The organism is Luteimonas kalidii (assembly GCF_029887935.1).
Lineage (GTDB): Bacteria > Pseudomonadota > Gammaproteobacteria > Xanthomonadales > Xanthomonadaceae > Luteimonas > Luteimonas kalidii.
On record NZ_JARXRO010000014.1, the window covers coordinates 110,077 to 338,114 of the forward strand.

Sequence of the window (228,038 nt, forward strand, 5' to 3'; positions counted from 1 at the left end):
AGACCATTGCCGATGCCGATCCCGACCTGCTCGGGACCCAGGAACTGGTGCCGGACCAGGCCGGACTCATCACCGCGCGCCTGCCGCAGCTGGCCTGGTTCGGGATCGCGCGCAGTGCAGAGGCCGACGACGAGCACATGGGCGTGTTCTACCGCCGCGACCGCATGCGGCTGCTCGAGTCGGGCCACTTCTGGCTGTCCGACACGCCCGAGGTTCCGGCCAGCATCAGCTGGGGCAACCTGTATCCGCGCATGGTGACCTGGGGCCTGTTCGAACGCCGCGCCGACGGCCAGCGCGTGGCGCTGCTCAACACCCACCTGCCGTACCGCGAGCAGGACGACGCGGCCCGCGAACGCGGCGCGGCGCTCATCGTGGCGCGACTGGCGGCGCTGCCGCCCGATGTGCCCGTCGTCGTGCTGGGCGATTTCAATTCCGCGCCCGGCAGTGCCGCGCACCGCACGCTCACCGCGGCGCTGGACGATGCCTGGGACCACGCGACGCGCCGCTCGGGCCCGGCCGGCACCTATACCGGGTTCGGCGACACGCCGGGAGAACGCATCGACTGGGTGCTCTCGCGCGGGCTGCAGGTGCGCGAGGTCCGCACGATCGACACCCGCATCGACGGGCGCCTGCCGTCGGACCACTTCCCGGTGCTGGTGGAGTTCGTGCCGAAGACGGCGGCACATGCGGAGTAGGGCGCCTGGCGCGGCGCTGCGGGTGGTGTCCGGCGGCGCGGCGCCGGGCGCGCAGGCGAAGGACAGGTCACGCGGGCCTCAGGCTGCCGCCACCCGGTTGCGGCCCGCCGCCTTGGCCCGGTACAGCGCCGCATCGGCCGAGCGCACCCAGGCTTCGAGCGTTCCGTCGCCGGCGGTGGCCGCCGCCACCCCGATGCTCAGGGTGCAGGTGAGCCCGGGCTCGGCCTCGAACACTTCGCGCTCGGCCTCGCGCCGGATCCGCTCGGCCACCACCAGCGCCCTGGGCAGATCGGTGTCGACCAGCAGCAGGCCGAACTCGTCGCCGCCGTAGCGCGCCGGCAGGTCCACGTCGCGTACCGAGGCGCAGAGCAGGGCGGCGATGCGCTTGAGCACCACGTCGCCCATGCCGTGGCCGTAGCGGTCGTTGATGGCCTTGAAGTTGTCGACATCGATCAGCATCAGCGACGCCGGACGACCCGAGCGCTGGAAGCGCGAGAGTTCCAGCGTCGCCACCGCTTCGAAATGCGGACGGTTGGGTACCTGCATCGTCGGGTCGGTGCGGCTGCGTCGCTCCAGTTCGCGGTTCTGCACCCGGATGCGGTTGCCCAGCCGGTTGGTGACCAGGCTCAGGGCCACCGAGTACACGAACAGGAACGGCCCGCACAGCAGCAGGGTGCGGTGCGAGGTCTCCGGCTGCCAGGGAAAGCCCGACAGGCTCCACACGGCGAGAAACGCGAGCACCAGCGCCACGGTCGAGCGCCGCAGCAGCAGCCAGCCACCCGCGGCGATCTTGTCGGCGGTGGCCATGGTGACGAACAGTGCCGTGGGCGCGGCACTCACCGCCATCGCGGCGATCCAGGCGCCTGCGGCCGCGGAATCGAGGACCAGGCAGCGGAACTGCGCGGTGACCGGATCGCGCGAGCGACGGCAGGCGAGGTTCGCGATCTGCGGCCAGACCACGGCATTGGCCAGCAGCAGCGCGTACGCCGGCCATCCTGCGCCGCGTTCGTCGAGTACGGACGCGATCGGCAACGCGCACAGCGCGGCGCCGAGCATCCGCATATGGTGGATGCGCCGCACGAACTGCAGGTCGCGCGCGCGCAGTTCATCGGCTGTCGCGTAGTGCGGCATCGCTTCGTCGGGTCCGGCGGTGTCCGGGGCATCGTACGCCTGCGGGCGTTGGCGGATACTGAAGAAGGGCACGTGCCGCCGTCCGGCATGCACGGGGCGGGCGGGAACGCGGGCCGGCGGCGATGAACGGACGATTTGCGTCGATGCGGCGCGGACGTTATGGTGGGACTTGATCCACGCGCTGCACCGTGACTGCACCGGTGCCATGGCCTTCGGATCCGATCCCTTCCTCTACTGTCCCAAGGAGCATCTCCATGGAGATCACGGCTGCGAGCATCGCCAGCATCCAGTACACCCTCACCGACGACGATGGCCGCATCATCGACCAGTCCTCCGACGAGCGTCCGCTGCGCTACTTCCACGGCGCCGGCAACATCATCCCTGGCCTGGAGAAGGCCCTCGCCGGGCGCCAGCCGGGCGACGCGCTGAAGGTCGACGTCAAGCCGGAGGAAGGCTACGGCGTGCGCAACGAAGGGCTGGTGCAGGACCTGCCGCGCGATGCGTTCAAGGGCGTGGACAAGGTCGAGCCCGGCATGCAGTTCGAGGCCCGGACCGAACGCGGCCCGCTGCTGGTGACGGTGGTCGACGTCGCCGACGACAAGGTCCGCATCGACGGCAACCATCCGCTCGCCGGCCAGACCCTGCACTTCGACGTGCGCGTGCTCGACGTGCGCGAGGCGACCGAAGACGAGAAGCAGAGCGGTCGCGCCGAACAGGCCTGACCGCCCGGCGCCGCATCAGTCCGGCGCGAACGACAGGATCGGGCCCTGCGGCACGATCCCGGTCGGATTGATGTGGCGGTGGCTCTGGTAGTAGTGGCGCTTGATGTGGTCGAAATCGACCGTCGGCCCCACGGCCGGATGCGCGTACAGGCGACGCGTGTACGCCCACAGCGCCGGGTAGTCGACCAGCCGGCGCAGGTTGCACTTGAAATGGCCGTGGTAGACGGCATCGAAGCGCAGCAGGGTGGTGAACAGCCGCCAGTCCGCTTCCGTGAGGCGATCGCCGCACAGCCACTGTGCCCCGGCGAGCCGCGCTTCCAGCCAGTCGAGGGTCTCGAAGACCACGGCCACCGCTTCGTCGTAGGCGTCCTGCGACTTCGCGAATCCGGCCTTGTACACACCGTTGTTGAGCCCGTCGTAGACGCGGTCGTTGACCGCATCGATCTCGTCCCGCAGCGCGGCGGGCGAGTAGTCGCCCTCGCGCGCGCCGACGCCGTCGAAGGCGCCGTTGAACATGCGCAGGATGTCCGCCGACTCGTTGCTGACGATGCGTTCACGGGCCTTGTCCCACAGCACCGGCACCGTGACCCGGCCGGTGTACGAAGGATCCGAGCGCACGTAGAGCTGCCACAGCGTGTCCACGCCGAACAGCGGGTCGGGGACCACGCCAGGGCCGGGCTGGAAGGTCCATCCGTCGTCGGCCATCAGCCAGTGCGTGACCGACAGGCCGATCATGTCCTGCAGGCCCTTGAGCTCGCGGAAGATCGCCGCCCGGTGCGCCCAGGGGCAGGCGCGCGCGATGTACAGGTGGTAGCGCCCGGGCTCGGCCTGGAAGCCGCCCTCGCCGGTCGGTCCCGGGCTGCCGTCGGCCGTCACCCAGTGGCGGAAGGCCGAATCCGGCCGCTGCAGGCGCCCCCTGGCGTCGGTCAGCGCCTTGTCGTCGTTGGTCCAGCGGCCTTCGACCAGCATGCCCATGGCGGTGCCCTCGCGTGGAACGGTCGCCGAGTATGGGCAGGCCTGCGTCAACTGCGTGTGCCCGGTGCCGCTGCATGCGGGAACATCGTGGCCGCGTGTCCGCGCGGAACGATCGTTTCACCCGCGGCCGGCTATCGTTCGCCGATGCCGGCAAGGTCGCCGGCGGTTTCGAGGAGGGACGCCCGTGATCCGCACCACCGCCCTGCTGCTGTGCCTCGCATTGAGCGGCGCCATGGCCCCCGGCCACGCCCAGGACGCGCCGCCGAAGGCCTATGCCTACGCCTTCTCCAACGAGGGTGGTGACGACGAGGCCGGCATCGCCCGGCTCGACAGTTTCATCCAGCAGCGGATGCGCGATGCCGGCCTGTTCGCAGACGGCGCGGGCGAGGGCAGGGTGGAGGTCACGGTGACCCATTACTACGCTCGCTCGGATGGCGCGCGTGCGTGGGCCGGCATCATGGCCGGGCGCGACAAGGTCGCCAGCACCGTCCGCGTGCTGGATGCCGATGGCGCGGTGCGTGAGACCTTCGAGGTCGAGAGTTCGAACGCGACCGCCTTCGGATCGACGGCGGGCCTGCACGAGAAGCATGCGGACGAGATCGTGGCCCGGCTGCTCGAACTGCCCTGACGGCCGACCAGGCGCCGCGGCGACGGGCCCGTCGCCACGGGCGTCAGGCACCCGCGTCCCCTCCGGCCATGCGCGCAGGCCGTGCATGCGGCGTGGGAGCGCCATGCCTTCCGGCCCGGGCGACGCAGACCCCCAGCGCCTATCATCCCAACTGAAACTGTCGTCGGCTCCGTCGGATCCGATTAAATTCAATCAGTTGGAGAACACATTTGAAGAAGAATCATGTCATCGCGATGACCGCACTGGCCAGCGCGCTGGCGCTGCCGGTGTCCGCGCACGAACCGCGACGCTGCCTGGACGACCTCTGCCACCTGCAGTCCCTGGTGGCCGCGGACGACCACGCCGGCGGCGCGCAGGCCGCGCCGATCGAGGCCCGGCGCTACGGCGAATGGGGAATCGATACCGCGGGCATGGACACCAGCGTCCGCCCGGGCCAGGATTTCTTCGCCTACGCCAGCGGCAACTGGGCGAAGACCACGCAGATTCCCGCCGACCAGTCCAGCTACGGCAACTTCCGGGTGCTGCGCGACCTGTCCGAAGCGCGCGTGCGGTCGCTGGTGGAAAGCTACCCGAAGGACGACCCGGCCACCGGCGGCGACGCGGCGAAGATCGCCACCCTGTACGGCGATTTCCTGGACGAAGCCGCGGTCGAGGCGCGGGGCGCCACGCCGCTGCAGCCGTTCCTGGCGGAACTGGAGGCCGCGCCGGACAAGACCGCGCTCGCGCGCCTGATCGCCGACCGCGGCGGCTTCGGCGGCGGCATGTTCGGCCTGTTCGTCTCCGACGACCAGCGCGACCCCGACCGCTACACGCTCTACCTCAGCCAGTCCGGCCTGGGCCTGGGCGACCGCGAGATGTACCTGCGCGAGAACTTCGCGCCACAGCGCGAGCGCTACCTGGGCTATATCGCGCAACTGCTCGAGCTGGCGGGCTGGGACGATCCGCAGGCCAACGCCGAAGCGGTGATGGCGCTGGAGACCCGCATCGCCGAAGCCCACTGGACCCGCGCCGAGAGCCGCGACCGCGACAAGACCTACAACCCCACGCCGCTGGCCGAATTCGACCGCGTCGCCCCGGGCTTCCCGTGGCAGGCGTTCTTCGAAGCCTCCGGCGTGGACCAGGCACCGGTCGCCGTGGTCCGCCAGGACAGCGCGGTGCCGAAGATGGCGGCGATCTTCGCCGACACCGACCTGGCGACGCTCAAGGCCTGGCAGGCCTTCCACGCCACCGACGAGGCCGCGCCGCTGCTCTCCAAGGCGTTCGCCAATGCCCACTACGAGTTCCGCGAGAAGTTCCTCTCCGGCCAGCCGGAACCGCGCGAACGCTGGAAGCGCGGCGTGTCCTTCGTCGAGGACGCGATGGGCGAGGCCATCGGCCGCGACTACGTGGCGCTGTACTTCCCGCCCGACGCCAAGGCCAAGATGGACGACTTGGTCGCCAACGTGAAGCTGGCCATGGGCGCGCGCCTGGACGCGCTGGACTGGATGAGCGATGCCACCAAGGCCGAGGCCCGCGCCAAGCTCGCCGGCTTCGGCCTGAAGATCGGCCACCCGGACGAGTGGCGCGACTACAGCGGCCTCGAGGTGCGGGCGGGCGACCTGTTCGGCAACGCCATGCGCGCGCGCGAGTTCGAGTGGGACTACCGCCGCTCGCGGCTGGGCAAGCAGGTGGACAAGGCCGAGTGGGGCATGACCCCGCAGACCGTCAACGCCTACTACAACTCGGTCAAGAACGAGATCGTGTTCCCGGCCGCGATCCTGCAGCCGCCGTTCTTCGATCCCGACGCCGATCCGGCGGTCAATTACGGCGCCATCGGCGGCGTGATCGGCCACGAGATCATCCACGGCTTCGACGACCAGGGCCGCAAGTCCGACGGCGAAGGCGTGCTGCGCGACTGGTGGACGGCGGAAGACGCGGCCAAGTTCGAGGCCCAGGCGGCGAAGCTCGGCGCCCAGTACGAGGCCTACGAGTTCCCGCAGCTGCCCGGCATGCACATTAACGGCCGCACCGCGATGGGCGAGAACATCGGCGACCTCGGCGGCCTGACGATCGCGCTGGAAGCCTACCGTCGCTCGCTCGACGGCAAGCCGGCGCCGGTGATCGACGGCTTCAGCGGCGAGCAGCGCCTGTTCCTGGGCTGGGCGCAGGTGTGGCGCACGCTGTGGCGCGACGATGCGCTGCGCCAGCAGTTGGTCAACGGCACTCATTCGCCGGGCCACATCCGCGCGTTCGCGCCGCTGCGCAACATCGACGCCTGGTACGAGGCCTTCGACGTGGCCGAAGGCGATCCGCTGTGGATCGCGCCGGAGCAGCGCGTCCGCATCTGGTGAGGCCGAAAGGTCGGGCACGGGAGCGTTCGATCGCCACCGTGCCCGCGCCGTATCCGCATGTTCGCGCCGCGCCGGGCACCCGCCCCGCGGCGCTGCCGCCGACGACCTACTGCGCGTACGGCGCCGGCGTCGCCAGGCCGCGGGCATGGGCGTCGTCGAGGATCCGGCGGATCTCCGCGTCGGCCACCAGCGCCTCGCGTTCGATGCGCCTGCCGACCGCTTCCATCTCGCGGCCGATCGATTCCATCGGCCGCCCGGCCGCCTCCATCTCGCGGCCCACCGCTTCCATCGGGGCGGAGTGGGCCTCCATGCGCCGGCCCAACGCCTCCATCGCGTCGCTCTCGTGCTCCATCGCGCGCTCGACGCGCTCGCGCTCCGTGCGCAGCGACGCCAGGCGCGCGTCGCGATCGGACGGGCGACCGGCATCGTCGCGGCCGCCGGCGGCGTGCAACGAGAGCGCGACTTCCTCCTCGACCAGCGACTCCAGCTCGCGCCCGAGCGCCTGCATGCGCGTCGACGTGGCCTCCATCTGCGCCGTGCCGCCGTCGTCCATCTGCTGCTGCAGGGCCTCCATCCGCGCGCCCAGCGCCTCCATCCGCTCGCTGTGCGGACGCATCCGGCGCTCCAGTGCGTCCATCTCGGCCGTCGCCGCGTCGGTGCGGCGCGAGGCCGCCTCGACCCGCGCCAGGGTGTCGGCATCGCGCACCACCCAGGCGCGGCCGTCGCGCCGGAACCACACGAAATCGCCATCGATCGCCCGGCGGGTGGCGCGGATGGTGTCGACGTCGTCGAGATCGCCCGACATCCGGAAACCTTCGCGATCGGCGCGGATCAGCGCATAGCCGGTCCCACGCTCGCGGAGGGTCGTGCGCACGGCGGCGGCGGCATTCGCGTCACCGGGCCGTGCCTGGGGTGCCGGATCGGCGATGGTCGACGCCGCGGGCAGTGCGGCTGCCGCCACGCCAGGCGTGGCGAGCGCGGAAGACGCGCGCATCGGCGCGCCCGTGGCCGCGTGGACGACGGTGTTGTCGCTGTCGATCAGCTGCGCCTGCGCGTAGAAGGTCATGCCGGCAGCGACGAGACCGAGCAGCGGAAACAGCGTGGCGGCGCCGAGCGGGCGACGTTCGGGACGGACGAGTTGGCGGATGCGGGACATGAGATGGCCTCCGTGCGCGGCGAGCGCGTGTCTGGCGTGGGGGAAAGCCCGCCGCTGCGCGGCGAACCGGTCGAGTTCGGACAGGGCGATCGCCAGCTGGCGCGGCTGGCCGGTCACGCGTGCCGCCATGTCGTCGGCGACGAGTTCGCGTTCGATCCGGATACGGTGCGACAGCCACCACACCACGGGGTGGTAGAACAGCAGGGCCTCGAGCGCGCCCTGCACCAGGTTGACGAGGCCGTCGTGGCGGGCGACGTGCGCCAGTTCGTGCGCGAGCAGCGCTTCGAGCAGGTCGGCGGGCATGCGGGCGAGCACGGCGGCGGGCAGCAGCACCATCGGGCGCCAGACGCCGGCGACCATCGGCGTATCGCCGGCGGCCACCACGCGGACCGCGACCGTGCCGCGGATGCCGAGGCGTGGCGCGAGCCGATCGACGCAGTCCTGCCAGAGCCCCGCTTCGGGCACCGCCTGCAGGCGCAGGTCGCGCAGCCACCACGCGCCGAGCGCCAGGCGCAGCGACAGCAGCGCTGCGCCGATGGCCCACAGGAGCACGATCCAGGCGGTCGCGGCATCGGGCAGGGTGTGGATGGAAGGCAGGCCGATGCGGGCTGGCGTCAGGTCCGCCAGCGGTGCGAGTGCGACGTCCGCCGTCGCGCCCGGCGACGACATCAGCTCCGGCACATCGCCTGCGCTTGAGAGTTCGGCCACCAGGTTCCAGACCGGCAGCAGGGCGCACAGCGCGAGCGCCATGCAGGCCACCGCATAACGCGCCTGCGGACGCGCATTGCGCAGCAGCGCCAAAGCCAGCCACGCCAGCATCCCCAGCAGCGCCCCCTGCCACAGGAAGTGCAGCAATGCCGCGGACAGCGCCGGCACCCAGACCGCGACCAGGTCAGTCATGGCGCGTCTCCTCGAGGAAGCGCTGGATCTCCTCGCGCTCGGCATCGCTGACCGCGTCGCTGCGCAGCGCAGCCAGCACCAGGTCGCGGCCGGAGCCGGCGAACACCTTCTGGATCATCTCGCCCAGCAGCCTGTCCTGCAGCGACCCCTGGCGCTGGGCAGCGGCATAGACGTGCGAGCGTTCGCTTTCGTCGCGGGTGAGCAGCCCTTTGCCGTGCATCACCTGCAGCAGCCGCAGCACGGTGGCGTAGGTGACCTCGGGCCGCTCGCGCTGCTGCGCCTCGTGCACCTGCTTCACCGTGGCCGGGCCCAGCGCCCAGAGCACGCGCAACAGGTCGAGCTCGGCGGGTGTTGGCTTCGGAGCGGGGGGCGTGCGTGCCATGGCGCTCGGTCTGTCAGCGGAGATGTCGCATGCTGCGCCGTCTAGACCGATTTGTCTAGACCATCTTGTCTATGACTGATGGCAGGGGTCCGGGCCACGCTGGGTACAGTCGTGCAGGCTGGCCCTCGCGGTCGCGCTTACATCAACAGGCAGTCGATCCAGTCGAGCGCGATGTGGATCAGCAGCCCGGTACCGAGCCAGCGCGTGCGTCGGGGCAGGGCGAGGGCGCCATAGGCCAGGATCGCCGGCCAGGTGTGCAGCGGATGGAAGCCGATGCTGCAGCGCCCCGGCGCATAGACGGGGTCGGCGAGCAGGTGGTCGAGGTCGATCACCCAGCCCGCCAGCAGCCACAGGGCCGCGCGCTTCCACTGCGCGGGCCAGCACAGCCGCGCCACCGCGAGGGGGACTGCGACGTGCAACAGGAGGTGGATCACGGCGCGCAGGTCGAGTTCGGGCATGCGGACGGACGGCATCGAGAGGCCGCACAGGATGGCGCGACATTCTGTGGCTGTCATGCGCCGAAGCAATAAAGCGTGGCTACATCCAGGCACGTGCGCATGGCACGCCCGCGGTCTGCCCGAGTACCGCCTGCCCGTCCTCGCGTGCACGCCCGCGACCGATCCGCGGCCTCTCGAAAACCGGATCGGCCCCTGCGCGCACTACGGCGTCCGGCGGCTTCACGCCTCCCGCCGATTGCCCTATCGTGCCGGCTCCCTTTCCGCAGGAACGCCTCCATGATCCAGCGCATCGACGCCGGTCCGCGCATGTCCGAAGCCAGCATCCACAACGGCGTGGTTTACCTCGCCGGCCAGGTGCCGGAAACCGACGGCGCCGACATCGAGACCCAGACCCGCGAAGTGCTCGAGGCGATCGACGCGCTGCTCGCCCAGGCCGGCAGCGACAAGCGCCGCATCCTGCGCGCCCAGATCTACCTGGCCGACCTCGCCGACTTCGCCGGCATGAACCGCGCGTGGGACGCATGGGTGGTAGGCGGCGACGCACCGTCGCGCGCCACGGTGGAAGCGAAGCTGGCGCGGCCGGAGTGGAAGGTTGAGATCGTGGTGACCGCCGCGGTCTGATGCAGCGCGAACGGGTATGCCGGGCGTGGCCGCAGCGCGGCCACCCGGACTTCCGGCATGGGGCGGGCGCCGGTGGCGGGTGCTAGAACGCCTGCACACCACCGGGAACCCGTCCATGCCTACCACCCGCCGCGACCTGTTCAAGCTCGGCGCGCTCGCTGCCACCTCCGCCGCGCTGCCCGTGCTCGCCAATGCGCCGCCGACCGCCGCACCGGCGATCGAACGCGCGCAGCGTCCGCTCAAGATCCTGATCCTCGGTGGCACCGGCTTCACCGGTCCGTTCCAGGTGCGCTACGCGCTGGCCCGCGGCCACCAGGTGACCCTGTTCAACCGCGGCCAGCGGCCGTCGCCCGAATGGCCGGGCGAGGTGGAACAGCTGCACGGAGACCGCAACACCGGCGACCTGTCCGCGCTGGCCGGGCGCAAGTGGGACGTGTGCATCGACAACCCGACCTCGCTGCCGTTCTGGGTGCGCGATGCGGGCCAGGTACTGAAGGACAACGTCGGCCACTACCTGTTCATCTCGACCATCTCGGTCTATGCCGATGGCGCGAAGGCCGGCATCACCGAGGACGCGCCGCTGGCTGCCTACACCGGCGCCGATGCCATGGCCGAGACGCGCGAGACGCTGATGGCCGACATGGGCAACCTGTACGGCCCGCTCAAGGCGTTGAGCGAGGCAGAAGCCCGACGCCAGTTCGGCGCGCGCACCACCATCGTCCGGCCCGGATACATCGTCGGCCCGCGCGACGACACCGACCGCTTCACCTACTGGCCGCACCGCATCGCGCAGGGCGGGGAAGTGCTGGTGCCCGGCGACGGCCAGGACCCGGTGCAGATCATCTACGGCCGCGACCTGGGCGAGTGGATGATCCGCCTCGCCGAGGCCGGCACCACCGGTACGTTCAACGCCTGCGGCCCGGACTACACCCTCACCACCGATGCGATGGTGCACGGTTGCCATGCGGTGACCGGCGGACCGGTGCGCTTCACCCACGTGCCGGCGGCGTTCCTCGAACAGCGCGAGGTGGGCCTGCCGATCTGGGTCTCGCGCGAGCACGACACCTACGGCGGCTACGGCGCGGTCGACAACTCACGTGCCATCGCGGCGGGCCTCACGTTCCGCCCGCTGGCGACCACGGTGGAGGATCTGCTGGCCTGGTTCCGCAGCCTGTCGCCCGAACGCCAGGCCAAGCTCAACGCCGGCATCACCCGCGAACAGGAAGCGGAGCTGCTGAAGGCGTGGCGCGCGCAGGGATGACGCTGCGCTGGTCCTGAGGCGCCTGGTGGGACGGCGGGCCAGACGGCACATGACGTTGCATCCGCCCCGCAATCGCGTTGCCCTTCGACGCGCCCGAATGTGCGTTCGGCACGATCACCCGCGCGACCGGAGCGGGCAAAGCGCAACGCGATGGCGTCAGGGCCCAAGAAAGAAACCCGCCCTCGAACGAGGACGGGTCCTGGATCACGGTCGGTGATCAAGATCGATCACGACACTGTCGTTGATCACGATCGGTCAGACGCGAGAGGTCAGCGCCACACGCGCTCGCAGCGCTGCTCGACGATGCGGTCGCCACGCGACTCCTGGCGATCGCCCTGGACCTTGCGTCCGACCGCGCCACCGGCAATCGCGCCGCCGATGGTGGCAAGGTCACGGCCGCTGCCGCTGCCCACCTGGCTGCCGACCACGCCGCCGATCACGGCGCCCGCGGCGGTGCCGGCGATGCGGTTCGGATCGCCGCCCGAGCGCTGCACTTCGACGTCTTCGCAGACCACGCGGCTGCCGTCGTCGAAGCGGCGACCCTCGTCCTGTGGGCCGTAGGTCTGGGCGTGCACCGTGCCGGCGGCGGCCAGTCCGAGGGTCGCGATGGCGATGGCATGGATGACGGGACGTTTCATGGCGAACCTCCGCAGGACTGCAGTGAATGTGGGGGCGATGCTCGCGGCCGGACCGCGAACCCCGGGTGAAATCGTGCCGTCCGCATGCGCTGCGGTTCAGTCGGCGGACATGCCGGAACACGCGGGAGCGTGCCCGGACAAGCGCATGGCCGCCGCGGCGCCGCAGACATCCTCACGCCCGCGTGCCCGCGCATGCACGACCATGGCGCCATGTCTTCGCCGCCCCGCCGCCACTACGGCGGCCTGCTGTTCCTGCTGCTGATCGCGCTGCTGGCCTGGGCGCTGATCGATGGTGCGCTGCGCATCCCGGACCGCTGGAACCCGTTCGCGCCCCTGCGCATCGACGACACGCCGAACCTGCTCACGCGCTACAAGCTCGACCGCGCCTCGGCCGATCCCGCGGCGTGCAGGGAGGCGCTGGCGCAGGCCGACATGCGTTATCAGCCGATGGAAGATCGCGTCACCGGCGAAGGCTGCGGCTTCGACAACGCCGTGCGCATCAGTCGCACCAGCGGGGCGGTGGGCGAAGCGTTCTCGCTCAGCTGCCGCGCCGCGCTGTCGCTGGCGATGTGGGAGCGGCACAGCCTGCAGCAGGCAGCGCAGGCGCATCTGGACAGCCCGGTCGCGCGCATCGAACATTTCGGCTCGTATTCGTGCCGCAACCTCTACGGGCGCGAGGGCGGGCGTCGCAGCCGACACGCCACTGCCGATGCGTTCGACATCGCGGGCTTCGTGCTCGAGGACGGGCGCCGCGTGCGCGTGCTCGGGGACTGGGGCGAGGCGGGCGCCGCACCGCCCGCAACTGCTGTCGGCGACGCCACTGCCGCCTCCGAGCGCGAGGAAATCGCGGCCGCCGCGCCGGCATCGCGCGACTCCGCGTCCGCGCCGGAGCGCGACGAGACGAGCACGCCCGAAGCGCCGGTCTCCGACGAAGCCGCCTTCCTGCGCGCGGTGCGCGACGGCGCCTGCCAGTGGTTCGATGCCGTGCTCGGCCCGGACTACAACGCCGCCCACGCAGACCACTTCCACTTCGACCGCGGCGGCGGACGCATCTGCCGCTGACGCGTTCGAATCACCCGCGCGCACCGCCTCCCCGGATGCGGCCGTTGGCCTTATCCGGGCTACGGGAGTCAGCACAGCCGCGCGTAACCCGGGTCAACGAAGCGCACTCGTGGAGCGGCGAGCTTCGTGTTCGTTGCGCATCCCCCCGGATGCGGCCTTTGGCCTTATCCGGGCTACGGGAGTCGGCACAGCCGCGTAGCCCGGGTAAGCGAAGCGCACCCGGGGAGCTGCGATCTCTGCGTCCACCGCGCATCCCTGAATCGGTCAGGGCGCTGGGATCGCTGTCTCACCGTCCTGGCTCACACCATCGCCCGCGCCGCTCACCAGCTCGCGCCCCACCATCCAGCATTCCGCCATCTGCTCCCGAAGCCCGTGGCCCCGTGCCGGCCGCCGCTATTCGTCCTCGATCTTCCCCAGCGGGAAGAGGCCGCGGAACGGTCGCGCTTCCTCCAGCACCCGCGCGAACGAAGGCCGGTCCATCAGCCGTCGCCGGTAGGCGTGCAGGTGCGCGTGCCGCTCGGGGATCGCGTGCGTCCACTGCGCGTAGAACAGGAACGGCGCCGCGCCGCAGTCGGCCAGGCTGAAGGTCTCGCCCGCGGCCCAGGTGCGGTCGGCCAGCCGCGCGTCCAGCCAGGCGTAGATGGTGTCGAGCATCGTGCGTGCCTCGGCCACGCCGTGCGCGTCGCGCGCCTCGGCCGGGCGGATCGCGTCGAACGTGCACTTCTGCTGCGGGGTGGAGACGTAGTTGTCGAACACGCGGTCCATCATCCGCACCTCCAGCGCCAGGTCCGCATCCTCGGGAATCATCCGCACCGCAGCGGGATGATGCAGCTGCAGGTACTCGATGATGGTGCTGGCCTCCAGCACGGTGCGCCCGCCATCGACCAGGATCGGGAAGCGCCGCAGCGGCCAGCGCGAGGCCAGTGCTTCCATGTGCGCTTCGTCATCGATGCGGCGCAGTTCGAACGGCGTGCCGGTTTCGTACAGTGCGACCAGCACCTTCTGGCAGTAGGACGAGAACGGGTGGGCGTACAGGAGGGGCGTCATGCGGGCTCCGGAGTCGGGGGGTCCGGAGTATGACGTTCGCGCAGGTGCGGATTCGACATCCGATCCGCGGGCGTCAGCCAGCGCCGCGCGGATCCCCCACCAGCCGGAACCAGTCGCGCAGGTTGCGCGGCCGGTACTTCGGGTCGCCGTCCCAGCGCGCCAGCACGCTGGGATGCAGCGACTGCGTCGGATCGCGCCGCGACGAACTGCCGTCGGGCTGCTCGGTCGGTTCGGCGGCCAGGCCGATGACCCGCTCGTGCCCGGGCGTGAGCCGGTACCAGCCCTTTTTCGACTCGTGCAGCGCCGCCATCGCATCGGGACGGGGCGGATAGGCCGCATCGACGTCCGCATCGATCGCCAGCCCCGCGGCCGCAGCCTGGTCGCGCATCCACTGCAGGGCGATGTTCGACAGCCCCGACTCCTCGATCGGATAGCCGCCGCCCACGTCGCTGTGCACGCCGCAGAACCACACCTGTTCCACCGTCTGCCCGGGCTTGGGCCGATAGGCCCAGCGCGCCGCCTCGAACGGCGCGCGGCGCTCGTCGATCGCCAGCGCCTGGCAGGCGTGCTGCACGATGCCGCTCAGCTCCACGTCGTGGAAGCGGTACTTGTCGGCGGTGAGCGAGCGCAGCCCGCGCACCGGGATGCCGAGCGCGCCCACCGTGTCCCACACGCCGACGAAGCGGATCGGGATCGCCTCCCCCCGCGTCACCGAACACTCGGTGCGGAAGCCGAGCGCTTTGGGATCGTCGGGATGCACGTCGTCGCAGTACAGCGCGATCGCATCGCGGTAGCGCATCGCGTGCCGCAGCCGCAGGATCCCGCACTTGCGCACCATGCCGGCCAGGCTGCGCGCGGTGTAGGCGCCGCGGCTGAAGCCGAACAGGAAGATCTCGTCGCCCGGCTCGTAGTTCAGCACCAGGAAGCGGTAGGCGGCGTAGAGGTTGTCGTCCAGGCCCTTGCCGAAGGCGCCGCCGGTGAGCTTGTCGAGCGAGCCGCCCGTACCCACGCCCTGGCCGTAATAGGTCACCTGCGACGCGCTGCCGGCGCGCTGCGCCGTGCGCAGGGCCAGCTTGATGACGTTGGTGGGGCAGGGCGCCCCGTCGGAGGCCTGGTCGGCGCTGTTCCAGGTGCCGTCGCAGTAGATCGCGATCCGCTTCATGCGTGGCCTGCCGGTGTGGCGCGGGGGCGCCGTTGCAGCAGTCAACGCGGTGGCGCGATGCCGGCGGCCAGCCGGCGTTTCTCGCGTCAGCCCGGCGGCGTCAGTTTCAGCAACCGGCCGTTGCCGCCGTCCTCCAGCAGCCAGATGGCGCCGTCGGGGCCCTGCTCCACGTCTCGGATGCGGCGGCCCATGCCGTAGCGGCGGTACTCGGCCGCGCTGGTGCCGTTGAAGCGCACCCGCACCAGCGCCTGCGAGGCCAGGCCGCCGATGAAGGCGTCGCCCCTGAAGGTGCGGAACAGGTTGCCCGAGTAGATGATCATGCCGGCCGGCGCGATCACCGGGGTCCACCATTCCTTCGGTGCCTCGAGATCGGGGCGGGTGTCGTGGTCCGGAATGTCGCCGCCGCCGTAGTGGCTGCCGTTGGAGACCAGCGGCCAGCCGTAGTTGCGCCCGCGCAGGATCAGGTTGAGTTCGTCGCCGCCCTCGGGCCCCATCTCGTGCGACCACAGCCGCCCTTCGGCATCGAACGCGATGCCCAGCGGGTTGCGGTGGCCCAGCGTCCACACCTGCGCGGCGATGCCGCCCTGGGAATAGAACGGGTTGTCGCTGGGGGCGGTGCCGTCGTCGTTGAGGCGGATCAGCTTGCCGAGGTTCCCGCCCATGTCCTGCGCCGGCTCGAACTTCTGCCGGTCGCCGGAGGTGATCCAGAGCTTGTTTCCGGCGTCGAACGCCAGCCGGTGGCTGAAATGCCCCTGGCCGCTGACCTTGGGCGCCTGCTCCCAGATGCGGGTGATCCCGGTGAGGTTACCGCTGTTGCCCGAGCCCAGCTCCAGTTGCGCGCGCACCACCACCGCGCCGTAGATCGCGCCGCTCTGCTCGACATAGCTCAGGTAGATGCGCCGGTTGCTGGCGAACTGCGGATGCAGGACCACGTCGCCCAGCCCGCCCTGGCCGCCATAGGCCACGCCCGGCACGCCGGTAATCGTGCCGACCTGGCCGGTGGCCACGTTCACCAGCCGCAGCGTGCCGTTCTTCTGGGTGACCAGCAGCCGGCCGTCGGCCAGGAAGGCCATCGCCCAGGGTTCGTCGAGCGTGGCGACCGGCGTGCTGACGAAGGGCGGATCGGGTTCGACCACCCGGCGCCGCGGGCCGGGTCCGCCGGTGACGCGTTGCGGGTCCGCGGCGCTTGCGGGCGCGCGCGACGGCGTGCGGGACGCTGCGGCCGGCGCCGGAGCGGCATCGCCGGCCTGCGCAAGCGTCGCCCCGGGCGACACCGCCAGCCGCGGCGCAGCGGCAACCGGCGCGGCCTCGGGCGTGTATTCGACGGCGGGAGTCTCGACGATCACGTCGTCGCAGGCGCTGAGCAGCAGGGCGCTGCAGGCGATGGCGGTCAGGGACAGGCGCATCCGGGCGATCCTGCAGAAGGCGGGGGAGGGCACACGATACGCCCGCGGGCCCATGACTCCAGTAGCGCCGGTCACGTTATCGGGCGGTGATTGCAGCGCGTCGCGCGGCCTGAGGTACGCCTGCGGCTTGCCTGCGGCGTGCCACGCCCACTGCACCCGCGAGCCGGAATCCTCAGGCGCGCCGCCGCCCGATCCAGCGCGGCACGCGGCGGCAGTAGTCCGCGTAGCGCGCGCCGTGGCGGGCCTGCAGGCGCGCTTCCTCGAACGGCACGTAGCCCCAGTGCGCGGCGGCGAAGAACACCGCCGGGCCGGCGAAGGCCGACAGCGATCCCATCCAGCACGCGGCGCCGAGCAGCAGCACCAGCAGGCCGAGGTACATCGGATTGCGCGTCCACGAAAACCAGCCCGCCTCGCACAGCTCGGAGGGTTCGCCGAAGGTCGGAATATTGGCGCCGCGGCGCTTGAACAGCGCCACGTGCCACTGCGCGATCGCGTACCCCGCCAGCACGCCCGCGACGCCCAGCCAGGTGGACAGCGGTTTGACCAGCGCAGGGGCCGGCAGCATCCTGTCGAGCAGCCACATGACGCCCAGCAGCAGGAGCACCAGCACCGGTGGAAGCAGGAATCGCGGCATCGGCTTCGCTCCAGGCAGGGCCGCCAGCATCGCGGATCGATCCTGGCGCGTCATTATCCCGGGATAACGGCGAGGCGACCGCCCGCGAGACTTTCTTCACCGCCTTCGACCGTCTCGCTGGCGACACCTTGCCGCGCGATGCGTCGCTGCCCGCGCGCATCGCCGTGCGCACGCTCGCCCGCGGCGCGCAGCTGTTCGCCGCCGGCGCCATCGACCGCCGCGTGCACGTGCTCTCCAGCGGCTTCCTGACCCTGCGCTACCAGTCCCCGGAGGGCGCCTCATGGGTGAAGGGATTCGTTCCCGCGCAGGTGCCGTTCGCCTGCCTGGCCTGCCTCGATGGCGCGCCGGCGCCGTTCGATGCCCATGCGGGCACGGACTGCGTCGTCGCGTCGCTGCCGGCGGATGGACTCGAGCGCATCGCCGAAGACTCCCTGCCGTGGATGCGCGCCCTGCGCAATGCCTACCGCGTGTACGGCCAGCGCAAGGAGCAGCGCGAGATGGAACTGCTGATGCTCGCGCCCGAGGCCCGCTATGCCCGGTTCCTGCAGGAAATGCCCGGGATCGCCGCACAGCTCAGGCAGCACGAGATCGCGAGCTACATCCGGGTCACGCCCGTGTCGCTGAGCCGCATCCGGCGGCGGATGCGCGTGCAGGGGCGTTGACGCGTACGCACTGCCTGCCGAGCAGCGATGCGCCCGCGGGCGACCACCGGTGTCCGCGCGGCATTCAGCGCAGCACCGCTACACCCGCGCGGCCACCACGCTGGCGATATACGCCAGCAGCGCGACCGTCACCGCCGCCAGCGGTACGCTGAACCAGTAAAGCCTTGCCAGCACCGCGAAGCCGAGCAGGGTGGCGAACCCGATCGCCAGCAGCCCGTTCGAGCCGAACAGCACCCGGGTGTGCGCCACCGCCAGGACACCGAACACCAGCCCGAACAGCAGCAGCGCGATGCCGTGGCTGGCGTTGAAGCCGATCCACGCGCGCAGCACCGTCATCTCCCGCGTGATGGCGAGCGGTGCGGCCTCCATCGCCGCGCGCAGCGCCGGATCGCGCGGCAGCAGGTGCGAGGACGAGAAGGTGTAGACGAGATGGAGGACGCCCAGCAGCAGCGAGATTCCCGTGCTCACGAGCATCAGTACCTTCGAGATCACAGGGCGTCCTCACGGAGGTGGGTGTCGGTGGGTCTGGCTGGACAGGTGACGGCTGCGCGATCAGGCGTCGTTTGCCAGGCGGTTTCTGGCGACGACCTGCACCATGTCGGAGAGCACGGTCAGGTCCACGTCGGCGAGCCGCTTGATGTACAGACAGCTCTTCCCGGTCTTGAACTTGCCCAGCTTGCCGGCCAGCGTGCCGGGTTCGTCCGCGATGTCGAGTCCGTAGAGCACGATCTCGCCCTTGCGCGAGGCGAAGCCGACGGCGCAGATCTCGCCTTCCCGTCCGCTCTCGTAGCGGTAACGATGCACGCCGAAGCCGACGATGCCCGGGCCCCACATGCGGGCGGGCCGTCCGGTCACGCGCGACATCAGCTCGGCCAGCGCCTGGCAGTCGGCCCGGCGACCCGGGTCTTCGATCGCCGCCAGGTAGCGGGACACATCCGCGTCCGTTTCCTGGGTCTTGTTCGCGCGCATGTCGACTCCGGAGAGAGAGCGCCTGCCGGCAGGGGTGAGAGCGGGAGCGTACGCCGGGAATCGACGGGATGCTGCGTCCGCCAGGCGTCGGCCCCAGGTAAGCGTCGTCACCAGATCGACTGACGCGACTGCCGGCATGGCGAGGGGTGGTCGCTGAGACGCCTGGCCATTCGAGGAGCGCTCGGTCCTCTGCCGAACCCAGGAGGAAAGGAATCTCTACCGTTCGTCGAGTCTTCGCGCCACGCGCAGGTCGAAGGCCTCGCCGATGAGTGCGGATTGCACTTTGTCGGAGGGCTTGTAGAGGAAGATGACCTCGCCATCGGGGGACACCCGACTCGGGCCGTCCGATCTCCTGTCGAGGAAGACGATCTCCAGTGTCTCGGGGTCTCCATCGTCCTTGAAGTCGACCGATGAACCCTCGATCCCCATGAGTGCCACCACCCTGGTCGTCTCCATGAGCTGGACCCTCAGCGCGGCAGCATCCATCGGTTGCTCGGCAGCCTGTAGGACCGGGATGGCCAAGAAGAGTGCGACCAGACACATGGTTGGACGCATGACCTGGCGCTCCGTGAGGGATGGAACCGGAATAAAACCATGCCGCGAAGCGGCGTCGGGCTGAATGTGGTCGGGCCGCTGCTGCCTGCGCTCCCGAGCGCCTTGGGACGCTTCCGGCCAAGAGCCGCGGCAAGGACACACTACAACCGCCAGCCTCGACCGGTCCAGATGCTGCCGCCGGGTGGGCGCTGGCGCGCCAGCCTCGCCGTCCTCACGCCGACAAGCATGGCCCGCCGAGTCCCGCCCGCCTGGCGCCGGCCCCCGGACGAAAATGTGGCCGTCCCACTGATCCGGAACGCACCGCCCGAGAACAGCCTCAGTCGAGGAACGTCCAGGTGTCCGCCCCGTCGAAGCGCCTCACGGACACGGACGCCAGCAGCCCGGGATCGAAGTTCCGCAGGTTCACCCCGTGGCGCGCGCCTGGCACCGGATCCATCGGTTCCCAGTGCGTCACGATGCCGCAGTGCCTGCAGCGCACGTTCCGCAGCGTCCGGTCGCCCCAGACATAGCTGTCCGTGTGCTCCGGATGCCCTTCGATGGACACCGAGCCCAACGGGTAATACGCACAGATGACGCCCGACCGGCGGCAGAGCGAGCAGTTGCAACTCGTGGCCTCCGTCGGCGCAGACGGAAGCGTGAGACGCACGGCCCCGCAATGACAGGAGCCGTGGAGCGATGGGGTCGGCGCTTGTGTGCTCATGGGTCACGGGCCGGGTGGATGGAGCAGCATGCGCCCGAATGGCCAGCATTGAAGCCTTGGGTGCGAACAGCCACCTGCACACATCTTGCGGCATCACCGTCCATGCGGCGCATCCACGAACTCCGTCCCGGCGCCCTGCCGCTCGAACGTGAGGTTGACCGTGCGGCCGACGGCCCGCGTCCGGTGCACCGTGCCTGCCGGCACCACCAGGCACTGCCATTCGCGCAGTACCACCTCGGGCGCCGACTCGAACTCGATATGCAGCTCGCCTGCGACCACGAGGAACAGCTCATCTGTGGCGGGGTGGCGGTGCCAGCGGTACTCGCCCTCGAACACCGACTGCCGCATGCACTCGCCATTGACGTCCAGCACCACCTGGTTGCGGTAGCCGCCGGTGACTTCGCGCTGGAGCGCCTGCAGGTCCACGACGGCCAGCGACGGATAGCGGGCGGTTTCGGCTGCGTATTCGTCCGCTGATGGCAGGTCCTGGGTCATGGTCTCTCCTCTTGCGGGTTCGACGGTACCACCTCGACGCGATCCCTCGAGTAGAGGTCCGGAACGTACCGCTCCATCAGCGTGGCCGGAAATTCCGGAGACGTGAACCCGTACCTGGCGTACAGGCCGTGCGCGTCTCCGGTCGCCAACGTGAAGCGACGCAGGCCCTGCAGCTTCGGATGTGCGAACACGGCGTCCATCAGGGCCGTGGCGTATCCGCGCCCGCGGTACTCCGGCAACACGAAGACGTCGACGAGGTTGGCGAAGGTCGCGTAGTCGGTCACCACGCGCGCGAAGGCGACCTGGCCGGCCTCTACGAAGCCGCCGAAACACAGCGAGTTCGCGACCGCCCGCTCCACCAGCGCGAAGGGGATGCCCCTGGCCCAGTAGGTGTGTTCACTCAGGAAGCGATGGATGAGCGGCAGGTCGAGATCCGCCGGCTCAGTGCTGATCCGTAACCCTGCCATCGCGCACCCCGGTCTCCAGGTCCTGCCGCCTTGTAGCGGCGATGGGAGTCGCTGGCAAGCGCCGGAGGCGGGAGACGCGGGAGAGGCGGGAGACGCGGAGGGAATCATCCAGGTTGATCACTGCGCCCCGTTGATCGAAGCCTGGCGCTGCGTGGGTCGGCGTGAACGGACTGTCGGGTTGCAGGCTAGGCCGCACCCGCGCCGGACGGCAGGTACGGCCGGACCTTCTGCTGCAGCAGCCGGATGAGCTCCGGCGCCATGTACTCGAACTCGTCCGGGATGCCGAGGACGGCTATGCGCTTGCCGCGCAGCTGAGGCCGGAACCTGGCCGCGATCTTCGACCGGTGCGCCGCCTCCATCACCAGGATCGTATCCGCCCAGGCGATCAGCTCGGCCGAGACCGGGCAGTCCGCGTCATGCCCGGTCCCGGCAGACGCCGTCTCGACGCCCGGCCAGTCCGCGAACACCTGCTCCGCGGTCGGGCTGCGCAGGCGGTTCTTGCCGCAGACGAAGAGAAGGTTGTGGGTCAAGGCTTTCTCCGTCCCATCAATCCATGATCGATGTCGTCGGCATCACCGCTTCCGTCCATAGAAGGTTCTCGCCGGACGCGAGTAGAAGAAGAACCAGAGATGCGCCGCGAGAGCGGCAGCGGGAACCAGAAGCCAGCCGCCCATGGAAGCGAGATGAAAGAAGACGATCCGGACGCCGACATTCAACGGAAGGGCGCCACCGGACTGAAGACGATAGTCGAGAAAACTGTAATGCGGCCCTTGGACCAGGAGGATGAAGGCAAATGCCGACAGAGAGAGGGAAAGCCAGAAGCGTCCCCTGCTTCCCATCGTGGCCGCCATCACCGACGTTGCGAACAGTGAGATGGAAACAGCAGGGATCACGATGTTCCAAAAGGCGTCCCAGTGCCGAAAAGCGCCATGGTGCGGCCAGCCCGTCTCGATCTGACCATAGGCTTCAGTCGCCTTGACCAGCACGAAGATGGCGAGCGCTGCGTACACCAGACAGAGCATCAGCATGCCCCGTGGTGGCGTTGGTGCGTGGGGTGAGGCAAGCAAGTTCATATCTGTACTGCCTGCGTCAGCGTTGAAACGCACGGAAGCGACGAAAAGAGAGAGATCGGATTGAGTCGAACATCAAGGCCCGAACCCGGACAGCTCCGCCCGATTGGTCGATCCTGAAACGAATCTGCGAAGGCCGGCAACGAACTCGTCGATCGATGCAGGATCACAACGCATGAAAAGGCTGGATGCCTCATGTCGGGAGGAGCGGGCAACCGGATAGGTTGACTCGAAGGTCGCCCATACGCCGACGTGACCGAGCGCATCCAGGCAGAAGAATTCGAGCTCGCAGCTGCCGGTGCCGGGAGTGCCAAGAGTGTAGGAGAGCGTCGAGGCGGACGACGCCGGAAAGCCCTCTAGCGCAGAAGCGAGTTGGAGATGACCGTCGACGTTGCCCCAGGTAGAAGTTCTGGCAGCAAAATTCTCGTTCGTCATTCCCACGTGGAACCTGACGAGTTCATCCCCGTCATGCTCCAGGGAACCTTCGATGGACAAGACTGCGTGCATGGTCATGAGACTCGACTCGAGCCGCGATGTGAAGGCGCTTCACCCTCAGTGACCACCATCTGCCACCTTCGCTGACAGCGCGACATGCCGGTGACGGAGCGCGCCAATTCAAGATTAATCTCCTCCGTCCCCTTCTGTCCTGACCTATGTGGGACTAGAGCTGCCATAGGCCATGATCATTGCCCCCTCGGAGGTAAATGGCGAAGCTTCCGTGGCCGGGGATCTCCGTGGGCGGAACGGCAATCTGTCCACCTGCCTCAACTACAGCGGCAACGGCTGCTTCAATGTCTTCTACTAGCCAATATGGCCGGACTACCGGCTCCTCTGTCTCACGCAATGGCGCGCGTACACCCACAAGTCCGCCACTCGCCAACGCGGCGGTACGTGCGTTGCCGAGACCGGCGTCAGGACCGCAAAACTCAACGCCGCTCGCGGCGGCATACGCGGCACACACAGCGTCTACGTCATTGGTCACTATCTCGAGATACTGGATCCGCATAGTTTGGATTCCGGTTGGCGACTGGCATGGTGCTGCGGCCCAACAACTGAATTAAGCCGAAACGCGAAGCGGGTGCGTCTTGATGAATTGTTAGGCCTCTCCACGCAAAAGGCCAGCGGCGACAAGCTTGAGCCGAACCATAGCGTCCTCTGGTCCAAAACGACCGGCCCTACCATAGTTACCCTTTGCGGCGTCGGTGTCTGAGCAGACATGAGCCAAGACGGACTCGGCCAGCTCTTGGTGTGGAGCGATGCGCGCCGCGAGCTCGTGCAGGACCGCTTGACCAGCCGAGTCTGACTCATGGCCGTCCAAAGCGTACGCCCAATAGAAGTTGTCGTACGCCGCGCAGAAGTCCCAGAAGGACAGGCATCCGGCAGCGCACTGCGCCACCAAGTCATCATGGTGATCTAGGGCAACGATTAGCTCGGATTCCAAATGGTACGTAGCCATGTGCTCTGAGAGGCCTAACGCTTGAGTCAAGCCATGCCACGAAGTGGCGTCGGCCTGACTAATGGTTAGCCGCCACGCGAATGCTGGCTGAGGTACTTCATGTCTGACATGCTCGAAATGGGGTGCTCGACAATCATAGTCTGGAAGGGCTCAACGCCGTCCAGGTACAAGAGCTTGACCTCTCTAGCGTAGAGCGCCCCACTACCACACGGGCCGCCAGCATTGTAAGAACTTTGCGTCCGCAGGATGTCTCCAACCCGAAATGTGCCTTTCCAGCTGACAAGAACCTGCCATTGAATGGCCTGCTCGAAGGGCCCCGTGAAACCTGGTGTGACCGCATGTGCGGGCTTGTTGAGTATTCCGATCGGGTAGGCAAGTACAACAACCTGGTGCGCGTCGAACTTCTCCGGCGGGGTGAAGTATTCGCGGCTGCAGCCCCACGCCGGACCGGCAAGCAAGATAAGGGCTATGGAGATCACGGCGCGATAGAGGTTCATGGTGGCTAACACTTGAGTTAAGCCGCGCCGCGAAGCGGCGTCGGCTTGAACGAACTGTTATGCCTAGCGATCACCTGGCTTTAAGCTCGTGCTGCTCTTGCACGCTCTTACCAACTGCTGTTGCGGCCCATATCTCACCATTTGAACCGGCCGCTCTCTTAGCCAGCCCGCGAGACATGAGAGAGGACAGCGTTGATTCGATTTCGCGCAGGGGGCTCGAGACTTCCCCAGCCACTGTCTTCGCATAGCGCCAGGTGTAGCCTGGCTTCTGCAAAGACTTCAGAACTCGACTTTCAATGTCGGTGATCGCATCGGCCCTTCGAGCTTGTTCCCTCTGCTCGGAGCTTGGTTCCGTTTGGTTCTCGATGATCGCCTCGACCATCTTCATCTCGGCCTCAAAGCCTGCGCCCTTGAACCTTGAAAGTTTGTCAATGTTGGAGAAGGCTAGACCGAGGGCCCCCGCAATGATCGCCAGCCCCATCTCAGTGGGCTTCCCAAGGAAACCAAGCGCGCTACTAACGAGAAGTAGTACTGCGAAGGAAACCGCTAGGCCTGTGATCTTGATGGGGAACCCTCCTTGGGCACAACTACTAATAGACCCCATAGTGGGGCGTAGCGCCGACTTTGCTTGCGGTGGAGCGCTTCGTCAATCACGCGCGCCTTTGCAATCAGCAGCTCGCCTTGAATCGGTGCCACGCGGGGCCGCGAAATGGGGCCTCGTGCCGTCCGGATATCCGTATACGCCGGCACCCGCGCCGGCGTATTGCCCGGCAACCAACGGACTAGCTGACGGTCGCAAGTGCTCGACGGCGCTGCCGTCGCCGGTAGCGAAGTGGACGGTTCGCCGGCATATCCGCGGCCGTGCGGTTCAGTCGGCATCGGCATAAGAAAAAGCCCCGCCGGAACGACGAGGCCTTCAGGATCACTGGTGCCGGAGGTGGGACTCGAACCCACACGCTTTTAAGGGCGGCGGATTTTGAGTCCGCTGCGTCTACCGATTCCGCCACTCCGGCGCGGGCGCGCAGTATAGCGGACGGCCCGGCCCGGCCCGGGTGTCTACAGGCCCAGTCCTCCGTGGCGGGCCATGCCGGCGGCGAGCACGAAGATCAGCGCGATCAGGGCGAACTCGACCTTGATCACCGTGCGCACGCGCGACACCTCGGCGGCGTTCGGGCGCCAATCCGGTTGGGTGCCGGCAGCCTTGCGCCAGCGCAGGAGGGCCAGCGTCGGGTAGATCGACAGCAGCGCAGCCAGCACGAAGGCACCGAACTTGCCGTGGAACCAGGGGTTGTGCAGGTAGAAGTCGCTGCCCTTGACGCCCATGCCGATGCGCATCAGCCCGACGAGCAGCAGCAGGCCGGCGGTGGCGCCGTAGCCACGGTCGATGCCGACCAGGCGGCGGATGGCGCCGGTGTCGAGGGGGCGCGAGAGCAGGGCGGACTGCACGGCCAGCATCGCGATCAGGCCGAACAGCAGCAGGTGGTGGGCGGAGGCGAGGATGAAATCGCGCAGCATGGGGCGGTCCGTCCGGAAGGGGCGTGGCTATCGTCGCATGCGCCGTTGCGATGGCCCCGTGCCATCGGCCACGGGCACACGCCGCACGCGCGCGCTCCGCATCGGCGCGCTCAGGCGCTGGCGTCCACCGGCAGGCGGGCGTCGATGCGTTGGTACCAGTCGTCGCCCAGGGGTTCGAACTTGCAGCAGTGTTCGATCGGCGCCTGGTAGATGTGCACCGACACCGCCACCGCGGTGTCGCTGGCGTTGACGATGCTGTGGTACTCGTGCGGCGGGATCAGGCTGCCGGCGCTACCGGGGCCGGCCTGCATGCCGCCGGCGGCGCGGAAGCGGGCGCGGTCGCCGTCGGATTGCAGCAGTTCGAACTGGGTGATCTCCAGTGCGCCGTGCCACACGCCTTCCACGCACCACAGGCCGCAATGGTCGTGCACCGGCGTGCCCTGGCCCGGGCCCCAGGTCATGGCGACCACGCTGTAGCCGTGCGCGGGGCTGCGGTAGAGCTCGCGGCGGGCGTAGTGGTCGGCGATGGGCGCGTGCACGCAGTCGGGCAGGCGGATGGCGGGGTCGCGGATCAGGGCGCACAGGGTGCTGCGCAGCTGCGCGGTCACCGCGTGCTCGTCGCCGGCGGCCACGGCCGCGTCGATGGCGTCCAGGAAACGCTGCTGGCCCTCGAAGGGCAGGCCGGGCGGGGCGGCTGGGGTCATGCGGGGATTCTAGACCGTCACGGATGAAACTGTTGGACGGGGGGGGGGTGGGGCGGGCTTCGGCCGACTGACGTGGGTGGGGATGGTGCGGGCGGCAGGGCTGTCGAAGCGTTAAAGCGGCCCGCGGGGAAGCCGGATGAGCGCCTGCGGGCCGTCGCCGATGCCCCGGATGCGCTTCGCTTATCCGGGCTACGGGGCACGGGATGCGTGCCGAGGGAGCATGGGCATGGGCCCCGCGTGTGCGGGCCGCGGGAGTCGCGCCAGGGGCAGCCGACGACCTCTGCGGGCGGGATAGCGGCCGGTCGCCGGGTGGGCCTGCCGTTCCGCGATTCGCGCGTCAGAGCCCGTCGAGGAAGCTGCGCACCGCCGGCCCGAACCGGTCCATGTCCACCAGGAAGGCGTCGTGGCCTTGCGGCGAGTCCAGGCCCACGAAGCGGGCCTCGGCGCCGCCGCGGGACAAGCCTTCGGCGATTTCCTCCTGCTGCTCCACCGGGAACAGGATGTCGGTGCGGGCGCCGATCGCGAGCGCGCGCTCCACCCGCACCCGGGCCAGCGCGGCCAGGACGTCGCCGCCGGCGTATTCGGCCAGGTCGAACCAGTCCATCGAGCGGCTGAGGTAGAGGTAGCTGTTGGGGTCGTAGCGGCGCACGAAGCGGCGGGCGTGGCCCTCGAGATAGCTCTCCACCTGGAACTCGAGGCCGAAGGGTTCCTCGTCGGGGCGGTCGGATTCCAGCCGCACGCGGCCGAATCGGCCGTCCCATTCCAGCGCCGAGCGGTAGGTGATCACGCCCAGCTTGCGCGCGATGCGCATGCCCGATTCGGGATAGGTGGCCTCGTCGTAGCGGCCCTCGTTCCAGTTCGGGTCCAGCCGGATCGCCTCGCGCTGCAGCGAGCGCACCGCGATCGAGAACGGCAGGGCGCGGGCGCTGCCGCTGATGTTGATGTGGGTGCGGCTGATGCCCGGGTGGCGGTGCAGCAGCGCGAGCGCGGTCATGCCGCCCATCGAGTTGCCGACCACGCAGGCCAGGCGTTCGATGCCGAGGCTGCGCACCACGTGCGCGGCGCCGTCGGCGATGTCCTCGATCGAGACGTCGGGGAAGGCCAGGCGGTACAGATCGCCGGTGGCCGGATCGACCGATGCCGGCCCGGTCGAGCCCTTGCAGCTGCCGATCGGGTTCACGCACACCACGAACCAGCGCTCGGTATCGATCGGCTTGCCGGGGCCGACCATCGCTTCCCACCAGCCGGGTGTGGGGTCGTCGTCGCGGCTGGCCACGTGCGCGTCGGGCGACAGGCCGGTGAGGATCAGCAGGGCGTTGCCGGCGGCGGCGTCGAGCGTGCCCCAGGTCTCAAAGGCCACGCGCGCGTTGTGCAGCGTGCCGCCGCGCTTCATCGGGAACGGGGAGGGCAGGTCGACCCAGCGCGCGCCGGGCGGGATGAACTCGGTCATGCGGGGATTGTAAGGGGGTGCGGATGCGGGCGACGGGGCGGTCGGTTGGAGCGGTCACCCATCACCGTAGCCCGGATAAGCGAAGCGCATCCGGGGAAAACCACCGGAATCTCCACGCCCCCGCACGCGTTGACGAACCCGCCGTCGCCGACAGGTGGCGGGGTGAGGTGGCGGACGTGGACATCGCGAGCGCGGGATGCGGGGTGCGTCTCCCCGCGGCGCTTCGGTGCAGGTGTGCGGCGGCGCGCCCCGGATGCGCTTCGCTTATCCGGGCTACGGGGCTACGGGGCGATGTCGAGGGCGACGGGGGTGATGGCGGGGAGGCGCACGCGGACGGGGGCTGATTCGAGGTCGCCGACGCTGCGGTTGGCGCTGCCGGTGGCGGAGATGCGGGCGAGCACTTCCACTTCCTCCAGCGAGGAGAGCTTTGCGGTGGGCATCGGGCTGTCGCTATCGTCGAGCACGATGTCCAGCGGCAGGTCGCGCACGGCGTGGCGTTCGACGGCGACCGGCATCGGCGGGCCACCGGCGGCGCGGGCGATGACGAACACGACCGCATCGGGCGACAGGCGGGCGCGTTCGGCCAGGCCGTCCGCGAGGGTCACGCGGACGCGCAGGCTGCCGGGCGCCACGCGTGCATCCGCAACCGGCGCCTCGGCGGTGGCCGCTTCCACCGGCGAGGCGTTCGCATCCGCCGGCAAAGGCGGCATGCCCGCTGCCTCGCGCGCCTGGTCGATCTGGGTGCGCAGCGCAGTCGCGGTGCTGGCGTCGACCTTCGGCAGCAGCGCCTCCCAGGTGGCGACGGCCGCCGCGTCCTCGCCGCGCTGGCGCTGGACCACGCCGACGAACCACGCGGCGCGCTGGTTGTCGGGTTCGATCGCGAGCGCCTGGCGCAGCATCGCCAGCGCCTCGTCGTCGAAGCGGTTGCCGGGCGCGGCCTGGGCGCGGGCCTGCGCGGCTTCGAGCAGCAGTTCGGGGTCGTCGGGAATGTGTTCGAGCGCGCTCATGTAGGCATCGCGCGCCGCCTCGCGGTTGCCGAGCGAGGCCTGGGCGCGGGCCAGCAGGCGCCAGCCCTCGGGCTGCGCCGGATCGCGCGCGAGTGCAGCCTGCAGTTCGGCGATCGCCTCTTCCATCGACGGCGCCTCGCCCGACGCCGCTGTGGCGGGCGCGGCCGAGCCGTCCAGCGCGGCCGGCGTGCCGACGATGCGGTAGAGCGCGAACGCCAGCACCGGCACCACCACCACGATCGCGGCGAACACGCGCGGCGAGGCCTTGCGCAGCGGCAGCGCGATCGCGGCGGCCACCGCCAGTGCGGCCAGTACCAGCACCGCGTACACCACCAGCGCGCCGGTCACCATTCCTGGTCCTCCTCCACCGGCAGCGGCTGGCGGCTGCGTGCGCGCACGATGCGCGCCACCACCACGCCGCCGACCAGTAGCAGCAGGCCCGGCGCCAGCCACAGCGCCCAGGTGTGGCCGCCGAAGCGCGGGCGGTAGAGCACGAACTCGCCGTAGCGTTCGACCAGGAAGGCGCGGATCTCCGCATCGCTGCGGCCCGAGCGCATCAGGTCGAACACCTCGCGCCGCAGGTCGTGCGCGATCTGCGCATTGGAATCGGCCAGCGACTGGTTCTGGCACATCACGCAGCGCAGTTCGGCCACCAGATCGTGGAAGCGGCGCGCCTCGGCGTCGTCGCGGAATTCGAGCGGGGTGGCGTCGCGCACGACCTGGGCGTGCGCGGGATTGGCGGGCGCGAGCAGCAACAGGGCCACCAGTACGGCCAGCAGCCAGCCAGTCCACGCGGCGCGCGTCGCACTCACTGCGTCCAGCAACGATCCCGCCCCCGGAGCGCGACGTGCACTCACCGCGGCACCCCGATCGCGTCCAGCGCGGGCAGCAGGCTCGAGGCCAGCGTCGCATCATCGATCGGGCCCACGTGCTTCCAGCGCACGATGCCCTGCGCGTCGACCAGGAAGGTTTCCGGCGCGCCGTAGATGCCCCAGTCGATCGCCTTGCGGCCGTCGTAGTCCACCAGCACCAGCCAGTACGGGTTGCCGAACTGTTCCAGCCAGCGCATGGCGTCGGCGTGTTCGTCCTTCCAGTTGTAGCCGATCACGCGCAGGCGCCGGGTTTCGGCGAAGCGGGTGATCACGGGGTGCTCGACCCGGCAGCCCGGGCACCAGCTGCCCCAGACGTTGAGCAGGTAGGGCTGGCCCAGCAGTTCCTGCGAGCTCACCAGGCGGCCGGGTTCGTGCAGTACCGGCAGCGAGAACTCCGGCGCCGGCTTGCCGATCAGCGGCGAGGGCAGGGCCTCGCGGTCGGCGCGGTCGGAGACCAGCACGCCGTACAGCAGCAGTCCGATCAGGCCGAGGAACACCACCGCGATGGTTGCGGCGGTGAGGTGGCGTGCGTTCGCCATCAGGCCGTGCCTCCGTCGGTGGCGGGCGCATCGCTGCGCGCGATGCCATCGGCCGCATCGCCCTCACGCGTGCGTCCGGCGCCCGACACGCGCCGGAACCGCCGGTCCGCCGCGGTCACGAACCCGCCCAGCGCCATCAGGAACGCGCCGGCCCAGACCCAGCGCACGAACGGCTTGACCTGCAGCCGCACCGCCCACGCGCCGTTGCCCAGCGGTTCGCCCAGCGCGACGAACACGTCCGCGAACACGCCGGCGTGGATGCCGGCATCGGTCATCACCTGGCCGCCGCTGGCATAGGCGCGCTTTTCCGGATGCAGCAGCGCAAGCGGCGCGTCGTTGCGGAACACCTGCACCAGGCCGCGGTCGGCGACGTAGTTCGGGCCCTGCGCGCGTTCGACGCCGTCGAAACGGAACGCGTAGCGGCCGATCTCGCTGGTCTGGCCAGGCATCATCGCCACTTCGCGCTGCACCAGCTGCGCCTCCACCAGCAGCGCGCCGACCAGGAACACGGCGATGCCGCCGTGCGCCAGCGTCATGCCCGCCATCTCCGGGGTGAAGGCGCGGCCGCTGGCGCGCAGCCGGCTCCACACGAAGCGCAGCGTCCCCAGCGCCACCCACGCCGCCGCCGCGACGCCGGCCGCCGTCTTCAGCGGTCCCTGCGGCGCGAGGAAGTACGCGATCGCGCCCAGCACCGCCGCCAGGCCCAGCCACGGCAGCAGCAGTGCGATCGGCTTCGACGGCTGCTCCTGCTGCCAGCGCGTGAGCGGACCGAACGGCACCAGCAGCACCAGCGGCGCCATCAGCAGCACGAACAGGGTGCCGAAGTAGGGCGGGCCGACGGAGACCTTGCCCAGGTCCAGCGCGTCGGCCAGCAGCGGATACAGCGTGCCCAGCAGCACCATCGCGCAGGCAGCGGCCAGCAGCAGGTTGTTGAGCAGCAGCAGGGTCTCGCGCGAGGCCGGCGCGAACGGACGCCCCTGCGGCAGCCGGGGCGCGCGCAGCACGTACAGCGCCAGCGCGCCGCCGATCACCGCCGCCAGGAAGGCGAGGATGAACAGCCCGCGCGAAGGATCGGCCGCGAACGAATGGACGCTGGTCAGCACGCCCGAACGCACCAGGAACGCGCCCAGCAGCGACAGCGAGAACGTCGCGATCGCCAGCAGCAGGGTCCAGCCGCCGAAGCTCCCGCGCTTCTCGGTCACTGCCTGCGAGTGGATCAGCGCAGCGCCCGCCAGCCACGGCATGAAGCTGGCGTTCTCCACCGGATCCCAGAACCACCAGCCGCCCCAGCCCAGTTCGTAGTACGCCCACCACGAGCCCAGCGCGATGCCGATGGTCAGGAAGCCCCAGGCCACGTTGGTCCACGGCCGCGTCCAGCGCAGCCAGCGCGCATCCACCTGGCCTTCGAGCAGTGCCGCGATCGCGAACGCGAACGGCACCACGAAGCCGATGTAGCCGATGTAGAGCATCGGGGGATGGATGATCATCCCCGGGTCCTGCAGCAGCGGGTTGAGGTCGTGCCCTTCGACCGCCACCGGCAGCAGCCGGGCGAACGGGTTGGAGGTGAAAATCATGAACGACAGGAAGCCGATGGCGACCAGCCCGATCACGCCGAGCACGCGGGCCATCACCACGTCGGGCAGGTGCCGCGACCACAGCGCGACGGCCGCGTTCCAGATGCCCAGCATCAGCACCCACAGCAGCAGCGAGCCCTCGTGCGCGCCCCACACCGCGGTGAAGCGGTAGACCATCGGCAGCAGCGAGTTGGAGTTGTCGGCCACGTACTTGACCGAGAAATCCTGCTGTACGAACGCAGCCGTGAGCGCGGCGTAGGCGAACGCCAGCAGCGCCAGCTGCGCATAGGCTGCGGGCCGCGCCACCGCCATCCACGCCGGCTTGTTGCCGGCCGCGCCCGCCAGCGGCAGCGCCGCCTGCAGCAGGGCCGCGAGCAGGGCGAGCAGCAGCGCGAGCTGGCCGAGTTCAGGCAGCATGCGCGGCTCCGTGCGCGTGGCGGGGCGCCTCGTTGCCGACGATGACATGCGGACGCGTGTGGCCTGCGCGGAGATCCGTGTTCCACGCCGTTGCCAGCGCGTCCGGACGGCCGCGCAAGATGTGAGGGGGACGATACGCGCGGGGTCGCACAGACCACTGGGTCCCCGCCTGCGCGGGGACGACGGGACTCCTCACTCCTGCGCCCCTGCGCCGGGCGCCACGTCGACGTCGTGCTTGCTGTGCGCCAAGCCCATCTTGTCGGCGACTTCCTTGGGCACGTAGGTCTCGTCGTGCTTGGCCAGCACGTCCTCGGCGACGAAGCGGTCGCCCTGCATGCGGCCGGTGGCGACCACCGCCTGGCCCTCGCGGAACAGGTCCGGCAGGATCTTGTCGTAGGTGACGTCCAGCTGCGCGTCGCCGTCGGTGACGCGGAAATGCGAGACCAGCGAGCCCTCCTCGCGGCGGAACGAGCCGGTCTCGACCATGCCGCCGAGGCGGAAGCGCGCCTCTCCGGAGGACACGCCCGTGCCCGCGCTGCCGGACAGGATCTCGTTGGGCGTGTACAGGTAGGCGATGTTCCGCTGCAGCGCGAACGCCACCAGGGTCGCGGCCAGGCCGGCCGCGGCGAGCAGGGCGAGCACGAACCACAGGCGGCGGCGGCGCGTCGGGTTCATCGCTTCAGCTCCGGGGCGGCGGTGGCGGCGGTCCCGCGCGCGGCCTCGCGCCTGGCCAGCATCCGCACCGCGCGCATGATCTGCGCGATGCGGATGCGCGGGGCCACGAAGTCCCACAGCAGCACGGTGGCGAACACGGCGTAGGCGGCGATCACGTAGCTGGCGTAGCTCATGCCGACGCTCCGGCCAGGCGGCGCACCCAGTCCTTGCCGGCCTCGCGCTGCAGGTTGTCGGCGCGCGCGCGCGCCAGCAGCGAGCCGATCGCCCACAGCTTGGTCCCCACCACCATCCACAGCAGCGGCGGCAGCATGCTGGCGTCCATCGAGGATTCGCCGAACACGCGGATGGTCTGGCCCTGGTGCAGCGAGTTCCACCACACCACCGAGTACCGGATGATCGGCAGCATCACCACGCCCACGATCGCCAGCAGCGAGGCGGCGCGCGCGGCGGCGCGCCTGTCCTCGATCGCCGCGTACAGGCCGATCACGCCGAAGTACAGGAACAGCAGCACCAGCTGCGAGGTCAGGCGCGGGTCCCAGTCCCACCACGTGCCCCACATCGGCTTGCCCCAGATGCTTCCCGTCGCCAGGGTGATGACGGTGAACGCGGCGCCGATCGGCGCGCAGGCCATCGCCAGGATCTCGCACAGCTTGATCCGCCACACCAGCGCGATCGCGCCGTACAGCGCCATCAGCGCGAACATCGCCATGCTCATCCAGGCGCTGGGCACGTGGATGTAGAGGATCCGGAAGCTGTCGCCCTGCTGGTAGTCCGCCGGCACCACGAACAGCGCGCCGTACAGCCCCACGCCCATCGCCAGCAGCCCGGCCGCGAACGCCCACGGCGCCCAGCGGGCCGCGAAGCGGTCGAAATACGGGGGCGACCCGAGCTGGTGGAACCAGCGCACCACCGGGTTCATGTTGGACATCGGGCTGGCTGCTCGCAGGGGCGGGACCGCGGGAGGCGGCCGGAGGCCGGGTCAGGCCGCCGGCATCCATGCATGGCTAAGTGTCTATTTTTTCAGACTCGACCGGTGCGGCCAAGCCTCGCGGGGTGGACAGGATGCCCCAGGGCGCGCCACGGGGCACAGTGCGAGGCACGAAAGATGGCGTGACGCGGACCTTGGCGAGTCGCGGAGCAGGGGCGACCCGCGACCTGACATCGTCGCGCCGAATGTCCAGGACGAGTGCGCAGGCGGACCCGTGGGGTCGGGGTGGGGTCGGAGCGTGCGCTTGAGCGGGTGCGAGGGCGGGCAGACGCGAAGACAAGGGCGGGTGCGGGGACGGGTGCGGTTGCGGGACGGAGGCGGGTGCGGTGGCGAAGGTGAGGGTGAGGGATGAGGGGGGGGCAGGACGCTCGAAGGGCGACCGAGGGGCGAGGGGGACGAGTGCGAGGTTGGGAGCGCGGATGCGAGCGCGCGTGCGGAGACGTTCGCGGGCCCCCGGATGCGCTTCGCTTATCCGAGCTACGCCTCGCCCCATCCCGGGCCGGTCCGTTGCCGGCCCGTAGCCCGGATAAGCGCAGCACATCCGGGTTCGCCGTCGCCGCGCCTCCTACTGCGCCGCGATCCGGATCGCCGTCGCGGCCGCCACCGGCGCCAGCACCAGCGCCATCAGCAGGCCCGCGCCGAGCAGCAGCAGGCCGCCCGCGGGGTCGTGGCCCTGCGCCGCGGCCGCCACGCTGCCGGCGCCGAACACCAGCACCGGCACGTACAGCGGCAGCGCCAGCAGCGCCAGCAGCACGCCCGCGCGTCGCATGCCGACGGTCAGCGCCGACACCACCGCGCCGATCAGGCTCAGCAGCGGCGTGCCCAGCGCCAGCGCACCGAGCAGCACCAGCCACAGCGACCGCGGCAGGTACAGCAGCTCGGCCAGCAACGGCACGGCCAGCAGCAAGGGCACCGCCGTGGTCAGCCAGTGCATCAGCGTGCGCACCAGCACCAGCCAGGCCAGCGGCACCGGCGCCAGCCGCCACTGTTCCAGCGACCCGTCCTCGGCGTCGCCGCGGAAGAGCGTGTCCAGCGCCAGCAGCCCCGACAGCAGGACCGCCACCCACAACACGCCCGGCGCCGCGCGCGCCAGCAGGTCGCGTTCGGCGCCCATCGCCAGCGCGAACAGCACCACCACCAGGATCGCGAACAGCGCCGGCTGGAGGGCATCGCCGCGGCGGCGCCAGAGCAGGCGCAGGTCGCGCACCACCAGCGCGCGCGCGGCCGATAGCAGGGTGGGCGTGCCGGCGCTCACGCGAACTGTGCCTCGAGCCGGAGCGAACACAGGTGCGCCCCCACCGGTGGCGCAACGGCGCTGCGAATGGCCCCCGCTGCCGCGCCCGCGCTCATGCGACCGCCTCCTGGTGGCCGAGCGAAAGCAAACGGGTGCGCACCGGCGGCGCGGCATAGGCGCCATGGGTGGTCACCAGGGCGCCGCCGCCGGCGTCCAGGTGCGCCCGCACCATGCGGTTGACCAGCTCGATCCCCGGCAGGTCGAGGTTCGCGTATGGCTCGTCCAGCAGCCACAGCGGCGCGGGCGACAGCCACAGCCGTGCCAGCGCCAGCCGCCGGCGCTGGCCGGCGGACAGGTGACGCACCGGCGCCTCATCAAAGCCGGCCAGGCCGACGATCGCCAGCGCCGGGTCGAGGTCGAGCGTCGGCCGCCGCCCGAGCAGGCCACATAGATAGTCCAGGTTCTCGCGAGCCGTGAGGTCCGCCTTCAGGCCCGGCAGATGGCCGAGATAGGCGAGGTGGCCGGCGCGCGCCGCCGCCGCCACCGGCACCCCCGCCAGTCGCACCTCGCCATTGCCGCCGTCGAGCAGGCCGGCGAGCACGCGCAGCAGGGTGGTCTTGCCGGCGCCGTTGCCACCCTGCACCAGCAGCGCTTCGCCGGGCTGAACGCTGAAGTCCAGCGGGCCGAACAGCGGCATCTCGTCGCGGGCGAAGCACAGGCCGCGCACGTCGAGCAGCGGCGCGGCGGCGGGAGGGGCGTCTGGCATCACGGGCGCTTCGGCCGGCGGTCGGCCATCGCGGTCATTGTAGCCAGTCGACGTCGGCGTCACCGGTCTCGTCGGCGGGCCGGGGCGCGTCCATGCGCAGCCGTACCGCGTCGCCCGGCCGCCACCACAGCGTGCCGAGCTGGCCGAAACGGCGCGCGAGCGCGTCGAACTGGTCGACCTCCATGCCCATCACGAGCCAGCTCGGTTCGCGCCAGCTGCGGTTGCGGGCGGAGGCGAAGGCCGGACGTATGCCGTATCCGCCGGCGACCAGCTGCGCGTGCAGGGCGTCGTCGTCGCGCCGGTTCTGCTCTTCGCTGCGTTCGATCGAGCGCGGATTCCAGGCCGACAGCATCCCGAACGTGGTGGCGGCGGGATACGCGAGCTCCAGCCCCGGCGTGGGCAGCCCGATGATCACGTCGTGCCAGGAGCCGTCGTACTGCCAGCGGTACTCGGCCGCGAGATAGGCGTGCAGGAGCTCGGACACGCGCGCCGGTTCGGGGGGCGAGGGGGCAGGGGGCATGGCGGCTCAGTGCGTCCTGCGCCGGGCAACCACGTCGAAGGGCGGGGCATCGACACCGCCACCCGCAGCCTGGACGTGGGCCATCTCGTCCGCAGGCCGGGAGGGAACCATGCCGGGCGTCTCCTGCGTGAACATCCGCTAGATGTAACCGATCCCACACGGATCGTAAACTGCAGCCTTTCGCCAAGGCCCCCGACGTCCCCCGATGATCCAGACCAAACTGCCGAAGGTCGGCACCACCATCTTCACCGTGATGTCGCAGCTGGCGCAGGAACACGGCGCGGTGAACCTCGGCCAGGGCTTTCCGGACTTCCCGGTGCCGCCCCGGCTGGTGGAGGAACTCGAGCGGGCGATGCGCGCGGGCCACAACCAGTACGCGCCGATGACCGGGGTGCCGGCATTGCGGCAGGCGATCGCGGCCAAGACCGCGCGCGTGTACGGTCACGCGCCCGATGCCGACACCGAGGTCACCGTGACCAGCGGCGCGACCGAGGCGATCTTCAACGCCATCCACGCCGTGGTGCGCGCCGGCGACGAGGTGGTGGTGCTCGATCCCTGCTACGACTGCTACGAGCCGGCGATCGATCTGGCCGGCGCGCGCGCGGTGCACGTGCCGCTCGATCCGGTCACCTTCGCCCCGGACTGGCAGCGCGTGCGCGAGGCGATCGGCCCGCGCACCCGCATGCTGATGATCAATAGCCCGCACAACCCCTCCGGCGCCATGCTGTCCGCGGACGACATGCGCGAGCTGGCGGCGATCCTCGACGGCACCGGCATCTTCCTGGTGTCGGACGAGGTGTACGAACACATCGTGTTCGATGGCGCCAGGCACGAGTCGGTGCTGCGCCACCCGGCGCTGCGCGAGCGCGCGTTCGTGGTCTCGAGCTTCGGCAAGACCTACCACTGCACCGGCTGGAAGATCGGCTACTGCATCGCGCCGCCGGCGCTGGGCACGGAGTTCCGCAAGGTGCACCAGTACAACGTGTTCTCCACCTTCACCCCGGGGCAGCATGCCTTCGCCGCCATGCTGGAGGCCGAGCCGGAGCACTACGAGCAGCTCGGCGCGTTCTACCAGGCCAAGCGCGACCGGTTCCGCGATCAGCTCGCCACCACCCGGCTGGCGCCGCTGCCGGTGCCGGGTGGCTATTTCCAGCTGGTCGACTATTCGGCGGTCAGCGATCTGGACGATGCCGCGTTCTGCCGCTGGCTGACGGTCGAAAAGGGGGTGGCGGCGATCCCGCTGTCGCCGTTCTACGAGACGCCGCCGGCTGGCCAGCGCCTGGCGCGGCTGTGTTTCGCCAAGAACGAGGCGACACTGGACGCGGCGATCGAACGCCTGCAGAGGTTGTGAGGACATGACCATGAACAATCTCCGCGTGTCCCTGGTGCAGGGCGCGACCCGCTGGCACGATCCGGCGGGCAACCGCGCGTACTACGCCGACCTGATCGCGCCGCTGCACGGCATCACCGACCTGGTGCTGCTGCCGGAGACCTTCACCAGCGGCTTCTCCAACGACGCCATCGGCGATGCCGAGACGATGGACGGCCCGACCGTCGCCTGGATGCGCGAGCAGGCCGGCCGACTGCAGGCGGCGGTCTGCGGCAGCGTGCAGCTGCGCGTGGACGGGTCGGTGTTCAACCGGCTGCTCTGGGTCACGCCCGACGGCGAGCTGCAGCACTATGACAAGCGCCACCTGTTCCGCTACGCGCGCGAACACGAGCGCTATGCCGCCGGTCGCGAGCGCGTGACCGTGGAGTGGAAGGGCTGGCGGATCTGCCCGCTGGTCTGCTACGACCTGCGCTTCCCGGTGTACTCGCGCAACCGTTTCGATGTCGAACGGCCCGGCGCGCTGGACTACGACCTGGTGCTCTATGTCGCCAACTGGCCGGCGGCACGCGCCTACGCGTGGAAGACCCTGCTGCGGGCGCGCGCGATCGAGAACCTGTGCTACGTGGCCGGGCTCAACCGGGTCGGTGCCGACGGCAACGGCATCGACTACGACGGCGACAGCGCGGTGATCGATTTCCTCGGCCATCCGGTGAGCGAATGCAGCGACGCCGAAGTGGTCGTCACCACGACGCTGCTCGGCGCCGAACTTGAGAAGCATCGCGAGCGGTTCCCGGCGATGCTGGACGGGGACGCGTTCGAGCTGCGCTGAAGGCGGCGGTCAGCCGTTGTAGAAGTAGTACACGCGCCGGGTGCGCGGCGATACCACGATCATCCCGATGCGGCCGTAGGCGCAGTAGCTGCCGGGCGTATTCACGGCTTCGGCCGCAGCGCGCAGCTGGTCGCGGTCGACATCGATGCAGAAGCCGTACGCGCAGACGTACTGCAGGATCTCGTGGCGGCCGGTGGTCGAATCGGGCGGCCAGCGTCTGTCCGGCGCCAACGGCGTGGCGCGCCAGTCGCTGTAACGGCCGCGCCAGCGGCGCGATGCCTCCGGCGGCGGCATCCGCTCCAGGTACTCCACGCCACCGGCCGCGAGCGCTCGCGCGGCGTCCCCAGGCAGACGGTAGGAGATGAAGCCGGCCTCGTTGCCGCCCGGCCCGAACCCCCAGGCCTCCTCTTCCGCGTAAAGCACCTGCCACACGCCCAGCGCCGGGGGCACATGGGACAGGCGGTGCGTACGCACCAGAGCCGCGCAGCCACCCACGGCCAGCACCACCGCGCAAGCCGAGAGCGCCGACATCTCGCGCGGCGCGACGACGAATGCCGTCACGATCGCCGCGCACAACGCAATCGCGAGCGCGAACAGCGACAGGAGTGCGATCACGCGACGCCCCGTGGTCGCGACCCATGGCCACGGGCATGGAAGTAGATCCGCTCCGCCGCCCAGCGCAGCGGCGGGGTGCCCAGCAGCAGGTCGAACGGCCAGTCGCGCTGCAGGTGGTCGAAGGCCCATCGCAACGCGCGCTTGCTTCGGAACCTGGGCGCGGCGCGTTCGGCGACACGCGCCGGATCCGGGCCGCCGTGCAGCAGATGCGCGGCGATCGCATCGCCCACCGCCTCCCCGTGCCGCCAGGCCGAATGGATGCCGCCGGCGGTGACCGGTGACACGATGCCCGCGGCATCGCCGGTCAGGATCACGCCCGGTGCGGCCAGCGGGCGCACCGGGCCGCCGCAGGGAATCAGGCCGGCGCGGGTGGCGCCTGGCGCGAGCGCGGGATCGATACCCAGGCGTGCGCCGACGCGACGGCGCAGCGCATCGATGTCCGGGACACCGGCGCGGTCGGCGCGGTGCCGGAACGCGAGTCCGAACTGCACCCCGTCCGGGCCCTGCGCCGCCCAGCCGATGTAGCCGGGCGCCAGTGCGCGGTCGATGAAGCAGTGCAGGCGCCCGGGTTCGCGCAGGGTAGCGCCTTCGAACTCGTACTCGACGCCGTACAGGAACTCGCGCACCCGGCCCAGGCCCGCCCGCATCGCCACGCGTGATTTCGCGCCGTCGGCGCCCACCAGCCAGCGGCAGCCGCCGAGACCGTCGACCTGCCAGCCGCCGTCGACGCGGCGCGCATCGGTGAACGACTGCATCAGCCGCATCTCCACCCCCGCACGCTCCAGCTCCGCGGCCAGCCAGCGCATGACGTTGGGGGTGTCGGTCGCGAGGAAGTAGTAGTCGTCGCGCTGCAGGGCCAGGCTGCGCAGGTTCGGCGCGTACAGCCGCACGCCGTCGATGCGCCGCACCAGCGACGGCGGCAGCGCCGAGAGCGCGGCACCCTCGGCCGCTTCGCGCACGATGATGCCGGTGGTGTGCAGGCGGATGCCGGGGTCGCGCTTGCGCTCGAGCACGCAGACGCGCAGGCCCTGGCGCCGCGCCGCGAGTGCGCACGCGGCGCCCGCGAAACTCGCGCCGACGATCACCACGTCCCACTGCATGCGCGCTGGATCCGCCACGTTCGTCCGTCCGGTTCGATGTGGCGGCAGGATGGGCGCCGCCCGTGGCCGGGCGATGGGGTGTCGGTGAAGTAGGAGTGAAGTGGAACGCACACCGGCGGGCGAGGCGATCGACGGTCTGCAGGTCCGCCGGCGGCACGCATCGCGCGGGCCGCGGCGGCAGCGCCCGGTTCGGACTATCCCTACCTGGCGCCACCACATCGACCGATGCCGCGGGCGCATTGGGGGCGTCACGATGCGCCGGTGTTCCCGATTCCGGCGAGGACCATGGACGGTCCGCAGACATCCGGCCGCGTCGCGCGGCCGCCCTTCGGACCGGCGGTGGCCATCGCATGCGTCTCGGGCGTGCTGGCCGCATCGCGCCTGCCGGCGCTGCCGCCGGTGGCCGTCCTGGTCGCGCTGCTGCTGGTCGGAGCCGGCGCCTGGGGACGGACGCAGGACTGGCGGCGGCCCGCCGGGGCACTGCTGGTCGGGCTCGCGCTGTTCGGCCTGCATGCGGCGTGGACGCTGTCGCGCCAGTTGCCGCCCGAACTGGAGCGGGGCGATTTCGAACTGTCCGGACGCGTGGTGCAGTTGCCGGAGCACGAGGCGCGGCGGACGCGTTTCCTGTTGCGCGTGGACCGAGACGACGCGGTGGCGCCGGCGCTGCACGGGCGGCTGCTGCGGCTGTCGTGGTACGACGATCGCGCCGCGCCGCGCGACGACCGGTTCGGAATCGAGGCCGGCAGCCGCTGGCGCTTCACGGTGCGCCTGCGCGCGCCGCGCGGGCTGCGCAACCCGGGGCATTCGGACAGCGAGCGACAGATGCTGGCCGCGCGGATCGCGGCCACGGGCTACGTGCGCGACGGCGAGCGGTTCGAGCGGCTGCATGCGGGCGCGGGCATCGACGGCTGGCGCGAGCGCACTGCGGCGCGGATCGATCGGGAGGTGGCGCGGCCGTCGGCGCGTTTCGTGCGGGCGCTTGCGCTCGGCGACACGCGCACGATCGGCGATGCCGACTGGGACACCCTGCGCGCCACCGGCCTGACCCATCTGGTCGCCATTTCCGGCTTCCACGTCGGACTGGTGGCAGGCTTCGCCGCGCTGGTGTTCGCCGGGCTGTGGTGGCTGGCGCCTGCGCTCGGGCGCCGCATGCCGCGACCACAGGCGGCCGCTGTGGGCGCGCTGCTCGGTGCGGCGGGTTACGCGGCGGTGGCGGGCTTCGCGCTGCCCACCGTGCGCACGGTGCTGATGGTGGCGGTGGTGGTGCTGGCGCGGCTGTGGCGGCGTCCGGTGGGGGTGGCCGATGCGCTGGCGCTGGCCGCGATCGCGCTGCTGCTGGTCGACCCGCTGGCGGCGCTGACCGCGGGCTTCTGGCTGAGTTTCGCCGGCGTGGCCTGGCTGGTGTGGTGCCTGCCGCGGGTCGGCGACCAGCCGCTGGTGGGCGGGTTCCTCGCCGCGCAATGGGTGGCCACGCTCGGCCTGCTGCCGCTGACCGCGGCCCTGTTCGGACAGGCCTCCCTGGCCGGACCGCTCGCCAACCTGGTGGCGATCCCGTGGTGGAGCCTGGTGGTGGTGCCGCTCGCGCTGCTGGGGACCGGCCTGGACGCGCTGCAGGCCGGGTGGGGCGGATGGGCCTGGCGGCTGGCCGCGTCCGCCTTCGACCTGTCGTGGCCGTTGTTCGAGTGGCTGGCAGGCGGGCGCGCCGCGCTGTGGTGGCTGCCCGAGGCACGCTGGTACGCGGCGCCGCTGGCACTGCTGGGCGCGTTGTGGCTGCTGCTGCCGCGCGGCGTGCCCGGCAAGGCGCTGGCCCTGCTGTTGTGGCTGCCGCTGCTGTGGCCTGACCGGCACCTGCCGCGGCCCGGCGAGTTCGACCTGGTGATGCTGGATGTCGGGCAGGGGACGGCGCTGCTGGTCCGGACCGCCCGCCACGCAGTGCTCTACGACGCCGGACCGGCCGTGCCCGAAGGCTTCGACGCCGGCGAGCGCGTGGTGGTGCCATCGCTGCACGCGCTTGGCGTGCGCCGGCTCGCGGCGACCGTCATCAGCCATGGCGATGCCGACCACGCGGGCGGTTTCGACTCCCTGCGTCGCCGGTTCCCGGAGGGACCCGTCTTCGCCGCCCCCGACGCGGCGATCGACGGCGCCGCCCCGTGCCTGGCCGGCACGGCCTGGGAAGCCGACGGCGTCGCGTTCCGCGTCCTGCATCCCGACCCGCACTTCCCGTCGATGGGCAACGAATCGAGCTGCGTGCTCAGGATCGAATCCGCGCACGGTGCGGCGCTGCTGGCGGGCGACGTCGGCGAGGTGGTCGAGCGCATGCTGGTGCACGACCATCCCGGCGCACTGCGCAGCGACGCGGTCCTGATCGCCCACCACGGCAGCGGAAGCTCGTCGGATCCCGCGCTCATCGAGGCCACGCGGCCGCAGGTGGCGCTGGTGTCGGCCGGCCACGGCAACCGCTTCGGCCATCCGCAAAAGGCCGTAATGGATCGCTGGGAACAGGCCGGCGCGCAGCCCGCGGTCACCGCCCGCGACGGCGCCGTGACCGTGCGCCTGCGCCGCGACGGGGTGCGGATCGAGGCGCGCCGTCGCGACCACCCGCGCCTGTGGGACGCGCAGCGCCGCATCGACCACGTGCGCTGAGTCACCCGGCGGCACCCGGGCGCTGGGCTATCCTATCGCGCAGTCAGGTCAGGCCCGAGGGCCGGAGGGGAGGACGTGCTCGAACTGGTGAAGTCCGGCGGCTGGCCGATGATTCCGCTGCTGCTGTTGTCCGCGGTAGGCCTGGCGATCATCGTCGAGCGCTTCTGGGCGCTGCGTCGCAAGGCCGTGCTGCCGCCGGGCCTGGGGCCGGAAGTCCGCGCCTGGGCCGCGCGCGGCAAGCTCGATCCGACGCACATCGACTCGCTGCGCCGCAACTCGCCGCTCGGCGCGCTGCTCGCCGCCGCGCTGGACGTGCGCCACCGTCCGCGCGAGGAGATACGCGAACGGGTGGAGGACGTGGGCCGCCACATCGCGCACCGCATGGAGCGATTCCTCAATGCGCTCGGCACCATCGCCGGCGCCGGTCCGCTGCTGGGCCTGTTCGGCACCGTGGTGGGCATGATCCAGATGTTCCTCGGGGTGATGGACCACGGCGTCGGCGACGTCAACCAGCTCGCCGGCGGCATCGGCAAGGCGCTGGTGTGCGCGGCGGCGGGCATGATCGTCGCCGTCCCGGCGCTGGTGTTCCATCGCTATTTCCGCGCCCGGGTGGACGGCTACATCGTCGACATGGAGCACGAGGCGATCCAGCTGATGGACGTGATCGATCCGCGCGCACGCCGCGCCGCCGCCGCGGTGGCGGCCGTCCCGCCCGACGCCCAGCCGGTCCAGGCCTGAGCCGATGCGCATCCGCGACCGCCGCGCCGAGGACGTGCCGGAGATCAACCTGGTGCCGCTGATCGACGTGATCCTGGTGCTGATCATCTTCTTCGTGATCACCACCACCTTCGACGCGCGCTCGGTGCTCAAGCTCGAACTGCCGCGCGCCGGCGGCGAGCCGAACACGCAGTCCGAATCGCTGAGCCTGCTGATCAACGCCGACGGGCGCTACTTCGTGGGCGACCGCGAAGCGCTGCGCACCGACGTGGAATCGCTCAAGCGCACGATCGTGGAAGTGGCCGGCGAGGACCGAGAGCGCACGGTCCTGCTGCGCGCCGACGCGCGCACGCCGTGGCAGGCGGTGGTGACCGCCTACGACGCGCTGGGCCAGCTCGGCTTCACCCGCATCGCCAACGCCACCGCGCCCGAAGCGCCCGCCCCGGCGGCGCCGTGACCGGTGCCGCCGCCCCCGTGACCGCCGACGCCGCGGGCGCATGGCCCGTCTACCGGCGGTTGCTGGGCCACGCCTGGGTCTACTGGCCGTTCCTGCTGGTGGCGATGGTGGCGATGGTGATCGAGGCGCTGGCCGGCGCCGCGTTCGTGTGGCTGATGGAGCCGCTGACCAACGACGGCTTCGTCGACCCCAAGCCCGAGATGGCGATCGTGCTGCCGCTGTCGATCATCGGCCTATTCCTGCTGCGCGGGGTGGCGACCTTCGCCACCGACTACGGCATGGCGCGGGTTGGCCGCAGCGTGGTGCGCGACCTGCGCGAACTGGTGCTGGGCAAGTACCTGCGCCTGCCGAGCAGCCGCTTCGACACCGAATCGGTGCCGGCGATGGTGAGCCGGCTCAACTTCGACACCGAACAGGTCACCCAGGCCAGCTCCGACGCGCTCAAGGCGATCCTGACCGACGGCCTGACCGTCCTGTTCCTGTTCGGGCTGATGCTCTACACCAGCGTCAAGGTGACGCTGGCGATGATCCTGATCGCGCCCTTCATCGGTGTGCTGGTCTGGTACGTCGGCGGCCGCTACCGGCGCATCAGCCGCGGCATCCAGGACGGCATGGGCGCGCTGGCCGCGAGCGCCGAGCAGTCGCTGGCCGCGCAGCAGGACGTCAAGGTGTACGGCGCCCAGGCGTTCGAACGGGCGCGCTATTCGGGCTTCGCCAATCGCATCCTGCGCCTGAACATGAAGGTCGAGACCACGCGCGCGGCCTCGTCGGCCATGGTCCAGATCCTCGCTGCGCTGGCGCTGGCGGCGATCGTGTGGGTGTCGGTGCGCGAGGCGCTGGTCGGGCAGCTGAACCCGGGCGAGTTCGTGCAGCTGATGACGGCGATGATGGGGATCATTCCGTCGCTGCGCCGGATCACCAATGTGCAGAGCGTGATCGGGCGCGGCGTGGCGGCGGCCGAGCGCCTGTTCTCGGTGCTCGACTCGGACGAGGAAGCCGACACCGGCGCCCGTCCGGTGGCGCGCGCGCGCGGCGAGCTGGTGTTCGACCATGTCTCGCTGCGCTACGCGCGCGACGACGACGATCGCCACGCCCTGCACGACGTCAGTTTCCGTGCCGCGCCGGGCACGGTGACCGCGATCGTGGGCCGCTCCGGCAGCGGCAAGACCAGCCTGGTGCGGCTGGTGCCGCGATTCTACGAACCCAGTTCGGGGACGATCACGCTCGACGGCGCGCCACTCGACGCCTACCGCCTGTCCGATCTGCGTCGCCAGATCGCCCTGGTCGGGCAGCGGGTCATGCTGTTCGACGACAGCGTGGCCGCCAACATCGCCTACGCCGCCGACGCCAGCCCGGAGGCATTGCGCGCCGCGGCCGAAGCCGCCAACGCCTGGGAGTTCATCGAGCGCCTGCCGCAGGGCATGGACACGCCGATCGGCGAGAACGGCGCGATGCTGTCCGGCGGCCAGCGCCAGCGCCTGGCGATCGCACGCGCGATCCTGCGCGACGCGCCGATCCTGATCCTCGACGAGGCCACCGCCGCACTCGACACCGAATCCGAGCGCCTGGTGCAGGAGGCGTTGACCCGCCTGATGCCCGATCGCACCACGCTGGTCATCGCCCATCGCCTGTCGACCATCGAGCACGCCGACCAGGTGCTGGTACTCGACCAGGGCCGGCTGGTGGAGCAGGGCACGCATGCCCAGTTGCTGGCGCAGGGAGGCCTGTACGCGCATCTGCACCGGATGCAGTTCCGCGACGGCGGCGAGGCGTGAGCCGCGGGTCCGGCCAGCCGCCGCGCTACTGGTACGCGGATGCCGCCGTCCCCCTGCACGCCCGTGCGCTGGCCAGCGTGTACGGCGCGCTGGCGGGATTGCGCCATGACCTCTACCGCCGCGGCGTGCTGCGGCGCCAGCGCGTCGCGTGCCCCGTCGTCGTGGTCGGCAACCTGGTCGCAGGCGGCAGCGGCAAGACGCCGCTCACCATCGCCCTGGTCGAGCGCCTGCGCGCCGCCGGATGGACACCGGGCGTCGCCAGCCGCGGGTACGGTCGCACCGATCCCGCCGCCGCGCGCTGGGTCGACGCTGACACCGATCCCGCGCTCGGCGGCGACGAACCCGTACTGATCGCGACCCGGACCGGCGCGCGCGTGCGCGTGGACCGCGACCGCGTCGCGGCGGCGCGGTCGCTGGTCGCCGACGGCTGCGACATCGTGGTCTGCGACGACGGCCTGCAGCACTACCGGCTCGCGCGCGACCTGGAGATCGAGGTGATCGACGGCCGTCGTCGCTACGGCAATGGTCGCCTGCTGCCTGCGGGCCCCTTGCGCGAACCGCCCGTACGCGGCGAAGGCTGCGACTTCCGGGTACTCAACGTCGGCGACGCCACCGACCTGGCCGCGGGCTTCGGCGAGTGGCCGATGTGGTTCGAGCCCGGACCGGCCCGGCCGCTGCGCGGCGGACGGCCGAAGCCGCTGTCCGCCTACTCGGGCCAGCGCGTGCACGCGGTGGCCGGCATCGGCGACCCCGAGCGCTTCTTCGCGATGCTGCGCGGCCACGGCATCGCGGTGGTGCCCCACGCCTTCGGCGACCACCACGCCTACACCGCCGAGGACCTGCGCTTCGGCAGTGACCTGCCGGTGCTGCTGACCGAGAAGGACGCCGTGAAATGCGCCGCCTTCGCCACCGACCGCTACGCCAGCGTCGGCATCGACGCACGCCTGCCCGAAGCCTTCTGGGTGGCGCTGCTCGACCGGCTGCCCCGTGCCGCCCCCTGATCGATCAGTCTCTGCTCAACGCTTCCATCGGTGACCGCGGCCACCGGTATCGCGACGGAAGCAACCTTCGACCCTGTTGATCCACAGGGCCACGCCGTCCACCGACAGTACGTCCGGGCATCCATTGCTGTCGATGTCACCGACCGTGGTCGAGTTTGACTGGTCGTAGGGAACGGACGGCGCGGACGAAATGTCTTCGCCCTTCACCAGGCGGCCGGACTCCTGGCGAAAAACGGTCGCGTGCGACACCGCGCCGGCAGGGAAACGGACGAAGATGTCGTCGTCTCCGTCTCTCTCGAAATCAGCTACCGCGAAATGCGAAGCGATCTGGGGGAGGTCGACCTGCCGGATCCGGAAAAGGGGCGGCTCTCGACCTGGCGACTGGTACAGCACGTGGAACAGGGCTGGCATGCGCTTCGTCGTGGAAACGACGAGATCTGCCAAGCCATCGTCGTTGAAGTCCCCGATTTCCATGCCAGCGTCGCTGATGTCGGATCCCGACGGCGGCGCGTCCTCGTTGGGAGGCATCGGCATGCTGTCCGGCGCGCGGAAACCTCCCGCGCCATCATGTGGATACACCATCAGTTCGGCGCCAATCCCGTCACGCAGAAGCAAAAGGTCGGTAAAGCCGTCTTCGTTCGCATCAGCGGCTTTCAGGTCGACCCAGCCGTCCGACGGTAGCCGCCAGGAACCGGAGTCGACGAAGCGTCCCGAGCCATCGCCCATCAACGTCGAGAGAAACATCTCGTAGAGGCACGCGGCGTCGACATTTCCGTCGAGATCGATGTCGGTCAGCGCAATGTGCGCGCATGATGACAACGTCGCTTCGGTAATCCGGTAGCCGGTGGACGCGCTGTAGCTCAGGACGAGAATTCCGCGGTCGGACGCCAGTACGGCGTCTTCGATACCGTCGTTGTCGACGTCCGCGGAAGCCAGCTTCATAGTCAGGACTGAGCGGAAGTTGCCCGGGTAGGGAATTTCCTGGATCGGCAACAGGGTTCCTGCCGAAGACTGGCGCATCACCAGGAATCGCGTCGGTTTACCGACGCTCGACACACCAGTGAATCGGGATGCCATGACGATGTCGTCACGACGGTTGCCGTCGATATCCAGTGAGGCGATCGCAATCAGTTCGCCCGTGCTCGCACCCGTCGGATACCAATCGGGTGGAAGAAAGCGCGCCTCCCCCTTCGACGTGTCTGGGCTGGCCGACATGTCCGACGCGTTGCCGGCTGAACCAGCCGCCCGCCGTGGCGCAGGTGAGGCCGCCGCCTGTATGGGTGCGGCTGGCGACACGCCCGCCGGCTCCGGGGCGCCATCCCCGCCAGAAACGCCACAGCCCAGGACCAGGAAGCAAGTCAACAGCGACAGGCAGCCGCCGAAACGCCGGCGCACGTACAAGCATTCCATCGCGATCCCCCGGTCCGGCCCAGCGCGCGTTCGCGGCAAGTTGCCCACGCGCAATCTAAATCTGCTGGAACGGCGAACACAAGGGGCACGGACATGTTCGGCAAGGTCGCATGCGACAATCCCTTCATGGGTCGCCAAGCCTTCGTCGTCGCCATCCCCGCCCGCCACGATGCCACCCGGCTGCCGGGCAAGCCGCTGCGCCTGCTGGGCGGCGAGCCGCTGGTGTTGCACGTCGCGCGCCGGGCACTGGCGGCGGGCGCAAGCGAGGTGTGGGTGGCGGCGGACGACGCGCGCATCGCAGCCGCGCTCGAGGGCAGCGGCGTGCGCGTGGCGATGACCCGGACCAGCCACCAGTCGGGCACCGATCGCCTAGCCGAGTGCGCCGACATCGCCGGCTGGAGCGACGACACCATCGTGGTCAACCTGCAGGGCGACGAGCCGTTCGCGCCCGCTGCCGGCATCGGTCGCGTCGCGGCGCTGCTCGACGGCGGTACTGCCGGCATGGCGACCCTGGCCGAGCACATCACCGAACCGGCGGTGCTGTTCGATCCCAACACGGTGAAGGTGGTGGTGGCCGACAGCGGCCACGCGCTCTATTTCAGCCGCGCGCCGATTCCCTGGCACCGCGACGCCTTCTCGCGCGAGGGCGCGATCACCGCGCCGGGCGAATGGCTGCGCCACATCGGTATCTACGCCTACCGCGCCGGTTTCCTGCGCCGGTTTTCCGCCATGCCGCCGGGCCGCCTGGAACGGATCGAGTCGCTCGAACAGCTGCGCGTGCTCGAGGCCGGCCTGCCGATCGCGGTGGCGCTGTCGCCCGCGCCCTTCCCGCAGGGCGTCGACACCCCCGAAGACCTCGCCCGGGCCGAGGCGCTGCTGGGAGCCGCCAGTGGGTGAGTCGATGCGGATCCTGGTGGTGTGCCTGGGCAACATCTGCCGCTCGCCGCTGGCGGAGGGGCTGCTGCGCCACCACCTCGCGGCGGCGCGGCTGGGGCACCGGGTCGAGGTGGACTCCGCGGGCACCGGCGGCTGGCACGCCGGCGAACCGCCGGACCGCCGCACGATCGCCAACGCCGCCGGCCACGGGCTCGACATCACGGCGCTGCGTGCGCGCCAGTTGCGCGACGCCGACTACCACGAGTTCCAGTGGCTGCTGTGCGCCGACCGCGCCAACCTGGCCGAAGTCCGCGGGCGCGCGCCGGTGGACGCGCCTGCGCGCAGCGCCCTGCTGCTCGAGTGGGCGGGGCTGGGGCAGGGCGCCGAGATCCCGGACCCGTACACCGGCGGCCCCGAGGCCTTCGAGCACGTGTGGAGCCTGGTCGACCGCGCCGCGCAGGCCATCGTGCAGCGGCTGGCGGACCGCACCCGGGCGATTGACGCATAATCTCCACCGATGGATGCGACCACCGCCCCCGAGTTTCCGCCGACCGTCGAGTGGCTGAACCTGCTGACGCCGCTGCGGATGACGCAGCTGCGCGGCAAGGTGTGCGCGCTGGCGTTCGTGAACGCGGGATCGGCCTGGTGCCAGCACCGGCTGGCCGACCTCGCGCGCCTGCGTGCGCGTTACGGCGAGCGCGTCAACGTGGTTGCCGTGCACGTGCCTCGGTTCGACAGCGAGCGCGACGCGCGCCGCATCGGCAAGCGGCTGAACCGGCAGCGCTACGACTTCCCCATCGGCCATGATCCGGACTGGACGCTGTGGCAGCACTACGGCATCGAGGCCTGGCCGACGGTGGTGCTGATCGACGGCGAGGGCCGGATTCGCGACCGCATCGTCGGCGACGGCCCGATCCGCGAGCTCGACGCCCGCGTGAGCGCGCTGGCCGGCGAACTGGTGCCCACGCTGCCGAACGCGGATCCGATCGAGATGCGCCGCGGCGGCGAGCCTCCGCTGGCGCTGCGGTTCCCGACCGGCCTGGTGGTCTCGGGCAACTACCTCTACGTGGCCGACAGCGAGCACCACCGGGTGCTCGAATGCGACCAGGCCGGGCGGGTACTGCGCCAGTTCGGCAGCGGCGGCCCCGGGTTCATCGACGGCCCGATGGAACTGGCCGCATTCAACCGGCCGCACGGCATGTGCGTGTGGCGCGACGCGCTGTACGTGGCCGACAGCGGCAACCATGCAGTGCGTCGGGTGGAGCTGCGCAGCGGCGACATCGACACCCTCTGCGGCGCCGGCCGTGCCGGCACGCCGCCCGAGGGTCCGATCCGGGACCCGCGTACGGTCGCACTCGACCAGCCGCGCGCGGTGGCGCTGAGCGGCGCGGCGCTGTTCATCGCCACCGCCGGCGACAACCGGTTGTGGAAGTACGACCTGGGCACGCAGGCGCTGTCGCTGGTGGCAGGCTCCGGCCGCCTCGCGGTGACCGACGGCAAGGGGGCGGGGGCGGCGTTCGCCGAACCCTCGGCGCTGGCCGCGGTGCAGCAGGTGCTGTACGTATGCGATGCCGCCGGCTCCGCGATCCGCAGCGTCAACGTGCGCTCCGGGGCCGTGTCCACCCTGGTCGGCCAGGACCAGTGGCAGTACGGCAACGCCGACGGCGCCCGCACCGACGCGCGCCTGCAGCAGCCGCTGGCGATCGCGCTCGATCCCGATTCGCCGCTGCTGTGGATCGCCGACGGCGGCAACGACGCCCTGCGCTGCCTGCGTCTGGGCGGCGGCGAGCTGTCCACGGTCGAACTGCCGCAGCGCCTGCACGGTTCGGCCGGCCTGGCGGTGGCCAACGGCACGGTCTGGATCGCAGACACCGATGCCCACGCCGTGCTCCGCTTCGATTCGCGCACCGGGGCCCTGCGCCACGTCCCGATCGGCGAATGACCGACGCAGCATCCGGCTCCGGCGCCCGCGCGACCGACGCCCCTCCCTTCGACGGCAAGGCCTTCGCCCGCGGGCTGAGCCTGGCGCCCGGCGTGTACCGCATGATCGCCGCCGACGGCAGCGTGCTGTACGTGGGCAAGGCCGGCGCGCTGAAGAAGCGCGTGGCCAGCTACTTCAGCAATGCGCCGCGGCCCTCGCGCACCACGGCGATGCTGGCCCAGGTCGCTCGCATGGAGGTGACGGTCACCCGCACCGAAGGCGAGGCGCTGCTGCTGGAGAACCAGCTGATCAAGTCGCTCAAGCCGCGCTACAACGTGCTGCTGCGCGACGACAAGAGCTATCCGTACGTGCTGGTGACCCAGGAGCCCTGGCCGCGGCTGGCACTGCACCGCGGACCACGCCACGTGCCGGGGCGGTACTTCGGACCGTATCCGGGCGTGACCGCGGTGCGCGAGACGCTGAACATGATGCACAAGCTGTTCCGGCTGCGCAGCTGCGAGGACAGCGTGTTCCGCAACCGGTCGCGGCCGTGCCTGCAGCACCAGATCGGACGCTGCACCGCGCCCTGCGTGGGCCTGGTGCCGGCGCGCGAGTACGCCGACGCGGTGCGCCGGGCCACGCTGTTCCTGGAAGGGCGCAGCGACGATCTGGCGCGCGAACTGGGCGAGGCGATGGAGGCCGCGAGTGCACGCCTGGACTTCGAGGACGCCGCACGCCTGCGCGACCTGCTGACCGGCGTGCGCTCGATGCAGGCGCGCCAGTACGTCGACGGCCGCGCCGCCGAGCTGGACGTGCTGGCGGTGGCGATGCAGGGCACCCAGGCATGCGTCCTGCTGCTGGCGTTCCGCGACGGCCGCAACCTCGGCACCCGCGCGTTCTTTCCCCGCACCAACGGCAGCGACAACCCGGCCGAGGTGCTGGCCGCGTTCGTGTCCCAGTACTACGCCGAGCAGCCGCCGCCGCGCGAGATCGTGCTCGACCGCGCGATCGAGGACGTGCCGCTGCTGGAGGAGGCGTTCGGCGCGGCGGCCGGGCGCAAGGTGCAGCTGCGCTGCAACGTGCGCGGCGAGCGCGCCGGCTATGTCGACCTGGCGCGCCGCAACGCCGAGCTCTCGCTGGCGACCGAACTCGGCAGCCAGGCCGCGCAGCGGGCGCGGATGGCGTCGCTGCAGGCCCTGCTCGGACTGGACGCGCCGCCGGGGCGCATCGAATGCTTCGACATCAGCCACACCATGGGCGAGGCCACGGTCGCCTCGTGCGTGGTGTTCGATCAGGAGGGACCGGTGCGCGGCCAGTACCGGCGCTACAACATCGCCGGCATCGAGCCGGGCGACGACTACGCGGCCATGCAGCAGGCGCTGCAGCGCCGGTTCCGGCGCGCCGTCGAAGCGCCCGGCACGGCGGGAGCAGATGCGACTGGCGAGGCCGCTTCGCCGCCCCCGCACGAGACGGCACGCGGGCGCCGCCCCGACGCGGTCCTGCCGGACCTGCTGCTGATCGACGGTGGAGCGGGGCAGGTGGCGCAGGCGCGCGCGGTGCTGGACGCCAGCGGCATCGCCGACCAGGTGATGGTGGTGGGCGTGGCCAAGGGCGAGGAGCGGCGCGCCGGGCACGAACGCCTGCTGCTTCCCGACGGGCGCGAGCTGCGCCCGGGCGCGGATTCGCCCGGCCTGCAGCTGATCCAGCAGGTGCGCGACGAGGCCCACCGCTTCGCGATCACCGGCCACCGCGGCCGCAGGCAGAAGGCGCGCAACGTCAGCCGGCTGGAGGACATCCCCGGTATCGGCCCGCGGCGGCGCGCCAGCCTGCTCAAGCATTTCGGCGGCCTGGCGGGACTCAAGGCAGCGGGCGCCGAGGAGATCGCCAAGGTGGAGGGCATCAACGAGGCGCTGGCCGGCCGGATCTATGCGACCCTGCACGGACTGCAGGAAGCCGTTCCCCCCGGCGCGCCCCCACGCACGACATGACGTTGACCATTCCCACCTGGCTGACCCTGCTGCGGATCCTGCTGATCCCGGTCCTGGTCGCCGTGTTCTACATGCCCTCGCAGTGGACCAACTTCGCCTCGGCCTTCGTGTTCATCCTGGCCGCGGTCACCGACTGGCTGGACGGCTGGATCGCGCGCCGCTTCCACCAGTACTCGGCCTTCGGCGCCTTCCTCGACCCGGTCGCGGACAAGCTGATGGTCGCGGTGGCGCTGTTCCTGATCGTGCAGGGGCACCCGACGCCCTGGATGGCGTTCTGGGCCGCGGTGATCGTGGGCCGCGAGATCGCGGTCTCGGCGCTGCGCGAATGGATGGCCGAGCTCGGCCAGCGGGCGACGGTCAAGGTCGCGGCGATCGGCAAGGTCAAGACCATCGCCCAGATGGTGGCTCTGTCGTGCCTGCTGTACGCGATCAACCCGCGCCACCCGCTGCAGCCGGGCACCGACATCTGGATGGGCCAGACCGTCTTCCACATCGGCGACTGGCTGCTGGGGGCGGCCGCGCTGCTCACCCTGTGGTCCGGGCTGGCCTACCTGCGCGCGGCCTGGCCGGTCCTGCGCGCGGCCGAACGTTCGGCTGTTGACAGTACCCGGACAGGCGGTAAAATGCGCGGCTCAACGCGGGAATAGCTCAGTTGGTAGAGCGCAACCTTGCCAAGGTTGAGGTCGCGAGTTCGAGTCTCGTTTCCCGCTCCAGTTCCAGCAGGCCCCGGCACCGCCGGGGTTTTGTTTATGCGGCCCCGGGACGTGTATCGTTCCGTCCTGGCGGCAGTCACCGGCCTGGTGGCAGAGTGGTTATGCAGCGGACTGCAAATCCGCGTACGCCGGTTCAATTCCGACCCAGGCCTCCATCCTTCCGCCATCGTTGGCGCCAGCCCTGCGCTGGTGCGACAGGCCCATGCCCGGGTGGCGAAACTGGTAGACGCAAGGGACTTAAAATCCCTCGGCCGCAAGGTCATGTCGGTTCGATCCCGACTCCGGGCACACGCATTCCAGGAGCCCGATGAGCCGTTATTCCGCGTACGTCGCCTGCCTCGTGCTGACCGTCGCTTCGCTGTTGCTGGCGCTGCGCATGCCGGGATGGTGGTGGGCGGTGGCGGTGTTCGGCGCGCTGGCCGTGCTCGGTACGGTGGACCTGGTGCAGCGGCGCTCGACGCTGCGGCGCAACTACCCGCTGCTGGCGCACCTGCGCTACGGACTGGAGTCGATCCGGCCCGAGATCCGCCAGTACTTCATCGAGGACAACCTGGCCGAGGTGCCGTTCTCGCGCGAGAAGCGGGCGCTGGTGTACCAGCGCGCCAAGAACGAACGCGACACGGTACCGTTCGGCAGCGAGCACGATCCGTACAGCGTGCACTACGAATGGATCAACCATTCGCTGGTGCCGGTGCACGTGGATTCGCACGATTTCCGGGTGCTGGTGGGCGGCAACGGCTCTGCGCCCTACGAGGCGAGCGTGTTCAACATCTCGGCGATGAGCTTCGGCTCGCTGTCGGCCAACGCGATCCGCGCCCTGAACGCGGGCGCGCGGCGCGGGGGCTTCTACCACGATACCGGCGAAGGCTCGATCTCGACCTACCATCGCGAGCACGGCGGCGACCTGGTCTGGGAAATCGGTTCTGGCTACTTCGGTTGCCGCGACGAGGCCGGCCGCTTCAGCGAGGAGCGCTTCGTCGCCAACGCCCGCGACCCGCAGGTGCGGATGATCGAGCTCAAGCTGTCGCAGGGCGCCAAGCCCGGCCACGGCGGGGTGCTGCCGGCGGCCAAGGTCACGGCGGAGATCGCCGCCGCGCGTGGCGTGCCGCAGGGCGTGGACTGCGTGTCGCCGGCGGCGCACTCGGCCTTCTCCACGCCGGCGGGGTTGCTCGAGTTCGTCGCCCGGCTGCGTGCACTCTCCGGCGGCAAGCCGACCGGGTTCAAGCTCGCCATCGGCCATCCCTGGGAATGGTTCAGCGTGGCCAAGGCGATGCAGGAGACCGGGGTGCTGCCGGACTTCATCGTCGTCGACGGTGCCGAAGGCGGCACCGGCGCCTCGCCGGCGGAGTTCATCAACCACGTCGGCCTGCCGATGCACGAGGCGCTGATGCTGGTGCACAACACCTTGGTCGGCCTGGGCCTGCGCGACCGGGTGCGCCTGGTCGGCGCGGGACGGATCGCGAGCGCGTTCGACATCGCGCGGACCATCGCCATGGGCGCCGACTGGTGCAACGCCGGGCGCGGCTTCATGTTCGCGCTGGGCTGCATCCAGTCGCGCACCTGCCACAGCGACCATTGCCCGACCGGCGTGGCGACGCAGGACCCGAGGCGCTGGCGCACGCTCGACGTGGAGGACAAGGCCGCACGCGTGGCCAACTTCCACGGCAACACGCTGCGCGCACTGCGCGACCTGCTGGGCGCCGCCGGCCTGGAGCATCCATCGCAGCTTGGGCCGGAGCACATCCTGCGAAGGGTGTCGCCGACCGAGGTGCGCTCGCTGTCGGCGCTCTACCGCTTCCTGGAACCCGGGGAACTTCTGGACCGCGTGCCCGAGCATGCGGTGTTCCGGACCTTCTGGCAGATGTCGCGCGCCGACACGTTCGCTCCGCCGGACCGGGTACTGGAGATGCGCCGCAGCAAGCTGCTGTGAGCGGCGAGGCGCTCAGGCGTCCGGCTCGACCCCGGGCGCCTCGCCGGTCTGGCCGGTACGACGCGCGACGACCGCGGTCGCAGTGACATCGGCCGAGGTGTTCGCGACGGTGGCGAACACGTCCGGGATGGTGTCCACCGCCAGCAGCACGCCCAGCGGTTCGACCGGCAAGCCGAGCGACTGGGTGACCGGCATGTTGTTGGTCATGAAGCTCACCTGGCCGGGCAGCCCGACCGAGCCCATGCTGACCACGACGCTCAACGCCACCGCGGTCCCGAGCTGGACGGCGGTCAGGTCCACGCCGTACATCCAGGCGACGAAGCACGCCACCACGATGTACTGCGGCGGGCTGGCGATGCGGAACAGCGAGACCGCCATCGGCAGCACCAGCGAGGTGACCGCGAGCGGATAGCCCAGGCGGTGGCGGGCGCTCTCGATCATCACCGGCAGCGAGGCGAGCGAGGACTGGGTGCTGGCCGCGATCGCCTGGACCGGCAGCAGCGCCCTGGCGAAGCGGCCCAGGCGCTCGCCGGCGACGAGGGTGGCGACCAGGTACAGCAGCAGCGTGATCGCGATGTACAGCGCGCACTGGGTGAGGATGTAGTAGCCCAGCGCGCTGAGCATGTCGATGCCCACGCGCGCGCACACCGCCAGCACCAGGGCGAACACGCCGACCGGTGCTGCCCACAGCACCCAGCGCACGATCACGATCATCGTGTCGCCGAGGGTCCGCACCAGTTCCAGCATGCGGGCGCGGCGATCCGGATCGATCCGGGTGAGGGCGAAGCCGAAGAACATCGCGAACACCACCAGCGGCAGCATCGTGCTGTTGGCCGCGGCCGCGATCGCGTTGCTGGGGATGACGTTCACGATCCAGGCGCCGATGCCGGGCGCTTCGGCGAGGGTTTCCGGCGCCTGGATCGCGGCCCGGAACGAGGCGATCACCGCCTCGTCGCGCGGCACCATCGACAGGAACGCCGGCGCGGCGACCGCCGCGAACGCGCCGGCCAGCGCCAGCAGCACCAGGAACACGCCGATCGCCGTGCGCGCGGTGCGCCCGGAGGCGGCGGCATCGGCGGCAGAGTTCACGCCCACCACCACCAGCGCCGCCACCAGCGGCACCACGGTCATCTGCAGCGCGTTGAGCCAGAGGCGGCCGATCGGCTGGACCGCATCGGCCACCTCGATCGCACGCACCGGATCGAAGGCCGCCAGCAGCAGTCCGGCGGCGGCGCCGAGCGCGAGTGCGATCAGCACCCGCGCGGGCATGGACAGGCCGGGACGCTTGGCGGCGGCAACAGGAGTCATGGAGTGGCGTTCATCCGGCAAGGTGAGGGGACTGGATAGCACGGCGCGACACGGGCCGCCGGCGGAATCGGGCCAGTGGGCATCGTTTCCCGGTGCCCATGCCTGGCCACGCTCGCGGCTCCCGGCCGACGGGGGTCGAGCTTGCACGACAGCGTCCTGGACACGGCCGGGTCAGCCATCGAGCATCGAGCGCACGTGCTCATGGTAGTCGGCCAGCTGGCGCCGGCGCGACTCGTCGCCGCACAGCAGCAGGAACACCACGTCCAGCAACTGCTGCAGCGCAGCCTGGTAGAGCAGCGGTTCGACGTGGCTGGCCTCGTCGTGGGCCGAGACCAGCAGCGACAGGTCGGCATGGGCCCGCAGCGGATTGGCGGTGTGGCGGGTCACCGACACCACCTTGCCGCCGCGGGCGCGGAACAGCCGCGCGAGCTGGCACAGGGTGGCCGGCTGGCCGCGCTCGGAGAACAGCATCAGCACGTCGCCGGGTTTCGCGGTCGACACTTCTGCCGGCACCAGCACCGGGTCGAAGTGGTGGATCGCGAGGAATCCCAGCAGCGACAGGCGGATCGCGAAGGCGCGCGCCATCACGCTGTCCTCGCCGGTGCCGACCACGAACACCTTGCCGGCGTCGCGCAGCATCGCGGCGGCCGCGTCCATCTGCTCGGGCGGGTTGAGCAGCCGCGTCTCCTCCTCGGCGCGCGACTTGGCCTGCCACAGTCCACGCGCCAGGGCGGCCTGGCGATGGTCTTCGGCATCACTGGCGGCGGGCACGTCGACATCGCCATTGCGCGCGACGGCCTCGCCGATCGAGTACTTCAGATCGGGATAGCCCTTGAAGCCGAGCTTCTGGCTGAACTTGACCACGCTCGACTGGCTGATCCCCAGCGCATTGGCCAGCTGCTGGGACGAGTAGTCGCGCAGAAGGTGGGCGTTGTCGAGGATGAAGTCGGCGATGCGGCGCTCGATCGCCGACATCTGTCCGCGCTCGGAGCGGATGATCAGCAGCGGCTGCATCGCCGTCGCCTCAGGGCCCCAGCGGCCGGTAGCCGCGGATCGCGCGGATGCCCAGACCCGGCGCGTCGGACACCGAGATTTCGGACTCGTTGAACGTCACCCCGCCGTCGACCGGGTCGAAGGCGCACAGCGAAGGCCCGTCGAGATCGACCTTGGTGATCACGTCCGACTTGGCGATTGCCACGTGCACCGCGGCGGCGACGCTGATGCTGGTCTCGATCATGCAGCCGATCATGCATTCCACGCCGTACATCGCGGCGATGTCGGCGATGCGGATGGCATTGGAGATGCCGCCGGTCTTCATCAGCTTGATGTTGATGATGTCGGCGGCGCGCTGTTCGATCAGCTCGATCACCTCCAGCGGGCCGAACACGCTTTCGTCGGCCATCACCGGCGTGTTGACGCGGTCGCTCACGTACTTGAGCCCGGCGATGTCCTGCGCCCGCACCGGCTGCTCGAGCAGTTCCAGGTGCACGCCCGCGTCCTCCAGCGCGTGCATCGCGTGCACGGCCTGCTTCGCGGTCCAGCCCTGGTTGGCGTCCAGGCGGAGCAGGGCGCGGCCTTCGACCGCGGCGTGGATCGCCTTGACCCGCTCCACGTCCAGGCCGATGTCCTTGCCGACCTTGATCTTGAGCGATTCGAAACCGCGCTCCACCGCCGACAGCGAATCCGACACCATCTTGTCGATGTGGTCGACGCTGATGGTGATGTCGGTGGTGATCACCGGCTCGCCGCCGCCGAGCATCCGGTACAGCGGCGCCTCATACAGCTGCGCCCACAGGTCGTACACGGCGATCTCGACCGCGGCCTTGGCGCTGGTGTTGCGTTCCAGCGCGGTCTGCACCAGGCGCACGAGGCGGTTGAGGTTGGCGACGTCCTCGCCGATCAGGCGCGGCGCGATGACCTTGCCGATCGCCTCGATCATCGAGCCATGGGTGTCGCCGGTGATGACCGCGGTCGCCGCGGCCTCGCCGTAACCGACGTGGCCGCTGTCGGTATGGATCGAGACGATCAGGTCCTCGACCGTGTCCACCGTGCGCAGCGCGGTCTTGAACGGCGTCTTCAGCGGCACCCGGACCATGCCCAGGCGGACGTCGGTGATCTTCATGCTGGTTTCCCCGCGGCGCCCGGCGCCGCCCTCCCTGGTGCGGTCACGGACGGACGCGCTGGATGCTGGTGATGCGGTCGACGGTGGCGGTGGTGGCATCGGACATCATCGGCAGCAGCGGCGTCACCACCACGCCGTTGAGCCGGTAGCGCCGCAGCTGGCCGTCCTCGCCGAGCAGCGACATGCCGCTGGTGTCGTGGATCACGTAGATGTCGTCGTCCTCGTGCCCCAGCACCATCATCACGTGGCCGGGGATGTAGACCAGGTCGCCGACCCTCGACTCGCGCAGCAGCTGCAGACGCCGGTCGTGGCCGATGCCGTCCATCGCGATCCGGTCCAGGCCCGGACTGCGCGACTGGTCGCTGGTGTTGCGCGGGATCAGCAGGCCGAAGCTGCGGTACACCTCGGACACGAAGCCGCTGCAGTCGCGCGCGTTGTAGCGATGGCCCCAGCCATAGCGCTCGCCGAGGAACTTGAAGGCCTGGCGGATGAGGTTGGCGCGGGTGAATGGCAGGTAGTCGTGGGCCACGTCGGCCGAACGCGGTACCAGCGCGGGCGCGAACGCGAGCGTGCCGTCCTCCTGGCGCACCGGCAGCTCCACCGCATGGCCGAAGCCCGGGTGCTGGCCGTTGAGCGGCTCGTCGTCCGGCCACGGCGCCAGCGGCACGCGCACGCCCATGTCGAGCTGCACATTGGAGACTTCAGGTCGCTCGGGGGTGTACACGGTCTCGGCACGCGCACCGGTCACCACCAGGAACGGGATGCGACGGGTGTAGGCGAAGATCTCCGCCTTGTCGCCGAACGCGACCGCATCGGCGTCGATCCAGGCGGCGTAGGTCTGGCTCACCACGAACAGCCAGCGGCGGTCGCGGCTGCGGTGCACCACCGCGACCGGCGTGCCGGGGAACAGCGCACTTTCCTGGAAGCGGTCGATGTCGCGGTCGTCGGGCGAACTGAACACGCGCAGGTGGGTGGGGAATGTGCGCAGGTCGGCGCGGCGCACCACCATCGCGTAGCGGGTGACCTGGGTCTGGGGAATGCCGTCGAGATCGAGCGCGGCGACCAGCTTGTCGATCGCCCGCGCACTGCCCTCGTTGCCGCTTTCGTCGTAGAGCGTGCGGGTGGGGCGGACGGAGATCCGCTCGATCCAGCTGCGCACCTGCCCGGCTTCGAGCGTGACCGGCAAGCCCTCGATATCGTGCAGGGACGGTTCCAGCCGCTGCATGGCCGCGTTGTGGACGGCGATGCCGTCGCTGTCGAGGATCACCGCATCGGCAGCGTCCAGGCGGTCGATCCAGTACTGCGGCGACAGCTGGGCCTCCACCACGCCAGGGACCACCTCGCGATCGGGGGCGGGCACCTGTGCGAACGCATGCGGTCCCAGGACCAGACAGGCGGCCAGTACCCCCGCGAGCCAGCGCCGACAGATCCCGGTCCGGTCGTGCTCCTTCAAGACTGTCCTCCGGGTGGAAACGGGCGGTATCGCGGGGAAGGAATACATCATTCAAATTGCTTCAGTGTCAAGAATAATTTATTGACGCTGTCTTTCGGCCATGTTACACAGCCGGCAACACCTGCAAGAGGTGGCCGCGCGCCGTGGGGAACCGCAACCGTCCAGCACCTTCGAGCCGCCCGCTCCGGATCGCCGATCCGCAGCGCGTGGCGCGACCGCCGCGTGGACGCGATCGGCCGGGCGGTGCGCTGGTGCTGGGTGCGCTGCTGCTGGCGATGGCGGGGCAGGGCGGGGCGGCTGCGGATACTGTGCCCGAGCGCGTGGCCGAGGCGATCGAACGGGTGGACGCCGGCCGTTTCGCTGAGGCGCAGGGCCTGATCGATCGCGCCCTCGCAGCGCGTCCAGACCCGGCCGAGGCCGACGCGCTGGCGTTCCAGCGCGAGCGCATGCGGCGCATCCGGCTCGATTTCACCCTGGACGAAGCCGCGCTCGAGGCCGCCGTGCGCCGCCAGATTCCGGACCTTGAGCGCACCGAATTCGATCGCTGGCGCCGCGCCGGCCTGTTCGAGGCGATGGTGATCGATGGCCGGACGCGCTACTTCAACCGCGCACCGCACAACCTGTTCCGGCTGAGCGAAGAGGCGCGGGCGCGGCGCGCCGATCCACGCCCGTTCCGCGACAGCCCGTTCGAACTGCGCCAGCATGCGCATCACGCGGAGGTGCGCGGACAAGCCCTGGCAGAAGGTCGGCCGGATGTCGCGCCGCGCCGCGTCCGCGTGACCCAGTCGCTGACAGTGAAGGCCGACGCGGTGCCGCCGGGTGAAGCCATCCGCGCGTGGCTGCCGTATCCACGCGCGATCGACGAGCAGCAGGAAGCGCTGCAACTGCTCGGCACGCAGCCGACGGCGCATGTGCTCGCGCCGGAATCCGCGCCGCAGCGCACGGTATGGCTCGAGCAGCCGGCACGGGCAGGCCAGCCGACCCGCTTCTCCGTCAGCTACGAACTGACGATCTTCGGACAGTACGTGGACGTGGATCCGGCGAAGGTGGTCCCGGCCGTGCCAACGGTCGGGCTCGCGCCACATCTGGCCGAACGCGCGCCGCATGTGGTGTACACCGACGCGATGCGCCTGTTCTCCGCCCAGGTGGTCGGCGACGAAACCAATCCGTACCTGATCGCCAGGCGCCTGTTCGATGCGGTCGATCGCATCCCCTGGGCCGGCGCGCGCGAGTACTCCACCATCGGCAACATCAGCGACTATGCACTGAAGGCCGGTCACGCGGACTGCGGCCAGCAGACGCTGCTGCTGATCACCCTGCTGCGCCTCAACGGCATCCCGGCGCGCTGGCAGTCGGGCTGGATCTTCTCCGACGCCGGCTACGACAACATGCACGACTGGGGCTGGCTGTACCTGGCGCCCTACGGCTGGCTGCCGATGGACGTCACCTTCGGCCGCCTGGCCGGCGACGACCCGGCGCTCGAGCACTTCTACCTGGGCGGCTTCGATGCCTACCGCATCGCCTTCAACGACGACTACGGCCGCGACTTCGTGCCGGCCAAGACGCACGTCCGCTCGGAGACCGTCGACCTCCAGCGCGGCGAAGCCGAGTGGGACGGCGGAAACCTGTACTTCGACCAGTGGGACTACGACTTCGAATGGGAACTGCTGCCGCAGCCGGCCGCATCCCGCACCTGAGCCACGCCAACCACCGCACACGTTTTCTTCGGGGAGAACCGCAATGAAGGCCAGCCACACGAGATTCCGACGCGCCGCGCTGTGCATCGCCCTGGGCGCATGCATCGCGGCCACCACGCCGACGGTGTTCGCGCAGAGCGTGACCGGCGCGGTCGCCGGCCGCGCGAGCGCCGGAGACCAGATCACGGTAAGGAACGAGGCTACGGGCGCGAGCAGGACCGTCACAGTAGGCGGCGACGGCAACTATCGTCTCGGTCAGCTACCCATCGGGGACTACGAGCTGCAACTCGTTCGCAACGGGCAGGTGGTGGGCGACGTCATTCCCGTGAGCATCCAGCTTGGCGGCACAACGACGGTCAATCTCGGCGGGGACGGTGGCTTGACCAACCTTGACTCCGTGCAGGTCATTGGTGCGCGCGTTGTCAACCGAGTAGATGTGTACTCGACGGAGTCTGCCACCAACATCAGGCGCGAGGAGATCGCGCGACTACCGGTGGACCAGAACTTGGCTTCGGTCGCGTTGTTGGCGCCCGGCGTCGTTTCAACAGGTGCCACCTTCGGCGGCCTCACGTTCGGCGGCTCGACCGTGGCCGAGAACGCCGTCTATATCAACGGGCTAAACGTCACCGACCCGTTCCGTCGCCAGGGATTTTCAACAGTGCCATTCGGGTTCTATGAAGAATTCCAGATCAAGACAGGTGGCTATTCCGCGGAGTTCGGACGCAGCACCGGCGGCGTCATCAATGCGGTTACCCGATCCGGCAGCAACGAGTTCGAGGCCGGGATGGAGGTAACACTCGAGCCCGCGGACTGGCGGGCTTCCGGCCGGGATCGCTATTACCCGGATGGCAAAGTAAACACCGTCTACAGCCGGGACACCAACTCGTGGTTCAAGACCAACGCATGGGCGTCCGGACCCATTGTCGAGGACAGGCTGTTCTTCTTCGCCATGTACGAGAAGCGTGAAAACAGGACTCGCGGTTACGGGGACACGACGGCAAGTTTTGTCGACAGTCCTAATGACTTCTGGGGAGTCAAGCTCGACTGGCAGATCAGCGACGGCCACCTGCTTGAGCTGTTGGCCTTCTCGGACGAGGTCGAAAGCGTGACCGACCGCTACAACTACGACTGGGACACCGACACTCGGGGTAACTGGTTCGGGAACGGATACGCGGAAACTGGTGGGCAGAACTACTCGCTGACCTACACCGGTCATCTCACCGACAATTTCGTCGCCAAGGCAATGCATGGCGTCAACGAGCGCAGCTCCGTCACTGGATCTCCGCTTGACGGCGTCTGTACCGTGTTCGTCAGGACTGCTGATTACGATAGCGAAAACGGGGAGCCGGATCTGCCGGTTGGCTGTCACCCGACCAACAGTTCAATCTCCAGCCGGGACGACACGCGCGAAGCATCCCGTCTGGACTTCGAATGGACGCTCGGCAACCACCAGCTGCGTTTTGGTGTGGACCAGGAGATCTTGGAGTCAGTGACATCAAATATCTACCCCGGCGATGGGCAGCGCTATTCGGCAGTGCCGGTCGTGCCCGGCGGACCGCTTTCGAATGGGTCGCTCGTTCCAGCCGGGGTCACCGGCATCCTCGATGCGCGTCGCTACATCCAAGGTGCCGAGGTGGAGTCTACCGCGCGCGCACTCTACATCGAGGACAACTGGAACATCACACCTAACCTGCTTCTCAACCTGGGACTGCGCTTTGACAGCTTCGAGTCCGAAGTGGGCGGCGATACCTTCACAAAGGCAGAGTTCGGCGACATGATGGCGCCGCGTTTCGGGTTCAGCTGGGATGTAAAGGGGGATGGCTCGACCAAGTTGTTCGGCAATGCAGGACGCTACTACATCCCGATGACCAACCGGATTCCGGAATATTTTGGTGGCGGTTCGATCGACGAACACACGTTCTACGTCATCGACGGTTGGCAGGAGTTGCCGCATCCCGTGACCGGCGACCCGTACCTCGCGCCGATCATCGGCGATCAGATCGGGCCGGTTGACGGGTCGTTCAACGCGGGTGGCGGCGATTTCCGGACCGTTGTCGATCGCGATCTCAAGCAGGTTTACCAGGATGAGTTCATCCTCGGATTCCAACAGGCCCTGAACCGCGAGTGGTCGTGGGGCGTCAATGCCACCTATCGCGAAACCGGACGCGCAATCGAAGACGCCCTTATCAACTCGGCACCGGACGCATGTCCTTGGTACTCCGGCGATTGGCCGATCATCAATCCCGGCGAAACGGCGACGCTGTGGTGTCCGACCACCGAGGAGTGGTTCGAACTCGACACCGGTTCGGAGGGCTACCGAATGCTCGGCAGCGGGATCGTTGTGGGCTATCCGAAGCCAAAGCGCGTCTATAAGGCGCTCGAGTTCCAACTCGACCGCGCCTGGGACGACAAGTGGGCGTTCAACGCCAGCTACTTGTGGTCTAGGACCGAAGGCAACATCGAAGGACCGGTCAACTCCGACTTGGGTTACGCCGATACCGGCATGGTCCAGTACTTCGACCACCCCGCCGGCGTCGAACGTTACGGCGTCCTGTTCAACGATTATCGGCACCAGTTCAAGTTCCGCGGGAGCTACAAGTTCAATGAGATGTGGTCGGTCGGCTCCACACTAACCGTACGTTCCGGCGGCCCCATCACCGCGTTCGGCGTGCTCTGGCCCAACGACAACCGCGCGGGTGGCAGTTTCACCAACGAATTCGGCGGTGGCGGAACGGGTTGGTTGTGCGTGCAATACTGCATCACCGATGCGGACGGCAATCCCTCTACATACGAAGACCGTGTCTTCGAGTACACAGAACGGGGCGCATTCGGCCGCATGCCCTGGGTCTACAATCTCGGCGCCAATGTCACCTGGACGCTGCCAGTCGAAGGCGTCGATCTGAAGGCCCGACTCTCCGTCTATAACCTTCTCAACAAGCAGACCACGATCAACGTACATAGTCGCTACGAGGCACAGCCCGGGGAGGCGCGCCCGTACTTCGGTGAAGGCCGGGTCTGGCAGTCGCCGCGCTACGCTCAGCTCGTGGTGACCTGGAACTTCTGAACCCGACGGCGACTCCCGTCTTGACGGCCACCGGAAGGTGGCCGTCCGTTTTTCCGCGCACCCCGAAGCGACGATGCCTGCGCCAGCACTGGGCCGTGGCGTCGAGTTGCGACACGAAATTGACACATCTCCCGATCGCGTGTAATCAGAATGCAGGGGGATCACCAGCCACGGGATGCGACGACCAGTCGCGGGGCGATGGACGCCGACGTGGTTGCATCCAATTCGAATCGGGGGAACCGCATGGTCGATGTCCGCATCCGCACTCTTCCAGCCACGGCATCCGGCCTGGCGCTGGCCATCGGCCTCGCCCTGTCGGGTGCGGCCGACGCACAGGACGTGCCCACCTCGGAACGGGAGGCCGGCGACGCCACGCGCACGCTGGACCGCATCAGCGTGACCGGCTCGCGCATCAAGCGGGCGGACATCGAGGCCGCGCTGCCTGTCACGGTGATCCAGAAGGAGGAGATCGAAGCGCAGGGCATCTCGTCGGCCGAGCAGCTGTTGATGTACATGAACATCGCCGGCAACGGATCGGACAACCTGGCCGCGAACGCCGGCATCGCGCCTGCGGATCTGCGCGGCAACAACGGCGTGTCGGGCGCCAACCTGCGCGGGCAGGGTGCCGACGCCACCCTGGTGCTGCTCAACGGCCGCCGCGTCGCGACCCACGGCCTGCGCGGCACGGCCGTCGACCTCAATTCGATCCCGTTCGCTGCCATCGACCGGGTCGAAGTGCTCCGCGACGGCGCCTCGGCGGTGTATGGCACGGATGCGATCGGCGGCGTCATCAATTTCATCACCCGCACCGACTACCAGGGTGCGCAGGCGGCAGCGTTCATCGATGTCACCGAGGATGGCGGCGGCAACATCTATCGCACCGATTTCCTCGTGGGCGGCGGCGACCTCGATACGGACCGCTGGAACGCCTTCATGAGTATCGGCGCCAGGAAGAACGACATCCTGCGCGGTCACGAACGCGACTTCTCCAACACGTTCCAGCCCGAGCGTGGTCTGTCGCCGGACACGCGGGGCGCGCCTTTCGCCACCATCTTCAACCAGGTCGGCGGCCTCACCGGCACGGAACTGATCGCGCAGGATGGCGCGAGCGTGAACGGCGTCAACACCCTTGATCTGCCCGGTGGATCCGGCTGCGAGGCCGGTGGCGACAGGATGGGCCCGTACGACCATCGCCTGTGGGCCTCCGACCCGGCCAACGTCGCCTCGCGCTACGGCTGCGCCTGGGACTACCCGGCCGCGGCCGTGATCCAGCAACCGCTGGAAACGATGCAGGCGATCGGCCGCGCCACCTTCAGGATCGACGACAGCCAACAGGCCTACGTCGAATTCATGGGCTCGCACGCCACCGCCAACCGCATCTTCGAGCCGAACCAGATTTCCTCGTCCGCCGTGGACACAGCTGTCTTCAATCCGTCCACGTGGTATCCGCTCAACGACCGGACCCAGGCCACCTACGACATGGTCTACGACGCGCTCGCCGGCTATTTCGGCGAGGCGCAGCTGGACTACGGCGCGCCGATCGCCTATCGCTGGCGCTGCATGGCCTGCGGTCCGCGCGAGATCGAGACCACCACCAAGGCCTACCGGTTCATGGCCGGTCTGGACGGCAGCCTCGGCGGCTGGGACTACACGCTGGGCCTGTCGCGCGCGTCGAGCGAGTCCGAATCCGAACTCGGCACCGGCTACCATTTCGTCGAAGGCCTGCAGGCGGCATTCGCGGGGGGGCTGCTCAATCCCTTCCTCATGCCCGGCCAGGAGCAGAGCCCCGACGCCATCGCCGCGCTGGACGCCGCTTCGGCGCAGGGGGTGGTGCTGTACGGGGGCAAGTCGACGGTGACGACGTTCGATGCCGCGTTCACGGGCAGCATCGGTCAGCTCCGCGGAGGCGACCTGCAGGTCGCGGTCGGCGTCGACCTGCGGCGCGAGCAGTTCGAGTTCAACGGCGATCGTCGCGATGCAGCGACGCGCCCGGCCATCTTCAACGCCCCCTTCGACGACGCCAATGCATTGCCGGAGGTCAGTCGCGACGTCAAGGCCGTATTCGCCGAGATCTACCTGCCGTTCTTCGACAGTCTCGACGTGACGCTCGCCGGACGCTACGACCACTACACCGGCTTCGGTGGGACGGCCAATCCGAAGGTGTCCTTCAAGTGGCAGCCGATCGACTGGGTGGCGGTCCGCGGCGCCTACAGCACCGGCTTCAAGGTGCCCGAGTTCAGCAAGCTGTTCAGCGGCATCACCGCCTCGCAGAACAACGCCCTGGACCTGGCCGATCCGGCGACTTGCCCCGGCGGCGTGGTCAATGTGTCGGTCCCGGGATGCGAGCAGATCGACCCCGACATCCTGACGGGCGGCAACCCCGCCCTCAGGCCGGAAGAGTCGCGGCAGAAAAGCCTGGGCGTGGTCATCTCCCCGGTGGACTGGTTCAACATGAGCCTGGACTGGTGGGAGATCGAGCGCATCAACACCATCCGCACGGGACCCGATCTCGACGTGCTGCGCGACAACTACGCGCTGTTCGAGGACAACTGGATCCGGGACGCGAACGGGGATGTCGTGTTCATCGATCGCCGCTTCGTGAACTCGGGCGGCAGCCTCATGAGTGGCGTCGAGCTCGATGCCAACGTGCGCGGTGAACTGGCCGGCGGCGACTGGAACCTCAATCTCAACGGCAGCTACCTCGACAACTACCAGGAGAAGCTGTTCGAGTTCCTGCCCTATTCGGACAACCAGGTCGGCCAGTACATCCGGTACTGGAGCATCCCGCTGCGCTGGAAGCATTCGGTGGCGTTCTCGTGGGCGAGGGGAGACTGGTCCCACACGCTCAGCCAGCTCTACCGCCATGGCTACAGGGACGAGGAACCCACGAGCGTCGCCAACGACCACTACATTCCCTCGCAGTGGGATCCCGATGTGGATCGCTACGTCACCTACAACTACAGCGCGAGCTATTCGGGCTTCGAGGGCCTGAAGTTGACCTTCGGCGTCAAGAACCTGCTCGATGAGGATCCGCCGTTCACCGCACACAAGAACGACTGGGCCAGCGGGGCGGGATGGGAGCCACGGATCGCCGATCCCCGGGGCCGGGCCTATACGCTGCTCGTGGAATACACCTTCTGGTGACCCTGCGCCACCGGCCCGAAAGGCGTCTGCGCCGGCTGGCGGCCGTCCTGCTGGCCTGCGTGTCCGCAACCCAGGCGGCGCATGCCGCGCCCGCGACGACCGTGCGGCCCGCGCGGGAGACGCTCGACGCCATCGTCGACGACGCGATCGCCCGCTACCAGCCACCCGGTCTGGCCGTGGCCGTGATCGTCGATGGCGAAGTGGTATACACGCGCACGCACGGCGAGCGCGTGGCCGGGACAGGGGAGGCGATCGACCGCGACACGCTGTTCAAGATCGCATCCAACAGCAAGGCGATGACCGCCGCCCTGTTGGCGCGGCTGGTCGACCAGGGCAAGCTCGCCTGGACCGATCCGGTCGTCCGGCACCTGCCGGGCTTCCGCATGCACGATGACTGGGTCACGCGCGAAATGCAGGTGCGCGACCTGCTCATCCACAACAGCGGGCTGGGCGCCGGGGCAGGGGACCTGATGCTCTGGCCAGGCCCCAACCGCTTCACCCGCGCGGACGTGATCCGCGGGCTGCAGCACCTCGAGCCGGTCTACAGCTTCCGCTCGCGCTATGCGTACGACAACACGCTCTACATCGTGGCCGGCGAGGTGGCCGCGGCCGCCGGGGGCGCGCCCTACGACGTGCTGATGCGGCGGGAAGTGTTCGCGCCGCTGGGGATGGACCGCTGCCAGGCCGGCCAATGGCGACGCGACGAGGTCGGCAACCTCGCGCAGCCGCATGCCAATGGCGAGGCCGGCGCGCCGGTCGCCGTCGGGCTCGACGCCGAGGTGGTCCCGGACGTGCCGATGATGGCCGCCGGCGGCCTGCGCTGCAGCCTCGACGACATGCTGCGCTGGACGCGGATGTGGCTGCGCCCAGAGCAATCGGGCCTCGATGCCGAAGGCCGTCCCTGGCTGTCGCGCGCGCAACGCGAGGAAGTCTGGACGGCGCATATGCCGATGCCGCTGACAACGCGCATGCGCGAGTGGGACGACAGCCATTTCTCGGCCTATGGCTACGGATGGCGCCTGACCGATGTCGACGGCACCTGGAAGGTGTCGCACACCGGCACGCTGTCGGGGATGTACTCCGCGCTCACGCTGCTGCCGCAGCTGGACGTCGGCTTCGTGGTCCTGATCAACGGCAACGCCGACGAACTGCGCACCGTACTCACGCAGGCGCTGGTGAAGGGGTTCACGCGCCCCGGCGAGGCTGGACTCGATGTCGCGCACTATGCCGCGCTGCTGGCGCGGGAGCGGGCGGCACGTCCGGCCGAGGACCGCGAGGCGGCGCTGGCGCAGCCTCGCACCGGCGTCGCCCCGGACGAGATGGCATCGCTGACGGGCCGCTACCGCGATCCGTGGTTCGGGGACATCACGATCTGCGGCGATGGGGCAAGGGTCGAGTTCCGCTCCGCGATGTCGCCCCGCCTGCACGGCACCGTGATGCGCAGCGGTTCACGCCTGCTGGTGGACTGGACGGATCCCGGCGTGGACGCCGAAGCCTGGCTCGATTTCGCACGCGCCGGCGGGCAGGGCACGCGCCTGTCCATGGCCAAGGTCGATCCGGAGGCGGATTTCAGCTATGACTACGAAGACCTGGATTTCGAGCGCGTCGATGACTGCACGACTCCCTGAACGTATGCGGCGCGTGGCCGCGGCCGTACTCGTGCTGGCGTGCGGCGCGTGCGCGTCTCCGGGAGACGGGCCGGGAACGCCCTCCGAGGCGACACCACAATCCGTCGGCATGGTGGATATCCGCACGCTGGTCCCCGACATCGACACCGACATCCGCTACGCCGGCAGCGACAACTTCACCGGTACGCGGGTGGACGGATACGACGCGGCGAAGTGCTATCTGCTGCGTCCGGCGGCCGAATCGCTGGCCGCGCTCGAACGCGAATTGCGCCCGCAGGGCCTCCGACTGAGGATCTTCGACTGCTACCGGCCGGCGCGCGCGGTCCGGCAGTTCGTCCGCTGGGCCGCCGATCCGCGCGACCAGCGCACCAAGGCCGAGTATTACCCGGCCCTCGAGAAGGGGACCCTGGTGCCGGGCTACATCGCCGACCGGTCCGGCCACAGCAAGGGCGCGACCATCGACCTCACGCTGGTGCGCTGCGAAGGACCCACGTGCGAACGTTGCGAGGCCCTGGACATGGGGACCCCGTTCGACTTCTTCGATCCACGCGCCAACACCGACCACCCGCACATCAGCGATGCGCAACGCAGGCACCGCGCACAGCTGGTCGACGCGATGTCACGTCACGGGTTCGACAACTATCCGATGGAGTGGTGGCACTTCACCTACCGCCTGGAGCCGGCGCCGGACGTCTTCCACGACGTCTCGGTGCGCTGACGACTCAAGGCCCCGATCTCCGGGGGATCCACGCTCGTGGATCAGCCGATCTTCTTGAAGGTGTTGGTATTGCCGAGCTTCTCGATCTTGCCGCCGGACTTGCGGAACGCAGCGAGATCGCCTTCGAGCTGCTCACGGGTGAGCGTGGCGGTCTGCTTGCCGCCGGAACGGCCGGACTTGCGGAGAACGGTGCTGTTGCTCTTGCTGGGGGCCATCAGGACTTCACTTGTTGCCAGACAACGGCGAAGCATAGCGGGTCGGGTGTAAAAAAATGTTCAGTGGCAGTTGCGCGCCAGATCGGCGAACGTTCGGCGTAGATCGCAGCAACAAGGCCATCATCTCACGTACTTTGAGATGGAGCGCCGCGTCTGCCGATGCCGGTCCAGCTCAGGCCGAGCCCGCGCCAGCCCACGCCAGCGCCTGACTGCTCGGGAGCAGTCGGGCCGTGCCCGAACCCGCCAGCGTCGCGAGCGCCTGCATGCGTAACCCCGGCAGGCCGGCGACCGCATCGCGCACGATGGCGACCTCGAATTCCCGCGCGTTGGCATCGGCGGCGGTCGCCAGTACGCAGCTTTCCAGGGCCAGCCCGGTCAGCAGCAGCCGGCGTACTTCCAGCTTGGCCAGCAGCACCGGCAGCGGCGTGGCCAGGAACGCCGAATGCTTGGGCTTGAGCACGACATAGTCGCGCGCATCGGGCGCGAGCAGCTTGGCGATCGTGGCGGGGGCGCCATCTGTATTGAGGGCCATCGCCACCAGTTCGCGGAAATCCGACCGCCAGTCGGCGAAGTTGTCGTTGGCGAAGATGACCGGCCAGTCGCGTGCGTGGAAGCGGTCGCGCAGCGCCTGGATGCGGCGCGCCGCGGCGATTGCTCCCGGCGCCATGCGTTCGGCGCCCGGGAAGTCCAGCCGGTTGATCATGTCGATCACCAGCAAGGCCGCGGGGCCGCGTGACCCGGGCGCACTCATTCAGGCTTTTTGGCCGGGATGAAGGGCGACACCGGGTCGCTGGCGGGGAAAGTTTCCTCCAGCGCCTCGTCCTGGTTCTCGTTCTCGTGGGATTCGCGCTCACGCTGCTGCCCTGGCGATTCGGCGGGGCGGGCAGGCGGCGCGCCCTTCGGGTTCTGCTGGTCACGGGACATGAAGTTTCTCCGGTGTGTCTGGTGGGGCGGGAAGGCATAGCGCAACGTGCGTCGGGATGGTGTGACCTCCCGCTCGGCCCGACGGTGACGCGCGCTAGCGGCGGTCCGTCGCTCCGGTTCCGCGTGCGAACGGGAGCGCGACGCAGCGGAAGACACGCGCGGCCGTCGCCTCCCGTCCGGCCGCGGCGCGCTCGCCATGCTCCAGCCGCGGTGCGGCCGGTTGAAGTCCATTCCGACGGCTGCGACGCCTCTCACGCAAGTTGCACCCGATGCGTCGGCGCCCGCCCTATAGTGGCGCCTCGCGGTGACAGCCCACCAGCCCGCGGTATGCGGGGACTCCTGCAGCCGGTGCGCTGGATGTGTGGCGTATCCCCGACCCGGACCAGGCGGTGGTCGCTTGCGAAACGGGTTGTCCACTGCAGGCGGAACGGAGACCGACGCATGGAAGGCAATGCCAGCGCAGTCCTGCAGATGGATGCCCTCATCCGGGCCGGCCTGCCGTCCGCGAACTTCCTCATCATGCTGGCCATCGGGATGGGACTGGCGGCGCGCGAGTTCGCCCGCGTGGCGCGCGAACCCGGCCCGCTGCTGGTGGGGATCGCCGGCCAGTACCTGCTGCTGCCACTGCTCGGCTTCGGAGTCGCCATGCTGTTCCGGCACTCCTATGAACTCGCGGTCGGCTTCATCCTGCTCGCCGCCAGCCCCAGCGCGAGCAGCTCGAATGCCCTGACCTACCTGGCCCGCGGCAACCTGGCGCTCGCGGTGACGCTCACCGCGGTCAGCGCGTTGCTGACCCTCGCCACGATCCCGCTGCTGACCGGGGCGGCCCTGCAGGCCTTCGCGGGACAGAGCCGCGCGATCCCATTGCCCGTTCCGCAGATGATGGCCCACCTGGTGCTGCTGGTGGCGCTGCCGCTGCTGCTCGGCATGGCGCTGCGGCACCTGTGGCCCCGGTGGTGCGAGCGGGCGCAGCCGTGGTTGACGCGCCTCAGCCTGGGCTTGCTGCTGGTGCTGATCGCATGCATCGCCGTCGACCAGCGCGAGGCGCTGCTGCCGTGGATCGGCACGCTCGCGCTCGCGACCGCCGGCATGTGCCTGGTGGGCATGTGCGGCGGATACCTGCTCGGCCACCTGTGCAGGCTCGAGCGGCGCGACGCCATCACGATCGGCATCGAGACCGGCATCCAGAACTGCACGCTGGCGTTCCTGATCGCCTACAACGTGCTGGAGTCGGCGACCATGGCGATGCCGCCCGCGGTCTACGGCATCATGATGTACGCGGTCGCCCTGTGCTTCGTGTCTGCGGCCAGGGCGAACACCGGTGCCGGACCACGTACAGGATGACCCCGGTCCTGAAGACGCGGGCAGGGCTACTTGAGGTGGGACCGTAGGGTTTCGGAGGGCTTCTCGCCGAACGCGCCGTAGTACTTCATCGCGAAGTTGCCCATGTTGCTGAAGCCGCACATGAAGCCGACCTTGGTCACGCTCGCGCCGGGCGCAGGCCGGCACAGCATCTCGCGCGCATGCCGCAGCCGGACCTGGCTGAGGTAGACCATCGGCGAGGTGTCGTAGGTCTTCTTGAACAGCAGGAACAGACTGCGCGCGCTGGTCTCGGTGATCTCGGTCAGTCGCTCGATCGTCAACGCCTCGTCCCAGTGCTGCTCGATGTAGTCCACCGCACGGCGCACCTGCCAGGGCGCCGCAGCACGCGGCGTGCCCTCCAGCAGGCTGGAATAGTTGTGCCTGTTCGCGAACAGGAAGTTGACGATCACCGCATCCTCGATCTCCGACAGCACCATGTCGGGCAGCTGTGCCTGATGCTGCTCGATCTCGCCAGCGAGGAACTTCACCAGGCGCCCGTAGGAGGCGACGTTGGTGGGCTTGGGCGGGCCGGCGAGTTTCAGCGGCGGATCGACCGGCCTGTCCAGCAGGATCGCCAGGCGCTGCACCAGCGCGGCGGGCGTGATGCGCAGGACCAGGTTGGAGAAATCGCCGGAATAGGTGAACCGCCCATGGGAACCGGGCCCGCCCGCGATGCCGCCTAGATCCGGTCGGACCGGCACGACGTGTTCGTTCCACTGCACCTCTCCCTCGCCGGACAGCGGAAATCCCTGCAGGTAGAAATCGTTGTGCGCGATCTCCGCGCCGATCCGCCCGCCATACCTGGCATAGGTCAGCGCGATCGAGGGAAGCGCGCAGTGGTTCACCGTGCAATCGAACGGCTCGGTCGCACCGCGCAGTTCGAGCTTGCGTACCGCGAAGTTGCGGTTGAGCCAGTCGTGAAGCTCATCGGTATCACGCGTACGCAGGACAGCAAAGCTGTCGAGGAACGTTTCGCAGAACATGCATTCACCCCCAACGATCCTGTTGGAAAATCCTGCGGATCCGGTCCCCGCCATCGCCGCAGTTCCGCGTCGAAGGCCTCGTTTGGGGGGCAAGTCCTTAACCAAGCATAACCCCGGATTGTGAAGATCGTGTAACAACCGCGGATGGCGAAATCCAGCCAGATGCTGCGCAATCGAGGTGGTGCGGGGCCTCAGCAACGTCTAGTTTCACCCGGCCTCATCTGCAGTGGAGCGAGCATGGTCAGGTCCGCGTGTGCGATGCCCGTGGCACTCCTCTCGCTTCCACCGGGCGTCGGCCGGTCCAGCCCCTCGCCGGGGCTGATAAGGTCGCTGGCCTTGCTGCTGGGGCTGGGCTGCAGCACCGGCGCGATCGCGCAGGACGCGGACGACCTGGCCAAGCAGCTGTCCAATCCGGTCGCGAGCCTGGTCAGCGTTCCGATGCAGCTCAACTACGACGATTGGGACAGCGGCGGCAGCCGCACCTATCTCAACGTGCAGCCGGTCGTTCCGATCTCCATCGGGGAAGACTGGAATCTCATCTCACGCACGATCCTGCCGGTGGTTTACCAGGACGAACTCTTCCCCGGCGCAGGCAGCCAGTTCGGCCTCGGCGACATCACCCAGAGTCTGTTCTTCTCGCCGAAGGAGCCGGCCGCAAGCGGCTGGATCTGGGGCGTCGGTCCGGCCCTGGTGCTGCCCACGGCGAGCGACGACCTGCTGGGCAGCGGTCAATGGGGCGCCGGGCCCACGGCGGTCGTGCTGAAACAGACGCCGGGCGGATGGACGTATGGCGCGCTGGTCAACCACATCTGGTCCTTCGCCGGCGACAGCGATCGCGACGACGTCAGCGCCACGTTCATGCAGCCGTTCCTGTCGAAGGGACTGGGGCAAGGACGCACGATCACCTTCAACGCAGAGTCCTCCTACAACTGGGAGGGCGAGCAGTGGACCGTGCCGATCAATGCCGGCTACAGCAAGGTATCGAAGATCGGCAACCAGCTCGTGAGTTACTACGGCGGCGCGCGCTATTACGTCGAAGCACCTGATGGCGGTCCCGACTGGGGACTGCGCGTGGTTTTCACGTTGCTCTACCCGAAATAGCGAGCGAATGTCGGCTCGTAGTCACGCTGCGTCACGTACTTGCGGAATCCGGCCAGCACGTTCCGATTGATGGGTGGTGATGCGGTCGGCGATGGCGAACCATGTATGCCATGGGATCCCCGGATCCTCATGAGCGAGCACATCATCGGCACGCATCAGTGGCAGAGATCGACGTTACCCCGCGCCCTCTTCTCCGGACCGGTCCGCGCCAGGATCGCCCCGACGGGATGGTCATGATTCGAGGCGGCACTTTCCTCATGGGTTCGGACCACCACTACCCGGAAGAGGCACCTGCACGGCCCGTCAGGGTGGACAGCTTCCTGATCGATCGCACGCCGGTCGTCAACCGCGACTTCATGGCGTTCGTCGAGTCCACCGGCTACGTGACCGTCCCGGAACGGCATCCGGATCCCGCCGATTACCCGGGTGCGCTGCCACACATGATGCAACCGGGCTCGCTGGTGTTCTCCCCACCGGCCAGCGTTTCGGGAATGCACGCGCCCTATCAATGGTGGAGCTACGAGTTCGGGGCGGACTGGCGCCATCCGCTGGGCAGCTTCAGTTCCCTCGAGGGCCTGCTCGACCACCCCGTGGTGCACGTCGCGTATGCCGACGCCTGCGCCTATGCGCGCTGGGCCGGCAAGTCGCTTCCGACCGAGGCCGAGTGGGAGTTCGCTGCACGCGGCGGGCTCGAGGGTACCGAGTACGCATGGGGGAAGGACTTCACGCCGGATGGGCGGTACATGGCCAATACCTGGCAGGGTCGTTTCCCGGTGCAGAATCTGCTGCTCGACGGCTATCTGCGCACGTCCCCGGTCGGTGCGTTCCCGGCGAACGGTTACGGCCTGTTCGACATGATCGGCAACGTGTGGGAATGGACCGACGACTACTGGGTCGATCGACATGCCGCGACCCACCCTGCGGGCGCCGTCGACGTGAACCCGCGCGCTCGCCTGGAGGCGAGCAGCTTCGATTGCGGCCAGCCCGCCTCGAGGATCCCGTGCCGCGTCGTCAAGGGCGGATCGCACCTGTGCTCGCCGGACTACAGCCGCAGGTACCGCCCGGCGGCACGGTCCGCCGAACCGGAAGACAGCTCGAGCAGCCACGTCGGCTTCCGCTGCGTACGCCGGCTCGCCGCCACCGCCGCCACGTGCTGAGGATATTCCAATGAAGGCCTCGCCCCGGATCATCTGCATCGTCACGATCACACTGCTGCTGGCCAGCGTGCCCGCCACCGCGATGGCCGTGGGCATCTGGGAACGCTTCTGGACGGACCTGACCGAGCGCCCGGGCGGGCCGATGTCGTTCCGGTTCGTCCTGCAGCCGGTCATGGCGGCGATCGCGGCCTGGCACGACGCGAAGAAGGATGCCGCCACCGGTCGCTCGCCGTATTTCTGGACCGTGCTCACCGACCCGGCCCAGCGAAGGGAGCGGCTGGCCGAGGGGGTCAAGGCCACATCGAAGATCCTCCTCGTCGGGCTGGCCATGGACCTGATCTACCAGATCATCGTGTTCAAGACCTTCTACCCGATGGAAGCGATCGTGATTGCGATCGCACTTGCGTTCGTGCCCTACCTCCTGCTGCGCGGACCGTTCGCGAGGCTCATCAAGCGGCGCCGGACGCACAAGGCGTCGATGACCGGGGGGCCGGAACAATGAACTCCAACAACATTGCTGCGAACTCTCCGTTGAACACCGCGTCCACCGAGCTGGCGTCGCGGCGGACCGGTATGGCCTTCCAGCGCACCCGGCTGGCCGCCGAGCGCACCCTGATGTCGGTCATCAGAACCTCGCTGTCGCTGATCAGCTTCGGCTTCACCATCCACCAGGTGTTCGAGCGCCTGAAAGACAACGCCGTGATCGAGCACGCCGCGTCCGGCAGGAACTTCGGCATCTCGCTGGTGGTGCTGGGCGTGGTGATGCTGCTGATCGGCATCGTCTACCACCTGTGGTTCATGTACGCGCTCAGGCGCCAGCGCCGCGTGATGGTCGGGGACGAGATGTTGCATGGGCAAAGTCCGTTCCCGCCCTCGATGACGCTGGTCACGGCGGTACTCCTGTTCGCGCTCGGCATCGCCGCATTCATCAGCATGATCCTCCGGATCGGTCCGTTCAACTGAATCCGGTCGAATCAACGCACCCCCGTGCGGGGGATTCACCGACGCCTCGTTCACGGGGCCAATGAGGAGCACACAACCATGGCAAAGCAGGCCACCACCACCCAGACCAGCGGCAAGGGCAGCGGAAAAGGAAACGGCAGGAAGCCCAACATCCTCGTCATCTTCGGCGACGACATCGGCTACTGGAACATCGGTGCCTATACCCACGGCATGATGGGTCGCACGCCCAACATCGACAGCATCGCCGAGGAAGGGATGCTGTTCACCGACCACTACGCCCAGGCCAGCTGCACCGCGGGCCGCGCCGCGTTCATCACCGGCCAGGTACCGGTGCGCACCGGCATGACCACCATCGGCATCCCGGGCTCCAAGCTGGGCCTGCAGAAGGAGGACCCGACCCTCGCGGAAGTACTCAAAACACAGGGCTATGCCACCGGCCAGTTCGGCAAGAACCACCTCGGTGACCGCAACGAGTTCCTGCCCACGGTGCACGGCTTCGACGAGTGGTTCGGCAACCTCTACCACCTCAACGCCGAAGAGGAACCCGAGCAGCTCGATTACCCGGGGCAGAAGAAGCCGGAATACACCAAGAAGTTCGGCCCGCGCGGCGTGCTGCATGCCTGGGCCACCGACAAGGACGACCCCACCGAGGACCCGACCTTCGGCCGCGTCGGCAAGCAGAAGATCGAGAACACCGGCATGCTGACCCGCGAACGCATGCAGACCTTCGACGGCGAGGTCCTCGACAAGACCCTCGACTACCTCGAGCGCGTCGGCAAGGGCGACAAGCCGTTCTTCTGCTGGTTCAACACCACGGCCATCCACATCTGGTCGCACTCCCCGAAGAAGTACATCCAGAAGGCCGTCGACGAAGGACGCGCGGAGGAAGACCTCGTCCGCGCCAAGATGCTCGAGCACGACGAGCAGATCGGCGTACTGCTGGACAAGCTGAAGGAACTCGGCGTGGACGACAACACGATCGTCGTCTACACCACCGACAACGGCAACGAGCTGATGCTGTGGCCGGATGGCGGCTACGCCCCGTTCCGCGGCGAGAAGGGCACCACCTGGGAAGGCGGGCTGAGGGTGCCTTGCCTGGTCAAGTGGCCCGGCAACATCAAGCCCGGCAGCAGCTCCAACGGCATCCAGAGCCATGAAGACCTGTTCGTGACCCTGGCCGCTGCCGGCGGCGCGACCACCATCAAGGAGGATCTGCTCAAGGGCCATACCATGAACGGCACCAAGTACACGGTGCACCTGGACGGCTACAACAACCTCGACCACTGGACGGGAAAGTCCGAAAAGTCGGCACGGCGCGCCTTCTTCTACTACGACGAAACCGACCTGATGGCGGTGCGCGTGGATGCCTGGAAGATGCACATCGGCATCAAGCGCGACGGCATCTGGTGGAACGAGAAGTCGTACCCGAACGTGCCCTACCTGTTCAACCTGCTGATGGATCCGATGGAGAAGATGGATCCGGAGTCGCACGAGTACGGCTACATCGGCCGCAAGTTCTTCGCGCAGAAGATGTGGGCGCCCAATGCGTCCAAGCCGTTCCTGGCCGAGCATGTGCTGAGCTTCCAGAAGTACCCGCCACGCCAGGGGGCCGACTCGCTGAGCCTGCACGTCGTGATGGAGAACGCGATGAAGAAGCTGGAGAACGCCGCCACGTCCAACAACTGAACGATGCCCGGACGCGCCGCCAGGGAAGGCGGCGCGTCACCGTGCCAACACGGCACCCGCCGCCCACGATACGGGCGATGGCAGGGCGACCGGATGCTTGCGCCTCGGCGCGCCTGGAAACTTCGGAGATGACAATGGACGGATCGCGGCGATCACGGATGCAGCGTGCGGCGTTCGCGCTGGCGGGGCTTGCGGCCAGCGCGGCTGCCCCGGCCGAGGAGGGCCAAGGCTGGGACTGGATGGTCGAGCCCTACGCCTGGGCCGCCAGCATCGGCACGGATTTGCGGACCATCACGCCGCCCACCGACGCCGACAACGAGACTTCCTTCTCCGACATCCTCGACAAGCTCGACGGCGTGTTCATGGTGCGTGTCGAGGGTCGAAACGACGACTACGGCATGTTCGCCGATTTCATCTACCTGGGCCTCGCCCAGGGGAAACAGCGGCGCGTCCTGTCCACGGAAAGCGATCTGGATACGCGGTTGCTCGACGCTGCGTTCTCCTTCCGCCTGAGCGAGGACCGAGATGCCGGGCTGGATGTCTATGCCGGCATCCGCTACATCGACGTCGACCTCGCGACCCGGTTCACCCCGGACAATCCCGTCTTCCAGCCCCGCACCCTGGACGTCGGAAACACCTACGTCGACCTGCTGCTGGGCGCCCGCTACGCATGGCGGCTCTCGGACCGATGGGGACTGACGCTGCGCGGCGACGCCTCGGTGGGCGACACCGATGGCACCTGGAGCACGTCGGTGATGGCGCATTACCGCACCAGGCATGGCGCGTGGCTGCTGGGCTACCGGTACCTCGATGCGGAGTTCGGCAACGGCAACGTCGATGTCGATCTCAACCTGAGCGGTCCGTTGGTCGGGTACGGTTTCCGCTTCTGAAGATGGCGGCCGCTGCGTTCACGTGGCGCTGCGGTCTGTTTCACCCGACGTCCGGACAGGAGATGCCGATGGGCAGTCGCACGGTGTTCTCGCGCGCTACGCGCTCGAGTCTTTGCACGCTGGTACTGGCGCTGGCCGTGGCCAGCGGCGCATTCGCCAACCCCTCCAACAAGTGGCGCGTCGAGATGGATGGGCGTGCCAAGGTCGACGGCGAGATCGAACTGTCGCTGACGCCAGAGGGAGGGCCGTCCAGCACCGTCGTGATCGCGATCCCGAAGGGCACGGGCGAGAACAGCGTCGCCCGGCTCACCCGCGACGCGCTCAGGCAGCACTTCGGCAAGGACGTCTACCATGTCGAGGTCGACGACGGCGAGGACGTGCTGGTGAAGAAGCGTGGCAGTACGCGCGACTTCGACCTGGTGGTCGTGCGCAACACCGTCGATGGCCTGCGGATCCACCTGCAGCGCGAGTAGCCCCCTCGGGAAACCCGTTGGATTCCCGAAGAGAGCCCGCCTGCGCGGGCGCGGACCATCCGGGTGTCGTGACACGGGCCTGAGCCAGCCCGATGCCCGGCGCCGAGCACCGGGCGCGACCCGGGCGACTGCAACCGCAATCGCTGCCCGGCAGCGGCATCCCTCATCCCAGGGTGCCCATGCCGAAGACCATGCTGACGATCGCCAGCATGCCGAGCACCCAGAGCATCGCGGCGGTGATGAGCGCCATGGACACCGGGAAGCCGCTCTCGGCGTGCACCAGCCCCTGCTCGTGCATGCCCACGCGCTGCCGGCGCAGCTCCAGCATCATGCGCAGGTGGTAGACGATGCCCATCGTCAGCAGGACCAGGCCCATGGCCACGAGCGCGGTGCCGAAGTTGCGCGGCGCATGGCTGGAGGCGCTGATCATCTGCGACGTCTGCAGGTGGCCGAAGAACTGGAAGATCGTGAATCCGAATCCGATCAGGGACAGCGAGGTCCGGATCACCGACATCATCGTGCGCTCCACGCTGAGCCGGGTGCGCTGATAGGACATGCCGGTCCTGCGCATCGACATTTCGGTCCGGTTCTCCGACAGGTCGGTGCGGTGGGTCGACAGGTCGGTCCGGTATTCGGACAGCGAGGTGCGATGCTCGGACAGCCCGGTGCGATGGTTGGACAGTCCGGTCCGGTAATGCGAATACGTGGTGGACGCCCGCTCCGCGTCACCCGGATCGACCTCGGGCAGGGGCGGTACCGGTGTTACGGGCAGGTGTTCGGGGCGCTGGGTGTGGAAATCCGGAGCGGGGCGGGGCATCTGGGTGTCTCCTGTCGGGGGGTGTGTCTTCCTGGGCGAGCGGCACGGCTGACCGGTACGGCCGAATCGTCAGCCGGGTGCCGCACTCGGGACGAGGGGGGATTCGCCTGGCGGCGGCATCCCCTCCCGATACTGCGGCGGCACCAGCTTCGGCGCTTGCGGATCCGCCTCGTAGTGCGGCGACATGATCTGCACGCCTTCGCCGTTGAACGCGTCCTGGATGTTGGCGTGCAGCTGCGTGAGGACCAGCGGGCGACGCAGCACGTCGTCGATCCGCGCGCGCAGCAGGTACTCGACGTAGAAGTCCGAAAGCGCGGTCTGCAGCACGAAGGGCGGGGGATCGGGATGGATGCCGTCGGTGTTCCCCGCCGCATCGAGCAGCATCCGCTGCACCTGGCGCCAGGGCACGTCGTAGCCGATGGTCACGCCCGTCTCCAGCCAGACGCCGGGCCCGTCCGGGTTCCGCGAAAAGTTCTGCAGCTGGCTCCCCAGCACCACGGTGTTGGGAATGCTGACCTCGACCCCGGTCAGGGTACGCAGGCGGGTGGCGAACAGACCGAGCTGCTGTACCGTGCCTTCTACCTCGCCGCTGCGCACGTAGTCGCCGACCGACATGATGCGCGAGTACACGATGGTGAACCCGCCCGCGGCCTGGCCGACGATGCCCGATGCGCCGAGCGACACCATCAGGCCGACCAGTACGCTCAGGCCCTTGAACGCGTCGGTATCGGCGCCGGGCAGATAGGGGTAGGCCATGGCGATCGCGAACAGCCAGACCACCGCCACCGCCAGCTTGCGCGTCGGTTCGGCCAGCTCACGGTCGATGCCGAACAGCTGGAAGCGCCCCTGCTGGACGCCGCGGAACGTCACGCTGACCGTCCTGGCGACCAGGCGGGCGATCAGGAAGATGACGATCGCGGTCACGAGTTCCGGCATCGCAGCCGCGATCGCATGGCCGAACTCCCCGAGCCGCCCCAGGATCCACGCGGTCATCGCGTCCGCCCACGGCCTGGTGAACGCGAAGCGGCCCAGCACGAAGCGCAGCCACTCCTCGATCACGACCAGCACCGCCACGACCACCAGCAGGCGCACCAGCCAGTCGCCGATGACGCGCAGGGTCAGCATGACGTGATGGAGCGCACCGCTGTCCGCGCGACTCGTCTGGCGCGCAATGCGATCCCGCAGACGCTGGCGCAGGCGTGCGCCGAACCAGAGCACCAGCGCCAGCGACAGCGCCATGACCAGGCTCGCTCCCAGCGCCCACAGGGCACCGCGAACGAGGTTGCCCGGCAGGCGGTCCTGTCGTGATGCGTCGACAGCCGTGCCGAGTCGCTGCGCGATATCGGCGCGGGCCTGGGCCATGGTCTGCCCATGCAGGATGTCCAGATCGTCCGGCGTGACCAGCGTCACCAGCTCGTTCCCGAGCAGGACCAGGGTGCCCTGTTCGTTATCGCGGAACGTCACCCTGTGGCGTCCGGCACGGTCGACGACCCGCTGGATATTGGCCTCGGCGGCGTCGGCGCGCATGCGTGGCGATCGGCCCAGGAAATCGCTGCGCAGGGTCAGGATCGCGCGATTGTGGAACTGGACGGTCGCCTCCCGGGATCGCTGCGTGCCGGAGCGAGCGTCGTCGCCGGCAGCCGGCTCCCGGGGCTGCGATTCCGTGTCCGTGACCACGCGTGGCGGGGCCGCGATGGCCGACATTCCCAGCAACAGCCAGAGCGCCAGCAGGACGACACACGACGCCGGCGATACACGCAATGCGGACATCCTCGCTCCAGTGGACCGCCCGGTCCCGCGACGCAGGGAGTGGTCGGGGCGATGGCACCCATCCCCCGGCCAGGCATGACGCCCACGCGGGCGCCGCCCCTGATTAATTAGCGGGGGCCCGCGTCGCGCGCTACCCGCATCGCGCAGTCGTTGGCTGGAAGCAGCCAGTCCGAAGTCGCCGACGCCAGTAAGGTTTGTGATGGGAATTCCAGGGGAATGATCCGGATAAACATGGCTTTATCCGGCTTTTCCGCGCGTTCAGCGCCTGTTATCAAAGCCGAAGTCAGGAGCCGGGGCGGAACCGCCCGAACATGGCGGTGCCTTCGAGCGATGCACTCCGTATCGCGTTCGTCCGGAGGCACACCAGGATCCCCGCGTCGATCCCCGCATGGAACGCGGGAGCAGCGGGCGGCCCGACGGGAACGGCGTACCGCGACACAAGCGGTGCGTGCGTGTGGCGGTGGCAAGGGCGATCGGGCGGCCCGAGCGGAACCGAGGAAAGTCGGAGCCGATGCGAATGCTTCTGGAGCATGGATCGCGCGTCAGGTGGGCCATCGTGCTGGCAGCCGCCACCTTGTCCGGCGTATTCACCTGCGCGAGTGCGCTGGCACAGGTGCAGGTGTCCAACAGTGCGGAAGTCGCCGTTCCGGCCACCGTCGCCGACAGCGATCCAGGCAACGACAGCAGCGCCGCCACGGTGGACGTCTATTCGGTCGCGGTGGGCAAGACCGCGTCTCCCGCCAGCGGCACCGCCGTATCGGTGGGCGAGACCATCGAGTACTCGGTCGAGGTGACCGTCACCGGGGGCACGCCTCCCGGCGAGCCGGTCGTGGTCACCGACACGCTCGGAAGCGGTCTCGAGCTGACCGGTCCGTTGCCCGCCGGCTGCGTGGCCGCCGGGCAGGTGCTGACCTGCAGCATCGATCCGGGCAGCACGTTCCCGGTCACGCTGGTGTACAGCGCAACCGTCACCGACGCTGCGGGCGAGAGCGTCGGCAACAGCGTCACCGGCGGGGACAGCTGCGCGGCCGGGTGCACCACCAGCCACCCGGTGTACCGGGAGGTGAGCCTGACCAAGCTCTGGGACGATCCGGCCGGCGGCGGCGCCGTCGACCTGGTCATCGCCGCAGTGAGCGGCACCGTGACCGATGCCGTCCCCGGCAGTTCGACCTCCGGCGGCGCGACCACGCCGGCAACGGCGAACGCCGAGCCGGGCGCCGTGGTCAGCATCGCCGAGACCTTCACCACCGGCGACTCCGCCAACTACGTCACCACGTTCGAATGCGCCACCGCTGGCGGCGATCCGGTCCCGGTCACGGCCAACGGCACCAGCGCGAGCTTCACCATGCCCGCAGGCGAGGGCGTGGCGTGCACGATCACCAACACGCGCGCGCAGGCGACGCTGCAGCTGGTGAAGCAGTGGCAGGACGCGCTGGCCGGCGACACGGCCACGGTGACCGGACTGGGTGCCACCAGCGGTGTATCGACCGCCGACGCCACCGGGGACAACGCGACGGCAGGGGACCCGATCGTGGTCTATGCCGGCCAGTCCGGTGCAATCACCGAGACGCTGGGCAATGCGGCGAACTACGATGCCAGCCTGGCGTGCACCGGCAACGCCAACCCGCTGGTGGGCGACACGCTGACGGTTGCGCCCGGCGACACCGCGATCGTCTGCACCTACACCAATGCGCGCGTGGCGGCGACCCTCGCGCTCGAGAAGTCGTGGGTCAATGCGGCGGTCGGGGAGACGGCGACGGTCACGGCGACCGGCTCGGACGCCGGTCCTGCCCAACTGGACTCGGTCGCTGACACCGCCACCGAGACGGATACCGCAGGTCCGTTCGAGGTCTTCGCCGGCGAAACGATCACGCTCGCGGAAACCCTGTCGAACGCCGACAACTACAGCAGTGAACTGGTCTGCACCGGCGCCGCGAACTGGACCGCGGGCGCCAGCGCGTTCGAGGTGTCTCCGACCGACACCGCGATCACCTGCGGGTACACCAATACACGCCTGCAGACGCAACTGCGGCTGGAGAAAGTGTGGGGACCCAACAGCCAGACCGGCGACACGGCGCAGCTCGGTCCGACCACCGGACTGGTGAACAACACCGCGCCACTGGCCGTGACCGCGCCGACCGGCGGCCTCACCCCGTTCGTCGTCGTCTACGCAGGCGAAGTGGCCAATCTGCCGGCGGAAACGATGGGCGGGGGCGCGCTCGACAACTACGACGTCGAGGTGGCGTGTACCGGTGGCACGCTGGGCGGCACCGACGGCACGGTAGGCAACACGCTGGAGATCCTGCCGGGCGACACCGGCGACATCGTCTGCACCTACACCAACAACCGGGTGGAGACCACGCTGCAGCTGCAGAAGACGTGGCAGAACGCGATCGCGGGCGATTCGGTCTCGCTGCTGTCCACCGGCAACCCGGCCTTCCCATCCACGGCCACGGGCGCCGCCACGCAGACGGACACTTCGGCGGAATTCCCGGTCTACGCGGGCGACGTGGTCAACCTGACCGAATCGTTCGTCGGCGATCCTGCCGTCTACGCCTCCTCGCTCGAATGCACCGGCACCGATTCGCTGGTGGCGGCCCCCGACGGGCGCACCGGCACCATCACCGTCGGCGCCTCCGACGGGCCCATCGTGTGCACATTCACCAACGACCGTCGCAGCGCGCAACTCGTCGTGGCGAAGGTGTGGGACGGCGGTGGACCGCCGTCGCAGGTGACCATCCCGGCCAGTAGCGGCTTCATCAACAACACGCCGCAACTGGTGTCGACCTCGCCGACCAACAGCCAGACGGCGCCAGTGACCGTCTTCGTGGAGGAGGACGGCACCCTGCCGGCCGAGCAGTTCACGACCGGAGATCCGGCCGACTACGACAGCGCGGTGGCCTGCGACGGCGCCGACGACGACCCCGCGGACGGCCTGCTGATCCAGATCGCGGACGCCGGAAGCACCATCACCTGCACCTACAGCAACACCTTCGTCAAGCGCGCCGCGCTCGCCGTCGACAAGACCGTGACGAGCGCGCCGGCGACCGACGACATCGTTGCCGGCAGCGTCATCGAATACCAGGTGGTGGTGACCAACAGCGGCAACGTGCCGCTCACCGCGGTCGACATCGCCGATGACCTGGCCGACGACCTGACGTGCGCGCCGGGCGAACCGCTGGACCTGGACGTGGGCGAGAGCACCACCTGCACCGCGTCTTACACCGTGACCCAGGACGACATCGACCGGGTCGCGGGCGGCAACGGCGCCGACGGGACCCTCACCAACACCGCCACCGCCGACGGCACCGACCCGGACGGCGAAACCGTGCAGGGAGAGGACAGCACCGACACGCAACTGCCCGCGAACCTACTGGAGTTCGGCTTCAGCAAGGACGCACAGCTGAACGACAGCGACGGCAGCCTCGGCGGGAGTGCCGGGGAGACGATCGACTACACCTTCACCCTCACCAACGAGGGCAACACCAGCATCACCATCACCTCGCTGGTCGATCCCCAGCTGTCGGGGCTGTCCTGCGCCGGCCTGCCGTACGGGCCCGTGCCACCGGGCGGAACGGTCGAGTTCGGCCCCGCGGCGCCGGCGGACATCGTCTGTTCGGGCCTGACATACACCATCACCCAGGACGACATCGACGCCCAGGGCACCGCCGGCAGCGGCGAGATCCAGAACACGGCCACCGCCAGCGGCGAAGGTCCACAGGGCGGCAGCGACAGCCGCGACGCGAGCGACAACGTGCCGCTGGACCCGCCGCAACCCGAGATCGAGCTCGACAAGTCGGCAAGTCCGTCGTCCGTGTCCACCGCCCCCACCACGGTCACCTACACCTTCGACGTCACCAATCCGGGCAACGTCACCGTCACCGGCATCACCGTGACCGACCCGCTGCCCGGGCTGGGCCCGGTCGCGTGTACGCCGGCGGCGCCGTTCGACCTCGCCCCGGGCGCGAGCGCGCAGTGCACGGCGGAGTACACCGTCACCCAGGCCGACCTCGACGCCGGCGCCGACATCGTCAATACCGCGTCCGCGGACGGCAGCTACGACGGCATACCGGTCGACGACCAGGACAGCGCGGTGGTGGACGTGGACAGCGGTCCCGCGCAACCAGAAATCCTCAAGTTCGCCAGCCCCACCAGCGTCACTGCTGCGGGGGACGTCGTCACCTACACCTTCCGCGCCACGAATCCTTCTTCGCGCACGCTTCTGGAGGTGGAGATCGTCGACGACCCGCTGCTGCCGGCACTGGACTGCGACACGATCCCGACTCTGGCGCCCGGCGCGTCGGCGGACTTCACCTGCACCGGCAACACCTACGAAGTGCAGCAGTCGGACATCGACGCCTACGGCAACCCGGCGGAGGACAGCGGCGAGCTCGTCAACACCGTCACGGGCCAGGCGCAGTACGAGGAAGACGGCAGCACGATCATCGCGCAGGACACCGCCACGGCGACGGTCGACCTGCCCACGCGCGCGCCATCGATTTTCCTGACCAAGGGTTCGGACGTCGACTCGGTGACGGAGGCCGGCGATACGATCGCCTACACCTTCAACGTCCTCAACAACGGCAACGTCACGCTGACGGGCATCGAGATCAGCGACCCGCTGCTGCCCGGGCTCGATTGCCCTGCGATCCCCACGCTGGCGCCGGCCGAGGACGCCGACTTCACCTGCACCGGCAGCAGCAACGTCTACACCGTCACCCAGGACGACATCGACGACTACGGCACCGGCGGATCCGGCCAGATCGTGAACACGGCCACGGTGGTGGCGGACGCGCCCACCGGCGCCACGGTCCAGGACGACGACGACCACCAGGTCAGCCTGCCGGTACGCAGCGCAGAGATGACGCTGGTCAAGAACGCGAGCGTCGCGAGCATCACCGGCCCGGTCACCGTGCAGTACGACTTCGTCCTGACCAACACCGGCAACGTCACCGTCAACGACGTGGTGGTCGCCGACCCGGCACTGGGCATGAGCTGTCCCGTCATTCCCGAACTGCTGCCCGCGCAGGTGCTCACGCTGGGCCCGGCCGGCTCGGACGTGGTCTGCACCGGTACCGGCCGCGTGGTCGACCAGGCCGACGTGGATGCGGGCGGCACGGTGGACAACACCGCGACCGCCACCGGCCAGACCGTGGTCGACGGCGAACTCTCGCGCTCGGACACGCTCGGCATCCCGATCAACCAGAATCCGCAGCTCACTTTCGGCAAGAGCGCCGACGTCGCCAGCGTCACCGTGCCGGGCGACCCCATCGTCTACACCATCACCGGCGAGAACACCGGCAACACCACCCTGGTCGACGTGACGGTGACCGATCCGCTGCTCGCGAGCCCGCCGGGCGGGGTGCCGCTGTCCTGCAGCCCGGCATCGCCGATCGCCACCCTGCCTCCCGGCGAGTCGTTCAGCTGCAGCGGCACCTACCTCGCGCAATCGGCGGACTTCGACACCAATGGCGGTGGCGACGGGGACATCGACAACACCGCCACCGCTGCCTGGACGGGCGGAAGCATCGATGCCTCGGCAAGCGTCGCCCTGCCTGTCGCGGTCCGCGAACTGACGCTGGACAAGAGCGCCGGCACGCCGACTGTCGAGGCAGGGGTCGACGCCAGCGTCACCGATGCCGGCGACACGATCCCCTATACCTTCGAAGTCACCAACACCGGCAACCAGACGATCACCGGAATCCTCATCGTCGATGCCAACCTGGATGCCGCCGCGACCTGCGATCCGGCGGACCTGGCGGCGGGAGAGGTGGCGACCTGCACGGGAGTGCACACCATCACCCAGGCCGAGATGGATGCCGGGGTGGTGGAGAACACCGCCAATGCACGCGGGACCGCCCCCACGGGCGATGCGATCACCTCCGAACCCGACGACGCCGAGGTGATCCTCGACCAGGCGCCCGCGATCACCCTCGACAAGGAAGCGGGCACGCCCACGGTCGAACTGGGCGCCCTGTCCACGGTCACCGACGCCGGCGACACCATCGCCTACACGTTCGAGGTCACCAACACCGGCAACGTGACCCTGCGGGACGTGACGCTCGCCGATCCGCTTCCTGGCCTGGGCGGGATTTCCTGCCCCACGGGCGAACTGGCACCCGGCGCCAGCCTGACCTGCACCGGCGGCACCCATACCATCACCCAGGCCGAGATGGACGCCGGCTCGGTGACCAACACCGCCACCGCGACCGGACTGGTCCCGGACGGCAGCACGACCACGGGCGAGGACTCAACCGACACGCCGCTGGCCGCGGCGGGCGCCATCACCGTGGCCAAGAGCGCTTCGCCGACCACCGTGTCCGCGGTCGGAGCCACGGTGACCTATTCGTTCCTGGTCACCAATACCGGCAACGTCACCCTCGACGCGGTGGCGATCGACGAGACCGCGTTCAGCGGCACTGGCACGGTCTCCGCGATCAGCTGCCCGCAGACCACGCTGGCGCCGGGCGCGAGCACGACCTGCTCGGGCACCTATGCGGTCACCCAGCCCGACCTCGATGCAGGACAGATCGACAACACCGCGGTGACGACCGGCACCGAGCCGGACGGAGCCGACGTCACCAGCGACCCGTCCAGCGCGCTCGTCACCGTGGACGAGACCGCCGCACTCGCGCTGGTCAAGAGCGTCACCCCCACCACCGTGGCGGCAGCCGGTGAAACGGTCACCTATTCGTTCGCGGTGACCAACGCGGGCAACGTCACCATCGACGCGCTGGTGATCGACGACACCGCGTTCAGCGGCACGGGCGCGCCGCCGACCATCTCCTGTCCGGTGACCGAGCTGGCCCCGGGCGCAAGCACCACCTGCACCAGTACCGCGTACGCGGTGACGCAGGCCGATCTCGACGCGGGCACCGTCACCAATACCGCCACCGCCAACGGCACCGATCCGGGCGGCGCTGCCGTCGCCAGCGACCCGTCGGACGCGGTGGTCACCGTCGACGAGGATGCGACCCTGACCCTGGCCAAGAGCGCCTCGCCGGCGACGGTGATCTTCCCCGGCACGGAGGTCACCTACACCTTCGAGGTGGAGAACACCGGCAACGTCACCCTCGACAACCTGACCATCGACGAGACTGCATTCAGCGGCACCGGCACGGCCCCCGCGATCACCTGCGCCGCGACCGAACTCGCGCCCGGCGCCAGTACCACCTGCAGCGGCACGTATGCCGTCACCCAGGCCGACATCAACACCGGCCAGATCAGCAACACCGCGACCGCCACTGCCACGGACCCGGCCGGCGTCGCGGTGGTCAGCGCCCCCGACGACGCGATCGTCAACGCGGTCGAGGTCGCCCGGATGACGCTGTCCAAGACCGCCACGCCGACCACGGTGGCGGCCGTGGGCGACACGGTGACGTACACGTTCGAGGTCGGGAACACCGGCAACGTCACCCTCGATGCGCTGGCCATCGACGAGACCGCCTTCAGCGGCACCGGCACCGCGCCCACGGTCACCTGCAGCGCGACCGAACTGGCGCCCGGCGCAAGCACCACCTGTACCGGCACTGCGTACGCGGTGACCCAGGAAGACCTCGACGCCGGCGAGATCACCAACACCGCCGTCGCCAACGCGGACGACCCGGCGGACGTCGCGATCGCAAGCGATCCGGCCGACGCGGTCGTCACCGTCGACGAGGACGCGTCGCTGGCCCTGGTCAAGAGCGCGACGCCGACCACGGTGGCGGCGGTCGGCGACACGGTCACCTATGCGTTCGAAGTCACCAACGACGGCAACGTCACCATCGACGCACTGGCCATCACCGAGACCGCCTTCAGCGGCACCGGCACGCCGCCGACGATCACCTGTCCGGTGACCGAGCTGGCACCGGGTGCAGGCACCACGTGCAGCGGCACCTACGACGTCACCCAGGCCGACCTCGACGCCGGCACCATCACCAACACCGCCACCGCCAACGGCACCGATCCGGGCGGCACGGCGGTGGTCAGCGATCCGTCCGACGCCACGGTCACCGTCGACGAGGATGCGTCGCTGACGCTGGTCAAGAGCGCTTCGCCGACGACGGTGTCGAGCGTGGACGAAACGGTGACGTACTCGTTCGAGGTCGGCAACGACGGCAACGTCACCATCGATGCGCTGGTCATCGCCGAGACCGCGTTCAGCGGCACCGGCAGCGCGCCGGCGATCACCTGCCCGGTGACCGAGCTGGCGCCGGGTGCGAGCACCACCTGCAGCGGCACCTACCAGGTGACCCAGGCCGACCTCGATGCCGGCAGCATCACCAACACCGCCACCGCCAGCGGCACCGATCCGGCGGACACGCCGGTGGTCAGCGATCCATCCGCTGCCACGGTCACCGTCGACGAGAACGCCTCGCTGACGCTGCTCAAGTCGGCTTCGCCGACGACGGTGTCGAGCGTGGACGAGGTGGTGACGTACTCGTTCGAAGTCAGCAACGACGGCAACGTCACCCTCGATGCGCTGGTCATCACCGAGACCGCTTTCAGCGGCACCGGCACGCCGCCGGTGATCACCTGTCCGGTGAGCGAGCTGGCGCCGGGCACGAGTACCACATGCAGCGGCACCTATCTGGTGACCCAGGCCGACCTCGACGCAGGCAGCATCACCAACACCGCCACCGCCAACGGCACCGATCCGGCAGACACGCCGGTGGCGAGCGACCCATCCGATGCCACGGTCACCGTCGACGAGGACGCCTCGCTGGCGCTGGTCAAGAGCGCGACGCCGACGACCGTGGCGGCGGTCGACGATACGGTCACCTATGCGTTCGAAGTGACCAACGATGGCAACGTGACCATCGATACCGTGGCGATCACCGAAACCGCCTTCAGCGGCACCGGCACGCCGCCGGCGATCACCTGTCCGGTGACAGCGCTGGCCCCTGGCGCAAGCACCACGTGCAGCGGCATCTACGACGTGACCCAGGCCGACCTTGACGCCGGCGAGATCACCAACACCGCTACGGCGAACGGCACCGATCCCGGCGGCGCGGCCGTGGTGAGCGAACCGTCCGACGCGCGGGTGGATGCCGACCAGGCACCCGCGCTCCTGCTCGACAAGAACACCAGTTCCACCGGCTACGATTCGGTCGGCGACCTGCTCCAGTACAGCTACCTGGTCACCAACAGCGGCAACGTCACCATCACCAGCCCGATCGCGGTGGACGACGACCGCATCGTCGCCCCCAACCGCGTGGACTGCCCGGCATTGCCGGCCGGCGGTCTGGTACCGGGCGATTCGCTCACCTGTACGGCCACCCACATCGTCAGCCAGGCAGACCTCGACGCCGGCAGCGTGATCAACATCGCCACGGCCACCGACGGCAACACCGTGTCGCCACCGGACAGCGAGACCGTGGACGGCACGCAGACGCCCGCGATCGTGCTCGACAAGGCTGCCACGCTCGACGACACCAACGGCGACGGCGTGCTCGGCGACGCCGGCGACACCATCACCTATGCGTTCTCGGTCGAGAACACGGGCAACGTCGTGCTCGCGCCGGTGACGGTCACCGATCCGCTGCTGCCCGACCTGGCCTGCACCGTCGAAACCCTCGCGCCCGGCGACAGCGCCAGCTGCGCCGCCAGCGGCAACACCTACGTCATCACCACCACCGACGAAGCCGACGGCAGCGTCGACAACACCGCGCTCGCCACCGGCACCTCGCCCGGACCCGCGCCCGACGCCACCGACGAGGACACGGAGAGCACGCCGACCCTGCCCACGCCGGCGACGACCACCGTGGCCAAGGCCGCGGATCCGGAATCGGGCAGCGAAGTCGCGCCCGGCGACACCGTCACCTACACGCTGATCGTCACCGTGGCCGACGCCAGCCTGCACGAGCCGGTCACGCTCACCGACACGCTCGGCGAGGGCCTGAGCTTCGTCGCCGTCACCAGCGCCGGCGCCTTCGCCTGCGATGCCGCCGACCCCCTGGTCTGCACACTGCCGGTCGGCACCGCACCGGGCGACTACGCCGTGGTCTACACCGCCACCGTCGACGACGACGCCAGCGGCAGCGTCGGCAACAACGTGGTGGCGACCAAGCCGGACGGCACCGACCCGGCCCCGGTCTGCACCACCTGCGACACCGACCACACCGTGGTGCCGTCGACCAGCGCCGTGTCCAAGGCGTCGACGCCGGCCAGCGAGACGCCGGTCAACCCGGGCACGACCATCACCTTCACCCTGACCACTGTGGTCAGCGGTTCGGTCACCACCGAGCCGATCACCCTGGTCGACACCCTCGATCCGGGCCTGACCTTCGTCGCCGTCACCGATGTCGGGGCGTACACCTGCAGCGGCACGCTGACCTGCGTGCTGCCGGTGGACACGCTGCCGGGCAGCTACGACGTCGTCTACACCGCGGTCGTCGACGAGGACGCCACCGGCGTGCTCGACAACGTCGTGGTGCCGAGCAACCCGCCGGGCGGCGATGCCGACCCGGTCTGCGAAAGCTGCAGCACCGTGCATCCGGTCAGCCGGCCGGCGGTCGAGCTGGCGAAGGAACTGACCGGCAACGACGACGCCGACGGCAACGGCGAGGTCAGCGTCGGCGACACCCTCAGCTACACCGTGACCGCCACCAACACCGGCAACGTGCCGCTGGCCAACGTCACCATCGACGATCCGCTGGTGACGCCCGACAGAGTGACCTGCGCACTGGTCGCGCCGGGCGCGCAGTGCCAGCTGGTCGGTGCGTACACGGTGACCCAGGCCGATGCCGACGCAGGCCAGGTGCTCAACGAGGCCATCGTCACCACCGAGGCGCCGCCGGACGTGCCGCCGCTGCCGCCCGAGGCCTGCCCGGTGGGCTCGACCGCTCCCGCGTGCACCGCCGACACCATCACCCCGGTGGTCCAGCGGCCGGCCATCGCCACCAGCAAGACCGCGGTACTGAGCGTGGACAACGCCACGCCGGGCATGGGCAACATCGGCGACGTGATCACCTATTCGGTGACCGCGACCAACACCGGCAACGTCACCCTGACCGGCGTCACCGTCAGCGACAGCTTCCAGGGCGGCGCCCCGATGACGCTGGCCTGCGCGCCGACCACGCTGGCCCCGGGCCAGGTCGCGACCTGCGACAGCTACAGCCATACCATCACCGAAGACGACGTGCGGGCCGAGGAGGGGGTACTGGTCAACACCGTGCTGGCGCTGGGCGACGCCGGCGTGGCCAGCGGCACGGTCGAGGTCACCGCGGACGCCGCCGCACAGGTGGAGGTGCAGAACGAACCGGCGCAGCTGTTCCTGGTCAAGTCCGTGGCCGTGCGCGAGGTCAACGTCGGCGACCTGGTCCGCTACACCCTGACGCTCGAGAACACCGGCGACGTCGACCTCGTCGACGGCACCATCATCGACACGCCGGCGCCTGGCTTCAGCTACGTCGAAGGCTCGCTGCAGGGCGACGACGACGACGATTTCGTCACCGCGTCCGGCGCCGCGCCGCTGCGCATCTCCGACATCGACATCGCCGCGGGCAACACCGCGACGATGAGCTACCTGATGCGGGTCGGCGCCGGCGTGCGCCCGGGCGTGCAGATCAACCGCGCGCTCGCCTTCGACCCGGCCTACGAAGGCCCGGCGTCCAACGTCGCCACCGCCGAGGTGGTGCTGGGCAGCGATCCGCTGCTCGACGAGAGCCTGGTCTCCGGCACCGTGTTCAACGACCGCGACGGCGACGCCTGGCAGGACAGCGCCGCGCTGACCGGCGTGCGCGTGCAGGGCGGCTTCGCACCCGACGCCTACGTGCCCGGTTCGACCACCGTCGACCGCGGCGAGGGGCCGCAGCCCGAAGCGGACGCCAGCGCGCCACTGCTGCGCGGTCTCGCGCTCGGCAGGATCGAAGGGCGCCGGTCGCAGGCCGATCCGGCCAGCACCCACGAGGTGGTGATCAGCCAGCGGCTCGACGACCTGGCGTTCACCGACGACTTCGTGCTGACCAGCCGCCAGGGCGCGACCGTGCGCATGGCCGCCGACGGCAGCACGACGCTCGAGACCAGCGGCGACGCCGCCAGGGGCCTCACCGCCGCCGCGCCGACCGTGCAGCGCCAGGTGGCGCAGACCGCCGACGGCTACCGGGTCGACTACGTGGTGCGCAACGAGGGCATCGACGAACGCGGCATCCCCGGCGTGCGCATCGCCTCGGTGGAAGGCCTGATCATGGAAACCGACCAGTACGGGCGCTACCACCTCGTCGGCATCGACGCCGGCCAGCTGGCGCGGGGACGCAACTTCATCCTCAAGCTCGACGCCGCGACCCTCCCGCCGGGCTCGGAGCTGACGACCGAGAACCCGAAAGTGCGGCGCATCACCGGCGGTGTGCCGACCCGCTTCGACTTCGGCGTGCGCCTGCCCGAGCAGGTCATCGAAGGCCGCAGGCAGGTGGAGATGGTGCTGGGCACGCTGGTGTTCGCCCCGGGCAGCGACCAGGTGCAGCCGCGCTACCTGCCGGTGCTCGATCGCATCGTCGAACAGATCCGCGGCAGCGGCGAGGGCGAGGTGGTGGTGACCGCCGACGGCGAGACCGAGGCGCTGGCCTTCGCCCGCGCCAGCGCGGTGCGCACCCTGCTCGGAGAGCGCCTGGACGAATCGCTGCGCGCGCAGGTCACGCTGAGCGTGCGTGCCGAACCCGACGACCCGGCCACGCTGGTGGCCGGCATCGGCGAGGGCGGTCCGGTGTTGGGCACCGTGCTGTTCGACACCGACCAGTCCACGATCCGGCCGCGCTACGACGCGCTGCTCGACCAGGTCGCGCAGCTGCTGGCGGACGGCGAGGGCAGGACCGTGTCGATCATCGGCAATGCCGACCGCCGCGGAAGCCGTGCATACAACGCTGCGCTGGGCCTGCGCCGGGCCAATGCGGTCTACGAAGCGCTGGCGCAGCGGCTGCCGCCGCAGGTGCGCGGACAGCTGAAGGTGGAGGTCGATCCGGATCCCGACGCACCGCTGGATGCTTTGCCGCCGGCAGGGGAGGGCAGGCCATGACCCTGCGCGTGAAGCTGCTGGACGCCGCCCTGCTGGCCATCCTCGCAGGCACTGCGCCCTGCGTGCTGGCGCAGGCTGCCGACGGGGCGGGCGACGCGCCATCGGACGCGTCCGCGCCGGATGCCGATGCCCGCCCGCCCACGACCCGGCCGCCCCTGGTCGCACCGCGCATGTACGCGGCGCCGCCGGCGTCGCAGGCGGACGCAACACCCCTCGCCCCCCCCGACGCGGCGGCACCTGCGCCCGCCGATGGCGCTTCCCCCGCGGGCACCCTCCCGCCCGCGGACGCACCCACCCCCACGGGTGCACTTCTCCCGGCGGACACGCCTGCGCCCGACTGCACCGATGCGGGCTGCAGCAGCGAGGAAGGCCTGCTGCTGCGCATCCGCACCCGCAGCGAGGACCAGCCGGCCACGCCGCCCGGTACGCCCGCCACCAGCGAGGCGCTGGCGCCGGACCGGCGCGTCACGATCGAGCGCGAGCGCCCCGGCCAGGCTGTCGCGCTGGGCAGGTTCTCGGTGGTACTGCCCGAGGGCGGCGTGATCTGGGCCATCGTCGATCCCAATCCCGGCCTGCCCGAGCTGGCCGTTTCGGCGACCTCGATGCTGCCCTTCGACGGCCAGCGCGTGACCCGGCCGGTGCGCTTCTACGCGCGCGGCAACTACAGCGCCTTCGTCGAGCGCTACGAGATCGCCATCTACCGCGCCAGCGACGCCGACCTGATCGATCCGATCGCCACCGTGCCGCTCGAGGTGGCCGCCGTCGCCGAAGGCGAATGGGACGGCCGGTTGCCGGAGCGTTACCGCTTCCGCACCGGCGACGAACTACTCTACGTGCTGCGCGCCTGGGGCGCCGATGGTGCCTACGACGAGACCTTCGCGCAGGCCATGCAGCTGGTGCTGCCGCAGGAGGCCGAGAGCGGGAACCAGCGCCTGCGCGACGCCACCGAACGCGCGCGCGGCACGGCCATGGGCAGCGATCAGGCCGAGGCGCAGCGCCTGCTCGACAACGTGTTCGCCGGCAGCGGGCTGCGCCAGCAGAACATCGCCCTCAACGGCTCGCGCGTGCGCATCCTCGGCCGCGACCTGCCCGAGCGCGCCACCCTGACCATCGACGGCGACAGCTACCCGGTGGACATGGACCGCAAGTTCGTCGCCGAATACCTGATGCCGATCGGACGGCACGATTTCGAGGTGGCGCTGGACGGGCCCGACGGCGCCTACGCGCACACGCTGTCGGTCGACGTCAGCGGCAAGTACTTCTTCGGCGTCGGCATCGCCGACCTCACAATTTCGCGCAACGATGTCGGCGCCTCGGTCGACCGGGCCGCAACGGAAGCGCGCTACGACGACGACGTGATCAGCGACGGGCGGCTGGCGTTCTATGCCAAGGCCAGGTTCAAGGACCGCTACCTGCTCACCGCGCAGGCCGACACCACCGAGCGCGACCTGGAGCACCTGTTCGACGGTTTCGGCGATGCCTATCCGGAGGACATCTTCCGCCGCCTCGATCCCGACCTGTACTACCCGACCTATGGCGACGATTCCGCCACCCGGCGCGACGTCGACACCATGGGACGCTTCTACCTCCGACTGGACTGGGACAAGAACCAGGCGCTGTGGGGCAACTTCGCCACCGGCCTGACCGGCACCGAGTACGGCCAGTACGTGCGCGCCCTGTACGGGGCGGCCCTGTCGTGGCGCTCCGCCGGCACCAACGCCTGGGGCGACCCGTCGACCGAACTGCGCGGCTTCGGTTCGCAGGCGCAGACCGCGCCCGGGCACAGCGAATTCCTCGGCACCGGCGGCAGCCTGTACTACCTGCGCCACACCGACATCCTGCCCGGCTCCGACCAGGTGGTGCTGGAGATCCGCGACACCACCACCGGCCGGGTCGAGAACCGCGTGGTGCTGCTGCGTGGCGCCGACTACGAGATCGACGAGATGCAGGGCCGGATCATCCTGACCCGGCCGCTGGCGCAGATCACGCGCCAGAACGTGCCGTCGCTCACCCGCGACGCGCCGCTCGACGGCTTCGAGCAACGGCTGCTGGTCGACTACGAATGGATCCCGACCGACTTCGACGCCGACGACATCACCGCCGGCGTCCGCGGCAAGCACTGGCTCGGCGATCACATCGGCCTGGGCCTGACCTATGTCGACGAGAACCGCGCCGGCGAGGACTACAGCCTGGCCGCGGGCGACCTCACGCTGCAGGCGGGCAAGGGGACCTACCTGAAGCTGGAATACGCACAGACCGAGTCGTTCAGCGCGCCGGTGTTCTTCTCCGACAACGGCGGCCTGAGCTTCGTCCAGACGAACAGCCTGGGGCCGCGCGAGGGTGAGGCCAAGGCGCTCGAGGCGCGCGCCAACTTCCGGGAACTGGGCTGGACCGACGAGGACTGGGCGGTCGCCGCCTGGTGGCGCGAGGTCGGCGCCGGCTATTCGATCAGCCGCTACGACAGCGGCGAGGAGGTGACCGAGTACGGCGCCGAGGTGCTGGGCTGGTTCACCCCCAACCTGAAGCTCTACGCGCGCTACAGCGAGGCCGAGCGTGGCGCCGATGCGCTGCGGCAGGCACAGGCGCTGCTGGAGTGGCGGGTCAGCGACGACGGCACCTTCAGCACCGAACTGCGCCGGGTCGAGGAGGACCGCGCCGGCGTCGCGGGCACCGGCCTGCTGGGCGCGATGAAGTACAGCCACCGCTTCGGCACCCGCCTCGAACTCTACGGCCTGGCCCAGGCCACGCTCGACGACGACAGTGGACGTTACGCCGACAACGACGCGTTCGCCGTCGGTGGCCAGTACCTGTTCGGCGACCGTTCGTCCGTCGGCGGCGAGGTCAGTACCGGCGACCGCGGCGACGCGGCCACGCTCACCGCCGAGTACCGCCTGCAGCCGGACCATTCGCTGTACGGCAGCTACAGCTGGTCGACCGACACCACGCGCTACGACTCGCTGTTCAACCCCAACCGCCAGAACGGCTGGACCGTGGGCCAGCGCTGGCGGCTGTCGCAGCAGGTCAACCTGTTCAACGAAAGCCAGTTCCTGAAGGATCCGAACGGTGCCGAGGGCCTGGCCAACACCTTCGGCATGGACTTCTACCCAGGCATCGGCTGGAACCTGGGCTTCACCCTGCAGGACGGCGAGCTGACCAACGTCGATGGCGGGCAGGTCGACCGCAGCGCGGTCAGCCTCAGCGGCGGCCGCACCTCGGCCGACACCGACTGGCAGAGCAAGCTGGAGTACCGCCGCGACCGCGGCGCGGAGGACCGCGACCAGTGGGTCAGCACCCACCGCCTGGTGCACCGGCTCAGCGAGAGCTTCCGCATCGCCGCGCGGCTCAACTACGCCGACACCGAGGACCACCTGGACCCGCTGGCCAGCGCGCGCTTCATCGAGGGCAACGCCGGGTTCGCGTGGCGACCCTGGGACAGCACGCGCTGGGAACTGTTCGGTCGCTACACCTACCTCCACGACCTGTCCAGCCTCGGCCAGGTCGGTGGCAACGACTACGACCAGAAGACCCGGGTGCTGGCGTTCGAGGGCGTGTACCGCCGCGACCAGCACTGGGAGATCGCCGCAAAGCTCGCGCGCCGCGAAGGCGAGGTGCGCTACGGCCGCGGCAGCGGTCCCTGGTTCGACTCGGCGACCGACTTCGCCGCGGTGCAGCTGCGCTACGACGTGGTCTACGCCTGGCACGCGCTGGCCGAGTACCGCTGGCTGGACGTCGACCAGGGCGGCAGGCGCCAGGGCTGGCTGCTGGGCCTGGACCGCGACATCGGCCGCAACTTCCGCATCGGCGTGGGCTACAACTTCACCGCGTTCAGCGACGACCTGACCGACTTCGACGACGACCACGAAGGCTGGTTCATCAACCTGGTGGGGGTGTACTGATGGCGGCCACGCGCGTGCCAATCGCAGCAGATGGAGGGTGCCCGGGGGCACGGGTCGCAGCCTGGCCCACCCATGTCGCAGGGCGTGCCGGGCGCATGGCGGCGCGTGCCGGGCGCGGCTGGCGCGCGGCGTGCGTGCTGGCGATCCTGCTGCCCTGGACCACCGCCGCACTGGCGCAGGAGGCCGACCTGGCGATCGCCAAGGACGACGGCAGCACCGCGTACGTTCCCGGCACGACGGTCAGCTACCAGATCGTCGTGTCCAACGTCGCGGGGCCGGACGACGTGGTGGATGCCCTGGTCGAGGATCCACTGCCCGCGGGCACCGTCGATGCGGACTGGACCTGCACCGCGACCGGTGCCGCCGCCTGCGGCGCCCCCGCGGGGGCAGGCGCCATCAGCACCACCGTGGACCTGCCGGTGGGGACCCAGGTCGAATTCACGTTCAACCTCGTGGTGCCCGCCGAGCGCACCGGTCCGCTGGCCAACACCGCCACCGTGGAGCCACCGGCAGGCACCGCCGACGGCGACCCGGGCAACAACACCGCCACCGACATCAACCTGCAGGCTGCGGCGCCCACGGTCCAGCTGTCCAAGACCAGCGAGGGCGGGACCGGCACGTTCGGGTACGCGATGAGCAACCTGTCCGATGCCACCGACAGCATCACCACCAGCGCTTCGGGCGTGGCGGCCCCATCGCCGCAGGTCTCGACCGTGGTGGACCCGGCGACGGCGGTCGTGGTGACCGAAACGCCCGCCACCGGGTTCGCGGTCGCAAGCGCCACTTGCACCGACGACAATGCCGCCGGCACCGGCAATCCCGCGTCTTTCGGCACCCTGGCCGGCAACGTGCTGACGATCTCGCCGGAGAACCTGCTCCCCGATGCCCAGATCGTCTGCAGCTTCGTCAACCAGCTCCAGGTCGACGTCTCCGTGGACAAGGTCGCTTCCGCGGCGAGCGCCCGGACCGGAGACATCGTCACCTACACGCTCACGCTCGCCAATGCCGGCCCGGGGGATGCCACGGACGTGCTGCTGACCGACACGCCCGGCACCGGCCAGGACTGCACGTCCCCGGGGCCGGATGCGACCTGTTCGGCGAGCGGTGGCGCGACCTGCCCCGGCGCGACGGTGCCGGTGGCGGACCTGATCGGCAGCGGAGTCACGATTCCGGCGCTGCCCGTCGGCTCGCAGGTGGTGGTGACCCTGGAGTGCGAGATCACCGCAACGGCGCCCTAGGCCGGACAGGCATCGAGGGAAGGGGGCTTCGAAGCGAGGCCCGCTCGTGTTGCAGGCTTCGTCGCCATGGCGCACGCACTCGACGCGGCGGCGGCCGATGCGCATGTTCAGAGCAGGATCGCGCCCAGCCGCGCCAGCAGTTCGTCGAGCGACAGCGCGAAGAAGACCAGCGGCACCATCGGCAGGGCCGCGCAGGACGCCAGCCACAAGAGGTTCCAGCGCGACAGCGGGATGACCGCCATCCCGCGGATGGTGGCGTAGACACCGGTGAAGTCGCAGATGGCGGACGCGTCGCCGGTGTCGAGCAGGGCAGGGGCGTCGGGTGCGCGCTCGACCAGCCAGCGGCGGTCGAACGCGTGCGCCGCGCTGTGACCGAGCAGGCTGTAGAGCAGCAGGCCCTTGCGCTTGGCCTCGAGCAGGCGTGGCACCATGCACAGCAGCGGCGCGGCCAGGAACAGGGTCGAGACCACCACGTAGCCGAGCAGAAGATGCTGCTGGCTGGCGAGGGGCCGGTCGAGGTAGACCATGTGGTTGGCACAGGTGCCGGCAACGAGGGCGCCACCGGCGAAGGCGAGCACCCCGAAGCGCTGCTGCGCGGCGCCGAGGAACGCCAGGCCGCCGGCGCCATCGGGATGCGAGGCGCGCAGGTCCAGCGGCATGCGCGACAATCGCCACAGCATCCACGCCCAGAGCAGAAAGCGCCAGACCCAGATCAACTGGACGAAGCGATAGACGGTCGTGGACACCAGCGCGAACCACTGTCCGGCCGGGGTGAGCCCGCCATTCGCGCGGCTCCAGTCGCTGACCCCGTGCAGCATGCCGACCGGCAGCGCATGCAGCACCGCCGGCAGCACCGCGAGCACCAGGCACGCGAACTCCGGCAGGCTGGAATCGCGCATGCCGCGCATGCGCGCGATGAGCGCATCGAACGGCTCGCGGTGTGCGGGATGGACCATGCTCGAGCGCGAGAACTGGATCAGCATCCGGCGCAGCAGGGCGTCGCAGAGCGGAGCGGCGAGCACCAGCACCGGGATGGTGACCAGGAAGCGGGCGAGCAGCGCATAGTCGCCGAGCAACGGCAACTCGACGCGGGCCGTTCCCGGCAACAGCGTGCCGTCCAGTGCGGTCATCACCAGCAGCGGGCCGAACGACAGCGCCACCAGTCCGAAGGCCACCCAGACCGTGGTCCGCCTGCCGTGACCGATCGCACCGGACCATCGCAGGATCCGGTACACCGGTCCGCCGCGCATCAGGGAGAAACTGTCGTCGATCATCGGACCGCTCCATGCCGGGAACGCCGGCGACCATCATGCCGCAAACGCGAAGCGCCCGGCGTTCGCGAACCGGCCGCCCAACGCCCATTGCATCGCGACCCGCTCAGCGCCAGGCGCTGCCCATCTGGATGATGAAAGCCTGGTCTTCCGGTCCCCAGGCGTAATCGGCGCCCACGTACATCCCCAGCTGGCGTGCGATGAGGTAACGCACGCCCAGGCCCCTGGTGACCACGGTCGGCGCGTCGTCGAAGCCCGCGCGCTCGCCCCAGGCGCGGCCCGCGCCGAGGAAGCCGACCCCGGCCCACCGCGCGCTCAGGTTCCAGCGCAGTTCGGCTTCGAGCACGCCGGTGGTGTCGTCCTGGTAGCGCGCCGAAGGCACGCCGCGCAGGTCGATGTAGGGCAGGCGGTAGAAGGGCACGTCGCCCTCGACGTGGCGCACGTCGGCGCGGCCGCCCAGGACCAGGCGCTCGCCCAGCGGCCAGAAGCCGTACCCGTGCACGCGATAACTCTGGAACTCCACGTCGCTGCCGATCCCGGGCAGGTAGGCATTGCCCTGCGCCTGGAACAGGTAGCCGCGGGAACTGGTGAACGGGTTGTCGCGGCTGTCGTACTCGAAGGTCAGCCCGACGCCGGAGCTGACCTGCTCGAAATCCAGGTCGGTGAATAACGGCCGGTCGCCCGCATTCTCCAGCCTGGGATCCATGTCCATGTAGATCCACTGCGCCGACAGGAACATGTCGCCGTCGCCGATGCGGCGGGATACCTGCTGGAACGACAGCAGCCCCTGCAGGTTCACGCCGACCTGCTGCTCGGGAAGCAACCGCCCACTGGTATAGAAGTCGATGTTGAAGTCGCTCTTGCCCAGGCCTCCCTTGTAGCGCCAGGCGTCTTCGCGGAAATGCAGGCTGGCACCCGCGCCGTAAGCGTGGCTGCCGTTCTCCGTCTTCATCGCCATGACGCCCATGATGTTGGGCACGATCATCCTCGGCTTTCCGTCCGCACCGGTGCGCGTGGCAGGCGCGCCTTGCGGTCGATGGAAGAAGGTGAGCGCGACGCCACCCCCGTACCCGAGCGCAGGGTCGGTGACGATGATCGGAACGGGAAGGAAGCCGTGATGCTCCAGCAGCCATGCCGACATGTCGAACCGGCCATCGTCGCGGTCACGGAAAACGCCCTGCGATGAACTGCGCGTCGATGGCGTCGACGATGTCGAGGCGTTATCGGCCTCGCGCTCCACCTGCGCATCGGCATCCGATGCGGCTCCGATCGCAGTCGTCGCCAGGCACGCAACGAGGATCCCTTGATGCATGCGCATGGGCGCTCTCCAGGCAGGAACGCGTCGTCCGTCCAGCATCGCATGTTGCCACCGTCGATGCAGGGCGAAGCGTGATCGACGCCGGGAATCGGGTGCGTCGACACCTCCGGGTCGACCTGATGCAGCAGCGTCCAGCCGCGCGGCGGACGTCGCTCTTGCATTATCCGGCCAGTGCATTCCGGTTCCGGAGTGGCGCGAAGCGCTTCGATCGACAAGGCTGTGCCAGGTCCGGCGACGCGGTGGACGACGCATTCCGCCTCCCGCCGGGAAAGCCTCGCGCGCGCCGGCATTCCGTCGCGCGCGCCGAACGACGCGGCCCGGTTCCGTGGGCCACACGGAGACAAGGGATTGCCTGTGAACAGAGAGGTGCACACGAACACCCTCGCGGGCATGGCCTACATCCCGGGCGGCGTGTTCACGATGGGGTCGGATGCGCACTACCCGGAGGAGAAGCCGGCGCACAAGGTGCGCGTCGATCCCTTCTGGATCGACCGCTACACGGTGACCAATCGCGACTTCGCGCGCTTCGTCGCCGAAACCGGCCACGTGACCCTGGCCGAGAAGCCCGCCAATCCGGACGACTATCCCGGTGCCGATCCCGCGCTGCTCGCGCCCGCGTCGGTGGTGCTGGTCCCGCCGCCGGGACGCGTCGACCTGCGCAACCACTACAACTGGTGGCAGTACATCCAGGGGGCGGACTGGCGTCACCCGCGCGGACCGGACACCTCGATCAGGGGCCTGGACGACCATCCCGTGGTCCAGGTCGCGTATTCGGATGCACTGGCCTATGCCAGGTGGATCGGCAAGGATCTGCCGACGGAAGCCGAATGGGAGTTCGCTGCGAAGGGCGGGCTCGAAGGCACCGAGTATGCGTGGGGCGACGAGCTGGTTCCGGACGGACGCTACATGGCCAATACCTGGCAGGGCGAGTTCCCGTGGCAGAACCAGACCCTCGACGGCTACGACTGGACTGCTCCGGTCGGCTCGTTCCCGGCCAACGGTTACGACCTGTACGACATGATCGGCAACGTCTGGGAATGGACCTCGGACTGGTACCAGGACCACGGGCGGATCCAGCACGCGTGCTGCACGCTGGAGAATCCGCGCGGCGCCGAACGCGAGGCCAGCGTCGACGCGCGCAATCCCGGCATCTCGATCCCGCGCCGGGTGATGAAGGGCGGCTCGCACGCCTGCGCGCCGAACTATTGCCGTCGCTACCGCCCGGCGGCGCGGATGGCGCAGCCGGTGGACACCTCCACCTGCCACGTCGGCTTCCGCTGCATCGTGCGTGAGGCGAGGGGAACGGGATCATGATGCGCGAGTGGCTGTTCCTCCTGAGCGAGCCTGTCATCGCGATGATCGACCTGATGGCGCTGGTCCTGCTTGCGGGTGCCACGTTCTACGTGTTTTTCCGCATGATTGCGATGCTGTTCACGCGCCGGTGGTCGGATGGCCACGCACGCCGGGCACTGTGGCTGGACTACGCGCGCTGGCTCGTGGCGGGCCTGAGCCTGCAGCTGGCCGCCGACATCATCGAGTCCTCGATCGCCCCCTCGTGGGAAGCGATCGGACAGCTGGGCGCGATCGCGGTGATCCGCACCTTCCTCAACTATTTCCTCGAGCGCGACCTGGCCGAGGTTAGGGAACGCGACCTGGAATCCCGTCCCGCGGAAGCACGCGGGTGAAGCTGCTCCAGGCCGTCGGCGCGTGTCTTCGTCGCGGCCCGCATGGCGCCGCGTGGGGTCAGGAACGTCAGCGGCGGGCCCGGCACCCGGGCTCGCGCCAATCGGAGGTCATGCTCATGCAGGCACAGGGACGATTCACTGGATGGCGAACGGTCGGCATCGCCCTGGCGATGGCGTGCGCGCCCACGTTCGCCGCCGAGCCCGCGATCGCGGAACCCACGGCAGCCGCGCCGGTCGTGGATCCGGTTGCGATCGGCGCGTTGAAGAAGATGGGGGCGGCGCTCGTTGCGCTGCCCGGATTCACCCTGCAGTCCGACGCCAGCATCGAGCTGGTGCTTGACGGCGGTCAGAAGATCGAGCTGGACCAGCCCATCCGCTACCAGGTCACGCGTCCCGACAAGCTGCGCGTCGACATCGTGCGCCATGATTTCGAACGCCACGTGATCTTCGACGGCAGCCGGTTGACCCTCTGGGCTCCGAAGGAAAAGTTCTACGCGAGCACGCCGACCGAGGCCGGGACGATCGCGGAACTGCTTGCCAACGCCTCGGAACGGTACGACATCGACCTTCCGCTGACCGACCTGTTCCTCTGGGGCACCGACGCCGCGCCCGTCTCGGCGATCACCACGGCCCTGCACGTGGGCAGGAGCATGGTCGACGGCGATGCGGTGCAGCAGTACGCGTTCCGCCAGCCGGGCGTCGACTGGCAGGTGTGGATCTCGGATGCCACGTCGCTGCCGCGCAAGCTGGTCATCGTCACCCATGACGACCCTGCGCTGCCGAAGTTCACCACCCGCCTGGACTGGGAGACGAAGACCGCGGTTGCCGATGAAGCGTTCGCGTTCACGCCCCCTGCCGACGCCACGGAGATCGTGCTGGTGCCGGTGGACGTCGCCATTATCGATGTCGATACCGAGGAGAACTGAGATGACCGTCCTGTCCAGGACCCTGCTGGCCGTCGGTTCCGCCGCGGTCATCGCCTGCATGCCCCTCGCCATCGGCCTGTCCGACGCCGAGGCGGCCAAGCGGGGAGGCGCCGGTGTACGTGCCTCCGCGAGCGGCAACGTCAACCGCGCGGCCAAGCCGAGGGCCGGCAACGTGAACCGCAACGCCAGCGCCAACCGCAACATCAACAGCAATCGCAACGTCGATCGCAACCGCAACGTCAACCGTAACGTGAACGTGGACGTCGACATCGACGATCGCGGCTGCTGCCACCACGACTACTGGGACCACCCGGTCGCCACCGCCGCCGCGGTCACCGCCACCGTGGCCGTGACCTCGGCCGTGATCGGGTCGATCGTGTATTCGGTGCCGCCCAGCTGCGGCACGGTGGTGGTCAACGGGATCGCCTACCAGCAGTGCGGATCGACCTGGTACCAGCCCCAGTATGCCGGTACCACGGTGCAGTACGTCGTGGTGAATCCGCCCCGGTGACGACGGGCGCGACCGGCGCTTCGTGCCGGACGGGCGATACGGGCGCCGCAGGCGGGCACACAAGCACACCTTCGGAGCGTCACCGGCAATGCGAGGAGGAGCACGATGAATCGGTCCGAGCCACGTCGCGACGCGGTCGCCCGCCTGCTGCTGGCTTGCGTGCTGCTCTCGTCGGCGGTCGCCTGTCGGCAACAGGCCGATGCTCCGCTGGCGGCGCAGGCCGTGGCGACGCAGGCGGGGGACGCACCTGCGCAGGCCGAACCGGCCTCGGTGGACCCCTTGCCGTCGTGGCGCGACGGGGCCAACAAACAGGCGATCATCGATTACGTGAGCGCCGCGGTCGTCGATGGAGGCCCGGGCCATGTGCCACCCGAGGCCCGCTTCGCGATCTTCGACAACGACGGCACGCTCTGGGCCGAGCAGCCGATCGTGCAACTGGAGTTCGTGGGTGCACGTGTCGCCGAGGCTGCGAAGCGCGACCCGGACGTGGCGTCGGACCCCGCCGTCAAGGCCCTGGCCGCGAAGAATCTCGCGTTCTTCCAGGGCAAGGATGGCGAAAAGCACGCGATGGCGCTCCTGGCGCTGGTCTCGAGCGGCATGTCGCCGGACACCTACGCGAGCGAAGTCGACGCCTTCTTCGCCAGCGCCCGTCACCCGACGCTCGACGTGCCTTACCGGCAGACGACCTACAAGCCGATGATCGAGTTGCTGCAGTACCTGCGCGCCAACGGTTTCCAGACCTGGATCGGCAGCGGAGGCGGCATCGACTTCATGCGGCCGATCTCCAGCGAGTTCTACGGCATTCCACCCGAGCAGGTGATCGGCTCCAGCGGCAGCTACGACGTCGAGCTCGTGGACGGCAAGGTCGAGGTGCTCAAGTCGGTTCGCACCGGGGTGGTCAACGACCATGAAGGCAAGGTGGCGGGCCTGCTGGCGCATGCGGGCAAGGTGCCCGTCTTCGTCGCAGGCAACGTGCGCAGCGGCGGCGACGTGCCGCAGCTGATGTATTCGCAAGCGTCTCCCCATCCATCGTTCCAGCTGCTGGTCAATCACGACGACGCCGAACGCGAGTTCGCCTACCAGGAAGACGACGGTGCTTCGCTCGCAGCCGCCGAGGCGGGCGGATGGCACGTTGTCAGCATCAGGGACGACTGGGAACAGGTGTTCACGGATCCGTGAATCCGACCGGGGCACGACGGGCCTGCGGCCACCGGCGTGCGTCCACAATCGAAACGGCCGGCCCCGAACGAGTTGGAGAGGTCATCATGAAATCCTCAATCTCCGGCGCATGTGCGCTGGTCCTGCTGGCGGGCTGTGCCAGCACGCCGACCGTGCATGTCGACCACGATCCCCAGGCCAACTTCAGCAGCTACCGGACCTATTCCTGGCTCGGCAAGCCCGAAGGCGTGTCCCCGCTGGTGTCCCAGCGCATCGTCGAGGGCATCGACGCCAGGCTCGCCGCCAAGGGCTGGACGCAGGCCGCGGAAGGCGACGTGGCAGTGGTCGCGCATGTCTCCACCGAACAGAAGCAGACGCTGGACACCATGTACTCCGGCCCGGCCTACGGCGGCTGGGGATGGGGGCGTGCAGGCTGGTACGGCGGCATGGGCATGGGCAGTTCGACCACGACCGTGCACAACTACACCGTCGGCACCCTGATCGTCGACCTGTTCGACGCGAAGACGAAGCAGGCGGTCTGGCGTGGCACCGCCAGCGGCACTGCGCCCAGTTCTCCCGAGAAAGTCGATGTCGCGGTGGATGCGGGCCTGACCGAGATGTTCGACGGGTTTCCGCCGGGCAGCGCGCCGGCGAACTGAGGCCGTCGTGCCGCCAGCTCCACCGCATGTGTGACGTGTCCGATGGGACGACAGGAGGTCTCCGCGTTTCATGTGGCGGGAGGCACTGCCATCCATCACGGGGGCCGGCTACCACGCCTCCTGGGCATGGTGCTGTTGAAACTTCATGCAGGGCGCAGTGGCAACGGCAGTCCTCCAGCGCTGGTCGGCGACCAGGCACACGGCATCGTTCCCTTGGCGTCCGGGTGAGCTCTGGACCAGGCGACCGCATCGGCGACGTTTCCCGGATAGGTGGCCGCCATCAGCACCTGGGCCAGCAGCGGGTCCGGATGCAGCGCGATGGACGCGACCATCTGGTCGAGTTCTTCCCGGCTGAACACCTGTTCCTGCCCTGGCGCTGAATCCGGGAGCGTGGCAGGCGAAGTCGTGGGCGTGGCGACCGGTGCGGGATCGGCGGGCGCATCGTCGCGCGAGCCCCCCCTAGCAGGACCAGACCGGTCACCAGCAAGGCAGTACGCAGTTGCATGGCGAATCCTCCTTGGTAACGACGCGGACATGGCTCCCGCGATTCGCGCTGGGGCGACCCTCTAGCGCCGGAAACCGCCCATCCGTGGTGCACCCAACCCCCGCCGGAACCCTCCGGCCGGACGGTTGAATCCGCCCGCAGGCCGCTGGTACTGCCCAGTGGGGCGCTGCACGCCGCCGCCACGGTTGCCGAGGCGATCGTAGCCGTCGTGCCGCGCCGCCTGGTCGCGGACCAGCTGGTCGCGGGTCTGGCCGCTGACGTTGCCCTGGCGGTGCACCTGGCTCCACTGGCCGTCGTCGTAGCGATAGACCTGGCCGTCGTGGCCGGCGTAGATGTTGTCGTTGACCTCGACGATGCCGCCGTGGTGCAACTGGCCGGTATCGGTGTCGTAGCGGACGCCGCCGGCACCTCGGGCGTCGACGTAGCGTCCATCGCTGGCGAACGCGCCGACGCCTGCGCCGCCGTGCTGTCCCGCCGCCGCGGCTCCGGCTTCGCGCGTCACGCGGCCGGTGTTGGTATTGACCACGGTGCGGTCGCCCGCCGCCGCGGCCCGGTCGGTGTACGGATTGACCGCCGCGCCTCCCTCAGCGGCGACCACGCGGCCGGTCTGCGGGTTGTAGCGGATGCCCTGCGCGCCGGCGGTGGTGGTGCCGGTATAGGCATTGGTGTTGACGAACCCGCGTCCCGCGCCCTGGCCGCCGGTGCGCTGGTTGTAATAGCTGCCGCGATAGCCGCGCCCGTAGTTGCCGGTCCACGGATCGGCCCAGGCCGCACCGGTTCCGCTGATCACGCGGTTGCCCCAGTGGCCGTAGACATTCCACGCCGCCGCGCCGCCGCCCCACCAGCCATATGGATAAGCCGGTCCCCACCACGGACCCCACCACGGGCCGTAAGGTCCGTACCACGGGTCGTACCAGCCCCAGCCGAAACCGAAGGTCCACCCCGCCCAGGCGCTCCAGCCGAAGAAGACGCCCATGCCGTAGGTGGCGGGGCAGCCATACCAATACGCGCCGATCCAGGGCGTGCAGGCATAGCCGGTGCCGTACACGACCACCTCATTGCTGACCACGGTGCCGTAATAGCCCGGCGTATAGCCGACGTAGACGTCGTCGCCGTCGCTGCCGTAGATGCGCACGTAGGTCACGTAGTGCAGCGGCGAACTGGTCGGGATGCCGTAGATCGCCGCGGGCACGCTGGTCGCCACCGTCCATGGCCCGGTCGCTGCCGCGGCGGTGAACCAGATGCCCTTGTCCACCGCGTAGAACCCGTCCGCCGAAACGCGTATGACCGGCACCGGCGTATTCGCCGCGTACTGCAGCGACGTGCCGGCGATCGGCTTGAACTGCGGCGCCCCGTCATAGGGCACCTGCAGGCTCGCCTGGCTGCGATGCACGGTGGCGGTCTGCGGGATGCCGTTGGCGATCACCGCCTCGTGCGCCTCGGGCGTGCCGGCGATCGAAGCCAGCACGCCGCTCTTGGGACTGTCCGGCGGAATCCTGGCGAAGTCGGCCGGCAGTTTGTCCGACGCGACGTGGCGCCACGGACCCTTGCTGCCCGGGGCGGTGAACCAGCGCCCGGACACCAGCACGTACCAGGCGTGGTCGTCGGCGCCGTCGACGATGACGTCGGCGCTGGTGTTGGCGATGTAGCTGAGCTGGGTGCCGGGGAGGGCGGCGAACTGCGGATCCCCATCCACCACGATCAGTTCGGCCGCGCGCGTACGCACATGGATCTCCGGGAACTTGCCGGCGGCCAGGGCCTGCTTCAGCGAATCCGGGGGCGTGTCGAGGGTGTCGACCAGCTTCTGCCCGACGGCCTGGTCGGCGGCCGCGCTCAGGGCGGCGTCCACCGACTTCGCTTCGGTCCACGGCCCGGACAGCGTGGTGGCAGAGGCCCAGTGTCCGGCGAAGCGCGTGTAGTAGCGGCCGCCGTGTTGCAGCAACAGAGACCGGCTGTTGATGATCCGCTGCACGCCGCCACCGGCGGGTTTTAGCGAAGGGTCGCCGTCGACCAGGATCAGCAGGGCAGGGCCGAACGCGATCAGGATCTCGGGAGGATCGTTCCTCACCGGATGCGAGGCCGCCCTGGCATCGGCTTCGGTGACGGCCAGCGCCGATTCCAGCTGGTCGAGGTCGAGGGTGAAGCTGGCGCCGTCCTTGATGACGCCGCGCGCCAGGCCGAGGTAATGCGCCTGCTTGCCGCCGGAGGTGGGGAAGCTGGCGCGATCGAACCTGACTTCGCGCAGCAGCACTTCGCGGGACGTCTTGTCGACCTCGGTGCTCGCCGTGAACCAGACCACGCCGTAATCCAGCGCGTCGACGCGCTTGCCGTCGGCGCCCTGGTGGGTTCCGGTCTTCACCGACATCGCGAAGCGGCCCTCGAGCTGCTGGTGGTCCTGCCAGCTGTCCATCTGCGGCTGGTAGAACGTGAAGTCCGTGCCAGCCGAAGTGTAGTGGCGCGGGAAGGGGCGCGCGTCGATGGCGGTGGGTGGAGCCGCCAGGGCGACGGCCCCGGAGGCACACAGCAGCCACAGGAAAAAAACGGCGAAGGGGCGAAAGTGACGGTCCATGATGTCCTTCCTCTACGTGCGCGAAACGTGAGCGTTGCGTGAAGGCAAACCCTCTGCGCAGGGCCGCCGTGGCCATACTCCACACCATCCATTGCGCGTACCACCGCAGGAACCACATGCAGCGGTTTTCGGCCGCATATTGCGCCTCTCCTCGCTCCAGCGCCAGTAGGTCAGCGAGGCGTCGCGGAGTGCGACGCAGCCCACGTTCCGCAGGTCGGATCGGTGATCGCGCGGGGTCATCGAGCATGGGTTCGGCCGCGCGCGAACCCGGGTCGCCCCGGTCTCGCTAGAACGGCTTTCCGATCTCCAGGAACAGCACGCCATTCCCGCCCTCACGCATGCCGTAGCCGAACAGCATCGGACCGATCCAGGAGTCGAAACCCAGATAGGCGCTGCCGTTGACGATTCCGTCAGACCAGCGCATGTCGCTGCGATCCTCCCACGCGTTGCCGTACTCGAGCGTTGCACCGACCACCATCGAGCGGCGCATGAACGCGGCGAGCTGGAACGAGTAACCGACCATCACCACCGCGTAGTTCTGGCCGGTCAGTTCGTTGTAGTGGAAACCCACCAGGCGTCCGCGCCCTCCCATCCGGTAACGCTCGGAGAGGGGCAGGGTGCCGGACACGGTGCTGTAGTAGCCAGCGCCCAGCTGCAGGGCATGGCGTCCGAACGAGCGTGCGCCCAGCAGGTCCAGGCCGATTTCCTCAAAGTCCGCGTCGCCACCGAGCCAGCCGGTGGTCGCGCGGTAGCCGAGGCGCCCCATGTAGCCGTCGCGCGGGAAATACAGGCTGTCCACGCGGTCGAGCGTGGCCTTCGCGTACCACGCGCCCGAGCCGACGTCCACGTCCGGCAGCGTCGGATCGCCGACCTCGATCTTCGCACTGCCACTGGTGCGTTCCAGGCCCGCCTCCACGGCGCCGACCAGTCCGAACGTCCGCCCCAGGCCGAACCTGCCGCCACGGACGAAGGCGTCGTAGGTGGCGATGCGGTTGCCGTCGGGATCGAACGCCGGCATGGAACTGTTCCGGATGCCAAGGCGCCCCAGGAAGTAGTACCTGGCCTGCGGATCGAACGGGTGGTAGTACTCGCCCTGGAGTTCGGGTTCGCTGCCGAGGCCCAGCAGGACGCGCGCTTCGGCGCCATTGGGCGTGACCGGCGAACGCAGCAGCGCCAGCCGCAGGCTGGTCTCGTAGGTTCCGCTGAAGTCGGTTTCCATCCGGAACCCGGCCTGCAAGTAGTTGGGACCTTGCGACTTTTCCTTTGCCTGCAGCACCACGCCGGTGCGCCCGTCCTCCCGGACCACCTTGTAGGTCACGCTGGCGAAGGTGCCCAGGCTGTAGGCGCGCAGGGTCGCCTGTTCGAGGGCGACGGCATCGACGGGTTGTCCGAGCGGAACTTCGATGAGGTCGGTCAGCACTTCGTCGGCATAGCGGCTGTCGTTCTCCAGTCGCACGAACTCGACGACCGGGTGGGGATCGAGCACCGGCACCGGCGGCGCGGAACGGAAGCGGGGCAGGGCGGCGAGTCGCGGCGCCGCGGCGTCCGCGGCGATGGTGCCGATGCGCAGGGCTTCGGCGGCCTTGGCGAAATCGCCGGTGGTCACGTCGCTGCCCAGTTCTGGGACGATCAGCACGTCGCGTTCCGTGATCCGGGCAGTCGACGCGCGGGTGTTGCCGACCGTCAGCATGCCGGTCAGCTGCGAGATCACCTGCAGCACGCTGGCATCCGCATCGAGCGACGCCATCGGCGTGCCCACGTCGACGGCGATGACGATGTCCGCACCCATGCGCCGCACCGTGTCGATCGGCACCTGTTCGGCGACCCCTCCGTCGATCAGGACCAGGCCGTCGATCTCCACCGGCTGGAAGATGCCCGGCAGCGACATCGACGCGCGCATCGCCGTGCCCAGGTTGCCCGACGCCAGTTCCACGGGCCGGCCGCTGTTGAGGTCGGTCGCGATCGCACGGAACGGGATCGGCAGCTGGTCGAAGTCGTCGATCCCGCTCACGCCCATCGTCTTCTGCTCGAACATCGACACGATGCGCTCGCCCTGGAGCACGCCCGGGGAAATCCTCAGCCTGCCTTCGTGGATGCCGACCCCGATCGTGGCCACGCCGTCGCGATCGTCCTGCTTGCGGCGGAAACTGCGGTCCCTGCGCTCGATGGAGTCATCGAACATCTGCTTCCAGTCGGTCTCCAGCACGACCTGTTCGAGTTCCGCGACCGGCATTCCGACGGCGTACATGCCGCCCACCAGCGCGCCCATGCTGGTCCCGGCGATGCAATCGACCGGAATGCCCAGCTCCTCGAGCTTGCGCAGCACGCTGATGTGGGCGATGCCGCGCGCGCCGCCACCGCCGAGCGCCAGCCCGACACTCGGACGCGCCGTGTCGCCGTCGCGGGGCCGGCACGATGTGCCTTCAGGCGCTGCGGCCGTTGTGGTGCAAGGGAGCAGACACAGCAGCAGTGCCGCCAGCTGGAATGCGGTGCGTCGCCGAGACGGGCGCACTGGCGTCATCCGTGTCCCGGCTCCGAAAGCGTCCATGGCGCGTGCTCCCTGCGACGGCTCCGGCGCACATCGTGCGCCAAAACCGGACGATCGGGTGAGTGCAGGGCCGGGCTACGCGAAGGATCCGCCTGATCCTACACTTCGCATAATGCCTATTATGTTATTGAGTTGGCAAGCCGAAGCCAACGCCGAACAGTCGCGGGTCATGTTTCTTCGACCGCAGCCTCGGTGTTGCACATCAGCACGACGCTGTCTGCGTTGAGCCCATACTCCTGGCGCTTCTCGGGGTCTGCCGATGCCACCAGGAAGCCGGCTAGACCGGCCGCGCCGGACGGCGTCGATGCGAGTGCGGCGAAGGCCTGCAAGTCAACTCGACCCGATTCAAGCTGGGCTTCGTCCAGCAACAGCGATTGGGCACGATGCTCCAGGAGAATTTTCACTGCCGGCACGGAGGCGACACCGCAGGACAGCATCTCGGCCGTTGTTTCAAGCGAGCCTTCTATTCGCACTGGCCGCCCCTGCTGCAGTGCCCGGGCAACACAAGCCGCATTGCCTGGCTCGACGACAACGAGGCGGGCGGGCTCCGCCATGACAGGACGCAGGCCGACGGCGACCGCCGCTGCCAATCCACCCACTCCCGCCTGCACGAACGCATGGGTCGGACGGATATGGCCCAAGGCCTCGAACTGCGCTGCAAGTTCGTCCGTAATCCGTCCATACCCGGCCATCACGTCCCGCACCACCGGATCGAGTGGATCCGAAGTGGTGTCGGAGATCAGCAGCCCGCCTCCGTGCTCTGCCGCTGTCCTGGCAGCGATCACCGCATCGTCGTACGTGCCTTCGACCAGGACCACCCGGGCGCCGACGGCCTGGATCCGCTTTACCCGGACCAGGCTCGCAAGCGCAGGCAGGTAGACGGTGGCCAACACGCCTAATCGCTGCGCAGCTGACGCGACCGCCAGGCCGTGATTGCCATCGCTTGCGCATACCAGGTGCGGCAATGGCACCGGACAGCCACCGGAGGTCGAGGAGGCGGCTACACGTCGCTTCATTGCCTGGAATGCCGCGGTGATGCCGCCCAGCACCTTGAAGTTGCCCAGCGGGCGCTCGGCTTCGTTCTTTATGAAGACTCTGGCTACCCCGGTGGCCTTCGCCAGTTCGGGAATCTCCAGGAGAGACGTGGCCTGGTAGCCGTCCAGAATCTCGCCAGGATTCAAGTCACGTTGCGATGGCGGGAATGGTGCTGCTTTCATGCCGACAGTATGTCGACGCACCTTGATCCATTTCGGGCGAAAACCGAGTGCGTGGCGCGGTTTTTCAGCTGATCCACAGGCAGGGACAGGTAAATCCCACCGAAGACCCGACCTCGCCCCGACGGTCTGCTAGTCAGCCGGTTCGGCGGGGACCGGGATGGTCAGGCCGCGCTTCACCAGGCTCAGCGCGACATTGGTGGTGAAACGCTTGACGTTGGCGTTCTCACCCACCATGCGTGCCATCAGTGCGTCATAGGTTTCCGTGTCGGGCGCGGTGATCACGAGGATGAAGTCGGCTTCTCCCGTCACGTAGAACGCCTGCTGGATGTGCGTCTGCGCGGCGAGCCAGGCCCTGAACTGCGCCAGCAGTTCGGGGCGTTCGCGCTCCACCTGGACAGCGACGATGAACGAGGTCGGCCGCCCAACGTACTTGGGGTCGACCACCGAAATGTCGCGGACGATCACCCCTGACTCGCGCAGCCGGCGCACCCGGCGCTGGACAGCCGACGGCGACAGGGCCACCTGTTCGGCCAGGCGCTCAGCCGTCTGGACCGCGTCCTCCTGAAGGAGATTGAGAATCTGGCGATCGAAGCGGTCCAACGTCATCCGGCAATGATACTGCGCGCCACGTGCCGAAAAAAAGCGCATCGCCGGTCGGAATCGCCGCGTAACGACGCGGACCGATGGCTAGCATTTCCACCTCCGATCAAGAGGCGACGATGGAATCTACCGCAATGAAGGCTTTCATCGAGGACGCATGGTCCTCGCAGGTCATGCCTGCACTTATGTCCTATATGGCCATTCCCTGCGAATCGCCAGCGTTCGACCCGCAGTGGCAGACGAACGGATACATGGACCAGGCCGTCGACCTCATGGTGGACTGGTCGCGCGAACAGTTGGCGACGATGGTCGGTGTGACGATCGAAGTCGTGCGACTGGGTGGGCGTACGCCCGTGATCTTCATCGAGGTCCCTGGCGATGCGCGTGTTCCGGTGCTGGTCTACGGCCATCTGGACAAGCAACCGCCCATGGAAGGGTGGAGCCATGGCCGTTCGGCGTGGGTGCCGTCGCTGGAGGGTGATCGACTGTACGGGCGAGGTGGTGCCGATGACGGCTACGCGCTCTTCAGTGCCATCACCGCCCTGCGAGCAGTGCATGCCCAGGGCATCGTGCTACCGCGCTGTACGATCCTGATCGAGGCCTGCGAAGAATCCGGCAGCGAGGACCTGCCTGCCTATGTCGCACACCTTGCCGAACGCATCGGCACCCCCGCGCTGGTCGTCGCACTCGATGCCGGCTGCGGCAACTACGACCAGCTCTGGCTCACGACGTCCTTGCGCGGACAGGTCGCCGGCACCTTGACAGTCCGAGTCCTGGATGAGGGCATCCATTCGGGCGACGGGTCCGGCGTGGTGCCGTCGAGCTTCCGCGTGGCACGCCAGTTGCTGTCACGCCTGGAATGCGAAGACAGCGGCGAGGTGACAGAGGCGTTCCATGCACCCATCCCGGAGCCAAGCCGCCTGCAGGCTGAGCGCGCCGCCCGGGCATTGGGCACGGCCTTCTACGCGCCGCTGCCCCTGGCCCATGGCGTACGGCCAGTGTCGGAGCAGGTCGCCGAGCTGATCCTCAATCGCGCCTGGCGTCCCCAGCTGGCTGTCATCGGTATCGACGGCCTTCCAGCGACTGCGCAAGCCGCCGCGGTCACCCAGCCCGCCACGAGCCTGAAGATCGGTCTGCGCCTACCGCCCACCGTGGATCCGCTGGCAGCGACCGAAACACTCAAGACGCTGCTGGAAACAGATCCGCCGTATGGAGCGCATGTTGTTTTCCAGCCACATCTGCAATCGAAGGGCTGGTTGGCACCAGCGCCTTCGCCCTGGCTGGAGCGCAGTGTCGAAGAAGCCTCCATGGCGGCGTTCGGGTCACCGCCGGCGTCGATAGGCGGGGGTGGTGGCATCCCGTTCCTTTCCATGCTCGGCGAGCGCTTCCCGCAGGCGCAGTTCGTCGTGACCGGGGTACTGGGCCCCCAATCCAATGCTCACGGACCAAACGAATTCCTGCATGTCCCGACCGCGATCCGGGTGACCCTTGCCATGGCTGTCCTGTTGCGTGACGCGCAACGGCATGCCGCCTCCCCCGCCACCGCCACTTCCACCTGACCCGACACCAGCCATGACCATGATGAAGCTGCTCTACCAGACCCACTCGCCGTATGCGCGCAAGGCGCTCGTTTTCGCCCATGAGGCCGGCGTCGCCGCCGCACTCGAGGTCATTCACCAGGAAACCAGCCCGACCGTGAAGAATCCCGCGGTGTTTGCCCGCAATCCCCTGGGCAAGGTCCCGGTGCTGTTGCGGGCGGACTGCGATGCGATCTTCGACTCGGACGTGATCTGCGCCTACCTGGACACGCTGCATGCGGGACCGCGCCTGATCCCGCATGAGGGAGAAGCGCGTTGGCGCGCGCTACGCCTCCAGGCCGCCGCCCAGGGGTTGTGCGACGCCGGCATCGCACTGCGCTGGGAAACCGTGCGGCGCCCGGTCGAGTTGCGGTATGCGCCACTAGGCGAAGGCTATGCGGAGAAGCTGCGGACCACCTACGACTGGCTCGAGCAGGAAATCGACGAGCGCAGCGCCGTCCACGTAGGTCACATTGCCGTGGCGACCGCCTTGAGCTGGATCGCCTTCCGCGAGTTGCCTGATTTCCGGGAAGGGCATCCACGACTGGTCGAGTGGTTTGATGCCTTCGAGGCGCGCGACTCAATGACAAGGACGCCGCTGTCCGGCGATACCCACGATTAGCTTCTGCCCGTCAGGACTGGCGGCGCACCCCATGCGACGGCTTGCCGGCTAGGCTGATTCCCTGAAGCACTCGACGAGAAATTCCACCGTCGCACGCACGGCGGGCAGCTGGCCCCGCCGATGCGGCATCACCAGCGTGGTCGTCACCGTGCCAGCGTTCCACTCCGGCAGTACGTGCACCAGTCGCGAGGCGGCGATCGCGTCACGACACATCCGCTCAGGCAGGCAGACGATGCCGAGTGCCGCAATGGCGCCGGCGGCGAGCACCACGGATTCGTTCGCCACCATCGCCTGCCGCGGCGAGACTTCCGCACGCTGGCCGTGCGCGCTGGACAGATGCCATGTGCTCGCTGATGGCGCCGTGAGCAGGCCCAGATGATCCCGCAGCTCGGCAGGCGACTGCGGCAAACCATGCAGGTCGATATACCCGGGCGCGGCCACGAGGATGATGGGTTCCACCATCACTTGCCGCTGCACCAACCCCGAATCCGGTAGCGGCGCGAAATGGCTCCGCACTGCGATATCCACGCCCTCCTGCAGCAGGTCGACGAAGCGGTCGGTGACGTCGAGTTCCACCCGCAGCTTCGGATACGCACGGGCCAGGCGCGGCAGTTGCGAAGCCAGATCAAGCTGAGCAACGGGCACCGATGCACTGATGCGCACCGTGCCGCTGGGTTCGGCCTGGCGCCGACGGACAATGGCCTCGGCAGCCTCGGCTTCGATCAGGGCGGCGCGTGCATGTTCATAGAAATCCCGCCCGAGCTCGGTCAGGGTGAAGCTGCGCGAAGTGCGGTGGATCAGGCGCGTCGCTAGCGAATCCTCGAGCTCGGCAACGCGCTTGCTGATCGTGGACTTGGGGAGGCCGAGGCGACGCGAGGCGGCCGCAAAGCCGCCGTTTTCCACAGCCGCGGCGAACAGCACCAGATCGTTGAGATTGATCATGTGGGTCGAACAATGTCTACAGGCGTGGACGATAAGTCCATTATTTGCCCACTACACAGCCAATGTCCATGGAAATACCTTGTTCGGGACGGCCACGATCGTCGATCAATCACACCTGAAAGGACTATCTCGATGAATGTCTACCGCGACAGCCGGCTTCCCATCCTGTTTTATGGCGTGCCCTCGGGATGCTCGTTCGGGTCCATCGTCGCCCTGGAATGGCTCGGCCGCCCCTATCAACTCTGCCGCATCGAGATGCCCGAAATCGTCAGCAGCGAACACTACAAGCGCATCAACGCGGTCGGCGAAACGCCGACGATGCGCACCGCTGCAGGCGATTTCATCAGCGAGAGCCTCGCCATCCTCAACCACATCGGCGCACAGGATCTCGATCGCGGGCTCACCTTCGCGCAGGGGACGCCGGCGTTCGACCGGTTCAACCAGGTGCTGGCGTACCTCAACACCAGCCTCTTCGACGCCTACTCGCCGTTCTGGTACGCAGTCGAACATGATCTCGACGCCCCGCAGAAGAAGGCGCTGACCGACTACGGCCGCGCCAAGGTACTGAAGGCGCACGCCGACCTTGAAGCGATGCTGGGCGACAGGCCTTGGCTGCTGGGTGAGCAGCGCACGCTTGCCGATGCCTATTTCATCGGGATTGCGCGCTGGAACGAGTACCACCGGGTCGTCGACCGCCAGGACTATCCGAACCTCCAGCGCCTTTACGACCAGCTGGAAGCCGACCCGGCGGTCGTCTTCGCCCACGCGATTGAACGGCGCGAGGCCGCGGAGGGTACAGGTGGCTTCGTTGGGGAGATTGCGCTCGATGAAGTGCTGGAGCAGCTGCCACGCGTACGTGACGTCATTGAGGTTCCCAGCATCGCTCCCGTTCTCTGGGCGTGAATGACCCGAAGATTTGATGGTGACCGGAAAGCTGGCCACAGATCCTATGTGGCTGGCCTGATCGAATAGCGCTCTCGGCTTTCCGCCTGGGAAGCCGGTCGCTTGATTGAGACGATGTCCGCTTTGGGTCGAGTGCCGCCCTTCCCTACCCCCGATAAACATCCCTAAGCCGTAACCCCGCTGGTCGTCTACAAAGGCAACGATCGCGCGGCGCGTGAATCAGTCGCAGCTCGCTTCGATGAATCAGCGGTCAGTCGAAACGCTATGGCAGTGCATCGGTCTTGCCGACGTTGAAAGTGCTTCCAGCTTTCTTTCTTGAGCGCATGAGCCAATGAAGCCGGCGGCGCCCTCTCTCGGATGTCGCGTCACAGGCGTTGGAGACGAGATCCGAACAGGACCCGCCTTCGTACGGTGCAGGTGCGCATGGGAACGTAGTCGCAGATCATCGACGCCCGGCGGGTCGGCAATAATTGTCATCCGAGCCTCAAGACAGCCAGTGTCCAAGCTCGTGGCGGTGCCGGGCACCTTTTCGCCTGGACCATCCTTATCAGGTACGGACAGCCCCGTTGGCGTCAGGGCTTTGGCCGGCTCAGGAGCAGCCTCGCCTGCGTGCCCCAGCCGCCGATGAAGATGTCGTCCACACCGTCGCCATCCAGATCGCCTACGGCCATGCCCCAGCTTCTGCCAATGGTCTCCTCCGGGATGACGGCGGACGTCACGTCGGAAAAGCGGCCGCTGCCGTCGTTGGCATAGGCGCGGACCTGCAACGGCACGAAACCGGGGACCTGGATGGGTCCGACAATGATGTCCGGCGCGGCGTCATGGTTGAAATCCACGATCGTGCCGCCCCAGGTCGAGAACGTGTTGAAGGGCATCCGGTCCACGGTCTCATCAATGAAGCGGCCCTGGCCGTCATTGATCAGCAGGCGCACCTGTGGATCCTTGTCCCAGTCCTGGTTGTTGCTGGTCAGGTTGAGCATGAGAATGTCCGGCAACGCGTCCCCGTTGGCATCGAACACGTGCATCTGCCGTGTTTCGAAAGGCGCCACGAGGTGCAGCCGCTCCGAAGCATCCGAAAACCTGCCTCGACCATCGTTGAGCAGAAGCCTGCTCGGCGGAGTCTCGTTGGCGACCAGCATGTCCAGGTCGTCGTCACCGTCCAGGTCCACGAGAACGATGTCCTGGGTGTCGTCGTCAACCGCCGGAAGATGTGTCGCGGTCACGTCGATGAAATGCCCCGGCCGCTCCGGATCGTTCAACCAGAGGAAATTTTGGCCAGACTCGGATCCGGAATTGCCTATCACGATATCCGGCAGGCCGTCACCGTTCACGTCGCCGACCGCCAACCCGTTGCCCTCGCTCAGCGCCGGGAGACGATCCGTGACGTCGGAAAATTCGCCGCCGCGACCGCCCAGGAAGAACTGGTGCGACTGGTCGTCTTCGGCCACGAAGATCAGGTCGGGGTATCCGTCGGCGTTGAAATCGGCGCTGAGCACATGCTCGGTGTCGTATGCGGCGGTTCCGAGCGCACCGCGCTTCCACGTCAGCCGCCCCTCGCCGTCGTTGAGGTAGAGGCGGTTCTCGCCGTGTTCGACCGCCAGCACCACATCCAGATCACCGTCGCCGTCTACGTCCACGAAGATGGCGTCCAGCGCGTGCAGGTCGGGGGCGGCGGGTACATGGGTATCGGTGGCATCACGATACACCGTCGCGTCCTGCCTCGGATTAGGCTCGACGGCAGATATCGGAAGCGTCGCCCCAACCATGAGAGGTGCCACGAGGGCGGGCAAATGCAGCAGCTTCTGGCTTCGGGTCATGACGTGCTCCAATGTTCCTTCGACACTTTCCACCGGTGACCAACAGCGTACCCCACGCCTGCCCGGCCGCCCTGAAGCCGCACTCTCGTCAACTTCCGCTCCCTATGCCTGTTGCCTGTCAGGGCGAGAAGAGTCAGCTATTCGGCCCCGACCCTCGATAACGTTTCGTGATTGCCACCCTGCCCTCCAGTCGCTAAGCGGACCCACCGTTTCCACGCTGCATCCGCTCTTCGCGGATGACATCCAGCGCCTTCCGCAGCACCGGATCGTCGGCACCCTCGACCAGGGGTCGCTCGATGATCATGGTCGGCACCACGCCGCGCGCTTCGAGCGCGCCGCTGGGCCGCACGATCCTGGCCTTGGGATAGCCAACGGTCAGCCCGGTGTGGGGCAGCGTGAAATGCTCCATCGCGCCATAGGTGGTGGCGAGGTCGGAGGTCTCCTCGCCCAGCACGCGTCCAAAACCGTAGTCCTGCACGATGGCGGCCACGCTGACCGCGTTCGAATAGCTGTGTCGGTTGACCAGTACGTGCACACGCCCTTCGAAACGCCGCCCTTCGCGCGGCGGCACCAGCGGAATCGGGTAGCTGACGCGGGTGCCGGGCGCCTGTCCCGCGTACAGCCTGGCGAGGTCGGCCGAGGCGCCACCTGCATCGCCCGACTGGCTGTCCAGCCGCGCGCGGTTGGCGGCCACGGTCGCCTCGCTGACGCGAATGTCGAAGGCGGGGCTGAACCGGAACGGCCGGTCGGCGATCCAGGCGAGCATCAGGTCGCTGAACGCATTGTCGCCGCCGGGGTTGTCGCGCAGATCGATGAGCAGGTCGCTTGCACCGGCGTCGAGGAACGACTCGAACCCCGCGTCGATGAAGCTGCGGAAGGCGCTGCGGTCCCAGGGATCGGCCGCTTCGGGTCGTGTGTCGTAGAACGGGCCGGGACGCAGGTAAGCGGTGGCGTTGCCCAGCATGCGGGCGTCGCGCGCCTGCATGTCCGGCGGCGTCGGTCCGGCGCGGGCTTCCTCCTCGGCGACGACCTCGGCGCGGGTGCGGGCAGGCAGCCAGGCCTTGCGTGGCTGGCCGCCCGCATCCAACAGCGTGAGTTCTACGCCCTCCACCTCGCCCGACGCCAGCCAGGCGAGCAGGGGCAGCAGGCCCTCCAGCTGCGCATACAGCATGTAGTCGGTATCGGCCGCTACCAGTTCGCCCACCGAACGCAGCCAAGCCAGCGCCGGCTTGCCGTCGATCGCCAGCACCCGGTCGCCGGGCGCGATCCCCGCGGCGGCGCCCGGCTGCTGCAGCACGAACACCTCGTCGCCCTCTACGCGCAACTGGAGCGGCAGCGCCTTCCCGCCGCCTTCGCGAAACGCCGCCCAGCGCTCGATGGGCCGGTCGATGCGGGCATGCGCCACCCGGCCGAAGGCGACGAAGCGCGTGAACCGGAGCCGGGCTTCCTGCCTGGACAGGGGCGTGTCGAGCGCGCCGCGCATCCGCTCGAACAGCGCGTCGTATTCGGCTTTCGAACGGCGCGCGAACAGGTCGTAGTGCGAGGCTCGCAGTTGCGCGTACAGCGTGTCGAAATCCTCGCGCAGCCGGGCCACGGGGATCGGCGCTTCCGGCGCTTCGGCAGCAGTGGGTGCCACGGGCTCCCCGGGCGGTACGGACGCGGCGCAGGCCGGTGCGGAGAGCAGGCTTCCGAGCAGGAACGTCCAGGCGTGGAGACGCGTCGCAATGTGCATGGGATCCTCGAATGATCGCCGACGACGCCGGCTTGCCCGCTCATCACACCCCGGGCGATCCTAGCAACCCATGACCATAACCTCCCGACTCGCTGATCGTTTCCTCCTGCGGCGGGAATCCCAATGACTTCAACGATGTGGCCGGCGCAAGTGCACGGTGGGGCGTGGACCGCCACGCGCGCCTCCGGCGAACTGTCCGGTCCCGGCGGCGTGCAGCGGCTGGAGCCCAAGCTCATGGACCTGCTGTGCGTACTGGCGAGCGAGCCCGGTCGGGTGTGGTCGCGCGAGGAATTGATGGCCCTGCTCTGGCCGGGCGTGGTCGTGGGCGACGACAGCCTGGCCCGCGCGGTGTCCAGGCTGCGGCAGGCGCTGGAGGATGACGCGAAGGCGCCCCGCTTCATCGAGACGATTGCCAAGCGCGGCTATCGATGGATCGCCGAGTCGACGGTGGTCCCCGGCAATGCGCTGCCGGGGGCACGGCCCGAGGCCGCCACGCTGGACGATCCGGCTGCCGTTGCCGTTGCGGTGCCCACTCACCATCGATCCCGCCAAGGCCGGTCTCTTGTAATTGCCACGTTCGCCGCCCTGGGACTCGCCGCGGCAGCGCTGCTGGCGTGGAACACGCTCATGCGCGACCCGCTGCCGGCGACCCCGTCCGTTGCGCGCGACACCACCACGCTCCTGACCCGCGCCGACCACTACTACTTCCAGTTCTCCCGCGCCGACAACGAAGCGGCACTCGAGCTGTACCAGCGCGTGCTGGGCCTGGATCCGGACAATCCTGCGGCGATGGCCGGGATGGCCAACGCGCTGGCCCAGCGCGCCATCCGCTGGCCCGGCGCGCCCGGACCCGAGGCGGTCGAATTCACCCGGCTGGGTGACGCCCTCGCCCACGGGCACATGGCCCGGGATCCGGCACGCAGCCAGTTGCAGCGTGCGCGCCAGCTGGCCCGGACGGCGGTGGCGCGGGCGCCGGCTTCGGCAGGTGCCTACAAGGCGCTGGGCCTGGTGCTCAGCGCACAAGGCGAGCTCGAGGCCGGACTGGCCGCTCACCAGCGCGCTGTCCAGCTCGATCCGGACGCCTGGGGCGCGATGATCAACATCGCCGACCTGCAGGAGCAGCTGGGGCGTGAGGACGAGGCGCTGCAGTGGTTCGAACGCGCCTACGAGGTGATGGCGCGCACCTACGACGACAATCCGGTGCAGGTGCGGCACTGGCACGAAGCGCTGGGCGTACTGGTGGCCGATCGCTACCGGACCCGCGGGGATCTGACGAACGCGGAGGCCGGGTACCGCCGCGTGCTCACCTTGTCGCCGTTGCACGAGGACGCGACGCGGGGCCTCGCGGCCGTGCTGTCGGCGGGTGGTGACCAAGCTGCCGCAACCCGCATGTGCCGCGAGCTGGAGCTGCGCCTGGGACGCGGAGCGGCCTGCACGCAGGCGCGACACTAGGCGCAAGTGAACGAAGGTCGCGGCAGCCCTGGCGCCCGCGCAACTGCCCAACTACCCGCGGCGCGGCCACTTTGGGCAGATGCGAACAGGACAGGCCGGACCAAGCCGTACGCGAAGCAGGATCGGCGGTCGCGATCAGGCATGCCCCGGCTGTGGCATGGAGCGTGGGCGTCCTTGCGACCAGCGAATCGGTGGACGCGGGCTGGCCTGTCGTTTCAGGTTGTTGACGACTTGCGCACCGCCCCACTACAATTTCGCGCTTTCCAGCAGTGGGGCCATAGCTCAGCTGGGAGAGCGCCTGCATGGCATGCAGGAGGTCGGCGGTTCGATCCCGCCTGGCTCCACCAAGTTTCCGACGCCGAGGCCGCGCGGAAGCGAGCACGGAAGCGATACTGCGTCCCCATCGTCTAGAGGCCTAGGACATTACCCTTTCACGGTAGCGACCGGGGTTCGAATCCCCGTGGGGACGCCACTTGTTCCAGCCGACGCCCGCGCAAGCGGGCGTCGTCTTGTCTGCCCCGCGATTGTCCCACGCGATGGTCCGGCCGCGATTCTGGGTTGGCTCGCTGCTGCGGCGGCGGCCGCGACCCGGCCACGATGAGGTTCGCAGGCAGGGTTGCCCACGTGCCCCGCCGGCTCACGGTGCCCCGCGGGAAATCTCGCCGCGTTCCGCGATGCTACCGAAGGGCCCATGCGGCCCACCCATCCGATCGCCCTGCTCCGTCGGCGGGCGTCAGGCTTTTCCTACTCCGCGCAACCGGGTTCTCCGACTGCGCGGCGCCCGCGCCGGGAGGATGCTCTGCGCGCAGTCACCGGCTGCCGGGCAAGGGCGCAGGAGCACGACCATGGAGCGTACGTTGATCGCGGTGGAACCCGACGGGCCGGATTGGCAGGTCCGGATCGACCACTATGCGGTGGCCCGCCACGTCGAGCGCGCGGACGCGATCGCCCAGGCGACGGAGATGGCGCGCGCCTGCCATGCCTCGATCGGGGTGCCCACGGGCGTACGCCTGTCGATGGGCTGCGGCGACAACGTGCTGGTGGGGGCCTGTGGATGAGCGCCGGTCGCCGGCGCCACCGGGGACATCAACCGGGGAGCCGGGCGGGCGCCTTGATCTCCAGCCGGTCATCGCGCCTGCGCAGCGTGGCCACCCCGTGCCCGCTCTCGGCCAGGTACTGCAGCCACTTGCCCAGGAAGGTGTTCATGCGCATCCGGTGGTCCACCACCTCGGCCGGCGGCGGATACATGCCGATCACGTCCTGCCAGCGACGTCCCACGTAGCAGTGGGTGGCCTCGGCCTGCCTGGCGTCGCGGTAGAGTCGCAGGAACGCGGACGGATCCGGCTCGCCGGTGACGGGGTCGCGCAGGGTGTAGGTCAACCGCAGCTCGGTGGTGTAGACGTGCTGGTGCAGCACGTCCAGCTGCACGTCGAGCCCGTTGCCGATCGCCGAGACATAGCGGCCGGGTGCCAGGTCGGCAGGCTCGAACAAACGGGTCATGCGCCGGAAATTCTCCGCGTACAGCCCCATCAGCCAGCCGAAGCGGCCGAGCCTGGGGATGCTTGCGTTGCGGGCGGCGACATCGTGCATGGATCGATCCTACACGCTGCCATCGCGCGCGTGCAGCATTGACGTGCCGCGATCGAGCGCCTACGTTAAGACTCCTGTACGGCCCGCTCCGGAGTACGCTGGCGCGCAGCCGCAGACGGCACGCGTGCCCTGCCCTGCGATACGCGGCGCGTCAGTACATCACGCGCTGTATGCCCAGCGTCGACATCACCTTGCTCGAAATCTCCTCGATCGACACGTGCGTGGTGCTCAGCACCGGGATGCGTTCGGCCCGGAACAGTTTCTCGGCCGCGATCACTTCCCGCTGGCAGGTCTCCAGCTTCGCGTAGCGCGAGTCCGGCCTGCGTTCCTGGCGGATCTGGTGCAGTCGCTGCGGATCGATGGTCAGCCCGAACAGCCGCGAGCGGTACGGGCGCAGGCGCGGCGGCAGGCGGTCGTGCTCCAGGTCTTCGTCGGTCAGCGGATAGTTGGCCGCGCTCACGCCATGATGGAGCGCGAGGTAGATGCAGGTGGGCGTCTTGCCCGCGCGCGACACGGCCACCAGGATCACGTCCGCCGCGTCGTAGTTGATCGACATGCCGTCGTCGTGCGTCAGCGCGAAATTCATCGCGTTGATGCGGCGGTGGTAGGTCTCGAAGTCGACCATGCCGTGGGCCTGGCCGACCTTGGGCTGGCGCTGCTCGCCGAGCTCGGCTTCCAGCGGCGCGATGAACGGCGCGAACACGTCCAGCATCAGCGCCCCGCTCTGCGCGATGGCCGCGGAGATCTCCGGGTCGACCGAGGAATTGACCACGATCGGCCGCACGCCCTGCGCCTGTCCCGCGATGCGGATGCGGTCGGCCACCTCGCGCGCCCGCTCGACGCTGTCCACGAACGGGATGCGGTGGGTGCTGAACTGCGTTCCGCTGAACTGGGTGAGCAGGCTGTGGCCGATGGTCTCGGCGGTGATACCGGTTCCATCGGACACGTAGAACACGGGGCGGGTCGTTGACAACGCTGTCTCCTCGCCACGGACGGAAGTCGTGGCCCATGTCGGGGCTAAAATAGCGTTTTCGGTCGGGCCATGCCCGGCCTTTTCGCCACTTCGGAGAGTCCCCTTGAACCAGCCTGCCCCGCAGCCGTCGGCCCCGACGGCGAACATCCTGTGGCTCCACGACCTGCGACTGGCCGACCTGGCCCAGGTGGGCGGCAAGAACTCCTCGCTCGGCGAGATGATCGGCGAGCTGTCGGAACTCGGGGTGTCGGTGCCTGGCGGATTCGCCACTACCGCCGATGCCTTCCGCGACTTCATCGCCCACAACACCCTGCACCAGCGCATCTTCGACCGGCTCGCTCCGCTCGACGTGGAGGATGTCGGCGCGCTGACCGCCGCTGGCGGCGAGATCCGCCGCTGGGTGATCGAAGCGCCGCTGCAGCCCGCGCTCGATGCCGACATCCGCACCGCCTACGCGAAGCTGTGCGGCGACAACGGCGGAGGCGAGGTCGCGGTCGCGGTGCGCTCCTCGGCCACCGCCGAGGACCTGCCGGACGCCTCGTTCGCCGGCCAGCAGGAGACGTTCCTCAACGTGACCGGCGCCGACGACGTGGTGCGCAAGGTCAAGGAAGTCTTCGCCAGCCTGTACAACGATCGCGCGATCGCCTATCGCGTGCACCACGGGTTCAAGCACGAGGACGTGTTCCTGTCCGCCGGCGTACAGCTGATGGTGCGCTCGGACGTGGGCGCCTCGGGCGTGCTGTTCACCCTGGACACCGAGTCGGGCTTCCGCGACGTGGTGTTCATCACCTCGAGCTTCGGCCTCGGCGAGATGGTCGTGCAGGGCGCGGTGAACCCGGACGAGTTCTACGTCTACAAGCCCACGCTCCGGGCCGGCAAGCCGGCCATCCTGCGCCGATCGATCGGCGCCAAGCAGCTGCGCATGGTGTATTCCGACCAGGCCGGCGAGCGGGTGCGCACCGAGGACACGCCGGCCGGACTGCGCAACACGTTCTCGATCTCCGATGCCGACGTGCAGGAACTCGCGAAGCAGGCGCTGGTGATCGAGGACCACTACGGCCGCCCGATGGACATCGAGTGGGCGAAGGACGGCGTGAGCGGAAAGCTCTTCATCGTCCAGGCGCGCCCGGAAACGGTGAAGTCGCGTACCCGCGCGACCCAGATCGAGCGCTACTCGCTGGAGCGGCGCGGCGAGGTGATGACCGAAGGCCGCGCCATCGGCCAGAAGATCGGCAGTGGCGTGGCGCGCGTGGTGCGCCGGCTCGAGGACATGGAGCATGTGCGGCCCGGCGACGTGCTGGTGGCCGACATGACCGACCCGGACTGGGAGCCGGTGATGAAGCGCGCTTCCGCGATCGTCACCAACCGCGGCGGCCGTACCTGCCATGCCGCGATCATCGCCCGCGAGCTCGGTGTGCCGGCCGTGGTCGGCACCGGCAATGGGCTGGACGCGATCGAGGACGGCGTGGAGGTCACGGTGAGCTGCGCCGAGGGCGACACCGGCTACATCTACGCCGGCACCCTGCCCTTCGAGCGCATCACCACCGACCTGGCCTCGATGCCCGAGGCACCGCTCAAGATCATGATGAACGTCGCCAACCCCGAGCGCGCATTCGATTTCGGGCAGTTGCCCAACGCGGGCATCGGCCTGGCGCGCCTGGAGATGATCATCGCCGCGCATATCGGCGTGCATCCCAATGCGCTGCTCGAGTACGACCGCCAGGATCCGGAGACGCGGAAGAAGATCGACGAGAAGGCCGCCGGCTATGCCTCGCCGGTGGACTTCTACGTCGGTCGCCTGGCCGAGGGGATCGCCACGCTCACCGCATCGGTCGCGCCGCATCCGGTGATCGTGCGCCTGTCGGATTTCAAGTCCAACGAGTACGCCAACCTGATCGGCGGGTCGAACTACGAGCCGCACGAAGAGAACCCGATGATCGGCTTCCGCGGCGCCAGCCGCTACGTCGATCCCTCCTTCTCCGAGGCGTTCGCGCTGGAGTGCAAGGCGGTGCTGCGCGTGCGCAACGAGATGGGCCTGGAGAACCTGTGGGTGATGATCCCGTTCGTGCGCACGCTGGAGGAAGGCCGCAAGGTGATCGAGGTGCTGGCCGGGAACGGCCTGCGCCAGGGCGAGAACGGCCTGAAGATCATCATGATGTGCGAGGTCCCGTCCAACGCGCTGCTGGCCGACGAGTTCCTCGAGATCTTCGACGGCTTCTCGATCGGCTCCAACGACCTGACCCAGCTTACCCTGGGCCTGGATCGCGACTCGTCGATCGTCGCGCACCTGTTCGACGAGCGGAACCCGGCGGTGAAGAAGCTGCTGTCGATGGCGATCAAGGCTGCGCGCGCCAAGGGCAAGTACGTGGGCATCTGCGGCCAGGGGCCGAGCGATCATCCCGACCTCGCGCAGTGGCTGATGGAGGAAGGGATCGAATCAGTGTCACTCAATCCCGATACCGTGGTCGACACCTGGCTCAGGCTGGCGAAGTCGAAGGCGAAGGCCGACGGCTGACGCCGCAGTCCAGGGATGCGCGTCGGGATGCCCAATTCCGATGCGGACCGCGTCGACGAGTTCCAACATGACCGGGATGCAAGCGTGACGGCAGTATCGCTGTCTGTTTCAGGCAGATGTCGTCACCGGCTGGTTGTGGCTACGGGCACGATCGCTTCACCCCGGTATAACGGCGCGCAGGTAGCCTTCATTCCGGACTCATGACTGGATCTGCCGACGTGAAACGGATTTTCTTCTGGACGATCTTCGCAGTGGCTGCCCTCTCCGCGCTGCCGGTCGCCACTGCCTTCGCCCAGTCCGGCCAATGCGGGGGCAACCTGATCGCACACCGTCCCATCACGATGCCCAATGGCACCCGGATCGGTGAGTTGCAGCTCTACTACAACCCGTCGAACGGGCGGAACTGCGCGAGGACCGTCAAGGGCGGTCCTGCATGGGGCGTTCCCTCGATCACGGCCGTCTCGCTTGCCCGTTGCCGGAATCGCAGCGACCGCGAATGCGGGATCGACCTGCGATTCGACGTCCAGCCCTACTATCGCCACTTCGCGGGGCCGGTGCGCGTTCCGGCGCGCAACAGCTGCATCCGCGCAGCGGGCTACATCGACTTCCGCGGTGGACGGCACTGGGCCAACACGATCTACGGCCACTGCGGCGGTTGATGCCATTCAAAGACGCGGCAATCACGCCGCCGCCGCTAGCATTATGCCCATCGGGCAACAGGCGCCCCGCTCATGCGGGGCGTCGCCGTTTCGAGGAGACCGGAGATGGAATCGATGCTGGGGATGGTGCGCGAGGGCGCGTGGACCACGCTCGCCACCTACTGGGGCGGCAGGATCCTGATCGCGCTGCTGGTGTTGTTCGTCGGCATCCGCCTGGCGAAATGGCTGGCCGGGCTCGCCGAGCGGGGCATGACCCGCAGCCACATCGAGCCCACGGCCGTGAGCTTCCTGCGCAAGGTGGTGTATGTCGCGCTATTGGTGGTGCTGGCGCTGACCGTGCTGCAGGCGATCTTCGGCGTCGCGCCGACCTCGATGATCGCAGTGCTAGGCGCCGCAGGCCTCGCGATCGGCCTGGCGCTCAAGGATTCCCTGTCGAACGTCGCGTCGGGCGTGATGCTGGTGTCGCTCAAGCCGTTCCGGGTCGGCCACATCGTCACCATCAACGGAGTCACCGGCAAGGTGGAGGACGTGAGCATCTTCCAGACCCGGCTGCGCGGCGCCGACAACCAGGTGATCGTGATGCCCAACAGCCTGATCACCACCGATTCCATCATCAACCTGACGCCGGACACCATGCGCCGGGTCGAGATCGTGGTCGGCATCGGCTACGGCGACGACATCGACCATGCGCGCCGGATCATCGAGGAGATCTTCGCGGCCGACGAGCGGCTGCTCCCGGAACCGGCCCCGGACGTGATGGTCTATGCGCTCGGCGACAACAGCGTGAACCTGGGCGTGCGCTGCCACGTGGCGAATGCCGACTGGTTCGCGGTGAAGTGCGCGCTGACCGAGCAGATCAAGAAGCGCTTCGATGCCGAGGGCATCACCATTCCGTACCCGCAGCGGGACGTGCACATGTACCACCACGCAGGCGGTGGCGTCCCTGCCCTGTCGAGCGCGCCGGGTGACCGCCCCGCCCTGCCGGATCCATCGGGAGCGCAGGCGGGCTGATACGCGCAGCCGTCAGGCCGCCGCGTCCCGCACGATCGAACGGCCCTCAGGCGGCGAGCGCCGCCAGGTGCCTGCGGTAGTGGCGCAGCTCGGCGATCGAGTCGTGCACATCGCTCAGCGCGGTGTGCGCCGACTCCTTCTTCACTCCGGCCAGCACCTGCGGTGCCCAGCGCCGGGCGAGTTCCTTGAGTGTGCTCACGTCCAGGTTGCGGTAGTGGAAATGGCGCTCCAGGGCCGGCATCAGGCGGTGCAGGAAGCGGCGGTCCTGGCAGATGGAGTTGCCGCACATCGGCGACTGGCGCGGTTCCACCCACTGCGCCAGGAAATCCAGTGTCAGTGTCTCGGCCTCGACCATCGGCACGCCCTCCTCCAGTACCCGCTTCCACAGGCCGGACTTTCCGTGCTGGGCGCGGTTCCAGTCGTCCATCGCCTCGAGCGCCGACATCGGATGGGCGATGGCGAACGCCGGGCCCTCGGCGAGCACGTTGAGCTCGGCGTCGGTGATGACGGTGGCGATTTCGAGGATCGAATCGCGGTCGGTATCCAGACCGGTCATTTCGAGGTCGATCCAGGCCAGGCGGCCTTCGCCGTGCGCGGTGTCGTACGGTGCCATGCGCTCGCGGTCGTAGTCGGGAGGCGTCATGATACTCCCGCCCACCCAAAGCGCACCGAACGCACATGCCCCCCAACGCATCCCTGGCCCACTACGCGATCCTGACCGCGATGCTCGCGCCGGCGTTCTTCCTGACCGCCACCGCCGCCCTGCTGGGCTCCGCGAACGCGCGCCTGGCCCGCATCATCGACCGCGCCCGCACCCTGCTCAAGGACCTGGCCGAGAACGAGGACCCGGAGGAACGCGCCCTGCTCGAGCGCCGGATCGCGGTCCAGCGCCGCCGCAGCCTGATCATCCTGCGCGCTAGCCAGCTGCTGTACGTGGCGATCAGCTGCTTCGTGGCCACCAGCCTGCTGGTCGCCGGCGATTCGTTCTTCGACCATGTCTTCGGTCCGTGGCCGACGATCATGGCGGTGCTCGGGGTGCTGTCGATGTTCGGCTCGAGCCTGCTGCTGGCGAGCGAGGCGTCCATGGCGGTGCGCGCGGTGAACGACGAGATGGACGATGGCCACCGCTTCGCCAGCCGGCGCAGTCCGCTGCTCTGACGCATCCCCGATGTACGCGGTCCCCGGTCGGGACACGCAGCGGGTCGCGGCCGAACTTTCAGCCAAGCGGGCCCGGGGGTGGCTGCAGTCGGCGCGGCAGGGTACCGGCTCGGCCCAAGCCCGGCGACGGCGGGCTTTCACCCTTCGTCCGGCGATCCGCCCTGCCCGCCCAGCGGCGGCCTGCCGCGCTTGGCGCGGAAGTAGTTGCTGAGCCGGCGCCCCGCCTCCTCTCCGAGCACCCCGCCACTCACGGCGACGCGGTGGTTGTGCCGCGGGTCGGCGAGCAGGTCGAACACGCTGCCGCAGGCGCCGGTCTTGGGGTCGGCCGCGCCATAGACCAATCGCGCGATGCGTGCGTGGACGATGGCCATCGCGCACATCGCGCACGGCTCGAGCGTCACGTACAGTGTGCTGCCGACCAGCCGGTGGTTGCCCAGCGCCTGTCCGCCCGCGCGCAAGGCCACGATCTCGGCATGCGCGGTCGGATCGTGGGTGGCGATGTTGCGGTTGAAGCCTTCACCGAACGCGCGGCCATCGGCGGCCACGAGCACCGCGCCCACCGGGATCTCGTCGAACTCGCGCTCTGCGCGGTCGGCCAGGGTGAAGGCATGCCGCATCCAGCGCTCGTCGTCTTCCGGCGGCGTCGCCTGCCCTGGGGGCACGTCGTGCATCTCCCGGCGCCCGCGACCGCTCACCAGCGCTGGTGCACGTGCGGGCGGATGTCCTCGTCGTAGATCCGCGCGACCGCCGCCAGCGTCGCGTCCGGCAGCGGCGGCAGTTCGGCGGCCGCGAGGTTCGCCAGTGCCTGGGTCGGGGTGCGCGCGCCCGGAATGACCACGCTCACCGCCTCGTCCATCAGGATCCAGCGCAGTGCGAGCTGGGCGAGCGTCGCGCCTTCAGGGACCAGCGGACGCAGCTTCTCGACCGCGGCCAGCCCGACCTCGTAAGGCACGCCGGCGAAGGTCTCGCCCACGTCGAAGGCCTCGCCCTTGCGGTTGAACCGGCGGTGGTCGTCGGCCTCGAACCGGGTATCGGCGCGGAACTTGCCGCTGAGCAGGCCGCTGGCCAGCGGCACGCGCACGATCACCGCGACCTGCCGCCGCCGCGCCTCGCGGAAGAACAGCTCGGCCGGACGCAGGCGGAACATGTTGTAGATGATCTGCACGCTGGCGACGTGCGGATACTCGATCGCCTTCAGCGCCTCCTCCACCCGCTCCACGCTGACGCCGTAGTGGCGCAGCTTGCCGCGCTCGACCAGGCGGTCCATGTGGTCGAACAGTTCGGGGTGGTAGTAGGCATCGGTCGGCGGGCAGTGCAACTGCACAAGGTCGAGGCAGTCGGTCTGCAGGTTCTGCAGGCTGCGATCGATCCAGCCTTCGAGGTTGGCGGCGGTGTAGCCGTCCACCGTCTGCGCCGGGAGGCGTCGCCCGGCCTTGGTGGCCACGAACGGCCGCTCGCCTCCGCGCTCCTTCAGCACCTGCGCGATCAGGCGCTCGGAATGGCCATCGCCGTAGACGTCGGCGGTGTCGATGAAGTCGAGACCGGCATCGAGCGCCGCGTGCAGCGCCGCAACCGATTCGACGTCGTCGACCTTGCCCCAGGCAGCGCCGATCGCCCAGGCGCCGAATCCGATTTCGCCGACGTTGCGGCCGGTGCGGCCGAAGGGTCTGGATTGCATCATGGTGTCCTGCAGGAACGGGGCCTCGGTACACAGCATAGCCCGGCCACCGGCCGCGGCAGCCGCACTGCACCGTCGTTTACTCCCACTCGATCGTCGCCGGTGGCTTGCCGGAGATGTCGTAGACCACGCGCGAGACGCCGCGCAGCTCGTTGATGATGCGGTTGGACACCGTGCCGAGGAACTCGTACGGCAGGTGCACCCAGTGCGCGGTCATGAAATCGATGGTTTCCACCGCGCGCAGCGCGATCACCCATTCGTAGGCGCGCGCATCGCCGACCACGCCGACCGACTTCACCGGCAGGAACACCGCGAACGCCTGCGAGGTCCGGTCGTACAGGTCGGCCTTGCGCAGTTCCTCGATGAAGATCGCGTCGGCCTTCGCCAGCAGCTCCGCGTACTCGCGCTTCACCTCGCCGAGGATGCGTACGCCCAGCCCGGGCCCGGGGAAGGGATGACGGTAGACCATGGGGCGCGGCAAACCGAGTTCCACCCCCAGCCGGCGCACCTCGTCCTTGAACAGTTCGCGCAGCGGCTCCACCAGGCCGAGCTTCATGTGCGCCGGCAGGCCGCCGACGTTGTGGTGGCTCTTGATCACGTGGGCCTTGCCGGTCTTGCTGCCGGCCGACTCGATCACGTCGGGATAGATGGTGCCCTGGGCCAGCCACTTCGCATTGGCCAGCTTCGCGGACTCCTCCTCGAAGATGTCCACGAACAGGTTGCCGATGATCTTGCGCTTGGCCTCGGGGTCGGCCACGCCGTCGAGCGCCGCAAAGTAGCGTTCGGCCGCGTCCACGCGCACCACGCGCACGCCCATGTGCTCGGCGAACATCGCCATCACCTGGTCGCCTTCCTGCCAGCGCAGCAGGCCGGTGTCGACGAACACGCAGGTCAGCTGGTCGCCGATCGCCTTGTGCAACAGCGCGGCCACGACGGACGAATCCACGCCGCCGGACAGGCCCAGGACCACCTCGTCCGAACCGACCTGCTCGCGCACGCGCGCGATCTGGTCCTCGATGATGTGCGCCGCCGTCCACAGCGTGGCGCAACCGCAGACCTCGACCAGGAAGCGGCGCAGCAGCGTCTGGCCCTGCAGCGTATGCGTGACCTCCGGGTGGAACTGCACGCCGTACCAGCGCCTGTCCTCGTCGGCCATTGCCGCGACCGGAATGCGGTCGGTGGTGGCGGTCACCGTGAAGCCGGGCGGCACCTGCGAGACGTGGTCGCCGTGGCTCATCCACACGTTCAGGCGCGCCTTGCCCGGGTGGTCGGTGAGCCCGGAGAACAGCGCGTCGGCGTGCACCACATCGACTTCCGCATGGCCGAACTCGCGCTGGTCCGCCGCATCGGTGGCGCCGCCCAGCTGCGCGGCCAGCGTCTGCATGCCGTAGCAGATGCCGAGGATCGGCAGCCCGCTGTCGAACACTTCCTGCGGCGCGGACGGCGCGCCCGGCAGCGTGGTCGACTCCGGCCCACCCGACAGGATGATGCCCTTCGCGCCGAACGCGGCGATCTCGGCCGGATCGTGGTCCCAGGCCCAGATTTCGCAGTACACGCCGATCTCGCGGATGCGGCGCGCGATCAGCTGCGTGTACTGCGCGCCGAAATCGAGGATCAGGATCTTGTCGCTGTGGATGTCGGTTGACGGCTGGAAGGTCATGCCTGTCTGGTCCGGATGAGGCGGGTAATGAGATGGAATGCGGCGCCGGTGCACAGACCGATCGGCAGCGTGACCAGGCCGACCTCGAGCGCTGTCCGGAAGGCATCGGCCGGCATGCTGCCGGCAATCGGCCCCCGTCGCACCATGTCGAGCTGCGTGAGATGGAACACGAAGGCGTACATGGACGCGGCTGCCACACCCGCCACCGCGATGCGTTGCCAGGCCCGGCGGAAGATCAGACCCAGCAAGCCGCCCAGCACGAGCGGCAGCGCGACCAGCAGCATCCAGCCGGCCTCGTCCATGCGCGCTCAGCTCATCCTGTAGTTCGGTGGTTCCTTGGTGATCTGCACGTCGTGGACGTGGCTCTCGCGCTGGCCGGCGCCGGAGACCTTCACGAATTGCGGCTTGCGGCGCATCTCGTCGATGCTCGCGCAGCCGACGTAGCCCATCGTCGCACGCAGCCCGCCGGCCAGCTGGTGCACCACGCCGCTGAGCGGCCCGCGGTACGGCACCCGGCCTTCGATGCCTTCGGGCACCAGCTTGTCGGCCTCGCTGGCGTCCTGGAAATAGCGGTCCTTGCTGCCCTTCTCCATTGCGCCGAGCGAACCCATGCCGCGATAGCTCTTGTAGCTGCGGCCCTGGAACAGCTCGGTTTCGCCCGGCGATTCCTCGGTGCCCGCGAACAGGCCGCCGATCATGATCGTCGAGGCGCCGGCGGCCAGCGCCTTGCCCAGGTCGCCGGAATAACGGATGCCGCCGTCGGCGATCAGCGGGATGCGGTCCTGCAGCGCTTCGGCCACCATCGACACCGCGGTCACCTGCGGCACGCCGACGCCGGCCACCATGCGCGTGGTGCAGATCGAACCCGGGCCCACGCCCACCTTGACCGCATCGGCACCGGCGTCCATCAGCGCCAGCGCGGCATCGCCGCTGACGATGTTGCCGGCGACCACCTGCAGCGAAGGAAACGTCTTCTTGACCCAGGCCACGCGATCGATCACGCCCTGGGAATGTCCGTGCGCGGTGTCCACGATCACCACGTCCACCCCGGCGGCGACCAGCAGCTCCACCCGGTGCTCGGTGTCGCCGCCGACGCCTACCGCAGCGCCCACGAGCAGCTGTTCGCCGGCGTCGTAGGCGGCGTTGGGATTGTCGGACTTCTTCTGGATGTCCTTGACCGTGATCAGGCCGCGCAGTTCGAAGGCGTCGTTGACCACCAGCACCTTCTCGATGCGGTGCCTGTGCAGCAGGCCGATGACCTCGTCGTCGCTGGCGCCTTCGCGCACCGTGACCAGGCGGTCCTTCTTGGTCATGATGTTGCGCACCGGATCGTCGAGCTTCTTCTCGAAACGCATGTCGCGGCCGGTGACGATGCCGACCAGGCGGCCCTCGTCCACCACCGGCACGCCGGAGATGCGGCGCGCGCGGGTGAGCTTGAGCACTTCGCCGATGGTCGTATTGGGACCGACGGTGAAGGGTTCGCGGATCACCCCGGCCTCGAAGTTCTTGACCTGCTGCACCTCGGCCGCCTGGCGCTCGGCGGTCAGGTTCTTGTGCACGATGCCGATGCCGCCAAGCTGGGCCATGGCGATCGCCAGGCGGGCCTCGGTCACCGTGTCCATCGCCGCCGAGACGATCGGCAGGTTCAGGCGCAGGGATTTCGTGAGCTGGGTGGCGAGCGAGACGTCCTTGGGCAGGACGGTGGAATGCGCGGGGACGAGGGAAACGTCGTCGTACGTCAGTGCTTCAGCCTGGATGCGGAGCATCGGCAGTCCCGGGATCGGTGGGGAAGCGCGGCATTATACCGCGCTGCGGCAAGGCCGGGCGCCGCGCCGATGATCCGCTGCGTATCGGTCGGACGTGCAATGCGGGGCGACCAGTCGGGCGACGCCGCGCTGGCCCGCGCCGTCACCCCTGGTCGACCCGCTGCGCGGATAATCGCCCCGTGCCCCCGATTTCCTCCAGCCGCCGATGCGGTCACGTCCAGCCGCCGATGCGGTCACGACGGCCCTGGCATGCGCCCCGCCGCCGCCTGCCGTGTCGCGACGGCGCTGGCCACGACGACGACACGGTCTACGACCATGCACCATCGACATCTGCGCCGTGCAGGAATCAGCCGATGCGCGGCCTGCCCCGGCGCAGTTCGCGCGCCAGCAGCCACAGGGCTCCCGCGAGATACGGCACGCAGGCCGGCACCCACATCACCAGGCCCGCAAGCTGCTGGTCGACCAGCGCGTCCAGCCCGAGCAGCGGCGAGCGCCCGGCGTAGACCGGGTACAGGACGCGACCGGAAAAGGTCAGCAGCGCACCCATGAATCCCATCTGCATCATGACCACCACCACGGCCACCGCGCCCGCGAGTGCACCGCCCGAATCGTCGCGCAACCGCTGCCACAGGAGTGCCCACAGCCACAGGCCGGCGAGCAGGAAGCTGCCGTGCATCAGCCAGTGCACCGGCTCGCTGCGCAGCGCCAGGTCGAGGGCCGCCGGGAGGTGCCAACCCCACATCACGGCGACGTTGGCGGCGGTCGCCGCCGCCAGCGATTGCATCGCCGGGCCCTGGACTGCGCGCTGGGCGCGATGCAGCGTGCGGGACCACGACACCGGCAACGCCGCGGCCAGTGCCGCGACCGGTCTCGCGGCGAGCAGCAGCGGCGGCGCCACCGCCAGCAGCAGCATGTGCTGCGCCATGTGGGCCGCCAGCGACCATTCGCCCAGCGCGTCGAACGGCCACACCGTCGCCAGCAGCATGGCGACCAGGCCCGCCGCACCGGCGCCCGCCTCGGCGCGCGACACGCCGCGGCCGGCATGGCCGCCGCGCCATAGCCGCGCGATGCCGAGCGCGTACGCCGCCGCGAACGCCGACAGCGGCACCAGCAGCCAGGGCGACAGCGACCAGGCCTCGTGCAGCGTCGGCGGTCCCTCGCCGCGCGAATGCGCATGCGCCAGTCCCGGAACTATCGCCGACATCGCCACGGCGACGGACATCCACGCCCGACCCCGGGCCTGCATCGGAGGCTCGCGATGCTGTTCTGGCTGAAGGTCGCCCACATCGCCAGCATGGCGGTGTGGTTCACCGGGCTGTTCCTGATGGCACGCCTGTTCGCGGCGCGGCGCCTGGGGCAGCGCGACGGCCGCGACGCGTTCTTCAATCCGGTGGCGAACCGCCTGTTCTTCCGCATCGCCACCCCGGCGGGCGTGCTGACCATCGGTTTCGGGATGGCGCTGATTCCATGGGCCACGCCGGGCGGCTGGCTGGTGGCCAAGCTCTGCCTGGTCACACTGGTGGTATTGCTGCACCTGTGGCTCGGCGCGCACCTGCATGCGCTCGGGCACGGCCGGCGGGTACGTGGCGTCGCGCTCCTGACCGGCATCCTGGCCTGGGCGCCGCTGGTCCTGCTGCTGGCGATCGCCGCGCTGACCGGCGCCAAGCCGCGCAGCGCGGGCGATCTCCCGGCCCCGGGTGGCACCGGTCCCGTGGAGCCGGTCGATCATTCGTCCAGGGCCTCGTCGGCGGCGTCGGCGGAGTCCTCGTTGGGGCGGTGACCGTAGACGCCGATCCCGTGACCGAAGGTCAGCGTGCCGCCCAGCCACCCGACCACCAGCACCATCAACAGCGTGAACGCGGACTGCAGCAGCGCCCAGGGCCAGACGGCCGCATGGTCCGGGGCGCGCAGCCACACGCCCATCGCCGCCAGTGCCAGCAGCATCACGCCCGCCACGAAATGGCTCCACACGGACACGTGCCGGCGCGCGAGCGGGATCAGGAACATGTCGGTGAGGCCGAGCACCGCCGCCAACAGGCCGCTGCCCAGCCCGAGCACGTTGAGCCACCAGGCCGCCGTCGCCCAGAACCCGTCGCCGGTCCACAGGAACAGCGCATCGGCCGGCAGCAGCAGGCTCAGCGCAGCGACCGGGTAGACCACGATGATCGGATGCAGCGGATGCTGGCGGAACGCGACCCGGCTGGCGACCGTGGGACTGCGCTCTTCGGCGACGGGCTGTTCGAGGGTCTTGCGCATGCGGTCCTTCATTCACAGGGAAGCAGCAGGAACATCGGCAGCGCGGTGAAGCCGATCGCGACCGCGGCCAGCAGCGAGAGGATCGCCACCAGCCGCGCGGCGAACGCGCCATCCGCCCTGGCCGCGTGCGCGCGCAGGCGGCGCCAGGCGTGCAGGCCGATCCAGCCCACCGCGGCCAGGGCCAGAGCGGTGGCGACACCCATGGCCAGGCGCGTGGCCGCATCGCCCCAGCCGCGGGCGCAGCCGAGCCCCTGCAGCGAGTAGACCGCCGCGAAATGCAGCCCCCACGCCAGCATCGGTGCGGCGATCCACGTAAACCGGCGCGGGCGCGCGCGCGGACTCACTGCAGCACCGGGAACAGGTGCACGATCGCCCAGCCGATGGCCGCCTGCACGATGGCATAGCGCAGGAAGGCCCCCGCGACGCGCCATTCCAGCTCGCGCCCCGCGCGCACATGGCCACGCACGACACGCGCCGCCGCGAACCCGCACAGCAGTGCCGCCACGACCAGGTGCAGTGCGCAGAACCCCGCCAGGGTCCACACCACGGCGGTGTAGGCGTGCGCCTGCGGAGCGCCGACCGAGGCGGATAGCGACAGCGGATGGGCCAGCGCGAAACCCGCGGCCGCAAGCGCCGCCAGCGCCATGGCCGCGCTCGCGGCGCGGCCCTGCCCCGCGCGCAGCGACACGCTGGCGCGCCAGCCGGCGATGCCCGCGCCGGCCAGCAGCACCAGGGGCCATGCATGCGACAGGCCTGGCGCCATGGGCGGTTGTCCGGCCGGCGGCCAGGCCTCCGCGCCCAGCCACAGATAGAAATAGGCGAACACCAGCGACGCGAACAGCGAGCCCACGATCAGCAGCGTCCCCACCACCGCCCACCAGCCCGGTGCATTGCGCGCGGCATATTGCGGCGGCAGGCGCGTGCCCTCCTCCGCCTGGATCGTGTCTGGCGCGCGGCGGTGCCCCGTCGTCCACGCCCAGGCGACGAACAGCGCCACCAGCGGCAGCAGGCAGGCGGCGGCCAGGGCGTAGAGGCCCGCGATGAAGCACGCCAGCAGCGCCGCGATCAACAGCGCGCAGGCCAGCGGCAGCCACGAGGAGCCCGACAGGAACACCACCTGCTCCGGCCGCGCCGACACCGGCCCGGTGCCCAGCAGTTCGCGTCGCCCGCTGGCCGGATCGCCGAGCAGGCCGTCGGTGCGCGCGCTGCGCGCGGCCAGGCCGCGGTCGTGCCACAGCGGATACAGGTCCGCCACCACCGGGATCGAGGCGAAGTTGTAGTTCGGGATCGGCGCGCGCAGCGCCCACTCCAGGGTGCCGGCGCGCCACGGGTTCGCGCGCGCGCGCCGGCCGTGCGCGAAGCACAGCCCGGCATCGACCAGGATCGCGACGATCCCCACCGCCAGCACGAAGCCCGCCGCGGTCGAGAGCAGGTTCAGCCATTCCACGCCCAGTTGCGGAGAGTAGGTGTACACCCGCCGCGGCATGCCCAGCAGGCCGGTCAGGTGCATCGGCAGGAAGGTCAGGTTGAAGCCGACGAACACCAGCCAGAACGCCGTCCGGCTGATGCTCTCGGACGGCATGCGGCCGGTGGCCAGCGGCAGCCAGTAGTACAGGCCCGCGAACAGCGGGAACATCATCCCCCCGATCAGCACGTAGTGCAGGTGCGCGACCACGAAGTGGGTGTCGTGCGCCTGCCAGTCGAATGGCACGAAGGCCAGCATCACCCCGGTCAGCCCGCCGAGCACGAACACGAAGAAGAAGCCGAAGATGTGCAGCATCGGCAGCCGCATCCACGGCCGTCCCGACCACAGCGTCGCGATCCAGGCGAACACCTGGATCGAGGTCGGGATCGCCACCGCCATGCTCGCCGCGCTGAAGAACGCCAGCGCCAGCAGCGGAATGCCGATCGCGAACATGTGGTGCACCCACAGCCCGAAGCTCAGGAAGCCGGTCGCCACCAGCGCCAGCACGATCCAGCTGTAACCCACCACCGGGCGCCGGGCGAAGGTGGGGACCACCATCGACACCACGCCTGCCGCCGGCAGGAAGATGATGTAGACCTCCGGGTGGCCGAACAGCCAGAACAGGTGCTGCCACAGCAGCGGATCGCCGCCGAGTGCGGGATCGAAGAACACGAAGCCGAACGCGCGCTGCAGTTCGAGCAGGATGCTGGCCAGGATCAGCGGCGGGAAACCCAGCGCGATCATGAAGGCCATCACCAGGATCGCCCAGGCGAACAGCGGCATCCGGCGGATATCCATGCCCGGTGCGCGGGTGACCAGGATCGCCACGATCAGCTCCACCGCCGCGGTCACCGCCGCGATCTCGGCGAAGGTCACGCCGATCAGCCAGAAATCCGCGCCCTTGCCGGGCGAATAGGTCGCATCGGTCAGCGGCACGTACATGAACCAGCCGCCGTCGGGCGCGGCGTCGAACAGCAGGCTCGAGTACAGGAACAGGCCGCCGAACAGGTAGCACCACCAGCCGAACGCGCTCAGCCGCGGGAACGGCAGGTCGCGTGCGCCGATCATCTTCGGCAGCAGGTACATCGCGAAGCCTTCCATGATCGGCACCGCGAACAGGAACATCATCGTGGTCCCGTGCAGGGTCACGAACTGGTTGTAGCGGCGCGGATCCAGCACCTCGGCGTCGAACCAGGCCAGCTGCAGCCGGATGAACATCGACAGCAGTCCGCCCACCAGCAGGAAGCCGAAGCCGGCGACGATGAAGCGCAGCGCGATGGTGCCGTGGTTGACCGCGGTCAGTTGCCCGGCCAGGCCCGGACCGTTGGCCCAGATGCGGTCGAGCGCGGCCAGGCGCCGGCCGTGGGCACTGTCGCCGGAATGCGTCGCAGTCAACGCGCGTCTCCTTCGCCTTCCACCGCCTGCGCGGCCAGCCAGGCGCGGTAGCCGCGCGCATCGCGCACCTCGACCGCGAACGCCATGCGCGCATGCTCGAGCCCGCAGAACTCCGCGCACTGCCCCCGCATCGGCACCCGACGGTCGGCGCGCAGGCGCAGCACGTTGGTGCGCCCCGGGATCGCGTCGACCTTCCCGCCCAGTCGCGGGATCCAGAAGCTGTGGATCACGTCCTCGCTGCCGACCTCGAATTCCACCATCTCGCCCAGCGGCAGCACGAGCCGGTCGATCGAAGTCGCCCCCACCGCACCGTCGGGGCCGAGGTAGTCGAACTGCCACTGCCACTGGCGCGCGGTGACCCGCACCACGTGCGCGGCATCATCGCCGCGCCCGGTCACGCGATCGCTCGCGAGCGTGCCGTAGGTGAGCAGCGCCGCCAGCAGAACGGTGGGCAACGCGACGCCGCCCACCAGGATCAGGCGCTGCCCCGCGGCCGGCCCCAGCGAACGCCCACGGCGCATCGCCAGCAGCGCGAGCACGATCACGAGCGTCCACGCCACGCCTGCACCGGCCAACATCAGCCACCAGCCGGTGGCGATCTCGCGTGCGGCCGGGCCTGCGGGGTCCAGCGCGGACTGCGGCCCCCGGCAGGCGGCCAGCGCCAGCGCTGCGAGCGCGGCGATGGCTGGCCAGCGGTGTGCGCACCCGTGCCTGAAGATGGTGTGGTTCCTCCGCGCGTCCCCGCCCGCGCCGCGGGCATACAGGACGCGAGTGTGGCTAGGCAGCCGTGAAGCCACCGCGAGTCCGGCGATGCCGCGCGCCCTAGCCCGCCGCGTCGGCCGCTTCCAGCGTGTTCTGCATCAGCGTGGCCACGGTCATCGGACCGACCCCGCCCGGCACCGGGGTGATCCAGCTGGCGCGCGCGGCCGCCGGTGCGAACCCGACGTCGCCGGTCAGCCGGCCGTCGTCGAGCCGGTTGATGCCCACGTCGATCACCACCGCGCCCGGCTTCACCCATTCGCCGGGAATCAGGCCCGGACGACCGACTGCCACCACCAGGATGTCTGCCTCGCCCACGTGCCGGCGCAGCTCGTCGATCGGGGTGAACTTGTGGCAGCTGGTCACGGTGCAGCCTGCGATCAGCAGCTCCAGCGCCATCGGACGACCGACGTGGTTGCTCACGCCGACGATGGTCGCGCTGCGACCGCGCACCGGCCGGTCGGTATACGCCAGCAGCGTGGTGATGCCGCGCGGCGTGCACGGCCGCAGGCCGAACTGGCGCAGTGCCAGGTGGCCCACGTTCTCGGGATGGAAGCCGTCGACGTCCTTGCGCGGATCGATCCGGTGGATCAGGCGGGTGGCGTCGGCGATCCCCGGCAGCGGCAGCTGCACCAGGATGCCGTGCACGGCCGGGTCGGCGTTGAGCCGGTCGACCAGCGCCAGCAGCTCCGTCTCTGACGTCCCCGCCGGCAGGTCGAAATCGAAGGCCTGGATGCCGACCTTTTCCGCGGCGCGGCGCTTGTTGCGCACGTAGGACTGCGACGCCGGGTCGCTGCCCACCAGTACCACCGCCAAGCCGGGCCGTGGCAGCCCCGCCGCGATCCGTGCATCGACCCGCAGGCGCAGTTCGTCGAGCAGGGAATCGGCGATGCGCTTGCCGTCGAGGATGCGTGCGGTCATGCCGTCGTGGAGGCGTGGAACGGGAGCGCGTATTGTCTCACGCTCCCCCGACGCACCGCCAAGGAGCGAACCATGACCGACGCCGACGCCGATGCGGACACCACGCACATCGAGGCCGCCGTGTTCCGCCGCCTGCGCGCGCACCTGCTGCAACAGCGCCCGGACGTGCAGAACATCGACCTGATGATCCTCGCCGGCTTCTGCCGCAACTGTCTGGCCGACTGGTACCGCGAGGCCGCCGAGGAACGGGGCCTGGCGCTGACGCGCGAGCAGGCGCGCGAAACGGTGTACGGCGAACCGTTCGAGGCCTGGAAGGCGCGACACCAGCGCGAGGCGACGCCGGAACAGCTGGCCGCCTTCGATCAGGCGCGCCGCCGCCACGGCTGAGCACTGCGCGGAGCGGGTTCCATCGCGACGCCCGGACGGGTCAGGGCGTCGCCGGCCTCGCCGGAGCGGCCGGACAGCGCGGCAGGCCCACCTCCGGATCGCAGTGGTTGCAGCAGCGCGGCGTGGCGGGTGCGTCCGTCGTCGGCAGACCTGCGGGACCGGTCGCCCCCGGCGCGATCGCAGGTGATCCGGGCACGCCCGACGCGTATGTTCCCGGCGCGACCGGCATCGTCGATGCCGGCGTCAACCCGGCGAGTTCCTCGCCTGGCCGCAGTTGCAGCAGGACCGACCAGTCCTGACGGTTGAGGTCGCATGCGTAGGGGCTTTCCGGGCTGCACTCCGGGTCGCTGGCCAGACGCATGGGCAGGTCCGCGAAACGATCGCCCTGCGTGAGCCTGAGCCGGCGCATGGTCACGCTGTCGTACACGTTGCCGCCCACCAGGTGGGCGGTGCGCGCATGGTCGGGCGCGACCGTGATCCCGACCACCACGTCGCAGTGCATCGCCAGCCCCGGCTCGTTGCCGCTGAGCAGGGTGGCGAGCGCGCCGAAGCCATAGGTACGGGCGGTGCCGCGCACGTAGCACAGCATGTCCCCGGTACGCACCTGCGCCGCCCGCGGATCGGCCACCCGATAAGGGCTCAGGAACGGCTCGCGATAGGCGCGGCGGACGTAATGGAGATGGCTGGCCGAGCCGTCGAACCCCGGCAGCCGCGCCTTGCGCAGCACCCAGGACACGAAGGCGGCCGACCACGGCGTGTCGACCACGAACGCGCGGCACGAGGGACCCGGCACGTCGGTGTAGGCGCAATCCCCCGCCCCGGCCTGCCACAGCAGCCCGCTGCCGCGCCAGTACTCGACCACCCGCTGCCACGCCGGCTGTCCGTCGGCCAGGCGCGTGCGTTCGGCCTCTCGCACCTTCATCGCGCCGATCCGGCCGTCGACGTCGATGAGGGGCCGGAACCAGGCACGGTGCTCGGTGCAGGCCGCGGCGGCGATGCGCTGCGACGCGTCCTGGGACTGCGCGGCCTGCGCCGGCAGCGCCTGACAGGGGTCGGCGGCGGCCGCCGTCGATGCGAACAGCCACAGGCTGGCGAACACGAGAAGCACGAGACGCGGCGACATGGCGTTCCTTGCGGCGGCGTGCGTGGCCGCGGCCATCCGGGCCTTCCCGCACCGGTCCCGCCGGACCAGCCCGAACGCTACCACAGCGCCAGCGCAGGGAATGCACGTGTTGGCGACGCCGCACTTCGCTCTCGCGCATCCGTCCGGGCGCCCGCCAGCACCAGACGGCGCATCCGGCCGTGTCGTGCCTACGTCCCGGCGCAGAACGCGGCGTAGTCGATGTAGCCGGGGAACGGTGCGTCCGGCGCGCACAGCGGGCAGTCCGGGTCCGGCGCCAGCCGCGTCTCGCGGAAACGCATGCCCAGCGCGTCGAACTGCAGCAGGCGACCGGCGAGCGGTTCGCCGATGTGCAGCAGCAGCTTGAGCGCCTCGGTGGCCTGCAGCATGCCGATCACGCCCGGCAGCACACCCAGTACGCCGACCTCGCTGCAGTTGGGCGCGGCCTCCGGCGGCGGCGGTTCGGGAAACAGACAGCGGTAGCACGGTGCGCGCCCGCGCTGGCGGCCGGCATCGAACACGCTCACCTGCCCCTCGAACCGGTGCACGGCGCCGTACACCAGGGGCTTGCGCAGATGCACGCAGGCATCGTTGAGCAGGTAGCGAACGGGGAAGTTGTCGCCGCCGTCGATCACGACATCCGCATCCATGATCAGCCGCTCGACGTTGGCCGAGGACAGGCGCTCGGGCACCGGGTCGATCGCGACCCGCGGATTGAGCGCCGACAGCCGGGTCTGCGCCGACTCCACCTTGGACACGCCGGTATCGGCGTCGACATGCAGGATCTGGCGCTGGAGGTTGCTGCGGTCGACGACGTCGTCGTCCACCAGCCGCAGGCTGCCGACGCCGGCCGCGGCCAGGTAGAAGGCGGCCGGCGAACCCAGCCCGCCCGCGCCGACCACCACCACGCTCGCCGCCTCCAGCCGCCGCTGGCCGCGCGCACCGATCTCCGGCAGGCGCAGGTGGCGCGAGTAGCGCTCGTGGAAGTCCTCGTCGACCCCGACCTCCGGTCGGGTCATCGGGAACCCCTCCGCCTGCCACATCAGGGTGCCGCCGCGCACCGAGGTCACGCGCGCGAAGCCGAGCCGCTGCAGCTGTTCGGCCGCCAGCATCGAGCGCCCGCCGCTCTGGCAGATCAGCAGCGCCTCCGTGTCCGGCCCGGAGAGATAACGGTGCGGCGCGGCCTCGAGTTCGGCACGGGCGACGCCGATCGCGCCCTGGGCCATGCCCAGCTCGCGCTCGTGATCCTCGCGCACGTCCACCAGCAATGCGCCCTGGGCCAGACGGTAGCTGGCTTCGCGGGGAGTGATGTCCTTCGGCATGCCGCGATTATCGCGCCGGCGGGGAGATGCGCGTGAACCGTGGCACGGTGGCAGCCCGGCGGTGGCAGCGGCGCGACGGGCGGCTCAGTACGGCAGCACCTCGACCGGACTGCCGGCCGGATAGTCGCGTTCGCCTTCGCCCAGCACGATCAGCGCGTCGGCGCCGGCTGCCGCGCGCATGCGGTGCGAGCCGTCCGCCGGATCGGGTTCGACCCACAGCACGCCGTCCCCGTCGCTGGCAAGGCGCCCGCGCAGGAATTCGAGCCGTTCGTGGGTCTTGCGCCACGGCGAGCTGAGCCGCGCGCGCCACGGTCGCCGCGGCGCGCGGCCCTGCAGACCGTCGAGCAGCGGCCGCGCCAGCGCCAGGGTCGTGGCCAGCACCGACACCGGATTGCCCGGCAGGCACAGGAACAGCGCGGGCCCGAGACTGCCGCCGTCCGCGAGCAATGCGGGCATGCCCGGGCGCATCGCCACCTTCCAGAAATGAACCCTGCCCCGTCGCTGCAGCAGGGCCGGCAGGTGGTCCTTCTCGCCGGCCGAGACCCCGCCGCAGGTCAGCACGAGGTCGAAGGCTTCGCCGGCGTGGCGCAGGGCCGACTCGATCGCCGCCGGGTCGTCCGGCAACGTGGGCCATGCGACCGGCTCCAGCCCCTCTTCACGCAGCAGCCCCAGCAGCAGGTCGCGATTGGAGTTGTAGATCTGGCCCGGCGCGAGCGCCATTCCGGGCTCGACCAGTTCGTCGCCGGTGCAGAACAGTGCCACCGTGGGCCGGCGTGCGGTCTCGACGCGTTCGATCCCCTGTGCGGCCAGCAGCGCGACGCGCGCCGGCGTCAGCACCTCGCCGGCCACGGCCAGCGACATCCCCGCCTGCACGTCCTCGCCGCGGCGGCGCACATGCCGGCCCGCTTCGGGCACCTGCAGCACGTGCACCGTCCGGCCCTCGACCAGGGCGTGCTCGCGGATCAGCACCGTGTCCGCGCCGGCCGGCAGCGGCGCGCCGGTGGTGATGCGCACGCATTCACCCGCTCCGATCGCCGGGGCCGCCGGGCCGCCGGCGAACTGTTCCCCGGCCAGCGCCAGCACCGGCCCGGTGCCGGCGAGGTCGGCATGGCGCAACGCGAAGCCATCCATCGCCGAGTTGTCGAAGCCCGGTACGTCGATGCGGGCGGCCACGTCGGCCGCCAGCACCCGGCCCTGGGCGCGGGACAGCGCCAGGGCTTCGGCCGGCATCCGGCGCGCATGCGCGACCCGCGCCAGGATCGCGCGGGCTTCGGCATACCGGATGCGGGTCGGAAACGGGGGTCGGGTCATGGATCGGCCCATGCGATCCCGGCCGAACGCAGGTCGGCGGGCGTGTTGAGGTTGCCGAAGCGCACCCCTTCGAATGCGACCTCGGCCAGCGAAAGCCGCGCCTGCAGCGCCTGCACCGCGAGCGCGCCCGCCGCCAGCGCATCCGCGACGGCCGTCCGCTGGGCCGCGACCCGCCACAGTGCGACCAGCGGCTGCGGGCCGTCGTCGTCGCGGGCGCGGGCGCCGTCGCTCGCCCGAGCCGCCAGCAGCATGCGCAGCACGCCATCGTCGACGTCCACCAGGTCGACCGGCAGGGTGAACAGCCAAGGCGTCGGACAGGCCGCCGCCAGGGCCTCGAGCGCCCCGATCGGCCCGGCATCCGCGACCCGGTCGGGAACCGGCTCAAGGCCGGCGGCCGCCAGGCGCTCCGGCTCGCGGTTCGCACTGACCAGCACCTGCGCCACCTGCCCGCCGAAGCACGTCGCCAGCCGCAGCACCTGCGGCACGCCGCCGCGCACCAGCCAGGCTTTGTCGAGCCCGCCCAGCCGGCGCGCGCGGCCGCCGGCCAGCAGGCCGAGGCTGATCTGGTCGCGGGCGATCGGATCCACGCCGCCGTCAGCGGTTGCGCTTGACGTGGCGGATGAGCCGCTTCTTCTTGGCGACCTGGCGTTCGCTGAGCACGTTCTTCTTGTCCTTGTACGGGTTGTCGCCTTCCTTGAACACGAACTTCACCGGCGTGCCGACCAGCTTGAAGCGCTTGCGGAAGAAGTTCTCCAGGTAGCGCGTGTAGGTCGCCGACAGCGTGCGCAGTCGCGTGCCGTGGACCACGAAGGTCGGCGGGTTCTCGCCACCCGGATGGGCGAAGCGGAGTTTGGCGACGTGCCCGCGCACCACCGGGGGCGGGCTGGCCTCGTAGGCGATCTCGAGCGCGCGCGTGACCTCGGCTGTGCTGAACTGCCGCGTCGCCGAGGCGTGCGCGCGATGGATCGCGCGGAACAGTTCGCGCAGGCCGGAGCCGTGCTTGGCGCTGATGCGCACCGCCTCGGCCCACTGCACGAAGGCCAGCTTGCGCGACAGCAGCGCCTCGGTCTGCTCGCGCTGGTAGGTGGTCAGGCCGTCCCACTTGTTGACCGCCACCACCAGGGCGCGGCCGGCGTCGAGCACGGCGCCGAGCACGCTGGCGTCCTGCTCGGTCACGCCTTCGCTGGCGTCGAGCATGATCACCGCCACCTGGCACTGCTCGATCGCCTGCAGGGTCTTGATGATCGAGAACTTCTCCACTGCCACCTCGACCCTGGCCTTGCGCCGCATGCCGGCGGTGTCGATCAGGCGGTAGCGGCGGCCGTCGCGCTCCAGGTCGACCGCGATCGAGTCGCGGGTGGTGCCGGGGACGTCCGAGGCGATCATCCGCTCCTCGCCGAGGATGCGGTTGACCAGGGTCGACTTGCCCACGTTCGGGCGACCGACGAAGGCGATCCGAACGCGCTCGGGGTCGTTGTCCAGCACTTCGCCCGTGCCCTCTTCCGGCAGGCGCGCCAGGATCACCTCGAGCAGTTCGTCGATGCCGTGGCGATGGGCGGAAGAGACCGCGAAGCTGTCGGCGTAACCGTAGCGGGAGAACTCGGCCAGCGCCGCGCGCGCATCCAGGCCATCGGTCTTGTTCACCACCAGCAGCACCGGGCGCGCGGCCTTGCGCAGCCAGCGCAGGATCTCGTCGTCGAGCGCGGAAGCCCCTTCGCGGCCATCGACCACGAACAGCACCAGGTCGGCCTCTTCGGCCGCCGCGCGCGCCTGGGCCGCGGTGGCGCCCGCCAGCCCTTCCTCGCTGCCGGCGATACCGCCGGTGTCGACCACCACGAACGGCCGCTCCCCTTCGAGACGGCAGACGCCGTAGTGGCGGTCCCGGGTCACGCCCGGCTCGTCGTGCACCAGCGCGTCGCGGGTACGCGTCAGCGCGTTGAACAGCGTCGACTTGCCGACGTTCGGGCGGCCCACGAGGGCAACGGAAGGAAGCATGGCAGGCCGGATCCGGTCAGGAATGGTCACAAGCGTAGCGCGGGGGCGGACGGGGTGCGCCCCCGCCGCGGCTGCAGGGAGAATAAGGAATGCCGCGCCAGCCCCCGGCATCGACGCGCGTTCGCGGACCCAGGCCCGCATCCACCCGTGGCGACGCGCATCCGTGCGGGCGCGTCTGGGTCTGCCTGCGACGCGCGGCATTCTGGAGCCTCGTGGCCCCGGTCGCGAAGCGGGATCCGCTGCCGGCCGGCGACGTACCGACCGCCGGGAGACCCGTCGGAGTCCTTCGTCGCAGGCCTTACTGGATGCGCCAGGCCGTCAGGTCGCCGTCCACGTTCTGGACCACGAGGATCCCGTCCGCCACCACCGGTGCGCCCTTGATCGCGGCGCGGCCGGCGCGCTCGCGCACGGCGAATTCTCCGTTGTCCAGGCGCATCCAGTGCAGGTAGCCCTCGAAGTCGCCGACCACGGCGTAGTCGCCATGGATGGCCACGCCGCCGGCGTTGCGGCGCGCGAGCGCGGGCTGCTGCCAGCTTGCGGTGCCGGAACTGCGGTCCAGGCCCCAGACCGAGCCATTGCGGTCGGAGACCACCAGCTTGTCCGTCGCCAGGCCCGGGCGACCGGACCCGCCATGCTCGCTGCCCCAGATGGGGCGGCCGCTGGGGGCATCGATGGCCATCGTCGCCTGCTTGTAGCTGCTGGCGTAGAGCACGGTGCCGTCGAGCACCGGCGTACCGTCGATGTCCGCCATGCGGTCGAGCTCGGTCCGCCCGTCGGGCTGCGCCACCGGGAGGTCCCAGATCGGGCGGCCGTCGGCGATCGCGAGCGCCGCCAGGGTGCCGTCGTCATTGCCGACGAACACGAAGCCCGGGCCGAGCACCGGCCCGTCGTTGCCGCGCACGGTGAGCGAGGGCAGCTCCTTGGTCCAGAACCAGCGGCGCTCGCCGCTGGCGGCGTCGAACGCGGTGACGCGGCCGTCGTTGGAGCGCACGAACACCAGCCCCTGCCCCATGACGGGCGGCGCGATCACCTCGTTCGGCACCTGGGCCTGCCAGCGCTCGGCACCGGTGGCGGCATCCAGCGCGATGACCTCGCCCTTCAGGCTGCCGACCACCACCAGGCCTTCGCCCGCGCCCGGCCCGCCGGACAGGCGCAGGTCCGATTCATGGCGCCACACCTGGTCACCGGTCTGCAGGTCGAAGGCGCGTACGCCGCCCTCCACTGCCGCCGCGTAGACGCGGCCATCGGCGATCACCGGCGCCTGGCGGACGCCCAGATGGTCCTCGCCCTTGCCGGCGCTGGCCGACCACACCCGCGACACGCTCGCCGACGGAGTGAATTCGACCAGCTCGGCGGGCTCGGACGCGCGCTTTTCCGCCGCCTTCTCGCCATCGCCGCCGAACCAGCCGCGGATCGTGCTGCAGCCGGCAAGCGCCGACACGCAGGCGAGAACGACGAACATGCGGCCGGCGTCGCGCCGGCAGCGGGCGCTCGCGGGCGCGGGGGTGTCTGGCTTCATCAGGATTGGGTTCCCGTCGTCTCCGGCGCACCGCCGGTCTGGGTCAGCTTGAGTTCCAGCAGCTGGCGCTGCGGTGCGGCGACGTCGAGCTTGCGCAACGCCTCCTCGTAGTCCTTGCGTGCCTCGTCCACGCGGCCGAGCGCGTAGCGGGCATCGCCACGGGTCTCGATCGAGGCTGGGTCGTCGACGCCTTCGAGCAGCTTCAACGCGTCCTCGCCCTGCCCGGCATCCACCAGCAGGCGCGCCAGCCGCTGGCGGATCACCGCCGACAGGCCGGGATCCTCGCTGGTCGCGGCGCGCAGGGTGGCGATGGCGGCATCGCGGTCGCCGGCATCGAGCTGCGCCTTGGCGAGGTCGAGCGCCGCCAGCGCGGAATACTTCGTGTCCGCCAGCGAGGCGGCTTCGGTCTTCGCCTTGTCGAGTTCACCGGCCTCGACCGCCTTCAGCATGCGGTCGTAGGTTTCGCCGGTGGCGACGCGCTCCTGGTGCGCGCGCTGCGTCCACCACTTGCCGCCGCCGATCAGGGCCAGGCCGAGCACCAGCCCGCCGATCAGCCCGAGGGCATTGTCCTTCAGCCAGCTGCGGACCTTCTCGCCTTGTTCGTGCTCGTCGAGCAGTTCATCCAACGCCATCGTCTATTGCCAGTGGGTCCTGCCCGCGGCGACGGCGGGACAGGCGGAGCGATCGGGAACGCCCGGCATCGACGGCCGGGCGCGCGTTCCATCGGCGATCGCGGCGCTACTGGCCGAGCGGCGCGATGGAGCCGTCAGAGGATACCGTAAAGCGCGCGACGTTCGCGCGCTGGAACTCGGACAGATCCTGAATGCGTCCGTCGCCGCGCACTTCCACGGCGTCGGCGTTGCCGATCACCACGCGGCCCACCTCACCACCTTCGAATTCGCGCCGCTCCCCGGCCTTGAGCAGGCCGCGCTCGACCACGCCACCCGTGCCGTCGAAGATCTCGACCCAGCTGTCGCCGGAAAAACGCAGCGACAGCGCCGGCGGCGGCTCGACCTGGCGCGCGGCCGTGCGCTGCGGCATCGACGCCATCGACGCGACCAGCGGACGCGGACCCTCATCGGCCTGCGGCGCGGGCGCCTGCGGCGGCGCGGCGGCGGTGGCACCGGTGCCGGTGGGCAGGTCGAGCGAGGCGTCGACGCGGATCTGCGAGTCCAGGTGCGAACGCGTGGCCATCCACACCGGCACCGCGATCAGCGCGGTGATCACGATGTAGACCATCCGCCCCATCATCCGGTCCGCGACGCGCCGCAGCGGCGGGGTGTAGCTGCGCGGCTCCAGCCGCGCCGGTTCGATCGGCACCGAGCCCGATGCAGCCGGCAGTTCCCCGTCGATGCGCACGCCCAGCAGCCGCGCATAGCTGCGCAACTGGCCCCGGACGAATACGGGTGCGTCGAGCCGGTCCCAGGCATCGTTCTCCAGCGATTCGATCACCCGGACCGGCATCTTCAGCCGGCGCGCCACCTCGGCGATGTCCAGGCCCGCGGCCTCACGCGCCTGGCGCAGGCGTTCCCCATTGCCGCAGCCGGTCTGGCCGGCCGTCTGGTCGGAAGACTTCATGGTGTGCTGCTTTCCCCTGGAAACGCGGTCCCTGCCTGCGGAAATTCAGTCCTCAGCCGCTGAACATAGCGGGCTGCGGCGACGCTGTCGCCGAGTTTATCCTCGATTCGTGACGCCAATTCGAGTGCGGTGGGCGTGGCGGGCGCGGCGGCCAGCCGCCGCTCCGAGAACGCGCGGGCATCGAGATAGCGGCCCTGGCGCATGCTTTCCTCGGCCATCGAGGTCAGCGCCACCGCATTGACCGGGTCCAGCTCGAGCGCGGCGCGCAGGTCCCGCTCGACCCGATCGAACTGCCCGGCGCGCGCAGCGCAGGTGCCCGCGTTGGCGAGCGCACCGGCCCGGTCGCCGTAGCGGGGATCGGTGACCGCCTGGTCGAACCACGTCAGCGATTCCTCCGCGCGGCCGTTGCCGCACAGCCACGCGCCGTAGTTGTTGAATGTCGCGCCGGAAGGCCCGACGCGGGCCGCCTCGGAATGGTGGCTGCCGGACAGCTCGGCATTGCCCTGCCGCGCCGCGACCAGGGCCATCGCGGTATGGGATTCGGGCAGGTCCGGATCCGCCTTGATCGCAGCGCGCGCCTGACGGGCCGCGGCATCGAGCTCGCCCACGCGCAGGTGCCGATCCGCGGACGCGGCCAGCCGTCTCGCCTCGAGCCTGCGCTTGCCGGACTCGGTTTCCTTGAAGGTGTATTCCGGGGCCACGCGTTCGACGCCCTTGCGGCTGGCGTCCTGCTTGACGAAGGTCAGCCGCGAGCAGCCGCCCGCGACCAGCACCGCCATGGCAAGCCCCAACGCCAGCACCATGGCCTCAGGCTGCCGCATCGACGCCCCCGTCCTCGAGCCGCTTGCGGAATTCCGCCTGGCGCCGGGTGCGGTCCATCACCTGCCCCTTGAGCTGGCCGCAGGCGGCATCGATGTCGTCGCCGCGGGTGCGCCGCACCGGTGCGATGCGCCCCGATTCGTTGAGCAGCTTCTGGAAGCGCCGGATCGCCGCGTCGTCGGGCCGCTGGTAGCGGGTGCCCGGGAACGGGTTGAACGGGATCAGGTTGACCTTGGCGGCGTCCTTCATCTGCAGCCGGTTGTCGAAGTCGCGCATCAGCCGGATCAACCCGCGCGCATGCTGCGGCTGGTCGTTGACGTCCTTCATCAGCGTGTATTCGAAGGTGACCGATTCGCCGCGCTTGCGCTGCGCGTAGCGCACGCAGGACTCCATCAGTTCGGCGATCGGATACTTTTTATTGAGCGGCACCAGCTGGCTGCGCAGCTCGTCGTCGGGCGCGTGCAGCGACACCGCCAGCGACACGTCGCTGACCTCGGCGAGCCTGTCGATCATTGGCACCAGGCCCGCGGTCGAGAGCGTGACGCGCTTGTTGGCCAGCCCGTAGCCGAGGTCGTCGCGCATCACGCTCATCGCGCGCACCACGTTGTCGAAGTTCATGAGCGGCTCGCCCATGCCCATCATCACCACGTTGGTGAGCCTGCGCTGCTTGTGCGGCACGTTGCCCAGGTGCTTCGCGGCCGTCCACACCTGGCCGACGATCTCGGCGGTGGACAGGTTGCGGTTGAAGCCCTGGGTGGCGGTGGAGCAGAACTGGCAGTTGAGCGCGCAGCCCACCTGCGAGGAGACGCACAGCGTGCCGCGCCCCTTGTCGGGGATGTAGACGGTTTCGATGGCGTTGCTGCCATCCATCGCCAGCAGCCACTTGTGGGTCCCGTCGGTGGAAGGCTTCTCGAATTGCACCTGCGGCACGCGGATCTCGGCGTGCGCCTCGAGCTTGGCGCGCAGCGCCTTGCCCAGGTCGGTCATCTGTTCGAACTCGGTGACGTGGCGGTGGTGGATCCACTTCATCACCTGGTGGGCGCGGAAACGCTTCTCGCCGAGGGTATCGGCGAAGAAGCGCTCCAGACCCTCGCGATCGAGGTCGAGCAGGTTCTGTTTCGTGCTGGCTGCGACTTCGGTCACTTCAACGGATCGGATCGACGGAGGATCAACGGGGGAACACTTCGGTGCTGGCGAAGAAATACGCGATCTCGATCGCGGCGTTCTCGGACGAGTCGGACCCGTGCACCGCATTGGCATCGATGCTGTCGGCGAAGTCCGCGCGGATCGTGCCCGCGGCCGCTTCCTTCGGATTGGTCGCGCCCATCAGCTCGCGGTTCTTCAGCACCGCGCCCTCGCCTTCGAGCACCTGGACCATCACCGGTCCGCTGATCATGAACTCGACCAGCGCGTTGAAGAACGGACGTTCGCGGTGCACGGCGTAGAAGCCCTCGGCCTCCTTGCGCGAGAGGTGCTTCATCTTCGAGGCGACGACCTTCAGGCCGCCCTTCTCGAAGCGGCTGTAGATTTCGCCGATGACGTTCTTGGCGACGGCATCGGGCTTGATGATCGAAAGGGTGCGCTCCAGCGCCATGGGACATCTCCGGGCAGGGGCCGCTCGCTCCGGGGCGGCGGCCAGATTAACATGGAAAAACCCGCGTGCGGACGCGGGTTTAGCCGATATGGCTACGGTAATTCTAACGGATTGCACGGCAACGCAGCACCCCCGTGGATTGCATCATGGCCGATCCGGGTCTAGCATCAAACAAGCGTTTGATTCAGTCTTCGGAGGCCGGATGGCAGTCGCGGTGCAGCAGTTCTCTACCAAGGAGCGGATTCTCGGCGCGGCCGAGGAGCTGTTCGCCCTGCACGGGTTCTCGGGCACCTCGCTGCGGCAGGTGACCGCGCGGGCCGACGTCAACATCGCCGCGGTCAACTACCACTTCGGCAGCAAGGAGAACCTGGTCAACGAGGTCTTCCGCCGCCGCATGGACGCGATGAGCCGCCAGCGCCTCGAGCGGCTGCACGCGGCGACCGCCGACGGCAGTTGCGGGCTCGAGCAGATTCTCGCGGCCTTCGTCGAACCGGCCCTGGACCTGGCCCAGGACCGCCAGGGCCACGCCTTCATCCGGGTCATCGCGCGCGCCTATGCCGAACAGAACGACGGCCTGCGCAAGTTCCTGTCCGACCAGTACGGCCACGTGCAGCGTGACTTCGCCCGCGCCCTGGCCGCCTGCCTGCCGGGCCTGGACAAGGAGACGCTGTACTGGCGGCTGGACTTCCTGGGGGGCGCCCTGACGTATGCCATGGCGGATTTCGGGCTCATCAAGCGGCCCGCGGGGGTCGACGAGGCGACGCATCGGCGCCGCGCGGCGCAGGAACTGATCCGCTTCGCGGCCGCCGGCTTCAACGCCTGAGACGAGCGAATTTCCTTTTAAACCAGATGGATGCAGAACATGTCTGAGAAACTGCTTGTACGTCGCGCCGCGGTGCTGGGGGCTGGTGTCATGGGCGCGCAGATCGCCGCGCACCTGACCAATGCCGGCGTGGACACCGTGCTGTTCGACCTGCCTGCCAAGGATGGCGACCCCAACGGGGTGGTCAACAAGGCGCTCGCCAACCTGGCCAGGCTCAGCCCCGCGCCGCTGGCCAGCAGGTCGCTGGCCGAAGCGATCACTCCGGCCAACTACGAGACCGGCCTGCAGCAGCTGGAGGACTGCGACCTGATCATCGAGGCGATCGCCGAGCGGATGGACTGGAAGCAGGACCTGTACCGCAGAATCGCGCCCTTCGTCGCCCAGCACGCGGTCCTGGCCAGCAACACCTCTGGTCTCGGAATCAATGCCTTGGCGGATGTTCTTCCCGAACAACTTCGCCACCGGTTCTGCGGCGTGCACTTCTTCAACCCGCCCCGCTACATGCACCTGGCCGAGCTGATTCCGGCCAGGGCGACCGACAGGGAGGTGCTCGAAGGCCTGGAAGCCTTCCTCACCACCACCCTGGGCAAGGGCGTGGTCTACGCGCGCGACACGCCGAACTTCATCGGCAACCGGATCGGGGTGTTCTCGATCCTGGCCACTGCCCACCACACCGCGGCGTTCGAGCTCGGCTTCGACGAGGTCGACGCCCTCACCGGTCCGTTGATCGGCCGGCCCAAGTCGGCCACCTACCGCACCTCCGACGTGGTCGGCCTGGACACCATGGCGCACGTCATCAAGACCATGGCCGATACCCTGCCCGACGACCCGTGGCACGCGTTCTTCGAGTCGCCCCGGTGGCTGGCCGGGCTGATCGACAAGGGCGCACTGGGCCAGAAATCCGGCGCCGGCATCTTCCGCAAGTCCGGCAAGGACATCCTGGTCCTCGACCTGAAGCAGCAGGACTACCGCGCAGCCGACCGCAAGGCGGCCGACGAGGTGGTCGAGATCCTCAAGACGAAGGATCCGGTCGAGAAGTTCAGGCAACTGCGCGAAAGCCCGCACCCGCAGGCGAAATTCCTGTGGGCGGTGTTCCGCGACCTGTTCCACTACAGCGCCTACCACCTGTCCGACATCGCCGAGACCGCGCGCGACGTCGACCTCGCCATCCGCTGGGGCTACGGCTGGTCGCTCGGCCCGTTCGAGACCTGGCAGGCGGCCGGCTGGAAGCAGGTGGCGCAGTGGATCGCCGACGACATCGTGGCCGGCGAGACCATGAGCAGCGCGCCCCTGCCCGACTGGGTGTTCGACGGCCGCGAAGGGGTGCACGCCGGCGAAGGCAGCTACAGCCCCAAGCAGGACGCAAAGCTGCCCCGCTCGTCGCTGCCGGTCTACAAACGCCAGCGCTTTCCCGATCCGCTGCTGGGCGAATCCTTCCCGCAGGGCGACACGGTGTTCGAAAACGACGGCGTGCGCCTGTGGACGGACGGCGACGACATCGGCGTGGTCTCGTTCAAGACCAAGATGCACACCGTCTCCGACCAGGTGCTCGACGGGCTGCAGGAAGCGATCGGCATCGCCGAGAAGCAGTTCGCGGGCCTGGTGATCTGGCAGCCGAAGGAGCCCTTCTCCGCCGGCGCCGACCTCGCCGGCGCGCTCGGTCTGCTGCAGGCCGGCAAGGTGGATGCGTTCGAGGCGATGGTGGCCAACTTCCAGGCCACCAGCCAGCGCATCAAATATTCGCTGGTCCCGGTGATCGCAGCCGTGCGCGGACTCGCGCTCGGAGGCGGTTGCGAGTTCCAGATGCACAGCGCGCGCACTGTGGCCCATCTGGAGAGCTACCTCGGCCTGGTCGAGGCCGGTGTGGGTCTGCTGCCCGCGGGCGGCGGCCTCAAGGAGATCGCGGTGCGGGCATCCGAGGCCGCGGGTCCGGGCGGCGACGTGTTCGGCGAACTGAAGAAGACCTTCGAAACCGTGGCGATGGCCAAGGTATCCACCTCGGCGGTGGAGGCGAAGGAGCTCGGCCTGCTGCGCGCAAGCGACAGGGTCGCCTTCAACGCCTACGAGTTGCTGCACATCGCCCGGGCCGAGGCGCGCGGGCTGGCCGAGGCAGGCTATCGCCCACCGCTGCCGGCGCGGCGGATCCGGGTCGCCGGCGATGTCGGCATCGCCACCTTCCGCATGCTGCTGGTGAACATGCTGGAGGGCCGATTCATCAGCGAATACGACGACGAGATCGCGACCCGCATCGCCACCGTGCTGTGCGGCGGCGAGGTCGACCGTGGTGCGATCGTCGACGAGGACTGGCTGCTGAAGCTCGAACGGCGGCACTTCGTCGAACTCGCGCAGCAGGAGAAGACGCAGGCGCGCATCGGCCACATGCTCAAGACCGGCAAGCCGCTGCACAACTGACCGACGACGACACAGGAACCCAGACATGACCAAGCAAGTACAGGACGCCTACATCGTCGCCGCCACCCGCACCCCGGTGGGCAAGGCGCCCAAGGGCGTGTTCCGCAATACCCGCCCCGACGACATGCTCGCCCATGTGCTGCGCAGCGTGGTCGCGCAGGCGCCGGGTATCGATACGTCGCGCATCGACGATGCGATCATCGGCTGCGCGATGCCCGAAGGCGAGCAGGGCATGAACGTGGCGCGCATCGGCGTGCTGCTGGCCGGCCTGCCGGACTCCGTCGCCGCGCAGACGATCAACCGCTTCTGCTCGTCCGGCCTGCAGGCGGTCGCGCTGGCCGCCGACCAGATCCGGCTCGGGAACGCCGAGCTGATGCTGGCCGGCGGCACAGAATCGATGTCGATGGTGCCGATGATGGGCAACAAGGTGGCGCTGTCGCCATCGGTGTTCAAGGACGACCACGTCGCCATCGCCTACGGCATGGGCATCACCGCCGAGAAGGTGGCCGAGGAGTGGAAGGTGTCGCGAGAGGACCAGGATGCCTTCGCCCTGGCCTCCCACCAGAAGGCGCTGGCGGCGCAGGCGGCGGGCGAGTTCAAGGACGAGATCACGCCCTACGAGATCGTCTCGCACGTGCCCGACCTGGCCGGCAACACCATCCGGCTCAGGAAGCTGCTGGTCGAACAGGACGAGGGGCCGCGTGCGGATACCTCCGCCGAAGGCCTCGCGAAGCTGCGCACGGTGTTCCGCAACGGCCAGTTCGGCGGCTCGGTCACCGCCGGCAACTCCTCGCAGATGAGCGACGGCGCCGGCGCGGTGCTGCTGGCGTCGGAACAGGCGATCAAGGACTACGGGCTCACGCCCCTCGCCCGCTTCGTCAGTTTCTCCGTCGCAGGCGTGCGCCCGGACGTGATGGGGATCGGCCCGATCGCTGCGATCCCCAAGGCGCTGAAGCAGGCGGGCCTGTCGAAGGACCAGCTCGACTGGATCGAACTCAACGAAGCGTTCGCCGCCCAGGCGCTGGCGGTGATCCGCGATTCGGAACTCGATCCGTCGAAGGTCAATCCGCTCGGCGGCGCGATCGCGCTCGGCCATCCGCTCGGCGCGACCGGCGCGGTACGCACCGCGACTATCGTCCACGGCCTGCGCCGTCGTCGGCAGAAGTACGGCATGGTCACCATGTGCATCGGCACCGGCATGGGCGCGGCGGGAATCTTCGAGGCGCTCTGACCGCGCGGCCCCGCACCGGTTGCGGAAAACGACGACGGCGCCTTCCGGCGCCGTCGTCGTCTGCGCGGGCGATCGCGCCGCAGCGCATCAGCTGACGTCGGTCACGCCCAGTTCCCGCAGGGCGGTGGCCATGCTGTCGCGGGCCGCGTCGCTGATCTTCTCGTGGTCGAGCGCGAAGCGGATCGTCGCTTCGACCAGGCCGATGTGGGTGCCGCAGTCGAAGCGGGTGCCGCGGAAGCGGTAGGCGTCGACCTGGTGGTCGGCGAGCAGGCTGGCGATGGCATCGGTGAGCTGGATCTCGCCACCCGCGCCGCGACCGGTCTTTTCCAGGTGCTCGAAGATGACCCCGGGCAGGATGTAGCGTCCGACGACCGCCAGGGTGCTCGGCGCGTCCTCGGGCTTCGGCTTCTCGACCATCCGGCGGATTGCGCCGCTGCGGTCCTGGAAGCCCTCGGTCTCCACGATGCCGTAGCTCGCCGTCTGTTCGCGTGGCACGTCCTGCACCGCGATCGCGCCGACGCCGTGCGCCTGGGCGTGGTCGGCCATCTGCTTGAGCGCACCATCGCCGTTACGGTTCCAGATCAGGTCATCGGGCAACAGGACGGCAAAGGGTTCGTCGCCGATCACGGCACGTGCGCACAGGACTGCATGGCCAAGACCGAGCGCCTCGGCCTGGGTGACGAATACCGCCTGCACTCCCTGCGGCAGCACGTGACGCACGACCTCCAGCTGCTCGAACTTGCCCGCCTTCTCCAGCTTCTGTTCGAGTTCGTAGGCCTTGTCGAAGTAGTCGGCCACGGCATGCTTGTAGCGGTTGGTGATGAACACCAGGGTGTCGCAGCCGGCCTCGATCGCCTCGTCCACCGCGTACTGGATGAGCGGACGGTCGACGATCGGCAGCATCTCCTTGGGCACCGTCTTGGTGGCCGGCAGGAACCGCGTGCCCAGCCCTGCGACCGGGAACACGGCCTTGCGAATACGTTGGGTCATGTCTTGCGTGCCTGTCTTGCGGGGAATGCGACCACCGTGCCGGCGGCCTCGCGCTCGGGCGCCACGACGGCCGGCCGGAACTCCGGCAGTGTTTCGCGCAGGAGGCGGGCGAGCTCATCGGTGTCGAACACCGTCACCGCATCGCGCAAACGGATCAGCGCGGGCTGCAGCTTCTCGCGCGACACCGAACGCGCCTCGGCCTGGAGGATCTTGGGATGCACCGTCGGGCGGTAGCGCTCGTCGGCGTGGAACAGGGTCTCGTGCAGCTTCTCGCCGGGACGCAGGCCGGTATAGACGATCGCCACGTCGCGCTCGGGCTGCTTGCCGGCCAGCCGGATCATCTGCTCGGCCAGCAGGCGGATCGGCACCGGCTCACCCATGTCGAGGGTATAGATGGCCTCGCGCGAACCGATCGCCACCGACTGCATGATCAGCAGGCAGGCCTCGGGGATGGTCATGAAGTACCGGGTCACTTCGGGATCGGTCACCGTGACAGGTCCGCCGTTGCGGATCTGTTCGCGGAACAGCGGCACCACGCTGCCGGCCGAATCGAGCACGTTGCCGAAGCGCACGGTGACGAAGTGCGTGCCTTCGGGTTCGGCCAGCGCCTGGCACACCATCTCCGCCAGGCGCTTGGTGGCGCCGAGCACGTTCACCGGGTCGACCGCCTTGTCGGTCGAGATCAGCACGAACGTGCCCACCTTCGCCGCGGCCGCCGCCTGCGCCACGGTCTCGGTCGCCAGCACGTTGTTGCGCACCGCCTCGCGCAGTTGTCCTTCCAGCACCGGCACCTGCTTGTAGGCGGCGGCATGGAAGACCGCGTCGGGGTTCGACAGGCCCAGCGCGTGGCGCATGACCGCCGCGTCGCCGCAGTCGCCCAGCACCGGGATGCAGCGGATCTGCGGGAAGTCGCGCCTCAGTTCGGACTCGGCCTTGATCAGTGCGAGTTCGTCGATCTCCACCAGCGCGATGCACGCCGCCCCGTGGCGCGCGCACTGACGGCACAGTTCGCCGCCGATCGAACCGCCGGCGCCGGTCACCAGCACGCTGCGTCCGCCCAGCCAGCCGCGGATCGCCTTCCAGTCCGGCGTCACCGGCTTGCGACCGAGCAGGTCCTCGATCGCGACTTCCTTCAGTTCACCCGGCAGCGAGCGGCCTTCCAGCATGTCGTCCAGGCGCGGGACGGTCCGGAACGGCAGGCCGGTGCGCTCGCACTGGGCCACCACGGTGCGCATGGTCGCCGCATCCACCGAGGGCATCGCGATCACCAGCAGCTGCGCCGCGGTCTCGGGCGCGATGCGGGCGACGTCCTCCACCCGGCCCAGCACCGGAATGCCCTGCAGACGGCTCCCGCGCAGCTTGGCCGCATCGTCCAGGAATCCGACAGGGATGTAGGCGCCGGCCCGGCGCAGGTCCCGCACCAGGGTCTCGCCCGCCTGGCCCGCACCGAGGATGAGCACGCGCAGCGCCGCGGTGTCGGTCCGCGCGATCTGGTGGTCCTTGAACGCCCGGTACAGCAGGCGCGGCATGCCCAGCAGCGCGGTCAGCAGCAGCGGGTACAGCAGCAGCATCGAGCGCGGGACCTGGTCCAGCCGCCGGTCGAAGGCGAACAGGACGAGCATGATCGCGACCAGTCCGATCAGCGCGGCCTTCAGGATGTTGACCAGGTCGGGCAGGCTCGCGAACCGCCACACGCCGCGGTACAGGCCCACCTGCCAGAACACCGCGCCCTGGGCCCCCAGCACCAGCAGCATCTCGACCGAGGCCAGCGGCGGCGTCGGGAACATCGGCAGCATCGCGTAGCGGAAATGATGCAGCGCCGACCAGCACAGCCACACCATGGCCAGGTCGTGCGCGACCACCGCCAGCCGCGGCAACGCCATGCTGGCCCGATCTTTCCACTTGAGCATGTTCAGCGCTTCCCGTCTGTGAGACTGTCCGTCGTGTTACCCGCGTGTAGACCGCGAAGTCGCTTCCATGCCAGCCCCCCCGCCAACAGGAACGTCAAGCAGGTCGACATGATAAGCGCGGAACTCCCTGAACGCACTACGAACATGACCGCTGCCGCAACCGCTGCCGCCGCTCCGTAGGAAAGCGTGACCGGAAGGTGCGAACCCAGCGCCCGCGCCCATGCCTGGTAGGCATGCTGCACGTGCGGACGCCACCATGCCTCGCCCGCCACCATGCGCGTGAGCAGCGTCAAGGATGCGTCAAGAAGGAAGGGCAGCAGTGGAAACACCCAGAGCACACGAAGCTCCGGAGGCCGCCCCACCGTCCCGAACGCCAGCAGCGCGGCCAGTGCGTAGCCGATCGCCCCACTGCCCACGTCGCCGAGGAAGATGCGGGCGCGCGGCACGTTGAACGGCAGGAACCCGAGCAACCCGGCCGCCAGGGCGAGGCCTGCCCACAGCACCGGCCCCTGCCCGGCGAGCAGCGCCCACGCCAGGACCACCACCAGCGCCTGCCCGGCCGCGATCCCGTCGATGCCGTCCATGAAGTTCCACACATTGACCAGCACGACCGCTGCGAGGAAGGCCAGCGCCAGGTCCGCAGGCGCCCCCCCCTGCCTCCACACCGCCAGCGCGAGCAGCACGGCCGCCACTCCGTGGACGGCCAACCTCGGCCAGGCCGGGAGCGGCCGGTGATCGTCGACCCAGCCGATGCCGGCGACCAGCAACAGTCCCGCCCCCGCCAGCAGGCAAGTGAGGGCAGCCGTGGGATGCGCGGCCGCGAGGCAAGCAAGCGCGACCAGCAGCACCAGCACGATCGAGATCCCGCCGCCCCTGGGCGTCGCGGCCCGGTGACTCCTGCGCTCGCCGGGCAGGTCGAGCAGCCGCCGGCGCAATGCGTACGTCCTGGCCAGCGCGGTGGCGCACGCGCCAAGCGCGATCCCCGACAGCAGCCAGGTGGCGAGCAGCGCCGAGGGCGCCATCAGACGACGGCGTAGTTGAGCAGCGGCTTGATGGTGCCCCACTCCTTGCAGCTCGGGCACTGCCAGTGGTGGCTGCGGGCGCCGAACCCGCAGCGGTTGCAGCGATAGCTCGGATTGCGCACCAGCAGTTGTTCGGTGATCAGGCGAAGGTCCTGCAGGGTCGTGGCGAGTTCGGTGTTCTCGGCCAGGGTGAGGTCGATCAGGGCAGCCTCGCCGCGCACCGAGGGCCGATCCTTGAGCTGCTGCGCGAGATAGCCGCGCGCGGCATGCACGCCGTCCTGGGCCTCGACCAGCCGCGTCAGCGCCAGCACCGGCGCGATGCCGCGATAGTGCTCGCTCATTTCTGCCAGGAACTTGCGCGCGCCCGACGCATCCCCCACCCGCTCGTAGGCGGCCAGCAGCGCCGGCAGCACCTCGGGCAGGAAGTCGGTGTCGTGGCGCGCGGCGCGCTCATAGGCACGGATGGCGGCGGCATCGTTGCCGGCGTCCGTCTCCAGCCGGCCTTCGAGGATGCCGGCGCGCACCGATTTCGAATCCGCGGCATAGGCGCGTGTCACCGCGGCGCGCGCCCCCTCCGGATCACCGGCCAGTCGCAACCGATCGGCGAGTTCGCATTCGAACTGCGCGATCAGCCGCCCCATCGGCTCGCCGGTGGCGGCCTCGAAGCGGGTCGCGTTCTCGATCGCCTTGGCCCAGTCGCGCTCGGCTTCGTAGATGCCGATCAGGTGCTTGAGCGCCTGCGGAGCGCGCTGGTCGATCCGTGCCAGATCGGTGAACACCACCTCGGCACGGTCGAGCAGCCCCGACTTCATGTAGTCCTCGCCCAGCGCCAGCAGCGCCAGCACCTTCTGCTGGTCGCTCAGGTCCGACCGCTGGGCCAGGCCCTGGTGCAGGCGGATGGCGCGATCGACCTCGCCCCGGCGCCGGAACAGGTGGCCGAGCGCCAGCTGGGTCTCGAAGGTTTCCTTGTCCAGTTCGGCGATGTGCAGGAACAGCTCGATCGCCTTGTCCGGCTGCTCGTTGAGCAGGTAGTTCAGACCCCGGAAATAGGTGGTCGACAGGCGGCTGACCTGGGTATCGCTGTGGCGCTCGCCCCCCCGGCGGCCGATCACCCAGCCACTCAGGGCAGCCAGCGGCAGCAGCAGGAAAAACCAGAACCACTCGGTGACGAACGCCATGGATCAGGCTCCGGAATCATGGGGAGGGTGCGGCGGGGCCGCGGGCTCGACCGCACGCACGCGCTTCAGTTGCCGGCGCAGCGGCAGCACCACGCCCAGCGCCATCGCCAGGCCGGCGCACAGCGCACCCAGCAACAGGGCCACGAGCAGCATCACGCCCAGTCCAGCGTCGAATCCGGCGATGCCGAGATCGAGCGTGACCCGCTGCGGATTGAGTGCGCCGAGCACCAGGCCCGCCGCGGCGAACAGAAGGGCGGCGAGGATCCGCAACGGCCGCATCGCGCTACCGGGCGCGGATGCGCCCTACTCCTCGGCCGGCAACGGGATGACGGCGGTGACCCGCTCGCGCAGCTCCTTGCCGGGTTTGAAATGGGGGACGTGCTTGCCGGGCAGCGCGACGGCGTCGCCGGTCTTGGGATTGCGGCCTGTGCGCGGCGGCCTGAAATGGAGCGAGAAACTGCCGAAGCCCCGGATCTCGATCCGGTCGCCCTGGGAGAGCGAGCCGGCCATCATCTCCAGCAGCGACTTCACCGCCAGGTCGACGTCGTCGGCCTTCAGGTGGGCCTGGCGCTGGGTGAGGATCTCGATCAGTTCCGACTTGGTCATCGTCAACGCGCCCGTGGAAGCCGTGGCGGCGGCCCGGCGCGATGCCGGGCCGTCCACCGCTGCAGGCGCCCGGCCGTGCTGGCCGGGCGTCTGCGGCTGGAGCCGCAAGTCCATTTACTCGGACTTGTTTTCCAGCTGTTCGCGCAGCAGCGCGCCCAGCTTGGTGGTACCGCTGGAGGCTTCGGCCGCGACCTTGTTGTACTCGGCCAGGGTCTCGGCGGCCTCGGCTTCGTCCTTGGCGCGGATCGACAGCTGCAGCGTACGGCTCTTGCGGTCCTGGCCGACGTACTTGGCCTCGACCGAATCGCCCACCTTCAGGTGCTGGCTGGCGTCGTCGACGCGGGTGTCGGCGACGTCGCGCGCAGCGACGTAACCTTCCACGCCCTCGCCCAGGTCGATCACCGCACCCTTGGCGTCGACTTCCTTCACCGTGCCGGTGACCTTCGAGCCGCGCGGGTGGTTGGCCAGGAACTGGCCGTACGGATCCTGCTCGAGCTGCTTGACGCCCAGCGAGATGCGCTCGCGCTCCGGATCGACCGCCAGCACCACCGCTTCCACGGTGTCACCCTTCTTGAAGTTGCGCGCGACTTCCTCGCCGGTCGAGTTCCAGGTGATGTCCGACAGGTGGATCAGGCCGTCGATGCCGCCGTCCAGGCCGATGAAGATGCCGAAATCGGTGATCGACTTGATCTGGCCCGACACCTTGTCGCCCTTCTTGTGGATCGCGGCGAAGGTCTCCCACGGGTTGGAGGTGACCTGCTTGATGCCGAGCGAGATGCGGCGACGCTCCTCGTCGACGTCGAGCACCATGACCTCGAGCTCGTCGCCGACCTGCACCACCTTGGACGGATTGACGTTCTTGTTGGTCCAGTCCATCTCGGACACGTGCACAAGACCCTCGACGCCCGGCTCGATCTCGACGAACGCGCCGTAGTCGGTGACGTTGGAAACCTTGCCGAACACGCGGGTGTTGGACGGGTAACGGCGGGCGATGTTGTCCCACGGATCCTCGCCCAGCTGCTTCAGGCCGAGGCTGACGCGGTTGCGCTCGCGGTCGTACTTGAGCACGCGCACTTCGAGCTCCTGGCCCACTTCCACGACTTCGGACGGATGGCGCACGCGCTTCCAGGCCATGTCGGTGATGTGCAGCAGGCCGTCGATGCCGCCGAGGTCCACGAACGCGCCGTAATCGGTCAGGTTCTTGACCACGCCCTTGAGCACGGCGCCCTCGACCAGCTTCTCCATCAGCTGCTCGCGCTCTTCCGAGTGCTCGCTCTCGACCACCGCGCGGCGCGAGACGACGACGTTGTTGCGCTTGCGGTCGAGCTTGATCAGCTTGAACTCGAGTTCCTTGCCCTCGAGGTACACCGGATCGCGGACCGGACGCACGTCGACCAGCGAACCCGGAAGGAATGCGCGGACGTCCTTGATGTCGACGGTGAAGCCGCCCTTGACCTTGCCGCTGATGCGGCCGGTGATGGTCTCGTTCTTCTCGAGCGCTTCCTCGAGCTCGTCCCACACCATGGCGCGCTTGGCCTTCTCGCGCGACAGCACGGTTTCGCCGAAGCCGTTCTCGAGCGAGTCCAGCGCCACCTTGACGGTGTCGCCTTCGGCGACGTCGATCTCGCCGGCGTCGTTACGGAACTGTTCGATCGGCACGATGCCTTCGGACTTCAGGCCGGCATTGATCACGACGACGTCGGTGCGCACCTGCACCACGACGCCGGTGACGATGGCACCGGGCTTGAGCTTGGCCAGGTTGTTCTGGCTGGCTTCGAACAGTTCTGCGAATGATTCGGTCATTTGGAATGTCTCGGTTGATGACACAGACCGCGTGCCCTGTGGCGGGCGCCGTGGTCCACCCGTTGTCGACCTGCGCGGGATTGCGTATGGCCGTGAGTGTTGTGGCGGATCGATCCGCGCGGGAACTTCCCGCGCGGGGCTGGTGTCTGCTTCGTTCGATGCCCGGGCAGCGGCGCCCGGGGGTGACCGCCCACGTCGGACGTGGAGGACACGCGCCCGCAGGACGAATGCCTGCGGTCAGGGCGCCACGACGGCCAGCACGCGCTCGACCACCGCGTCGATGCCGAGGCCGGTGGTATCGATGTGGACGGCCCCCTCGGCCGGCCGCAGCGGCGCCACCGTGCGACTGGCGTCACGGGCGTCGCGCGCGAGAATCTCGCGCAGCAGACCGTCCATTGTGACCGAAACTCCCTTGTCCTTCAACTGTTTATAGCGCCTGTCGGCGCGCTCGGCAGCGCTGGCGGTAAGAAACACCTTGAACGGCGCATCGGGGAAGATCACCGTGCCCATGTCCCGGCCGTCCGCCACCAGCCCGGGCGCCCTGCGGAAGGCGCGCTGCCGGTCCTTGAGCGCGGCCCGCACTTCCGGGATCGCCGCGATCGCCGAGGCGGCCGCGCCGGCGGTCTCGGTCCGCAGCTCGTCGGTCGCGTCGTGGCCGTTGACCAGCACCCGCAGGTCCCCCTCCGCGCTTTCGCGAAAGCCGATGTCGGTGTCGAACGTGCAGCGCACCAGCGCCCCCGCATCGTCCAGGTCCAGGTCCGCCCAGCCGGCGGCGACCCCCACCGCGCGGTACAACGCCCCCGAATCCAGGTAATGCCAGCCCAGGCGCTGCGCCACCAGGCGACTGATCGTGCCCTTGCCCGAGCCGGACGGGCCGTCGATGGTGAGCACCGGGATCGGATCTGACATGCGCGGGACCTGCTGGGGACGACGTCCGATTATCCTGCAGCCGCTGCGGCAGCGCCCGTCCTTGCGCAGCAGCAGACAAGCGCTTGAATCGACGAGGAAAACGCCGCTATAATGCGCGGCTTCGTTTTCCGCCTGCCCGTTCTCCAACCCGTTTCGAGGTCTGTCATGAAGGTCCTGTCCTCCCTCAAGTCGGCGAAGGCCCGTCACCGCGACTGCAAGGTCGTCCGTCGCCGTGGCAAGGTCTTCGTGATCTGCAAGTCGAACCCGCGTTTCAAGGCGCGCCAGCGCTGAGCGCGGGTCCTGCGTTCCGGCCTTCCGGAACGTGGACTGTGTGAAATGCCCAGGGGCCGCAGCAATGCGGCCCCTTTTGCGTGCCCGCGCGGTCGCTAGCCGTCTCACCCGACGCGCGTTTCCGCCGTGGCCGACACGGCGGTCCTTCGCCGAATCTGATACAACCCCCTCGCCGATCCGCCCTGAACGAACGCCCTGACGGAGCCACGACCATGCGCCTGATCCCGAGCCTCGCCCTGTCCGCCCTGCTGTGCGCCGCCGCCGCCGCGTCCGCCGACACCCTGCTGGTCGAACGCGCCCAGCACAAGGCGCACGTCGCCCTGCCCGAGCGCGGGCTCAGCACCGCCCAGGTCCAGGCCCGCTTCGGCGCGCCGACCGAGCGCCTGGATCCGCGCGGCGGCCAGAAGCGCCAGTGGCCGACGATCAACCGGTGGGTGTACCCGGGCTTCACCGTGTATTTCGAACGCGACCGCGTGATCGACGCCGTCCTCAACCAGGCCAACGCGTCCGAAGTCGGCCCCAAGCCGGCGATCCGGTGAAGCCCGCCGCACGATGAGTGAAGCGACAGCGCGATTCCCCGCGGAGTGGGAGCCCCAGTCCGCAGTGCTGATCGCGTGGCCGACCGCCGACACCGACTGGGCCGCGCGCCTGGCGGACGTTGAGGACACCTACATCGCCCTCGTCGCCGCGATCACGCGGTTCGAGCCGGTGATCGTCTGCGTGTCCGACGCCGACGTCGAGGCCTATGCGCGCGCGCGGCTGTCCTCGGCGCGGGTGGAGATGGGCCGGGTGCGCTTCGTCGAGCTGCCGTACGACGACACCTGGCTGCGCGACACCGGCCCGATCACGCTGCGAAGCGCCGACGGGTTCGACCTGCTCGATTTCCGCTTCACCGGCTGGGGCGGCAAGTTCGGCGCCAGCCGCGACGACCGCGTGGTCGAAGTCCTGGATGCGATGGGCCTGTTCCCCCAGGGCACGCGCCGTCCGATCGATTTCGCGCTGGAGGGCGGCGCGATCGAAACCGATGGCGCCGGGACCCTGCTCACCACGTGGCGCTGCCTGAGCGAGCGCCACCCGCAGGCGAGCCGCGCACAGCTGACCGAACGACTCTCGACCTGGCTGGCGCAGCACCGCGTGCTGTGGCTCGACCACGGCTACCTCGAAGGCGACGACACCGACGCGCACATCGACACGCTGGCGCGGTTCGCCGCGCCGGACGCGATCGTGTTCCAGTCCTGCGACGACCCGGACGACAGCCACCACGCCGAACTGCAGGCGATGGCCACGGAGATCGCCACGTTGCGCACGCCCGACGGCGCGTCCTACCGGCTGTTCCCGCTGCCCTGGGCGCGGCCGATCATCGACGATGGGCGCCGCCTGGCGGCGAGCTACGCCAATTTCCTGATCGTGAACGGTGCGGTGCTCATGCCTGCCTACGACGACCCGGCCGATGCTGGAGCCGCCGCGGTGATGCGGCAGGCCTTTCCCGACCGCGAAATCGTGCAGGTGCCCTGCCGCCCGCTGATCTGGCAGAACGGCAGCCTGCACTGCATCACCATGCAACTGCCCGCCGGTTCGATCCGCGCGGATCTGTTCGACGCCTGACGCGAGCGAACGCAACAGGCCGCGTGCCCGCGCGACCACCGTCCGCCGCGCGACAATCACGACCGGTTCGACCCCGACCCATCTCGCTGGCGGCAGGGGGGAGGGTCGGGCCTGTTCGCGCGCTGTCCGCATCGCAGGCCCTACAATCTTCCCGCTCCCGCCGCGCGAACGCATGATGAAGAAGACCACCCTCCCCGTCGCCCTGGTCCAGGAACGCGACCACGGCGATGCCGACGCCAACCTGGCCGTCATCGAGGCGCGCGTCGCCGAGGCCGCGCGTGCCGGCGCGCGACTGGTGCTGCTGCAGGAACTGCACAACGGCTGCTACTTCTGCCAGCACGAGTCGGTGGCGGAGTTCGACCTGGCCGAGCCGGTGCCCGGTCCGAGCACCGAACGGCTCGGCCGGCTTGCGAAACAGCACGGCGTGGTGCTGGTGGCCTCGCTGTTCGAACGTCGCGCCGCCGGGCTGTACCACAACACCGCGGTGGTGCTCGAGACCGACGGCCGCGTCGTGGGCAAGTACCGCAAGATGCACATCCCCGACGATCCGGGGTTCTACGAGAAGTTCTACTTCACGCCCGGCGACCTCGGCTTCCAGCCGATCGACACCTCGGTCGGCCGGCTCGGCGTGCTGGTGTGCTGGGACCAGTGGTATCCGGAAGGCGCGCGCCTGATGGCGCTGGCCGGCGCGGAACTGCTGCTCTATCCGACCGCGATCGGCTGGGATCCCGGCGACGAGGACGCCGAGAAGCAGCGCCAGCGCGATGCCTGGATCCTCAGCCACCGTGGCCATGCGGTCGCCAACGGACTGCCGGTACTGTCCTGCAACCGCGTCGGCCACGAGCCCTCGCCGATCGGCGCCGCCGGGCTCGACTTCTGGGGCAACAGCCACGTGCTCGGGCCGCAGGGCGAGTTCCTCGCCGAGGCCGGCGGCGAGCCGCAGGTGCTGATGGCCGAGGTCGACCTGGCGCGCAGCGAGCACGTCCGCCGGATCTGGCCGTTCCTGCGCGACCGCCGCATCGATGCCTACGACGGCCTGCTCAAGCGCTACCTCGACTGACTCCGACCGACCCCATGCCCCCCGTGATCCGTGAGGTCCACGACGCCGACATGCCGGCGATCGCGGAGATCTACGCCGACGAAGTGCGTCAGCACGTCAACACCTACGAGTACGACGTGCCCGGCGTGGACGAGATGCGCCGGCGCATGCGCGCGCTGCTCGCCGACGGGTTTCCCTACCTCGTGGCCGAGCTCGACGGGCGCGTCGCCGGCTACGCGTACGCGGGCAGTTTCCGCGCGCGGCTCGGCTACCGGTTCACGGTCGAGAACTCGGTCTACGTCGCCGCGGACCTGCAGGGCCACGGCATCGGCGCCGCGCTGCTCGACGCCCTGATCGGGGCCTGCACGGCGCGCGGCTACCGGCAGATGATCGCCGTGATCGGCGAACCCACCAACGAGGCTTCCATCGGCCTCCACGCGCGCTTCGGCTTCCTGCACACCGGCACCATGCCCGGGATAGCGTGGAAACACGGGCGATGGCTGGACACCGTTTTCATGCAGCGCGCCCTGGGCGAAGGTGTGGCGACACCGCCTCCCGATGCGGACGGGGATTCGCCTTGACCGGAACGAACGGTCGTGCTTTTATTGAGGTGTGCTCATGACGCCCTCCCCCACGAAGGGTGCCACCACGCGCGAGGCGATCCTCGCGCGTTCCTATGCGCTGGCCTGCGTTAACGGGCTCGAGGGCCTCACCATCGGGGCCGTCGCCGAGCAGGTCGGCATGTCCAAGAGCGGCGTGTTCGCGCACTTCGGATCGCGCGAGGACCTGCAGCTGGCCACGCTGGACCTGGGCGGCGAGCTGTTCATCCGCGACGTGCTGGTGCCGGCGCTGCGCGAGCAGCGCGGGCTGCCGCGGCTGCGCGCGATCTTCGCCAACTGGGCCGAGTGGGTCCGCCACGAGGACGACGGCGGTTGCCTGTTCCTGGCCGCCGCCAGCGAGTACGACGACCGGCCGGGCGCGATCCGCGACCGCGTGCTGCAGCAGGAAGCGGACTGGCGCGACCAGCTCGCGCGCGCGGTGCAGCTGGCGATCGACAGCGGTGAACTGGCCGCCGACACGGAACCCGGGCAGGTCGCGTTCGAGCTCTACGCGATCGCCCTGGCGATCCACCACGATGCCGGTCTGACCGGCTACGAAGGCGCCGTCTCGCGGGGGTTCCGCGCCTTCGACCGCCTGCTCCGCAGCTACGCCCCCACCCCCTGAGACCGGTTCGAGGATCCCCAATGGATGCGCTGCACATCAACAATAGCACGACCGTTCGTTCTTTGGCCATGGAAGAGTCTGCGTCCGCGCTGCCGGGGTCCGAAACCGTGGACGTGCCCGAGCTGCCCACCGAGTCGACGACCGACGCGTCATGGATCGGGTCCGGATGGCGCGTGTCCCTGCTGCGGACGACGATGGCAGTCCTCTCGCGCGCTGCGCCCGGCGTTGCGACCTCCCTGTTCGACCGGATCTGGTTCACCGCCCCGCGCACCCGCCCCCGTGCCGAAGCTGCGGCGTGGCTCGCACGGGGCGAGGCGGTTGAATACCCGGTGCATGGGCGCACCGTGCGCGCGTGGGCGTGGGGCCGTGGTCCCACGGTCGTGCTGCTGCATGGCTGGGGCGGGCATGCCGGCCAGATGCATGCGCTGCTCGAACCGCTGCTGGCGCGCGGCCTGCGCGTGGTGGCGCTGGACGCGCCGGCGCACGGCGCATCGGCGCCCAGTCGCCTGGGCGGGCAGCGGGTGAGCATGCTGGAGATCGCCGACGCCCTGCGCGTCGTCGCCGCGGCGCAGGGGCCGCTGGCCGGGCTGGTCGCGCATTCGGGCGGGTGTACTGCCACGGCGCTGGCGCTGCGCGACGGCTGGCCAGGACCGGACCGGATCGCGTTCATCGCTCCGTTCGCCCTGCCCTCCCGGGCGATCGCGCCATTCGGCCGCGCCATCGGCGCCAGTGCGCAGGTCATCGAACGCTTCCGCGACGCGGTGGCGCGCCGGTTCGCACGCCCGTGGACCGATTTCGACATCCCGGGCCTCGCGCGGCGGCGCGCGCTGCCGCCGTTGCTGGTCGTGCACGACCGGGACGATCGCGACGTGCCGTGGCAACACGGGGCCGCCGTCGCGGCCGCGTGGCCGGGCACGGCGCGTATCGACACTCGCGGCCTGGGACACCGGCGGGTGCTGCGCGATCCAGGCGTGATCGCACAGGTCGCGGAATTCCTCGCCGCAGGCCATCGGCCGGCACCCGCGCCGACGCCGGCCGATGCACGCGGCGAGCTCGACGCCGCCTATGCCACCTGCGGCCTGGCGCCGCCCGTCACGCGCTGAACGATCGCACCGGGACGCGCGCAGCGCCTTTCCCTGCGGCAGGCGACGCTCTAACCTGTCGGCGCCGGATGCCGGCGCCGCCGGCGCCTGCCCGCGCCCGTTCCCCGCACGCGGATCTTCCCTTGGACCAACCTGCCCTTCCCGCCGCCGACTGGCGCGCGCAGCCCCACGTGGTCGTCGAGCGCGACGGCGTGCGCTACACCCTGCTCGGAACCGCGCACGTGTCCCGCGCGAGCGTGGACGCCGTGCGCGAAGCGATCGCCAGCGGCGCCTTCGACACCGTGGCCGTGGAGCTGGACGACCAGCGCCTGCGTGCCATCAGCGACCCGGGTTCGCTCGCCGACCTCGACCTGGTCAAGGTGCTGCGCGAAGGCAAGACGCCGCTGTTCGCCGCCAACCTCGCGCTGGCCAGCTACCAGCGCCGGCTCGCCGAGCAGCTCGGCATCGAGCCCGGCGCGGAGCTGAAGGCCGCGGTGGACGACGCGCGGGCGCGCGGCCTTTCCGTGCGCCTGATCGACCGCGACGTCGGCATCACGTTCCGCCGTGCCCTCCAGGGCCTGGGCTGGTGGCAGCGCGCCAGACTGGGCGGCGGCATCCTCGCCGGCCTGGTGGTCGACGAGGAAGTCGCCGAGCACGACATCGAGAAGCTCAAGCAGGGCGACATGCTGCAGGCGAGCTTCAGCGAGTTCGCCGAACAGACGCCCGAACTGTACGAGGCGCTGATCGCCGAACGCGACCGCTACATGGCCGCGCGCCTGCGCGAGACGCCCGACGGCGTGCGCGAGGTGCTGGCGGTCGTCGGGGCCGGCCATCTCGAAGGGCTGGCGCGGCACCTGCGCGAGGAACAGTCCGCGCCCGGCGGGATCACCGCGGCGCTGGAGGCGGTCAGGCCGAAGTCGCGGGTGCCGGTGATGGAGCTGTGCATCGCCGTGTTCCTGCTCGGCGGCTTCGCCTGGGGGTTCGCGAGCGGCGGCTTCGACGTGGGCGCCGACCTGCTGGCCTACTGGGTGCTGTGGACCGGGGGGCTCGGCGCGCTGGGCTGCCTGCTGGCCGGCGGCCATCCGCTGAGCATCCTCGGCGCGTTCGTCTCCTCGCCGTTCACGCCGCTGCACCCGGCGCTGGCCTCGGGGACGGTCAGCGCCGTGATCGAGGCCTGGATACGCAAGCCGACCCATGCCGATTTCATGGCCCTGCGCGAGGACGTGAACACCTGGCGCGGCTGGTGGCGCAATCGCGTGGCGCGCGTGGTGGTGAACTTCTTCCTGACCTCGCTGGGGACCGCCATCGGCGTGTGGACCGGCGGCGCACGCATGCTGGCCCGGCTGTTCTCCTGATTCAGAGCAGGCCTGCTTCAGAACAGGGTCGACACGCCATTGGCGGTGTTGTGCGCCAGCACCGGCAGCACCAGGCTGCGGGTCCTCGCGCGGAACCAGGCGATCAGCAGTGCCGGTCCGCCGGTCAGTGCGAACGCCATCACGTCGAACGCCGGCGCGCCGTCGCGCCAGGGCAGCGCGTGGCCGAGGCCGAAGGCGACGCTGGCGAGCACCCCGCCCCAGCCGATGCCGGCCAGCCGTGGCGGATCATCGCCGCCATCGAGCGCACGATTGAGCGCGAGCAGCAGCACGCCACGGTAGAACAGCTCCTCTTCGATCCCGGGCATCGTCCACTGGAACGCGATCGTCTCCAGGTCGTCCGCGCCGTCGCGTCCGACGACGGCCAGTACGATGATCAGCGCCGCCACGCCGCAGAACACCCACCAGGCCGCTGCCGAGCCGGGCGCCTGGCGCAGGGTCACCCCGCAGCGGCGCATCCCGAACCAGGGCAGCGCCGCCACCGCCAGCAGGCCGGCCGTGGCCAGCACTTTCCCGGTCCAGTTCCAGTCGCTGCCCGTGACCAGCTCCGGCACGAGGCCATAGCCCCGCAGCACCAGCGCATCGCGCAGCAGCATCAGGCCGAGCGCGACGGCCAGCCAGCCGGGATGCATGCGGCTGCGGGTCGCGACCGCCGCGACGAGCGCGAGCGCCAGCACCACGGCCATGTGCAGCGCGATCTCGATCAGCGCATCGGACATGCGGCTCCCTCCCCGGAGCGTGCGGGCGCGGCCGCCTGAGGGCGACCGACGCCGGGTTTCCGGATCAGCCCTCCGTGGCCGCGACCGCTGGCGGGGCCACGCGCCGGGTTCGTGCGCGGCGCACCAGTCGCGAGGTGCCGTTGCGCAGGTCGTCCAGCAGGGCGTAGATGGTCGGCAGGAACAGCAGGCTGACCACGGTCGAGAACGCCAGGCCACCCGCGATCGCACGCGCCATCGGGTAGTACGGCGGCATGCCGTCGGCGGTGTCGGTGTTGAGTGCGATCGGGATCATCGCCAGGATCGCCGTGCCCATGGTCATCATGATCGGGCGCAGGCGCTCGCGGCTGCCCTCGATCAGCGCCTCGGTGCGCGGCAGCCCGCGCCGGCGCAGGTTGTTGATGTGCTCGATCATCACGATGCCGTTGTTCACCACCACGCCCATCAGCACCAGGATGCCGATCACGGCCATGATGTTCATCTCGGTGCCGGTGAGCCAGAACAGCCAGTACACGCCGAAGATCGAGAACAGCACGCAGGACATGATCGCGGTCGGGAACAGCAGCGATTCGAACACCGCGGCCATGATCACCAGCATCAGCACCAGCGCGATCACGATCGCGCGCAGCATCTGGTCCATGCCGTCGAAGTTGATGTTGAAACCCATGCCGGAGAACGTGTAGCCGTAGCCCGGCGGGAATTCCACGCCATCCAGCGCGGATTCGACCGCCGCGCGCGCCTCCTCGACCGGCACCCCCTGCGGGATGCCGGCCTCGATCCGGAGCATGGTCTGCCGGTTCAGGCGCTGGATCGAGGTGGCCGCGGGGTTCATGCCGACATCGACCATCGCCAGCAGCGGCACCTGGGTGCCATTGGCCGCGCGCACCATGAAGCCCGACAGGTCCTCGATGCCGTACTCGTCCGAGCCGGCGAAGCGCACGTTCACCGGGATCTCGACCTCGCCGCGGTGGAAGTCGCGCAGCGACGAGCCGCGCAGCGCCATGTTGACGAACTGGGCCACCTCCTGCGCGCTGAAGCCGTAGGCGGCGGCGCGCTCGCGGTCCACGCGCACCGAGAGCTCGGTGTTGGCGTCGCCGGTGTCCACACGCACGTCGCGCAGCTTCTCGTTGCGTCCCAGCATCGGCACGATGTCCGCCGCCAGGTCCTGCAGGACCTGGGTGGAATCGCCGATCAGGCTGAAGCGGATGCCCTCGCCGTCGCTGCCCATGCCGCCGGGCCAGCCGATGCCGAGCTTGGCGCGCGCCGACTGTGGCAGGCCTTCGCGCACCTTCTCCTCGATCTGCTTGCTCAGCGCGCGGTCCTCGATGTCCAGGAACAGCCGGGTCGAGGCCCAGCCCTGTTCGCTGTAGCGGCTGTACACGCGCTCGATGTGGAACTCCTCGCGATTAGCGTTGACGAACGCCTCCACCCGCGCCACCTCGCGTCCCATCTCCTCCTTCGAGTACGCGCCCTTCCACTGGTAGAAGATGTTGATCTGGCTCGGGTCGCCGTCGTCGCCGCCGCCCTTGGTATGCATCATCGGCACCACGCTCAGCAACGAGATGGCGAGGATGCCGGCCACGCTCCAGCCGCGGTGGTCGAGGGTCCAGCGCAGCAGGCGCGCGTAGCGGTCCTGGAGGCGGGAGATCGCCGGCGAACGCACGGCAGGCGGCGTCTTCATCCGCGCCGACAGCATCGGGATCAGGCTCACCGCGACCAGCCACGACGCCAGCAGCGAGACCGAGATCGTGACCGCCAGCTGCGAGAGGTAGATGGTGATGATGTTCTTCTCGCCGAACATCATCGGCAGGAACACCACGCAGTGGCACAGCGTGCCCGCCGAGAGCGCGATGGCCACGTGCCGGGTCCCGATGATCGAGGCCAGCGCCGGCTTGTCCGGATATTTCTCGCGTTCCTGGTAGATGCTCTCGACCACTACCACGGCGTTGTCGACCAGCATGCCGACCGCCAGCAGCAGGCCCATCATCGAGATGATGTTGAGCGAGATGCCGGTGAAGTACATGAAACCGAGCGTCATGATGAAGCAGATCGGGATCGCCGTCGTCACCATCAGCGTCGACGGCCAGTGCCTCAGGAACGCATACAGCACGATGATCGACAGTACCAGACCGATGCCTCCGGCCTCGGCCAGCGCCAGCAGCGATCCGGTCACCGCCTCGCCCTGGTCGTCGGTGACCTCGATGCCCACGCCGCGCATGGCGGGATCCTGCTCGAGCACCCCGATCTCGGCGCGCACCGCGCGCGAGAGGTCGACCAGGTTCGCCGCGCGTTCCTTGTAAATGTCCACGCCCACGCTCGGGCGGCCCTCGAGCTGACGCACGTAGCTCATCCGCTGCGGCTGCAGGTCGACGTCGGCGATGTCGGACAGGCGGGTGCCGCGCTCGTCCAGGCGCAGGTCGCGCAGTTCCTGGATCGCCTGCAGTTCGCCGCGCGGTTGCACCCGCAGCCGCTGTCCCGATTCGGTGATCTGGCCGGCGGATACGGAGAAGTTCGCCGCCTGCAGCCGCTGCACCAGGTCGTTCAGGGCCACGCCGTGCGCGCTGAGGCGATCCCTGTCGAGCGCGACCAGCACCTCCTGCGCGGCCACCCCCTCGACTTCCACCCGGGCGACGCCCGGCAGCCGCTCCAGCCGCTGCTTGATGCTGCGCTCGATCAGATCCGCACGCGCGCTCAGGTCAAGCTCGCTGGTCAGGCGCAGGCTCATCGCCTCGCGGTCGCTGGTGGTCCAGCGCTGGACGTAGTAACGGCGGAAGTCGTCGGGCAGCTCGTCGCGCACCGCGTCGATGCGTTCGCGCGCCTCGGAGGCGGCGATCGCGATGTCGCGGCTCCAGTCGCTGAATTCGACCTGGATCTGCCCGCCCTCGGCGTTGGCGCGCGAGTTCATCGACTTGATGCCGGGCATCGTCGCCAACGCCTCCTCGACCGGCCGCAGCAGGTTGCGCTCGACTTCCTCCGGCGTGGAGCCGGGGTACGGCAGGGAGACGAAGAAGAAGGGAATCGTGGCCTCGGGCTCGGCCTCGAGCGGCAGCCGGAACGAGGCGATCAGTCCGATCGCCACCATCGACACGAACAGCATGATCGTGGTGACCGGGCGGCGGATCGAGAGCTCGGTGATGTTCATCGCCTAGCTCCTGGCGCCGGGACCGTCGAGCGCGTCCTGCTCGTGCGCCAGCACCTCGGCCACCTGGGCCGCCGTGCGGCGCGCGCGACGGCCGCGTTCGGCGTAGTACTCGTCCGGCTTGCGGTCGAGCAGGTCGTACACCACCGGGATCACCAGCAGCGTCAGCAGCGTCGACACCAGCAGGCCGCCGATCACCGTGATCGCCATCGGCGAGCGCACCTCGGCGCCCTCGCCGAAGGCCAGCGCCAGCGGCATGAAGCCGAACACCGCGGTCAGCGTGGTCATCATGATCGGGCGCAGGCGCGAGCGGGCTCCGTCCACCAGCGCCTCGCGCTTGGCCACCCCGGCCTCGCGCAGCTGGTTGACCTTGTCGACCAGGATGATCGCGTTCTTCACCACCAGCCCGACCAGCAGGATCAGGCCGATGAACACGACCACCGAGATCGGGGAGTGCGTGAGCACCAGCGCGCCGACCGCGCCCACCATCGCGAGCGGGATGGTGAACAGGATCACGAACGGATGCAGCAGCGATTCGAACTGCGAGGCCATCACCAGGTACACCAGGAACACGGCCAGGCCGAAGGCGAACAGCAGCGAGCGGATCGAATCTCCCAGTTCCTCGCCCTGGCCGCCGATGCGCATCGACACATCCGTGCCGATCGGGTTGTCGGCCACCATCTGCTGCACTTCCGCGACCGCGGCGCCCAGGTCGATGTCGCGCAGGTTGGCGGACACGATCGCCACCCGGCGCTGGTCGGCACGGTGGATTTCGCTCGGGCCGGTGGTCGAGACCACCTCCGCCACCGATGCCAGCTCGACCGGGTTGCTGCCGGTGGGATTGACGATCAGGCGCCGGATGTCGTCCACCGAGGAGCGTTCGGATTCCTGCACCCGCACGAGCACGTCGATCTTGCGGTCGCGGAAGCTGTAGCGCGTGGCGACGTTGCCGCGCACCTTGTTCACCACCGCATCGGCGATCTGGCGCGTGGTCAGGCCGAGCGCCGCGGCGCGGTCCTGGTCGAACACCACCTGGATCTCGGGGAAGCCCTGCTCCACGGTCGAGGTCACGTCCGCGTAGTGCGGATTGCCGCGCAGCAGGTCGGCCAGGCGCATGCCGGCGACGCGGATCGCCTCCAGGTCCGAACCTTCGATCTCGATCTCCAGCGGCGGCGAGAGCGCGAACAGTTCCGGCCGCGCGAAGTCCACCTGTGCGGCGGGATAGGCGGCCATCGTCCCGCGCAGGCGCTCGGTGAGGGCCTGTTCGCGCGAGGTGTCGTCCATCACCACCGACAGCTTGCCGATGTTCTCGCCGCTCTCGGTCGGGCTGGCATCGAGCCGGGTGCCGGTGCCGGACACGCCATACAGCAGGCGCACGCCCTCCTCCTCGCCGTGGCGCCGCTGCACGTCGCGGATCAGCGCATCGGTCTGCGACAGCGGGGTGCCGGGCGGCAGCTTCGCGGTCATCTCGAAGCGGTCCTGCGCCAGCTGCGGGATCAGGTCCACGCCCAGGAACGGCAGCGTCCCCAGGGTCAGCGCGAACGCCAGCGCGGCACCGCCCAGCACCAGCCAGGGGCGCGCGAGCGCCGCGGGCAGCATGCGCAGGTAGCGCGATTCGGCGCGGTTGTACGGCGCCATCGCCAGATCGCTGGCCTTGCGCATCACCGGCCCCACCACCGCGACCAGCGCGCGCCACAGCCTCACCACCAGCCAGGCTGCGCCGAAGAACGCGCCCCGCACCGCCGCGCCGACGCCGCGACCGGTCGCCGCGACGGGCTTCTTCCAGCGGCTGTCCGGCCGCCATTGCGCATGCGGCTCCTCCTCCGGGAACGACATAGGCGCGCGCCCCTTGAGCGAGCTGAGCATCGGCACCAGCGTCATCGACACCAGCAGCGACACCGCGATCGCGATCGAGACCGTCAGCGCCTGGTCGCGGAACAACTGGCCGGCGATGCCTTCGACGAACACCAGCGGCAGGAACACCGCGATCGTGGTCAGGGTCGAGGCGACCACGGCCATGAACACTTCGCGCGTGCCCTCGATCGCGGCCTCGAGGATGCCCAGTCCGCGTTCGCGTGCCTTGGCCACCGATTCGAGCACCACGATCGAATCATCCACCACCAGCCCGGTGGCGAGCGCCAGCCCGCCGAGCGACATCAGGTTCAGGCTGAGCCCCAGCTGGCCCATGAAGAAGAACGTGGTGATGATCGACACCGGCAGCGACAGCGAGATCACGAACGTGCTCCAGCCGTCGCGCAGGAACAGGAAGATGATCAGCACCGCCAGCAGGCCGCCGATCACGGCGTCGAACTTGACGTCGCTGATCGCGTGGCGGATGAACACCGACTGGTCCTCGACCACCGTCAGCGCGATGTCGCGCGGAAGCTCCTCGCGCACCTGCTCCAGCCGCGCCTCGAGCGCGTCGGCGGTGGACACGGTGTTGGCATCGCCCTCCTTGTAGATCGCCAGCTCGACGGCCTCGTGCCCGGCGCTGCGGATCACCGCCTCGCGCTCCTTGTAGCCCTGGCGGACCTCGGCCACGTCGCGCAGCCGCACCGGCGAGGCGCCACCGCCGCCGCCGTCGCTGCGCAGCGCGGCGATCACGTTCGGGTCGCGGCTGCCGAGGATGGCCATCATCAGCTGCTGGTTGTCGCCGGTGGACGAGCCGGCATCGGCACTGCCGCCCGCCTTGGTGAGCAGCATCCCGCGCATCTGCTCGACGTCGGCGAACTGGTTGACCGTGCGCACCAGGTAGCGCTGGGATCCTTCCTCCAGGCGACCACCGGACAGGTTGACGTTCTCCTGCTGGAGGCGCTGGATCACGTCGTCCAGCGACAGGCCGAGTTGCGCCAGACGGCGCTGGTCGATGTCGACCTGGATCTCGTCCTCCAGGCCACCACCGACCTTGACCGCGGCCACGCCGGACACGGGCTCGAGCTTGCGCTTGAGGTCATCGTCGGCGTAGCGGCGCAGTTCCATCAGCCGGCGCACGGCATCGGTCTCGTCGCCAGCCTCGACGGTGGACGAGAGCGCCAGGCGCATGATCGGCTGGGTGGAGGGATTGAAGCGCAGCAGGACCGGTGGGCTCGCTTCCAGCGGCAGCTGCAGCGTCTCCATCTTGTCGCGGACGTCGAGGCCGGCCTGTTCCATGTCCGTGCCCCACGCGAACTCGAGCACCACGTCGCTCTGTCCGGTCCGCGAGATCGACTTGAGCTTGCGCAGGCCCTTGACCACGCCCAGCGCCTCCTCGGCCGGCTGCGAGATCAGGGTCTCGACCTCCGCCGGCGCCGCGCCTTCGTAGTCGGTGCGCACGGTGAGCGTGGGATAGCTCAGGTCGGGCAGCAGCTCGACCTTCAGCGACGACAGCGAGATCAGGCCGAACAGCACCAGGGTCAGCGTCATCATCGCGATGGTGACGCGGCGGCGGGTGGAAAACTCCACCAGACCCGAGCCGCCGGGCGGCGGCAGATCGTGCGGCGACATCAGTTGCCCGCCTGCGCCGCGTCGTCCTGCGCCGGCGCCGGCTTCGCGGCCACGGCGGCATCCTTCTCGCCGATGACCTGAACCGCACTGCCTTCGCGCAGCGCCGCCTTGCCGGCCACCACCACCGCGTCGCCCTGCTTCAGGCCTTCGCGCACTTCGATCCAGCCGCCGTCGGCATAGCCCAGCTTCACCGCCACGCGCGCGGCCGTGCCGTCGCGCACCACGAACAGCGCGGGTTCGCCGCCGTCCTCCAGCAGCGCCGCGCGCGGGACCACGAGGGCGTCGGCGCGCTGGTCGTAGTTGATCGACAGGCGGGTGAACATGCCCGGCTGCAGTTCACCGTCGCCGGCGAACGCGGCGATCACGCGGAAGGTCCCGGTACCGGTGTCGACCACGGGCGACACCCGATCCACGGTCCCGGCGAAACGCTTGCCCGGAAGCGCGTCGGCGACCAGTTCCACGCCCTGCCCGGGCTTGAGCTTGGCGATCTCGCGCTCGGGTACGTTGAGCGTGGCTTCCAGCCGGCTGGCGTCGACGATGCGGAAGATCGGGGAATTGATCTGGACGAAATTGCCCGGTTTGATGTCGCGCGAGGCGATCACGCCCGAGATCGGCGCCACCACCGTGGTGTAGGACAGTTCGAGATTGGCCAGCCGGTTCACCGCGCGCGCGTTTTCCAGGTCGAAGCGCAGCTGGTCCAGGTCGTTGGCGCTCACCATCTGCTGCGCCTCCAGTTGCCGTGCACGCGCATGGTTGGCCTCCAGCTTGCGCAGCTGGGCCGAACTCTGCGCCGCCTGCAGGCGCGCTCGGTCCGCGTCGAGGCGAACCAGCGGCTGGCCGGCGCGCACGGTCTGACCCTCCTCGGCCATTACCTCCAGGGCCACGCCCGAGGTCTTGGCCACGACCTGCGACTCCGCGCGCGGCTCGAGGGTGGCGGTATTGGCGTAGCTGGCCGCGATCGCCCGGCGCGCCACGCGCTCGACCTCGACCGGGATGGCATCGGGCCCCTTGTTCCCCTCGCCCTCCTTCGCCTGGGCGTCGCCGCCCCCCTTGCACGCGGACAGAAGCGCTGCGGTCGACAGCAGGGCAATGGCCAGGGCCGGCCGGACGCCGGGAAGGAAGCGGATCGTATGCATGGAAGTGCCTGAGCCCCTATGGTGTTGTAGCAAGGTATATCACCCGCACTGCGGGCGGCATCCGCCGAAGGTCATGGTGACTGCCGGCAACGTCCGATCTGGACGTCATCGTGGATGCCGACGTGACGCGATCCGTTGCAGCCGACGCGTTGCGCTGGCCCTTGGCTTCGCGGCGCCGCAGATGCGTGGATGCGCGGCAGGCGCGCACCATGCGTTAACACCCGGTGGACCGCAAGCTATACTGGCCCGATTGCGCGACGCCGGGCGTCGCCGATCGCGATACTCCAGCCAGACAGCCACCCAGGATTGCGGACCACTCCATGACGCGACCGTTGACGATCGCCGCCGGCTTTGCCGTCGCCCTGCTCGCCCTGGCCTCGTTGCCAAGCACCGCCACTGCCCAGGAAGCCCCCGCGCCGGCGAGCGAGGACGCGGCGCCTGCCGCGAACGCGTCCGCTGCCCCGGCCGCGCCTGCGCCCGTTCCGGCCCCGGCTGCCGCCGCGCCTGCCGGCAATGCCGACACCGGTCGCCTGCTCACCTACACCTGCCAGGGTTGCCACGGGATCGTCGGCTACAAGAACGTCTATCCGACCTACCACGTGCCCCGGATCGGTGGCCAGTCCGCGGTCTACCTCACCAACGCGCTGAACGAGTACCGCAAGGGCACCCGGCAGCATCCGACCATGCAGGCCCAGGCGCAGAGTTTTTCCGACCAGGACATCGCCGATATCGCCGCCTTCCTGTCGGAGCTGACCCGATGATCCGTTCGATCCGATTCGGCCGTGTGGCCGCTGCTTCCCTGATCGTCTGCGCCCTGGTCGCGTGCGGCGGCGCCGACGAAGCCCAGGGCCCGCAGGCCTCCGCATCCTCGTCGGCCGGGCTGCCCGACGGCCGCATCGCCGAAGGCGAAACCCAAGCCAATGCCAAGGGTCCTGCGACCGGCCAGTCCTGCATCGACTGCCACGGCGCCGACGGCAACGTGCCGCTGGACGCCAGCTATCCCAAGCTCGGTGGCCAGTACGCCGACTACCTGGCGCACGCGCTGCGGCAGTATCGCGACGGACGTCGCGAGCACGCGCTGATGTCGCAGCAGGCCTCGCACCTGACCGACCAGCAGATCGCCGACCTGGCGGCGTACTTCGGCTCGCGCCCCTCGCAACTGCGCGACCTGCACGGCGTGCACTGACGGCTTCGCCAGCGTCCGACCGGAAGGCCCGCCGCGTGCGGGCCTTCTTTTTTGGGAACGCCTGCGGAATCGCCCGATGCACGGCAGGCCCGGGCGCACACGCCGGTTCTTCCCTGCCGGCGAGAGGTCTGGATCAGGATCCCCGCCGCCCTGCAGGCGTACACCGATTCGACCGGACGTGCCGGGGGGCCGCAGCGGCAGCGGACGAAGAACGACGCCTCGCAGCGCGCGCCCGGCAGGTGCTCAGGGATTCGTCGCAGGCGCTGGCGCCAGGCTGTCTTGGTCTTCCTGGAGCTCGCGCTTGAACGGAACATCCGGCGGGCGGCGTGCCTCGGCCTCGACATCCAGCATGTTCGGGTCCGAGAGGCCGCAGGCCCCGCCGAGCATCAGCATCGCCACGGTGCAGCGGATGCGCTTGCCGGTGCCGGGGATCGGGATCAGCACCTCCTTGATGCTGCGCCGGACCCATTCCTCCAGCAGCGTCTCGTGCGGCACCCAGAAGCGGTCGAACGCCGTCGGCTCGTAGCCGATCGGCGGCCGCTTGAGCCAGGTGCCCATGCGATCGATCTTTTCGAAGTCCTCGGTGATCGTGCCGGGCGGCAGCCCGCCGCCCGTGGCGCCGGTGTTGCCGGCCAGGCGCGGGCTGCCGTCGGCATTGAACAGGCCTCCGGGACTACCCGCCTGCCCGCCGGGCACGTTGCGGTCCGAATCGCCCCAGTCGTCGCCGCGACGCGGCGACGGCAGCGCACCCGGCGCCGGCGAGGAGGCCGGGCCCGCACCGGCGGTCGAGGCCGCAGGGGTCGCGCCCTCGCCGGCGTCGCGCGTCCCACCCGCGGCGGCTGCGGTCGACGACGCCTGTCCGCTGGCGGACGGCGCGCCGTCGACACGGTTCGCGGTGCCCTGCGCCGTGCCCGCGGCGGGCGTCGGCGCGCGCAGCTCGATCGCACGCTCGGCGATGGCCGGGCCCTCGCGGCGCAGTTCAGGCGCGGCGTCGGCGATCGGCCTCGGCGCCCGCAGCGACACCTCGGGCGCGGGCGACGGCACTGCACGTTCGACGATCTCGACCTCGGGCTGATCCAGGTCGGGCACGCTGATCTCGCGTCGCGGCAGCGGCCGGACCTGCGGCGGCGGCGTCGCCAGCGGCACTTCGACGACCCGGATCTCGGGCGCTGGAGCCTGCAGCTCCGGTGTGGGCAGCGCGCGCATCGGCGGCGCATCGATCCGCGGCGGCGCCAGCTGGAAATCCGAATCCGGTTCGCTGGTCTCGGTCACCTCGAGCGGCTGCTCCACGACCGGTGGCGGAACCGCTTCGGGCACCGGCTCCACCTCGGCCACCGACGGCGGAGGTGCGGGTGGCGGCGGCTCGGGCGACGCAGCCGCCGGAGCCGCCGCAGCAGGGGCCTGGCTTGCGGCCACGGCCGGTGCCGGCTGCTCGGCCTGCTGGGTGCCGCCGCCCTCGGCCTCCGGCGTGCCCTCGCCGATGAACTCGACCTGGGTGATGGTCTCGCCGAGCCGCTCGGCCTCCTCTTCCCCGCTCGGGAAGCGCCCGACCATGAACAGGATCATCAGCTGCAGCCAAAGCGCGTGCAGCAGCACCGACGAAACCATCGCGAACCGCCGGGTGCGCCGGTCCGGGGCAGGACGCTCGCGCCAATCGTGCCGCCACAGGCGCGCGAAAGCCTGCAGCCCGGTGAGCCGGCGATAGCCGGTGGCATGGAGCGGCTCGCGCAGCAGCAACACGCCGACCAGCGCATCGGGCACGGCCGCGATCGGACGGACGGGGCCGATGCGCGCGTTCGCGAACCAGGCATTCCAGCCGGGCGGCCACTCGCCAGGGGGACGCGGCGGACGGATCGAGCGACCCTTGCGCAGCGCGCGCTGGACCGCCTCGATCAGGTCAGCGGACGAGAACACCCCGCGCGCGGTCCGTCAGTCCGCGCCGCGGGGCATGTAGGGCGCCGTCCCGGTGTCGTGGTCGGTCGCGTCGCGCACCGCCGTCACGCCCGGCACCTTCTCCATCAGCGTGCGCTCGATCCCCTGCTTGAGGGTCACGTCGACCATCCCGCAACCATGGCAGCCGCCGCCGAAGCGCAGCACCACCACGCCGTCGGCGGTCACTTCCTGCAATGAAACGTGGCCGCGATGGGTGGCGAGCTGCGGGTTGATCTCCGATTCGATCAGCCAGCGCACGCGTTCGACCATCGAGGCCGATTCCGCGGGCACCTCGCCCTTGATCTTCGGCGCGCGGATCTGCAGCTGGCCGCCGGTGGCGCGCGACTCGTAATCGATCTGCGCCCCGTCCAGGAACGGCGCGCTGGGCGCGTCCAGCCACAGGGTGAAGCCGTCGCAGTCGATCGACCACTCGTCGCCCCGCAGCTCGTCGGGTTCGGCGAACTCGAGCCGGACGTCGGCCTTGGGCGTGCCCGCGTGCACCGCGGCCAGGCGCACGCCGAGGCCGGGCAGTGCCTCGCGCTCGATCAGTTTGCGGAAATGCGCCTGGGCGTTGTCGGAGATCTGGATCATGTTCGCTTCCGGGTTTGGACTATTCTAGGCCCAGCCCTGCGTGATGCCCGCACGCCACGCCGCGGCGGGTGCCCCTGCACACGATCCGTTCATGCGTGCCCAGCCCCCACAGGAGACCCCCGCCATGTCGGACCTCGTCCCCCTCGTCCAGGCCCATTGCCTGCCGCGCCGCGGCGTCGAGCACCGTCTCGGCGAGGCGCGCGTGCGCGAACTGTTGCCGGAAGTGCCCGGCTGGGAACTGGCCGAGAACGGCCGCGCGCTGACCCGCACCTTCCGCTTCGACGACTACCACCGCACCATGGCGTTCGTGAACGCGCTGGCCTACATCGCCCATCGCGAGGACCATCATCCCGACCTCGGCGTGCACTACGACCGCTGCGTGGTGCGCTACTCCACCCACGATGTCGGCGGGCTGAGCGAGAACGACTTCATCTGCGCGGCCAAGACCGACGCGCTGGCGGCGTGACCCCGGCGGGCCTCAGGCCAGACGGTCCAGGGCCTCGACCAGTTCCGGCACCAGCGGCGCGTTGAGCACGTAGGGCACCCGCCCCGCCTCGAGCGCGAATTCCAGCGAAGCCGCGTGCAGGAACAGGCGTTTGAGCCCGGCCTGCTCGCGCAGGCGCCGGTTGACGGCGGGATCGCCGTACTTGTCGTCGCCTGCCACCGGATGCCCGATATGTCCGGCATGGACGCGGATCTGGTGGGTACGGCCGGTTTCGATCCGTACCTCGCAATAGGAGTGTCCGCCCCGGCGCTCGAGCACCCGGAAATGGCTCAGCGACGGCTTGCCATCGGGCTGCACCTGGACGTGGCGCTCGCCGCCCTGGCGCAGGCCCACGTGCAGCGCCGCGTCGACGCTCATCACCCCGTCGGGCATGCGCCCGGCCAGCAGGGCCAGGTAGCGCTTCCGGATCGAGCCGCCGCCGGCGCGGGGATCCTCGCGCATCAGCGCCTGCAGCTCACGCAGGGCCGAGCGCTTCTTGGCCACCACCATCAGGCCGGAGGTGTCCCGGTCCAGGCGGTGTACCAGTTCCAGCGGCTCGCCCGGACGCAGCGCGCGCAGGGTCTCGATCACGCCGAAACCGATCCCGCTGCCGCCATGGCTGGCGATGCCGCTGGGCTTGCTGATCGCCAGCAGCCGGGCGTCCTCGAACACGATGCTCGCCGCAAGCGCCTCCAGCAGGCCCCGGGCCGGCGCGCCGCGGTCCGCGGGCTCACCCAGGCGGACCGGCGGGATCCGCACCTGGTCGCCGGCCTGGAGACGGGTCTCGGGTTTGGCCCGCCCTCCGTTCACGCGCACCTGGCCGCTGCGCACGATCTTGTAGACCAGCGACTTCGGCGCCCCCTTGAGCTGGGACAGCAGGAAGTTGTCGAGCCGCTGGCCGGCACGTTCTCCGTCCACCGGGACGGTGCGTACGCCGCCGGTCGGGGCGGGCTGGGACCGGGCGTCATTCATTCTCGGGCTTTATCTGATACACTCGGCGGGCGAGATAAGGTGCTGATTTCGCTGGAAGATCCCGGGCCGAAAGCCCGCCTTCCGCGAGACCCGGGCCAGTACGCGGCCACCGCCCTCGGGGCGGCCATGTTAGCGGCTGGACGGCAGTCCCGGATATCGCCCGTTGCGAAGGCAGCGGTGCTGAACATGTCCCGCGCGGCGCGAGAGCCGGCCCCGACAGGCCGTCCCGAGGCAGCCGCCGGCCCTGCAACACTTTTTTGATTGAAGCGCTCCCGCGGTCCGCCGTGGTGTCGTAGCGCTGGAAACCCGGGATCGCCGCTGCGCTTGCGCGGCTGGCGGCCAACCGAAGCTCCAGGCGAAACGCCCCGGCGTTCCGCGCGCCTGCTCCCGCTCGCCTGAACGAGGCACGGGGCAGCGGACAGCGCAAGGAACGCAACCATGAAGCGAATGCTCATCAACGCCACGCAGGCCGAAGAACTGCGCGTGGCCATCGTCGACGGCCAGTCCCTGTACGACATCGACATCGAACAGCCGTCCCGCGAACAGAAGAAATCCAACATCTACAAGGGCCGCATCACGCGGCTCGAACCGTCCCTCGAGGCGGCCTTCGTCGAATACGGTGCCGAGCGCCACGGCTTCCTGCCGCTGAAGGAAATCTCCCGCGACTACTTCCAGGCCGGCGCCGACCACCGCTCCGGCAACATCAAGGAACTCCTGCGCGAAGGCCAGGAAGTCGTGGTCCAGGTCGACAAGGAAGAGCGCGGCAACAAGGGCGCCGCCCTGACCACGTTCATCTCGCTGGCCGGCCGCTACATGGTGCTGATGCCGAACTCGCCCACCGCCGGCGGGGTCTCGCGCCGGATCGAGGGCGACGACCGCGCCGAGCTGAAGAAGGCGATGGACGCGCTGGCCATCCCCGACGAGATGGGCGTGATCATCCGCACCGCCGGCGTCGGCCGCGACGCCGAAGAGCTGCAGTGGGACCTGGACTACCTGCTGTCGATCTGGCGCGCGATCGCCGAGGCCGCGCTCAGCAAGCCCTCGCCGTTCCTGATCTACCAGGAATCGCGCCTGATCACCCGCGCCCTGCGCGACTACATGCGCGCCGACATCGGCGAGATCCTGGTCGATACCCCGGAGATGTACGACGAGGCGCGCGACTTCGTCGAACAGGTGATGCCGCACAACCTGCGCAAGCTCAAGCACTACACCGACGACGTCCCGCTGTTCAACCGCTACCAGATCGAATCGCAGATCGAGGCGGCCTACGAGCGCACGGTGCGCCTGCCCTCGGGTGGCGCGCTGGTGATCGACCAGACCGAAGCCCTGACCGCGATCGACGTCAACTCCGCGCGCGCCACCAAGGGCGCCGACATCGAGACCACCGCGTTCAACACCAATCTGGAGGCGGCCGAGGAGGTCGCGCGCCAGATGCGGCTGCGCGACCTGGGCGGTCTGGTGGTGATCGACTTCATCGACATGGATTCGAGCAAGCACCAGCGCGAGGTCGAGGGCAAGCTGCAGAACGCGCTCAAGTACGACCGCGCCCGCGTGCAGCTGGGCCGGATCTCCAAGTTCGGCCTGCTGGAGATGAGCCGCCAGCGCCTGCGCGCCAGCCTGGGCGAATCGAGCCAGATCGTCTGCCCGCGCTGCGAGGGCCACGGTCGCATGCGCAGCGTCGAATCGCTGAGCCTGTCGATCATCCGCGTCGCCGAGGAGCACGCGATGAAGGACAACACCGGCCAGGTGCTGGTGCAGGCGCCGGTGGAAATCGCCAACTACCTGCTCAACGAAAAGCGCGGTGCGCTGGCCGAGATCGAGAAGCGCCACGACGCGCCGATCGTGATCGTCGCCGACGAACAGCTGCACACCCCGCATTACGAGGTCACGCGCATTCGCGAGAACGAGCTGGGCGAGGAAACCGCCCGTCCGAGCTACCAGCGCGGCACGCCGCGCAAGGTGGCGACCATCGCGCTCAACAAGAACAACCTCAACATCCCCGCACCCGCGGTCACCAACGTGCGTCCGGCGCAGCCTGCGCCGGTCCGCGAGCCGCAGCCCGAGCCTGTGGCGGTCGAAGCCCCCGCCCCCGCGCCCGTTGCGGTCGCCGCGCCGGTTGCGACCGGCGGCCTGATGGGTTGGGTGAAGCGCCTGTTCGCCACTGAACCCGCGACCGCACCTGCCCCGTCGCCGCGCGCGACCCAGCCCGCGCGCGAGACCCGCGGCAACCGCAGCGAACGCAGTGGCGAGCGCGGGGAACGTGGCGAACGCGGCGGACGTCGCGAGCGCAGCGGCAAGGGCGCGCGTCGCGAGCCCGGCGCCCAGTCGCCGGCCGCGGCACAGAAGGAGCCCCGCCAGGGCCAGGGCCAGGGCTCGCGGACTCCGTCCGCGCGCCAGGCGTCGGCGGCGCAGGCCGGCCAGCCTCAGGCACCGAAGAAGCAGAAGTCCGCGTCGCGGGGGCCGAAGCCCTCCGATCCGGCGGAGGCGACCGTACCCGAGACCGCCGCGCCCGGACTCGAACCCGTCAGGACGCCGACCGCGCCGGAGCAGGCTGCCGCTGCAGTCGCGGCTGCGGCCGCGACGCATGAAGCGATGACCGCAGACCCGACGGACGCAGTGGCTGAAGAGACGGCGCCCGCCGACGCACCCGAGTCCACCAACAGCGAAGACGGCGCGACCGCCGGCCGTCGCCGTCGCGGACGCCGGGGTGGCCGTCGCCGTCGCCGCGGCACCGGCGAAGCCGGCACCGGCAACGGCACCGACGGCACCAGCGAAGCGGGCGATCAGGACGACGACGGCCAGGACGAGGCCGAGGCGGCCGCGGCCTCGCTGGCACGCCGCACGCAGCCGGAGTTCGAGTTCGACGATCCGGCGACGACGCCTTCCACGCCGTCCACCTCCCCGGAACGGACTGAGCGTTCCCCGGAGCGGACCGCAGTGGCCGCCACCGAGGCGGCGCGCACCGGCGATTCGATGTCCGATCGTAGTAGCGAGGCGCTCCGCGCGCCTTCCCCCGCATCGCAGCCGGCGCGCGATGATCGCGCCGTCGCGACCGGCACTGCCGGGCCGACCGACGGGCTCGCGTCTGTGGAGGCGTCGACGATGGGCGACACCGGAGCAACTGCTCCCACGCCCGAGAGGCAGGCGCCGGCCACGGCGCCCGCAGCGGTCGCAGCGGTCGATCCACCTGCGAGCGAGCCGGACGCCGTTGCGCCGGTCGGCATGCCGGTCGCGGCTGGTGTCGATGCGGAACCGGCCGACACAGGTCGCAACATGGCCGCGACACCCGAGCCCGGGACCGCACGGTTCGCCACGGCCGAGGTCGAGCCGGCGGAAGCCGCGGCTGCGGCATCCGCCTCGCTCGATGCAGAGCGGACGGCGGTCGCACGACCCTCAGCGCCCGGCCTGTTCGATGCGCCCGCGCCGGTCGCGCCGACGCCGGCCTCGCCCGCGACCGAGGCGGCCGATGCCCTGGCTGCGGAAGAAAGCGCGAACGATCCGCGCGACAAGGACGAGGCGACCGACGCCACGACCGACACCGGCACACGCAACGCGTGAGGTCGACCTGCGCGCACCCGCCATCGTGCGGGTGCGCGTCAGGCACGCACCCGCACGAGCTGTCCGCGGCGCCTGCTGGCTGCCCGACCGATCCATCGTGCAGCCGCGCACGGGATTGCAGGCGCATAAACCCACGTTGGGGCCGCCTGGACGCCCAGCGATCGCGGCTACAGCACCTGCGACGGATCCACCAGCCCGTACTGGCTCGCCAGTCGCGCCAGCGCGATCGTGTCGTCGATCTGGAGCTTCGCGAACAGACGCGACTTGTGCGTGTTCACCGTCTTCGGGCTCAGGCTCAGGCGCCGGGCGATGTCTTCCTGCCGCAGCCCCTGCACCAGCAGCATCGCGATCTCCAGCTCGCGCGGCGTGATCTCGTCGAATGGCGAGCGCTGCCCGTCCAGCCCCGACAGGGCCAGCTTCTGCGCGATGCCGGCGGCGAGATAACGCTTGCCGCGGGCCACGTCGCGCACCGCGCGCAGCAGTTCGTTCGAATCGCCGCCCTTGCCCACGTAGCCCGATGCGCCGGCCTCAATCAGCTTGCGCGGCATCGGCCCGTCCTCCAGCACCGACACCACGATCACCTTCGCGTGCCGGCCGCGGACGATGCGTTCGGTCACCTCCAGCCCGCTCACGCCGGGCAGGTGCAGGTCGCACAGCACCACGTCCGGTTTGAGCTTGCGGATCAGCGGCAGCGCGGTCTCGCCGCTCTCGGCCTCGCCGACCACCTCGATGTCGGTTTCACCCGAAAGAATCATGCGCATCCCGGCGCGGACCAGCGCATGGTCGTCGACCATGAACACCCGGATCGTCATCCCTGTCATCCCTCGTCATGCATCCCCGTCGGGAGGCTAGCGCCATGCACCGGCCGCGCGCAACCCGCCCCGGTTCCGTCGTGACCTGCGGCCCTTGCCGGATCGCGGACTCCGGGGACACTGCGGGTGCGCACGATGCGCTGCGCGCCGTCCACGGGGGCACATTCCATGCAGACACCCATTCCGGTGGAGATCCGGCGCCTCGGATCTGCCGACGTCAGCCTGCTGCGCGACATGCTCGCGATGATGGGCGAGGCCTTCGACGAACGCGACACCTACACCGCGGCCCAGCCCGACGATGCCTACCTGCGGCGCCTGCTCGGCGGTAGCCACTTCATCGCCATCGTGGCGACGGTCGGCACGCGCGTGGTCGGGGGACTGGCCGCGTACGAACTGCAGAAGTTCGAGCAGGCGCGCAGCGAGATCTACATCTACGGCCTCGCGGTCCACGCGGGGCATCGCCGCGCAGGCATCGCCACCATGCTGATCGACCGGCTGCGCGGAGTGGCGCGCGAGCGCGGCGCGTGGGTGATCTACGTGCAGGCCGATCCGCCGGATGCACCTGCCGTCGCGCTGTACACGAAGCTGGGCGTGCGCGAAGACGTGCTGCACTTCGATATCGACGTGACCTGAGCGGTCGCACACGGACTTCGCCGCGACGCGTCCCGATCCTGCGTCCGGATCGGGCGATCCGCCCTCAGCGCGGCTGGAACATGATGATGCCCATGCCCAGCAGCACCACCGCCACGCCGGCGAGGTCCCACGGCGTCGGACGCACGCCGTCGACCGCCCACAGCCACACCAGCGCAGTGGCCACGTAGACGCCGCCATACGCGGCGTACACGCGCCCGGCCGCGGTCTCGTGGAAGGTCAGCAGCCAGGCGAACAGCGCCAGGCTCAGCGCCGCCGGCACCAGCAGCCAGGCCGAGCGGCCCTGCTTCAGCCACAGGTACGGCAGGTAGCATCCGATGATTTCGGCCAGCGCGGTCAGGACGAACAGGCCGAACGTCTTCATCCGCCTGGTGCTCCAGGTCCGCGGCACGGATGGCGGAAGGGGTGGGATTCGAACCCACGGATGCTTGCGCATCGGCGGTTTTCAAGACCGCTGCAATCGACCACTCTGCCACCCTTCCGCATGTGAGCCGCCAGCGCCACCGGGCGCGGCACGGCCGCCCGGCGGGCGTCGCCGCGCCGCTGCGGCGGGTCAGCGCATTGTCGCATGCGCCGCGGTGGCGGACGGCTTGCGACCGGGCGCCGGCGCCCGGTTCCCGGCCTGATCGGCGTCCTTGCCGCAGTGCCGGCAATTGAGGCTGGATTCCTCGATCAGCGGCGGCAACTTCTCGGCCAGGAAATCGATGAACACCCGCACCGCCGGCAGCATGCCGCGACGCGAGGCGAACACCGCGTGCGCGACGCCCTGCGGAAGGCGCCAGTCGGGGAGCACCACTTCCAGTTCACCGCTGCGCACCGCGTCGGCGCACATCGTCTCCGGCAGCATGGTGATCCCCAGCCCCTGCTTGGCCAGATCCATCAGCATCGGGAAATCGAACCCCGACACCCGTGGCTTGAGGTCGATCCGGCGCACCTCGCCGTCGCGGCCCTGCAGCTCCCAGCGCTGGCGGCCCTCGTCCTCGCCCATGGTCATCGCGGTATGCGATGCCAGATCCTCCGGCGCGGTCGGGCGCCCGGCCTTGTCGAGGTAGCGCGGGCTGGCCACCAGCAACTCCTGGATCTGGCCGAAGCTGCGCATCACCAGGCTGCCGTCGTCGTCGAACTTGGTGCGCACGCGGATCGCGATGTCGAAGCCTTCGTTGATCACGTCCACGCGCCGGTTGCTGACGTGCATCTGTACCCGCACCTCCGGGTAGCGGGCCAGGAATTCGGGCAGCAGCTTGGGCATGAGCTGCTGGGCGACGCCCACCGGCACGCTCACCTTCACCACGCCGCGGGGCTCCGCGCTCAGGCGGTCCACCACCTCGCGTGCGGCGGTGGCCTCGGCCAGCATCGACTGCGCATGGCGATGCACGCTCTGGCCCACATCGGTGACCGCGAAACGCCGGGTCGAGCGCTGCAGCAGCCGCACGCCGAGGTCGGTCTCGAGCTGGCTGATGCGTCGGCTCAGGCGCGATTTGGGGATGCCCAGCGCACGCTCGGCCGCCGCGAAACCGCCGTGGTCGACCACCATGGCGAAGTAGTAGAGGTCGTTGAGATCCTGCACGGTGGCCTCCTCAATAGAACAATGCGTGGCATTTCAGCATGTTTATTCCAACAGCGCAACAACCTACGGTATGACCCGTGCCCGGCGGCCCGCCGGCGTAGGAGCCAAGGCCATGAAACTGCTGCACATCGATTCGAGCATCCTGGGCGACCAGTCCGTCAGCCGCGAGCTCACCGGCGCCATCGTCGCACGCTGGCGCGCCAGCGTACCGGGCCTGGAGGTCGTGACGCACGACCTCGCCCGCGACCCCCTGCCCCACCTCTCCGGTGCCACATTGGCCGGGCAGGACGAGATCGAGGCCTCGCGGGGCGAGGCGGCGTTGCGCGAGTTCCTGGATGCGGACGTGATCGTGATCGGTGCCCCGATGTACAACTTCTCGATTCCGTCCTCGCTCAAGGCGTGGATCGACCGGATCGCCGTGCGCGGACGCACGTTCCGCTACACCGAGACTGGCCCGGAAGGCCTGGCGGGCGGCAAGCGGGTGATCGTGGTCGCGTCCGCCGGTGGCGTGCACGCGGGCCAGCCGACCGATTTCGTCGAACCCTACCTGCGCCACATGTTCGCGTTCCTGGGCGTCGAAGCCGTCGAGTTCATCCGCGCCGACGGGATCGGCCTGTCGCCGGAACATCGTGCAGCCGCCATCGAACGCGCGCACGGCGCGCTGCCGGAGCCGCTGCGGCGGGCCGCCTGACCGCGGCCGACGGCGGTCGCGCCCGGGCCGCGCTCAGGCGAGGCGCTCGGCGCCGCCCATGTAGGGACGCAGCACCTCGGGCACCAGGATCGAACCGTCGGCCTGCTGGCCGTTCTCCATCACCGCGATCAGGGCGCGGCCGACCGCCACGCCCGAGCCGTTGAGGGTGTGCACCGGTTCGGGCTTGCCGGTGTCGGAATTGCGCCAGCGCGCCTGCATGCGGCGGGCCTGGAAGTCGCCGCAGTTCGAGCACGAGGAAATCTCGCGATACGTCTGCTGCGAGGGCAGCCAGACTTCGAGGTCGAAGGTCTTGCGGGCCGAGAACCCCATGTCGCGCGAACACAGCAGCATGCGCCGGTACGGCAGCCCGAGCCGTTCCAGCACCACTTCCGCGCAGCGGGTCATGCGCTCGTGCTCGGCGTCGCTGTCGGCGGGCGCGGTCACCGACACCAGCTCGACCTTCTCGAACTGGTGCTGGCGGATCATGCCGCGCACATCCCGCCCGCCGCTGCCGGCCTCGGAGCGGAAGCACAGCGAATGCGCCGCCATGCGCAGCGGCAGGCGGTCCGCGTCGACGATCGTGTCGCGGACGATGTTGGTCAGCGAGATCTCTGCGGTGGAGATCAGGTAACGCCGGTGCTCGCCCAGCTGGGTGGCGAACATGTCCTCCTCGAACTTCGGCAGCTGGCCGGTGCCGAAGAGGCTGTCCGCGTTGACGATGACCGGGACGTTGGTTTCCTCGTAGCCGTGTTCCTGCGCATGCAGGTCGAGCATGAACTGCGCGAGCGCCCGGTGCAGGCGCGCCAGCTGGCCGCGCAGCACGGTGAAGCGCGCGCCGGAAAGCTTCGCCGCGGTGTCGCCGTCGAGCCAGCCGTGGCGCACGCCCAGTTCCACGTGGTCCTTCACTTCGAAATCGAACGTGCGCGGCATGCCCCAGCGATGCTGCTCGACATTGCCCGATTCGTCGGCGCCGACGGGCACCGAGGCATCCGGCAGGTTCGGCAGCCCGAGCGCGATCGCCTCGAGTTCGCCGCGGATCGCGTCCAGCCGCGCCTCGCTGGCCTTGAGTTCGTCGCCCAGTCCCGCGACCTCGGCCAGCAGCGGCGCCGCGTCCTCGCCGCGCGCCTTGGCCTGGCCGATCGCCTTGCTGCGCGTGTTGCGCAGGTTCTGCAACTCCTGGGTGCGCACCTGGATCCGCTTGCGCTCGGCCTCCAGCGCCTGGAGTTGTGCGACCGGCAGGACGAACCCGCGCAACTCGCGCAGCTGCGCGGCAGTCTGGTCGAGGTGCTGGCGGAGCAGGCTGGGATCGAGCATGGCGGGCACGGTGCTGGAAAACGTCGATTATCGCCGAGTTGCGTAGCCGTTGCCGGCGCGCCCGGGCATGCGCGGCGCATGTGCCAGAATCGGCGCATCCCTGCTGCCGCCACGCCATCGCATGTCCACATCGCCCGCGTCCACGTCGCCGCTGCGCCGGATCTCCCGCTTCCTGCCCGCCGGGCGCGGCTGGTGGCTGGTGTTTGGCGCGATCCTGGCCGGACTGCTGCTGTTCGCACTCGTGCTGTCGAACAAGCGCGACGAGTTCGAATTCCATCGTGCGGGCGAGCCCGCGCCCGGCGTGCCCGGCCAGGTGTTCGAGCCCCTGCCCGCTCCGTTGCCGGCCGGGGAATCGACCGCCAGCGGCATGGACGACCGACCGCCCGCGCGCGACGAGGCGCCACGCATCGACCAGCAGGCGCAGTCGCCGGTTCCGCCGCCCGCTCAGGCGCAGGCGCCAGTCGCCCCCGGCGAAGGACCGGCCGCAAGCGGGCCGCTCGCCGACGCCAGCGTGCCGCGTCCGCTCTCGGCGCCGGCGCCGGACTATCCGTCGGCGGCCCTGCGCGCCGGCGCCTCGGGCGACGTCGTCCTGCGGATCGAGGTGGGGGCCGATGGACGCCCCGGCGATGTCACGGTGATCGGCAGCAGCCGTAACCGTGCGCTGGACCGGGCCGCGATGCAGGCCGTGCGCCGGTGGCGGTTCGAACCGGCGGTGCGCGACGGCGTCGCGATTCCCGCCACCGTTCAGCAGGTCATCAGTTTCGACGCCCCGCGCTGATCCGCGCTCACCCGCTGTTGACGCCACAGCGACGCGTCCTCGACGCGGCGCGTGAAATCGTCGCCTCGACCCATCACGAGGACCCGACGATGTCCGACCCCATGACCCAACGGCCTGCCCCCGCGCCGGGCACCGAGCCCCTCCCCGCGGACGTTCCGCCGCGCCGCAGCGGCGGCGCCAGCATGGTGCTGTGGATCCTGCTGCTGCTGGCGATCATCGCCACTGCCTGGTACTTCCTGGGCCGGCACGACGCCACCGAAGTGCCGCCGGATGCGACCCCGATCGGCGAGACCACTCCGGCTCCATCCGAATCCCCGGTGTCCACCGAACCCGCGGCGCGGGACCAGACGGTACGCGAACGCGCTGCGCCCGCCCTGCCCAACCGCGATGCGCGTCCCCTCTCGCAGAGCGCGCCGGAATATCCGGGCGCAGCCATGCGTGCGGGCGAGGAAGGCACGGTGATGGTGGAAGTGGCCGTCGGCGCCGACGGGTCGCCGACGGACGTGTCGATCGCGCAACGCAGCGGTTCCCGCGAGCTGGATCGCGCCGCGCTGCAGGCGGTGCGTGGATGGACCTTCGAGCCTGCGATCCGGGACGGCCAGGCGGTCGCCTCGACCGTGCAGGTGCCGGTGGATTTCCGCCTGGATACGCAGTGACCGCAGGCGTCGCCCAATGCTCCAATCCTCTGCGCGCTCCTACGGGAGCGCGCTTTCGTTGGGCACGGCGGCGTGAGCGTGCTTGGTCCAAGGGCGATCCGGCGCGGCACATCGCCGCCGCACGGGGACCTGGCGCGCGACCGGCGCCCGGGATACGCCGCTAGACCGTCGGAACTGCCGTCCGCAGCCCGAATCCCGCTCCGCTGGCCAGCGCATCGAAGCCCGGGAACGAGGTGGCGACGTTGTCCACGTCCCGGATCCGCACCTCGCCGTCGGCCCGCTGCGCGGCGATAGCGAACGCCATCGCGATGCGATGGTCGCCGTGGCTCTCGATCGTGCCCTTCTGCAGCGATGCGCCGCCGTGGATGGTGGCGCCGTCCGGGGTCTCGTCCACCTCGGCGCCGAGCGTCCGCAGTCCGGCGGCCATCGCGGAAATGCGGTCCGATTCCTTGACCCGGAGTTCGGCCGCGTCCCGTACCACGGTCGTCCCCGTGGCGCAGGCAGCGGCCACGAACAGCGCCGGGAACTCGTCGATCATGTCCGCCACGTGTTCCGTCGGCACCTCGATCCCGTGCAGCGGCGCATGACGCACGCGCAGATCGCTCACGGGCTCGCCGCCCTGTTCGCCCGCCGGCGTTTCCTCGACATCCGCGCCCATCGCACGCAGGACGTGCAGCAGTCCGGTGCGGCGTGGATTCATGCCGACCCGCCGCAGCACCAGATCCGATCCTGGCACCACGCTCGCGGCCACGATGAAGAACGCCGCCGAGGAAAAGTCTGCAGGCACCACGATGTCGCGCGCCACCAGACGCTGGCCACCCTCCAGACGCGCGTATCCCGGTGAGAACGTGATCGGCCAGCCCAGCGCCTGCAGCATGCGCTCGGTGTAGTCGCGGGTCGGATGCGGCTCGCGCACCGTGGTGGTGCCGGCCGCGTACAGCCCCGCCAGCAGCAGTGCGGACTTGACCTGCGCGCTCGCCACCTCGGTGGTGATCTCGACGCCCTGCAGGGCGGCCCCGCCGTGGATGTGCAGCGGCGGCGTGCCTCCCTCTCCGGTGTCGATGCGCGCGCCCATGCGCGCCAGCGGCACGGTGACGCGCCGCATCGGGCGCCTGGACAGCGACGCGTCCCCGACCAGCACGCTGTCGAAGGACTGCCCCGCCAGCAGTCCGGCGAGCAGTCGCATGCCGGTGCCGGCGTTGCCGCAGTCGAGCGGGCCGTCCGGCGCACGCAGGCCATCGATCCCGACGCCATGGACCACGCGCCGTCCCGGGCCCGGCACCTCGATCTCCACGCCAAGCTGGCGGAAGATGGCCTCGGTCGCGCGCGCATCCTCGCCCTCCAGGAACCCCTCGATCCGCGACGTGCCGTCGGCCAGCGAGGCGAGCATGATCGCGCGGTGCGAGACCGACTTGTCGCCGGGCACCGCCAGTGTCCCGTGCAGTGGCGTGCCGCGTGATGCGATCCAGTCCGTCCCCATGCCGCTGCTGCTCATTGCTGCCGTCCGAAAGAAAGAAGAAGAGAAAGAGGAGATGGGCCGCGCCTCGACGGATCGCGCTGCGAAACTCGCGCGTGTGCGGCTCTGGCGCGCGAGCGGCACGCAGCTGCCGCGCCGGGTCTCGCGCGCACGCGTCAGGGCACGGCGACCGGGTAGGACCCGAGCACGTGCACGTCGCCGGCGAAATCGTCGATCTCGGCCAGCGCATCCTTCAACGGCGATTCGTCGACATGGCCTTCGACGTCGATGAAGAACGCGTACTGCCACAGCGCGCCATGGGCGGGCCGCGATTCGATCCGGTTCATGCTGATCGCGCGTCGCGCCAGCGGCTCGAGGATCTTGTAGAGCGCGCCGGGCTGGTCCCGGATCGACACCATCAGCGAAGTGCGGTCGTTGCCCGAAGGCGGGAACGATGCCCGGCCCACCACGAGGAACCGCGTGGTGTTGTCGGTGCGGTCCTCGATGGGTCCCGCGACGACCTTCATGCCGTACACATGGGCGGCGTTCTCGCCGGCGATGGCCGCCGCGTCGTCCGATTTCTTCGCCCGCCGCACCGCCTCGGCGTTGCTCGCCACCGCCTCCTTGTGCACGTCCGGCAGGTTCTGCCGCAGCCAGTTCTTGCACTGCGCCAGCGACATGCCGTGCGAATACACCCGCTCGACATCCTCCAGGTGGCCGGTGCGCGAGAGCAGGTACTGGTGCACGCGCAGCTCCACCTCGCCGCAGATTTTCAGCGGAGAGGTCAGGAACATGTCGAGCGTGGACTGGATCGTGCCCTGACCGGAGTTCTCCACCGGCACCACGCCGAAATCGGCATTGCCCGCGGCGACCTCGTCGAACACTTCCTCGATGCTCACCAGCGGCAGGCCACGCGCGGAGTGACCGAAATGCTTGTGCACCGCCTGCTGCGAGAACGTGCCCTCCGGGCCGAGGTAGCCGATCTTCAGCGGCTCCTGCTGCGCCAGACACGCCGACATGATCTCGCGGAACAGCCGCACCAGCACTTCGTCCGTCAGCGGGCCGTCGTTGCGGTCGACCACCCGCCGCAGCACCTGCGCCTCGCGCTCGGGGCGGTAGTAGTCGATCGCCGCGGCCAGCTTGCCCTTGGCCTTGCCGACCTGGTGCGCCCACAGGGCACGCTCGGCGATCAGGGACTGGATCTCGCGGTCGATGCCGTCGATCTGCGCGCGCACCGAGGCGAGGTCGGGCCTGGCCTGCTTGGAGAACTCGACCCGGCTGCGTGCCGATGCGTCGGCGGCGCCCTGGCGTGCGCCCGCGTCCCCGGACGCCTCCCCGGAGGCCTGCACCTTCGCCGGGCCGCGCGCGGGGGGCCGCTTCGCTGCCGCAATACCCGGTTGCGTGCCTGTGCGGACGCGGCCCTTCTTCGCGGCGTTGCCCGGGGTGCTGCCGGTCCTGCCCGGCGTGCGCTTGTCAGCCATGTCGCGTCTGGAACTCCCGCATGTAGTCGACCAGGGCGCGCACGCCCTCCACAGGCATCGCGTTGTAGATCGACGCGCGCATGCCGCCGAGCACGCGATGGCCCTTGAGTCCGATCAGGCCGGCTGCGCGCGCACCGTCGAGGAACGCGGCGTCGAGCGTCGGATCGACGAGGAAGAAGGGGATGTTCATGCGCGAGCGCACGGCCGGATCGACCTCGTTGCGGTAGAAGCCGCCGGAGCCGTCGATCGCCGCGTACAGCAGCGAGGACTTGAGCGCGCTGCGGCGGTCGAACTCGGCCGTGCCGCCCTCCTCGATCATCCAGCGCACGGTGAGCCCGAGCAGGTACCAGTTCCACGTCGGCGGGGTGTTGAGCATCGACTCGTTCGCCAGCTGCGAGCGGTAGTCGAAGATGTCGGCGCGCGGCTGGCCGGCACGCTCGAGCAGTTCGCGGCGCACGATCACCACGCTGATGCCGACCGGGCCGAGGTTCTTCTGCGCACCGGCGTAGATCAGTCCGTAGCGCGAGACGTCGATCGGCTCGGACGCGATGCTGGAGCTGAAGTCGGCGAACAGCGGCACATCGCCGGTGTCGGGCGGCACCTGTCCCCACGCGGGGCGGTACTCGACGCCGTGGATGGTCTCGTTGGCGGTGACGTGGACATAGGCCGCCTCGTCCGACAGGCGCCAAGATTCACGCGCCGGGATGCTCCGGAACCCGTCGGCCTCGCCGCTCGCGGCGATGTTCACATCGACCGACGGGACCTGCTTCAGCGCCGTCTTGCCCCAGTGCCCGCTGACCACGTAGTCCACGCGCTGGCCCGCATCGGCGAAGTTGAGCGCGATCAGTGCCTGCTGCGTGGTGGCGCCGCCGGCGGGGAACAGCACCGCGTAGTCGTCGGGAATCGCGAGCAGGGTGCGCAGGTCGGCCTCGGCCTGGCGCGCGACCTGCAGGAACTCGGAGCCGCGATGGCTGATCTCCACGATCGACGCACGCGCATCACCCCATTCGAGCATGTCCGCCTGCGCCTGGCGCAGGACCGGTTCGGGCAGTGCGGCGGGTCCGGGGCTGAAGTTGTAGGCGCGCGACATCGGACTTCACGGGAGCGGTGGGAACAGCGCCCTAGTATGCCGCAGCGCACCACCGATTCCCGCGGCGACGCAACTTTTTGCGCCCTGCACACTCCAAGATGCGGTTCCGGAGGAAACCATCATGTCCCTGCGCAGCGTGCCCGCCCTTCCCGATTCCGCGGTTACCGATGAAACCGTGTACCACGCGCGCCGGCGCCTGCTCGGCGCGTTCGCCGGCGCCTCGCTGCTGCCGCTCGCCGGTTGCGCCGACGCCGAGCCACCACCGCCGTCGAACGCGAAGGTGACGCCCGCGCAGGCGAAGTCCGGGTTCCGCACCGACGAAGCGCTCACGCGCTACGAGGACATCACCAGCTACAACAACTTCTACGAGTTCGGCACCGACAAGGGCGACCCGTCGAAGGCGGCGAAGACGCTGCGCACTTCGCCCTGGAACGTCGCGGTCTCGGGCGAATGCGCGAAGCCCGGCACGCTCGCGCTCGACGACCTGCTGCGCGGGATCGCGCCTACCGAGCGCATTTACCGCCTGCGCTGCGTGGAAGGCTGGTCGATGGTCATCCCCTGGCTGGGCGTACCGCTGGCCGACGTACTGAGGCGCTTCGAGCCGACATCGAAGGCGAAGTACGTGGCCTTCACCACGCTCGCCGACCCGGCGCAGATGCCGGGCCTGCGCTTCCGCTCGATCGACTGGCCCTACCGCGAAGGCCTGCGCATCGACGAGGCCATGCATCCGCTGGCCTTCCTCGCCACCGGCCTGTACGGCAAGCCGCTGCCGCAGCAGAACGGCGCGCCGCTGCGGCTGGTGGTGCCGTGGAAGTACGGCTTCAAGAGCATCAAGTCGATCGTCGAGATCCGCTTCGTCGAGAAGATGCCGGCCACCGCATGGAATCGCCTGCAGCCGAGCGAATACGGCTTCTACAGCAACGTCAATCCGGACGTGGACCATCCGCGCTGGAGCCAGAAGACCGAGCGCCGCATCGCCGGCACCGGCAACCGCCTGTTCGCCGACCGCATCCCCACCCTGCCGTTCAACGGCTATGGCGAGCAGGTCGCCGCGCTCTACAGCGGAATGGACCTGAGGAAGTGGTACTGACCGGCGACTTCGCACTGCCCTTCGACGGGCGCACCCCTCCTACCAGCCTTCCCCCCGGGACCATTCGCCTTGCCACCCCCGCCCAAGCCCCTGATCGCGGCCAAGGCCGTCGTCCACGCTCTCGCGCTGACCCCGCTGGCGCTGCTGTCCTGGAAATTCTGGCAGGTGTTCAGCGAACGCGACATCGATGCCCTGGGTGCCGACCCGGTGGCGGCGATCGAACACGAGCTCGGCCTGTGGGCGCTGCGCCTGCTGCTGCTGACGCTGGCGATCACGCCGCTGCGCCAGCTGACCGGGCAGCCGATGCTGTTGCAGTTCCGGCGCATGCTCGGGCTGTACGCGTTCGCCTACGCCAGCCTGCATTTCTCGGCATGGCTGGGACTGGACCTGCGCGGCTACTGGGCGCAGCTGTTCGAGGAGATCGTCAAGCGTCCCTACATCACCGTGGGTTTTGCGGCGTGGCTGCTGCTGGTACCGCTGGCGGTCACCTCGACCCGCGGCTGGATGCGCCGGCTCGGCCGCAACTGGGGACGCCTGCACAAGCTCGTCTACGCGATCGCCGTGCTCGCGGTGCTGCATTTCTGGTGGATCGTGAAATCCGACTATCGCGAACCGCTGCTGTACGCCGCGATCCTCGCCGCGCTGCTGGGCTGGCGCGTGTGGAAACGCTGGTCGCGGCGGCCGGCGCAGCCGCGGGCCGCCTCAGCCTGACCCGAACAGCAGCAGCGCCGCCAGCAGCGCCGCGATGCCGACCGCGGCGAGCAGCAGCCACGGCAGCCGCGACACATGCCCGCGGGGGCCTGCCGCCGGCGCCGCCGACGCCGGCGTCGCGACCACCGCCGACGCGGCCGCGCCAGCGCCCTGCGCGCGGCGTTGCGGCGCCTCGACCACGAACCGGTGATGGCCGTCGAATACGACCTGGTCGCCTGCCGCGAGCAGCGCGTCGCGCACCGCCTCGCCATTGACCAGGCTGCCCTCGGCCGAACCCAGGTCGCGCAGGACCACCTGGTCTCCCGCCAGCTCCAGGCGCGCGTGACGATCGGCGAAGGCCGGATCGTCGATGCGGATGTCGGCTTCGGGGTGGCGGCCCACCAGGCGTGGGCGGTCGAGCGTGAAGCAGCGTCCGTGGAAGCGGCCACCCACGCCCCGCAGCACCACCCGCAGGTTCGGGGATTCCCCGGATGCCGGGGCCGACAGGTCTGCGGGCGGCACCTCGACCGGCAGCGTGGACACCAGGCGCAATTCGACGCCGTCGACATAGATCGCGTCGCCGACGCGCAGCATCGCCATCCGCCGCACCTGGCGGCCATTCACGTGGACCCCCGGACCGCCTTCGTCGACGTTCAGCCACACGCCGCGGCGATCCACGCACAGCCGCACCGCCTCGCCGCCGCCCTCGACCAGGTCCACCGCCCCGCCCGCGCCGCGGCCGAGGCCGTGCACGCCAATGGCCAGGGGGCGGTCCTCGCGCCCCTGGCCCGCGAATCGCAGTCTGACGGAATCCATAGCCGCGGCAATCTATCACGCACGCCTCACGCAGCGCGCCGTGCGTTCCCCCAAAATGGCGTTTTTCCCCGTGAGGCCGCACCATGTCCGCCATCGACATCCGCCACGCCCACGCCCTGCCGATGGACGAAGCGCGCCGGTCCGTGGAACAGGTGGCCGGCACGCTGTCCGAGCGCTTCGGCGTGACCTGTGACTGGCAGGGCGACACCCTGCATTTCGCCCGGTCGGGGGTCGACGGACGGATCGCGCTGGAACCCAACCAGCTGCACGTGACCGCGAGCCTGGGCTTCCTGCTCTCGGCCATGAAGGGACCGATCGAGAGCGAGATCCGCCGGGTGCTGCTGGAAAAGTTCTAGTCCCCGGCCCGGAACGGATCCGGGTCGCCATCGAACAGGCGACGCGAGGCCAGCGCCTCGTCGCGCTCGATCTCGGCCATGAACGCGTCGGCGTCGTCCAGCGCTTCGAATGCGGCGTAGCCGCGCTCGAGGAATCCCTGCAGCTCGCGTAGCCCGGCCAGCCGCGCCGGGCCGCGCGAGAATGCCAGCAGCGCCGCCACCCCCGGCACCTGCAGCGCATTGCCGAAGCCGCGCCCCACCCGTCCGGCCAGCGCGATCTGCCGGCTGCGCCCGGAGCGCTGGCCCACGACGCGGTAGGCCTCGCCGTAGAGCGCCGCATCGAGCCGCCGCCGCCGTGGCGCCAGTGCGCCCAGCGTCTCGGCCATGTCCAGATCCAGTGCCTGGGTGAGTGCACCCAGCTCGATCGCATCGGCCACGGTGGCCAGCAGCGTCTTCGGCAGCAGGCGCCGCATCATCGGGATCACGCGCGCGATGTCGGCGTCGCGACGGGTGAAGTCACGGTCGCCATAGACGTCGCCCAGGAAGAACTCCGCCGCCGGCGCGCGCCGCGGATCGTGCAGGAAATGACGGAAGCTGCGTTCCAGGCGACCGGCCTGCCAGCGGCGCAATTCGGGCAGCCACCGCAACGCGCTGCGCGGCTCGCGGGCGGGATCGTGCAGGGCCTGGTGGCGGGCCAGCTGGCGGCCGAGCCGGTCCATCTCGTCCGACGTCATGGGGCCATCCTGCGGGCGGCACGGCCCCGGGGCAAGCCTCCGGGCGGCGCGTGCGCGAGGCATCGCTGACGGAGGCCGCCCGTGGCGAGTCCGGTCCGCCGCAGCCGCCTCCGGTGCGCGCCAAGGGGCCAGCGCGCCGCGCGCATCGACGATGTGGCCACCTGCCGGCTCAGGCGCAGCACCCGCCGCGGCGCCGTCGCACGCGCTCGACGACCGGCGTGGTGTGATTGCTCTAGCGTGCGTCGCCACGCTCGATCCCACCTTCCCGCACCGGAGCACCCATGGCCAGGTCCAAGCAGTCCGCGAAACGTCCGTCGTCGTCGCGCAGGCCCGACGCTCAGGCCGAGCACCTGTCGAAGTCGCTGAGCGAATCGGCGCAGCAGATCTGGCTCGCCGGCGTCGGCGCCTTCGGTCGCGCCCAGGCCGAGGGCACCCGGCTGTTCGAAGGCCTGGTGAAGGAAGGCGCGAGCCTGGAAACCACCGCGCGCCGCTTCGCCGGCCATCGCGACGTGATGCGCGACGCGGTGGAGACCCGCGTCGGCCAGGCGCGTGAACACGCGGTCGATACCTGGGACCGGCTCGAGAAAGCCTTCGAGACACGCGTGCACAAGACGCTGGTCGCGCTCGGGGTGCCCGGCCGCGACGACCTGCACGCGCTGTCGCAGCGCGTGGACGAACTCACCGCCGAACTGCGTCGCCAGCGCGGCGGCGGCGCAGCGAAAAAGGCGGCACCGTCCTCGCGGGCGACCGGCGCCTCGCGTCCGGCGAAGAAGGCCACACCGGGCGCCTCGCCCGCCACCGCGCGCCCGGCGGCTGCGGCCGCGACCGCGAAGCGGGCGCCGCGCAAGACCGCTCCGCGCAAGCCCACATCGCCCCGCACGCGCTGAGCGGCCGCACGGCGGACACCGGGGGCCGCGACCACCTGACGGTCGCGCAGGGCGGCAGCGGGGCCCGGTGCGCGGGCAACGCACCATACGCCGACGGCGATTCCGCTATGCTTTGCCGCCTTCCGCACCCTGGTTTCCGATGTCGAACTGGCTCATCGCGATCGGCGTGACGTTGCTGATCGGCGGCGTTGCGACGTTCTATTTCCGCACCGTGCAGCTGCGTCGCGACGAGACGCGCGCCGGCATCACCGCCCTGTCCGGGGTCTCCTGGCGCTCGTTCATCCATATGGTCCTCGATGCGCTGGCGCGTCGCGGCTTCACGCGCCTGGTCGACAGCCAGAACGCCGCCGACGACACCGACTACGTGCTCGAACGCAACGGGGAACACTGGCTGCTCTCGTGCAAGCACGGCAGCGCGTTCGTGCTCGGCCGCCTGACGGTGAACGAGCTGGCACGCGCGATCGGCGTCAAGGGCGCGGCCGGCGGCTTCCTGCTGACCCAGGGACGGATCACCGAGGATGCGCGCCCGGTGGCGGCGTTGCAGCGGATCGAGCTGCTCGACGGCCCGACGCTGTGGCCGCAGCTGCGTGATTTCCTCCCCGCCGAGCAGCTGGCCGCCATCCGCGCGCGCGCCTCCCAGCTTGCCCGCCAGCGGGTGCTGGCCTCCTGGTTGTTCGCGCTGCTGGCCGGGATCGCGATCTGGCTGGCGCTGCCGGAGCCATCGCCAGTGTCATCGGCCGCGTCCGCCATCATGTCGCCGGGTACCCCGGCTGAAGCGCCAGCGCCGCCGGAGCAGGTCGCCGCGCAGGACCGGGCCGATGCCGCATCGCGCTCGCCGGCAGAGGTGTCCGAGCGGCGGGATCCCGCGGCGACCGCGGAGCCGGTGCCCGCCACGTCCCCGGCCGCCGCCTCTCCCTCCGCCACCGTTGCACCCGGGGTTGCGGACGTACCTGCCGGATCGCTCCCGATCGAGCGCCAGCGCGCCGATGTCGCCGCGGCCATTTCCACCCTGCCGGACGTCGACCGGGCGGTTTGGTCCAGCGAATCGACCCTCCAGGTCATCCTGTCGACGATCGACGGCGACGCATTCACCCGCATTTGCCCGCTGATCGAGCGCTACGACGAGCTCGCCTCGTCGCGCATCCAGCTCACGCCGCCGCCGGACAGCGGCCGCAGCGTGCGCTTCCGGCAGTGCCGCTCGTACTAGCGCGACCGGCCCCCTCTCCCGTGCGGGCGCGCGGTGCGCGCGCATGATCCGGCGCGGCGGTCGACGCAGTCGAGCCGCGCCGTGCGCTCGAAGTCGCGCGAGCGGGGGTCACCGGATCGAGCGGGCGCCGGATCGGGCGTCCGTGTCGCACACGGACCTGTGCCCGGACAGGACCGGCATGATGGCCACGCGCACGACGTTGCGGGAGCGCGGCGGCGCGACGATGCACGCGTGTTGACCGCTCCGGGACCGCGTGCTGTCATGGAGCCGCACCCGAGGGAGGCGCGCATGGCCAGGTCCGCGATGACGTTCGAACAGGCCGCCGAAGACGTGCAGTCGCTCCCCGAGCGGCCCGACAACGACACCCTGCTGCGCCTGTACGCGCTCTACAAGCAGGGCTCGGAGGGCGACGTGCGCGGCGACAAGCCGGGCTTCTTCGACTTCGTCGGCACCGCAAAATACGAGGCGTGGAGCAAGCTCAAGGGCATGCCGCGCGACATCGCGCAACAGGAATACATCGACCTGGTCGCGCGCCTCAAGGGCTGAGCGCGCCGGAAGTCCGCCATGGCCCGCGACACGCGCCAGCGCATCCTCGACTGCGCACTCGGGATGTTCAACGCGCAGGGCGAGCCCACCGTCACCACCAACCACATCGCCGACGGGCTGGAGATCAGTCCCGGCAACCTGTACTACCACTTCCGCAACAAGGACGACATCATCGAACACCTGTTCGCGCGCTATGAATCGCGCATGGACGAGGTGCTCGCCCCGCCCGACCGCCTGCCCGGGCTCGAGGACATCTGGCTCCAGCTGCACCTGGTGTTCGAGTGCATCTGGGACTACCGCTTCCTCTACCGCGACCTGCTCGAGATCCTCAGCCGCAACCGGCGTCTGCGCATCCGCTTCGCGCGCCTGCTCAGGCGTGCCGACGATCGCACCCACGCGGTGATGCGCGGACTGTCCCGGGCCGAGGTGATCCGGGCGACGCCGGCGGAGATCGACGCCGCCGCCACCAGCCTGCTGGTGCTGGCCACCTTCTGGCTCAACTACGCCGCGATCCGCGGCGACCGCGACGAGCACAAGGCGATCCGCGACGGCATCGTGCAGGTGATGATGCTGATCGCGCCGTTCCTGCGCGATGCCGAACGCGTACACCTGAACCAGCTGATCCGCGCCTATACCGACTGACCCGGAGGCGGCGCGAACCGGGCCGCCTGGTGCGGGGTTCGCCTCGATTCCCCTGCATCCGCCTGCCCAGGCGACGCGCTGGCGCAGGCGTAGCCCTCTCCGCAGGCGCGATCCCGGACCCGCTTCCCGAATGCGCCCGCTCGAATCCGGGCGCCGGGCGGCCAGCTGCGCTGATCGGCACAGCCGGTGGGTCCCCCCAAGGCCTCGGCCCAGGCGCCATGGCCGGGCGCCGACGTCCGCCGATGCCATGGAGCGACGGGCGCACGGTATGTGCGGGACAGGGCTCGAGCATCATTGACCACCCGTGCGCCGTCCGCGCGGGAAGTCAGGCGGTCGCTCCTCGGGCTTGCCGCCCCACGGCCGCGCACGTAGAATTCGCGTCCCGTTTCCGCCCCGCGCTCGCAGCGCTGCGGAAACGCCGCCAACCCGGCCTCCCGGGTGGGGCGACCGGGCGGTTAGCTCAGCGGTAGAGCATTGCCTTCACACGGCAAGGGTCGCAGGTTCGAACCCTGCACCGCCCACCATCTCTGCGTTTCCCCTGCGGGACAGGAACAGCCGGCGCATGCCGGCTTTTGCTTGTCTGGTACAGCGACAGGTGGTGTGCCGCCCGGAGCCGGGCAAGCGTCGCGATGCATCGACAAGCCGGGGCCACGTGGCGATGGGTCCGTCCAGCTCCGCGGGCGCGCATGTCACCCGGCCCCGCCGAATCACGACGTCCTCCGGCCAGGGTGGTGGCATAACGCGTCGGCCATCACATATCCGCATCGTCGGCTCGGACTTCCGCCGAACGGGGGCGCCGCCATGTCCGTCCGCGTGCGGGGTTGCCGTTCTCTTCCACCGAACACGCATGGCATGCGGCCGACACCGGAAATGGCGCGCACCACGCGCTCTGCGAAACGGCGGCGATGCGGCGGTGCGGTCATGGGCCGTGGGCCGCATGCGTGGCCGCCGGATGCCATTCGGTTCGACAACTCGACACAGGGGATACACCGCGCAGCAAGCGCAGGCCTGCTCGCGATTCGCGGGCGGCACGCGCCCTCGCGGCACGCGTGCGCCATGCGGAGGATGCATGAAGCCGGAGCCCCCACCCCTGTCCGAGTCCGCTGGATGCCATCGCGACCGCGCCACCGGCGCCGACCGGCCACCGCAGGGCCTGCTGGGCGCATCGGCCGCGTTCGAGCGTCTGGTGGCGGACATCCGCCTGCTGGCGCGCACCGATGCGCCGGCGCTGATCGATGGTGAAACCGGCTCCGGCAAGGAACTCGCGGCCCGCGCCATCCACTACCTGGGCCAACGCGGCAGCCGCCCGTTCGTACCGGTGAACTGCGGGGCGATCCCGGAGGCGCTGTTCGAGTCGGAACTGTTCGGCCACATCCGCGGCGCCTTCACCGACGCGCGTACGCCGCGCACCGGCCTGGTGTCCCATGCCGAAGGCGGCACCCTGTTCCTGGACGAGATCGACACCCTGCCGCCAAAGGGGCAGGTGGTGCTGCTGCGCTTCCTGCAGGACCGGCGCTACCGGGTGCTCGGGCAGTCGCAGGAAACCGTGTCCGACGCGCGCATCCTGGCCGCCAGCAACCGCTGCCTCGAGGACGAGGCGGCAGCCGGACGCTTCCGCAGCGACCTGCTCTACCGGCTCAACATCCTGCGGCTGCGTGTTCCGCCGCTGCGCGACCGCGGCGACGACGTGCCGCTGCTGTGCCGCCACTTCGCACGCATCTACGCGAACCGCTACGACCTGCCCTGCCCCGAATTCCCGCCGCAGGCGCTGGCGCGGCTGCAGGCCCGGGCCTGGCCCGGCAACGTGCGCGAACTTGAGAGCGCGGTACACCGGATGGTGCTGCAGGGGGTGACGGAGCAGTCCGAGGTGTATGGCCCAGATTCCGCAGCGGACACGTCGGCAGGCCCGGGACCCGCGAGCTTCAGAGACGCCAAGGCCGAGGCGATCGCCTCGTTCGAGCGTCGTTACCTGTGCAACGTGATGGCACATACCGGCGGCAACGTCAGCGCCGCGGCGCGACTCGCACAGACCGACCGCCGCGCACTCGGACGCCTGCTGAAGAAGCATGGCGTCGACTGCGATCGCTACCGCAACGGCTGAGACGGAAGGCAGCGCATGGACCGCGCCTCCCCAGCACGACACGATGCCTCGCGCCAGGGTGCGACGGTCCTGTCGCATGGGTGGGGCGGCGATGTCCCACCCGCTGCGCACGCGCGCCATCCCGCACCACGCCGCGTGTCCGGGTGGCGATCCGCCCGGCGCAGCTGCGATGCCGGGCACCCATGCCGCCGCCCGACCCTGGCGCAACCCGTTGATCCGGAACGGCAGCACACGCTGGCACGCGGCTTGCGCCCGAACACGCCGGGCACGTCATCGATGGATCGGGCCATGTCGGGCGGCGAACGCGGACGCACTCGGGACCTGCAGCGCGCATTGCGCGGTTACCTGCTGCGGCATCCGGGCGCGGCCGACGGCATCGCCGGCATCCGCCTGTGGTGGTTGCCCGCGCACCTGCAGGGCGTGAGCGACCGCGAACTGCGCGGCGCGCTCGAGCACCTCGTCAGGGACCACGCGATGCAGCGCACCGCCCTGGTCGACGGGGGCGAGCTCTACGCCTCGCTCGCCGCCGGCGAGCCCCGTGTCCATCACCCACCTCCGTCCCGTGCTACCCGCCACTGAAGCCCGTCGATCCCGCACCACCGCGTCCCAGGAGCAGTTCCATGCCACAACCCCTCACCTATCCCGGCGTCTACATCGAGGAAGTCGCCAGCGGCGTGCGCACGATCACCGGCGTGGCCACCTCGATCGCGCTGTTCATCGGCTGGGCCGCGCGTGGCCCGGTGGACCGCGCCGTGCGCATCACCTCGTTCGCCGATTACGAGCGCCGCTTCGGCGGTCTCGACCAGCGCACCCTGCTCGGCTATTCGGTACGCCAGTTCTTCGACAACGGCGGCGGCGACGCCTACGTGCTGCGCCTGGCCGCGAGTGGCCTGGAGGATGAAGAAGAGGCCGGCCTCAACGCCGATACCGCGGAAGGCACCGCCGAAGGCCTGACCGTCCTCGCCAGTTCGCCCGGCGAATGGGCCAACGATGTCCGCGTGCGCGTCACCCGCCGACCCGCGGACGACGAGACCGATCCCGCCGATCCCACCGCCCAGCGCTTCAAGCTCGAGGTGATCGACCACGCCACCGAGGACCGGGTGGTCGAGGTGTTCGAGAACCTGTCGATGGACCCCGCCGACGCGCGCTACGCCGAGGACGTGGTCAACGGACGGTCGCTGTTCGTCACGCTCCAGGCCGACGGCAGCCCGCCGGAAGATGCCGCGATGATCGAACTCGACGGCGGCGCCGACGGCGTGGCCTGGACTGCGGCGGACGGAGAGTTCCACACCGCGCTGCTCGCCAGCTTCGGCATCGGCACACCCACCGACCGCATCGACCTGTTCAACCTGGTCTGCGTGCCGGGACTGACCGACGACGCGACGATCCAGAGCCTGCAGGGCCGCTGCCGCGAGCGCCGGGCGTTCCTGATCGTCGATGCACCCGAAGGCGAGACGGTCGGGAACATGATGACCGACGGGCTCGACGGCCTCACCGGCGCAGACGCCAACTACTCGGCGCTGTACTACCCCTGGGTGCGTGCACCCGATCCGCTCAAGCAGGGCGCGCCACGCGCGTTCCCGCCCTGCGGGTTCGTCGCCGGCGTGTACGCGCGCACGGATGCCAGCCGCGGCGTGTGGAAGGCGCCGGCCGGGATCGACGCCGGCATCAACGGCGCCTCGGCGCTGGAAGTGGCGATGAGCGATGCCGAGAACGGCCAGCTCAACCCGCAGGGCATCAACTGCCTGCGCGCGCTGCCGGTGTACGGCTCGGTGGTGTGGGGCGCGCGCACCCTGCACGGCCACAACGACCGCGCCTCCGAATGGAAGTACGTGCCGGTACGGCGGATGGCGCTGTTTCTCGAGGAGAGCCTCTACCGCGGCACGCAGTGGGTGGTGTTCGAGCCGAACGACGAACCGCTGTGGGCGCAGATCCGGCTCAACATCGGCGCGTTCCTGCAGAACCTGTTCCGCCAGGGCGCGTTCCAGGGACGCACGCCGCGCGAGGCCTATTTCGTCAAGTGCGACCGCGAAACCACGACCCAGACCGACATCAACATGGGCATCGTCAACATCCACGTCGGCTTCGCGCCGCTGAAGCCGGCCGAGTTCGTGGTCATCCGGGTGCAGCAGATCGCCGGCGACATCCCAGTCTGAGGAGCGGACCATGGCACAGTTTTCCGTCAACCCCACGCGCTTCGATCCCTACAAGAACTTCAAGTTCCGGCTGAAGTGGGACGGGCGCTACGTCGCCGGCATCAGCAAGTGCTCGGCGCTCAAACGCAGCACCGAGGTGGTCGAGCACCGCGAGGGCGGCGACCCGAGCACCTCGCGCAAGTCGCCCGGGCGCAGCAAGTACGAACCGCTCACGCTCGAGCGCGGCGTGACCCACGATCCCGAGTTCGAGAAGTGGGCCAACAAGATCTGGAACTACGGCTCCGGGCTCGGTGCCGAAGTCTCGCTGCGCGACTTCCGCAAGGACCTGATCCTCGAGGTCTACAACGAGGCCGGCCAGCTGGTGCTCGCCTATCGCATCTACCGCTGCTGGGTGTCGGAGTACCAGGCGCTGCCGGACCTGGACGCGAACGCGAACGCAGTAGCGATCCAGACCCTGAAGCTCGAGAACGAGGGCTGGGAACGCGACTACGAGGTCGCCGAGCCGTCCGAGCCCGTGTTCAGCGAGCCGGCGTGATGGCGCAGGACGCGCAGCTACTGGCGCTGTGGGAAGCGGGCGTCGGCACGCGCGGCGCGCCGCGCGAGCGCTCGCTGCTCGGCCAGGCGCCGCGCTCGCTGGCCGAGCGCAACCGGCTGGCCCTGCAGCGGTATGCGGACCTGTTCGGCGCGGCTGCCGAGCTGATCGGGCGCTGTGCGCACTGCGGCACCGCGGTCGAGTTCGCCATCGACGCGCGCCACTGCGCCGAGGCGCTGCCGCCGCCCGGCGTGCACGCAGGAAACGGCGGCGAAGGCGAGCCCCACTGGCATGCACTCGACGCGCGCGACGACGCCCCCCGCTTCCGCCTGCCGACCCCCGACGACCTGCATGCCCTCGACGGCGTGGACGACACGGAGGTGTTCGCCGACGCCCTGCTGGCGCGCTGCGTGCAGGGCGAACTCCCGGCCACGGCCGAGGCGCGCGAAGCGATCGGCGCGCGGATGCAGGCGTTGATGCCCGGCGCGGCCCTGGATTTCTCGCTGCAATGCCCGGACTGCCGGCATGTCTGGGATGCGCCGCTGGATCCGGTGGACCTGCTGTGGCGCGTGCTGCGTGCCCAGGCCGAGCGACTGCTGGCGGACGTGGCGCTGATCGCGCAACGGTTCGGCTGGTCCGAGCGCGACATCCTCGCGCTGGGTCCCGTGCGGCGCGCCGCATACCTGCAACTGGCGGGAGGCTGACCCGACATGTCCGGGTTCCTACGCCGGCTTTCGCCACGGCATGCGGATGCGTTGCGCCCCGCCGCACCGCTGCGCGCGCTTGCGTCCGGACCGGCAGAGCCCGCGATCCAGGCGCGGGAGGGCCTTGCCGAGGCCAGTCTTGTGGATGTCGCGAACCACATTCCTGCGCACACCGCGGACATCGCGACATCGGCGCGCGCCGCCTCGACGAACGACCCCGCGCGCACTACGGCCACCGCTCCGGCGCATTACACGCCCGAGGCACCGGGACCGTCCGCCGCCGCGACATCCCGTCCGATGGCCCAACCCCTGCAACCCGCACCGGCACGGCCCGATGCCCCCGGGTTTGATGCCCCCGTGAACGAGGCCCTCGAACGACCGGGCTTCGACGCGCATGGCCAAGCGACGCCGCCTGCGCCATCGACGCCGATGGTATTGTCACGCACGCCCGAGCCGGCCTCGCGCGCATCGCTGCCATCCCCGATCGATGTCCGTCCGCCGCTGCATGCGTCGCCTCCGCTGTCTGCGAGCACCGTCGCCCGGCTAGACACCGCGGCCACCACGTCGGCGCCGCCCACCATCCACCTCCATATCGACCGCATCGAAGTGCGCGCAGCCGCCCGGCCCGCGAGTCCGGCGCCCGTTCGACCACGCGCCGTGCCCGAGCCGCAGAGCCTGCACGATTACCTGCACGGGACGCGGCGCGGATGAGCTCGCCGCTCGCCCTCGGTGCGGTCAGCGCGGTCCTGCGCAACCTGCTCGACGACGCGATGATCACCAGCGTCGCGCCCGCGCTCGGCACCACCATCACTGTCACCGCGGTCGCGCCCGACACCATCGACCTCGACGACGAGCAGATGGCGCCGCGGCTCAACCTCTTCCTGCACCAGGTCACGCACAACACCGGCTGGCGCAACGCCGCCCTGCCCTCGCGCAATGGCGCGGGCGAGCGCACGACCAACGGCCCGCTGGCGCTGGACCTGCACTACCTGGTCACCGCCTACGGCCGCGCCGATTTCCAGGCCGAGATCCTGCTCGGACATGCGATGCACGTGCTGCACGAGCGCCCCTGGCTGGACCGCGCCTCGATCCGCGATGCGCTGTCGCCCGGCCCGCTCGACCTCGGCATGTTCCCGCCGCAGGTCCAGGCCCTGTCGCAATCCGACCTTGCCGACCAGGTCGAGGCGATCAAGATCACGCCCGCCGCGCTCGGCATCGACGAGATGAGCAAGCTGTGGTCGGCGATCCAGACCCATTACCGGCCTTCCGCCGCCTACCAGGTGTCGGTGGTGCTGATCGAGGGCACGCGCCCGGGTGTGTCGCCGCTGCCGGTGCTCTCGCGTGGTCGCGTCGATCCCGCCACCCAGCGCGATGCCGGCGTGCGGGTGAACCCGGACCTGCTGCCGTCGGTGCCGACCCTGTTGCAGGCCGTGCCGCCGGACATGCAGAAGACCGCGCGGCTCGGCGACGCCCTCGAGGTCTCGGGCATCCGCCTGGCCGGGACGGATCCGCGCGTGCGCCTGCGCCACCGCCTGCGCGAGGCGCCACTGGAACTGCCGGCCGCACTCGACGCAGACGGCCGCGGCCTGCAGTTCGTGCTGCCCGCTGATGCCGCCGCGCAGGCCGGGTTGCCTGCGGGCGCCTGGCAGCTCAGCCTGGTGCTGACGCCCGCCGGCGAAAGCGAGCCTCGCGAGAGCAACGCCATCCCGCTGCTGCTGGGCGCGCGCCCGATGATCGACGCCAGCGGCGCACCGCTGGACCTGCCGGCGATCACGATCGTGCGCAGTGCCGATCCTGCGCGAGTGCGCGTGACCCTCGCCACGCAGCCGCAGGTGCGCCCGCAGCAGCAGGCCGTGCTGATGCTCGGCACGCGCCAGTGCAACGCCAATCCACGCACCGCGGCGGGCGATGCGCTGGTGTTCGACTTCCCGGCCACGCTGGCGGCGGGCGACCACTACCTGCGCCTGCGCGTGGATGGCGTCGACAGCGAACTGGTGCTGCAGGCGCCGGACCAGGCACCGGTCTTCGATCCCGACCTGCTGGTAACGGTGCCGCCATGACCGTGGCCCACGCCGCCGACGCTACCGTGGCCTGGACCGAGCGCAACCAGCGCTGGCTGGTGTCGCACTTCGCCGCACTGCGCGAACGCATCGCCGGCGGGAGCGGATCGCCGCTCGACGAGGCGCCCGAAGACGACGAGCCCGGCTTCGTCCCGGCGCTGCAACGCTGCGCCGAACTCTTCGGCCTGAGCCGTTTCGAGCGCGGAGTGCTGCTGCTGTGCGCCGGGGTGGCGCTGGACGCGGGCCTGGCCGAAGCGGTGGCGCGCGCGGGCGGCCATGCGCAGGGACGCCCGACCTTCCCGCTCGCCATGTCGCTGCTGCCGGCACCGCACTGGGACGCGCTGTCGCCGCAGGCGCCGCTGCGCCACTGGCAGCTGCTGCACCCCGATGGCGCCCTGCCGACCGAGGCGGGCCTGCGCATCGACGAACGCATGCTGCACTACCTGTCGGGCGTCGCCGCGATCGACGAGCGCCTGGACGGGATGGTAGAACCGCTGGCGCCCCCTGCCGCCGGCTCCGTACCTGCGACCTGGATCGCGCAGGTGCTCGACGCGTTCGCGCACGGCGGCGACTGCGTGCAGTTGCAGCGCACCGGACATGCGCCGGGGCGCGACGAGGTGATGCAACTGCTCGCCGCCACCGGGCGCCAGGCCCTGTGGGTGCGCGACCTGCCTGAGGATCCCGCCGCGCTGGCGCCGACGCTGCGGCTGGTCGATCGCGAGGCCGCACTGGCCTCCGCACTGGTCGTGCTCGACCTGCGCGCCCAGCCGGCGCGCCTCGATCGCACCCTGTCCGCGCTGCGCAGCCCGGTGCTGCTGCTCGCGTCCGCCGACGCCGACCTCGCCACCAGCGACGTGCGCGTGCGCAGCGTGTGGCTGCCCGCGGCCACGCCTGCGTCGCGCGCCACGGACCTGGCCCTGCGCGCGCAACGCGCCGGCGCTGCCTTGCCGCTCGAAACGCTGGAAGCCGCGGTGGCCGAGGCCAGCGAGCAGTTCGCACCCGGGTCGAACCGTGCCCTCGACGATGCGGCGCGCGCGATCGGCGATGCCGGGGACGCCGACGATGCCCGCCGCCGCGCCTGGGCCGCCCTGCGCGAACACAGTCGAGAAGGCCTGGACCGCCTGGCGCAGCGGATCGAGTCGACCACGACCCTCGACGACCTGGTGCTGCCGCCGGCACAGGCCGGCCTGCTCGCGGACATCGGCCGCCAGCTGCAGCAGCGCCGCCGGGTCTATCGGGACTGGGGCTTCGCCGGCAAGGGCGCACGCGGACTCGGCATCACCGCGCTGTTCACCGGCGAGAGCGGCACCGGCAAGACCATGGCCGCCGAGGCGATCGCCAACGCCGCCGGCCTCGACCTCTACCGCATCGATCTCGCTGGCACGGTCAGCAAGTACATCGGCGAGACCGAGAAGAACCTGCGGCGCATCTTCGACGCCGCCGAAGCCAGCGGCGCCGTGCTGCTGTTCGACGAGGCCGATGCGCTGTTCGGCAAGCGCAGCGAGGTCAAGGACAGCCACGACCGCTACGCCAACATCGAGACCGCCTACCTGCTGCAGCGGATCGAGGCCTACCGCGGCCTGGCGATCCTCACCACCAACATGAAGGGCGCGATCGACAAGGCGTTCCTGCGCCGGATCCGGTTCGTGGTGCAGTTCCCGTTCCCGGACGAGGCCGCGCGCATCGAATTGTGGCGTCGCCAGTTCCCGGCGCAGGCGCCGCTGCACGACGACATCCGCTGGCCGTCGCTGGCGCGCCTGCCGCTGGCCGGCGGCAACATCCGCGCGGTCGCGCTCAACGCCGCCTTCCTCGCCGCGCACGAGGATGGCCCGATCGCGCAACGCCACCTCGCCGCCGCCGCGCATGCCGAGCTCGCCAAGCTCGAGCGCAGCGCGGGCGTGCGCGGAGGCGCGGCATGAGCGGCGGTCGCGTATCCGACGCGACAGGCGTACACCTGCATGTTCGCCGGCTGGTTATTGACGCAGCAGTACTTGGCGGCGGTGGAATACCTCACGATCTCGAAACAGCGCTCCTGCGAGCAATCTCGCCGCGGCTCCAAGAGGAGTCAGTCCCCTCGGACCTGGCTGCCGGCTGGATCGGCAGCCTTGCCGATGCACTGGCCGATCAGCTGAACGCGTCTCATGGAGAAGACCGATGACGGAATCGCGAATCCACGCACCTGGCGCCGACCCGGCTCATGCGCAAGCGAGAGTCCAGCGATCCTGCAAGTGCGGTGACTGCGAGTCTTGCCGAAAAAAGAAGAAACATGCGCCCGTTTCCCAAGGCCGCATTTCAATAGGGCCCCCGGGCGATCGTTACGAACGCGAAGCAGACCGGGCCGCGGATCAGGTGCTGACCCGACCCCACGCGCGGAACGCTGGCCCTCTGTCGGTCCAGCGCGTGGGGTCCGCCGGAACCTCGGTCGGCATCGCGCCGGCATCCGTCGAGCAGATGATCAACACGTCCGGAGAGCCGCTGGATACGCAGACTCGCCAATTCTTCGAGCCGCGGTTCGGGCATGATTTCAGCCACGTTCGGATCCACCGCGATGCGGCTGCGGCGCAGTCGGCGGCCAGCGTTTCAGCGCTGGCGTATACCGTCGGCCACCATATCGTCTTCGGAAGCGGCCGCTACCGCCCCGAAGCACACTCCGGTCGCTCTCTTCTCGCCCACGAACTGACGCACGTTCTGCAGCAAGGGGGCACCGTACAGCGTGCGGCAGCCTCCTCCGAGACTGACGACGTTGATGCTGGTACCCGTCCAGCCCTCCGTGTGCAACGCGCCGCAAGCGAACTGCATGGCATGGAACGCACGGGCCAGTTCCCAGACCCAATCTCCGAGAATATGCGCACGCGCCGCGGCGGAACACTGTCTTATCGCGACTCGATGAACCTGCTGGCGGAGGTCGAACTGCAAGAGCGGATGGAGGCCGAAGCCGAAGCGGCGGAGGAAGCGTGCCGCCAGCGAACGCCGCCGGACCCGGTGGAATGCAATCCGGACCGCGATCTGGAGTGGAGCGACTTTGCAGCCTCGGCGCCAGGTCGTTCGCGGTTCGGAGCGATGACCGCCTTCGACCTCCGCGAACGACCCGTCAATGCGGCGGATCACGCCTGTGCGCGCGGCGGCTCCACTCTGCCGCGGCGCGGGATACAGGCCCAATTCGACCCGGCACGATCCTGGGTCAAGGCCCGCTACGCGCAGGCTGCAGACGTCGCGCACAATGGTTGCACTCGTTCGATTCAAGATTGCGAGGCAACCTTCGCGGGGCTCGGACCCGGCCAGACGGGAACCTACGCGCTGAACCCCGGCGGCGGCTGCGCGGCGGCGGTTGCGCCGGCAGGACATCCAGCTACCAACCGATCAGAATGCACTACCGTTGTGGGGGCCGACTGCACAACGACGGCGGTTGCGGAGTCCGCGCGACTGCTCAATCACGAGCGCTGGCACTTCAAGCTTGCCTGCGAAATCGCAAGCAAAGCCAATGCGATGCTCGCGACAACGCCGGACTTCGATGCCCTGCTGCGCACCGCGCAGGGAGCCGCCAACAACCAGACACGTCGCTACGACAACCAGACAGGCCACGGCTGTAACGCTGCCCAGCAGGCGAGTTGGGAAGCCGAGATCGCAGCCGGGTTACCGAGCCTCACATTGACCGTGACCCCGGCGCGTCGGAGGCGCCGTCGGTGAGCCTCTCCACGTCCCCCAAGATGATCAAGGGCGGCCTCGTCATCCTGCCGCCCGGCGGCAATGGCGCGCCGACCCGCACGATCGCGTTGCAGTACAACCCGGACACACTCAGCCGCAGCTATCAGGTCCAGGGCGTCGGTGGCGATGGCGGCGCCGAACGCGCGCAGCCCTTCCGGCTGAAGGGTCCAGCGATCGAGACGATCAAGTTCGATGCCGAGATCGACGCGACCGACCGCCTGGAGTTTCCCGACCAGCATGTCGACGTGGTCGAGGCCGGCATCGCGCCGCAACTTGCCGCGCTCGAGGCACTGGTCAATCCGTCGGCCGCCGAGCTGCGCACCCTTGAGTCGCTGGCCTCGTCCGGCGTGCTGGAGATCCTGCCGCCGGAAGCGCCTCTGGTGTTGTTCGTGTGGAGTCGCAACCGGGTGGTGCCTGTACGCGTCACCGAGTTGTCGATCACCGAGGAGGCATTCGACGCGGTGTTGAATCCGATCCGAGCCAAGGTCGGCCTGGGCCTGCGGGTGCTCTCGACCGACGATCTGGGCTTCCGCCATCGCGGCAGCGCGGTGTTCGTGAGCCACCTGCGCAAGCGCGAGTCGCTCGCAGCCAGGTTGGCCTCGTCGACCCTGTCTACGCTGGGTCTGTCGAGCCTGGGCGAATGAGCAGACCTGCGCCCACCACCTGCGGCGGGAGGCGCGCATGAGCGTGCAGCCCGCTATCCAGCGCCGCGTCCCGGCGCCACGGGCCGCGCCCCCACGCGCGCGAACGACCCCCGCGCGCGCGGCCGTGTCCGCTGCCGGATCAAGCACGGGCGCGTTGCCGGCGGACCTGATCGCGGACCTGGAACGCAGGCTGGGATCAAGCTTCGGCAATGTCCGCATCCACGCCAGCGGCGGCCGCTCGCGCGATGTCGCCGATGCTGGCGCCCTGGCGATCACGCGTGGCGACGAGATCGCCTTCGCGCCGGGTCGCTACCGCCCGGACACGCTGCAAGGCCGCGCCTTGATCGCGCACGAACTCACCCACGTCGCACAGCAGCGCAGGGGGGCGCTGGGAAACCACGGCGCCGCGAGCGCACTCGAACGCGAAGCACAGGCCGTCGAGCAACGCATGCTGTCGGCGCAGGCGCCGGCGCTCGTATCCGGTCGCGCACCGATCTCCGAGCAGCGTTCGGACTCGGTCGATATCGCGCGGGCGATGCGCGCATTCGTGTCCGGAGGCATCGAGTCGGTCGCCGACCTGGTCGCATCGCAGTTGGCCCGCGCGGACCCACTTGTACGACAACTCGCCGATCTGCGTGCCGCGGTCCGCGCGCACGCGGGCGAGATCGTGCTTGATGCGCACGTAGTGCAGTCCCTGCAGGCGCTGTACCTGCAACTTCGCGCGGCGGCACCGTCGTGGTTGCCGATCCCCGATGTCCAGTTTCGACCTCGAGGGCAGGCCGCTGTGCCGCTGCTCATCGTCGCCGGCGTGGCGCTGGGCGCCGCGGAGTTGCTGCTGATCCTGGGCATCGTGCTGGTGCTGCTTTGGTGGATCTCGTTGCAGAACCCGGAGATCCGGCGGTCCCAGGAACGTGCCGTGCAGGACCTGATCAACAGCATCCGCGAGCTGATCCTGCCGCGCCGTTCCGACCCGTGGCCGCCGCCGATCATCGACGTGCCGCCGGCGCCCGACGCACCACCGGTGGCAGACGCGCCGCCAGTACCCGACGCCAGGCCGACCCCGGATGCGCCGCCGGCACCAGTCGTGGATACCGTGCCGGACGTCGACACGGCGCCCGACCCGGCGCCGCGCCGGGAGCCCGAGCCCAGGCCGCGTCCGCGTCCACCCACCGATCCGCACCCGGCGCCGCGCTGCCGCTTCCCCACCGGTTTGACTCGCGCCGACCCGATCCCGATGACCTGGCACAAGCCGAGGATCGACAACTTCTATCCGCGTCGGCTGCAGATCGGCACCCACGTCTACGGACGCGACGATCCCGCCAACCCGCGGCACCTGGCACGGGGCGAACCGATCGGCGTGCCCGAGCGCTACTGGCCGCGCATCGGCAAGGTGATGCAACTGGTGCCGGTGGAGCGTGGCCGCGGCGCCGCCGATTACCGCGCCGTGCTGGCGCGCTACGGATTCGACTGGTCCGGACTGCAGGCCGACCACGTCCAGGACATCGAATGGAGCGGACCGGACGACTTCACCAACCTGTGGCCCATGTCGTCTGACGCAAACGGCAGCGCAGGCCCGCGGCAGAACCAGCACCAACGCGTCAGCTACTGCGAGACCCCGGTCGGCCCCGCGGTCACCGGCGAGACGCTGCAGGTGTTCAAGTCCAGGCCCGGCCGCTACGGGCGTTACTTCCGAATTGCCGCGGTAGGCATATGAGACAGCTTCGATGAACGATCCCATCCAGTTGCTGATCGACGCCGGCGCGATCCCCAGCGATCCGTTCGATCCGCTGAGCCGCTACCGCGGCGTGCCGCTGGCGCTGCACGTGCCGGCGCCCGGGGCCGAGCCAATCCCGTACGTGGCGCGGCGCTTCATCCCGCAGCGGCATTCGATCGCGGTCGCGGTGGAGGCGGTGGTGGAAGCGGTGGACCGCCCCGACCTGATCGCCGCGCGCACGCTCGGCAGCCCGCTGTCGTACTGGCGGATCGCCGATGCCAATGCGGTCACCGATCCGTTCGAACTCACCGACGTGCCGGGTGCGCGCGTCGCGATCCCCTCCGGAGGCAGCTGAGTGGACCCGCGCGGCGTCAAGCTCACACTGCTGATGGGGCCGGTGCCGGTGCCGGCGCCGCGCGAGGTGGTCGAGGCGCTGGTCTCGGCCAAGGTCGAGGCCGGCTCAGGCGACGCACAGGGCGGCTTCGAACTCACCTTCGAACTGCCGGCGCGCTCGCCGCTGCGCACACTGTTCCTGGTCAGCGGCGGCGGGGGCGGCGTGCCGCTGATGCGGGTGGTGCTGGTGGTCACGCTCAACGGCGGCGACGAGGTGATCGTCGACGGCATGGCCACCCACGTCGACACCGTGCCCGGCGACGGCGGCGTGGCGAAGCTCGTCGTGCGCGGCAAGGACCTGTCGGCGCTGATGGACGTGATCGAGATCCCCGGCCTGCCGTTCCCGGCGATGCCGCCATCGGCGCGGGTGTTGCTGATCCTTTCGAAGTACGCAGCGCTCGGCGTGATGCCGCTGGTGATCCCGAGCATCGTCGACGAACCGCCGCTGCCCACCGACCGCATCCCCACCCAGCAGGGCTCGGACTACGCCTACATCAAGCGCCTCGCGGCAGAGGCCGGCTACGTGTTCTACCTCGAACCGGGGCCGGCGCCGGGCACCAGCTTCGCCTACTGGGGGCCGGAGATCCGCGTCGGCGAACCGCAGCCGGCGCTGACCACCGGCATGGACGCGATGACCAACGTCGAGCAGATCAGCTTCAACTTCGACCGCGAGCGCAAGAAGATGCCGATCGTCTATTTCCAGGAAGGCAACAGCAAGGTCGGCATTCCCGTGCCGATCCCGGACATCACCCCGCTCAATCCGCCGCTGGGTGCGATCCCGCCGCTGCCGCCGAGGATCGAGAAGCTCACCGACACCGCGCACATGAGCGTCGCCGGCGCACTGGCCAAGGGCCTCGCGTTCGCGGGGCAGAACAGCGATTCGGTATTCGGCACCGGCCAGTTGGACGTCTCGCGCTACGGGCGCCTGCTGAAGTCGCGGCGGCTGGTGGGCGTGCGCGGCGCCGGGTTGCCGTTCGACGGGCTGTACTACGTCAAGAGCGTCAGCCACCAGATCGAGCGCGGCGCCTACAGGCAGAGCTTCTCGCTCGCGCGCAACGGGCTGATCTCCACGGTTCCGGCGGTGCCGGTATGAGCGGCGAGCGCCACTACGGCAAGTTCCGCGGCTCGGTGCGCAACAACATCGATCCGCTGATGAAGGGCCGGCTGATGGTCGAGGTGCCGGATGTCGGCGGCAACCTGCTCAGCAGCTGGGCGATGCCCTGCCTGCCGGTGGCCGGCATGAACATGGGCATGTTCACCGTGCCGCCGATCGGCGCGGGCGTGTGGGTGGAGTTCGAGCGCGGCGATCCGGACTACCCGGTCTGGGTCGGCGGCTTCTATGCCGAGGCCGACGTGCCGGTGATGGCGCGCATGGTGCCGCCGGGCGTCTCGGGCATCACCCTGCAGACGCTTGCCAAGAACGGCATCGTCATCAGCGACGTGCCCGGCCCCACCGGCGGGATCCTGATCCAGACCAGCACCGGCGCGATGATCTCGGTCAGCGACGTCGGCATCGTGATCTCCAACGGCAAGGGCGCCACGATCAACATGACCGGCCCCACCGTCGACATCAACCTCGGCGCGCTGACGGTGGTGTGAGATGCCGATGCCCGTCCTCCACCTCGGCGCCACCGTCCTGTGCATGCACGCGGGCAGCGCGCTGCCGACCATGCCGTTCCCGCGGGTGAGCGTGTCGGCGCAGCCGGTGGTGCAGGTGACCACCCCCTACGTGATCGCCGGCTGCTCGCTTTCGACCTCGTCGGGACCGTTCTGCGCCAGCGGCCAGTGGGTGATCGGCGCCACCCGCGTGCTCGCGGGCGGGCTGCCGCTGGCGATCGTCGGCGGCACCGCGCTGTGCATCGCCACCGGCACCGGGATGCAGGCCGTCGCCAGCCAGACCCGCGTGCTGGCGACCTGAGGAGCCGCCATGCCCCACCTCGACTTCCCCTACCGCTTCGACGGCAGCGGCCGCACAGCAAGCACCGGCGAGGCCGACCACGTGCGCGACCTGATCGCCCAGGTGCTGCTGACCGCGCCGGGCGAGCGGGTGATGCGCCCGGACTTCGGCGCCGGCCTGCTGCAGCTGGTGTTCGAACCCAACAGCGTGGCGATCGCCGCGACCGCGCAGATGCTGGTGCAGTCCTCGCTGCAGCAGCACCTCTCGCACCTGATCGCGGTCGACGCGGTGCGCATCGGCAACGACGACGGCGCCCTGCGCGTCGATGTCGACTACCGCCTGCTGCGCGACGGCAGCGCCGCCAGCGCCGCGATCGACATCCCCGGAGGCGGCGCGCCATGAGGTACCACTGCTGCGATCCCCGCCGGCTCGAGGTGCTGCGCCGCTCCGGCAGCGACAACGCGATCGACTTCGTCGAGGTGCTCGACCGCGCCGCGCCGCCGGGCGTGCCGCGCCAGCGCACGCTGTTCGTGCGGCTGCTGCGCGACGGCTTCGCCCTCTCGCCCGAGAACCTGCGCATCGGTGGCGGCGAACGCATCGCCAGCGTCGGCATCGCCTGGTGCGCGGCAGCGGACGACCTGCCGCCCGAAGCCGAACCCGACCTCGCGGACGGCCTCGACGATCCCGCGCGCACCCTGGTAGTGCGCACCGATGGCGAGGGCGATTTCTCGCGCTACACCCTGGCCATCGTGGCCAACTCGGGCGACGACGTCCCGCCCGCCGGCTTCGACCCGCTGCTGTCGCGGATCGAGTTCTCGTTCAAGGTCGAGTGCCCTTCGGATTTCGATTGCGCGCAATCGCTGCCCTGCCCCACCGAGGTGGCCGCCGCGCCCGACATCGATTACCTGGCCCGCGACTACCCCGGCTTCCGCCGCCTGATGCTCGACCGCATGGACCTGCTGGTGCCGGGCTGGCGCGAACGCTCGGCGGCGGACCTGGGCGTCACCCTGGTCGAACTGCTGGCCTATGCCGCCGACAACCTGTCGTACCGCCAGGATGCGGTGGCGAACGAGGCCTACCTGTCCACCGCACGCCGCCGCAGTTCGGTGCGCAGGCACGCGCGCCTGGTCGACTACCACCTGCACGACGGCTGCAACGCCCGCACCTGGGTGCAGGTGCGGCTGGCCGAAGGCAGCGGCGACCTGGTGCTGGCGCGCGGCACGCGGCTGCTCACGCGGGTGCCCGGCATCGGCGCGGTGATCGAGCCCGGCAGCCGCGATGCG

203 protein-coding genes, 8 tRNA genes and 2 pseudogenes (2 of these 213 only partly in view) are annotated in these 228,038 nt (G+C 69.7%); 104 read left to right on the forward strand and 109 right to left on the reverse strand.

Annotated features, from left to right (window positions below):
• On the forward strand, positions 1 to 695 hold the 3' portion of the coding sequence (locus QFW81_RS06045) for an endonuclease/exonuclease/phosphatase family protein (RefSeq protein ID WP_280577762.1). 205 nt of this gene lie to the left of the window's left edge; the window shows 695 of its 900 coding nt (coding positions 206-900); its start codon lies off the left edge, out of view; the stop codon is at positions 693 to 695.
• A gap of 78 nt (positions 696 to 773) precedes the next feature.
• Here the strand turns inward: QFW81_RS06045 and QFW81_RS06050 are convergent, their stop codons facing one another.
• Positions 774 to 1,898 carry a sensor domain-containing diguanylate cyclase gene (locus QFW81_RS06050; protein ID WP_280577763.1) on the reverse strand — a complete coding sequence of 375 codons (1,125 nt, stop codon included), beginning with the start codon at positions 1,896 to 1,898 and terminating at the stop codon, positions 774 to 776.
• Between the two features lie 182 nt (positions 1,899 to 2,080).
• On the opposite strand from QFW81_RS06050, the gene QFW81_RS06055 reads away from it, so the two are divergent.
• A complete protein-coding gene (locus QFW81_RS06055; RefSeq protein WP_280577764.1) occupies positions 2,081 to 2,548 on the forward strand; it encodes an FKBP-type peptidyl-prolyl cis-trans isomerase in 468 nt (155 codons plus the stop codon).
• Positions 2,549 to 2,563: 15 nt separating this feature from the next.
• On the opposite strand, the gene QFW81_RS06060 is transcribed toward QFW81_RS06055, so the two are convergent.
• Complete coding sequence (locus QFW81_RS06060) at positions 2,564 to 3,523, reverse strand: glutathione S-transferase family protein (RefSeq protein WP_280577765.1); 960 nt, start codon at positions 3,521 to 3,523, stop codon at positions 2,564 to 2,566.
• Positions 3,524 to 3,707: 184 nt separating this feature from the next.
• On the opposite strand from QFW81_RS06060, the gene QFW81_RS06065 reads away from it, so the two are divergent.
• A complete protein-coding gene (locus QFW81_RS06065) occupies positions 3,708 to 4,151 on the forward strand; it encodes a DUF4410 domain-containing protein (protein WP_280577766.1) in 444 nt (147 codons plus the stop codon).
• 209 nt (positions 4,152 to 4,360) lie between these two features.
• Positions 4,361 to 6,481 carry a M13 family metallopeptidase gene (locus tag QFW81_RS06070; protein ID WP_280577767.1) on the forward strand — a complete coding sequence of 707 codons (2,121 nt, stop codon included), beginning with the start codon at positions 4,361 to 4,363 and terminating at the stop codon, positions 6,479 to 6,481.
• A gap of 106 nt (positions 6,482 to 6,587) precedes the next feature.
• On the opposite strand, the gene QFW81_RS06075 is transcribed toward QFW81_RS06070, so the two are convergent.
• The 3 genes from QFW81_RS06075 to QFW81_RS06085 form a co-directional block, all read right to left on the reverse strand.
• Positions 6,588 to 8,537 carry a M56 family metallopeptidase gene (locus tag QFW81_RS06075; RefSeq protein ID WP_280577768.1) on the reverse strand — a complete coding sequence of 650 codons (1,950 nt, stop codon included), beginning with the start codon at positions 8,535 to 8,537 and terminating at the stop codon, positions 6,588 to 6,590.
• Positions 8,530 to 8,919: a BlaI/MecI/CopY family transcriptional regulator gene (locus tag QFW81_RS06080; protein ID WP_280577769.1), complete on the reverse strand. Its 390-nt coding sequence runs from the start codon at positions 8,917 to 8,919 to the stop codon at positions 8,530 to 8,532. The genes QFW81_RS06075 and QFW81_RS06080 overlap by 8 nt, the downstream gene beginning before the upstream one ends.
• A gap of 137 nt (positions 8,920 to 9,056) precedes the next feature.
• The gene (locus QFW81_RS06085) at positions 9,057 to 9,377 is read right to left on the reverse strand and encodes a DUF6122 family protein (RefSeq protein WP_280577770.1); all 321 of its coding nucleotides are present in this window, start codon (positions 9,375 to 9,377) and stop codon (positions 9,057 to 9,059) included.
• Positions 9,378 to 9,653: 276 nt separating this feature from the next.
• On the opposite strand from QFW81_RS06085, the gene QFW81_RS06090 reads away from it, so the two are divergent.
• Positions 9,654 to 9,998, forward strand: coding sequence for a RidA family protein (locus QFW81_RS06090; protein WP_280577771.1), 345 nt, complete (start codon positions 9,654 to 9,656; stop codon positions 9,996 to 9,998).
• A gap of 115 nt (positions 9,999 to 10,113) precedes the next feature.
• Positions 10,114 to 11,259: an NAD-dependent epimerase/dehydratase family protein gene (locus QFW81_RS06095; protein WP_280577772.1), complete on the forward strand. Its 1,146-nt coding sequence runs from the start codon at positions 10,114 to 10,116 to the stop codon at positions 11,257 to 11,259.
• A gap of 269 nt (positions 11,260 to 11,528) precedes the next feature.
• On the opposite strand, the gene QFW81_RS06100 is transcribed toward QFW81_RS06095, so the two are convergent.
• A complete protein-coding gene (locus QFW81_RS06100; protein WP_331488039.1) occupies positions 11,529 to 11,897 on the reverse strand; it encodes a glycine zipper 2TM domain-containing protein in 369 nt (122 codons plus the stop codon).
• A 210-nt stretch (positions 11,898 to 12,107) separates the two neighbouring features.
• Between QFW81_RS06100 and QFW81_RS06105 the strand changes: the two genes are divergently transcribed.
• Positions 12,108 to 12,959 carry an extensin-like domain-containing protein gene (locus QFW81_RS06105; protein ID WP_280577773.1) on the forward strand — a complete coding sequence of 284 codons (852 nt, stop codon included), beginning with the start codon at positions 12,108 to 12,110 and terminating at the stop codon, positions 12,957 to 12,959.
• A gap of 393 nt (positions 12,960 to 13,352) precedes the next feature.
• On the opposite strand, the gene QFW81_RS06110 is transcribed toward QFW81_RS06105, so the two are convergent.
• The 4 genes from QFW81_RS06110 to QFW81_RS06125 all read right to left on the reverse strand — a co-directional run bounded on the left by QFW81_RS06110 (position 13,353) and on the right by QFW81_RS06125 (position 17,208).
• Positions 13,353 to 14,006: a glutathione S-transferase family protein gene (locus QFW81_RS06110; protein WP_280577774.1), complete on the reverse strand. Its 654-nt coding sequence runs from the start codon at positions 14,004 to 14,006 to the stop codon at positions 13,353 to 13,355.
• Between the two features lie 73 nt (positions 14,007 to 14,079).
• A complete protein-coding gene (locus tag QFW81_RS06115) occupies positions 14,080 to 15,168 on the reverse strand; it encodes a DUF2235 domain-containing protein (RefSeq protein ID WP_280577775.1) in 1,089 nt (362 codons plus the stop codon).
• Between the two features lie 86 nt (positions 15,169 to 15,254).
• The gene (locus QFW81_RS06120) at positions 15,255 to 16,574 is read right to left on the reverse strand and encodes a PQQ-dependent sugar dehydrogenase (RefSeq protein ID WP_280577776.1); all 1,320 of its coding nucleotides are present in this window, start codon (positions 16,572 to 16,574) and stop codon (positions 15,255 to 15,257) included.
• A 172-nt stretch (positions 16,575 to 16,746) separates the two neighbouring features.
• The gene (locus QFW81_RS06125) at positions 16,747 to 17,208 is read right to left on the reverse strand and encodes a methyltransferase family protein (RefSeq protein WP_280577777.1); all 462 of its coding nucleotides are present in this window, start codon (positions 17,206 to 17,208) and stop codon (positions 16,747 to 16,749) included.
• 128 nt (positions 17,209 to 17,336) lie between these two features.
• Between QFW81_RS06125 and QFW81_RS06130 the strand changes: the two genes are divergently transcribed.
• Positions 17,337 to 17,870: a Crp/Fnr family transcriptional regulator gene (locus QFW81_RS06130; RefSeq protein ID WP_280577778.1), complete on the forward strand. Its 534-nt coding sequence runs from the start codon at positions 17,337 to 17,339 to the stop codon at positions 17,868 to 17,870.
• A gap of 78 nt (positions 17,871 to 17,948) precedes the next feature.
• Here the strand turns inward: QFW81_RS06130 and QFW81_RS06135 are convergent, their stop codons facing one another.
• The 26 genes from QFW81_RS06135 to QFW81_RS06260 form a co-directional block, all read right to left on the reverse strand.
• On the reverse strand, positions 17,949 to 18,344 hold the full coding sequence (locus QFW81_RS06135; RefSeq protein WP_280577779.1) for an LIC_13387 family protein: 396 nt from the start codon (positions 18,342 to 18,344) through the stop codon (positions 17,949 to 17,951).
• 78 nt (positions 18,345 to 18,422) lie between these two features.
• On the reverse strand, positions 18,423 to 18,839 hold the full coding sequence (locus QFW81_RS06140; RefSeq protein WP_280577780.1) for a DUF1801 domain-containing protein: 417 nt from the start codon (positions 18,837 to 18,839) through the stop codon (positions 18,423 to 18,425).
• 216 nt (positions 18,840 to 19,055) lie between these two features.
• On the reverse strand, positions 19,056 to 19,295 hold the full coding sequence (locus QFW81_RS06145; protein ID WP_280577781.1) for a hypothetical protein: 240 nt from the start codon (positions 19,293 to 19,295) through the stop codon (positions 19,056 to 19,058).
• A 415-nt stretch (positions 19,296 to 19,710) separates the two neighbouring features.
• A complete protein-coding gene (locus QFW81_RS17765) occupies positions 19,711 to 20,094 on the reverse strand; it encodes a GFA family protein (RefSeq protein WP_486624486.1) in 384 nt (127 codons plus the stop codon).
• Between the two features lie 93 nt (positions 20,095 to 20,187).
• Positions 20,188 to 20,589 carry a cupin domain-containing protein gene (locus tag QFW81_RS06155; RefSeq protein WP_280577782.1) on the reverse strand — a complete coding sequence of 134 codons (402 nt, stop codon included), beginning with the start codon at positions 20,587 to 20,589 and terminating at the stop codon, positions 20,188 to 20,190.
• Positions 20,586 to 21,056 (reverse strand): GNAT family N-acetyltransferase, encoded by a 471-nt coding sequence (locus tag QFW81_RS06160; RefSeq protein ID WP_280577783.1) that lies wholly within the window; start codon positions 21,054 to 21,056, stop codon positions 20,586 to 20,588. Before QFW81_RS06160 ends, QFW81_RS06155 begins: the two co-directional genes overlap by 4 nt.
• 185 nt (positions 21,057 to 21,241) lie before the next feature.
• Positions 21,242 to 21,586: a low molecular weight protein tyrosine phosphatase family protein gene (locus QFW81_RS06165; protein WP_280577784.1), complete on the reverse strand. Its 345-nt coding sequence runs from the start codon at positions 21,584 to 21,586 to the stop codon at positions 21,242 to 21,244.
• Positions 21,587 to 21,628: 42 nt separating this feature from the next.
• The gene (locus QFW81_RS06170) at positions 21,629 to 22,084 is read right to left on the reverse strand and encodes a hypothetical protein (protein WP_280577785.1); all 456 of its coding nucleotides are present in this window, start codon (positions 22,082 to 22,084) and stop codon (positions 21,629 to 21,631) included.
• A 117-nt stretch (positions 22,085 to 22,201) separates the two neighbouring features.
• On the reverse strand, positions 22,202 to 22,639 hold the full coding sequence (locus QFW81_RS06175; RefSeq protein ID WP_280577787.1) for a hypothetical protein: 438 nt from the start codon (positions 22,637 to 22,639) through the stop codon (positions 22,202 to 22,204).
• A gap of 148 nt (positions 22,640 to 22,787) precedes the next feature.
• On the reverse strand, positions 22,788 to 23,132 hold the full coding sequence (locus tag QFW81_RS06180) for a VOC family protein (protein ID WP_280577788.1): 345 nt from the start codon (positions 23,130 to 23,132) through the stop codon (positions 22,788 to 22,790).
• Between the two features lie 515 nt (positions 23,133 to 23,647).
• A complete protein-coding gene (locus QFW81_RS06185) occupies positions 23,648 to 24,079 on the reverse strand; it encodes a hypothetical protein (protein WP_280577789.1) in 432 nt (143 codons plus the stop codon).
• A gap of 70 nt (positions 24,080 to 24,149) precedes the next feature.
• On the reverse strand, positions 24,150 to 24,560 hold the full coding sequence (locus tag QFW81_RS06190; RefSeq protein WP_280577790.1) for a hypothetical protein: 411 nt from the start codon (positions 24,558 to 24,560) through the stop codon (positions 24,150 to 24,152).
• A gap of 445 nt (positions 24,561 to 25,005) precedes the next feature.
• Positions 25,006 to 25,092, reverse strand: a tRNA-Leu gene (locus QFW81_RS06195).
• A gap of 43 nt (positions 25,093 to 25,135) precedes the next feature.
• Entirely contained in the window at positions 25,136 to 25,594 is a 459-nt protein-coding gene (locus tag QFW81_RS06200) for a DUF2214 family protein (RefSeq protein WP_280577791.1), read from the reverse strand.
• A 110-nt stretch (positions 25,595 to 25,704) separates the two neighbouring features.
• Positions 25,705 to 26,298, reverse strand: coding sequence for a cysteine dioxygenase family protein (locus tag QFW81_RS06205; RefSeq protein ID WP_280577792.1), 594 nt, complete (start codon positions 26,296 to 26,298; stop codon positions 25,705 to 25,707).
• Positions 26,299 to 26,635: 337 nt separating this feature from the next.
• Positions 26,636 to 27,748, reverse strand: coding sequence for a homoserine O-acetyltransferase MetX (metX, locus tag QFW81_RS06210; RefSeq protein ID WP_280577793.1), 1,113 nt, complete (start codon positions 27,746 to 27,748; stop codon positions 26,636 to 26,638).
• A 281-nt stretch (positions 27,749 to 28,029) separates the two neighbouring features.
• The gene (locus QFW81_RS06215; RefSeq protein ID WP_280577794.1) at positions 28,030 to 29,106 is read right to left on the reverse strand and encodes a tetratricopeptide repeat protein; all 1,077 of its coding nucleotides are present in this window, start codon (positions 29,104 to 29,106) and stop codon (positions 28,030 to 28,032) included.
• The gene (locus QFW81_RS06220) at positions 29,100 to 29,567 is read right to left on the reverse strand and encodes a cytochrome c-type biogenesis protein (protein WP_425603985.1); all 468 of its coding nucleotides are present in this window, start codon (positions 29,565 to 29,567) and stop codon (positions 29,100 to 29,102) included. Before QFW81_RS06220 ends, QFW81_RS06215 begins: the two co-directional genes overlap by 7 nt.
• A gap of 41 nt (positions 29,568 to 29,608) precedes the next feature.
• On the reverse strand, positions 29,609 to 30,166 hold the full coding sequence (locus QFW81_RS06225; RefSeq protein WP_280577796.1) for a DsbE family thiol:disulfide interchange protein: 558 nt from the start codon (positions 30,164 to 30,166) through the stop codon (positions 29,609 to 29,611).
• Positions 30,166 to 32,157 carry a heme lyase CcmF/NrfE family subunit gene (locus QFW81_RS06230; RefSeq protein WP_280577797.1) on the reverse strand — a complete coding sequence of 664 codons (1,992 nt, stop codon included), beginning with the start codon at positions 32,155 to 32,157 and terminating at the stop codon, positions 30,166 to 30,168. Before QFW81_RS06230 ends, QFW81_RS06225 begins: the two co-directional genes overlap by 1 nt.
• A gap of 192 nt (positions 32,158 to 32,349) precedes the next feature.
• Positions 32,350 to 32,832 (reverse strand): cytochrome c maturation protein CcmE, encoded by a 483-nt coding sequence (ccmE, locus tag QFW81_RS06235; protein WP_280577798.1) that lies wholly within the window; start codon positions 32,830 to 32,832, stop codon positions 32,350 to 32,352.
• The gene (gene ccmD / locus QFW81_RS06240; RefSeq protein WP_280577799.1) at positions 32,829 to 33,005 is read right to left on the reverse strand and encodes a heme exporter protein CcmD; all 177 of its coding nucleotides are present in this window, start codon (positions 33,003 to 33,005) and stop codon (positions 32,829 to 32,831) included. The genes ccmE and ccmD overlap by 4 nt, the downstream gene beginning before the upstream one ends.
• Complete coding sequence (ccmC, locus tag QFW81_RS06245) at positions 33,002 to 33,751, reverse strand: heme ABC transporter permease CcmC (protein ID WP_280578337.1); 750 nt, start codon at positions 33,749 to 33,751, stop codon at positions 33,002 to 33,004. Before ccmC ends, ccmD begins: the two co-directional genes overlap by 4 nt.
• Before the next feature lie 634 nt (positions 33,752 to 34,385).
• Entirely contained in the window at positions 34,386 to 35,075 is a 690-nt protein-coding gene (ccmB, locus tag QFW81_RS06250) for a heme exporter protein CcmB (RefSeq protein WP_280577800.1), read from the reverse strand.
• Between the two features lie 91 nt (positions 35,076 to 35,166).
• Positions 35,167 to 35,820: a heme ABC exporter ATP-binding protein CcmA gene (gene ccmA, locus QFW81_RS06255; protein ID WP_280577801.1), complete on the reverse strand. Its 654-nt coding sequence runs from the start codon at positions 35,818 to 35,820 to the stop codon at positions 35,167 to 35,169.
• Between the two features lie 34 nt (positions 35,821 to 35,854).
• Complete coding sequence (locus QFW81_RS06260; RefSeq protein WP_280577802.1) at positions 35,855 to 36,304, reverse strand: DUF3293 domain-containing protein; 450 nt, start codon at positions 36,302 to 36,304, stop codon at positions 35,855 to 35,857.
• 241 nt (positions 36,305 to 36,545) lie between these two features.
• Between QFW81_RS06260 and QFW81_RS06265 the strand changes: the two genes are divergently transcribed.
• Entirely contained in the window at positions 36,546 to 37,691 is a 1,146-nt protein-coding gene (locus tag QFW81_RS06265; RefSeq protein WP_280577803.1) for a pyridoxal phosphate-dependent aminotransferase, read from the forward strand.
• Between the two features lie 10 nt (positions 37,692 to 37,701).
• Positions 37,702 to 38,499, forward strand: a complete 798-nt coding sequence (locus tag QFW81_RS06270) for an amidohydrolase (RefSeq protein WP_280577804.1) — start codon at positions 37,702 to 37,704, stop codon at positions 38,497 to 38,499.
• Positions 38,500 to 38,508: 9 nt separating this feature from the next.
• Here QFW81_RS06270 and QFW81_RS06275 read toward each other — a convergent pair whose 3' ends face one another.
• Both QFW81_RS06275 and QFW81_RS06280 read right to left on the reverse strand, forming a co-directional pair.
• Positions 38,509 to 39,114 carry a hypothetical protein gene (locus tag QFW81_RS06275; RefSeq protein WP_280577805.1) on the reverse strand — a complete coding sequence of 202 codons (606 nt, stop codon included), beginning with the start codon at positions 39,112 to 39,114 and terminating at the stop codon, positions 38,509 to 38,511.
• Positions 39,111 to 40,214 carry an NAD(P)/FAD-dependent oxidoreductase gene (locus tag QFW81_RS06280; RefSeq protein WP_280577806.1) on the reverse strand — a complete coding sequence of 368 codons (1,104 nt, stop codon included), beginning with the start codon at positions 40,212 to 40,214 and terminating at the stop codon, positions 39,111 to 39,113. Before QFW81_RS06280 ends, QFW81_RS06275 begins: the two co-directional genes overlap by 4 nt.
• A gap of 285 nt (positions 40,215 to 40,499) precedes the next feature.
• Between QFW81_RS06280 and QFW81_RS06285 the strand changes: the two are divergent.
• The 5 genes and pseudogenes from QFW81_RS06285 to lpxK form a co-directional block, all read left to right on the forward strand.
• Positions 40,500 to 43,036, forward strand: a pseudogene (locus tag QFW81_RS06285) (DNA internalization-related competence protein ComEC/Rec2); the annotation flags it as partial.
• Entirely contained in the window at positions 42,933 to 43,595 is a 663-nt protein-coding gene (locus QFW81_RS06290; protein ID WP_280577808.1) for a MotA/TolQ/ExbB proton channel family protein, read from the forward strand. The pseudogene QFW81_RS06285 and the gene QFW81_RS06290, both read left to right, overlap by 104 nt.
• 4 nt (positions 43,596 to 43,599) lie before the next feature.
• On the forward strand, positions 43,600 to 44,031 hold the full coding sequence (locus QFW81_RS06295; RefSeq protein WP_280577809.1) for an ExbD/TolR family protein: 432 nt from the start codon (positions 43,600 to 43,602) through the stop codon (positions 44,029 to 44,031).
• A gap of 17 nt (positions 44,032 to 44,048) precedes the next feature.
• On the forward strand, positions 44,049 to 45,806 hold the full coding sequence (msbA, locus tag QFW81_RS06300; protein ID WP_280577810.1) for a lipid A export permease/ATP-binding protein MsbA: 1,758 nt from the start codon (positions 44,049 to 44,051) through the stop codon (positions 45,804 to 45,806).
• Positions 45,803 to 46,807 carry a tetraacyldisaccharide 4'-kinase gene (gene lpxK / locus QFW81_RS06305; RefSeq protein WP_280577811.1) on the forward strand — a complete coding sequence of 335 codons (1,005 nt, stop codon included), beginning with the start codon at positions 45,803 to 45,805 and terminating at the stop codon, positions 46,805 to 46,807. Before msbA ends, lpxK begins: the two co-directional genes overlap by 4 nt.
• 15 nt (positions 46,808 to 46,822) lie before the next feature.
• Here the strand turns inward: lpxK and QFW81_RS06310 are convergent, their stop codons facing one another.
• On the reverse strand, positions 46,823 to 48,217 hold the full coding sequence (locus tag QFW81_RS06310; protein ID WP_280577812.1) for an FG-GAP repeat domain-containing protein: 1,395 nt from the start codon (positions 48,215 to 48,217) through the stop codon (positions 46,823 to 46,825).
• Positions 48,218 to 48,343: 126 nt separating this feature from the next.
• Here QFW81_RS06310 and kdsB point away from each other — a divergent pair, with 126 nt between their 5' ends.
• The 9 genes from kdsB to QFW81_RS06355 all read left to right on the forward strand — a co-directional run bounded on the left by kdsB (position 48,344) and on the right by QFW81_RS06355 (position 55,645).
• The gene (gene kdsB / locus QFW81_RS06315; RefSeq protein ID WP_280577813.1) at positions 48,344 to 49,114 is read left to right on the forward strand and encodes a 3-deoxy-manno-octulosonate cytidylyltransferase; all 771 of its coding nucleotides are present in this window, start codon (positions 48,344 to 48,346) and stop codon (positions 49,112 to 49,114) included.
• A gap of 4 nt (positions 49,115 to 49,118) precedes the next feature.
• Entirely contained in the window at positions 49,119 to 49,601 is a 483-nt protein-coding gene (locus QFW81_RS06320; protein WP_280578338.1) for a low molecular weight protein-tyrosine-phosphatase, read from the forward strand.
• 9 nt (positions 49,602 to 49,610) lie between these two features.
• Positions 49,611 to 51,035, forward strand: coding sequence for a thioredoxin-like domain-containing protein (locus tag QFW81_RS06325; protein ID WP_280577815.1), 1,425 nt, complete (start codon positions 49,611 to 49,613; stop codon positions 51,033 to 51,035).
• Positions 51,032 to 53,002 carry an excinuclease ABC subunit UvrC gene (gene uvrC / locus QFW81_RS06330; RefSeq protein WP_280577816.1) on the forward strand — a complete coding sequence of 657 codons (1,971 nt, stop codon included), beginning with the start codon at positions 51,032 to 51,034 and terminating at the stop codon, positions 53,000 to 53,002. The genes QFW81_RS06325 and uvrC overlap by 4 nt, the downstream gene beginning before the upstream one ends.
• A complete protein-coding gene (gene pgsA / locus QFW81_RS06335; protein ID WP_280577817.1) occupies positions 52,999 to 53,649 on the forward strand; it encodes a CDP-diacylglycerol--glycerol-3-phosphate 3-phosphatidyltransferase in 651 nt (216 codons plus the stop codon). Before uvrC ends, pgsA begins: the two co-directional genes overlap by 4 nt.
• Positions 53,640 to 53,715: transfer RNA gene (locus QFW81_RS06340), tRNA-Gly, on the forward strand. The genes pgsA and QFW81_RS06340 overlap by 10 nt, the downstream gene beginning before the upstream one ends.
• Positions 53,716 to 53,796: 81 nt before the next feature.
• Positions 53,797 to 53,870 (forward strand) — tRNA-Cys (locus tag QFW81_RS06345).
• A gap of 49 nt (positions 53,871 to 53,919) precedes the next feature.
• Positions 53,920 to 54,003 (forward strand) — tRNA-Leu (locus tag QFW81_RS06350).
• A gap of 19 nt (positions 54,004 to 54,022) precedes the next feature.
• Positions 54,023 to 55,645 (forward strand): FMN-binding glutamate synthase family protein, encoded by a 1,623-nt coding sequence (locus QFW81_RS06355; RefSeq protein ID WP_280577818.1) that lies wholly within the window; start codon positions 54,023 to 54,025, stop codon positions 55,643 to 55,645.
• Positions 55,646 to 55,657: 12 nt separating this feature from the next.
• Here QFW81_RS06355 and QFW81_RS06360 read toward each other — a convergent pair whose 3' ends face one another.
• The 4 genes from QFW81_RS06360 to QFW81_RS06375 all read right to left on the reverse strand — a co-directional run bounded on the left by QFW81_RS06360 (position 55,658) and on the right by QFW81_RS06375 (position 60,528).
• On the reverse strand, positions 55,658 to 56,953 hold the full coding sequence (locus QFW81_RS06360) for a dicarboxylate/amino acid:cation symporter (protein ID WP_280577819.1): 1,296 nt from the start codon (positions 56,951 to 56,953) through the stop codon (positions 55,658 to 55,660).
• Positions 56,954 to 57,124: 171 nt separating this feature from the next.
• Entirely contained in the window at positions 57,125 to 57,967 is an 843-nt protein-coding gene (locus QFW81_RS06365) for a MurR/RpiR family transcriptional regulator (protein WP_280577820.1), read from the reverse strand.
• A 10-nt stretch (positions 57,968 to 57,977) separates the two neighbouring features.
• Positions 57,978 to 59,075 (reverse strand): dipeptide epimerase, encoded by a 1,098-nt coding sequence (locus tag QFW81_RS06370; RefSeq protein ID WP_280577821.1) that lies wholly within the window; start codon positions 59,073 to 59,075, stop codon positions 57,978 to 57,980.
• A gap of 43 nt (positions 59,076 to 59,118) precedes the next feature.
• Complete coding sequence (locus QFW81_RS06375) at positions 59,119 to 60,528, reverse strand: C40 family peptidase (protein WP_280577822.1); 1,410 nt, start codon at positions 60,526 to 60,528, stop codon at positions 59,119 to 59,121.
• 275 nt (positions 60,529 to 60,803) lie between these two features.
• Between QFW81_RS06375 and QFW81_RS06380 the strand changes: the two genes are divergently transcribed.
• The 5 genes from QFW81_RS06380 (at position 60,804) to QFW81_RS06400 (ending at position 70,779) form a co-directional block, all read left to right on the forward strand.
• Positions 60,804 to 62,225 carry a transglutaminase-like domain-containing protein gene (locus QFW81_RS06380; RefSeq protein ID WP_280578339.1) on the forward strand — a complete coding sequence of 474 codons (1,422 nt, stop codon included), beginning with the start codon at positions 60,804 to 60,806 and terminating at the stop codon, positions 62,223 to 62,225.
• Between the two features lie 43 nt (positions 62,226 to 62,268).
• Positions 62,269 to 65,289: a TonB-dependent receptor gene (locus QFW81_RS06385; protein ID WP_280577823.1), complete on the forward strand. Its 3,021-nt coding sequence runs from the start codon at positions 62,269 to 62,271 to the stop codon at positions 65,287 to 65,289.
• 243 nt (positions 65,290 to 65,532) lie between these two features.
• The gene (locus QFW81_RS06390) at positions 65,533 to 68,433 is read left to right on the forward strand and encodes a TonB-dependent receptor domain-containing protein (RefSeq protein WP_280577824.1); all 2,901 of its coding nucleotides are present in this window, start codon (positions 65,533 to 65,535) and stop codon (positions 68,431 to 68,433) included.
• On the forward strand, positions 68,430 to 70,061 hold the full coding sequence (locus QFW81_RS06395) for a serine hydrolase (RefSeq protein ID WP_280577825.1): 1,632 nt from the start codon (positions 68,430 to 68,432) through the stop codon (positions 70,059 to 70,061). Before QFW81_RS06390 ends, QFW81_RS06395 begins: the two co-directional genes overlap by 4 nt.
• Positions 70,062 to 70,170: 109 nt before the next feature.
• On the forward strand, positions 70,171 to 70,779 hold the full coding sequence (locus QFW81_RS06400) for a M15 family metallopeptidase (protein WP_331488041.1): 609 nt from the start codon (positions 70,171 to 70,173) through the stop codon (positions 70,777 to 70,779).
• A gap of 41 nt (positions 70,780 to 70,820) precedes the next feature.
• On the opposite strand, the gene QFW81_RS06405 is transcribed toward QFW81_RS06400, so the two are convergent.
• The 3 genes from QFW81_RS06405 to QFW81_RS06415 form a co-directional block, all read right to left on the reverse strand.
• Positions 70,821 to 70,994 (reverse strand): hypothetical protein, encoded by a 174-nt coding sequence (locus tag QFW81_RS06405; RefSeq protein ID WP_280577826.1) that lies wholly within the window; start codon positions 70,992 to 70,994, stop codon positions 70,821 to 70,823.
• Positions 70,995 to 71,166: 172 nt separating this feature from the next.
• Positions 71,167 to 71,745 carry a cysteine hydrolase family protein gene (locus QFW81_RS06410; RefSeq protein ID WP_280577827.1) on the reverse strand — a complete coding sequence of 193 codons (579 nt, stop codon included), beginning with the start codon at positions 71,743 to 71,745 and terminating at the stop codon, positions 71,167 to 71,169.
• Entirely contained in the window at positions 71,742 to 71,918 is a 177-nt protein-coding gene (locus QFW81_RS06415) for a hypothetical protein (RefSeq protein ID WP_280577829.1), read from the reverse strand. The genes QFW81_RS06410 and QFW81_RS06415 overlap by 4 nt, the downstream gene beginning before the upstream one ends.
• Positions 71,919 to 72,359: 441 nt before the next feature.
• Here QFW81_RS06415 and QFW81_RS06420 point away from each other — a divergent pair, with 441 nt between their 5' ends.
• Complete coding sequence (locus QFW81_RS06420) at positions 72,360 to 73,262, forward strand: bile acid:sodium symporter family protein (protein WP_280577831.1); 903 nt, start codon at positions 72,360 to 72,362, stop codon at positions 73,260 to 73,262.
• Between the two features lie 26 nt (positions 73,263 to 73,288).
• Here the strand turns inward: QFW81_RS06420 and QFW81_RS06425 are convergent, their stop codons facing one another.
• On the reverse strand, positions 73,289 to 74,263 hold the full coding sequence (locus QFW81_RS06425) for an AraC family transcriptional regulator (protein ID WP_280577832.1): 975 nt from the start codon (positions 74,261 to 74,263) through the stop codon (positions 73,289 to 73,291).
• Between the two features lie 258 nt (positions 74,264 to 74,521).
• On the opposite strand from QFW81_RS06425, the gene QFW81_RS06430 reads away from it, so the two are divergent.
• The 7 genes from QFW81_RS06430 (at position 74,522) to QFW81_RS06460 (ending at position 80,533) form a co-directional block, all read left to right on the forward strand.
• The gene (locus tag QFW81_RS06430; RefSeq protein ID WP_280577833.1) at positions 74,522 to 75,364 is read left to right on the forward strand and encodes a transporter; all 843 of its coding nucleotides are present in this window, start codon (positions 74,522 to 74,524) and stop codon (positions 75,362 to 75,364) included.
• Positions 75,365 to 75,591: 227 nt separating this feature from the next.
• Entirely contained in the window at positions 75,592 to 76,521 is a 930-nt protein-coding gene (locus tag QFW81_RS06435; protein WP_280577834.1) for a formylglycine-generating enzyme family protein, read from the forward strand.
• Between the two features lie 10 nt (positions 76,522 to 76,531).
• Positions 76,532 to 77,023 (forward strand): hypothetical protein, encoded by a 492-nt coding sequence (locus QFW81_RS06440; protein ID WP_280577837.1) that lies wholly within the window; start codon positions 76,532 to 76,534, stop codon positions 77,021 to 77,023.
• 29 nt (positions 77,024 to 77,052) lie between these two features.
• Entirely contained in the window at positions 77,053 to 77,484 is a 432-nt protein-coding gene (locus QFW81_RS06445; RefSeq protein WP_280577839.1) for a YidH family protein, read from the forward strand.
• Between the two features lie 78 nt (positions 77,485 to 77,562).
• On the forward strand, positions 77,563 to 79,170 hold the full coding sequence (locus tag QFW81_RS06450; RefSeq protein WP_280577841.1) for an arylsulfatase: 1,608 nt from the start codon (positions 77,563 to 77,565) through the stop codon (positions 79,168 to 79,170).
• A 134-nt stretch (positions 79,171 to 79,304) separates the two neighbouring features.
• Positions 79,305 to 80,060 carry a hypothetical protein gene (locus QFW81_RS06455; RefSeq protein ID WP_280577842.1) on the forward strand — a complete coding sequence of 252 codons (756 nt, stop codon included), beginning with the start codon at positions 79,305 to 79,307 and terminating at the stop codon, positions 80,058 to 80,060.
• A 68-nt stretch (positions 80,061 to 80,128) separates the two neighbouring features.
• Entirely contained in the window at positions 80,129 to 80,533 is a 405-nt protein-coding gene (locus tag QFW81_RS06460; RefSeq protein WP_280577843.1) for a hypothetical protein, read from the forward strand.
• Positions 80,534 to 80,696: 163 nt separating this feature from the next.
• Here QFW81_RS06460 and QFW81_RS06465 read toward each other — a convergent pair whose 3' ends face one another.
• Positions 80,697 to 81,350 (reverse strand): YidH family protein, encoded by a 654-nt coding sequence (locus QFW81_RS06465; RefSeq protein WP_280577844.1) that lies wholly within the window; start codon positions 81,348 to 81,350, stop codon positions 80,697 to 80,699.
• Between the two features lie 69 nt (positions 81,351 to 81,419).
• The gene (locus QFW81_RS06470; RefSeq protein WP_280577845.1) at positions 81,420 to 82,877 is read right to left on the reverse strand and encodes a mechanosensitive ion channel family protein; all 1,458 of its coding nucleotides are present in this window, start codon (positions 82,875 to 82,877) and stop codon (positions 81,420 to 81,422) included.
• A gap of 799 nt (positions 82,878 to 83,676) precedes the next feature.
• Here QFW81_RS06470 and QFW81_RS06475 point away from each other — a divergent pair.
• The 3 genes from QFW81_RS06475 to QFW81_RS06485 all read left to right on the forward strand — a co-directional run bounded on the left by QFW81_RS06475 (position 83,677) and on the right by QFW81_RS06485 (position 101,248).
• Complete coding sequence (locus QFW81_RS06475; protein WP_280577847.1) at positions 83,677 to 96,114, forward strand: DUF7507 domain-containing protein; 12,438 nt, start codon at positions 83,677 to 83,679, stop codon at positions 96,112 to 96,114.
• Entirely contained in the window at positions 96,111 to 100,010 is a 3,900-nt protein-coding gene (locus QFW81_RS06480) for a hypothetical protein (protein ID WP_280577848.1), read from the forward strand. The genes QFW81_RS06475 and QFW81_RS06480 overlap by 4 nt, the downstream gene beginning before the upstream one ends.
• Positions 100,011 to 100,105: 95 nt before the next feature.
• Entirely contained in the window at positions 100,106 to 101,248 is a 1,143-nt protein-coding gene (locus QFW81_RS06485) for a prealbumin-like fold domain-containing protein (protein WP_280577849.1), read from the forward strand.
• 107 nt (positions 101,249 to 101,355) lie between these two features.
• Here the strand turns inward: QFW81_RS06485 and QFW81_RS06490 are convergent, their stop codons facing one another.
• Together QFW81_RS06490 and QFW81_RS06495 are read right to left on the reverse strand one after the other, a co-directional pair.
• Positions 101,356 to 102,522 (reverse strand): hypothetical protein, encoded by a 1,167-nt coding sequence (locus QFW81_RS06490; RefSeq protein ID WP_280577851.1) that lies wholly within the window; start codon positions 102,520 to 102,522, stop codon positions 101,356 to 101,358.
• A gap of 103 nt (positions 102,523 to 102,625) precedes the next feature.
• Complete coding sequence (locus tag QFW81_RS06495; protein WP_280577853.1) at positions 102,626 to 103,837, reverse strand: BamA/TamA family outer membrane protein; 1,212 nt, start codon at positions 103,835 to 103,837, stop codon at positions 102,626 to 102,628.
• Positions 103,838 to 104,203: 366 nt separating this feature from the next.
• Between QFW81_RS06495 and QFW81_RS06500 the strand changes: the two genes are divergently transcribed.
• From QFW81_RS06500 to QFW81_RS06525, 6 genes are all read left to right on the forward strand, one after another.
• Complete coding sequence (locus tag QFW81_RS06500; RefSeq protein WP_280577854.1) at positions 104,204 to 105,151, forward strand: formylglycine-generating enzyme family protein; 948 nt, start codon at positions 104,204 to 104,206, stop codon at positions 105,149 to 105,151.
• Positions 105,151 to 105,522, forward strand: a complete 372-nt coding sequence (locus tag QFW81_RS06505) for a DUF1622 domain-containing protein (protein ID WP_280577855.1) — start codon at positions 105,151 to 105,153, stop codon at positions 105,520 to 105,522. Before QFW81_RS06500 ends, QFW81_RS06505 begins: the two co-directional genes overlap by 1 nt.
• A complete protein-coding gene (locus tag QFW81_RS06510) occupies positions 105,519 to 106,448 on the forward strand; it encodes a DUF2092 domain-containing protein (RefSeq protein ID WP_280577856.1) in 930 nt (309 codons plus the stop codon). Before QFW81_RS06505 ends, QFW81_RS06510 begins: the two co-directional genes overlap by 4 nt.
• Before the next feature lies 1 nt (position 106,449).
• Positions 106,450 to 106,959, forward strand: coding sequence for a hypothetical protein (locus QFW81_RS06515; RefSeq protein ID WP_280577857.1), 510 nt, complete (start codon positions 106,450 to 106,452; stop codon positions 106,957 to 106,959).
• 105 nt (positions 106,960 to 107,064) lie between these two features.
• Positions 107,065 to 108,138, forward strand: a complete 1,074-nt coding sequence (locus QFW81_RS06520; protein WP_280577858.1) for an HAD family hydrolase — start codon at positions 107,065 to 107,067, stop codon at positions 108,136 to 108,138.
• 86 nt (positions 108,139 to 108,224) lie between these two features.
• On the forward strand, positions 108,225 to 108,776 hold the full coding sequence (locus tag QFW81_RS06525) for a DUF4136 domain-containing protein (protein WP_280577859.1): 552 nt from the start codon (positions 108,225 to 108,227) through the stop codon (positions 108,774 to 108,776).
• 143 nt (positions 108,777 to 108,919) lie between these two features.
• Here QFW81_RS06525 and QFW81_RS06530 read toward each other — a convergent pair whose 3' ends face one another.
• The 5 genes from QFW81_RS06530 to QFW81_RS06550 form a co-directional block, all read right to left on the reverse strand.
• Positions 108,920 to 109,135: a DUF3300 domain-containing protein gene (locus tag QFW81_RS06530; RefSeq protein ID WP_280577860.1), complete on the reverse strand. Its 216-nt coding sequence runs from the start codon at positions 109,133 to 109,135 to the stop codon at positions 108,920 to 108,922.
• A gap of 207 nt (positions 109,136 to 109,342) precedes the next feature.
• On the reverse strand, positions 109,343 to 111,850 hold the full coding sequence (locus QFW81_RS06535) for an RHS repeat domain-containing protein (protein ID WP_280577861.1): 2,508 nt from the start codon (positions 111,848 to 111,850) through the stop codon (positions 109,343 to 109,345).
• A 286-nt stretch (positions 111,851 to 112,136) separates the two neighbouring features.
• Positions 112,137 to 114,398 (reverse strand): patatin-like phospholipase family protein, encoded by a 2,262-nt coding sequence (locus QFW81_RS06540; protein ID WP_331488042.1) that lies wholly within the window; start codon positions 114,396 to 114,398, stop codon positions 112,137 to 112,139.
• A gap of 167 nt (positions 114,399 to 114,565) precedes the next feature.
• Positions 114,566 to 115,615 (reverse strand): pyridoxal-phosphate dependent enzyme, encoded by a 1,050-nt coding sequence (locus QFW81_RS06545; RefSeq protein WP_280577863.1) that lies wholly within the window; start codon positions 115,613 to 115,615, stop codon positions 114,566 to 114,568.
• Between the two features lie 129 nt (positions 115,616 to 115,744).
• Positions 115,745 to 116,263, reverse strand: coding sequence for an Lrp/AsnC family transcriptional regulator (locus QFW81_RS06550; RefSeq protein WP_280577865.1), 519 nt, complete (start codon positions 116,261 to 116,263; stop codon positions 115,745 to 115,747).
• A gap of 86 nt (positions 116,264 to 116,349) precedes the next feature.
• On the opposite strand from QFW81_RS06550, the gene QFW81_RS06555 reads away from it, so the two are divergent.
• Together QFW81_RS06555 and QFW81_RS06560 are read left to right on the forward strand one after the other, a co-directional pair.
• On the forward strand, positions 116,350 to 117,774 hold the full coding sequence (locus QFW81_RS06555) for a M20/M25/M40 family metallo-hydrolase (RefSeq protein ID WP_331488043.1): 1,425 nt from the start codon (positions 116,350 to 116,352) through the stop codon (positions 117,772 to 117,774).
• A gap of 13 nt (positions 117,775 to 117,787) precedes the next feature.
• Positions 117,788 to 118,414: a glutathione S-transferase family protein gene (locus QFW81_RS06560; RefSeq protein WP_280577866.1), complete on the forward strand. Its 627-nt coding sequence runs from the start codon at positions 117,788 to 117,790 to the stop codon at positions 118,412 to 118,414.
• Positions 118,415 to 118,462: 48 nt separating this feature from the next.
• On the opposite strand, the gene QFW81_RS06565 is transcribed toward QFW81_RS06560, so the two are convergent.
• The gene (locus QFW81_RS06565) at positions 118,463 to 119,356 is read right to left on the reverse strand and encodes a LysR substrate-binding domain-containing protein (protein WP_280577868.1); all 894 of its coding nucleotides are present in this window, start codon (positions 119,354 to 119,356) and stop codon (positions 118,463 to 118,465) included.
• Positions 119,357 to 119,488: 132 nt separating this feature from the next.
• On the opposite strand from QFW81_RS06565, the gene QFW81_RS06570 reads away from it, so the two are divergent.
• Positions 119,489 to 120,259 (forward strand): glutathione S-transferase family protein, encoded by a 771-nt coding sequence (locus QFW81_RS06570; RefSeq protein WP_280577869.1) that lies wholly within the window; start codon positions 119,489 to 119,491, stop codon positions 120,257 to 120,259.
• A gap of 572 nt (positions 120,260 to 120,831) precedes the next feature.
• Here QFW81_RS06570 and QFW81_RS06575 read toward each other — a convergent pair.
• Complete coding sequence (locus QFW81_RS06575) at positions 120,832 to 122,076, reverse strand: FG-GAP repeat domain-containing protein (protein WP_280577870.1); 1,245 nt, start codon at positions 122,074 to 122,076, stop codon at positions 120,832 to 120,834.
• A gap of 193 nt (positions 122,077 to 122,269) precedes the next feature.
• Positions 122,270 to 123,808, reverse strand: coding sequence for a S41 family peptidase (locus QFW81_RS06580; protein ID WP_280577871.1), 1,539 nt, complete (start codon positions 123,806 to 123,808; stop codon positions 122,270 to 122,272).
• A gap of 123 nt (positions 123,809 to 123,931) precedes the next feature.
• On the opposite strand from QFW81_RS06580, the gene QFW81_RS06585 reads away from it, so the two are divergent.
• From QFW81_RS06585 to QFW81_RS06600, 4 genes are all read left to right on the forward strand, one after another.
• On the forward strand, positions 123,932 to 125,260 hold the full coding sequence (locus QFW81_RS06585; RefSeq protein ID WP_280577872.1) for a winged helix-turn-helix domain-containing protein: 1,329 nt from the start codon (positions 123,932 to 123,934) through the stop codon (positions 125,258 to 125,260).
• Positions 125,261 to 125,531: 271 nt separating this feature from the next.
• Positions 125,532 to 125,607: transfer RNA gene (locus tag QFW81_RS06590), tRNA-Ala, on the forward strand.
• Between the two features lie 49 nt (positions 125,608 to 125,656).
• Positions 125,657 to 125,732: transfer RNA gene (locus QFW81_RS06595), tRNA-Glu, on the forward strand.
• A gap of 373 nt (positions 125,733 to 126,105) precedes the next feature.
• Positions 126,106 to 126,318: a hypothetical protein gene (locus QFW81_RS06600; protein WP_280577874.1), complete on the forward strand. Its 213-nt coding sequence runs from the start codon at positions 126,106 to 126,108 to the stop codon at positions 126,316 to 126,318.
• A 28-nt stretch (positions 126,319 to 126,346) separates the two neighbouring features.
• On the opposite strand, the gene QFW81_RS06605 is transcribed toward QFW81_RS06600, so the two are convergent.
• Complete coding sequence (locus QFW81_RS06605; protein WP_280577875.1) at positions 126,347 to 126,850, reverse strand: DUF1249 domain-containing protein; 504 nt, start codon at positions 126,848 to 126,850, stop codon at positions 126,347 to 126,349.
• Positions 126,851 to 127,001: 151 nt separating this feature from the next.
• Positions 127,002 to 127,823, reverse strand: a complete 822-nt coding sequence (ppsR, locus tag QFW81_RS06610; protein WP_280577876.1) for a posphoenolpyruvate synthetase regulatory kinase/phosphorylase PpsR — start codon at positions 127,821 to 127,823, stop codon at positions 127,002 to 127,004.
• Positions 127,824 to 127,926: 103 nt separating this feature from the next.
• Between ppsR and ppsA the strand changes: the two genes are divergently transcribed.
• From ppsA to QFW81_RS06625, 3 genes are all read left to right on the forward strand, one after another.
• Entirely contained in the window at positions 127,927 to 130,338 is a 2,412-nt protein-coding gene (gene ppsA / locus QFW81_RS06615) for a phosphoenolpyruvate synthase (protein ID WP_280577877.1), read from the forward strand.
• A 218-nt stretch (positions 130,339 to 130,556) separates the two neighbouring features.
• Positions 130,557 to 130,997: a hypothetical protein gene (locus QFW81_RS06620; RefSeq protein WP_280577879.1), complete on the forward strand. Its 441-nt coding sequence runs from the start codon at positions 130,557 to 130,559 to the stop codon at positions 130,995 to 130,997.
• A gap of 105 nt (positions 130,998 to 131,102) precedes the next feature.
• Positions 131,103 to 132,008, forward strand: coding sequence for a mechanosensitive ion channel family protein (locus QFW81_RS06625; RefSeq protein ID WP_280577880.1), 906 nt, complete (start codon positions 131,103 to 131,105; stop codon positions 132,006 to 132,008).
• 46 nt (positions 132,009 to 132,054) lie between these two features.
• Here QFW81_RS06625 and orn read toward each other — a convergent pair whose 3' ends face one another.
• Positions 132,055 to 132,621: an oligoribonuclease gene (gene orn, locus QFW81_RS06630; protein ID WP_280578342.1), complete on the reverse strand. Its 567-nt coding sequence runs from the start codon at positions 132,619 to 132,621 to the stop codon at positions 132,055 to 132,057.
• A 65-nt stretch (positions 132,622 to 132,686) separates the two neighbouring features.
• Here orn and QFW81_RS06635 point away from each other — a divergent pair, with 65 nt between their 5' ends.
• Positions 132,687 to 133,166, forward strand: coding sequence for a DUF2721 domain-containing protein (locus tag QFW81_RS06635; RefSeq protein WP_280577881.1), 480 nt, complete (start codon positions 132,687 to 132,689; stop codon positions 133,164 to 133,166).
• Positions 133,167 to 133,303: 137 nt separating this feature from the next.
• Here QFW81_RS06635 and tadA read toward each other — a convergent pair whose 3' ends face one another.
• The 6 genes from tadA to QFW81_RS06665 all read right to left on the reverse strand — a co-directional run bounded on the left by tadA (position 133,304) and on the right by QFW81_RS06665 (position 139,492).
• A complete protein-coding gene (gene tadA, locus QFW81_RS06640; protein WP_280577882.1) occupies positions 133,304 to 133,828 on the reverse strand; it encodes a tRNA adenosine(34) deaminase TadA in 525 nt (174 codons plus the stop codon).
• A gap of 29 nt (positions 133,829 to 133,857) precedes the next feature.
• Positions 133,858 to 134,844 (reverse strand): aldo/keto reductase, encoded by a 987-nt coding sequence (locus tag QFW81_RS06645; RefSeq protein WP_280577883.1) that lies wholly within the window; start codon positions 134,842 to 134,844, stop codon positions 133,858 to 133,860.
• Positions 134,845 to 134,923: 79 nt separating this feature from the next.
• Positions 134,924 to 136,504: a glutamine-hydrolyzing GMP synthase gene (gene guaA, locus QFW81_RS06650; protein ID WP_280577884.1), complete on the reverse strand. Its 1,581-nt coding sequence runs from the start codon at positions 136,502 to 136,504 to the stop codon at positions 134,924 to 134,926.
• A complete protein-coding gene (locus QFW81_RS06655; protein ID WP_280577885.1) occupies positions 136,501 to 136,806 on the reverse strand; it encodes a hypothetical protein in 306 nt (101 codons plus the stop codon). Before QFW81_RS06655 ends, guaA begins: the two co-directional genes overlap by 4 nt.
• 6 nt (positions 136,807 to 136,812) lie before the next feature.
• Positions 136,813 to 138,270, reverse strand: coding sequence for an IMP dehydrogenase (gene guaB, locus QFW81_RS06660; protein WP_280577886.1), 1,458 nt, complete (start codon positions 138,268 to 138,270; stop codon positions 136,813 to 136,815).
• A gap of 346 nt (positions 138,271 to 138,616) precedes the next feature.
• Positions 138,617 to 139,492, reverse strand: coding sequence for a cytochrome c oxidase assembly protein (locus QFW81_RS06665; RefSeq protein WP_280577887.1), 876 nt, complete (start codon positions 139,490 to 139,492; stop codon positions 138,617 to 138,619).
• A 36-nt stretch (positions 139,493 to 139,528) separates the two neighbouring features.
• Here QFW81_RS06665 and QFW81_RS06670 point away from each other — a divergent pair, with 36 nt between their 5' ends.
• Positions 139,529 to 140,050 (forward strand): CopD family protein, encoded by a 522-nt coding sequence (locus QFW81_RS06670; protein ID WP_280577888.1) that lies wholly within the window; start codon positions 139,529 to 139,531, stop codon positions 140,048 to 140,050.
• On the opposite strand, the gene QFW81_RS06675 is transcribed toward QFW81_RS06670, so the two are convergent.
• The 5 genes from QFW81_RS06675 to folD all read right to left on the reverse strand — a co-directional run bounded on the left by QFW81_RS06675 (position 139,996) and on the right by folD (position 145,066).
• Positions 139,996 to 140,526, reverse strand: coding sequence for a DUF2231 domain-containing protein (locus QFW81_RS06675; RefSeq protein WP_280577889.1), 531 nt, complete (start codon positions 140,524 to 140,526; stop codon positions 139,996 to 139,998). The two genes, QFW81_RS06670 and QFW81_RS06675, sit on opposite strands and share 55 nt — an antisense overlap.
• Positions 140,527 to 140,534: 8 nt before the next feature.
• A complete protein-coding gene (locus QFW81_RS06680; protein WP_280577890.1) occupies positions 140,535 to 140,822 on the reverse strand; it encodes a hypothetical protein in 288 nt (95 codons plus the stop codon).
• A gap of 44 nt (positions 140,823 to 140,866) precedes the next feature.
• The gene (gene ctaD / locus QFW81_RS06685; RefSeq protein WP_280577891.1) at positions 140,867 to 143,386 is read right to left on the reverse strand and encodes a cytochrome c oxidase subunit I; all 2,520 of its coding nucleotides are present in this window, start codon (positions 143,384 to 143,386) and stop codon (positions 140,867 to 140,869) included.
• Positions 143,383 to 143,964: a cytochrome c oxidase subunit II gene (locus QFW81_RS06690; RefSeq protein WP_280577893.1), complete on the reverse strand. Its 582-nt coding sequence runs from the start codon at positions 143,962 to 143,964 to the stop codon at positions 143,383 to 143,385. Before QFW81_RS06690 ends, ctaD begins: the two co-directional genes overlap by 4 nt.
• Positions 143,965 to 144,208: 244 nt before the next feature.
• Complete coding sequence (gene folD / locus QFW81_RS06695) at positions 144,209 to 145,066, reverse strand: bifunctional methylenetetrahydrofolate dehydrogenase/methenyltetrahydrofolate cyclohydrolase FolD (protein WP_280577894.1); 858 nt, start codon at positions 145,064 to 145,066, stop codon at positions 144,209 to 144,211.
• Between the two features lie 72 nt (positions 145,067 to 145,138).
• On the opposite strand from folD, the gene QFW81_RS06700 reads away from it, so the two are divergent.
• Positions 145,139 to 145,453, forward strand: coding sequence for a DUF1244 domain-containing protein (locus tag QFW81_RS06700; RefSeq protein WP_280577895.1), 315 nt, complete (start codon positions 145,139 to 145,141; stop codon positions 145,451 to 145,453).
• Positions 145,454 to 145,493: 40 nt separating this feature from the next.
• On the opposite strand, the gene QFW81_RS06705 is transcribed toward QFW81_RS06700, so the two are convergent.
• The 11 genes from QFW81_RS06705 to ndk form a co-directional block, all read right to left on the reverse strand.
• The gene (locus QFW81_RS06705; RefSeq protein WP_280577896.1) at positions 145,494 to 146,576 is read right to left on the reverse strand and encodes a DUF2272 domain-containing protein; all 1,083 of its coding nucleotides are present in this window, start codon (positions 146,574 to 146,576) and stop codon (positions 145,494 to 145,496) included.
• A gap of 188 nt (positions 146,577 to 146,764) precedes the next feature.
• Positions 146,765 to 147,895: a molybdopterin-synthase adenylyltransferase MoeB gene (gene moeB / locus QFW81_RS06710; protein ID WP_280577897.1), complete on the reverse strand. Its 1,131-nt coding sequence runs from the start codon at positions 147,893 to 147,895 to the stop codon at positions 146,765 to 146,767.
• An 84-nt stretch (positions 147,896 to 147,979) separates the two neighbouring features.
• A complete protein-coding gene (locus QFW81_RS06715; protein WP_280577898.1) occupies positions 147,980 to 149,206 on the reverse strand; it encodes a molybdopterin molybdotransferase MoeA in 1,227 nt (408 codons plus the stop codon).
• The gene (mobA, locus tag QFW81_RS06720; RefSeq protein WP_280577899.1) at positions 149,203 to 149,793 is read right to left on the reverse strand and encodes a molybdenum cofactor guanylyltransferase; all 591 of its coding nucleotides are present in this window, start codon (positions 149,791 to 149,793) and stop codon (positions 149,203 to 149,205) included. Before mobA ends, QFW81_RS06715 begins: the two co-directional genes overlap by 4 nt.
• A gap of 7 nt (positions 149,794 to 149,800) precedes the next feature.
• Entirely contained in the window at positions 149,801 to 151,201 is a 1,401-nt protein-coding gene (der, locus tag QFW81_RS06725; RefSeq protein ID WP_280577900.1) for a ribosome biogenesis GTPase Der, read from the reverse strand.
• 298 nt (positions 151,202 to 151,499) lie between these two features.
• Positions 151,500 to 152,663 (reverse strand): outer membrane protein assembly factor BamB, encoded by a 1,164-nt coding sequence (gene bamB, locus QFW81_RS06730; protein ID WP_280578343.1) that lies wholly within the window; start codon positions 152,661 to 152,663, stop codon positions 151,500 to 151,502.
• A 56-nt stretch (positions 152,664 to 152,719) separates the two neighbouring features.
• On the reverse strand, positions 152,720 to 153,352 hold the full coding sequence (locus tag QFW81_RS06735; protein ID WP_280577901.1) for a YfgM family protein: 633 nt from the start codon (positions 153,350 to 153,352) through the stop codon (positions 152,720 to 152,722).
• Positions 153,353 to 153,458: 106 nt separating this feature from the next.
• Complete coding sequence (locus QFW81_RS06740) at positions 153,459 to 154,298, reverse strand: RodZ domain-containing protein (protein WP_280577902.1); 840 nt, start codon at positions 154,296 to 154,298, stop codon at positions 153,459 to 153,461.
• Complete coding sequence (locus QFW81_RS06745) at positions 154,295 to 155,101, reverse strand: type IV pilus biogenesis/stability protein PilW (RefSeq protein ID WP_280577903.1); 807 nt, start codon at positions 155,099 to 155,101, stop codon at positions 154,295 to 154,297. Before QFW81_RS06745 ends, QFW81_RS06740 begins: the two co-directional genes overlap by 4 nt.
• Positions 155,102 to 155,105: 4 nt before the next feature.
• Positions 155,106 to 156,275 (reverse strand): dual-specificity RNA methyltransferase RlmN, encoded by a 1,170-nt coding sequence (gene rlmN, locus QFW81_RS06750; protein ID WP_425603992.1) that lies wholly within the window; start codon positions 156,273 to 156,275, stop codon positions 155,106 to 155,108.
• Between the two features lie 10 nt (positions 156,276 to 156,285).
• On the reverse strand, positions 156,286 to 156,711 hold the full coding sequence (gene ndk, locus QFW81_RS06755; RefSeq protein ID WP_202844673.1) for a nucleoside-diphosphate kinase: 426 nt from the start codon (positions 156,709 to 156,711) through the stop codon (positions 156,286 to 156,288).
• Between the two features lie 202 nt (positions 156,712 to 156,913).
• On the opposite strand from ndk, the gene QFW81_RS06760 reads away from it, so the two are divergent.
• From QFW81_RS06760 to QFW81_RS06770, 3 genes are read left to right on the forward strand one after another with little or no spacing between them, the layout of a single operon-like run.
• The gene (locus QFW81_RS06760; RefSeq protein WP_280577905.1) at positions 156,914 to 157,534 is read left to right on the forward strand and encodes a TetR/AcrR family transcriptional regulator; all 621 of its coding nucleotides are present in this window, start codon (positions 156,914 to 156,916) and stop codon (positions 157,532 to 157,534) included.
• Between the two features lie 39 nt (positions 157,535 to 157,573).
• Entirely contained in the window at positions 157,574 to 159,946 is a 2,373-nt protein-coding gene (locus tag QFW81_RS06765) for a 3-hydroxyacyl-CoA dehydrogenase/enoyl-CoA hydratase family protein (RefSeq protein ID WP_280577906.1), read from the forward strand.
• Positions 159,947 to 159,971: 25 nt separating this feature from the next.
• On the forward strand, positions 159,972 to 161,177 hold the full coding sequence (locus QFW81_RS06770; protein ID WP_280577907.1) for an acetyl-CoA C-acyltransferase: 1,206 nt from the start codon (positions 159,972 to 159,974) through the stop codon (positions 161,175 to 161,177).
• 87 nt (positions 161,178 to 161,264) lie between these two features.
• Here QFW81_RS06770 and galU read toward each other — a convergent pair whose 3' ends face one another.
• The 8 genes from galU to cmk all read right to left on the reverse strand — a co-directional run bounded on the left by galU (position 161,265) and on the right by cmk (position 169,595).
• Positions 161,265 to 162,167 carry a UTP--glucose-1-phosphate uridylyltransferase GalU gene (gene galU / locus QFW81_RS06775; protein ID WP_280577908.1) on the reverse strand — a complete coding sequence of 301 codons (903 nt, stop codon included), beginning with the start codon at positions 162,165 to 162,167 and terminating at the stop codon, positions 161,265 to 161,267.
• Positions 162,164 to 164,077, reverse strand: a complete 1,914-nt coding sequence (locus QFW81_RS06780) for a polysaccharide biosynthesis protein (RefSeq protein WP_280577909.1) — start codon at positions 164,075 to 164,077, stop codon at positions 162,164 to 162,166. The genes galU and QFW81_RS06780 overlap by 4 nt, the downstream gene beginning before the upstream one ends.
• A gap of 2 nt (positions 164,078 to 164,079) precedes the next feature.
• Positions 164,080 to 165,099, reverse strand: coding sequence for an MraY family glycosyltransferase (locus QFW81_RS06785; protein WP_280577911.1), 1,020 nt, complete (start codon positions 165,097 to 165,099; stop codon positions 164,080 to 164,082).
• Positions 165,099 to 166,277 carry a lipopolysaccharide assembly protein LapB gene (lapB, locus tag QFW81_RS06790; protein ID WP_280577912.1) on the reverse strand — a complete coding sequence of 393 codons (1,179 nt, stop codon included), beginning with the start codon at positions 166,275 to 166,277 and terminating at the stop codon, positions 165,099 to 165,101. The genes QFW81_RS06785 and lapB overlap by 1 nt, the downstream gene beginning before the upstream one ends.
• Before the next feature lie 3 nt (positions 166,278 to 166,280).
• Complete coding sequence (locus QFW81_RS06795; RefSeq protein ID WP_280577914.1) at positions 166,281 to 166,547, reverse strand: lipopolysaccharide assembly protein LapA domain-containing protein; 267 nt, start codon at positions 166,545 to 166,547, stop codon at positions 166,281 to 166,283.
• Between the two features lie 33 nt (positions 166,548 to 166,580).
• Positions 166,581 to 166,883, reverse strand: a complete 303-nt coding sequence (locus tag QFW81_RS06800) for an integration host factor subunit beta (RefSeq protein WP_280578344.1) — start codon at positions 166,881 to 166,883, stop codon at positions 166,581 to 166,583.
• A gap of 114 nt (positions 166,884 to 166,997) precedes the next feature.
• Positions 166,998 to 168,686 carry a 30S ribosomal protein S1 gene (gene rpsA, locus QFW81_RS06805; RefSeq protein ID WP_280577915.1) on the reverse strand — a complete coding sequence of 563 codons (1,689 nt, stop codon included), beginning with the start codon at positions 168,684 to 168,686 and terminating at the stop codon, positions 166,998 to 167,000.
• 237 nt (positions 168,687 to 168,923) lie between these two features.
• Positions 168,924 to 169,595 (reverse strand): (d)CMP kinase, encoded by a 672-nt coding sequence (gene cmk, locus QFW81_RS06810; protein ID WP_280577917.1) that lies wholly within the window; start codon positions 169,593 to 169,595, stop codon positions 168,924 to 168,926.
• A gap of 165 nt (positions 169,596 to 169,760) precedes the next feature.
• On the opposite strand from cmk, the gene ykgO reads away from it, so the two are divergent.
• The 8 genes from ykgO to QFW81_RS06850 all read left to right on the forward strand — a co-directional run bounded on the left by ykgO (position 169,761) and on the right by QFW81_RS06850 (position 176,191).
• Positions 169,761 to 169,886 carry a type B 50S ribosomal protein L36 gene (gene ykgO, locus QFW81_RS06815; protein ID WP_010342887.1) on the forward strand — a complete coding sequence of 42 codons (126 nt, stop codon included), beginning with the start codon at positions 169,761 to 169,763 and terminating at the stop codon, positions 169,884 to 169,886.
• A gap of 212 nt (positions 169,887 to 170,098) precedes the next feature.
• Positions 170,099 to 170,425 carry a hypothetical protein gene (locus QFW81_RS06820; protein ID WP_280577919.1) on the forward strand — a complete coding sequence of 109 codons (327 nt, stop codon included), beginning with the start codon at positions 170,099 to 170,101 and terminating at the stop codon, positions 170,423 to 170,425.
• Positions 170,426 to 170,438: 13 nt separating this feature from the next.
• Complete coding sequence (locus tag QFW81_RS06825) at positions 170,439 to 171,491, forward strand: agmatine deiminase family protein (protein ID WP_280577921.1); 1,053 nt, start codon at positions 170,439 to 170,441, stop codon at positions 171,489 to 171,491.
• A 175-nt stretch (positions 171,492 to 171,666) separates the two neighbouring features.
• Entirely contained in the window at positions 171,667 to 172,551 is an 885-nt protein-coding gene (locus tag QFW81_RS06830; protein WP_280577922.1) for a carbon-nitrogen hydrolase, read from the forward strand.
• A gap of 14 nt (positions 172,552 to 172,565) precedes the next feature.
• Positions 172,566 to 173,111 carry a GNAT family N-acetyltransferase gene (locus tag QFW81_RS06835; protein ID WP_280577923.1) on the forward strand — a complete coding sequence of 182 codons (546 nt, stop codon included), beginning with the start codon at positions 172,566 to 172,568 and terminating at the stop codon, positions 173,109 to 173,111.
• 37 nt (positions 173,112 to 173,148) lie between these two features.
• On the forward strand, positions 173,149 to 173,754 hold the full coding sequence (locus QFW81_RS06840; protein WP_280577924.1) for a TetR/AcrR family transcriptional regulator: 606 nt from the start codon (positions 173,149 to 173,151) through the stop codon (positions 173,752 to 173,754).
• Positions 173,755 to 173,927: 173 nt separating this feature from the next.
• On the forward strand, positions 173,928 to 174,857 hold the full coding sequence (locus tag QFW81_RS06845; protein WP_280577925.1) for an alpha/beta fold hydrolase: 930 nt from the start codon (positions 173,928 to 173,930) through the stop codon (positions 174,855 to 174,857).
• Between the two features lie 122 nt (positions 174,858 to 174,979).
• Entirely contained in the window at positions 174,980 to 176,191 is a 1,212-nt protein-coding gene (locus QFW81_RS06850; RefSeq protein WP_280577926.1) for a TraB/GumN family protein, read from the forward strand.
• A gap of 17 nt (positions 176,192 to 176,208) precedes the next feature.
• Here the strand turns inward: QFW81_RS06850 and QFW81_RS06855 are convergent, their stop codons facing one another.
• From QFW81_RS06855 to QFW81_RS06870, 4 genes are all read right to left on the reverse strand, one after another.
• Positions 176,209 to 176,928, reverse strand: a complete 720-nt coding sequence (locus QFW81_RS06855; RefSeq protein ID WP_280577927.1) for a CPBP family intramembrane glutamic endopeptidase, BDIM_20840 family — start codon at positions 176,926 to 176,928, stop codon at positions 176,209 to 176,211.
• A 64-nt stretch (positions 176,929 to 176,992) separates the two neighbouring features.
• Complete coding sequence (locus QFW81_RS06860) at positions 176,993 to 180,067, reverse strand: efflux RND transporter permease subunit (protein WP_280577928.1); 3,075 nt, start codon at positions 180,065 to 180,067, stop codon at positions 176,993 to 176,995.
• A 3-nt stretch (positions 180,068 to 180,070) separates the two neighbouring features.
• The gene (locus tag QFW81_RS06865) at positions 180,071 to 183,547 is read right to left on the reverse strand and encodes an efflux RND transporter permease subunit (protein ID WP_280577929.1); all 3,477 of its coding nucleotides are present in this window, start codon (positions 183,545 to 183,547) and stop codon (positions 180,071 to 180,073) included.
• The gene (locus tag QFW81_RS06870) at positions 183,547 to 184,683 is read right to left on the reverse strand and encodes an efflux RND transporter periplasmic adaptor subunit (protein WP_280577930.1); all 1,137 of its coding nucleotides are present in this window, start codon (positions 184,681 to 184,683) and stop codon (positions 183,547 to 183,549) included. Before QFW81_RS06870 ends, QFW81_RS06865 begins: the two co-directional genes overlap by 1 nt.
• Positions 184,684 to 185,003: 320 nt before the next feature.
• Here QFW81_RS06870 and QFW81_RS06875 point away from each other — a divergent pair, with 320 nt between their 5' ends.
• Complete coding sequence (locus QFW81_RS06875; protein ID WP_280577931.1) at positions 185,004 to 185,444, forward strand: c-type cytochrome; 441 nt, start codon at positions 185,004 to 185,006, stop codon at positions 185,442 to 185,444.
• Entirely contained in the window at positions 185,441 to 185,869 is a 429-nt protein-coding gene (locus QFW81_RS06880) for a c-type cytochrome (protein ID WP_280577932.1), read from the forward strand. The genes QFW81_RS06875 and QFW81_RS06880 overlap by 4 nt, the downstream gene beginning before the upstream one ends.
• 243 nt (positions 185,870 to 186,112) lie before the next feature.
• Here the strand turns inward: QFW81_RS06880 and QFW81_RS06885 are convergent, their stop codons facing one another.
• On the reverse strand, positions 186,113 to 187,783 hold the full coding sequence (locus tag QFW81_RS06885; RefSeq protein WP_280577933.1) for a hypothetical protein: 1,671 nt from the start codon (positions 187,781 to 187,783) through the stop codon (positions 186,113 to 186,115).
• Between the two features lie 15 nt (positions 187,784 to 187,798).
• Positions 187,799 to 188,392, reverse strand: a complete 594-nt coding sequence (locus QFW81_RS06890; protein WP_280577934.1) for an NfuA family Fe-S biogenesis protein — start codon at positions 188,390 to 188,392, stop codon at positions 187,799 to 187,801.
• 124 nt (positions 188,393 to 188,516) lie between these two features.
• On the opposite strand from QFW81_RS06890, the gene QFW81_RS06895 reads away from it, so the two are divergent.
• Positions 188,517 to 188,858 carry a 4a-hydroxytetrahydrobiopterin dehydratase gene (locus tag QFW81_RS06895; RefSeq protein ID WP_280577935.1) on the forward strand — a complete coding sequence of 114 codons (342 nt, stop codon included), beginning with the start codon at positions 188,517 to 188,519 and terminating at the stop codon, positions 188,856 to 188,858.
• Positions 188,859 to 188,870: 12 nt separating this feature from the next.
• Here the strand turns inward: QFW81_RS06895 and QFW81_RS06900 are convergent, their stop codons facing one another.
• Entirely contained in the window at positions 188,871 to 189,848 is a 978-nt protein-coding gene (locus tag QFW81_RS06900; RefSeq protein ID WP_280577936.1) for an RluA family pseudouridine synthase, read from the reverse strand.
• A gap of 438 nt (positions 189,849 to 190,286) precedes the next feature.
• Between QFW81_RS06900 and QFW81_RS06905 the strand changes: the two genes are divergently transcribed.
• On the forward strand, positions 190,287 to 193,406 hold the full coding sequence (locus tag QFW81_RS06905) for an Rne/Rng family ribonuclease (protein WP_280577937.1): 3,120 nt from the start codon (positions 190,287 to 190,289) through the stop codon (positions 193,404 to 193,406).
• A gap of 167 nt (positions 193,407 to 193,573) precedes the next feature.
• Here QFW81_RS06905 and QFW81_RS06910 read toward each other — a convergent pair whose 3' ends face one another.
• Positions 193,574 to 194,218, reverse strand: a complete 645-nt coding sequence (locus QFW81_RS06910; RefSeq protein ID WP_280577939.1) for a response regulator — start codon at positions 194,216 to 194,218, stop codon at positions 193,574 to 193,576.
• 168 nt (positions 194,219 to 194,386) lie between these two features.
• On the opposite strand from QFW81_RS06910, the gene QFW81_RS06915 reads away from it, so the two are divergent.
• A complete protein-coding gene (locus QFW81_RS06915; protein ID WP_280577940.1) occupies positions 194,387 to 194,851 on the forward strand; it encodes an AAC(3)-I family aminoglycoside N-acetyltransferase in 465 nt (154 codons plus the stop codon).
• A 64-nt stretch (positions 194,852 to 194,915) separates the two neighbouring features.
• On the opposite strand, the gene QFW81_RS06920 is transcribed toward QFW81_RS06915, so the two are convergent.
• The 3 genes from QFW81_RS06920 to QFW81_RS06930 form a co-directional block, all read right to left on the reverse strand.
• Positions 194,916 to 195,233 carry a YnfA family protein gene (locus QFW81_RS06920; protein ID WP_280577941.1) on the reverse strand — a complete coding sequence of 106 codons (318 nt, stop codon included), beginning with the start codon at positions 195,231 to 195,233 and terminating at the stop codon, positions 194,916 to 194,918.
• A 30-nt stretch (positions 195,234 to 195,263) separates the two neighbouring features.
• Positions 195,264 to 195,351: transfer RNA gene (locus QFW81_RS06925), tRNA-Ser, on the reverse strand.
• A 71-nt stretch (positions 195,352 to 195,422) separates the two neighbouring features.
• On the reverse strand, positions 195,423 to 196,451 hold the full coding sequence (locus QFW81_RS06930) for a LysR substrate-binding domain-containing protein (RefSeq protein ID WP_425603993.1): 1,029 nt from the start codon (positions 196,449 to 196,451) through the stop codon (positions 195,423 to 195,425).
• A 97-nt stretch (positions 196,452 to 196,548) separates the two neighbouring features.
• Between QFW81_RS06930 and QFW81_RS06935 the strand changes: the two genes are divergently transcribed.
• A complete protein-coding gene (locus tag QFW81_RS06935) occupies positions 196,549 to 197,127 on the forward strand; it encodes an FMN-dependent NADH-azoreductase (RefSeq protein WP_280577943.1) in 579 nt (192 codons plus the stop codon).
• Between the two features lie 33 nt (positions 197,128 to 197,160).
• Here QFW81_RS06935 and serS read toward each other — a convergent pair whose 3' ends face one another.
• Entirely contained in the window at positions 197,161 to 198,441 is a 1,281-nt protein-coding gene (gene serS, locus QFW81_RS06940) for a serine--tRNA ligase (protein WP_280577944.1), read from the reverse strand.
• Positions 198,442 to 198,562: 121 nt separating this feature from the next.
• Here serS and QFW81_RS06945 point away from each other — a divergent pair, with 121 nt between their 5' ends.
• The gene (locus QFW81_RS06945; RefSeq protein WP_280577945.1) at positions 198,563 to 199,219 is read left to right on the forward strand and encodes an energy transducer TonB; all 657 of its coding nucleotides are present in this window, start codon (positions 198,563 to 198,565) and stop codon (positions 199,217 to 199,219) included.
• Between the two features lie 89 nt (positions 199,220 to 199,308).
• Positions 199,309 to 199,875 (forward strand): energy transducer TonB, encoded by a 567-nt coding sequence (locus QFW81_RS06950; protein WP_280577946.1) that lies wholly within the window; start codon positions 199,309 to 199,311, stop codon positions 199,873 to 199,875.
• 160 nt (positions 199,876 to 200,035) lie between these two features.
• On the opposite strand, the gene aroA is transcribed toward QFW81_RS06950, so the two are convergent.
• The 3 genes from aroA to serC all read right to left on the reverse strand — a co-directional run bounded on the left by aroA (position 200,036) and on the right by serC (position 203,902).
• On the reverse strand, positions 200,036 to 201,370 hold the full coding sequence (gene aroA, locus QFW81_RS06955) for a 3-phosphoshikimate 1-carboxyvinyltransferase (RefSeq protein ID WP_280577947.1): 1,335 nt from the start codon (positions 201,368 to 201,370) through the stop codon (positions 200,036 to 200,038).
• Positions 201,371 to 201,507: 137 nt separating this feature from the next.
• On the reverse strand, positions 201,508 to 202,812 hold the full coding sequence (gene pheA / locus QFW81_RS06960) for a prephenate dehydratase (protein WP_280577948.1): 1,305 nt from the start codon (positions 202,810 to 202,812) through the stop codon (positions 201,508 to 201,510).
• Positions 202,805 to 203,902 (reverse strand): phosphoserine transaminase, encoded by a 1,098-nt coding sequence (gene serC, locus QFW81_RS06965; protein WP_280577949.1) that lies wholly within the window; start codon positions 203,900 to 203,902, stop codon positions 202,805 to 202,807. The genes pheA and serC overlap by 8 nt, the downstream gene beginning before the upstream one ends.
• A 121-nt stretch (positions 203,903 to 204,023) precedes the next feature.
• Here serC and msrP point away from each other — a divergent pair, with 121 nt between their 5' ends.
• Positions 204,024 to 204,992: a protein-methionine-sulfoxide reductase catalytic subunit MsrP gene (msrP, locus tag QFW81_RS06970; protein WP_280577950.1), complete on the forward strand. Its 969-nt coding sequence runs from the start codon at positions 204,024 to 204,026 to the stop codon at positions 204,990 to 204,992.
• 69 nt (positions 204,993 to 205,061) lie between these two features.
• The gene (gene msrQ, locus QFW81_RS06975; RefSeq protein WP_280577951.1) at positions 205,062 to 205,703 is read left to right on the forward strand and encodes a protein-methionine-sulfoxide reductase heme-binding subunit MsrQ; all 642 of its coding nucleotides are present in this window, start codon (positions 205,062 to 205,064) and stop codon (positions 205,701 to 205,703) included.
• On the opposite strand, the gene QFW81_RS06980 is transcribed toward msrQ, so the two are convergent.
• A complete protein-coding gene (locus tag QFW81_RS06980; RefSeq protein ID WP_280577952.1) occupies positions 205,695 to 206,498 on the reverse strand; it encodes an FHA domain-containing protein in 804 nt (267 codons plus the stop codon). The genes msrQ and QFW81_RS06980 overlap by 9 nt on opposite strands.
• A gap of 83 nt (positions 206,499 to 206,581) precedes the next feature.
• On the opposite strand from QFW81_RS06980, the gene QFW81_RS06985 reads away from it, so the two are divergent.
• Positions 206,582 to 206,854, forward strand: coding sequence for a polyhydroxyalkanoic acid system family protein (locus QFW81_RS06985; RefSeq protein ID WP_280577953.1), 273 nt, complete (start codon positions 206,582 to 206,584; stop codon positions 206,852 to 206,854).
• Here QFW81_RS06985 and QFW81_RS06990 read toward each other — a convergent pair.
• A complete protein-coding gene (locus QFW81_RS06990; protein ID WP_280577954.1) occupies positions 206,851 to 207,567 on the reverse strand; it encodes a DUF8198 family protein in 717 nt (238 codons plus the stop codon). The genes QFW81_RS06985 and QFW81_RS06990 overlap by 4 nt on opposite strands.
• Positions 207,568 to 207,848: 281 nt before the next feature.
• Here QFW81_RS06990 and QFW81_RS06995 point away from each other — a divergent pair, with 281 nt between their 5' ends.
• The 23 genes and pseudogenes from QFW81_RS06995 to QFW81_RS07105 form a co-directional block, all read left to right on the forward strand.
• Positions 207,849 to 208,454, forward strand: coding sequence for a phasin family protein (locus tag QFW81_RS06995; RefSeq protein WP_280577955.1), 606 nt, complete (start codon positions 207,849 to 207,851; stop codon positions 208,452 to 208,454).
• A gap of 139 nt (positions 208,455 to 208,593) precedes the next feature.
• Positions 208,594 to 209,661, forward strand: coding sequence for a restriction endonuclease (locus tag QFW81_RS07000; RefSeq protein WP_280577956.1), 1,068 nt, complete (start codon positions 208,594 to 208,596; stop codon positions 209,659 to 209,661).
• A 288-nt stretch (positions 209,662 to 209,949) separates the two neighbouring features.
• Complete coding sequence (locus QFW81_RS07005; RefSeq protein ID WP_280577957.1) at positions 209,950 to 210,207, forward strand: acyl-CoA-binding protein; 258 nt, start codon at positions 209,950 to 209,952, stop codon at positions 210,205 to 210,207.
• Between the two features lie 18 nt (positions 210,208 to 210,225).
• Positions 210,226 to 210,849 carry a TetR/AcrR family transcriptional regulator gene (locus tag QFW81_RS07010; protein ID WP_280577958.1) on the forward strand — a complete coding sequence of 208 codons (624 nt, stop codon included), beginning with the start codon at positions 210,226 to 210,228 and terminating at the stop codon, positions 210,847 to 210,849.
• Between the two features lie 449 nt (positions 210,850 to 211,298).
• Positions 211,299 to 211,373: transfer RNA gene (locus tag QFW81_RS07015), tRNA-Val, on the forward strand.
• A gap of 545 nt (positions 211,374 to 211,918) precedes the next feature.
• The gene (locus tag QFW81_RS07020; protein WP_280577960.1) at positions 211,919 to 212,950 is read left to right on the forward strand and encodes a sigma 54-interacting transcriptional regulator; all 1,032 of its coding nucleotides are present in this window, start codon (positions 211,919 to 211,921) and stop codon (positions 212,948 to 212,950) included.
• A 288-nt stretch (positions 212,951 to 213,238) separates the two neighbouring features.
• Positions 213,239 to 213,529 (forward strand): hypothetical protein, encoded by a 291-nt coding sequence (locus tag QFW81_RS07025; RefSeq protein ID WP_280577962.1) that lies wholly within the window; start codon positions 213,239 to 213,241, stop codon positions 213,527 to 213,529.
• A 41-nt stretch (positions 213,530 to 213,570) separates the two neighbouring features.
• Entirely contained in the window at positions 213,571 to 215,106 is a 1,536-nt protein-coding gene (locus tag QFW81_RS07030; RefSeq protein ID WP_280577963.1) for a phage tail sheath family protein, read from the forward strand.
• A 10-nt stretch (positions 215,107 to 215,116) separates the two neighbouring features.
• On the forward strand, positions 215,117 to 215,641 hold the full coding sequence (locus QFW81_RS07035) for a phage tail protein (protein WP_280577964.1): 525 nt from the start codon (positions 215,117 to 215,119) through the stop codon (positions 215,639 to 215,641).
• On the forward strand, positions 215,641 to 216,342 hold the full coding sequence (locus tag QFW81_RS07040) for a hypothetical protein (protein WP_280577965.1): 702 nt from the start codon (positions 215,641 to 215,643) through the stop codon (positions 216,340 to 216,342). The genes QFW81_RS07035 and QFW81_RS07040 overlap by 1 nt, the downstream gene beginning before the upstream one ends.
• A gap of 6 nt (positions 216,343 to 216,348) precedes the next feature.
• Positions 216,349 to 217,053 carry a hypothetical protein gene (locus QFW81_RS07045; RefSeq protein WP_280577966.1) on the forward strand — a complete coding sequence of 235 codons (705 nt, stop codon included), beginning with the start codon at positions 216,349 to 216,351 and terminating at the stop codon, positions 217,051 to 217,053.
• The gene (locus QFW81_RS07050) at positions 217,050 to 218,402 is read left to right on the forward strand and encodes a Pvc16 family protein (protein ID WP_280577967.1); all 1,353 of its coding nucleotides are present in this window, start codon (positions 217,050 to 217,052) and stop codon (positions 218,400 to 218,402) included. Before QFW81_RS07045 ends, QFW81_RS07050 begins: the two co-directional genes overlap by 4 nt.
• The gene (locus QFW81_RS07055; protein WP_280577968.1) at positions 218,399 to 220,321 is read left to right on the forward strand and encodes an ATP-binding protein; all 1,923 of its coding nucleotides are present in this window, start codon (positions 218,399 to 218,401) and stop codon (positions 220,319 to 220,321) included. Before QFW81_RS07050 ends, QFW81_RS07055 begins: the two co-directional genes overlap by 4 nt.
• A 532-nt stretch (positions 220,322 to 220,853) precedes the next feature.
• Positions 220,854 to 222,089, forward strand: a complete 1,236-nt coding sequence (locus tag QFW81_RS07060) for an eCIS core domain-containing protein (protein WP_280577969.1) — start codon at positions 220,854 to 220,856, stop codon at positions 222,087 to 222,089.
• On the forward strand, positions 222,086 to 222,751 hold the full coding sequence (locus tag QFW81_RS07065) for a hypothetical protein (RefSeq protein ID WP_280577971.1): 666 nt from the start codon (positions 222,086 to 222,088) through the stop codon (positions 222,749 to 222,751). Before QFW81_RS07060 ends, QFW81_RS07065 begins: the two co-directional genes overlap by 4 nt.
• Before the next feature lie 37 nt (positions 222,752 to 222,788).
• Positions 222,789 to 223,076, forward strand: a pseudogene (locus QFW81_RS17730) (eCIS core domain-containing protein); the annotation flags it as partial.
• A gap of 459 nt (positions 223,077 to 223,535) precedes the next feature.
• Positions 223,536 to 224,465, forward strand: coding sequence for a hypothetical protein (locus QFW81_RS07075; protein ID WP_280577973.1), 930 nt, complete (start codon positions 223,536 to 223,538; stop codon positions 224,463 to 224,465).
• Between the two features lie 10 nt (positions 224,466 to 224,475).
• Entirely contained in the window at positions 224,476 to 224,820 is a 345-nt protein-coding gene (locus tag QFW81_RS07080) for a Base plate wedge protein 53 (protein ID WP_280577975.1), read from the forward strand.
• The gene (locus QFW81_RS07085; RefSeq protein WP_280577976.1) at positions 224,821 to 225,951 is read left to right on the forward strand and encodes a hypothetical protein; all 1,131 of its coding nucleotides are present in this window, start codon (positions 224,821 to 224,823) and stop codon (positions 225,949 to 225,951) included.
• Positions 225,948 to 226,457 carry a phage baseplate assembly protein V gene (locus tag QFW81_RS07090; RefSeq protein WP_280577978.1) on the forward strand — a complete coding sequence of 170 codons (510 nt, stop codon included), beginning with the start codon at positions 225,948 to 225,950 and terminating at the stop codon, positions 226,455 to 226,457. The genes QFW81_RS07085 and QFW81_RS07090 overlap by 4 nt, the downstream gene beginning before the upstream one ends.
• A 7-nt stretch (positions 226,458 to 226,464) precedes the next feature.
• Positions 226,465 to 226,776: a hypothetical protein gene (locus QFW81_RS07095; protein ID WP_280577979.1), complete on the forward strand. Its 312-nt coding sequence runs from the start codon at positions 226,465 to 226,467 to the stop codon at positions 226,774 to 226,776.
• A gap of 9 nt (positions 226,777 to 226,785) precedes the next feature.
• Positions 226,786 to 227,157 carry a GPW/gp25 family protein gene (locus QFW81_RS07100; protein WP_280577981.1) on the forward strand — a complete coding sequence of 124 codons (372 nt, stop codon included), beginning with the start codon at positions 226,786 to 226,788 and terminating at the stop codon, positions 227,155 to 227,157.
• Positions 227,154 to 228,038, forward strand: partial view of a putative baseplate assembly protein gene (locus QFW81_RS07105; protein WP_280577983.1) — the 5' end (the start) only. It continues 1,701 nt past the right edge of the window; 885 of the gene's 2,586 nt are visible here — the first part of the coding sequence; it begins with the start codon at positions 227,154 to 227,156; the stop codon falls past the right edge of the window. Before QFW81_RS07100 ends, QFW81_RS07105 begins: the two co-directional genes overlap by 4 nt.

Bases quoted from the DNA above. Each gene is read 5' to 3' on its own strand.
- QFW81_RS06945 (WP_280577945.1), top strand. From the start codon at position 198,563: ATGTCCACATCGCCCGCGTCCACGTCGCCGCTGCGCCGGATCTCCCGC.
- QFW81_RS06390 (WP_280577824.1), top strand. From the start codon at position 65,533: ATGGTCGATGTCCGCATCCGCACTCTTCCAGCCACGGCATCCGGCCTG.
- QFW81_RS06700 (WP_280577895.1), top strand. From the start codon at position 145,139: ATGACCGACGCCGACGCCGATGCGGACACCACGCACATCGAGGCCGCC.
- QFW81_RS06490 (WP_280577851.1), bottom strand. From the start codon at position 102,522: ATGATCGACGACAGTTTCTCCCTGATGCGCGGCGGACCGGTGTACCGG.
- QFW81_RS07025 (WP_280577962.1), top strand. From the start codon at position 213,239: ATGTCGGGCGGCGAACGCGGACGCACTCGGGACCTGCAGCGCGCATTG.
- QFW81_RS06570 (WP_280577869.1), top strand. From the start codon at position 119,489: ATGAATGTCTACCGCGACAGCCGGCTTCCCATCCTGTTTTATGGCGTG.
- ykgO (WP_010342887.1), top strand. From the start codon at position 169,761: ATGAAGGTCCTGTCCTCCCTCAAGTCGGCGAAGGCCCGTCACCGCGAC.
- QFW81_RS06535 (WP_280577861.1), bottom strand. From the start codon at position 111,850: ATGGACCGTCACTTTCGCCCCTTCGCCGTTTTTTTCCTGTGGCTGCTG.
- QFW81_RS06140 (WP_280577780.1), bottom strand. From the start codon at position 18,839: ATGCGCGCGAACAAGACCCAGGAAACGGACGCGGATGTGTCCCGCTAC.
- QFW81_RS06075 (WP_280577768.1), bottom strand. From the start codon at position 8,537: ATGACTGACCTGGTCGCGGTCTGGGTGCCGGCGCTGTCCGCGGCATTG.
- QFW81_RS06690 (WP_280577893.1), bottom strand. From the start codon at position 143,964: ATGTTGGCCGGTGCAGGCGTGGCGTGGACGCTCGTGATCGTGCTCGCG.
- QFW81_RS06200 (WP_280577791.1), bottom strand. From the start codon at position 25,594: ATGCTGCGCGATTTCATCCTCGCCTCCGCCCACCACCTGCTGCTGTTC.
- QFW81_RS07035 (WP_280577964.1), top strand. From the start codon at position 215,117: ATGGCACAGTTTTCCGTCAACCCCACGCGCTTCGATCCCTACAAGAAC.
- QFW81_RS06800 (WP_280578344.1), bottom strand. From the start codon at position 166,883: ATGACCAAGTCGGAACTGATCGAGATCCTCACCCAGCGCCAGGCCCAC.
- folD (WP_280577894.1), bottom strand. From the start codon at position 145,066: ATGACCGCACGCATCCTCGACGGCAAGCGCATCGCCGATTCCCTGCTC.
- QFW81_RS06450 (WP_280577841.1), top strand. From the start codon at position 77,563: ATGGCAAAGCAGGCCACCACCACCCAGACCAGCGGCAAGGGCAGCGGA.
- QFW81_RS07045 (WP_280577966.1), top strand. From the start codon at position 216,349: ATGTCCGGGTTCCTACGCCGGCTTTCGCCACGGCATGCGGATGCGTTG.
- QFW81_RS06320 (WP_280578338.1), top strand. From the start codon at position 49,119: ATGCGGATCCTGGTGGTGTGCCTGGGCAACATCTGCCGCTCGCCGCTG.
- QFW81_RS06520 (WP_280577858.1), top strand. From the start codon at position 107,065: ATGAATCGGTCCGAGCCACGTCGCGACGCGGTCGCCCGCCTGCTGCTG.
- QFW81_RS06950 (WP_280577946.1), top strand. From the start codon at position 199,309: ATGTCCGACCCCATGACCCAACGGCCTGCCCCCGCGCCGGGCACCGAG.
- QFW81_RS06460 (WP_280577843.1), top strand. From the start codon at position 80,129: ATGGGCAGTCGCACGGTGTTCTCGCGCGCTACGCGCTCGAGTCTTTGC.
- orn (WP_280578342.1), bottom strand. From the start codon at position 132,621: ATGGCACCGTACGACACCGCGCACGGCGAAGGCCGCCTGGCCTGGATC.
- QFW81_RS06265 (WP_280577803.1), top strand. From the start codon at position 36,546: ATGATCCAGACCAAACTGCCGAAGGTCGGCACCACCATCTTCACCGTG.
- lapB (WP_280577912.1), bottom strand. From the start codon at position 166,277: ATGGCGTTCGTCACCGAGTGGTTCTGGTTTTTCCTGCTGCTGCCGCTG.
- QFW81_RS06090 (WP_280577771.1), top strand. From the start codon at position 9,654: ATGATCCAGCGCATCGACGCCGGTCCGCGCATGTCCGAAGCCAGCATC.
- QFW81_RS07020 (WP_280577960.1), top strand. From the start codon at position 211,919: ATGAAGCCGGAGCCCCCACCCCTGTCCGAGTCCGCTGGATGCCATCGC.
- QFW81_RS06920 (WP_280577941.1), bottom strand. From the start codon at position 195,233: ATGAAGACGTTCGGCCTGTTCGTCCTGACCGCGCTGGCCGAAATCATC.
- ccmC (WP_280578337.1), bottom strand. From the start codon at position 33,751: ATGAACCCGGTGGTGCGCTGGTTCCACCAGCTCGGGTCGCCCCCGTAT.
- QFW81_RS06175 (WP_280577787.1), bottom strand. From the start codon at position 22,639: ATGACCATGCACGCAGTCTTGTCCATCGAAGGTTCCCTGGAGCATGAC.
- QFW81_RS06835 (WP_280577923.1), top strand. From the start codon at position 172,566: ATGCCCCCCGTGATCCGTGAGGTCCACGACGCCGACATGCCGGCGATC.
- cmk (WP_280577917.1), bottom strand. From the start codon at position 169,595: ATGTCAGATCCGATCCCGGTGCTCACCATCGACGGCCCGTCCGGCTCG.
- QFW81_RS06410 (WP_280577827.1), bottom strand. From the start codon at position 71,745: ATGAGTGCGCCCGGGTCACGCGGCCCCGCGGCCTTGCTGGTGATCGAC.
- QFW81_RS06625 (WP_280577880.1), top strand. From the start codon at position 131,103: ATGGAATCGATGCTGGGGATGGTGCGCGAGGGCGCGTGGACCACGCTC.
- QFW81_RS06360 (WP_280577819.1), bottom strand. From the start codon at position 56,953: ATGACTCCTGTTGCCGCCGCCAAGCGTCCCGGCCTGTCCATGCCCGCG.
- QFW81_RS06825 (WP_280577921.1), top strand. From the start codon at position 170,439: ATGAGTGAAGCGACAGCGCGATTCCCCGCGGAGTGGGAGCCCCAGTCC.
- QFW81_RS06270 (WP_280577804.1), top strand. From the start codon at position 37,702: ATGAACAATCTCCGCGTGTCCCTGGTGCAGGGCGCGACCCGCTGGCAC.
- QFW81_RS07040 (WP_280577965.1), top strand. From the start codon at position 215,641: ATGGCGCAGGACGCGCAGCTACTGGCGCTGTGGGAAGCGGGCGTCGGC.
- QFW81_RS06055 (WP_280577764.1), top strand. From the start codon at position 2,081: ATGGAGATCACGGCTGCGAGCATCGCCAGCATCCAGTACACCCTCACC.
- QFW81_RS06865 (WP_280577929.1), bottom strand. From the start codon at position 183,547: ATGTCGCCGCACGATCTGCCGCCGCCCGGCGGCTCGGGTCTGGTGGAG.
- QFW81_RS06190 (WP_280577790.1), bottom strand. From the start codon at position 24,560: ATGGGGCTGGCGATCATTGCGGGGGCCCTCGGTCTAGCCTTCTCCAAC.
- QFW81_RS06670 (WP_280577888.1), top strand. From the start codon at position 139,529: ATGCTGTTCTGGCTGAAGGTCGCCCACATCGCCAGCATGGCGGTGTGG.
- QFW81_RS06145 (WP_280577781.1), bottom strand. From the start codon at position 19,295: ATGGAGACGACCAGGGTGGTGGCACTCATGGGGATCGAGGGTTCATCG.
- QFW81_RS06575 (WP_280577870.1), bottom strand. From the start codon at position 122,076: ATGACCCGAAGCCAGAAGCTGCTGCATTTGCCCGCCCTCGTGGCACCT.
- moeB (WP_280577897.1), bottom strand. From the start codon at position 147,895: ATGCCGAAGGACATCACTCCCCGCGAAGCCAGCTACCGTCTGGCCCAG.
- QFW81_RS06665 (WP_280577887.1), bottom strand. From the start codon at position 139,492: ATGTCCGTCGCCGTGGCGATGTCGGCGATAGTTCCGGGACTGGCGCAT.
- QFW81_RS07005 (WP_280577957.1), top strand. From the start codon at position 209,950: ATGGCCAGGTCCGCGATGACGTTCGAACAGGCCGCCGAAGACGTGCAG.
- QFW81_RS06985 (WP_280577953.1), top strand. From the start codon at position 206,582: ATGTCCGCCATCGACATCCGCCACGCCCACGCCCTGCCGATGGACGAA.
- QFW81_RS06470 (WP_280577845.1), bottom strand. From the start codon at position 82,877: ATGCGCGCCGACGCCGCCGAGGCCAATATCCAGCGGGTCGTCGACCGT.
- QFW81_RS06895 (WP_280577935.1), top strand. From the start codon at position 188,517: ATGTCGGACCTCGTCCCCCTCGTCCAGGCCCATTGCCTGCCGCGCCGC.
- QFW81_RS06310 (WP_280577812.1), bottom strand. From the start codon at position 48,217: ATGGAATGCTTGTACGTGCGCCGGCGTTTCGGCGGCTGCCTGTCGCTG.
- QFW81_RS06990 (WP_280577954.1), bottom strand. From the start codon at position 207,567: ATGACGTCGGACGAGATGGACCGGCTCGGCCGCCAGCTGGCCCGCCAC.
- QFW81_RS07090 (WP_280577978.1), top strand. From the start codon at position 225,948: ATGAGCGGCGAGCGCCACTACGGCAAGTTCCGCGGCTCGGTGCGCAAC.
- QFW81_RS06900 (WP_280577936.1), bottom strand. From the start codon at position 189,848: ATGAATGACGCCCGGTCCCAGCCCGCCCCGACCGGCGGCGTACGCACC.
- QFW81_RS06230 (WP_280577797.1), bottom strand. From the start codon at position 32,157: ATGCTGCCTGAACTCGGCCAGCTCGCGCTGCTGCTCGCCCTGCTCGCG.
- QFW81_RS06780 (WP_280577909.1), bottom strand. From the start codon at position 164,077: ATGCTCAAGTGGAAAGATCGGGCCAGCATGGCGTTGCCGCGGCTGGCG.
- metX (WP_280577793.1), bottom strand. From the start codon at position 27,748: ATGACCGAGTTCATCCCGCCCGGCGCGCGCTGGGTCGACCTGCCCTCC.
- QFW81_RS06215 (WP_280577794.1), bottom strand. From the start codon at position 29,106: ATGGTGACCGGCGCGCTGGTGGTGTACGCGGTGCTGGTACTGGCCGCA.
- QFW81_RS06705 (WP_280577896.1), bottom strand. From the start codon at position 146,576: ATGTCGCCGCGTCTCGTGCTTCTCGTGTTCGCCAGCCTGTGGCTGTTC.
- QFW81_RS06515 (WP_280577857.1), top strand. From the start codon at position 106,450: ATGACCGTCCTGTCCAGGACCCTGCTGGCCGTCGGTTCCGCCGCGGTC.
- QFW81_RS06155 (WP_280577782.1), bottom strand. From the start codon at position 20,589: ATGACCCAGGACCTGCCATCAGCGGACGAATACGCAGCCGAAACCGCC.
- QFW81_RS17765 (WP_486624486.1), bottom strand. From the start codon at position 20,094: ATGAGCACACAAGCGCCGACCCCATCGCTCCACGGCTCCTGTCATTGC.
- QFW81_RS06280 (WP_280577806.1), bottom strand. From the start codon at position 40,214: ATGCAGTGGGACGTGGTGATCGTCGGCGCGAGTTTCGCGGGCGCCGCG.
- QFW81_RS06565 (WP_280577868.1), bottom strand. From the start codon at position 119,356: ATGATCAATCTCAACGATCTGGTGCTGTTCGCCGCGGCTGTGGAAAAC.
- QFW81_RS06980 (WP_280577952.1), bottom strand. From the start codon at position 206,498: ATGGATTCCGTCAGACTGCGATTCGCGGGCCAGGGGCGCGAGGACCGC.
- ccmE (WP_280577798.1), bottom strand. From the start codon at position 32,832: ATGAACCCGACGCGCCGCCGCCGCCTGTGGTTCGTGCTCGCCCTGCTC.
- rpsA (WP_280577915.1), bottom strand. From the start codon at position 168,686: ATGACCGAATCATTCGCAGAACTGTTCGAAGCCAGCCAGAACAACCTG.
- QFW81_RS06495 (WP_280577853.1), bottom strand. From the start codon at position 103,837: ATGCGCATGCATCAAGGGATCCTCGTTGCGTGCCTGGCGACGACTGCG.
- QFW81_RS06135 (WP_280577779.1), bottom strand. From the start codon at position 18,344: ATGCTCGTGAGCACGGGAATCTCGCTGCTGCTGGGCGTCCTCCATCTC.
- QFW81_RS06735 (WP_280577901.1), bottom strand. From the start codon at position 153,352: ATGGCGTTGGATGAACTGCTCGACGAGCACGAACAAGGCGAGAAGGTC.
- QFW81_RS06605 (WP_280577875.1), bottom strand. From the start codon at position 126,850: ATGCACGATGTCGCCGCCCGCAACGCAAGCATCCCCAGGCTCGGCCGC.
- QFW81_RS06680 (WP_280577890.1), bottom strand. From the start codon at position 140,822: ATGCTGGCGTGGGGGCTGCATTTCGCGGCGGTCTACTCGCTGCAGGGG.
- QFW81_RS06585 (WP_280577872.1), top strand. From the start codon at position 123,932: ATGACTTCAACGATGTGGCCGGCGCAAGTGCACGGTGGGGCGTGGACC.
- guaA (WP_280577884.1), bottom strand. From the start codon at position 136,504: ATGACCTTCCAGCCGTCAACCGACATCCACAGCGACAAGATCCTGATC.
- QFW81_RS06645 (WP_280577883.1), bottom strand. From the start codon at position 134,844: ATGCAATCCAGACCCTTCGGCCGCACCGGCCGCAACGTCGGCGAAATC.
- QFW81_RS07050 (WP_280577967.1), top strand. From the start codon at position 217,050: ATGAGCTCGCCGCTCGCCCTCGGTGCGGTCAGCGCGGTCCTGCGCAAC.
- QFW81_RS06435 (WP_280577834.1), top strand. From the start codon at position 75,592: ATGGTCATGATTCGAGGCGGCACTTTCCTCATGGGTTCGGACCACCAC.
- QFW81_RS06505 (WP_280577855.1), top strand. From the start codon at position 105,151: ATGCGCGAGTGGCTGTTCCTCCTGAGCGAGCCTGTCATCGCGATGATC.
- QFW81_RS06465 (WP_280577844.1), bottom strand. From the start codon at position 81,350: ATGCCCCGCCCCGCTCCGGATTTCCACACCCAGCGCCCCGAACACCTG.
- QFW81_RS06635 (WP_280577881.1), top strand. From the start codon at position 132,687: ATGCCCCCCAACGCATCCCTGGCCCACTACGCGATCCTGACCGCGATG.
- QFW81_RS06105 (WP_280577773.1), top strand. From the start codon at position 12,108: ATGTCTTCGCCGCCCCGCCGCCACTACGGCGGCCTGCTGTTCCTGCTG.
- QFW81_RS06820 (WP_280577919.1), top strand. From the start codon at position 170,099: ATGCGCCTGATCCCGAGCCTCGCCCTGTCCGCCCTGCTGTGCGCCGCC.
- QFW81_RS06295 (WP_280577809.1), top strand. From the start codon at position 43,600: ATGCGCATCCGCGACCGCCGCGCCGAGGACGTGCCGGAGATCAACCTG.
- QFW81_RS06385 (WP_280577823.1), top strand. From the start codon at position 62,269: ATGAAGGCCAGCCACACGAGATTCCGACGCGCCGCGCTGTGCATCGCC.
- QFW81_RS06745 (WP_280577903.1), bottom strand. From the start codon at position 155,101: ATGGTGCTGGCGTTGGGGCTTGCCATGGCGGTGCTGGTCGCGGGCGGC.
- QFW81_RS06480 (WP_280577848.1), top strand. From the start codon at position 96,111: ATGACCCTGCGCGTGAAGCTGCTGGACGCCGCCCTGCTGGCCATCCTC.
- QFW81_RS06225 (WP_280577796.1), bottom strand. From the start codon at position 30,166: ATGGCGAACGCACGCCACCTCACCGCCGCAACCATCGCGGTGGTGTTC.
- QFW81_RS06180 (WP_280577788.1), bottom strand. From the start codon at position 23,132: ATGCGGATCCAGTATCTCGAGATAGTGACCAATGACGTAGACGCTGTG.
- ccmD (WP_280577799.1), bottom strand. From the start codon at position 33,005: ATGAGCTACGCCAGCTACGTGATCGCCGCCTACGCCGTGTTCGCCACC.
- QFW81_RS06555 (WP_331488043.1), top strand. From the start codon at position 116,350: ATGAAGGCTTTCATCGAGGACGCATGGTCCTCGCAGGTCATGCCTGCA.
- QFW81_RS06840 (WP_280577924.1), top strand. From the start codon at position 173,149: ATGACGCCCTCCCCCACGAAGGGTGCCACCACGCGCGAGGCGATCCTC.
- QFW81_RS06120 (WP_280577776.1), bottom strand. From the start codon at position 16,574: ATGCGCCTGTCCCTGACCGCCATCGCCTGCAGCGCCCTGCTGCTCAGC.
- QFW81_RS06740 (WP_280577902.1), bottom strand. From the start codon at position 154,298: ATGAAGTCTTCCGACCAGACGGCCGGCCAGACCGGCTGCGGCAATGGG.
- QFW81_RS06880 (WP_280577932.1), top strand. From the start codon at position 185,441: ATGATCCGTTCGATCCGATTCGGCCGTGTGGCCGCTGCTTCCCTGATC.
- QFW81_RS06550 (WP_280577865.1), bottom strand. From the start codon at position 116,263: ATGCGCTTTTTTTCGGCACGTGGCGCGCAGTATCATTGCCGGATGACG.
- QFW81_RS06125 (WP_280577777.1), bottom strand. From the start codon at position 17,208: ATGCCGCGATTCCTGCTTCCACCGGTGCTGGTGCTCCTGCTGCTGGGC.
- QFW81_RS07095 (WP_280577979.1), top strand. From the start codon at position 226,465: ATGCCCGTCCTCCACCTCGGCGCCACCGTCCTGTGCATGCACGCGGGC.
- serS (WP_280577944.1), bottom strand. From the start codon at position 198,441: ATGCTCGATCCCAGCCTGCTCCGCCAGCACCTCGACCAGACTGCCGCG.
- QFW81_RS06355 (WP_280577818.1), top strand. From the start codon at position 54,023: ATGAGCCGTTATTCCGCGTACGTCGCCTGCCTCGTGCTGACCGTCGCT.
- QFW81_RS06830 (WP_280577922.1), top strand. From the start codon at position 171,667: ATGAAGAAGACCACCCTCCCCGTCGCCCTGGTCCAGGAACGCGACCAC.
- QFW81_RS06540 (WP_331488042.1), bottom strand. From the start codon at position 114,398: ATGGACGCTTTCGGAGCCGGGACACGGATGACGCCAGTGCGCCCGTCT.
- QFW81_RS07010 (WP_280577958.1), top strand. From the start codon at position 210,226: ATGGCCCGCGACACGCGCCAGCGCATCCTCGACTGCGCACTCGGGATG.
- QFW81_RS06545 (WP_280577863.1), bottom strand. From the start codon at position 115,615: ATGAAAGCAGCACCATTCCCGCCATCGCAACGTGACTTGAATCCTGGC.
- QFW81_RS06170 (WP_280577785.1), bottom strand. From the start codon at position 22,084: ATGCTGATGCTCTGTCTGGTGTACGCAGCGCTCGCCATCTTCGTGCTG.
- msrP (WP_280577950.1), top strand. From the start codon at position 204,024: ATGTCCCTGCGCAGCGTGCCCGCCCTTCCCGATTCCGCGGTTACCGAT.
- QFW81_RS06525 (WP_280577859.1), top strand. From the start codon at position 108,225: ATGAAATCCTCAATCTCCGGCGCATGTGCGCTGGTCCTGCTGGCGGGC.
- QFW81_RS06080 (WP_280577769.1), bottom strand. From the start codon at position 8,919: ATGGCACGCACGCCCCCCGCTCCGAAGCCAACACCCGCCGAGCTCGAC.
- QFW81_RS07100 (WP_280577981.1), top strand. From the start codon at position 226,786: ATGCCCCACCTCGACTTCCCCTACCGCTTCGACGGCAGCGGCCGCACA.
- QFW81_RS06440 (WP_280577837.1), top strand. From the start codon at position 76,532: ATGAAGGCCTCGCCCCGGATCATCTGCATCGTCACGATCACACTGCTG.
- QFW81_RS06325 (WP_280577815.1), top strand. From the start codon at position 49,611: ATGGATGCGACCACCGCCCCCGAGTTTCCGCCGACCGTCGAGTGGCTG.
- QFW81_RS06995 (WP_280577955.1), top strand. From the start codon at position 207,849: ATGGCCAGGTCCAAGCAGTCCGCGAAACGTCCGTCGTCGTCGCGCAGG.
- pheA (WP_280577948.1), bottom strand. From the start codon at position 202,812: ATGGCTGACAAGCGCACGCCGGGCAGGACCGGCAGCACCCCGGGCAAC.
- QFW81_RS07000 (WP_280577956.1), top strand. From the start codon at position 208,594: ATGTCGAACTGGCTCATCGCGATCGGCGTGACGTTGCTGATCGGCGGC.
- uvrC (WP_280577816.1), top strand. From the start codon at position 51,032: ATGACCGACGCAGCATCCGGCTCCGGCGCCCGCGCGACCGACGCCCCT.
- QFW81_RS06380 (WP_280578339.1), top strand. From the start codon at position 60,804: ATGGCGGGGCAGGGCGGGGCGGCTGCGGATACTGTGCCCGAGCGCGTG.
- der (WP_280577900.1), bottom strand. From the start codon at position 151,201: ATGCTTCCTTCCGTTGCCCTCGTGGGCCGCCCGAACGTCGGCAAGTCG.
- QFW81_RS06715 (WP_280577898.1), bottom strand. From the start codon at position 149,206: ATGACCCGACCCCCGTTTCCGACCCGCATCCGGTATGCCGAAGCCCGC.
- QFW81_RS06765 (WP_280577906.1), top strand. From the start codon at position 157,574: ATGTCTGAGAAACTGCTTGTACGTCGCGCCGCGGTGCTGGGGGCTGGT.
- QFW81_RS06655 (WP_280577885.1), bottom strand. From the start codon at position 136,806: ATGGACGAGGCCGGCTGGATGCTGCTGGTCGCGCTGCCGCTCGTGCTG.
- QFW81_RS06415 (WP_280577829.1), bottom strand. From the start codon at position 71,918: ATGTCCCGTGACCAGCAGAACCCGAAGGGCGCGCCGCCTGCCCGCCCC.
- aroA (WP_280577947.1), bottom strand. From the start codon at position 201,370: ATGAGCAGCAGCGGCATGGGGACGGACTGGATCGCATCACGCGGCACG.
- QFW81_RS07055 (WP_280577968.1), top strand. From the start codon at position 218,399: ATGACCGTGGCCCACGCCGCCGACGCTACCGTGGCCTGGACCGAGCGC.
- QFW81_RS06060 (WP_280577765.1), bottom strand. From the start codon at position 3,523: ATGGGCATGCTGGTCGAAGGCCGCTGGACCAACGACGACAAGGCGCTG.
- QFW81_RS07030 (WP_280577963.1), top strand. From the start codon at position 213,571: ATGCCACAACCCCTCACCTATCCCGGCGTCTACATCGAGGAAGTCGCC.
- galU (WP_280577908.1), bottom strand. From the start codon at position 162,167: ATGACCCAACGTATTCGCAAGGCCGTGTTCCCGGTCGCAGGGCTGGGC.
- QFW81_RS06185 (WP_280577789.1), bottom strand. From the start codon at position 24,079: ATGAACCTCTATCGCGCCGTGATCTCCATAGCCCTTATCTTGCTTGCC.
- QFW81_RS06785 (WP_280577911.1), bottom strand. From the start codon at position 165,099: ATGGCGCCCTCGGCGCTGCTCGCCACCTGGCTGCTGTCGGGGATCGCG.
- QFW81_RS06455 (WP_280577842.1), top strand. From the start codon at position 79,305: ATGGACGGATCGCGGCGATCACGGATGCAGCGTGCGGCGTTCGCGCTG.
- QFW81_RS06855 (WP_280577927.1), bottom strand. From the start codon at position 176,928: ATGTCCGATGCGCTGATCGAGATCGCGCTGCACATGGCCGTGGTGCTG.
- QFW81_RS06890 (WP_280577934.1), bottom strand. From the start codon at position 188,392: ATGATCCAGATCTCCGACAACGCCCAGGCGCATTTCCGCAAACTGATC.
- QFW81_RS06860 (WP_280577928.1), bottom strand. From the start codon at position 180,067: ATGAACATCACCGAGCTCTCGATCCGCCGCCCGGTCACCACGATCATG.
- QFW81_RS06485 (WP_280577849.1), top strand. From the start codon at position 100,106: ATGGCGGCGCGTGCCGGGCGCGGCTGGCGCGCGGCGTGCGTGCTGGCG.
- QFW81_RS06430 (WP_280577833.1), top strand. From the start codon at position 74,522: ATGCCCGTGGCACTCCTCTCGCTTCCACCGGGCGTCGGCCGGTCCAGC.
- QFW81_RS06870 (WP_280577930.1), bottom strand. From the start codon at position 184,683: ATGCATACGATCCGCTTCCTTCCCGGCGTCCGGCCGGCCCTGGCCATT.
- QFW81_RS06095 (WP_280577772.1), top strand. From the start codon at position 10,114: ATGCCTACCACCCGCCGCGACCTGTTCAAGCTCGGCGCGCTCGCTGCC.
- QFW81_RS06760 (WP_280577905.1), top strand. From the start codon at position 156,914: ATGGCAGTCGCGGTGCAGCAGTTCTCTACCAAGGAGCGGATTCTCGGC.
- QFW81_RS06915 (WP_280577940.1), top strand. From the start codon at position 194,387: ATGCAGACACCCATTCCGGTGGAGATCCGGCGCCTCGGATCTGCCGAC.
- QFW81_RS06115 (WP_280577775.1), bottom strand. From the start codon at position 15,168: ATGAAGCGGATCGCGATCTACTGCGACGGCACCTGGAACAGCGCCGAC.
- QFW81_RS06935 (WP_280577943.1), top strand. From the start codon at position 196,549: ATGAAACTGCTGCACATCGATTCGAGCATCCTGGGCGACCAGTCCGTC.
- ccmA (WP_280577801.1), bottom strand. From the start codon at position 35,820: ATGCCAGACGCCCCTCCCGCCGCCGCGCCGCTGCTCGACGTGCGCGGC.
- QFW81_RS06600 (WP_280577874.1), top strand. From the start codon at position 126,106: ATGGAGCGTACGTTGATCGCGGTGGAACCCGACGGGCCGGATTGGCAG.
- pgsA (WP_280577817.1), top strand. From the start codon at position 52,999: ATGACGTTGACCATTCCCACCTGGCTGACCCTGCTGCGGATCCTGCTG.
- QFW81_RS06205 (WP_280577792.1), bottom strand. From the start codon at position 26,298: ATGACCCCAGCCGCCCCGCCCGGCCTGCCCTTCGAGGGCCAGCAGCGT.
- QFW81_RS06420 (WP_280577831.1), top strand. From the start codon at position 72,360: ATGGAAGGCAATGCCAGCGCAGTCCTGCAGATGGATGCCCTCATCCGG.
- QFW81_RS06085 (WP_280577770.1), bottom strand. From the start codon at position 9,377: ATGCCCGAACTCGACCTGCGCGCCGTGATCCACCTCCTGTTGCACGTC.
- QFW81_RS06875 (WP_280577931.1), top strand. From the start codon at position 185,004: ATGACGCGACCGTTGACGATCGCCGCCGGCTTTGCCGTCGCCCTGCTC.
- QFW81_RS06110 (WP_280577774.1), bottom strand. From the start codon at position 14,006: ATGACGCCCCTCCTGTACGCCCACCCGTTCTCGTCCTACTGCCAGAAG.
- QFW81_RS07080 (WP_280577975.1), top strand. From the start codon at position 224,476: ATGAACGATCCCATCCAGTTGCTGATCGACGCCGGCGCGATCCCCAGC.
- kdsB (WP_280577813.1), top strand. From the start codon at position 48,344: ATGGGTCGCCAAGCCTTCGTCGTCGCCATCCCCGCCCGCCACGATGCC.
- QFW81_RS06425 (WP_280577832.1), bottom strand. From the start codon at position 74,263: ATGTTCTGCGAAACGTTCCTCGACAGCTTTGCTGTCCTGCGTACGCGT.
- guaB (WP_280577886.1), bottom strand. From the start codon at position 138,270: ATGCTCCGCATCCAGGCTGAAGCACTGACGTACGACGACGTTTCCCTC.
- QFW81_RS06770 (WP_280577907.1), top strand. From the start codon at position 159,972: ATGACCAAGCAAGTACAGGACGCCTACATCGTCGCCGCCACCCGCACC.
- QFW81_RS06910 (WP_280577939.1), bottom strand. From the start codon at position 194,218: ATGACGATCCGGGTGTTCATGGTCGACGACCATGCGCTGGTCCGCGCC.
- serC (WP_280577949.1), bottom strand. From the start codon at position 203,902: ATGTCGCGCGCCTACAACTTCAGCCCCGGACCCGCCGCACTGCCCGAA.
- QFW81_RS06370 (WP_280577821.1), bottom strand. From the start codon at position 59,075: ATGAAGATCACCGACGTCCGCCTGGGCATGGTCCGGGTGCCGCTGAAG.
- QFW81_RS06580 (WP_280577871.1), bottom strand. From the start codon at position 123,808: ATGCACATTGCGACGCGTCTCCACGCCTGGACGTTCCTGCTCGGAAGC.
- QFW81_RS06675 (WP_280577889.1), bottom strand. From the start codon at position 140,526: ATGCGCAAGACCCTCGAACAGCCCGTCGCCGAAGAGCGCAGTCCCACG.
- QFW81_RS06365 (WP_280577820.1), bottom strand. From the start codon at position 57,967: ATGCAGCCGCTGCTGATCATCCGCTCCGAGCGCGGACAGATGTCGGCG.
- QFW81_RS06405 (WP_280577826.1), bottom strand. From the start codon at position 70,994: ATGGCCCCCAGCAAGAGCAACAGCACCGTTCTCCGCAAGTCCGGCCGT.
- QFW81_RS06400 (WP_331488041.1), top strand. From the start codon at position 70,171: ATGGTGGATATCCGCACGCTGGTCCCCGACATCGACACCGACATCCGC.
- QFW81_RS06905 (WP_280577937.1), top strand. From the start codon at position 190,287: ATGAAGCGAATGCTCATCAACGCCACGCAGGCCGAAGAACTGCGCGTG.
- QFW81_RS07060 (WP_280577969.1), top strand. From the start codon at position 220,854: ATGATCAACACGTCCGGAGAGCCGCTGGATACGCAGACTCGCCAATTC.
- QFW81_RS06100 (WP_331488039.1), bottom strand. From the start codon at position 11,897: ATGAAACGTCCCGTCATCCATGCCATCGCCATCGCGACCCTCGGACTG.
- QFW81_RS06560 (WP_280577866.1), top strand. From the start codon at position 117,788: ATGACCATGATGAAGCTGCTCTACCAGACCCACTCGCCGTATGCGCGC.
- ndk (WP_202844673.1), bottom strand. From the start codon at position 156,711: ATGGCGCTGGAGCGCACCCTTTCGATCATCAAGCCCGATGCCGTCGCC.
- bamB (WP_280578343.1), bottom strand. From the start codon at position 152,663: ATGTTCGTCGTTCTCGCCTGCGTGTCGGCGCTTGCCGGCTGCAGCACG.
- QFW81_RS06160 (WP_280577783.1), bottom strand. From the start codon at position 21,056: ATGGCAGGGTTACGGATCAGCACTGAGCCGGCGGATCTCGACCTGCCG.